The organism is Candidatus Comchoanobacter bicostacola, from assembly GCF_024172705.1.
GTDB classification, from domain to species: Bacteria; Pseudomonadota; Gammaproteobacteria; order Comchoanobacterales; family Comchoanobacteraceae; genus Comchoanobacter; species Comchoanobacter bicostacola.
Window position 1 is genome coordinate 632,806 of the sequence record NZ_CP092900.1, and the last position, 230,686, is coordinate 863,491.

229 protein-coding genes and 10 tRNA genes (2 of these 239 running past the window's edge) are annotated in these 230,686 nt (G+C 39.0%); 72 read left to right on the top strand and 167 right to left on the bottom strand.

The window, feature by feature from the left end:
- The 3 genes from recA to MMH89_RS03025 form a co-directional block, all read right to left on the bottom strand.
- Window positions 1-984: the 5' portion of a recombinase RecA gene (gene recA, locus MMH89_RS03015; RefSeq protein ID WP_258567973.1), read on the bottom strand. The gene continues 36 nt to the left of window position 1, outside the view; 984 of the gene's 1,020 nt are visible here — the first part of the coding sequence; its start codon is at window positions 982-984; the stop codon falls past the left edge of the window.
- A 223-nt stretch (window positions 985-1,207) separates the two neighbouring features.
- On the bottom strand, window positions 1,208-1,360 hold the full coding sequence (locus MMH89_RS03020) for a hypothetical protein (RefSeq protein ID WP_258567974.1): 153 nt from the start codon (window positions 1,358-1,360) through the stop codon (window positions 1,208-1,210).
- Window positions 1,361-1,417: 57 nt separating this feature from the next.
- Window positions 1,418-2,041, bottom strand: a complete 624-nt coding sequence (locus MMH89_RS03025; RefSeq protein ID WP_258567975.1) for a DUF4116 domain-containing protein — start codon at window positions 2,039-2,041, stop codon at window positions 1,418-1,420.
- A 301-nt stretch (window positions 2,042-2,342) separates the two neighbouring features.
- Between MMH89_RS03025 and mutS the strand changes: the two genes are divergently transcribed.
- The 3 genes from mutS to MMH89_RS03040 all read left to right on the top strand — a co-directional run bounded on the left by mutS (window position 2,343) and on the right by MMH89_RS03040 (window position 5,561).
- A complete protein-coding gene (gene mutS / locus MMH89_RS03030) occupies window positions 2,343-4,862 on the top strand; it encodes a DNA mismatch repair protein MutS (protein WP_258567976.1) in 2,520 nt (839 codons plus the stop codon).
- A gap of 56 nt (window positions 4,863-4,918) precedes the next feature.
- Entirely contained in the window at window positions 4,919-5,443 is a 525-nt protein-coding gene (gene ppa, locus MMH89_RS03035; RefSeq protein ID WP_258567977.1) for an inorganic diphosphatase, read from the top strand.
- A gap of 45 nt (window positions 5,444-5,488) precedes the next feature.
- Window positions 5,489-5,561 (top strand) — tRNA-Phe (locus MMH89_RS03040).
- Between the two features lie 6 nt (window positions 5,562-5,567).
- On the opposite strand, the gene MMH89_RS03045 is transcribed toward MMH89_RS03040, so the two are convergent.
- From MMH89_RS03045 to MMH89_RS03070, 6 genes are all read right to left on the bottom strand, one after another.
- A complete protein-coding gene (locus tag MMH89_RS03045) occupies window positions 5,568-5,789 on the bottom strand; it encodes an oxidative damage protection protein (RefSeq protein WP_258567978.1) in 222 nt (73 codons plus the stop codon).
- Window positions 5,790-6,233: 444 nt separating this feature from the next.
- Window positions 6,234-6,575 (bottom strand): hypothetical protein, encoded by a 342-nt coding sequence (locus tag MMH89_RS03050; RefSeq protein WP_258567979.1) that lies wholly within the window; start codon window positions 6,573-6,575, stop codon window positions 6,234-6,236.
- Window positions 6,576-6,586: 11 nt separating this feature from the next.
- Window positions 6,587-7,735 carry an NAD(P)-dependent malic enzyme gene (locus MMH89_RS03055; RefSeq protein WP_258567980.1) on the bottom strand — a complete coding sequence of 383 codons (1,149 nt, stop codon included), beginning with the start codon at window positions 7,733-7,735 and terminating at the stop codon, window positions 6,587-6,589.
- A 12-nt stretch (window positions 7,736-7,747) separates the two neighbouring features.
- A complete protein-coding gene (locus tag MMH89_RS03060) occupies window positions 7,748-10,561 on the bottom strand; it encodes an insulinase family protein (protein WP_258567981.1) in 2,814 nt (937 codons plus the stop codon).
- Complete coding sequence (locus tag MMH89_RS03065) at window positions 10,554-10,799, bottom strand: hypothetical protein (RefSeq protein WP_258567982.1); 246 nt, start codon at window positions 10,797-10,799, stop codon at window positions 10,554-10,556. The genes MMH89_RS03060 and MMH89_RS03065 overlap by 8 nt, the downstream gene beginning before the upstream one ends.
- A gap of 61 nt (window positions 10,800-10,860) precedes the next feature.
- Entirely contained in the window at window positions 10,861-11,700 is an 840-nt protein-coding gene (locus MMH89_RS03070) for a 4-hydroxybenzoate octaprenyltransferase (protein ID WP_258567983.1), read from the bottom strand.
- A gap of 177 nt (window positions 11,701-11,877) precedes the next feature.
- On the opposite strand from MMH89_RS03070, the gene MMH89_RS03075 reads away from it, so the two are divergent.
- Entirely contained in the window at window positions 11,878-13,521 is a 1,644-nt protein-coding gene (locus MMH89_RS03075) for a DEAD/DEAH box helicase (protein WP_258567984.1), read from the top strand.
- A 13-nt stretch (window positions 13,522-13,534) separates the two neighbouring features.
- Window positions 13,535-13,747 carry a hypothetical protein gene (locus MMH89_RS03080; protein ID WP_258567985.1) on the top strand — a complete coding sequence of 71 codons (213 nt, stop codon included), beginning with the start codon at window positions 13,535-13,537 and terminating at the stop codon, window positions 13,745-13,747.
- Here MMH89_RS03080 and MMH89_RS03085 read toward each other — a convergent pair.
- The 4 genes from MMH89_RS03085 to MMH89_RS03100 form a co-directional block, all read right to left on the bottom strand.
- Window positions 13,744-14,214, bottom strand: coding sequence for a leucine-rich repeat domain-containing protein (locus MMH89_RS03085; protein ID WP_258567986.1), 471 nt, complete (start codon window positions 14,212-14,214; stop codon window positions 13,744-13,746). The genes MMH89_RS03080 and MMH89_RS03085 overlap by 4 nt on opposite strands.
- A gap of 103 nt (window positions 14,215-14,317) precedes the next feature.
- Window positions 14,318-15,982, bottom strand: coding sequence for a chaperonin GroEL (gene groL, locus MMH89_RS03090; protein WP_258567987.1), 1,665 nt, complete (start codon window positions 15,980-15,982; stop codon window positions 14,318-14,320).
- Window positions 15,983-15,992: 10 nt separating this feature from the next.
- The gene (locus tag MMH89_RS03095; RefSeq protein ID WP_258567988.1) at window positions 15,993-16,286 is read right to left on the bottom strand and encodes a co-chaperone GroES; all 294 of its coding nucleotides are present in this window, start codon (window positions 16,284-16,286) and stop codon (window positions 15,993-15,995) included.
- 220 nt (window positions 16,287-16,506) lie between these two features.
- On the bottom strand, window positions 16,507-16,995 hold the full coding sequence (locus MMH89_RS03100) for a hypothetical protein (protein WP_258567989.1): 489 nt from the start codon (window positions 16,993-16,995) through the stop codon (window positions 16,507-16,509).
- Between the two features lie 131 nt (window positions 16,996-17,126).
- Here MMH89_RS03100 and MMH89_RS03105 point away from each other — a divergent pair, with 131 nt between their 5' ends.
- The 7 genes from MMH89_RS03105 (at window position 17,127) to leuS (ending at window position 25,642) form a co-directional block, all read left to right on the top strand.
- The gene (locus MMH89_RS03105) at window positions 17,127-17,390 is read left to right on the top strand and encodes a hypothetical protein (RefSeq protein WP_258567990.1); all 264 of its coding nucleotides are present in this window, start codon (window positions 17,127-17,129) and stop codon (window positions 17,388-17,390) included.
- 368 nt (window positions 17,391-17,758) lie between these two features.
- Window positions 17,759-18,844, top strand: coding sequence for a hypothetical protein (locus tag MMH89_RS03110; RefSeq protein ID WP_258567991.1), 1,086 nt, complete (start codon window positions 17,759-17,761; stop codon window positions 18,842-18,844).
- Window positions 18,845-18,858: 14 nt separating this feature from the next.
- On the top strand, window positions 18,859-20,808 hold the full coding sequence (locus tag MMH89_RS03115) for a DUF4116 domain-containing protein (protein ID WP_258567992.1): 1,950 nt from the start codon (window positions 18,859-18,861) through the stop codon (window positions 20,806-20,808).
- A gap of 49 nt (window positions 20,809-20,857) precedes the next feature.
- Window positions 20,858-21,997 (top strand): succinyl-diaminopimelate desuccinylase, encoded by a 1,140-nt coding sequence (gene dapE / locus MMH89_RS03120; RefSeq protein WP_258567993.1) that lies wholly within the window; start codon window positions 20,858-20,860, stop codon window positions 21,995-21,997.
- Window positions 21,994-22,422, top strand: a complete 429-nt coding sequence (gene ybeY, locus MMH89_RS03125; protein WP_258567994.1) for an rRNA maturation RNase YbeY — start codon at window positions 21,994-21,996, stop codon at window positions 22,420-22,422. Before dapE ends, ybeY begins: the two co-directional genes overlap by 4 nt.
- Window positions 22,409-23,206 (top strand): transporter associated domain-containing protein, encoded by a 798-nt coding sequence (locus MMH89_RS03130; RefSeq protein ID WP_258567995.1) that lies wholly within the window; start codon window positions 22,409-22,411, stop codon window positions 23,204-23,206. The genes ybeY and MMH89_RS03130 overlap by 14 nt, the downstream gene beginning before the upstream one ends.
- Window positions 23,207-23,275: 69 nt before the next feature.
- Window positions 23,276-25,642, top strand: a complete 2,367-nt coding sequence (gene leuS, locus MMH89_RS03135) for a leucine--tRNA ligase (RefSeq protein ID WP_258567996.1) — start codon at window positions 23,276-23,278, stop codon at window positions 25,640-25,642.
- Between the two features lie 132 nt (window positions 25,643-25,774).
- Here the strand turns inward: leuS and MMH89_RS03140 are convergent, their stop codons facing one another.
- The 4 genes from MMH89_RS03140 to MMH89_RS03155 all read right to left on the bottom strand — a co-directional run bounded on the left by MMH89_RS03140 (window position 25,775) and on the right by MMH89_RS03155 (window position 29,004).
- Window positions 25,775-26,617, bottom strand: a complete 843-nt coding sequence (locus MMH89_RS03140) for a hypothetical protein (RefSeq protein ID WP_258567997.1) — start codon at window positions 26,615-26,617, stop codon at window positions 25,775-25,777.
- Window position 26,618: 1 nt separating this feature from the next.
- Window positions 26,619-27,452: a WH2 domain-containing protein gene (locus MMH89_RS03145; protein ID WP_258567998.1), complete on the bottom strand. Its 834-nt coding sequence runs from the start codon at window positions 27,450-27,452 to the stop codon at window positions 26,619-26,621.
- Between the two features lie 269 nt (window positions 27,453-27,721).
- Window positions 27,722-27,853: a hypothetical protein gene (locus tag MMH89_RS03150; RefSeq protein WP_258567999.1), complete on the bottom strand. Its 132-nt coding sequence runs from the start codon at window positions 27,851-27,853 to the stop codon at window positions 27,722-27,724.
- Window positions 27,854-28,209: 356 nt separating this feature from the next.
- The gene (locus tag MMH89_RS03155) at window positions 28,210-29,004 is read right to left on the bottom strand and encodes an SDR family oxidoreductase (protein ID WP_258568000.1); all 795 of its coding nucleotides are present in this window, start codon (window positions 29,002-29,004) and stop codon (window positions 28,210-28,212) included.
- A gap of 151 nt (window positions 29,005-29,155) precedes the next feature.
- Here MMH89_RS03155 and mutY point away from each other — a divergent pair, with 151 nt between their 5' ends.
- On the top strand, window positions 29,156-30,160 hold the full coding sequence (mutY, locus tag MMH89_RS03160) for an A/G-specific adenine glycosylase (protein ID WP_258568001.1): 1,005 nt from the start codon (window positions 29,156-29,158) through the stop codon (window positions 30,158-30,160).
- Here mutY and MMH89_RS03165 read toward each other — a convergent pair.
- From MMH89_RS03165 to MMH89_RS03180, 4 genes are all read right to left on the bottom strand, one after another.
- Window positions 30,157-30,690, bottom strand: a complete 534-nt coding sequence (locus MMH89_RS03165) for a hypothetical protein (RefSeq protein WP_258568002.1) — start codon at window positions 30,688-30,690, stop codon at window positions 30,157-30,159. The genes mutY and MMH89_RS03165 overlap by 4 nt on opposite strands.
- A 78-nt stretch (window positions 30,691-30,768) precedes the next feature.
- The gene (locus MMH89_RS03170; RefSeq protein ID WP_258568003.1) at window positions 30,769-31,290 is read right to left on the bottom strand and encodes a hypothetical protein; all 522 of its coding nucleotides are present in this window, start codon (window positions 31,288-31,290) and stop codon (window positions 30,769-30,771) included.
- A 165-nt stretch (window positions 31,291-31,455) separates the two neighbouring features.
- Window positions 31,456-31,839 carry a DUF4116 domain-containing protein gene (locus MMH89_RS03175; protein ID WP_258568004.1) on the bottom strand — a complete coding sequence of 128 codons (384 nt, stop codon included), beginning with the start codon at window positions 31,837-31,839 and terminating at the stop codon, window positions 31,456-31,458.
- A gap of 148 nt (window positions 31,840-31,987) precedes the next feature.
- A complete protein-coding gene (locus MMH89_RS03180) occupies window positions 31,988-32,656 on the bottom strand; it encodes a Bax inhibitor-1/YccA family protein (protein ID WP_258568005.1) in 669 nt (222 codons plus the stop codon).
- Window positions 32,657-33,104: 448 nt separating this feature from the next.
- Between MMH89_RS03180 and MMH89_RS03185 the strand changes: the two genes are divergently transcribed.
- Together MMH89_RS03185 and ubiG are read left to right on the top strand one after the other, a co-directional pair.
- Window positions 33,105-33,410, top strand: coding sequence for an Hpt domain-containing protein (locus tag MMH89_RS03185; RefSeq protein WP_258568006.1), 306 nt, complete (start codon window positions 33,105-33,107; stop codon window positions 33,408-33,410).
- Complete coding sequence (gene ubiG / locus MMH89_RS03190) at window positions 33,397-34,068, top strand: bifunctional 2-polyprenyl-6-hydroxyphenol methylase/3-demethylubiquinol 3-O-methyltransferase UbiG (protein ID WP_258568007.1); 672 nt, start codon at window positions 33,397-33,399, stop codon at window positions 34,066-34,068. Before MMH89_RS03185 ends, ubiG begins: the two co-directional genes overlap by 14 nt.
- Here ubiG and MMH89_RS03195 read toward each other — a convergent pair.
- Complete coding sequence (locus tag MMH89_RS03195; RefSeq protein ID WP_258568008.1) at window positions 34,049-34,852, bottom strand: hypothetical protein; 804 nt, start codon at window positions 34,850-34,852, stop codon at window positions 34,049-34,051. The two genes, ubiG and MMH89_RS03195, sit on opposite strands and share 20 nt — an antisense overlap.
- Window positions 34,853-34,907: 55 nt before the next feature.
- Here MMH89_RS03195 and MMH89_RS03200 point away from each other — a divergent pair, with 55 nt between their 5' ends.
- On the top strand, window positions 34,908-35,264 hold the full coding sequence (locus MMH89_RS03200; protein WP_258568009.1) for a hypothetical protein: 357 nt from the start codon (window positions 34,908-34,910) through the stop codon (window positions 35,262-35,264).
- Here MMH89_RS03200 and bamD read toward each other — a convergent pair.
- A complete protein-coding gene (gene bamD / locus MMH89_RS03205) occupies window positions 35,247-35,900 on the bottom strand; it encodes an outer membrane protein assembly factor BamD (RefSeq protein ID WP_258568010.1) in 654 nt (217 codons plus the stop codon). The genes MMH89_RS03200 and bamD overlap by 18 nt on opposite strands.
- 140 nt (window positions 35,901-36,040) lie before the next feature.
- On the opposite strand from bamD, the gene MMH89_RS03210 reads away from it, so the two are divergent.
- On the top strand, window positions 36,041-37,036 hold the full coding sequence (locus MMH89_RS03210) for an RluA family pseudouridine synthase (RefSeq protein WP_258568011.1): 996 nt from the start codon (window positions 36,041-36,043) through the stop codon (window positions 37,034-37,036).
- Here MMH89_RS03210 and MMH89_RS03215 read toward each other — a convergent pair.
- Complete coding sequence (locus MMH89_RS03215; protein WP_258568012.1) at window positions 36,993-37,583, bottom strand: hypothetical protein; 591 nt, start codon at window positions 37,581-37,583, stop codon at window positions 36,993-36,995. The two genes, MMH89_RS03210 and MMH89_RS03215, sit on opposite strands and share 44 nt — an antisense overlap.
- A 114-nt stretch (window positions 37,584-37,697) precedes the next feature.
- Here MMH89_RS03215 and MMH89_RS03220 point away from each other — a divergent pair, with 114 nt between their 5' ends.
- Window positions 37,698-38,957 (top strand): trypsin-like peptidase domain-containing protein, encoded by a 1,260-nt coding sequence (locus tag MMH89_RS03220; protein WP_258568013.1) that lies wholly within the window; start codon window positions 37,698-37,700, stop codon window positions 38,955-38,957.
- Window positions 38,954-40,279 (top strand): MFS transporter, encoded by a 1,326-nt coding sequence (locus MMH89_RS03225; protein ID WP_258568014.1) that lies wholly within the window; start codon window positions 38,954-38,956, stop codon window positions 40,277-40,279. The genes MMH89_RS03220 and MMH89_RS03225 overlap by 4 nt, the downstream gene beginning before the upstream one ends.
- Here the strand turns inward: MMH89_RS03225 and gltX are convergent.
- Both gltX and MMH89_RS03235 read right to left on the bottom strand, forming a co-directional pair.
- Window positions 40,263-41,672 carry a glutamate--tRNA ligase gene (gltX, locus tag MMH89_RS03230; protein WP_258568015.1) on the bottom strand — a complete coding sequence of 470 codons (1,410 nt, stop codon included), beginning with the start codon at window positions 41,670-41,672 and terminating at the stop codon, window positions 40,263-40,265. The two genes, MMH89_RS03225 and gltX, sit on opposite strands and share 17 nt — an antisense overlap.
- A 163-nt stretch (window positions 41,673-41,835) precedes the next feature.
- Window positions 41,836-43,476 carry a hypothetical protein gene (locus tag MMH89_RS03235; RefSeq protein WP_258568016.1) on the bottom strand — a complete coding sequence of 547 codons (1,641 nt, stop codon included), beginning with the start codon at window positions 43,474-43,476 and terminating at the stop codon, window positions 41,836-41,838.
- A gap of 377 nt (window positions 43,477-43,853) precedes the next feature.
- Between MMH89_RS03235 and MMH89_RS03240 the strand changes: the two genes are divergently transcribed.
- Window positions 43,854-45,119 (top strand): hypothetical protein, encoded by a 1,266-nt coding sequence (locus MMH89_RS03240; protein WP_258568017.1) that lies wholly within the window; start codon window positions 43,854-43,856, stop codon window positions 45,117-45,119.
- Between the two features lie 66 nt (window positions 45,120-45,185).
- On the opposite strand, the gene MMH89_RS03245 is transcribed toward MMH89_RS03240, so the two are convergent.
- The 14 genes from MMH89_RS03245 to rsmH all read right to left on the bottom strand — a co-directional run bounded on the left by MMH89_RS03245 (window position 45,186) and on the right by rsmH (window position 60,302).
- Window positions 45,186-45,587 (bottom strand): hypothetical protein, encoded by a 402-nt coding sequence (locus MMH89_RS03245; RefSeq protein ID WP_258568018.1) that lies wholly within the window; start codon window positions 45,585-45,587, stop codon window positions 45,186-45,188.
- The gene (locus tag MMH89_RS03250; protein ID WP_258568019.1) at window positions 45,580-47,064 is read right to left on the bottom strand and encodes a hypothetical protein; all 1,485 of its coding nucleotides are present in this window, start codon (window positions 47,062-47,064) and stop codon (window positions 45,580-45,582) included. Before MMH89_RS03250 ends, MMH89_RS03245 begins: the two co-directional genes overlap by 8 nt.
- Before the next feature lie 181 nt (window positions 47,065-47,245).
- Window positions 47,246-47,497 carry a hypothetical protein gene (locus MMH89_RS03255; RefSeq protein ID WP_258568020.1) on the bottom strand — a complete coding sequence of 84 codons (252 nt, stop codon included), beginning with the start codon at window positions 47,495-47,497 and terminating at the stop codon, window positions 47,246-47,248.
- Between the two features lie 130 nt (window positions 47,498-47,627).
- Window positions 47,628-49,916: a D-alanine--D-alanine ligase family protein gene (locus tag MMH89_RS03260; RefSeq protein WP_258568021.1), complete on the bottom strand. Its 2,289-nt coding sequence runs from the start codon at window positions 49,914-49,916 to the stop codon at window positions 47,628-47,630.
- Window positions 49,909-50,769, bottom strand: a complete 861-nt coding sequence (locus tag MMH89_RS03265) for a UDP-N-acetylmuramate dehydrogenase (RefSeq protein ID WP_258568022.1) — start codon at window positions 50,767-50,769, stop codon at window positions 49,909-49,911. The genes MMH89_RS03260 and MMH89_RS03265 overlap by 8 nt, the downstream gene beginning before the upstream one ends.
- Window positions 50,753-51,778, bottom strand: a complete 1,026-nt coding sequence (locus MMH89_RS03270; protein ID WP_258568023.1) for a UDP-N-acetylglucosamine--N-acetylmuramyl-(pentapeptide) pyrophosphoryl-undecaprenol N-acetylglucosamine transferase — start codon at window positions 51,776-51,778, stop codon at window positions 50,753-50,755. Before MMH89_RS03270 ends, MMH89_RS03265 begins: the two co-directional genes overlap by 17 nt.
- Window positions 51,766-52,905 (bottom strand): putative lipid II flippase FtsW, encoded by a 1,140-nt coding sequence (gene ftsW / locus MMH89_RS03275; RefSeq protein ID WP_258568024.1) that lies wholly within the window; start codon window positions 52,903-52,905, stop codon window positions 51,766-51,768. Before ftsW ends, MMH89_RS03270 begins: the two co-directional genes overlap by 13 nt.
- Complete coding sequence (locus MMH89_RS03280) at window positions 52,868-54,028, bottom strand: Mur ligase family protein (RefSeq protein WP_258568025.1); 1,161 nt, start codon at window positions 54,026-54,028, stop codon at window positions 52,868-52,870. The genes ftsW and MMH89_RS03280 overlap by 38 nt, the downstream gene beginning before the upstream one ends.
- On the bottom strand, window positions 54,010-54,900 hold the full coding sequence (mraY, locus tag MMH89_RS03285) for a phospho-N-acetylmuramoyl-pentapeptide-transferase (RefSeq protein ID WP_258568026.1): 891 nt from the start codon (window positions 54,898-54,900) through the stop codon (window positions 54,010-54,012). The genes MMH89_RS03280 and mraY overlap by 19 nt, the downstream gene beginning before the upstream one ends.
- On the bottom strand, window positions 54,891-56,123 hold the full coding sequence (locus MMH89_RS03290) for a Mur ligase family protein (RefSeq protein WP_258568027.1): 1,233 nt from the start codon (window positions 56,121-56,123) through the stop codon (window positions 54,891-54,893). The genes mraY and MMH89_RS03290 overlap by 10 nt, the downstream gene beginning before the upstream one ends.
- Complete coding sequence (locus MMH89_RS03295) at window positions 56,098-57,570, bottom strand: UDP-N-acetylmuramoyl-L-alanyl-D-glutamate--2,6-diaminopimelate ligase (protein WP_258568028.1); 1,473 nt, start codon at window positions 57,568-57,570, stop codon at window positions 56,098-56,100. Before MMH89_RS03295 ends, MMH89_RS03290 begins: the two co-directional genes overlap by 26 nt.
- Window positions 57,506-59,194, bottom strand: a complete 1,689-nt coding sequence (locus tag MMH89_RS03300; protein ID WP_258568029.1) for a peptidoglycan D,D-transpeptidase FtsI family protein — start codon at window positions 59,192-59,194, stop codon at window positions 57,506-57,508. Before MMH89_RS03300 ends, MMH89_RS03295 begins: the two co-directional genes overlap by 65 nt.
- Before the next feature lie 2 nt (window positions 59,195-59,196).
- Window positions 59,197-59,427, bottom strand: coding sequence for a hypothetical protein (locus MMH89_RS03305; RefSeq protein ID WP_258568030.1), 231 nt, complete (start codon window positions 59,425-59,427; stop codon window positions 59,197-59,199).
- Complete coding sequence (rsmH, locus tag MMH89_RS03310) at window positions 59,418-60,302, bottom strand: 16S rRNA (cytosine(1402)-N(4))-methyltransferase RsmH (protein WP_258568031.1); 885 nt, start codon at window positions 60,300-60,302, stop codon at window positions 59,418-59,420. The genes MMH89_RS03305 and rsmH overlap by 10 nt, the downstream gene beginning before the upstream one ends.
- 116 nt (window positions 60,303-60,418) lie before the next feature.
- On the opposite strand from rsmH, the gene MMH89_RS03315 reads away from it, so the two are divergent.
- The gene (locus MMH89_RS03315) at window positions 60,419-63,049 is read left to right on the top strand and encodes a hypothetical protein (protein ID WP_258568032.1); all 2,631 of its coding nucleotides are present in this window, start codon (window positions 60,419-60,421) and stop codon (window positions 63,047-63,049) included.
- Between the two features lie 7 nt (window positions 63,050-63,056).
- On the opposite strand, the gene MMH89_RS03320 is transcribed toward MMH89_RS03315, so the two are convergent.
- Window positions 63,057-63,362 carry a hypothetical protein gene (locus MMH89_RS03320; RefSeq protein ID WP_258568033.1) on the bottom strand — a complete coding sequence of 102 codons (306 nt, stop codon included), beginning with the start codon at window positions 63,360-63,362 and terminating at the stop codon, window positions 63,057-63,059.
- A gap of 20 nt (window positions 63,363-63,382) precedes the next feature.
- Window positions 63,383-64,747 carry an ankyrin repeat domain-containing protein gene (locus MMH89_RS03325; RefSeq protein WP_258568034.1) on the bottom strand — a complete coding sequence of 455 codons (1,365 nt, stop codon included), beginning with the start codon at window positions 64,745-64,747 and terminating at the stop codon, window positions 63,383-63,385.
- Window positions 64,748-64,807: 60 nt separating this feature from the next.
- Between MMH89_RS03325 and MMH89_RS03330 the strand changes: the two genes are divergently transcribed.
- From MMH89_RS03330 to MMH89_RS03370, 9 genes are all read left to right on the top strand, one after another.
- Window positions 64,808-65,998 (top strand): CNNM domain-containing protein, encoded by a 1,191-nt coding sequence (locus MMH89_RS03330; protein ID WP_258568035.1) that lies wholly within the window; start codon window positions 64,808-64,810, stop codon window positions 65,996-65,998.
- Window positions 65,999-66,061: 63 nt separating this feature from the next.
- Complete coding sequence (locus MMH89_RS03335; protein WP_258568036.1) at window positions 66,062-67,396, top strand: signal recognition particle protein; 1,335 nt, start codon at window positions 66,062-66,064, stop codon at window positions 67,394-67,396.
- A 44-nt stretch (window positions 67,397-67,440) separates the two neighbouring features.
- Window positions 67,441-68,517: a cysteine desulfurase family protein gene (locus MMH89_RS03340; RefSeq protein ID WP_258568037.1), complete on the top strand. Its 1,077-nt coding sequence runs from the start codon at window positions 67,441-67,443 to the stop codon at window positions 68,515-68,517.
- Window positions 68,518-68,733: 216 nt separating this feature from the next.
- A complete protein-coding gene (rpsP, locus tag MMH89_RS03345) occupies window positions 68,734-69,012 on the top strand; it encodes a 30S ribosomal protein S16 (protein WP_258568038.1) in 279 nt (92 codons plus the stop codon).
- Window positions 68,996-69,496 (top strand): ribosome maturation factor RimM, encoded by a 501-nt coding sequence (locus tag MMH89_RS03350; RefSeq protein ID WP_258568039.1) that lies wholly within the window; start codon window positions 68,996-68,998, stop codon window positions 69,494-69,496. Before rpsP ends, MMH89_RS03350 begins: the two co-directional genes overlap by 17 nt.
- Entirely contained in the window at window positions 69,493-70,212 is a 720-nt protein-coding gene (trmD, locus tag MMH89_RS03355) for a tRNA (guanosine(37)-N1)-methyltransferase TrmD (RefSeq protein ID WP_258568040.1), read from the top strand. Before MMH89_RS03350 ends, trmD begins: the two co-directional genes overlap by 4 nt.
- A gap of 10 nt (window positions 70,213-70,222) precedes the next feature.
- Window positions 70,223-70,615 (top strand): 50S ribosomal protein L19, encoded by a 393-nt coding sequence (gene rplS / locus MMH89_RS03360; protein WP_258568041.1) that lies wholly within the window; start codon window positions 70,223-70,225, stop codon window positions 70,613-70,615.
- An 11-nt stretch (window positions 70,616-70,626) separates the two neighbouring features.
- Entirely contained in the window at window positions 70,627-71,796 is a 1,170-nt protein-coding gene (locus MMH89_RS03365; protein WP_258568042.1) for a diphosphate--fructose-6-phosphate 1-phosphotransferase, read from the top strand.
- A gap of 3 nt (window positions 71,797-71,799) precedes the next feature.
- Complete coding sequence (locus MMH89_RS03370) at window positions 71,800-75,282, top strand: MFS transporter (protein ID WP_258568043.1); 3,483 nt, start codon at window positions 71,800-71,802, stop codon at window positions 75,280-75,282.
- On the opposite strand, the gene MMH89_RS03375 is transcribed toward MMH89_RS03370, so the two are convergent.
- Window positions 75,254-76,498 carry an MFS transporter gene (locus MMH89_RS03375; RefSeq protein ID WP_258568044.1) on the bottom strand — a complete coding sequence of 415 codons (1,245 nt, stop codon included), beginning with the start codon at window positions 76,496-76,498 and terminating at the stop codon, window positions 75,254-75,256. The genes MMH89_RS03370 and MMH89_RS03375 overlap by 29 nt on opposite strands.
- A 116-nt stretch (window positions 76,499-76,614) precedes the next feature.
- On the opposite strand from MMH89_RS03375, the gene MMH89_RS03380 reads away from it, so the two are divergent.
- Window positions 76,615-76,983 (top strand): DNA polymerase III subunit chi, encoded by a 369-nt coding sequence (locus MMH89_RS03380; RefSeq protein WP_258568045.1) that lies wholly within the window; start codon window positions 76,615-76,617, stop codon window positions 76,981-76,983.
- Window positions 76,984-77,006: 23 nt separating this feature from the next.
- On the opposite strand, the gene MMH89_RS03385 is transcribed toward MMH89_RS03380, so the two are convergent.
- Window positions 77,007-77,675 carry a hypothetical protein gene (locus MMH89_RS03385; protein WP_258568046.1) on the bottom strand — a complete coding sequence of 223 codons (669 nt, stop codon included), beginning with the start codon at window positions 77,673-77,675 and terminating at the stop codon, window positions 77,007-77,009.
- A gap of 134 nt (window positions 77,676-77,809) precedes the next feature.
- Here MMH89_RS03385 and MMH89_RS03390 point away from each other — a divergent pair, with 134 nt between their 5' ends.
- Window positions 77,810-80,509, top strand: a complete 2,700-nt coding sequence (locus MMH89_RS03390) for a valine--tRNA ligase (protein ID WP_258568047.1) — start codon at window positions 77,810-77,812, stop codon at window positions 80,507-80,509.
- 3 nt (window positions 80,510-80,512) lie between these two features.
- Complete coding sequence (locus MMH89_RS03395; protein WP_258568048.1) at window positions 80,513-81,040, top strand: hypothetical protein; 528 nt, start codon at window positions 80,513-80,515, stop codon at window positions 81,038-81,040.
- 85 nt (window positions 81,041-81,125) lie between these two features.
- Here the strand turns inward: MMH89_RS03395 and MMH89_RS03400 are convergent, their stop codons facing one another.
- The 3 genes from MMH89_RS03400 to MMH89_RS03410 are packed head-to-tail and all read right to left on the bottom strand — an operon-like array spanning window position 81,126 to window position 84,549.
- A complete protein-coding gene (locus tag MMH89_RS03400; protein ID WP_258568049.1) occupies window positions 81,126-82,778 on the bottom strand; it encodes a hypothetical protein in 1,653 nt (550 codons plus the stop codon).
- 26 nt (window positions 82,779-82,804) lie between these two features.
- The gene (locus MMH89_RS03405) at window positions 82,805-83,230 is read right to left on the bottom strand and encodes a hypothetical protein (protein ID WP_258568050.1); all 426 of its coding nucleotides are present in this window, start codon (window positions 83,228-83,230) and stop codon (window positions 82,805-82,807) included.
- 59 nt (window positions 83,231-83,289) lie between these two features.
- Window positions 83,290-84,549: an SLC13 family permease gene (locus MMH89_RS03410; RefSeq protein WP_425491973.1), complete on the bottom strand. Its 1,260-nt coding sequence runs from the start codon at window positions 84,547-84,549 to the stop codon at window positions 83,290-83,292.
- 285 nt (window positions 84,550-84,834) lie between these two features.
- Here MMH89_RS03410 and MMH89_RS03415 point away from each other — a divergent pair, with 285 nt between their 5' ends.
- The 5 genes from MMH89_RS03415 (at window position 84,835) to MMH89_RS03435 (ending at window position 92,760) form a co-directional block, all read left to right on the top strand.
- Window positions 84,835-85,230, top strand: a complete 396-nt coding sequence (locus MMH89_RS03415) for a hypothetical protein (protein WP_258568051.1) — start codon at window positions 84,835-84,837, stop codon at window positions 85,228-85,230.
- Between the two features lie 84 nt (window positions 85,231-85,314).
- Window positions 85,315-85,593, top strand: a complete 279-nt coding sequence (locus MMH89_RS03420) for a hypothetical protein (protein WP_258568052.1) — start codon at window positions 85,315-85,317, stop codon at window positions 85,591-85,593.
- A gap of 7 nt (window positions 85,594-85,600) precedes the next feature.
- Window positions 85,601-88,024 (top strand): hypothetical protein, encoded by a 2,424-nt coding sequence (locus MMH89_RS03425; protein ID WP_258568053.1) that lies wholly within the window; start codon window positions 85,601-85,603, stop codon window positions 88,022-88,024.
- Window positions 88,025-88,393: 369 nt separating this feature from the next.
- Entirely contained in the window at window positions 88,394-91,558 is a 3,165-nt protein-coding gene (locus MMH89_RS03430; RefSeq protein ID WP_258568054.1) for a hypothetical protein, read from the top strand.
- Between the two features lie 47 nt (window positions 91,559-91,605).
- Window positions 91,606-92,760 carry a DNA polymerase Y family protein gene (locus MMH89_RS03435; RefSeq protein WP_258568055.1) on the top strand — a complete coding sequence of 385 codons (1,155 nt, stop codon included), beginning with the start codon at window positions 91,606-91,608 and terminating at the stop codon, window positions 92,758-92,760.
- On the opposite strand, the gene MMH89_RS03440 is transcribed toward MMH89_RS03435, so the two are convergent.
- From MMH89_RS03440 to MMH89_RS03650, 43 genes are all read right to left on the bottom strand, one after another.
- Window positions 92,741-94,036: a hypothetical protein gene (locus MMH89_RS03440; protein ID WP_258568056.1), complete on the bottom strand. Its 1,296-nt coding sequence runs from the start codon at window positions 94,034-94,036 to the stop codon at window positions 92,741-92,743. The genes MMH89_RS03435 and MMH89_RS03440 overlap by 20 nt on opposite strands.
- 96 nt (window positions 94,037-94,132) lie before the next feature.
- Window positions 94,133-94,477: a 50S ribosomal protein L17 gene (gene rplQ, locus MMH89_RS03445; protein WP_258568057.1), complete on the bottom strand. Its 345-nt coding sequence runs from the start codon at window positions 94,475-94,477 to the stop codon at window positions 94,133-94,135.
- A gap of 14 nt (window positions 94,478-94,491) precedes the next feature.
- Entirely contained in the window at window positions 94,492-95,469 is a 978-nt protein-coding gene (locus MMH89_RS03450) for a DNA-directed RNA polymerase subunit alpha (protein WP_258568058.1), read from the bottom strand.
- A 12-nt stretch (window positions 95,470-95,481) separates the two neighbouring features.
- Complete coding sequence (rpsD, locus tag MMH89_RS03455; RefSeq protein ID WP_258568059.1) at window positions 95,482-96,123, bottom strand: 30S ribosomal protein S4; 642 nt, start codon at window positions 96,121-96,123, stop codon at window positions 95,482-95,484.
- 12 nt (window positions 96,124-96,135) lie between these two features.
- Window positions 96,136-96,579 (bottom strand): 30S ribosomal protein S11, encoded by a 444-nt coding sequence (rpsK, locus tag MMH89_RS03460; protein WP_258568060.1) that lies wholly within the window; start codon window positions 96,577-96,579, stop codon window positions 96,136-96,138.
- Between the two features lie 26 nt (window positions 96,580-96,605).
- Entirely contained in the window at window positions 96,606-96,968 is a 363-nt protein-coding gene (gene rpsM, locus MMH89_RS03465) for a ribosomal protein uS13 (protein WP_258568061.1), read from the bottom strand.
- A gap of 88 nt (window positions 96,969-97,056) precedes the next feature.
- A complete protein-coding gene (gene rpmJ, locus MMH89_RS03470) occupies window positions 97,057-97,173 on the bottom strand; it encodes a 50S ribosomal protein L36 (protein ID WP_258568062.1) in 117 nt (38 codons plus the stop codon).
- A 5-nt stretch (window positions 97,174-97,178) separates the two neighbouring features.
- Window positions 97,179-98,486, bottom strand: coding sequence for a preprotein translocase subunit SecY (secY, locus tag MMH89_RS03475; protein WP_258568063.1), 1,308 nt, complete (start codon window positions 98,484-98,486; stop codon window positions 97,179-97,181).
- Between the two features lie 3 nt (window positions 98,487-98,489).
- Window positions 98,490-98,933: a 50S ribosomal protein L15 gene (rplO, locus tag MMH89_RS03480; RefSeq protein WP_258568064.1), complete on the bottom strand. Its 444-nt coding sequence runs from the start codon at window positions 98,931-98,933 to the stop codon at window positions 98,490-98,492.
- An 11-nt stretch (window positions 98,934-98,944) separates the two neighbouring features.
- Window positions 98,945-99,460 carry a 30S ribosomal protein S5 gene (rpsE, locus tag MMH89_RS03485; protein ID WP_258568065.1) on the bottom strand — a complete coding sequence of 172 codons (516 nt, stop codon included), beginning with the start codon at window positions 99,458-99,460 and terminating at the stop codon, window positions 98,945-98,947.
- A gap of 9 nt (window positions 99,461-99,469) precedes the next feature.
- The gene (locus MMH89_RS03490; protein WP_258568066.1) at window positions 99,470-99,817 is read right to left on the bottom strand and encodes a 50S ribosomal protein L18; all 348 of its coding nucleotides are present in this window, start codon (window positions 99,815-99,817) and stop codon (window positions 99,470-99,472) included.
- Window positions 99,818-99,830: 13 nt separating this feature from the next.
- Window positions 99,831-100,364, bottom strand: coding sequence for a 50S ribosomal protein L6 (gene rplF / locus MMH89_RS03495; RefSeq protein WP_258568067.1), 534 nt, complete (start codon window positions 100,362-100,364; stop codon window positions 99,831-99,833).
- A gap of 5 nt (window positions 100,365-100,369) precedes the next feature.
- Window positions 100,370-100,768 carry a 30S ribosomal protein S8 gene (gene rpsH / locus MMH89_RS03500; RefSeq protein WP_258568068.1) on the bottom strand — a complete coding sequence of 133 codons (399 nt, stop codon included), beginning with the start codon at window positions 100,766-100,768 and terminating at the stop codon, window positions 100,370-100,372.
- 14 nt (window positions 100,769-100,782) lie between these two features.
- The gene (gene rpsN, locus MMH89_RS03505; RefSeq protein WP_258568069.1) at window positions 100,783-101,094 is read right to left on the bottom strand and encodes a 30S ribosomal protein S14; all 312 of its coding nucleotides are present in this window, start codon (window positions 101,092-101,094) and stop codon (window positions 100,783-100,785) included.
- Window positions 101,084-101,686: a 50S ribosomal protein L5 gene (rplE, locus tag MMH89_RS03510; RefSeq protein WP_258568070.1), complete on the bottom strand. Its 603-nt coding sequence runs from the start codon at window positions 101,684-101,686 to the stop codon at window positions 101,084-101,086. Before rplE ends, rpsN begins: the two co-directional genes overlap by 11 nt.
- Before the next feature lie 10 nt (window positions 101,687-101,696).
- Window positions 101,697-102,023, bottom strand: a complete 327-nt coding sequence (gene rplX / locus MMH89_RS03515) for a 50S ribosomal protein L24 (protein ID WP_258568071.1) — start codon at window positions 102,021-102,023, stop codon at window positions 101,697-101,699.
- 12 nt (window positions 102,024-102,035) lie between these two features.
- Window positions 102,036-102,404, bottom strand: coding sequence for a 50S ribosomal protein L14 (gene rplN / locus MMH89_RS03520; protein ID WP_258568072.1), 369 nt, complete (start codon window positions 102,402-102,404; stop codon window positions 102,036-102,038).
- Window positions 102,401-102,661, bottom strand: a complete 261-nt coding sequence (gene rpsQ, locus MMH89_RS03525; protein WP_258568073.1) for a 30S ribosomal protein S17 — start codon at window positions 102,659-102,661, stop codon at window positions 102,401-102,403. Before rpsQ ends, rplN begins: the two co-directional genes overlap by 4 nt.
- Window positions 102,661-102,858, bottom strand: coding sequence for a 50S ribosomal protein L29 (rpmC, locus tag MMH89_RS03530; protein ID WP_258568074.1), 198 nt, complete (start codon window positions 102,856-102,858; stop codon window positions 102,661-102,663). The genes rpsQ and rpmC overlap by 1 nt, the downstream gene beginning before the upstream one ends.
- Window positions 102,851-103,276: a 50S ribosomal protein L16 gene (gene rplP / locus MMH89_RS03535; protein ID WP_258568075.1), complete on the bottom strand. Its 426-nt coding sequence runs from the start codon at window positions 103,274-103,276 to the stop codon at window positions 102,851-102,853. The genes rpmC and rplP overlap by 8 nt, the downstream gene beginning before the upstream one ends.
- Window positions 103,277-103,304: 28 nt before the next feature.
- Window positions 103,305-103,934, bottom strand: coding sequence for a 30S ribosomal protein S3 (gene rpsC, locus MMH89_RS03540; protein ID WP_258568076.1), 630 nt, complete (start codon window positions 103,932-103,934; stop codon window positions 103,305-103,307).
- A 1-nt stretch (window position 103,935) separates the two neighbouring features.
- Window positions 103,936-104,277 (bottom strand): 50S ribosomal protein L22, encoded by a 342-nt coding sequence (gene rplV / locus MMH89_RS03545; RefSeq protein ID WP_258568077.1) that lies wholly within the window; start codon window positions 104,275-104,277, stop codon window positions 103,936-103,938.
- 12 nt (window positions 104,278-104,289) lie between these two features.
- The gene (gene rpsS / locus MMH89_RS03550) at window positions 104,290-104,562 is read right to left on the bottom strand and encodes a 30S ribosomal protein S19 (RefSeq protein ID WP_258568078.1); all 273 of its coding nucleotides are present in this window, start codon (window positions 104,560-104,562) and stop codon (window positions 104,290-104,292) included.
- A 1-nt stretch (window position 104,563) separates the two neighbouring features.
- On the bottom strand, window positions 104,564-105,436 hold the full coding sequence (gene rplB, locus MMH89_RS03555; protein WP_258568079.1) for a 50S ribosomal protein L2: 873 nt from the start codon (window positions 105,434-105,436) through the stop codon (window positions 104,564-104,566).
- Between the two features lie 9 nt (window positions 105,437-105,445).
- Window positions 105,446-105,736: a 50S ribosomal protein L23 gene (gene rplW / locus MMH89_RS03560; protein WP_258568080.1), complete on the bottom strand. Its 291-nt coding sequence runs from the start codon at window positions 105,734-105,736 to the stop codon at window positions 105,446-105,448.
- Window positions 105,733-106,368, bottom strand: a complete 636-nt coding sequence (rplD, locus tag MMH89_RS03565; protein WP_258568081.1) for a 50S ribosomal protein L4 — start codon at window positions 106,366-106,368, stop codon at window positions 105,733-105,735. Before rplD ends, rplW begins: the two co-directional genes overlap by 4 nt.
- Window positions 106,365-107,009 (bottom strand): 50S ribosomal protein L3, encoded by a 645-nt coding sequence (gene rplC, locus MMH89_RS03570; protein ID WP_258568082.1) that lies wholly within the window; start codon window positions 107,007-107,009, stop codon window positions 106,365-106,367. Before rplC ends, rplD begins: the two co-directional genes overlap by 4 nt.
- A 9-nt stretch (window positions 107,010-107,018) precedes the next feature.
- Window positions 107,019-107,351 (bottom strand): 30S ribosomal protein S10, encoded by a 333-nt coding sequence (gene rpsJ / locus MMH89_RS03575; RefSeq protein ID WP_258568083.1) that lies wholly within the window; start codon window positions 107,349-107,351, stop codon window positions 107,019-107,021.
- 20 nt (window positions 107,352-107,371) lie between these two features.
- A complete protein-coding gene (tuf, locus tag MMH89_RS03580) occupies window positions 107,372-108,553 on the bottom strand; it encodes an elongation factor Tu (RefSeq protein ID WP_258568084.1) in 1,182 nt (393 codons plus the stop codon).
- Between the two features lie 94 nt (window positions 108,554-108,647).
- A complete protein-coding gene (gene fusA, locus MMH89_RS03585) occupies window positions 108,648-110,750 on the bottom strand; it encodes an elongation factor G (RefSeq protein WP_258568085.1) in 2,103 nt (700 codons plus the stop codon).
- A gap of 29 nt (window positions 110,751-110,779) precedes the next feature.
- Window positions 110,780-111,361, bottom strand: a complete 582-nt coding sequence (locus MMH89_RS03590; RefSeq protein WP_258568086.1) for an uS7 family ribosomal protein — start codon at window positions 111,359-111,361, stop codon at window positions 110,780-110,782.
- 28 nt (window positions 111,362-111,389) lie between these two features.
- Window positions 111,390-111,767, bottom strand: a complete 378-nt coding sequence (gene rpsL, locus MMH89_RS03595) for a 30S ribosomal protein S12 (RefSeq protein WP_258568087.1) — start codon at window positions 111,765-111,767, stop codon at window positions 111,390-111,392.
- Between the two features lie 98 nt (window positions 111,768-111,865).
- Complete coding sequence (rpoC, locus tag MMH89_RS03600) at window positions 111,866-116,128, bottom strand: DNA-directed RNA polymerase subunit beta' (protein WP_258568088.1); 4,263 nt, start codon at window positions 116,126-116,128, stop codon at window positions 111,866-111,868.
- A 14-nt stretch (window positions 116,129-116,142) separates the two neighbouring features.
- Window positions 116,143-120,216 carry a DNA-directed RNA polymerase subunit beta gene (gene rpoB, locus MMH89_RS03605; protein ID WP_258568089.1) on the bottom strand — a complete coding sequence of 1,358 codons (4,074 nt, stop codon included), beginning with the start codon at window positions 120,214-120,216 and terminating at the stop codon, window positions 116,143-116,145.
- 44 nt (window positions 120,217-120,260) lie between these two features.
- On the bottom strand, window positions 120,261-120,632 hold the full coding sequence (rplL, locus tag MMH89_RS03610) for a 50S ribosomal protein L7/L12 (protein ID WP_258568090.1): 372 nt from the start codon (window positions 120,630-120,632) through the stop codon (window positions 120,261-120,263).
- A 25-nt stretch (window positions 120,633-120,657) separates the two neighbouring features.
- Window positions 120,658-121,185: a 50S ribosomal protein L10 gene (gene rplJ, locus MMH89_RS03615; protein ID WP_258568091.1), complete on the bottom strand. Its 528-nt coding sequence runs from the start codon at window positions 121,183-121,185 to the stop codon at window positions 120,658-120,660.
- A 10-nt stretch (window positions 121,186-121,195) separates the two neighbouring features.
- Complete coding sequence (gene rplA, locus MMH89_RS03620) at window positions 121,196-121,885, bottom strand: 50S ribosomal protein L1 (RefSeq protein WP_258568092.1); 690 nt, start codon at window positions 121,883-121,885, stop codon at window positions 121,196-121,198.
- The gene (locus MMH89_RS03625; RefSeq protein ID WP_258568093.1) at window positions 121,875-122,342 is read right to left on the bottom strand and encodes an uL11 family ribosomal protein; all 468 of its coding nucleotides are present in this window, start codon (window positions 122,340-122,342) and stop codon (window positions 121,875-121,877) included. Before MMH89_RS03625 ends, rplA begins: the two co-directional genes overlap by 11 nt.
- Before the next feature lie 16 nt (window positions 122,343-122,358).
- Window positions 122,359-122,928 (bottom strand): transcription termination/antitermination protein NusG, encoded by a 570-nt coding sequence (gene nusG, locus MMH89_RS03630; RefSeq protein ID WP_258568094.1) that lies wholly within the window; start codon window positions 122,926-122,928, stop codon window positions 122,359-122,361.
- A 4-nt stretch (window positions 122,929-122,932) separates the two neighbouring features.
- Entirely contained in the window at window positions 122,933-123,295 is a 363-nt protein-coding gene (secE, locus tag MMH89_RS03635; protein WP_258568095.1) for a preprotein translocase subunit SecE, read from the bottom strand.
- 359 nt (window positions 123,296-123,654) lie between these two features.
- Window positions 123,655-125,022, bottom strand: a complete 1,368-nt coding sequence (locus MMH89_RS03640) for a hypothetical protein (RefSeq protein WP_258568096.1) — start codon at window positions 125,020-125,022, stop codon at window positions 123,655-123,657.
- Between the two features lie 27 nt (window positions 125,023-125,049).
- Window positions 125,050-125,217 (bottom strand): hypothetical protein, encoded by a 168-nt coding sequence (locus MMH89_RS03645; protein ID WP_258568097.1) that lies wholly within the window; start codon window positions 125,215-125,217, stop codon window positions 125,050-125,052.
- Between the two features lie 240 nt (window positions 125,218-125,457).
- Window positions 125,458-126,186: a hypothetical protein gene (locus MMH89_RS03650; RefSeq protein ID WP_258568098.1), complete on the bottom strand. Its 729-nt coding sequence runs from the start codon at window positions 126,184-126,186 to the stop codon at window positions 125,458-125,460.
- Window positions 126,187-126,374: 188 nt separating this feature from the next.
- Between MMH89_RS03650 and MMH89_RS03655 the strand changes: the two genes are divergently transcribed.
- Complete coding sequence (locus MMH89_RS03655; RefSeq protein WP_258568099.1) at window positions 126,375-128,567, top strand: hypothetical protein; 2,193 nt, start codon at window positions 126,375-126,377, stop codon at window positions 128,565-128,567.
- A gap of 73 nt (window positions 128,568-128,640) precedes the next feature.
- Here MMH89_RS03655 and MMH89_RS03660 read toward each other — a convergent pair.
- The 9 genes from MMH89_RS03660 to gloB form a co-directional block, all read right to left on the bottom strand.
- Window positions 128,641-128,713: transfer RNA gene (locus MMH89_RS03660), tRNA-Trp, on the bottom strand.
- Between the two features lie 8 nt (window positions 128,714-128,721).
- Window positions 128,722-129,897 carry an elongation factor Tu gene (gene tuf / locus MMH89_RS03665; RefSeq protein WP_258568100.1) on the bottom strand — a complete coding sequence of 392 codons (1,176 nt, stop codon included), beginning with the start codon at window positions 129,895-129,897 and terminating at the stop codon, window positions 128,722-128,724.
- A 37-nt stretch (window positions 129,898-129,934) separates the two neighbouring features.
- A tRNA-Thr gene (locus MMH89_RS03670) sits at window positions 129,935-130,006 on the bottom strand.
- Between the two features lie 16 nt (window positions 130,007-130,022).
- A tRNA-Gly gene (locus MMH89_RS03675) sits at window positions 130,023-130,093 on the bottom strand.
- Window positions 130,094-130,097: 4 nt separating this feature from the next.
- Window positions 130,098-130,179, bottom strand: a tRNA-Tyr gene (locus tag MMH89_RS03680).
- Window positions 130,180-130,243: 64 nt separating this feature from the next.
- Window positions 130,244-130,891, bottom strand: coding sequence for a DNA polymerase III subunit epsilon (dnaQ, locus tag MMH89_RS03685; protein WP_258568101.1), 648 nt, complete (start codon window positions 130,889-130,891; stop codon window positions 130,244-130,246).
- Window positions 130,888-131,370 (bottom strand): ribonuclease HI, encoded by a 483-nt coding sequence (gene rnhA, locus MMH89_RS03690; RefSeq protein ID WP_425491974.1) that lies wholly within the window; start codon window positions 131,368-131,370, stop codon window positions 130,888-130,890. Before rnhA ends, dnaQ begins: the two co-directional genes overlap by 4 nt.
- Entirely contained in the window at window positions 131,321-131,962 is a 642-nt protein-coding gene (locus tag MMH89_RS03695) for a class I SAM-dependent methyltransferase (protein WP_258568103.1), read from the bottom strand. Before MMH89_RS03695 ends, rnhA begins: the two co-directional genes overlap by 50 nt.
- The gene (gene gloB / locus MMH89_RS03700; protein WP_258568104.1) at window positions 131,959-132,699 is read right to left on the bottom strand and encodes a hydroxyacylglutathione hydrolase; all 741 of its coding nucleotides are present in this window, start codon (window positions 132,697-132,699) and stop codon (window positions 131,959-131,961) included. Before gloB ends, MMH89_RS03695 begins: the two co-directional genes overlap by 4 nt.
- Window positions 132,700-132,809: 110 nt before the next feature.
- Between gloB and MMH89_RS03705 the strand changes: the two genes are divergently transcribed.
- Window positions 132,810-133,580 carry a DUF1295 domain-containing protein gene (locus MMH89_RS03705; RefSeq protein WP_258568105.1) on the top strand — a complete coding sequence of 257 codons (771 nt, stop codon included), beginning with the start codon at window positions 132,810-132,812 and terminating at the stop codon, window positions 133,578-133,580.
- A gap of 96 nt (window positions 133,581-133,676) precedes the next feature.
- Entirely contained in the window at window positions 133,677-134,045 is a 369-nt protein-coding gene (locus MMH89_RS03710) for a hypothetical protein (RefSeq protein WP_258568106.1), read from the top strand.
- A gap of 62 nt (window positions 134,046-134,107) precedes the next feature.
- Here the strand turns inward: MMH89_RS03710 and MMH89_RS03715 are convergent, their stop codons facing one another.
- Entirely contained in the window at window positions 134,108-134,497 is a 390-nt protein-coding gene (locus MMH89_RS03715; protein ID WP_258568107.1) for a hypothetical protein, read from the bottom strand.
- A 116-nt stretch (window positions 134,498-134,613) separates the two neighbouring features.
- On the bottom strand, window positions 134,614-135,396 hold the full coding sequence (locus MMH89_RS03720) for a hypothetical protein (protein WP_258568108.1): 783 nt from the start codon (window positions 135,394-135,396) through the stop codon (window positions 134,614-134,616).
- A 234-nt stretch (window positions 135,397-135,630) separates the two neighbouring features.
- On the opposite strand from MMH89_RS03720, the gene MMH89_RS03725 reads away from it, so the two are divergent.
- A complete protein-coding gene (locus tag MMH89_RS03725) occupies window positions 135,631-137,100 on the top strand; it encodes a lytic transglycosylase (protein WP_258568109.1) in 1,470 nt (489 codons plus the stop codon).
- Here the strand turns inward: MMH89_RS03725 and hpf are convergent, their stop codons facing one another.
- The 9 genes from hpf to MMH89_RS03770 form a co-directional block, all read right to left on the bottom strand.
- Window positions 137,101-137,382, bottom strand: a complete 282-nt coding sequence (gene hpf, locus MMH89_RS03730) for a ribosome hibernation-promoting factor, HPF/YfiA family (protein WP_258568110.1) — start codon at window positions 137,380-137,382, stop codon at window positions 137,101-137,103.
- Window positions 137,383-137,391: 9 nt separating this feature from the next.
- On the bottom strand, window positions 137,392-137,772 hold the full coding sequence (locus tag MMH89_RS03735) for a DUF2177 family protein (RefSeq protein WP_258568111.1): 381 nt from the start codon (window positions 137,770-137,772) through the stop codon (window positions 137,392-137,394).
- A 3-nt stretch (window positions 137,773-137,775) separates the two neighbouring features.
- Window positions 137,776-138,684, bottom strand: a complete 909-nt coding sequence (locus tag MMH89_RS03740) for a glutathione S-transferase family protein (protein WP_258568112.1) — start codon at window positions 138,682-138,684, stop codon at window positions 137,776-137,778.
- 6 nt (window positions 138,685-138,690) lie between these two features.
- Entirely contained in the window at window positions 138,691-140,424 is a 1,734-nt protein-coding gene (locus MMH89_RS03745; protein WP_258568113.1) for an ABC transporter transmembrane domain-containing protein, read from the bottom strand.
- Window position 140,425: 1 nt separating this feature from the next.
- Complete coding sequence (lon, locus tag MMH89_RS03750; RefSeq protein WP_258568114.1) at window positions 140,426-142,765, bottom strand: endopeptidase La; 2,340 nt, start codon at window positions 142,763-142,765, stop codon at window positions 140,426-140,428.
- Entirely contained in the window at window positions 142,758-144,005 is a 1,248-nt protein-coding gene (clpX, locus tag MMH89_RS03755; protein ID WP_258568115.1) for an ATP-dependent Clp protease ATP-binding subunit ClpX, read from the bottom strand. The genes lon and clpX overlap by 8 nt, the downstream gene beginning before the upstream one ends.
- 76 nt (window positions 144,006-144,081) lie before the next feature.
- Window positions 144,082-144,693 carry an ATP-dependent Clp protease proteolytic subunit gene (locus tag MMH89_RS03760; protein WP_258568116.1) on the bottom strand — a complete coding sequence of 204 codons (612 nt, stop codon included), beginning with the start codon at window positions 144,691-144,693 and terminating at the stop codon, window positions 144,082-144,084.
- A 2-nt stretch (window positions 144,694-144,695) separates the two neighbouring features.
- Window positions 144,696-145,997 (bottom strand): trigger factor, encoded by a 1,302-nt coding sequence (gene tig / locus MMH89_RS03765; RefSeq protein WP_258568117.1) that lies wholly within the window; start codon window positions 145,995-145,997, stop codon window positions 144,696-144,698.
- Between the two features lie 31 nt (window positions 145,998-146,028).
- Window positions 146,029-146,110, bottom strand: a tRNA-Leu gene (locus tag MMH89_RS03770).
- A gap of 157 nt (window positions 146,111-146,267) precedes the next feature.
- On the opposite strand from MMH89_RS03770, the gene MMH89_RS03775 reads away from it, so the two are divergent.
- Complete coding sequence (locus tag MMH89_RS03775) at window positions 146,268-146,762, top strand: peptidylprolyl isomerase (RefSeq protein WP_258568118.1); 495 nt, start codon at window positions 146,268-146,270, stop codon at window positions 146,760-146,762.
- A gap of 2 nt (window positions 146,763-146,764) precedes the next feature.
- Here the strand turns inward: MMH89_RS03775 and MMH89_RS03780 are convergent, their stop codons facing one another.
- From MMH89_RS03780 to MMH89_RS03795, 4 genes are all read right to left on the bottom strand, one after another.
- The gene (locus MMH89_RS03780; protein ID WP_258568119.1) at window positions 146,765-149,464 is read right to left on the bottom strand and encodes a hypothetical protein; all 2,700 of its coding nucleotides are present in this window, start codon (window positions 149,462-149,464) and stop codon (window positions 146,765-146,767) included.
- A 29-nt stretch (window positions 149,465-149,493) separates the two neighbouring features.
- Window positions 149,494-149,566 (bottom strand) — tRNA-His (locus MMH89_RS03785).
- 44 nt (window positions 149,567-149,610) lie between these two features.
- A tRNA-Arg gene (locus MMH89_RS03790) sits at window positions 149,611-149,684 on the bottom strand.
- 4 nt (window positions 149,685-149,688) lie between these two features.
- A tRNA-Pro gene (locus MMH89_RS03795) sits at window positions 149,689-149,762 on the bottom strand.
- A 134-nt stretch (window positions 149,763-149,896) separates the two neighbouring features.
- Between MMH89_RS03795 and MMH89_RS03800 the strand changes: the two genes are divergently transcribed.
- On the top strand, window positions 149,897-150,703 hold the full coding sequence (locus MMH89_RS03800; RefSeq protein ID WP_258568120.1) for a 2,3,4,5-tetrahydropyridine-2,6-dicarboxylate N-succinyltransferase: 807 nt from the start codon (window positions 149,897-149,899) through the stop codon (window positions 150,701-150,703).
- Here MMH89_RS03800 and MMH89_RS03805 read toward each other — a convergent pair.
- From MMH89_RS03805 to MMH89_RS03825, 5 genes are read right to left on the bottom strand one after another with little or no spacing between them, the layout of a single operon-like run.
- Window positions 150,686-151,144, bottom strand: a complete 459-nt coding sequence (locus MMH89_RS03805; RefSeq protein WP_258568121.1) for a phosphatidylglycerophosphatase A family protein — start codon at window positions 151,142-151,144, stop codon at window positions 150,686-150,688. The genes MMH89_RS03800 and MMH89_RS03805 overlap by 18 nt on opposite strands.
- Window positions 151,123-151,551 (bottom strand): transcription antitermination factor NusB, encoded by a 429-nt coding sequence (gene nusB / locus MMH89_RS03810; protein ID WP_258568122.1) that lies wholly within the window; start codon window positions 151,549-151,551, stop codon window positions 151,123-151,125. The genes MMH89_RS03805 and nusB overlap by 22 nt, the downstream gene beginning before the upstream one ends.
- Window positions 151,544-152,023, bottom strand: a complete 480-nt coding sequence (nrdR, locus tag MMH89_RS03815; RefSeq protein WP_258568123.1) for a transcriptional regulator NrdR — start codon at window positions 152,021-152,023, stop codon at window positions 151,544-151,546. Before nrdR ends, nusB begins: the two co-directional genes overlap by 8 nt.
- Window positions 152,024-152,026: 3 nt before the next feature.
- The gene (gene glyA, locus MMH89_RS03820) at window positions 152,027-153,244 is read right to left on the bottom strand and encodes a serine hydroxymethyltransferase (protein WP_258568124.1); all 1,218 of its coding nucleotides are present in this window, start codon (window positions 153,242-153,244) and stop codon (window positions 152,027-152,029) included.
- Window positions 153,237-153,491, bottom strand: coding sequence for a hypothetical protein (locus tag MMH89_RS03825; RefSeq protein ID WP_258568125.1), 255 nt, complete (start codon window positions 153,489-153,491; stop codon window positions 153,237-153,239). The genes glyA and MMH89_RS03825 overlap by 8 nt, the downstream gene beginning before the upstream one ends.
- 28 nt (window positions 153,492-153,519) lie before the next feature.
- Between MMH89_RS03825 and MMH89_RS03830 the strand changes: the two genes are divergently transcribed.
- The 5 genes from MMH89_RS03830 to tadA are packed head-to-tail and all read left to right on the top strand — an operon-like array spanning window position 153,520 to window position 159,584.
- Window positions 153,520-155,247, top strand: a complete 1,728-nt coding sequence (locus tag MMH89_RS03830) for a POTRA domain-containing protein (protein ID WP_258568126.1) — start codon at window positions 153,520-153,522, stop codon at window positions 155,245-155,247.
- The gene (locus MMH89_RS03835; protein ID WP_258568127.1) at window positions 155,244-157,835 is read left to right on the top strand and encodes a translocation/assembly module TamB; all 2,592 of its coding nucleotides are present in this window, start codon (window positions 155,244-155,246) and stop codon (window positions 157,833-157,835) included. The genes MMH89_RS03830 and MMH89_RS03835 overlap by 4 nt, the downstream gene beginning before the upstream one ends.
- Before the next feature lie 60 nt (window positions 157,836-157,895).
- Window positions 157,896-158,603 (top strand): response regulator, encoded by a 708-nt coding sequence (locus MMH89_RS03840; protein ID WP_258568128.1) that lies wholly within the window; start codon window positions 157,896-157,898, stop codon window positions 158,601-158,603.
- A 56-nt stretch (window positions 158,604-158,659) separates the two neighbouring features.
- Window positions 158,660-159,142 (top strand): YajQ family cyclic di-GMP-binding protein, encoded by a 483-nt coding sequence (locus MMH89_RS03845; protein WP_258568129.1) that lies wholly within the window; start codon window positions 158,660-158,662, stop codon window positions 159,140-159,142.
- A gap of 16 nt (window positions 159,143-159,158) precedes the next feature.
- Window positions 159,159-159,584, top strand: coding sequence for a tRNA adenosine(34) deaminase TadA (tadA, locus tag MMH89_RS03850; protein WP_425491975.1), 426 nt, complete (start codon window positions 159,159-159,161; stop codon window positions 159,582-159,584).
- Window positions 159,585-159,589: 5 nt separating this feature from the next.
- Here tadA and tyrS read toward each other — a convergent pair whose 3' ends face one another.
- The 5 genes from tyrS to MMH89_RS03875 all read right to left on the bottom strand — a co-directional run bounded on the left by tyrS (window position 159,590) and on the right by MMH89_RS03875 (window position 163,719).
- Window positions 159,590-160,768: a tyrosine--tRNA ligase gene (gene tyrS / locus MMH89_RS03855; RefSeq protein ID WP_258568130.1), complete on the bottom strand. Its 1,179-nt coding sequence runs from the start codon at window positions 160,766-160,768 to the stop codon at window positions 159,590-159,592.
- Window positions 160,758-161,675 (bottom strand): recombination-associated protein RdgC, encoded by a 918-nt coding sequence (locus tag MMH89_RS03860; RefSeq protein WP_258568131.1) that lies wholly within the window; start codon window positions 161,673-161,675, stop codon window positions 160,758-160,760. The genes tyrS and MMH89_RS03860 overlap by 11 nt, the downstream gene beginning before the upstream one ends.
- Window positions 161,676-161,927: 252 nt before the next feature.
- Complete coding sequence (locus MMH89_RS03865) at window positions 161,928-162,419, bottom strand: hypothetical protein (RefSeq protein ID WP_258568132.1); 492 nt, start codon at window positions 162,417-162,419, stop codon at window positions 161,928-161,930.
- A 91-nt stretch (window positions 162,420-162,510) separates the two neighbouring features.
- A complete protein-coding gene (locus MMH89_RS03870; protein ID WP_258568133.1) occupies window positions 162,511-163,110 on the bottom strand; it encodes a hypothetical protein in 600 nt (199 codons plus the stop codon).
- Between the two features lie 204 nt (window positions 163,111-163,314).
- Entirely contained in the window at window positions 163,315-163,719 is a 405-nt protein-coding gene (locus MMH89_RS03875; RefSeq protein WP_258568134.1) for a hypothetical protein, read from the bottom strand.
- 222 nt (window positions 163,720-163,941) lie between these two features.
- On the opposite strand from MMH89_RS03875, the gene MMH89_RS03880 reads away from it, so the two are divergent.
- Window positions 163,942-165,324 carry a cryptochrome/photolyase family protein gene (locus MMH89_RS03880; RefSeq protein WP_258568135.1) on the top strand — a complete coding sequence of 461 codons (1,383 nt, stop codon included), beginning with the start codon at window positions 163,942-163,944 and terminating at the stop codon, window positions 165,322-165,324.
- Here MMH89_RS03880 and htpX read toward each other — a convergent pair.
- From htpX to MMH89_RS03925, 9 genes are all read right to left on the bottom strand, one after another.
- Complete coding sequence (gene htpX / locus MMH89_RS03885) at window positions 165,319-166,329, bottom strand: zinc metalloprotease HtpX (protein WP_258568136.1); 1,011 nt, start codon at window positions 166,327-166,329, stop codon at window positions 165,319-165,321. The two genes, MMH89_RS03880 and htpX, sit on opposite strands and share 6 nt — an antisense overlap.
- The gene (locus tag MMH89_RS03890) at window positions 166,329-166,898 is read right to left on the bottom strand and encodes a LemA family protein (RefSeq protein WP_258568137.1); all 570 of its coding nucleotides are present in this window, start codon (window positions 166,896-166,898) and stop codon (window positions 166,329-166,331) included. Before MMH89_RS03890 ends, htpX begins: the two co-directional genes overlap by 1 nt.
- A gap of 23 nt (window positions 166,899-166,921) precedes the next feature.
- Window positions 166,922-167,344: a stringent starvation protein B gene (locus tag MMH89_RS03895; protein WP_258568138.1), complete on the bottom strand. Its 423-nt coding sequence runs from the start codon at window positions 167,342-167,344 to the stop codon at window positions 166,922-166,924.
- Complete coding sequence (locus MMH89_RS03900; protein WP_258568139.1) at window positions 167,331-167,936, bottom strand: glutathione S-transferase N-terminal domain-containing protein; 606 nt, start codon at window positions 167,934-167,936, stop codon at window positions 167,331-167,333. The genes MMH89_RS03895 and MMH89_RS03900 overlap by 14 nt, the downstream gene beginning before the upstream one ends.
- A gap of 17 nt (window positions 167,937-167,953) precedes the next feature.
- Complete coding sequence (gene rpsI, locus MMH89_RS03905; RefSeq protein ID WP_258568140.1) at window positions 167,954-168,442, bottom strand: 30S ribosomal protein S9; 489 nt, start codon at window positions 168,440-168,442, stop codon at window positions 167,954-167,956.
- 11 nt (window positions 168,443-168,453) lie between these two features.
- Window positions 168,454-168,885 carry a 50S ribosomal protein L13 gene (gene rplM, locus MMH89_RS03910; protein WP_258568141.1) on the bottom strand — a complete coding sequence of 144 codons (432 nt, stop codon included), beginning with the start codon at window positions 168,883-168,885 and terminating at the stop codon, window positions 168,454-168,456.
- 148 nt (window positions 168,886-169,033) lie between these two features.
- A complete protein-coding gene (locus tag MMH89_RS03915; protein WP_258568142.1) occupies window positions 169,034-169,570 on the bottom strand; it encodes a hypothetical protein in 537 nt (178 codons plus the stop codon).
- A gap of 121 nt (window positions 169,571-169,691) precedes the next feature.
- Window positions 169,692-171,803 (bottom strand): hypothetical protein, encoded by a 2,112-nt coding sequence (locus MMH89_RS03920; RefSeq protein WP_258568143.1) that lies wholly within the window; start codon window positions 171,801-171,803, stop codon window positions 169,692-169,694.
- Between the two features lie 114 nt (window positions 171,804-171,917).
- Window positions 171,918-172,511 carry a hypothetical protein gene (locus tag MMH89_RS03925; RefSeq protein ID WP_258568144.1) on the bottom strand — a complete coding sequence of 198 codons (594 nt, stop codon included), beginning with the start codon at window positions 172,509-172,511 and terminating at the stop codon, window positions 171,918-171,920.
- Here MMH89_RS03925 and MMH89_RS03930 point away from each other — a divergent pair.
- A complete protein-coding gene (locus MMH89_RS03930) occupies window positions 172,485-173,174 on the top strand; it encodes a folate-binding protein YgfZ (protein ID WP_258568145.1) in 690 nt (229 codons plus the stop codon). The two genes, MMH89_RS03925 and MMH89_RS03930, sit on opposite strands and share 27 nt — an antisense overlap.
- Here the strand turns inward: MMH89_RS03930 and lysS are convergent.
- The 3 genes from lysS to MMH89_RS03945 form a co-directional block, all read right to left on the bottom strand.
- Window positions 173,140-174,633: a lysine--tRNA ligase gene (gene lysS, locus MMH89_RS03935; RefSeq protein ID WP_258568146.1), complete on the bottom strand. Its 1,494-nt coding sequence runs from the start codon at window positions 174,631-174,633 to the stop codon at window positions 173,140-173,142. The genes MMH89_RS03930 and lysS overlap by 35 nt on opposite strands.
- Before the next feature lie 2 nt (window positions 174,634-174,635).
- Window positions 174,636-175,721: a peptide chain release factor 2 gene (gene prfB / locus MMH89_RS03940; RefSeq protein WP_309477204.1), complete on the bottom strand. Its 1,086-nt coding sequence runs from the start codon at window positions 175,719-175,721 to the stop codon at window positions 174,636-174,638.
- 62 nt (window positions 175,722-175,783) lie between these two features.
- Window positions 175,784-175,856: transfer RNA gene (locus MMH89_RS03945), tRNA-Lys, on the bottom strand.
- Between the two features lie 108 nt (window positions 175,857-175,964).
- Here MMH89_RS03945 and MMH89_RS03950 point away from each other — a divergent pair.
- From MMH89_RS03950 to MMH89_RS03980, 7 genes are all read left to right on the top strand, one after another.
- Window positions 175,965-177,263 (top strand): NfeD family protein, encoded by a 1,299-nt coding sequence (locus tag MMH89_RS03950; RefSeq protein WP_258568148.1) that lies wholly within the window; start codon window positions 175,965-175,967, stop codon window positions 177,261-177,263.
- A complete protein-coding gene (locus MMH89_RS03955; RefSeq protein ID WP_258568149.1) occupies window positions 177,256-178,017 on the top strand; it encodes a slipin family protein in 762 nt (253 codons plus the stop codon). Before MMH89_RS03950 ends, MMH89_RS03955 begins: the two co-directional genes overlap by 8 nt.
- 1 nt (window position 178,018) lies before the next feature.
- On the top strand, window positions 178,019-178,954 hold the full coding sequence (locus tag MMH89_RS03960) for a GIN domain-containing protein (RefSeq protein ID WP_258568150.1): 936 nt from the start codon (window positions 178,019-178,021) through the stop codon (window positions 178,952-178,954).
- Window positions 178,947-179,759, top strand: a complete 813-nt coding sequence (locus MMH89_RS03965; protein ID WP_258568151.1) for an exodeoxyribonuclease III — start codon at window positions 178,947-178,949, stop codon at window positions 179,757-179,759. Before MMH89_RS03960 ends, MMH89_RS03965 begins: the two co-directional genes overlap by 8 nt.
- A 7-nt stretch (window positions 179,760-179,766) precedes the next feature.
- Window positions 179,767-180,987, top strand: coding sequence for a multidrug effflux MFS transporter (locus MMH89_RS03970; protein ID WP_258568152.1), 1,221 nt, complete (start codon window positions 179,767-179,769; stop codon window positions 180,985-180,987).
- Window positions 180,988-181,000: 13 nt separating this feature from the next.
- Window positions 181,001-182,386, top strand: a complete 1,386-nt coding sequence (locus MMH89_RS03975; protein WP_258568153.1) for a hypothetical protein — start codon at window positions 181,001-181,003, stop codon at window positions 182,384-182,386.
- A gap of 82 nt (window positions 182,387-182,468) precedes the next feature.
- Window positions 182,469-184,199 (top strand): hypothetical protein, encoded by a 1,731-nt coding sequence (locus tag MMH89_RS03980; RefSeq protein WP_258568154.1) that lies wholly within the window; start codon window positions 182,469-182,471, stop codon window positions 184,197-184,199.
- Between the two features lie 86 nt (window positions 184,200-184,285).
- On the opposite strand, the gene MMH89_RS03985 is transcribed toward MMH89_RS03980, so the two are convergent.
- From MMH89_RS03985 to MMH89_RS04020, 8 genes are all read right to left on the bottom strand, one after another.
- Complete coding sequence (locus MMH89_RS03985) at window positions 184,286-184,816, bottom strand: iron-sulfur cluster assembly protein (RefSeq protein ID WP_258568155.1); 531 nt, start codon at window positions 184,814-184,816, stop codon at window positions 184,286-184,288.
- On the bottom strand, window positions 184,813-185,556 hold the full coding sequence (locus tag MMH89_RS03990; protein ID WP_258568156.1) for an iron-sulfur cluster assembly scaffold protein: 744 nt from the start codon (window positions 185,554-185,556) through the stop codon (window positions 184,813-184,815). The genes MMH89_RS03985 and MMH89_RS03990 overlap by 4 nt, the downstream gene beginning before the upstream one ends.
- Window positions 185,553-186,725: an aminotransferase class V-fold PLP-dependent enzyme gene (locus tag MMH89_RS03995; protein WP_258568157.1), complete on the bottom strand. Its 1,173-nt coding sequence runs from the start codon at window positions 186,723-186,725 to the stop codon at window positions 185,553-185,555. The genes MMH89_RS03990 and MMH89_RS03995 overlap by 4 nt, the downstream gene beginning before the upstream one ends.
- Window positions 186,715-187,782, bottom strand: a complete 1,068-nt coding sequence (locus MMH89_RS04000) for a SufB/SufD family protein (RefSeq protein WP_258568158.1) — start codon at window positions 187,780-187,782, stop codon at window positions 186,715-186,717. The genes MMH89_RS03995 and MMH89_RS04000 overlap by 11 nt, the downstream gene beginning before the upstream one ends.
- Window positions 187,761-188,504 carry a Fe-S cluster assembly ATPase SufC gene (gene sufC / locus MMH89_RS04005; protein WP_258568159.1) on the bottom strand — a complete coding sequence of 248 codons (744 nt, stop codon included), beginning with the start codon at window positions 188,502-188,504 and terminating at the stop codon, window positions 187,761-187,763. The genes MMH89_RS04000 and sufC overlap by 22 nt, the downstream gene beginning before the upstream one ends.
- 2 nt (window positions 188,505-188,506) lie before the next feature.
- Window positions 188,507-189,949 (bottom strand): Fe-S cluster assembly protein SufB, encoded by a 1,443-nt coding sequence (sufB, locus tag MMH89_RS04010; RefSeq protein ID WP_258568160.1) that lies wholly within the window; start codon window positions 189,947-189,949, stop codon window positions 188,507-188,509.
- 73 nt (window positions 189,950-190,022) lie between these two features.
- Window positions 190,023-190,523: a hypothetical protein gene (locus MMH89_RS04015; RefSeq protein WP_258568161.1), complete on the bottom strand. Its 501-nt coding sequence runs from the start codon at window positions 190,521-190,523 to the stop codon at window positions 190,023-190,025.
- Window positions 190,524-190,575: 52 nt separating this feature from the next.
- Window positions 190,576-191,484, bottom strand: coding sequence for a hypothetical protein (locus MMH89_RS04020; RefSeq protein ID WP_258568162.1), 909 nt, complete (start codon window positions 191,482-191,484; stop codon window positions 190,576-190,578).
- A 301-nt stretch (window positions 191,485-191,785) separates the two neighbouring features.
- On the opposite strand from MMH89_RS04020, the gene rpsT reads away from it, so the two are divergent.
- Entirely contained in the window at window positions 191,786-192,022 is a 237-nt protein-coding gene (gene rpsT, locus MMH89_RS04025; protein ID WP_258568163.1) for a 30S ribosomal protein S20, read from the top strand.
- A gap of 4 nt (window positions 192,023-192,026) precedes the next feature.
- On the opposite strand, the gene MMH89_RS04030 is transcribed toward rpsT, so the two are convergent.
- The 4 genes from MMH89_RS04030 to rplU are packed head-to-tail and all read right to left on the bottom strand — an operon-like array spanning window position 192,027 to window position 194,584.
- Window positions 192,027-192,890, bottom strand: coding sequence for a hypothetical protein (locus MMH89_RS04030; RefSeq protein ID WP_258568164.1), 864 nt, complete (start codon window positions 192,888-192,890; stop codon window positions 192,027-192,029).
- Window positions 192,891-192,917: 27 nt separating this feature from the next.
- Window positions 192,918-193,913, bottom strand: coding sequence for a GTPase ObgE (gene obgE, locus MMH89_RS04035; protein ID WP_258568165.1), 996 nt, complete (start codon window positions 193,911-193,913; stop codon window positions 192,918-192,920).
- A gap of 2 nt (window positions 193,914-193,915) precedes the next feature.
- Window positions 193,916-194,218 (bottom strand): 50S ribosomal protein L27, encoded by a 303-nt coding sequence (locus MMH89_RS04040; protein WP_258568166.1) that lies wholly within the window; start codon window positions 194,216-194,218, stop codon window positions 193,916-193,918.
- A 3-nt stretch (window positions 194,219-194,221) separates the two neighbouring features.
- Entirely contained in the window at window positions 194,222-194,584 is a 363-nt protein-coding gene (gene rplU, locus MMH89_RS04045; RefSeq protein WP_258568167.1) for a 50S ribosomal protein L21, read from the bottom strand.
- Window positions 194,585-194,948: 364 nt separating this feature from the next.
- Here rplU and MMH89_RS04050 point away from each other — a divergent pair, with 364 nt between their 5' ends.
- From MMH89_RS04050 to MMH89_RS04080, 8 genes are all read left to right on the top strand, one after another.
- Window positions 194,949-195,902, top strand: coding sequence for a polyprenyl synthetase family protein (locus MMH89_RS04050; protein ID WP_258568168.1), 954 nt, complete (start codon window positions 194,949-194,951; stop codon window positions 195,900-195,902).
- Window positions 195,903-195,958: 56 nt separating this feature from the next.
- On the top strand, window positions 195,959-198,775 hold the full coding sequence (gene uvrA / locus MMH89_RS04055) for an excinuclease ABC subunit UvrA (RefSeq protein WP_258568169.1): 2,817 nt from the start codon (window positions 195,959-195,961) through the stop codon (window positions 198,773-198,775).
- A gap of 58 nt (window positions 198,776-198,833) precedes the next feature.
- Window positions 198,834-200,033: an aromatic amino acid transport family protein gene (locus MMH89_RS04060; RefSeq protein WP_258568170.1), complete on the top strand. Its 1,200-nt coding sequence runs from the start codon at window positions 198,834-198,836 to the stop codon at window positions 200,031-200,033.
- 89 nt (window positions 200,034-200,122) lie between these two features.
- On the top strand, window positions 200,123-201,331 hold the full coding sequence (locus tag MMH89_RS04065; protein WP_258568171.1) for an efflux RND transporter periplasmic adaptor subunit: 1,209 nt from the start codon (window positions 200,123-200,125) through the stop codon (window positions 201,329-201,331).
- Complete coding sequence (locus MMH89_RS04070) at window positions 201,294-204,362, top strand: efflux RND transporter permease subunit (RefSeq protein ID WP_258568172.1); 3,069 nt, start codon at window positions 201,294-201,296, stop codon at window positions 204,360-204,362. Before MMH89_RS04065 ends, MMH89_RS04070 begins: the two co-directional genes overlap by 38 nt.
- The gene (locus tag MMH89_RS04950; protein ID WP_425491976.1) at window positions 204,362-204,526 is read left to right on the top strand and encodes a zinc-finger domain-containing protein; all 165 of its coding nucleotides are present in this window, start codon (window positions 204,362-204,364) and stop codon (window positions 204,524-204,526) included. The genes MMH89_RS04070 and MMH89_RS04950 overlap by 1 nt, the downstream gene beginning before the upstream one ends.
- A complete protein-coding gene (locus MMH89_RS04075; protein ID WP_258568173.1) occupies window positions 204,519-205,712 on the top strand; it encodes an MFS transporter in 1,194 nt (397 codons plus the stop codon). The genes MMH89_RS04950 and MMH89_RS04075 overlap by 8 nt, the downstream gene beginning before the upstream one ends.
- 30 nt (window positions 205,713-205,742) lie before the next feature.
- Window positions 205,743-207,125 (top strand): hypothetical protein, encoded by a 1,383-nt coding sequence (locus tag MMH89_RS04080; RefSeq protein ID WP_258568174.1) that lies wholly within the window; start codon window positions 205,743-205,745, stop codon window positions 207,123-207,125.
- Between the two features lie 5 nt (window positions 207,126-207,130).
- Here the strand turns inward: MMH89_RS04080 and MMH89_RS04085 are convergent, their stop codons facing one another.
- Complete coding sequence (locus tag MMH89_RS04085; protein ID WP_258568175.1) at window positions 207,131-207,928, bottom strand: NAD(+)/NADH kinase; 798 nt, start codon at window positions 207,926-207,928, stop codon at window positions 207,131-207,133.
- A gap of 120 nt (window positions 207,929-208,048) precedes the next feature.
- On the opposite strand from MMH89_RS04085, the gene MMH89_RS04090 reads away from it, so the two are divergent.
- On the top strand, window positions 208,049-209,035 hold the full coding sequence (locus MMH89_RS04090; protein ID WP_258568176.1) for a hydrolase: 987 nt from the start codon (window positions 208,049-208,051) through the stop codon (window positions 209,033-209,035).
- 81 nt (window positions 209,036-209,116) lie between these two features.
- On the opposite strand, the gene MMH89_RS04095 is transcribed toward MMH89_RS04090, so the two are convergent.
- From MMH89_RS04095 to icmT, 17 genes are all read right to left on the bottom strand, one after another.
- Window positions 209,117-212,158 (bottom strand): type IV secretion protein IcmB, encoded by a 3,042-nt coding sequence (locus tag MMH89_RS04095; protein ID WP_258568177.1) that lies wholly within the window; start codon window positions 212,156-212,158, stop codon window positions 209,117-209,119.
- Between the two features lie 30 nt (window positions 212,159-212,188).
- Window positions 212,189-212,809: a type IVB secretion system protein IcmJDotN gene (gene icmJ / locus MMH89_RS04100; protein ID WP_258568178.1), complete on the bottom strand. Its 621-nt coding sequence runs from the start codon at window positions 212,807-212,809 to the stop codon at window positions 212,189-212,191.
- 14 nt (window positions 212,810-212,823) lie between these two features.
- Window positions 212,824-213,243: a DUF6750 family protein gene (locus MMH89_RS04105; RefSeq protein ID WP_258568179.1), complete on the bottom strand. Its 420-nt coding sequence runs from the start codon at window positions 213,241-213,243 to the stop codon at window positions 212,824-212,826.
- A 25-nt stretch (window positions 213,244-213,268) separates the two neighbouring features.
- Window positions 213,269-213,685 carry a hypothetical protein gene (locus MMH89_RS04110; RefSeq protein WP_258568180.1) on the bottom strand — a complete coding sequence of 139 codons (417 nt, stop codon included), beginning with the start codon at window positions 213,683-213,685 and terminating at the stop codon, window positions 213,269-213,271.
- 4 nt (window positions 213,686-213,689) lie between these two features.
- Complete coding sequence (locus MMH89_RS04115; protein ID WP_258568181.1) at window positions 213,690-214,097, bottom strand: hypothetical protein; 408 nt, start codon at window positions 214,095-214,097, stop codon at window positions 213,690-213,692.
- Between the two features lies 1 nt (window position 214,098).
- Window positions 214,099-214,686 carry a hypothetical protein gene (locus tag MMH89_RS04120; RefSeq protein WP_258568182.1) on the bottom strand — a complete coding sequence of 196 codons (588 nt, stop codon included), beginning with the start codon at window positions 214,684-214,686 and terminating at the stop codon, window positions 214,099-214,101.
- Window positions 214,670-215,368: a hypothetical protein gene (locus MMH89_RS04125; protein ID WP_258568183.1), complete on the bottom strand. Its 699-nt coding sequence runs from the start codon at window positions 215,366-215,368 to the stop codon at window positions 214,670-214,672. The genes MMH89_RS04120 and MMH89_RS04125 overlap by 17 nt, the downstream gene beginning before the upstream one ends.
- A 22-nt stretch (window positions 215,369-215,390) precedes the next feature.
- Complete coding sequence (locus tag MMH89_RS04130) at window positions 215,391-218,168, bottom strand: TrbI/VirB10 family protein (RefSeq protein WP_258568184.1); 2,778 nt, start codon at window positions 218,166-218,168, stop codon at window positions 215,391-215,393.
- Window positions 218,169-218,170: 2 nt separating this feature from the next.
- Window positions 218,171-219,070 (bottom strand): DotH/IcmK family type IV secretion protein, encoded by a 900-nt coding sequence (locus tag MMH89_RS04135; protein ID WP_258568185.1) that lies wholly within the window; start codon window positions 219,068-219,070, stop codon window positions 218,171-218,173.
- Between the two features lie 14 nt (window positions 219,071-219,084).
- Complete coding sequence (locus MMH89_RS04140) at window positions 219,085-219,687, bottom strand: DotI/IcmL family type IV secretion protein (RefSeq protein WP_258568186.1); 603 nt, start codon at window positions 219,685-219,687, stop codon at window positions 219,085-219,087.
- A gap of 32 nt (window positions 219,688-219,719) precedes the next feature.
- Entirely contained in the window at window positions 219,720-220,340 is a 621-nt protein-coding gene (locus MMH89_RS04145) for a type IVB secretion system apparatus protein IcmL/DotI (protein ID WP_258568187.1), read from the bottom strand.
- Between the two features lie 86 nt (window positions 220,341-220,426).
- Complete coding sequence (locus MMH89_RS04150) at window positions 220,427-220,903, bottom strand: hypothetical protein (RefSeq protein ID WP_258568188.1); 477 nt, start codon at window positions 220,901-220,903, stop codon at window positions 220,427-220,429.
- A complete protein-coding gene (locus MMH89_RS04155) occupies window positions 220,900-223,170 on the bottom strand; it encodes a TraM recognition domain-containing protein (RefSeq protein ID WP_425491977.1) in 2,271 nt (756 codons plus the stop codon). The genes MMH89_RS04150 and MMH89_RS04155 overlap by 4 nt, the downstream gene beginning before the upstream one ends.
- The gene (gene icmP, locus MMH89_RS04160; RefSeq protein WP_258568189.1) at window positions 223,157-224,308 is read right to left on the bottom strand and encodes a type IVB secretion system coupling complex protein DotM/IcmP; all 1,152 of its coding nucleotides are present in this window, start codon (window positions 224,306-224,308) and stop codon (window positions 223,157-223,159) included. The genes MMH89_RS04155 and icmP overlap by 14 nt, the downstream gene beginning before the upstream one ends.
- An 88-nt stretch (window positions 224,309-224,396) precedes the next feature.
- A complete protein-coding gene (locus tag MMH89_RS04165) occupies window positions 224,397-225,065 on the bottom strand; it encodes a hypothetical protein (RefSeq protein ID WP_258568190.1) in 669 nt (222 codons plus the stop codon).
- Window positions 225,066-225,084: 19 nt separating this feature from the next.
- Window positions 225,085-225,429, bottom strand: a complete 345-nt coding sequence (locus MMH89_RS04170) for a type IV secretion IcmS family protein (RefSeq protein ID WP_258568191.1) — start codon at window positions 225,427-225,429, stop codon at window positions 225,085-225,087.
- 3 nt (window positions 225,430-225,432) lie between these two features.
- The gene (gene icmT / locus MMH89_RS04175; protein WP_258568192.1) at window positions 225,433-225,687 is read right to left on the bottom strand and encodes an IcmT/TraK family protein; all 255 of its coding nucleotides are present in this window, start codon (window positions 225,685-225,687) and stop codon (window positions 225,433-225,435) included.
- Window positions 225,688-225,754: 67 nt separating this feature from the next.
- Here icmT and MMH89_RS04180 point away from each other — a divergent pair, with 67 nt between their 5' ends.
- From MMH89_RS04180 to dotB, 4 genes are all read left to right on the top strand, one after another.
- On the top strand, window positions 225,755-227,179 hold the full coding sequence (locus tag MMH89_RS04180) for a hypothetical protein (RefSeq protein ID WP_258568193.1): 1,425 nt from the start codon (window positions 225,755-225,757) through the stop codon (window positions 227,177-227,179).
- A 77-nt stretch (window positions 227,180-227,256) separates the two neighbouring features.
- Window positions 227,257-227,763: a DotD/TraH family lipoprotein gene (locus MMH89_RS04185; protein ID WP_258568194.1), complete on the top strand. Its 507-nt coding sequence runs from the start codon at window positions 227,257-227,259 to the stop codon at window positions 227,761-227,763.
- A 2-nt stretch (window positions 227,764-227,765) separates the two neighbouring features.
- Window positions 227,766-228,521: a type IV secretion system DotC family protein gene (locus MMH89_RS04190; RefSeq protein ID WP_258568195.1), complete on the top strand. Its 756-nt coding sequence runs from the start codon at window positions 227,766-227,768 to the stop codon at window positions 228,519-228,521.
- Between the two features lie 51 nt (window positions 228,522-228,572).
- Window positions 228,573-229,715 carry a Dot/Icm type IV secretion system ATPase DotB gene (gene dotB, locus MMH89_RS04195; protein WP_258568196.1) on the top strand — a complete coding sequence of 381 codons (1,143 nt, stop codon included), beginning with the start codon at window positions 228,573-228,575 and terminating at the stop codon, window positions 229,713-229,715.
- An 11-nt stretch (window positions 229,716-229,726) separates the two neighbouring features.
- Here the strand turns inward: dotB and MMH89_RS04200 are convergent, their stop codons facing one another.
- On the bottom strand, window positions 229,727-230,686 hold the 3' portion of the coding sequence (locus MMH89_RS04200) for a DotA/TraY family protein (RefSeq protein WP_258568197.1). The gene runs 1,629 nt beyond the window's last position; 960 of the gene's 2,589 nt are visible here — the last part of the coding sequence; its start codon lies off the right edge, out of view; the stop codon is at window positions 229,727-229,729.

Genomic DNA, 230,686 nt, shown 5'->3' on the forward strand with positions numbered 1-230,686 from the left:
CAATGCACGGATCTGTGATTCAACTTGAGTCATAATATCAGGATGTGCCATCAAGAATGCTCTGACTTTATCCTTACCCTGACCGATCTTATCACCCTGATAGCTATACCATGATCCAGACTTATCCAATATTTCATATTGAACCCCTAAATCAATAATTTCAGAAACCTTTGAAATCCCCTGGCTATACATAATATCAAACCGTACAGTTTTAAATGGAGGCGCTAACTTATTCTTAACGACTTTTACCCGAGTCTCATTTCCAGTAATTTCATCACCATCTTTAATCGCTCCAGTACGACGAATGTCCAGTCTAACGGATGCATAAAACTTAAGTGCGTTTCCACCTGTTGTTGTCTCTGGATTACCAAACATGACCCCAATTTTCATTCTTAACTGATTAATAAAAATGACCGAAGTATTTGAGCGTTTGATATTTCCAGTTAACTTTCTAAGTGCTTGTGACATTAAACGGGCTTGCAAACCAACATGAGAGTCACCCATATCCCCTTCAATTTCTGCTTTAGGTGTGAGTGCAGCAACTGAGTCAATAACGACTAGATCAACTGACCCTGAAGACACCAACATATCCGCAATCTCTAATGCCTGCTCCCCGTTATCAGGCTGAGAGACGAGTAACGATTCAGTATCAACACCTAACTTCTTGGCATAGATAGGATCCAAAGCATGCTCTGCATCAATAAAGGCAGCTACACCCCCTTGTTTTTGACAATCAGCGATTGTATGAAGGGTTAGCGTTGTCTTACCAGAAGACTCTGGACCGTAAATCTCGACGATTCGCCCTGCTGGAAATCCACCAACGCCTAATGCTGCATCTAAAGCGATTGATCCAGATGAATAAGACTGAACATCAACAGCAGGCGCATCACCTAAGCGCATCACAGAACCGCTACCACACTGCTTTTCAATATCTTTAATGACAGCATTTAGTATTGTATTATCTCGTTGTTTCTCTTTTGGCATAACCCACCATATTTTGTTGCTTAGGAATATACTAAACACATTTTTTATAAATCGAAACCCGTAATTTGAAACATATTACATTCCAAATACAATACAAGAAGTTGACCGAATATCTCTCAAAAACCCATCAATTGACCTATAGATAAAAAAAGTGAAAATGGTTATGAAATAGTAGCTCATAGCATAATCTACAGCCGCTAAAATAGCTTGCAGTGTTAGAGTATTAATGCCGACGGACAAAAGGTGGTGGTGCAGCTGGAGCGGCGGCCCCACCACCGCCTCCAGATACATTCATGCTTATCGTTCCTTCACCACCTATTTGGTCTGCAACAATACTCCTGACATAGGACTGATACCCATAAGGGATTTCACTCATGCACGCTTTATTACACTGATAGCAGGCTACTAAAAAGTCTAGATCATTGCGTAAATCCTATGACGCATACCTTAGTGCCGGCCCCTTATTTTGAACTGCAGCGAGCACAACCGCATGATCCGCTTGCAATCCCTCTGATGCATATTGCAGTGCATATCCATTCTCTTGAACCGCAGTTATAACAATGGCTCTATCTTCCCTAAGGTGAGACAAGCCCACTTCATTCAGATAATTAGGGTGGACCTTAACACCTAACATAGCTAAATTTTCATTACGCCTTAACTGCGGGTTATCACCAAAAATACGCAATGCATTACCCGGAAACTCCACTTCATCGTATCTAAACCTATGGTCCTGATTCTTAGAATAACAGGCCTCAGCTGCTTTTAAAAATTGACTAAATTCTGATTGACAGTGTAAAACTTTTGCATGGTTGTACCAAAACTCAGGAACCATTGTTGGAAAATGAGAATAACTATATGGAAACAAAAACTTCCACAAACTATTATCCTTCACGACATTGGATAGTTGCTTAGATACCAGACGCAAACAAACCAGTCTTGAAAACTTATACTCAGTCATTTTTAATAACTGAGATAAAATGTTCAACCACACTTCATTTGGAATATGAATCTCCTGACGCTCTTTTGACACCACACTATTTGTCTTTAATTTTTTCATATTATAACGTCCTTTCCATTATGAAGAAATATGTCAAAAAACTCGTAACATATCAATTATTCGTTGAACAGTCTTACCCAATGCGCAGCACAAATAAATATACATCATGATAAAACTGATAGACTAGGCACTTAAATAAAGGGGACATGCCCAACACCTAAACTTAATAGGTTCAGGGGTACCCTAATCAACTATTGGTTTTATCCCCTATACCGAACACAAACCACAGCCCATCCTTAGAAGATAGTTGACACACTCTTACTGGGTTATTAATCTGTTCGACAGAGAAGTGAGGAATATAATGACTGAGACTGTGCAACATACCCCGATGATCCAACAGTATCTATCGCTTAAAGAAGGTCATCCTAACGCGCTTTTATTTTATCGCCTTGGTGACTTTTATGAACTATTCTTTGATGATGCAGTTGAAATAGCTCGCTTATTAGACATCACGCTAACCAAAAGAGGCAAATCAGGCGGGAAAGAAATTCCTATGGCAGGTGTTCCTCATCATGCCGCTGAAAACTATATCGCACGGCTCGTCAAACTAGGTAAACACGTTGTCATTTGTGAACAAGTCGGGGATCCAAAAACAAGTAAAGGTCCAGTTGAGCGTCAAGTAACGCGTTTAATAACGCCAGGAACACTCACTGACGACGCCTATTTAGAACCGAGTGACGCCTCAGTCGTAGCTACTTTATTCAAAAAAGGTTCTCTATATGGAATTGCATGGTGTGAATGCGCCTCTGGACGCTTTTCAGTCTCTTCAGTGAACAGTCTCAACCATGCTGTAGAAATACTACAACAAATACAACCTAAAGAATTACTCTGCCCTGAAGATCAACAGCCCCCAGAAGTGCTCAACTCAATTGGCACCTACCGCTCAAAATGGGATTTTCATTATGACCGTGCCTACGAACGACTTTGCCAACACTTTGGCACGCAAAGCTTACATGCCTTTGGCTGTGAAGATATGCCACAAGCTATCTCTGCTGCTGGCGCCTTGCTGGCATACCTTCAATTCACATTAAAAACCAACTTAGCACATATTAATACACTGAATGCCCCAGCGCTTGATCAAAACCTCATTATTGATCATGCAACAGCACAACATCTAGCACTGACACGTAATAGCCAAGGTACACGTTCATTTACCCTATGGTCTGAATTAAACCATTGCCAAACCATTATGGGGCAGCGAAGATTAGAACAGTGGATTCTAAATCCTCTGAGAGATCCAGAAGCTATTCAAGAACGTACTCAAATGGTTGCCCGCTTGCTGGATAGTGTTCGAATTGAGCCCATACAAACACTACTTAGCAATATCCACGATATTGAACGTATTACCTCCAGAATCTCAATGCTTAACGCAAAACCTGGTGATTTAATTGCGCTTGCTTCTAGTCTCCGATCCATGCCAAGTCTACGAAGTCATGTTAATATTCCTGGCGCCCTACCCGAACGGATTTCAATCAACCTGCATGACTACCCACTTATCACCCAATTGATTGAATCAGCTATCCAGCCAGAACCCGCCCCAATTATCCGCGATGGAGGTGTGATTCGTGATGGTTATGATACACAGTTAGACACACTAAGACAATCCAGTCATGCCAGTGGTGATTATCTACTTAAACTTGAAGCACAAGAAAAAGAAAACACCCAACTGTCTTCACTTAAAGTCTCATTTAATAAAGTACATGGCTATTTTATAGAAGTCAGCGCTACTCAAGCAAAACAAGTCCCTAGTCATTACAAGCCCAAACAAATCCTCAAGCACACCCAAAGATTTACCATAGAAGCACTAGAACGATTTGAGCAAAATGTTAGCCATGCTGGAATGAAAGCCATAGAGCGTGAAAAACAGCTCTATCTACAAATCCTCACACAGATTCAACCTGAAGTAGCTAAACTCCAAAAAACCGCTTCTGCGATCGCAAGCCTAGATATCATTACTGCATTTGCTTATTATGCCCAAATACACAACGCACAACCTGCTATTTTAACCAAAGATATAGGTATTGAGATATATTCAGGAAAACACCCTGTTGTAGCACCTCTTAGAAAAGATAAGTACGTCAGCAACCATACCCACCTAAGTCACATGCAAAGAATGCATATCATTACAGGACCTAACATGGGTGGTAAATCAACCTATATGCGACAAGTAGCAACCCTAGTCATTATGGCACATATTGGATCATACCTGCCCTGTGCTCAAGCAAAAATAGGGCCTATTGATCGAATATTTACCCGAATAGGCTCGGGTGATGATGTTACAGGTGGTCGGTCGACATTTATGGTAGAGATGAGTGAAACCGCTCATATACTCAATCATGCTACCGCTCAAAGTCTAGTTATTATCGATGAAATAGGACGAGGAACCTCAACCTTTGATGGACTTTCCCTAGCCCACAGTTGCTGCCTATATTTAGCACAACACACCCAATGCCTCACCCTTTTTGCCACCCACTTTTTTGAGCTAACACAACTATCAAAAAATCACCCCTACATTTGTAACTACCACTTCAGTGCTGCTGAACATCACGATGAACTCGTCTTTCTCTACCAACTTAAACCAGGCGCAGCAACGAAAAGTTATGGACTGGCCGTTGCTAAGCTCTCAGGAATACCTCAAACGGTGATTGATCAAGCCAACATCGTACTCAAACAACTTGAAGCCAATAAAGCCACACCCACTCAAAACACCTCCAATCCTATTCTTGATCAAGTGAATCTTGATAAGACTTCACCCAAACAAGCCTTAAAAATACTTCACCTACTTAAACAACCCTCACTTTTATCTTGTGATGAGTATTAACTTGTATTCAACCGCTCATTTTGTATACTTAATATAATTTATTGCGAGAATAACAGATGGTTAATACCTTATCCCCCGGTGCAAAAGCCCCCCAGATTGTCGATGTCGTTATTGAAATCACACCAGAGCAAGGCCCTGTTAAATATGAGATTTGCAAAGATGCTGGCGCTCTACGCGTTGACCGCATTATCAGTACTGCTATGCACTACCCAGGACTATACGGCTATATCCCTAATACACTCTGTGATGATGGTGACCCATGTGATGTATTAATTCTATGTCATGAAAGAATACTGCCTGGAACCATCATGGCCGCTCGACCTGTTGGCATGCTCGTTATGGAGGATGAAGCTGGACTGGATAATAAAATCATAGCTGTACCAGATACATCCGTATCTAAAGCCTATGAGCACATTCAAGATTTATCTGATATACCTCAGTCCATTCAAGATAAAATTGCACACTTTTTTGCACATTATAAAGACCTAGATAAAAATAAATGGGTCAAGGTATCTGGATGGGAGAATGCTAAAAACGCTATAACAGAAATTGAAAAATCAATTTCAGCAGTTTCCGAATAGAATTACTTGACGGAACTGTAGCAGACTGATACATTTCTTGTAGATGGCCAGATAGCTCAGTCGGTAGAGCAGTGGACTGAAAATCCTCGTGTCGGCAGTTCGATTCTGCCTCTGGCCACATCTTTTATTCATCAAATAAAAACTGCATCATCTCACTGTCTAAAAAGCTTTGCGCTTTTGGATCTAGTAAATCAAGTCTATACTCATTAATCAGCTTAGTTTGTTGAATCAACCACAAATTCCAGGCAGCATGGGATATCTCTTTAAAGACTCGCTCCCCCACAACACCCGGTACAGGCACATAATCTAATGGGTCTTGCTCTGACTCTAACTTTTTACAAAACATAGCTTAATCTCATTTCATATCACACATGAGACACATTACCGCACTCCATACAAAACATCCACTAAACCCTAGGGGAAAAGATCAAAAACTTTGTCAAACAGTTAAAATAATGAATAATAATCAATTCAATATAAATAAATTATCTATGCATAAAATAAAGTACTCAATCATTACTTGATACCTTCAATGCTCAAAAGTAGCGCTATATTTTTCTCATTTAGTCTTTTAAGTTTTACCTTGGAACACCTGCGTATATAATCACTTATCTACCTAAATTACTATTAAGCCTATTGTACTAGCATTTGGCTTTTTAATTTTAGAAACAATAAAACTATTTAAACAAGACTTCAATCAAAGAGCAAAGGCGCTAACAGTTGGTCCTAAGAACAGTACTCATGAAACAGAACTTTCATTTAAAACTGATACGCTGCATGTCAGTTATTTCTAAGAGAATGGTTTTTCCGAAACCTTTAGAATCTTTAAGTTAGCGACTCTTAACGACTGTTCAAACTCAAGCTGTGTAGAATTAACTCTTAAAGACAAGTTTTCAAAACGGATGTTATTAATATTTGAATTCTTGAGTGTTAATGTTTTCCCAGCGCAATAAAATTGCCCAACACAAACCCTATTTCGTTGATGAGAAATCACTACGTGCTGACCCGACTTGGTTTGAACCTGATAATACTGAGTCCACCCTCCATGAAACTCCTCAGCATTCTTATTTTTTGCAACACTGAGTGTACAGGCCAAGCAAGCTACTATTAAAATCCCTTTTATCATCTTCATCAAATACTCCGTTAATCACGCTCATCTGATGTTGACAATGCTAACTCATAAATTTCAGGCAAACGCTTGTCAAATGGTTCTGGAATAATAGACTCAACACCAGGGTTTTCAACCAAACCAGCTAAGTGAATTGCTGAGCTAGCAATCATATGTGGTGTAATCTGAGCTATCTTCAACTTCAATGCTGCACGTAAAATAAAAGGAAACGCAAGCACGTTATTAATTTGATTGGGTAGATCACTACGCCCTGTTGCATAGATTGCATTAGGATGATATTTGAGCACAGCCTCTCTTGAAACTTCTGGGTCAGGGTTAGAAAGTGCAAATACTACAGGCTTATCTGCCATACCCGCCAGGTAACGTTCTGGCAACGAGTTAGGCGCGGCCAATCCAATGAACACATGTGCACCATTCATAGCATCCTCTATCGAAACATGCTGTTTTTTTGCAAACTTTCTCTTAAAGTCTGGTAGGTCTCTTTCTTCATGCACAACACCTTTTCTATCCATTAAATAGAATAAATCAGGATTTGCTCCTAGATTCAAAATAATATTAGCTACCGCAATACCTGCTGCACCCGCACCTAATAAAACGATCTTTGCCTGGTGCAAGGCAACACCTTGTACTTTCAAAGCATTAATCAACCCTGCAGCAACAACAATTGCAGTACCATGCTGATCATCATGAAAGACAGGAATATCAAGTCGCTTCTTCAACTCGTTTTCAATATAGAAGCAATCAGGAGAACGAATATCCTCAAGGTTAATTGCACCAAACGTTGGTGCTAATGCCGCAACAATCTCAATAAAACGATCTGGATTTTCTTCATTAACCTCTAAGTCAAAAACATCAAGTCCTGCCATTTTTTTGAATAAGACACCTTTTCCTTCCATAACAGGCTTTGCTGCATGAGGGCCTACATTCCCCAAACCTAATACAGCGGTTCCATTCGTAATCACCCCTACTAAGTTAGCTTTGTTTGTATATAAATAAGCATCCTTTTCGTTCTTAGCAATTTCTTCAACCGGATAGGCCACCCCAGGGCTGTAACCCATTGAGAGCTGCTCTTTATTATCCGCAGGCTTTGTAATCTCTGTCCCAAGCTTACCAGGCCTTGGTAACTTATGATAATCTAAACATTGTTCTTTAAATGAAGCCATTATACTATTCTCCTATTCAATTTCCCAAATCTGAGCATTTGAAAACTCAGAACTGGATTTTTTTTCTGCTAAGCTGCTTTCAACATTCCCCTTTTCGACTTTAAGATCTAGTCTATTATTATTATTCAAAACATTATCTTCAAAAAAGCGTTGCAGCTGGCTCTGTGTCATCAGCTCTACCTCACTAGCAGCTCTAACGTCTAAGTCATAAACATAATGATGATTGAGAATTTGTGAGCCATACCTATGATTTACTTCTGTCATATTTTTATCAGTCTGCTGATAACGATCAATTAAAGACTGTTTGATCTCTTCAAACAAGTTAGGATCCATATCAACAATTAACCGCTGATTTTCCTCTAAGAATAGATCCATATGCTTGGATATTTCATCAGGTTGCATTGCTGGAGACTGTGCGACCATCATGATATGTGGCCAGCCACTAACTGATAAGCTTTGCAGCGCAACAATATACCCTATTTGCTTTTCAGTACGCAGCTGCTCAAAAAACTCTGGCCCATAAATTGCCTGAATCATGTTGACACTAACCTTAGCCGTCAAATCACTCATATTACTTTGATAGACTCTAAGTAACGCCATATCACCGTGTTCAGTATTAAAGGATAAATCATCGTAATCCTTAACCTGCATCACGCCTTTATCCATTTTTCGTGTAAAAGCACCTGCTTCATTAGGTATATACTTCAACAACGTTTTCTCTAAATCCTGTGTAGCATTTTCACCTAAGTAACCATAAATGAAGGCCTCTGCTTCTAATGAAGATTTATAATCTTGTATAAACGCTTTAAGTGACTCATAAGATAAAAGATCAACCTGATCATTTAGGTCTGATAGTAAAAAATTAGATGACTGTATTAAATTATAAAAGTTGATTGATGCATAACGATAAGGTGCAGCATATTTAAAGTTAGATAAATTATCTCTCAACGTAGCTAAACTTTGTTCAAAAAACTGGCGCGTTAATGTCGCGTCTAGTTCATCTAACTGATCTAAGACCTGCTGTGCTACTGCTATATGTTTATTGCCTAGCCCTGAAATACGTAAATTTAAATATTCATTATCAAGCCTTAAACTTGAGGACAAGCCAGCTAAATAAGCGGGGTAAAGTGTACTGGATAATTCTTTATCCAATAATAGATGCGTTAAGTGTAAGTACAAATAACTAAGCGGGTCTTTTACTTGACTAGAATACAACCTCAAGTTCACATATTGCTTAGGTAACGCATATGACGCATCCATCATTTTCCATATACGTAGGTTTTTAGACTCATGTGAAATACTCGGCTGATCTTGACTACCTGAGACTTGATCTAATTGACTGGGTAGATAAATATTCTTACCTGGTAATTTTAGCATATGTTCACTCTGACGAGACCACTTTTGATACTGCTGAGCACTGATAGGCTGGACACTGTAGTTAACATCAAATATATCATCATAGCGATCAGTCTCTACATCATTACTGGCATAGATAATTCTTGCCGCGTTCAAACGTAAACTGCCAAGCACTGAGTTGATATGCGTTTCATCAAAATGATGTATATTAGTTACTGATTGAGCTTTTTCTATATATTCAATCGGGTATTGTTGTATTAACTTTGGATATAAGCTTACTTGCCTTATCGGATTAATATTTTGGTAGAATAAATAATCCAACATGCCAGAGCGCTGCATTTCATAAAAACGCCAGCTTTCGACACCGTTTCTTTTAATCAGTTCCAAATAATCATGTAAAGAACTGAGGACATAATCAATCTGGCTACTACCGAGTTGTGTCAACTCTAAGCTTACTGAAAATACTGACTCTATATCTGACAAATGATTTGAACTCACTCCCAAACTCTGGATTAAATCTTGACGCTTCAAAACTTCAGTTAATGTACCAGGCCCTTCATGTCCAAGGATATGAGAGAGATAAGCTAAAGCTGGTGACTGAAAACGTGTGTCACGTGGAATAGAAAACTGTACCTCGAGTGTATTCATCTCCCGCAATGTCTTGATCTTTAACAAAGAGCCCGCGGATTGATTAAATTTATGCTCAGTAATTGGCAACGACTTATTACCCTCTCTAATCATCGACAATTTATCAATGATCATTGCTTTCTGACCTTCGGAATACCGAGGAGAGACAGAAACAAAATACATATTATTTGCGATATAATGTTGCTTATAGAACAGCTTTAAATTTTCCAACAATGACTGCTCACCATGATCAGATAATGTATTTAAATCCCCTATTGTAAAGCGACTACCAGGGTGCTTAGGATTCGCTGTAATATTATTAACATGATACATGCGCCAACCATCATTACTCTTATTCATCTCAAATTCAGCATTAACAGCATTACGCTCCCGCTCTACATAAGCTTCATCTAAGGTTGGCTCTAAAAAGAACTCAGTAAAGGCATCCAATGCATGCTCAAAATAATCTGAGTTTACAGAAAAGTAATACTGGGTATGGTCGAAGGCAGTATACGCATTGGTATATCCTCCATGTTGCGCAACATAAGATTGAAGATAGTCAACTTCAGGATATTTTTTAGTACCGATAAAGAGCATATGCTCTAAGAAATGAGCGAGTCCTTCAAAGCCTTTTGGATCGCTATTAGTGCCGACATCCACCATCATAGATGATGCTGATATCTCAGCATCTGGATCCGTAATAAATAAAACCTTTAACCCATTATCTAGCTGATGAAAATCAAAGGTTCGAGGATCTAGTGGTCCTTGCTCAATAGCATAGGACAGTGTGCATATAAAAAGAACTAGAAAGCTACTGAGAAAGCTACTGATAGGATTAGTCATTATCACGCTCTACAGCAACCAATAAGACTGCGCCACGCTTCTGTGTCCAAAGCAATGACAGATAAATAGCAACATAAAAAATTCCAGCATATATAAACAAAATAACTGGGCTAGGCTCATCCAGATTGGCAGATCCGATAAAAAAGAGTGTGGTTGCAACGGTCAATAAAGGCAGTAAGCAGAAAAATCGCCAAGTGATTGACCACGCTACAGCACCTAAATGTGAATACTTAATCATAATATACTCCTCTCAGGTTAGAATATTCTAAAGCAGTCTAAAGGTCAACACAACTTATCAGCTACGAAAGCGATAGATAGCTCGATATAAATATACCAAAAACGAACAAAAGACCGCACCACTGATTGATTAAAAATGCACGGTTATATTTAAGCTCTGAAACCCACTTTATTTGCATTAAAAACCCAACAAAAACCGCCAAGCAACTCAAAAAGTAACTGTACTTGCAATCTAATAAAACACCCAAACTCAGCATCATAACACCTAATAGGCCATATCCTATGCTTATGACACTGGGTAGACACCCTGAAAAATAGAGTGCAGATGAATGAACTCCAATATCTTTATCCCCTTCAAGGTCAGAGCCAGCATAAATGGTATCATATAAAAATATCCAAACCGCCCATAATGGGTAGAATAAATAAGTACTCGAGTATAAGGTCTCGCACAAGGCATAAGTTGCCATCACAAACCCCCACGAGAAGGTTATTGCTAATACAGCCTGTGGCAGCTTAACATACCGCTTAGCCAGTGGGTATATCACGATCAGAAAAGCACCGACGATACCAAGCAATTGATTAATAGGAGTCAACATTAACAATAGTTGTAATGCTAATATTGACAACCCAAACGCCATCATAAATACACTCGCATCATCAATTAACGAACGCGCCAATGGCCTATTTTTAGTACGTTCAACCAATGGATCTATATCCCTATCCCACCAATCATTGATAACACACCCAAGCGATCGAGTAATCACTACACCTAGCACAAAAATGCACAACAACTTTAAAGAGCCTTTATCTGGGTGCAGAGCAAAAGGACATAACGATGGGCACAATAAAAGAATAATGCCTTGGGGCTTATTAATTCGAGTTAAGCTTAATAGATGACGCACAGTCTCTTTCTAAATAAAAGCTTAATTTACCCAAATCAGCTAAAAACCTCAACACAATTTACATAATGTATCATTGAAGAATATTTATTATTGACTTATTGAAACCAATATGTTCACCTATCGACACAATCACCAAACATTATAATAAACAGAATGATAAACTTATGAAAAGACAACTTGAATCAAATAGCCCTAAAAGAAACTATAGGGAAAATACTCCCAGACAGCTATGCAACATCCGCTCCTAAAAGACCTAAATTTGAAGCTCAATCTGCAGACCACCAACCGGACTTACCTACCTGCTTCATAGATAATATTAGCTACAACCCTAAAGAAGACGAATTTTTAAGAGATTATCAAAAACAACTAATGACTGAGTTCATTGCCAAATGGCCGACACAAACGCATGCTGGCTTAGAAATGCCGACTGGCTCTGGGAAAACAGCTATGATGACTCAAATCGTTTCACTCGCAATAAAATCAGGTGTTGAGCGGATAGTTATCATACTTCCAACTCAAAACCTATTAGAAGAAACGCAGGTTAAAATACCCGCTTATGCAAAAAAACATCCTCAGCTGGGAATTACAGAAACACTTGCTCATTATTATTCGAAAACACGTTCAGAACAAAAAGACTCAATTAGTAAAGAAAAAATTATTCTTTCTACCTACCAGTCATTAAAGAAGCTGCTGCCAAAACTAACTTTAAATAAGAACAGTCTTGTCATTTTTGATGAAGCACATCGCTGTAAAGGTAAAGAAACAAAAATTCATGTAGAGGGCCTTGCCTGCCCTGTAATAGGCTTAAGTGCTAGCTTATATTTATACCCTGAGTCAAAACTACCGATTACAAGCATTGTAAAGTATTCAATTGATGACGCAGTCTCTGACGAAGCTATATCACCTATTCAGTGCATAGACTTTGATCTAAGTCATCAGCCAGATATTAAAGAACTCAGAAAAAGAATTGGGATAAAAGGAAACACACTTACCCAAGAACAGCGAGATCAAATTGGTGAATTTCTAGCCAAGCAAAAAGGCATTGATGTCACTGTTACTCAACTGTTACAGCAACTAATTATAGCAAAAGATCCATCTGCAAAGATTATGGTATTCACACGAACAATACTACATGCTGATAGCCTGAGAGAAATTTTCCAACATATTGGTATTGGTGCCGTTTGTTACCACGGCCAGATAAAACCCAAAGCACTTCTTGAGCAAGCGATGACAGAATTTAAAACAGTAGGGTCCAAAGCTCAAGTTATGATATCTTGCGGAATGCTGGATGAGGGAACTGACTTTCCTGCTGTAAAAACTGTTGTTGATTATGATATTGCCATCAAGCAAGCCCGATTAATGCAGCAAAGAATGGGACGTGCAACTCGAGTACATAAAGGACAATCAGCTGTATACATTAGAATTGCAATTCTTGGATCAAAGCAACTTAGCCCACGCTCAGCGGGTATACTTAACCCTAAAAAACCAGCAAGTCATATAGGCTGTTCCTCTGACCAACTACTATTTCATCCTGAATATAATGAGTCCAAACATCCTGAAGGGCTTAGAGTTGTATCAATTGATGGTTTACCCAAGCCTATGTCTATAAAAGTTAAGTTCTCAAAAAAAGGAACCAATGCAAAAGGCAAACAGAGCTTTTATACCATACTTCAATTAGATAAACACCCCATCAAAGATCCCGATGAGCTTCCAAATTCTGTAGCTGCAACAGCTGAAACGGGTCTTATGGAGGCTTCTGCAATGCTTGCAGAAATTGACCAAGAAAATAAGTCATATCGCTTGCTATACAGATTATGTTGAGGCAAGCAAAAATATGTTTGCTTCAGCTACAGACACCTCTAGTACTGCTGGAGCTTCAGCCCCGATGAGCCTACCACAGGTAAGTATTTTTGATACCATGCTTTTGAGCCCACCCAGTGACCTACCTCACACATATAGCGGGGGTGCTTCAGCCCAAGCTACTGAACCAACATCAGGAGAAGGTCCTGAAGAGGATCCATGCGCATGGCTATACACACCGCTCTAAACAAGCTGCAATACGAACTTAACCTTGCTGCACCCTGTAAAGGCATGAGGAAGTACATACGTTGAATGGTCATTAGTGATACAAACTCTCGATAAACTAGAGCAGCCATAAAAAGCTCTCATTCCAATATATGACACACTACTTGGAAGCATTATATCCGTTAGTTTTGTACAACCTGCAAAAGCTGCATGATTAATTTTAGCTAACTGACTAGATAATTGCAGTACTGATAAATTGGCACAACCCAAAAATGCATTCCAACCAATACTCAACACTTCATGACTCATAATAACGGATACTAATGCTTTACAATCCTTAAAAACATTAGGCGCTATTCGCTTAATAACTTTGGGTAAATCAACGGCAGTGCACCTATATCCAAACTCAAACCCCCGTAGAACACCGGCATGAAGATAATAGGTATTACCATCGGTATGATGAACTTTTCTGAGCTCAATTTTTTCCACGAAATTTCCTTAAAGTTAATTCTGTTTATTTTATCCCACAAAATATATAAAAAAAAGGGAAGAACTATTCTTCCCCTTTTTCCAGATAGATACTGAGCGTATGTTACATCATACCCATGCCGCCCATTCCACCCATGCCGCCCATGCCGCCCATGCCGCCAGCAGCGTCATCAGCATCCTCTTCTTTTGGCTGCTCAATCACTAAGCACTCTGTCGTGATCATCATACCAGCAATAGAAGCTGCATTTTGTAATGCAGTACGTGTGACCTTAGCTGGATCCAAAATACCCATCTCAACCATATCACCATAAGTATAGGTAGCAACATTATAACCAAATGCGGCCTTACCTTCAGCCACCTTATTCAAGACAACAGAAGCATCTTCTCCAGCATTAGAGACAATTTGACGCAAAGGCTCAAGCATTGCTAGCTTAACCGCCTTAATACCCATATCTTGATCATGAGTCGCACCTTTTACTTTATCAAGTGATGATGCAATTCTTACCAATGCAACACCACCTCCAGGTACAACGCCTTCTTCTACCGCTGCTTTCGTTGCATTAAGTGCATCTTCAACCACGGCCTTATTTGCTTTCATTTCAGCCTCAGTTGCAGCACCTACTTTCACCACAGCAACACCTCCTGCTAATTTAGCAAGGCGCTCTTGTAATTTTTCACGGTCATACTCAGAAATGGACTTGTCCTTAATCTGAGTCTGTAAGCTGTCGACACGCTCTTTGATTAATCCTTCTTGACCGCTGCCATCAACAATCATCGTATCATCTTTACCGACTACGACACGTTTAGCAGAACCTAGATGATCTACAGTCGCTTGCTCCAATGTTAAACCAACTTCCTCTTTAATGACTTGTGCCCCTGTAAGTACAGCAATATCATCTAACATTGCTTTACGGCGATCACCAAAACCAGGCGCTTTGACAGCAGCAACTTTGACAACACCACGCATGCTATTAATCACCAGTGTTGATAGAGCTTCACCCTCAACATCCTCTGCAATAATTAAAAGTGGACGCCCAGCTTTAGCAACAGATTCTAGTAAAGGAACCATATCTCTAATATTACTAACCTTCTTATCTACCAATAAAATATAAGGGTTTTCTAACTCAGCAATCATGCTTTTTTGATTGGTCATAAAGTACATAGAGATGGCACCTCGATCAAACTGCATGCCCTTTACAACATCTAGGGTTGTATCTAATGTAGATCCTGTCTCAGCTGTAATCACACCATTGATACCTACCTCTTCCATAGCCTGTGCAATTAATGAACCAATTTCTGTATCTCCATTTGCTGATACCGTACCAACACGTTCGATTGTTTTGTTGTCCTGACACTTGATGGATAATTTCTCAATCTGCTTTGTTAAATGTTTTACAGCTAAGTCAATACCTCGCTTTACTTCCCATCGATTACCTCCAGATGCAATCAAACGGGTTGCTTCTCTAATAATGGCATGAGATAACACGGTAGCTGTCGTTGTTCCATCACCTGCTGTGTCATTTGTTTTAACAGCAGCCTCACTCATCAACTTGATTAATACATTATGTAAGTGTTTTTTACACTGTGCACGTTGTGCAACAGTAACACCATCTGTTGTTAAGGTTGTATCACCATTATCATGGAGCATCACCCCTACACCAGCAGGACCCATAGTCGCTGCAACTAAATCTTTTAAAATAGTGGATGCTTCTAGTATCTCCATCCTGACCTGATGGCCTTTTAAAATATTGGATTGTTTTGCGCTCATCATTAAACTCCTAGTTAATTACTGCTAAAATATCATCTTGGCTGATGATTAAATATGTTTTGCCTTCATGTGCTACTTCTGTACCTGAAAACTGATTACAAATGACTGATTGACCAATACTCAATGACATTGGCTGAGCCTTACCATCAACTACTTTACCATCGCCTACTGCAACAATTGATCCTCTGACAACTTTTTCATCTTGTTTCGTAGGCACATAAATACCGCCTTGTGTTTTTGCTTCTGCCTCAGCAGGCTCAACGACCACACGGTCACCGCAGGGCTTTAACTTTAAAGTGGACATCATTACTCCTTAGTTTTGAAATTTAGCCTTATTCGGCCACCTAACTAAATGATAGTAATGAAAAGAAATTTCTAAAGATGTGCAAACAATAACACCATTAAAAACATATAAATAAATTAGATTATATTCTATTTTACTGTTGTAAAATCAAGATTTATAAAGATACCCAACGATTGTTTAGGCCACAATCTATCAAAAACTTGGCTTCCTGCCTCTACTTCTATGGCTTCCTGCCTCTACTTCTATCTTTGTTATACTTACTTTTTAAATCAGTACTATTAGCATTAAACTCAGCCCTCTGCACAGACCTTCTTTTTATTTCCTCCTTAAATCCCGGCGGTGTACCATGTGAGTCATACCCCCTTCTTTCGTGAGTCCCCAGTCCACTCCCTCCTGACAAGGCGTTCATAATGCTTTTAAAGACTCCAGTGGCACTTTGTTTGATGCCTGTAGCAGTCCTTGAAATCTCTCCTTCTTGCAAGCCGTTATTATATTTTTTACCTGTAAGTACATTTTGCACAATCTTTCCCAGTGCAAAAAATCCAAAGAGAATGGCATTACCCATAGTTCTAAACAATGGTCCCAGGAAATCATCTTTAAAATATGAAGAAAAGCCTTCATCATTCTGTAGAATCCCTTTAATTCTATCCTTTAGTTCACTCAAAGACTGATTTAAGTTTGCTCTGTGTTTTGATGCATATGTTCCCATGACATTACCTCTTAAAAAATTAATTCAGGTATGTTGTACACATATACTTTAGTTTGTCAGGAAATAATGAAAAAAACCTGACAACACATAAATTAACGCTATAAAACATACGCTTAAGAACAACAAGAACAATGTATCAAAAAAAACTATTAAACCAATATACAGACCGACTGAAAGAAATGTACAAAACTAATTCTGGTTTATACAGCCATAATGAGCTTTGTGAGCAAATTAAGAACATGCCTGACCCATCCACTTTAAGTTTATCAATCAATAGTCGACATCGAGTTTTACTCTGTCGAGAAGGGTCACAACTATACCTATATGACCCTAATGGACAATTAGCGTCTGACAAGTTATCTAACCAAGTATTGAGCAGCTTGTTGAATTTTTAAATAACACCTACCCACACAATTATAACCAACATACACTGGATTTAATACATGAAGCAATCCCTGCTATACCCTCAAGTAAAGAGAGAAACTCTAAAGTATTAAAGTTAATAGTAGAACAGTTAACACTCGGTAAACTCAGTAGCAAAAGCCCGGAACCTATCACGAAAATAATTATTGGGCCAAAAATAGATGAACCTTTTGTTAGTCAAACTAATATTATTCCAGCAATTGATAAAGAACTCGCTGCGCTTGGTGTTACAGATGAAAAGGCTAGGCAGAGCGGGGTATGCTATGGACTTTGCTACATTCTAAGGGAAGTAATTACTCAGTATGGGTCTATAACAAAAGGTTTAACTACCTTTCAATCCATGTTAAAAGAAATTGAGTCATACGCTCAAAACCTTAAAAAAGCTCCACTTAGCCAGCCCGAAAAACCCGAGATAATTAAACAGCTAGTTGGGTTAGTCATTTTAGCCCACAAAAGCCAACACTATAGAATCACCGACACAAGTAAAAAAAGCATTCACAGCCCTAGATCTATGAATAACGTCGCGGATAGGCCCGACAGCAAAATTATGCTACCGCTGGCACTTCCTGCATTTGACGACAAACAAAAACCCTCATATTACTTCACTCAAGGCAGGTATATTCGATGGGCTATATCCTGGATTGCTAATAAAATACGCTCACTACTCAAAACAACGGATAAGTCCACGTCTGTCCCTTTAAACCCTTTAGCTGTTTATGAGCTACTGCAGTCTGAAAAAGCACGCTCTCGCATAATAAAGACTATATCTCACACGAGGAGATTCATTTCAGATCGTAAAATAGCTACTCAACTAGTTCAAGAGGACTACAAGCACTTTATATATAATGGTATCTTATCGAAAAAAGCACAGAGACATGTAGCCACCAAGCTAACAAATAACCATCTCTTGCCTAGCCTTTTCATCTGTAACGATCTCATCATAAGCAAGCACATTTTTGAGATTAATCAGAATCCGGATTACTTTCAATCTTTACCAGAAGAAATTAAAAATACCTCCAGGGTTTATATGGCTGCAATAAAAATAGATCCATATAACCTTGCATATCTAAGAACAGATGTACAAGTCAATATTATTACAAAAACACCCCGTATGATATCGTACGTTACTCCAGAAACAATAAATAAAATAGGGACAATAATTAAACAAACAGATGAGGCAAACCAAAAAAAATTAGTGAAAGATAATATGCCTAGACTACTAAAATACGCATCTCACTCTGTACAACAATCACTTGTTACAGAACGCCCCAACTATCTTGCGTATGCTTCTCTTGAAGTTCAACGAACAGTAATAGCCTCAGACGGTAATTTATTACAATATGCAGCCGAAACAATAAAAAAAGATAAAAGAAAACCTACGATGCTTAGGGCGAGACACAAACCTAGATCAATAAGAAAACCTTAAAAAAATCTGACAACATGAAAATTTACACTATAAAACAATTAATTAAAAAACAAAGAACAATGTATCAAGAAAAACTATTAAATCAATATACAGCCCGATTAAAAACAATGTACCAAACCAATGCTGGTTTATACAGCCATAGTGAACTTTGTGAGCAAATTAGGAATATGCCTGACCCATCCACTTTAAATATAGGAATCAATGGTCGACATCGAGTTTTACTCTGTCGAGAAGGGTCACAACTATACCTCTATGACCCTAATGGGCAATCAGCGTCTGACACGTTATCTAACCCAAGTATTGAGCAACTTGTTGAATTTTTAAATAACACCTACTCACACAATTATAACCAACATACAATGGATTTAATACATGAAGCAATCCCTGCTACACCCTCAAGTAAAGAGAGAAGCCCTGAAGTTTTAAAGTTACAAGTGGAGCAGTTAACACTCGGTGAATCGAGTAGTAAAAGCCTGGGACCTATCACGAAAATAATTATTGGACCAAAAACAGATGAACCTTTTGTCAGTCAAGATAACATTATTCCAGCAATTGATAAAGAACTCGCTGCGCTTGGTGTTACAGATGAAAAGGCTAGGAAGCGCGGGGTATGCTTTGGACTTTGCTACATCCTAAGAGAGCTCATTACCCAGCATGGGTCTATAACAGAAGGTTTAACTGCCTTTCAATCCATGCTAAAAGAAATTGAGTCATACGCTCAAGTGCTTAAAACAGCTCCACTTAGCCTGCCCGAAAAACCCGAGATAATTAAACAGCTAGTTGGGTTAGTCATTTTAGCCCACAAAAGCCAAAACCATAGAATCACCGATACAAGTAAACAAAGCGTCCACAGCATTTCATCTCTTGAAAGCATCGCAGATAGGCCCAATGCAAACATTATGCCACCGCTGTCACTATCAGGATTAGATTTCGAACAAGTAGCTTTACTTTACTTTAAACAAGGCGATTATATTGGATGGGCTACTAGTAAAATACGATCACTATTCCAAACAACGGATACGTCCAAGTCTATCCCTTTAAACCCTTCAGCTGTTTACGAGCTACTGCAGTCTGAAAAAGCGCGTGCTCGCATAGTAAAAGCTATCCCACACACAAGTCGATTCATTTCAGACCCTCAAATAGCTACTGAACTAGTCAAAGAAGACTACACGCACTATGACTATAATAGTATTTTATCAAAAAAAGCACAACAGCACGTTAAAACCAAGATAGATAAAGACCTTGATCTTACAATAAGAAAACATATTTTTAATATAAACACTAACCCAGCTTACTTTGCTAATTTACCACCTGAGGCTAAAAACATACCTAGAGTTTACATGGCTGCATTAGCAAAAGATCCAGAGAACTTCATATATCTACCACCTGAGACTAAAACCATACCGAAAGTTTACATGACTGCTCTAAAACAAGATCCATCTTACCTCATGAGACTGAACACAGAGATACAAGTCAAGCTTATTACCGAAAGCCCCTCCAGAATAGAGTACGCATCCACGGATGCAATTGATCAAATTAGCACTACACTTAATTCTAAAGATGAAGAAAGCCAAAAAGTTTTTGTAAGCCTCGAGAGGTCCCTGCTCAAATATGCGTCTAACTCTATTCAAGAAGCAGCTATTAAAGAAACACCCTCTGATCTCATGTACGCTTCTCATGAAGTGCAACGAAACGTAGTATCCTCTGACGGTGATTTATTACAGCATGCATCCGAAGAAATAAAAAACGATAAAAAAGCTCTTGTGTATGCGATACATAGCAAACCTGAATCATTGAAGCACGCAGCGAAAAAAATGCAGACTGAATTTCTTAACTTTAAAAACCATAAAGAAAAATATTTGAAATATGCATCCCCCAATATACAAAAACAGTTTGTTTCTAAGTACCCTGAGCTAGCCAGCTATTCATCTCTTCCATCTAGAACGAAGCCCCCTGCACCCTAATTACATTATATTTATTTTTTTATAAACTATATGCTGATATAATTAAAAGATGATACATGAATACGCCTTGCTTAAACAATTAATTACCAAGCCATCTATAACACCCGATGACTCTGGCTGCCAAAGCATTATCCGCCAATTCCTTGACTTTCAATCATTTGACCTATCGGTTAATAACACACAAAACACCCTGATACTAACCCCAACTCATGGACCGCTACTACTCTTCCTTGGGCATACTGATGTTGTAGCGCCAGGATCTTTAGAACAATGGGATTATCCTCCTTTTGAGCTCACTAAAAAAAAGAATAAACTCTATGGCAGAGGAATGGTTGATATGAAAGGTGCTCTATGGGCGTGGTGTAGTGCTATGAAAAGAACACCAACCTCTAATATCCAGCTAGGCATGCTCATTACCAGTGATGAAGAAGGATCTGGCACAAACGGAATCAAAGCTGTTATTCCCAGAATGAAGGAACTTAACATGCTTCCAAAGTGGGTATTGGTTGGAGAACCTACCAGCAAAGAAAACTTCGGTGATTGCTTCAAGAATGGCCGCAGAGGATCTGCACACTTTTATTGGACTATTGATGGCAAGCAAGGTCATATTGCCTATCCTACTCATGCAAAAAATCCATCTAATGCCTTACAATCTGCTCTAGCCTGTATTGAGAAGATTAACCACACCCTACCTGCAAACAATCGAATCGAAATCTATTCGATTAATACAAGCTCACATATTGAAAACGTAATCCCGCAATCTATTACCCTAAAATTTAATATCCGTTTTACGCACAATGAAATTATCCAAGAAGTCTCTGAGCAGTTAAAAGAAATGCCCTTTACTCTTGAATGCCAAATCCGTGCACACCCCTACCAATCTAAATATGGTACATTTACAGACCTATTGATCCACTCTATACAAGACACGTTAAATACCACACCCACTCCTTGCGTACTTGGTGGAACCAGTGATGGCCGCTGGCTGGCAGATCTTTGTCCCGAAATTGTAGAGTTTGGTTTGAAAAATAAAACTGCGCACCAATGCAATGAACACTGCACAGTACAAGAGTTACACGACCTAGAACTGATTTACCACCAACTCATTAAAAAAACGGACCAAATAAATTCTGAAAAAAATTTAAAACACACTATAACAAAAAATAAAACACATGAGGTACCAATTTGAGGAATGATGATAACACATTCAAGCTTTATGACCCTGAAAACACACTTTCAGCGTTACAGTTCGACTTTGATCATGCGCTTAATATCACATCTCAGCGAATTCAAGCACCGCTCAATATTCAGCTAAACATTATTGACGATCCAACCATGATGCAAATGAATAACCAAATGAGAGGGAAGCCTACAGCCACGGATGTACTGTCACAACCCTATGATAAAAATATGGGAGAAATATTTATCTGCCCCAGCTTTATAAAAAATCAAGGCTATGATCTTAATCGGATCATTTACCTTTTTATTCATGGTATGCTTCATATTGCAGGCCATACCCATGATCATGATCATGACTTTGCAACCATGCGAGACCATGAGATTCATATTCTTACACAGCTAAACCAACCCAATCCTTACCATGAAGATTTTTAAACAATTATTTACGAACCCATCTAAATCTATTGAATCATTCAAGCAGACAGCCCATGATTTGACACAAAAAAATCAACTGGACTCTCTGACACATCAACTAATTATTAACTTAATTGATAGTAGCCAAATTACCATTAAAGATATTATGATGGACAAGTCAAATGTGGTTACCATCAATGATCACGCTAGCATAAAAGATTTACTCGATTTATTTGAGATCCATAAGCACTCTAGGTATCCAGTCATGAACTCATCTGGGTCCGTTTGTGGCATTATTCTGATGAAAGATGTACATAACATCCTATTACAAGAAAGCCAGAAACATAAAGTTAAAGATTACCTCAGGCCAACTATTTTCACACCTGCAACGCAACGCATCCCTTCTTTGCTCCTTCAATTGCAACAGTCTAGGAAGCATATGGCCATAGTCCTGGATGAATATAACCAGTATATAGGCGTTATCACTATTGAAAACCTAATCGAGTCCTTTGTGGGTGCAATAGAAGATGAGCATGACCAACCTGATGAAACTCATATACGCCCCCTCAGAGGAGGCGTGTACCAAACACAAGGTAGTATCACGATTGAAACTATTAACCAATATTTTAACTGCGAAATTGATACTACGATGTTTGATACACTTTCAGGCATTCTCACTCATCAATTTGGACACATCCCAAAAGCAGGAGAGAAAATCCAAATTCAAGACCTACAATTTACCATTAAGCAATCAGACTCAAAAGTAATTCAACTCATTGAAATTAAGCTGTTAAAGAATCAATAAAATAAGCAAAAAGTTTCTATTCACCGTCTATTTTGCTATCATGGAAAAAATCATATAGTGAAATAACGCATGACCATTAATTATGACCCACATTTAATTCAAAGTAGTACTAAAGATCAACTAGCCAATCACCAGCCTGCTGATTGCTCTAACAAAAAAAAGTACATTCTAGCTATGTTTCCCTACCCGAGCGGTCAATTTCATATGGGGCATGCGCGCAACTATACCATTGCTAACACATTATCGGATTACTACCGTTTAAATGGTTTTAAGTGTTATATGCCCATGGGTTGGGATGCATTTGGTCTGCCAGCAGAAAATGCAGCCATTAAACATAAAAAGCACCCAAAAGACTGGACTCAAGGCAACATCCAACAAATGAAGGGTAGCTTTGACCAAATGGGTTTATATTTTAACTGGGGTTATGAGCTAACCACCTGTGACCCAGAATATTATAAATGGCAACAATGGTTATTCATCCAGATGTACCAAAACAACTTAGCCTATCAGAAACAAGCAACCGTAAACTGGGACCCTGTGGATCAAACCGTACTAGCTAATGAGCAGGTCATTGATGGACGCGGCTGGCGATCTGGCGCACTGGTAGAACGCAAAGAAATCAAACAATGGTTTTTAAAAATAACCCAGTATGCCGATAAGCTACTCGATGGCTGCAAAACACTAGACAAGTGGCCTGAACAAGTGCGTCAAATGCAAGAGAATTGGATTGGTCGATCAGAAGGTTTAGACATTCATTTTTCCTCTGACCAAGAAGATATTAAAGTATATACGACACGGGGTGACACCCTGTTTGGCGCTACAGCCATTATGGTTGCACCAACACATCCAATCTGTAAAGAGGCTTTAAAACGGGATCCCAAACTAGCTGATCCACTCTCAGAGCTCATGACCAGTGGCGTTAGTGAGGCTGAAATAGAAAAACAAGAGAAAAAAGGGCTTCCACTTGGACTCTATGCAACCTGTCCTATATCTAACAACAAGCTTCCTATATGGGCAGCAAACTACGTACTAATGGATTATGGGCATGGTGCTGTTATGTGTGTGCCTGCACATTGTGAGCGGGACCATGCTTTTGCTAAAAAATATGATTTATCGATTCAACCGGTTATAACCAGCGAGCAACATGACTATGAGCAAGGTGCTATGAGTGAGATGGGCCAGCTAATTCACTCCAATGAGTATACAGGACTTGAATCCAAAGACGCCATAATCCAGCTTGGGAAAGTACTACAAAAGATCAACAAGGGTCAGCTCAAAACTCAGTACCGATTAAGAGACTGGGGCATTTCTCGTCAGCGCTACTGGGGCTGCCCTATTCCTATTATTCACTGTGACCACTGTGGGATCATCCCTGAATCCTTTGAGAATCTACCCGTAATGCTTCCGACTGATATCGAATTTGAGCCTGGCAAAAACATACTGCAAGCTCACAAGTCCTTTATCAATACGACTTGTCCAACATGTGGGAAAGCCGCGAAAAGAGAAACGGATACTTTTGATACATTCTTTGACTCTTCCTGGTATTACAACCGATTTGCATCAGGAGGAGATCCTTCTCAGCTGTTAGACTCAAGTATGAAACCAGCATTACCTGTTGATTTATATATTGGTGGTATTGAGCATGCAATTTTGCATTTGCTCTATGCTCGGTTTGTTAATCACTTTATGCATGATATTGGGCTTGTAGACAATACGGAGCCATTTACTGAATTACTCACACAAGGCATGGTTTTAAAAGACGGCACAAAAATGTCTAAGTCTAAAGGAAACTTAGTGACTCCTTCAGAGCTACATCAGCAGTATGGCTCAGATGCAATACGTTTATTTATGTTATTCGCAGCCCCTCCACAACAATCACTAGAATGGTCAAACTCAGGTATTGAGGGTATGCACCGATTCCTAAAGCGTGTACACCATTATTTTGAAACCCCTAGAAAGACCAGCAACCAAGAGGATAAAACGGTTTGGGCTAATGTACAAAAAATACTGCAACAAATCAGTCAAGACTATGAAAAAAGACAGCTTAATACCACAGTTGCAGGGGCTATGAAGATATTTAACATCCTTTCAGAGCATCATACCGCTAAACAAGAAGAGATTGAGCGCATTTTCTTAATTACGCTATTTCCACTCGCACCACATATCAGTATGTACTGCTACCAAAAACATTTTAACCAATCCATACTCGATGCACAATGGCCAGAAGTTGATACTCAAGCACAAGCTTCCGCACCTATCATGATTGCAGTTCAAGTTAATGGCAAAAAACGAGGGCTTATCACAGTAAATGCTTCTAACACAAAAGAAGAGATTGTGGCAATTGCTACAGAAGAGCCTAATGTTAAGAAACATATTAATGCTATTCGCAAGGTCATTTATGTGCCTAATCGATTGGTCAACATTATTGCTTCTTAATCAAGCGTTTTGCTCAGCATAAATGCAACACCGTTGCTTTGCTTACTGTTTAGGAATAAGAGACTCACTCTTGAACTTGCTTATAAAACACTTAACACAATAAGAGTCATCCATGACAGTTGTAACTTGTCATTATGGTGATTGAGATGGATCATCAGACCACTCATCATCTGAGTCTGAATCATCTGGATCTTCATAAGCAGAGCGTATAGCGCCTACCCTTGCTTTAAGGTCTGCGTCTATATCTGCGTTAGCCTTACTCTCTATCTCTTCCACTGTAAGCGGAGAATTTTTCTCCTCCAAGAACTCTCTATTAATAGAAGCCTCATCAACACCCTCGCTTGTCTGCAACAGTTCCTGATATTTTGACCTAGGTGGCTTAGGTTTCAGCGGAGGCTTCGGCCCACTAGGGGCTCCCCACTCACTAAGGGATGCATACATCCCATTACCATCTTCGGCAGAATCCGTAGAGTCCACTGCCGAAGCACCAGAGGGCGTATCTGACCTATCCCCTCCCGCAATAACAGAATTAACTTTATCATACCAAGCTGTCTTCAGGTCTCCCTTGGCTCCAGGACGGTTTGCGGCTTCCTCAGAATCAGTGCTCTCTGAATTAGCTACTTTTCTTAGAATCTTACCTGCTCTTATCGCGGCAAAATGGTCATCCTTGCGAACCTTTGAAGGATTAGCATTAGCGCTCTCTTGACTTTCTTCAACTTTTTCTCCTATCTGGGCATGCAAATCAGCATTGTCAGCCCTTAGACACCCTTGTTTCAGCGGATTACCTTTAGGAGATTGATTTAACTTTCCTAGTTTATTGGCATCAACTTTTTCGCTCTCAAACTTATATACACCCAGAGATGAGCTTGTTAAAGTTGATTTTAATAGCTCACGTTTTACCCAAAATACAACAGCTAAAACGAATAAGTTAAAGAGCAATACAGCAAGAGATAACAGAATTAATAACAAAGACACTTTATTTAACTCCTTTAGCTTCACGAGCAGCAAAAGCTAGCTCAAGTTCAGTAAGTTCTTTACCTGAATCAACCTTCTTCTTACTTGGCGTACTACTAAGATTAACTTTCAGAATAACTGCAGGATCAAATTCCTTGGACTTTGCAGGCGAGCCATTATATCTTGGTACTTTTTTAAGCGGTGTAGCAGCTTGTATAGCTTGTAATAAATTTCCTCTAGTATTACTTTTTGGGGTCGTGGATATTGCAGGCGATCCATTATATCTTGGTACTTTTTTAAGAGGTGTACCAGCTTGTATAGCTTGTAATAAATTTCCTCTAGTATTACTTTTTGGGGTCGTGGATATTGCAGGCGAGCCATTATATCTTGGTACTTTTTTAAGAGGTGTACCAGCTTGTATAGCTTGTAATAAATTTCCTCTAGTATTACTTTTTGGGGTCGTGGATATTGCAGGCGAGCCATTATATCTTGGTACTTTTTTAAGCGGTGTACCAGCTTGTATAGCTTGTAATAAATTTCCTCTAGTATTACTACCTCCCTCAACCTTTTTTGGGGTCGTGGATATTGCAACCGTTGAACCTGCCGCACTTTTACCTGGTGGTGGTGGCGGTGGTGGTGGTGTTGAACCTGGTAATGGTGGTGGTGGTGGTACTGGTAGTACTTCAAACACTTTTTCACCATTCTCACCCGGAGATTCTTTTACAAAAGATATATTTTCTTCAAATTGCTCGTCACTTTTATACTTATTAAACAAATTACGCACTAGAATAAGTGATGAAATTGCTATTATTAAGGATAATACAGACACTATTATTGTAAATATAACTTCTAACATGGTTTTTCTTTTTTATTTAACTTGCTCAACAATACCTATTAAACCATTAAATGTCAACAGCTTAATTAATTAAGATATTATTAATATTCATAATTCCTCATTATAATTTGCAAACTGAACCAACATTAATTTCGCCTTTAGTGGATGCACTAGGAGAACAAGACAATCCTTTCTAATCAAATTTATTACTATTTGAATACGAACCTGAACCAGATTCCGCATTCAAAGACCTACTCTGCTTCCAATGACTATATAACTTACATAAGGCATTACATAGCCGATATAAAGCGAAAGCAAGAATATGAGCCAATACTATACACCCTACCTACTGATAATATAAATAAATGAATTAATGCCTGGTTTAACCCTGACGCTATACCTCTTTGTACTGGTGTTGACATAAGACCCCTCCTAATTAATAATTATTCTTCGAATTAACACATTATAAATTTTTTTGATTAAACTCAATGACTTATGAGAGGGCATGTATAAAAACCAGTATGATTTGCATCTATACGTTAAACCAGAAGCTAATACTAGTTAGCGCATAAATTAAAAAAGATCTATAAACAAGAAAAAGTAGAATGAAGGATAATCATACGCTCAATAGTCTAGTACACTCTTAGCACGTTTTTGTTAAATCTCGTAATCAAAGCTGTATCGCTAACTCGAGTGTGCAAGAAAAACCCTTTTCTTTATCTTATCAATAAAGAACATATCCAACTAAAATTACACTTTTCAAACTAGATAGTTGTGATTAGCATATTTCAGATTCATATTCAGCATATTTGCTAAAGTCTTCAACACCATCATCACGAAGCACTTCCTCATCTATAAAGAACTCACCCGTCAATCCCATAGCATTTTTGGATAACAAACTCCAACAGGCATCCCCCATAATAGCGGGGTGTCTACTGTATCGTTGTGTTTCATAAGTTCCTTGGATCACATTACAAAAGTCCTTACTATTTATATTTGTTTTAGGCCATAATGCATTTACAGATATGTTATCAGCTCTAAACTCTTCTGAAAGCCCTACAACCTGCATACTGCATAAATACCGACTTGCAGTGTAAGCTAAGTACGATCCTAACCATCTAGGATCTAAATTAATTGGTGGCGCAATCATAATAATATGAGGCGATTCAGCATAACGTAGATATTTCTGAGCATACTTAGCAATTACAAAATTACTTCTCGCATTTACACTATTCATGAGATCATAAGCTTCTAAAGAAATATCCTGAGTATTACTCAAGATCACAACACTTGCATTTAATACGCAAACATCTAAACGCCCATACTGCTGATATACTTTATCAATAGACTCAATAATTTCACTGTCATTACGAATATCACACTGAAACATTACGGCTGATCCACCTAGCGTCCCAAGCTCTTCACAAACTTTTTTAGATTCTTCTGAAGCATGATCTTTAACGAGCATCACGAGTGCAGCACCCTCCTGTGCAAATTTTGCTGCTATTGCTAAGCCTACACCACGGGTAGCCCCAGTCATAAGAACAACAGGCTGGCTTTCTCCTAAACTCATGTTATCTTTCTCCATAATATTAAACACTATTCTATAAATAAAGAGCCCTTTATTCAATAAAAATTAATACTATTTTCATAAAGCATAAAAAACATAGTGACAATAGCAATACATTCATTCAGTATGCTAATGATTTTCACATACAATTTACATGCAAACGTTTTCAGACAAGATTATTAACTGGCAAGCTGAACACGGGAGGCATCATCTACCCTGGCAACTTCAACCCACACCCTATCGAGTATGGATATCTGAGGTTATGCTTCAACAGACACAAGTCAAAACTGTCATACCTTATTTTAATAAATTCATGCAAGAATGCCCAAATGTGAAAGCACTCAGTACAATTGAAGATGACGCTCTCATGAACCTTTGGCAAGGGTTAGGTTACTACAGCAGAGCACGCAATTTAAAAAAGTCAGCCCAAATAATTGTTAGCGAATATAGCGGATCTTTACCCTCAGATATGCACAGCCTAATACAGCTTCCCGGGATAGGTCGCTCAACAGCCGCTGCTATTTTATCACTCGCCTATGAACAGCCCGCTGCAATTCTAGACGGTAATGTCAAACGTGTTTTAGCTCGGTACTTTGCAGTTACTGAGGATCTAAAAAAAAGCGCTACACTTAAACAACTATGGAAACAAGCAGAGTCCCAGCTCCCTCAAAAAAATGCTCGAGCCTACACCCAAGGCTTAATGGATTTAGGGGCTCAAATCTGTATGAAGCGTAACCCTTTATGCAGTGACTGCCCTATAGAAACAAACTGCCTCGCACATCAAAAATCTCTAACTGATGTTATCCCAAAATCAAGAAGTGGTAAAAAACCGAAAAGTGTCAGCCTATATGTTGTAATCAACATCTATGATCAACAGATCTATTTTATAAAAAGGCCCTCAAAAGGTATTTGGGCAGGACTCTATACCCCAGAAATTTATGATGACTGCTCTACCATGAGTCACCAATATCCACATGTGCACCCACTAAAACCGTATCAGCACAGACTAACTCATCAGTTACTCACGATTCACCCATTTATAGCACATTACCAGCCAATATCTGAAGCCGTGAGTCAGCCTATCGATCAAATCACTTTACCGATACCGACTGGCATCAAGCCAGCTCTGACACAAGCTATCATGCACCTAAATAATTAGGGCGAATCATACCCAGAATCAGGCTCTTCAGAGGCCGTATAATAATCGCTGCCTGAATCATCATCTGCGGCGCTCGCAGGCGCAGCCGCGCCTCCTCCTGCAAACATACTTGTCATAGCATGGGAGCTAGGAGCCAAACCTGATATCTCATTGCTAATGCTTCCCAGCAAGGTATCTCTCAAAGCGTCCAATGACTCTTCGTCTGATGCATCTATTTTTACAAAATCAGTATAGTCAACCACAATACGCTGCAAAAACTGAAACATCAGAATACGATCAGTATCAGGCATTTCTGAGCCGAACTTTTCAATAGCTGCTTTTAATGATTGGACAATACTAGACACTGTCTTCTCATTTGAATTCAAAAAATGTTCATGAATATGATTAAACACCACACTCATATCTACATGTGCTTCATCCAAGCCAGGAACAACACTCCTACAAACAAATTCTCTAATTTCTTCAGAGAACTCAGACTTATGGGCAGCTATTATTTCACTTTGTCTACTCGACATTCTGTTTTTCTTCATAACTTTCTCATTATTAATTGACTTATTTTTAGCATCAATTAATTAAAGGTCAGAAAAAAATGATATATATTACAGAGCTCACTCAAATAAGATAAAACATCTAAAATCAGAAACTAATTGTTCAAAACTATCAGATGCAACATCCAAACTAACAACCGGACCAATAAACAAAGACTGAAGCATATTCTCTCTAATCTCTGAGCTTTCAGATAAGCATGCTAACTGATAAAACTGACTTCTCGATTCGATATCCTGACTCCTAAGATATTTCTTCTCTGAACATATCCCTGAATAAAAAGCCTGACCATAGCCCATACTGCTACACAAACCTAGCATAGGCAGCCATGGCGTTAACTCCTGTATATAATTCAGCAGGTATGTATATCCAACTGCATATATAATATTACCCAATAATAATCGCTTAACATAACTCCTGAATACAATAATCATGAATCGATTTACAGATTGGCTCCCGGAAAAGGTATGAAAAAGCAAATTTACATCATGTTCAGAATCAATATGTAGATCATCATTGACTAAAAAAAGAATTTGCTTGCATATAGTGATAGAAATAAAAGTTATGAATGACCAATGAAACATATAGGAACACGACGGTTCAACACACAGAAACGTCCATGCTAAAATCAGGAAGAGATACACCTCTTTTCTGTTAAGTATCAATTTTTTTTCCTACTCTTAATTTATAACCCAAATACGCCTCAACAGGATAACATCTCGAGATCAAACATCATAATTAAAGTAGTTTTACCTTCCAGCACTAGCAGAGGGAGCCCTTACTTTTAATTTAGCCTGTACATGCTTACTAGCATACCTAATCGCCTCAGGAGAAAGTTTAATGGCCTCCTTTACAAAGCCCAAATCTTGTTTCAATTCATCATCAGCATAACTTAATGCCAATCCTTTATTTTTAACTGTCGCCAACACGATCCTTTTATCATTTTCAAAGCGATCAGAAGCATACATTAAGTTTCTACCATTTCGAGATAGAGCGATCTCAACAACCTCATCATCATCTTGTAGAGACGGCAGAGCATAACTTAGCACTTCAGAAAAAGGATACCCCACTCGATCGCGCACCTGCACACTTATACTTGCTCCTGCTAAAACAATAGTCCGATCTGCACGCATCTCTACTGGTAGATCGCTGAACCATAGCCTAGAAGAAGATGGAGTAAAGCTACCATTAAAAAATCCTAGACGTTATGAGAAAATATAAGACTAAATCATATAAAATGTCATCTCTAGTATAGCTCTCTTCTAATAGATAAAGACCTAATCAGTCTCTTTGTCCACCAAACATCATGAAAATTCTTAGTAAGCTTAAGAATAGGTTATAGATCGCTATAAACAGCGAGATTGTGGCCACAATATAATTCCGCTCTCCACCGTTAATAATTTGACTGGTATGGAACAAAATAAAGCCAGATGACATTAATGCAAAGATAGCAGACACGACAACGTGTAAGATAGGTGATCCCAAGAAAATAGACGCCAAACTTAGTACAAACCCAGTCACTGCTAAAGTGAACAACGCACCACCTAAGTAACTCATATCACGGCCTGTCGCTAACACATACGATGATAACGCTAAAAATGTGATACCCGTTGTTGCCAAACTCATACCAAGAATTTGGTAGCCATTCGTTGTTGACTTTAAGAGCATGCCAATTATTGGACCTGTAGTATACCCAAGAAAGCCAGTGAACAAAAATGCAAACAAGACACCCATTGCACTATGGCTATAACGCTGCGTCAAGAATGATAAACCGTAAAACCCTGCAAGCATAGGTAAAAGCCCCGGATGTGGCAACTGTAATTGTACACTCACCCAAGCTGTAAATGCACTAAAGATCATTGTTAGGCCTAGCAAGGCATACGTGTTTCTTAATACTTTATGTGTAGAAAGATATGAAATATTTGATGCTGTTTGTGTTCTATAGCTCATAGCTTCACCTCTATAACTTACAAAAATTATAACCCACTTTTAGATAAAAAGCTAGGCCTGCAGCGCCCTGGGATCTTATATAAGTCTAAGGGTAGTCTCGACTTTTCAAAACAATCCCCTCTATCATAAAGATTAGAGTGACGACAATAAAAAAGCCTGGGCGCAATCATTGCATAAAGATCATCCTGATAAGGTCCTCTCTTTCCCAGACTTTGGCATTCATCCTAAACACCACTCATAGAGCTTGTAACCATTTTAGCAGCCATTGAGAGATTTGTGCAACCAAATACCTTACACGAAATGACTGGCTAACACACTAAAACATTAAAAAACAGTTGATTAAAAAAAAACAACATTGAAAACTGAGATAATGCGCACATTAAAACTTGACTAATGCTGATGCGTTTGATTAACTAAGTAATGCATGGATTAGCCAACGGACAAAAAAATGCATATTGAAAATTCTCAGCTGATAGCGCTTTACGGAAACCTAGGTTCAGCACAACCCATCATTGATTTATTTATCAAAAATTCTCCAGAATTAATCAAAGATTTAGAAAAGTGCATCATGCTGAATGCACACAGTCAACTTGACGACCTGTGTCATAAGTTAATCGGACAATCTCGGTACATAGCCTGTAAAAGAATCGAAGAAATTGCTGAGTTACTCCCCACGAAAAGCAACATAGAAAAGCTTAATTTATTAGATGAATTAAAAATAATTATTTCTGAGATTAAGCATGAACACTCATAACCCGTTTACAGATCAACCCGAAACATGGTGGGACCCAGGCGGCCCCTTTTGGACTCTGCACGCCATCAACCCTATTCGTCTAAAGTTCATTAATCAACATGTCTCTAAGAATCAGATAGGGCTTGATATAGGATGTGGCGGTGGAATTCTAACTGAGCCACTCAGCAAATCTCACAAAATGACGGGGATTGATATTGATCACTCACTCATTAACCTTGCAAAAAACAGGCCAAACACTGGACATATCCAGTACATAAACGGAGACCCTCGAACACAAATAAACACTCATGAATCATTTGATTTTATCGTTTGCCTTGAAGTGCTAGAACATGTTGAGGATCCTGAATCAATGGTTACACATATTTCTAACTTAGTTAAACCCGGGGGGCTGATTATCTACTCCACCCTAAATCGGAACCCAATCTCATTTCTAGGTAGCATTATTGCAGCTGAATACATACTTAATATATTGCCAAAAAATACTCATCAGTATGATAAATTCATCAAACCCAGTGAACTCACTGCATGGAACCTTGACAACCAATGTCAGCTAATAGATATAACCGGGATACACTTCAACCCCATTACACGACAATTTTTTACGTTAAACAACACACTGATCAACTATATCGCCTGCTTTAAAAAAGAAGCCCCATAGTACGACGCATATGCTGAGACATATGTGTAATGACATTTCGAGCATACCAAACAGATCCTGACTGACATGTGATACGAATCGAGGAACATCTCCCAGAATCTAATAGTTGAAGCAAACCATCAAACGTCTCCAACTTAAGCAAACTTGAGATAGATGAATCCATTAATAATACACAGCCTACCGTAGGGTTAGAAACCCAATCTTGTAGACTTGCACATTGTTGCCATAAGTGGTTAATCCCCTGAATATTTGAGAAACATAGTTTATGCTGCCTTAAAGCACGCTCACCTGAAGTACGCGCGACTCTTACACTCGTAATCGGTAACTGACCTTGATCAACGCGCTGCTGATTAAACTTAGCAGAGTAAAAAAGTAACTCTATTGACACTGATCGTGCTAGCTCTTGTAAACTATCATTACCGTTCAAATCAAATAGATCATTACCAATCCCCTCAAAATCATGCAACCAACACAAATGAGAGTCATGCGCACGAATTGTACTGAATGCAGATTGTAATAACTGTGACATCAACAAGTAATGATCCTTTGAGATATCAAACTGCGGATAGACTCGCTCCTCTTTTATAGCAACCGGAACCAATAAGCTTGACTCAATACCTGGCAATAGCCAATCAGTACTAAACCCCCTCTTTGATACTAGACCGCATTGCTGTAAAATCTCACGATGTGAATACTCCCCGTCTATATATACTGGCTTTGGCCACGCCAGTTCATGCTTACGCAGACAATTTTCACCCAATAGAACTACATCAATATGCTTCATTCTACACTCCAAACTATGATAATATTATAACCTGTAAATAACACCCATGCTCAATATGAAACTCCAAGAAAACCATCTCGTAAAAGCACCTGTCTTTAATCTAGACGATCAAAGCATACAGGTCAATCGAACACAGCACAAAACAAGCATAGTAGTCACGAAAACCTGGGAGATCCTTGCAATTAATATAACTGAGATTAAACAGTGGTCAGAGCATCCTAAAAGTAAACCCTGCGCTCAAATTATTACAAGAACCGACAACAGAATTCCTACTTGTAATGATTTTGATTTATTTTGGGCACACAACAAAGGGGTAGATTTTCTACCACTCAACCAAGCCATTCAACAAGTTAAAATAATGATTCTGGATCAAATTCACTATCAGTGGCTAATCTTACTGCCCAGAAACTAGCTGATCTATGCTATTAGAAACATCTGCATTTGGAAACTCAATTGCTAGCTTTGCCAAACGTCTTCCAACAGCCTCAGGTCGACCTGACTTAGCATTAAGAGCAGCAATCTTCAAATCATGCTGAGCCAATACATTCTCAAGCTCACTCGCAATTTCTAATACTGAAGCAACCTTTGGGCTTTGAGGGTAGTTTACAGAAAACGCACGAGCCTCCTGGAAGATTTCATCTAACTTTTGCATATTGCAGTAACGTTCCTTCAGATTGAACTTCCTAGCCATCCAATGTTGTGACCATAAGTAACCAGCAGAAATTTTGAGATAAGAAACCTCTGAATGATAATGAGCAGCAACCAACCCATTATTTAACAGGCGGTCTGCATATTCCGACGCTAAACTATAACTCCCTAACTCAACATAAGCAGCTAAAACACCTACCCTAAGCTCCTCAACGTGAATATCAGTAGGATACTGCGCAACAAAACTTTGCCCTATATCTAAAGCATCTTGGTACTTTTCTGAATTTGCAGCACTTGTATACGCTTGATACATAGCTCCTGCATCCATATCCTGATAGCTTTTTTTATCTGCACAACCGGCTAGCATACAACAAAAAACCAAACACCATGTTTTTTTCATATAAAAATCCTCTTTTGTTAATCAATATATCTATTGTGAGCATGATAACAAACTCCAACAAGCTATCCAATATATTTTTTTAACAAACACTGTGAATTGCTAGATTGAGATAGACACTTGACAAAACCCATATTAAACATATGATAAAATTACTTAAATCACAATCCAATATGATTAGACATACTTTTGAACAAGACTCCGACAAAGAACGTTTAGATATTGCAATAAAAAGACATTGCGAGGAACTATCCCGATCTGCAATACAGGCTTACATAAAAAATGGGTCAGTATCAGTGAATCAAACTATTATTACTACACCCAAGCATATTGTAAATACGAACGACCTGATTGAATACCAATTTGAACCACAAGTACAATGCACTGACCTTCCGGAAGCCAGGACGTTAGAAAAGGCCTACGAAGATGAACACCTTGTCGTAATTAATAAACCGGCAGGATTAACCGTTCACCCTGGCGCAGGACAAAATGCTGGCACCTTACTTAATGCACTCTTACATGACTACCCTAATAATTCTGATTTACCTCAAGCAGGGATGGTACATAGACTAGATAAAGACACCACAGGGCTTATGATCGTCGCCAAAACTCTTGAGGCACATACCAAGCTAACAGCCATGATGCAGAAAAGAAAAATTAAACGCCAATATTTAGCGCTGGTAACGGGTCGAGTACTCCAACCCGGAACAATAGATGAACCCCTTGCACGCCATAGCCATAATCGGCAAAAATTCGCAGTACACCCATACGGCCGTCAAGCCATCACACACTTTACAATAGCAGAGCGATTCCTCCACTTCACGCTACTTAATGTAGCCCTAGAGACCGGGCGAACGCATCAAATCAGAGTACACATGAGTCATATTAAACATGCTATTGTTGGAGACCAAAAGTATAAACCTCAATTAAAATTTAAAAAAGGAGTTATAACGCCAGAATTTGAGAAAATTATCCGCTCTTTTTCTAGACAAGCATTACATGCAACTCGACTGGCATTCGAACACCCTATTACAAAAAACAGTATTGATGTCAAATGCCCTACCCCGCAAGACCTTGAGCAACTATTAGCTGCAGTTAGATCCGAAGACGAAGCCCAACACGGCAAGAAGCATCAGTGACCTTTAAGCCATCATCAATTGACAGCGTCTCTTCACCCATTGCGTAAGCCTTAGCTGATTGATAGTAAAACTTAAACTCAGTTATGTAATCAAAATACTCACTTAATGAGCGGCTATAACCTGCGCCATAAAAATTAGGTCTAACTTGTAGCGAAAAATTATGATCTTTTTCAGAAATTGTTTGCTTAAACCCTCGCAACTGAAACCCTACTAACCCATAAACCTCATGATCATCCAATCGAATCCCTGGTCGTAGCAAGATTTCAAATGGATCCATAACAGACTCATCTCCATTTTCAGAATTAATCCAAGATTCTAAGGAGAGTGGCTTACCTTCTAACATAACCGGTAAAACAAACATATTCTTAAAATTAAACATATAGCCTAACCCTACATCATAGGGTGATGTCATTTGCTGATCAAACTGAACATAGTACCCAGCCATCCTAATAATGGATGGTGACAACTGTGTCCCATAACTGGCCTGCAATAATACCTGAGCTGCTGATAAATTGGTTGCCAACAACAGTGTAATTATTTTTTTCACGTTTTCTCCTTTATTTCATTTAACACCCGAATCTACTTTACCCAAAATTAAGTAATCTTGTAAAGAAATATCAAATCGGTTATGCTGAAAAAATGATTAAATGGAGTTTAGTAAATGAAACACATCTTAACAGCGGTCGTATTCGCTTTTACGATTACCCTCGCTCAATCAGATTCTAACATAGCTAGTACTGCCTCTGACTCCGTGGTTAGCATATATGTTGAATACCCCCAAATGAATGCCTACGGTTCACCTGCTCAAGCATTTGGGACAGGTGTTGTTCTCTCTGATGATGGCTATATCATTACCAATAATCATGTTATTAGCCATGCTAACAACGTTGTTGTACAAACCAACGGTGGGCATAGAGCTTATGCACAAGTTGTTGCCTCCGCCCCAGACTTTGATATTGCAATTGTTAAAATTGATCCTGCTTCAAGAGAACCTTTACGCCCTATCCAGTTTGCTAAAACACAAAATATATCTGTTGGGGACCAAGTAGCAGCTGTTGGTAATGCATTTGGATTTGATCAGACCTATACCCAAGGTGTTGTTAGCAAAGTTGATAGAAATATATCACTCGGCTCAAGGGTGCAAAGTTTTACACAAGTTGACTGCGCGGTCAACCCCGGAAACTCTGGCGGACCGTTATTGAACAAACAGGGTGAACTCATTGGGATAGTCACTGGTATTTATGGTCCCAAACTACAAACAAGCTTCAACATTGGAATTGCATTAGCCATACCTGTAGATGTTGTACAACCTGTTGTAAATCAGCTCCTGAAAAACGGATCTGCAACACCTGGATGGCTAGGCATTGCTTCTCAAAAATTAACTCCAGAACTAGAATCAGCATTCGCTAAGAACCATATCGCTCACGGTGTATTAGTTAGCGAAGTCCTTCCTGGTTCACCAGCAGCCAAAGCAAAACTTAAGCCAACTGATATTATCACCCAAATTAATCACATACCTGTTCAATCTCCTCACCACTTATCTAGTTTAGTTACTGCTCTTGGAAGTAATGCAACTCTAGATATAAATTATATACGCGACGACCAGCCATCATCACTTCGTTTAAAAACTGGGCACCCTGGCAACTACAGTCCTCCTAGCACACATGGCCCCTATGGGTTTAGCATGACGGAGCAAGCTCACGCACAACTTGGAGGAGCCACACATAGAGGGGTTTACATTAATGACATCGCTCCACAATCCCCTGCAGCACTCAATGGGCTTACTATAGGAGACAAAGTGGTATCAATTAACAACAAAAAACTCACTAAGCTCGAAGATGTCAGTGCACACCATGCAAATGAAAGCCCTCAAATAATGGAGATTGAGAGAAATCAGCGTACCTTCTTTGTATCATTATGAGTAGTATCACTCAGCTCATCAGCAACCCATTAAAAAGAGCTTGGTGTCTTTTTGACTGGGCTCATAGTGTTTGGCCTGTTGTTATTATTACATTTGTATTTCCTAATTACTTTACCAAAGAAATTGCAGCAGACTCCTTCACTGGGAGTATTCTTTGGGGGCACGCCATGACACTTTCAGGCCTACTCATTGGATTAATCACCCCATTTCTGGGCGTGATATCTGACACCCTAGGCAACTCAATGTTTTGGCTGAGACTCTTTACGATTATTAATATTATTTGCGCTTTTGCGCTATGGTTTGCATACCCAGATCCTTCATATATTTATTACTCTCTAACATTTGTTATTTTGGGTGTCGTTGCTTTTGAAGTATCAAGTGCCTTTTATAATGGTCAGCTCACCCAAATTTGTGATAGCGACGAGATCTCAAAAATTTCAGGGCTTGCCTGGGGACTGGGCTACATCGCAGGTATATTTTGTTTGGCCATTGCATTTATCCTATTCATCAAACCAGACATACCAGCCTTTGGATTTAGTGAAGCGAACCATCAGTCTCATATTCGGATTATTGGGCCACTAGTCGGCCTCTGGTATTTAGTGTTTGCAATCCCACTCATGCTCCAAAGCGAAGATAAATTCCCCAATAAATCAGTCATTAACAAAAATGAACATCCGCCACTACTCACTATATTAAAAAGTGCATACCGTAAATTTATAGATTCAATCCATAAAGCAAAAAAAACATCCTTTATCTTTTATTATCTCATTATTCGTATGATCTACACTGATGGAATCAACACACTATTTGCTTTCGCAGGAATTTATGCAGCTAACACATTTGACATGGATATGTATGGCATTATGATCTTTGGGATTGCTTGCAATCTAGTTTGTGGCATTGGTGCAATATTATGTGGATGGCTTGATAGTATAATCGGTGAACAACGCTCTATTACTATTGGACTGACCTTTATAACCATTATTACTGCTGCAATCTTATCCGTAGATACACTTGAAGCATTTTGGGTCCTTGCATTACTTGCAACATTCTTTATAGGCCCTCTACAGGCATCTAGTCGCTCCCTCATGGCCAAAATCTGCCCAGACGAATCACGCGGAGAGTTTTTTGGGCTCTATGCACTATCCGGACGTATTACTTCGTTTTTAGGCCCCTTATTTCTAACAGAAATAACCTTAATCACTGGATCACAGCGCAGTGGAATGTCAACCATACTCATCTTCTTTATTATAGGACTTATTGGTATGTTATGGTTGGAAATCCCTCAACAATTACTCGTAGCCACTAAAGAATCTGACTGATACGATTAAGTATCTCTTCTTTTGTTAGTAAACTTCCTAGCACCTTAATCTCCATCCCTGAACTAACACCCAGCAATGCCTGACGGATAGGAGCGAATAACTTGCGTCCCTTAACGCCTTGTTCTTCTGAAATCTTACTAAGTATCCCTGCTATTATTTCTGGATCTATATAGATAGCATCTACCTGATCAATGCCTTGTTTAAAGCTTTCTACCACATTTTTTTCAGAATCCTCTAAGCTCAACACAGGCATTTTCATTCCTTGTGAAAACAAGTCAATCGTTTCTGCAACTTCAACTAATGTATAAAACTGCTGGCTAAGTGAAGTCCAAAATAAGTCCATCCATTTAGCATCTACTTTACCATACTTAGCGTCAACTTGATTGACCAATGCAGCATGCATGTGTTCAGCGCTCATTCGAACCAAATGTTGATGATTAATCCACCTTAGTTTTTCACGATCAAACATAGCAGGAGACTTATGCACACGATCCAAACCAAAAGAGGCTATCAACTGCTCAACTGGCAGGTATTCAGTAGCATCAGCACTACTCCACCCTAATAGCGCAACATAATTAAGCAATGCTTGTGGTAAGAATCCGCTCTTTACAAAATCCTCTAGTGCTGCTGAGTCATCCCGCTTAGACAGTTTCTTCTTATTAGGCCCTAAAATCATGGATAGATGACCAAAGCTAGGTGTTTTCCAATCCAATGATTCATAAACCATAAGCTGTCTAAGTGTATTAGATAAATGCTCCTCACCACGTAACACATGAGTTATTTTCATTAAATGATCATCAATCGCACAACAAAAGTTGTAGACTGGGTGCCCATTGGATCGTACGAGTACAAAATCTCCTACCATATTAGCTGGCAATCGTGTTTCTCCATGAACTAAATCCTTGAATGTATAAACCTTATCCGCAGCATCATTTCTGAAGCGTATAACATAAGGCGCACCTGCTTTTAAACGCTGATCAACTTCTTCTTTCGTTAAGTCACGATGAGGGCTTTTAAGCTGTCTATTTTCATGAGAGTGTAGATCTTTTAGCTCTGAATCTGACAAAAAGCAATAAAAGGCCTTCCCTTGCTCCAATAAAGTTGCTACATAAGACTGATATAAGTCCAAACGCTTGCTTTGCTGATAAGGCTCATAATCTCCACCTATATCAGGACCTTCATCCCATGTTAATCCCAACCATTTTAAATCATTTAACTGACGACTGGCTGCATCATCAATATTACGGGATAGATCAGTATCTTCAACTCTTATGACAAAACTTCCCTGGTGATGTCTAGCTAACAGATAATTATACAACGCAGTTCTAACACCGCCTAAGTGTAACGAACCCGTTGGTGATGGTGCAAAGCGCACTCTAACTTGATCACTCATACTCTTCTCAATCTATTAAATCCTATTAAGGGTAGCACAATGCAGTCATTATTAAATACCTATTGAGATATTTTTAATACATCAGATACACAAGTCAAAATAAAAAGGGGCATTAAGCCCCTTTTAATCCTATAAAACCAAACTGAAAAACACTTTACAGAGATCATATGGAAGGGCCTCCCTTATTATGTTCCAAGACAGGAGGAGTACCTTCTTTAGTAACTTGCTTGGTTCTACGTAAAGACTGTGTTATTTTAAGATCAATAGTCGCGGTATATTTTTGAACATACGGCCCTACCAGCTTCGAGGTTCTTACACTTTCATCTTGTGAAATATTATAAATACTCTGTAATGTAGCTTTATCTAATTTATTCACTGTAATCTCTAGATCTCTAAACCCGTGCTTGATTACGGTTTTTTCAAGTGACTTAGCAAGGTCATTCCCATCTTTATCTTGCTTACCTCTTAAACTTATAAGTAATGCTGCGATTACAATATCAGGCCTATGGGTTACAAGTTGTTTAGCATGCATACATAACTCAGTTAAAGAAAGCACACTCTTTAGACTCTGTGTTTTGACTTGCTCATTAATTAATCCTGTATCAGCCACTTTCTTTACATTTTGAAACATTATGCTTTTCTTAAATACACTTAAATTACGTCTGTTCACAATCCTAGGGACTGCAATTAATAAAACCGATAAGGCTGCAATATAACTCGTTGCAACTAAAGCTAGCGTTTCTATAAATGCCAATGTTGAGACCATATGAACAAAGTGATGTATAACCATACCCAGGGTTGCTATACCAATTGCTTTATTTGCTGTATGTGCTGTTACATTCAGCTTTTCCACAAGACTGGATTTTTCTTTATGCTCTGGATCTAAAGATAAGTCATTTTCAACACCATCATTGACTTTAACGTCTTTAACATCAATTTTTTGCATATTTAATCTTATAGTATACATTCCTTTAGGTAATGCATAAAATAATGTATAAGCAGCAATGAACCCAAATAGAATAATACTAGCGGTTGGCATTACTACCTTAGCCCCCAGAACCTCAAATGAAACTTGCAGCGTAATAAGTGCTGCGTTCATGAGCGTGAGACCCACAATACCCACTAAAGTGTTTTTAGAGACAGTAACTTCTTTTCTGTTGATATTTGATGACTCTAAATTTAACGTAGCTTTCTCTGATTCTTCAGATTTACTGCGTTGATCGGCACGATATTCTTGAATGCGTTTTACAACAATATAGACTGTTGTTAAAGCAAAGATAGCAATTGCTGCAAACTGTAAACCTGGTAGAAATACGGCAATTGCTTGAAATATAGGTCCAAGCTTGGTGAATAGTGGCCCAGCACTGTGGCTTAAAAAATATATTATAGATGTAAGTGTAAGTATAGATTTTGATGTATTACTTATTTTTGAAGCAAGTTGCTCTCCTTTATTCTGAAGCTCATTTTCAGCATCTACTGCTTTTTCAAACTCACTTGAGCTCGCAATACTTTTACCGTCGTCTGTTTTTACTGATTTTATAAATCTAGGTAATACTTTATGTAATATATATTTACCTGAAGCATATCCCAATAATACTGCACCCAGCATTTCTTCAAGCTGAAGACCTAAAAAAGATTTTAATACGACCGATAAAAACAATGCTAAAATTCCAGCATAGAAGGCTTTTGCTGAGTTATCTAAACTATTTGCAACACTAAGCGCCTTCATACTCAATGTTGCATCAGAGACCTCCTTTACATTATGTACTGTCTCAATTACTTGCTTTACTTGCTCTATGCTCATATATATCTCCTTAGTTAGTGCAGTTATAAAGAGACTCATAGCAATGTCAGAATAATTTATAACCAATAGGCATCTAGAACTTAATAAGCCTGCCCCGTCATTAGATTTTCAATTACCAAAGAGATTCTAGGCATCAAATTTATTCCTAAGCTAGACACCTACCTTCTTGATCAACTGCCTTTACCAAAGGTCTTAAATTAATTATTAATTTTGTGATTAATAAATGCATATAGATACATATTGCGATTAAATCTTTCGGTAAATAAGGAGTATAATCTGTTCTAAAGACAGATAACTGTCCCACACATCTTGACAATATAAAGTCTGACAACGTAAACTTATTAGCTATAAATTAAAATAATTCAAGAGAAAAGTTTATGTTAAAATATAGTAGCAGGATAGATATTAATAGTGTAGCCCATAAAATCTATAAAGATATCCATTCTAAGCCTTATACAGAACAAACAGGACGTGACTTAACACGTGATAGGCCTTACCGACGGATTCATGGATTTACGAGCTCATGTAGAGCAGCAGCATTTATTAGAATCTTTCTAGACATTGCTGAAAAAAATCGTTCAAAATTACCTGGCAATATCCAGGCTTCACTAGATGAATTTTTGAAAGACAAAGAAAACAATATCATACTATTACAAGTTATTGCGCTACTTCGTATTGCGGGTAGAACAATTGATACAGATAGTGGCAAGTTTTTTGCAGAACGAGGTAAAGTGGTTGCGGGAGAATATCTAACAACTCATTTAGGCTGGCCTAAAGAGGCTGCAGAAGATTGGGCTAAGGCCATCCATGAATGTGACCCCATGAATCCTCTTAGTAAAAATAATGTCACTGATATTCGTACAATATTACTCGGTGATGCAGCAACATTAGATACTTTTAGAGATACGCATGCAAAAACAGTAACACCTGGTTATTTCTTTTTGTCCCTACTGTCTAAGGGGGATGAAGGAATACATGAAGATTTGAAGCAAGTTGTGCAAAAAGCGCGTGAACTAATATGCCGGCAACAAAAATTTTGCTATGTAACATACACAGAAGGAGCGCAAGATATTTTATACTATGATGGCACTAGCCTACATAGCAAAGAAAATATATATCAGGCACCTATTCCAAAAACAGCTACAGATTATGATAAAAGAGAGCTGTTAGAAGATTGTTTTTCATTGATGGAGGCAGAAGTTCAAACGGATTGCGGTATAGCTCATAAAGTAGAGGCAGCCCGTGCAGTCAAAAAAAGAGATCATGATGAAGATCCGTCCAGAACAGTGTTAAGTGCCAATCGTGCAGACCTTAAAGTAAATAAGGTGGATGGTGCAGCCAGTAGTAAGGAAAGTGACACTCCAAAAGTCAGTTTTTTAAAAAGAATTATTCAAGCTATTTTATCATTTTTTCGAAGATTATTCTTTGGGGTAAAAAAGATAAAAACTATAGAACGTAATACCAGTAATCCTAAAGTAAGAGCTGAAAATCTGCATACATCTGATCTGACTACTCCTGGTTCACCCACTCCAAAAAAAACGTACCAGCAACAGATCAAAATATTTCCAAGGGTGTATAACTACCCAATATCCCTATTACCCAGGCTAAGCACTCTAAGATATTGTTGTCAGAAAAAAGTTTAGATAGTACAGTTAAGCACCTATGCCCCTAATAATAGGTGGATGAAACAATTGATCACCTAAAATAATCTATTGATTATTGATCATCAGTGGGCTCCTTGGCATTAAATTCATTACTGGGTTAGGCAACATACTCATTGGCATAGATGATATAGATTGTGGTGCTTCAAAGGAAAAACCATCTGTTTTTTGTCTATCGTAAGCAACCAATGCTTCCTCCAAAGCGTCTACCAACTTGCTCGATTTTTTCTTTCTAAAAATCTGAAATCGAGTATTTATCTCAGAGTTTATTTCACTAATTAATAAATGAACATAGGTTCTTATTGAACTAGGGTCCTTAGGTGAGTCCGGGTTACAATACCTTCTCAATGCAGAAAGTTGCCCCGTGCGTGTACTATGTATTTTTTTATCGCACACTTTTTCATAAGCCTCTAATACCTCTAAAATATATACCCTTAGTTCTTTAATCATACGCCCCCTGTGTTAATGATAAATTCAGCCTTTTAGCTGCACTTAGCCAAAAATCTGAACTCTTTTCCTCTTTAGATAAAATCTGTTCAACCTGAATACTATCCCTTGTATTTGCATGTACGGACATAAAAACATCTACTAAAAAAGGAGTAAACTCCTCATGCAACAACCCAGAGCTTTGATAAGCATTGTATGAAATATTGAATCTAGAAAAATCTTTTGCTGGATAGACCAAATGCATCAGCGTAGACCACGCATGTTGGACCTTCTGAACAAATTGGTAATGATAATTATGTTGAATACATAAAAATAAACTATACGAAGCTTGGTGAATTATAGCAATACTACTCCATGACGATAGATCGCTATAATAACACAATGCATGTGTAATACTCTCTTTTGAAAACACGTACCATGCTACTTTTTTGTCCAATTTATTTTGATCACAGTAAGCCCTGAAACAATAATGACCAGCTAGTTTTATTTGATAATAATTTTGCGCATGTAAAATAAATAAGTCACTAATCGGCAACAAATTAGCGTTTGTTACCTCTTTTTCAAACTGTTCTTTAGCACAACAAGAAAATAAAAAGTTTGCCAATGAATAATCTAACAACATTTCTCCAGAAATTCTTTGTATCTCTGATAAAGAAAGGCAAGAAGCCATACTTTTCCCAGAATTATATAATTCGTACCGTGCTTTAAAAATAGGGTCGTTATGTATTTGTAACCAAGATCTCCAATCTGATACTGCCATCCAGTCCAATACACCCGTATTTTTAGGGTTCATCAAAATAATCTTTCCAATACTTGCTTGCGCTTTAAATTGTTTTCGCACAAAATCCTTTACACCATCCATTTGTTTATTAACAGCAAGCAACATCTGTTTTATAAGCATCCGCAGCCCCCAATGCCACCAGCAACTTCTTTGATATAGCTCATGATAAAACTTTATAAGTAACTGCTCATATTTCTGTATGACACTCAAAACAGACATTACTTCGCTTGCTGATACACGCTTAAAGCACCCAGCTACTAACTGATACAGAAAGAAAGTTTTATTCTTCGCGATCAATATGTATAAATGAGAACCAAAAAGAATAGATTGCCACCATCGAATGACCTTATATCGTGAAGATTTAGGATGTAAACGCCACCATACCCATTGCCCTTGAATTAAAAAGTCTGATAAGTCTACACTCAGACCCAAGACCTTCAACTCATTCAGTAAGTAATCCACCCCCCTATTTCCTTTAATCACTTGAGCCCACTGGCACTCAATAACAGAGTATCTATAATTACACAGGTACAACCAAGTACTGTTATCTAGTATTGATTTATAATAAAGTCGTTTAAGCCAAAATTGCTTAAATAAATGATACTCCTGCACATTGATATCAGCCTTACCAATACACTTAATCAGCTGAGATAACAGCACATAATCTTGCTTTGAAAGCTGTTGAATGTCTATATACACTTAAATACGTCTAAAATTTAACGAAGTATATAGAGCATACTTGCTTATTTACATACCGTACTCATCACAAAATTATGTTCTTATCTTTATTCAAACAAAAAGGAAAATTTATCAGATGGAGTCTATAAAACAATTAACCTTAGAAGGCCTAGGTTTCTTAAGTGTTCTGAAAAGATGGCTATCAATCACTTACTGTATTATGAATTTTTGCAATTAACCAGCCTGAAATAGCACCATGAATTATAGCGAAGATTAAGGCAATCAAAATCCCTTTAGGACCCGTACCAGACCCTGGGTAAAGAGCATCCACAGACTCCATGAAGCTTACGCCATACCCAGTGAAGTGACCTAACAGCCCGACAATTACAACCGTCATACCCCATGTACCAGCTAACGCCAATGCAAACCCTAATGTATTGATTTTATGATCCATAAATCCCTCCATTGACTTTATTTATAGTAATCTGTTTTAAAGATTTAGTCTAGCCCTATCAGCGAACTTCTAACTACGTCTAGCTGTAATATTCCATGTAAACACATTCTAAGATTTGCCCTAAATGATTTTAATCCCCAACAAATTCAGCACTTATCTGTTTATTAATACACGCTTCTAGCATTTCTCTTGGATTACGTTTGATCTTTCCTCCAAGCATTTGATGGTATAAAACGGTTGATGCTGTAAGTGCAGGCAATGTATTTGCCTCTATTATCACCATATCATTGGTTAAATGATTAAAAAAAAGATCAATACGACAATAGTCTTTAAACCTACACTTTTGAGCTAAAATTTTAACGCTATCTTGTATCATTTTGCGTTGGTTCAGGCTAATTAAGTGCGGAGGTGGTGGCGTTAAATTTATACCTGTACCACCTTGAAATTTTTCCTCCTCACTTAAAATTTTATTTTTAGCAATTGTAATACTCGGTGGCATTACTTCATATTCACCACTAGATTCCCATACAACCACTGTTAATTCGAACCAACCCTCGAAAACCTCATGTACTATCTGCTTGTCAATCGCATACAAGGAGTCTACTTGAATGTAGCGTTCAGCAATGAATATTTGATTTGGTTTTTCTTCTAAAACTGAATCAAATTCACGCTCTGAACTACACATATAAATATCAAAAGAGCAACCCTCTGACTGAGGTTTCAAAATAATTTCTGTGGCACTTAATATACTTGTAATATAGCTCCAATAAGAAGCGGGACGGGCTCTTGTTTCTACTTTTAGTTTAGGCAAGGCCGATAACTTTGGAATTTGAAACCGATTAACTGCTAGACCAAATGCATATTTGTCCATTGCTAATTGAGAAGCCTGAGGACCAGATCCATTATGCTTAATTGCGTAATGATTCAATAAATTCTGAAGATATCCATTTTCACCCATACCACCATGTAATGCAATAAACACCAATGCGTTATCACTTCTGCGTATTTTTCTACAAAAATCATTCAATGATATCGGCTGTGTAATAGGAACAATTTCTGTTAACTCTATATCTCTTAAACCTAACCTTCGGCGCAGTGTTAAGATAGAAGTAGCTATGCCTATTCTAATTTGATGCTGCTTAGCAAATAAGTGGTTAATTTCTTGTGTTGTGTGGCTCACTAAATGTATTGCATTTAATGGCCAGACCTTATCCTGTTCATCCAAAAAATAAGGTACTGCTTCATATTGACAAGAAGCGTGTAATTTGAAAACAACATTTGCTCCACTCATTAAAGAGACTTGCCTCTCAACTGTACGCCCTCCCATTAATACCGGAACCTTTATCTTCTCAGGACAAGATTTGAGCATGAGACTTGGCAAACTATAACGACTCAAAGCATGGTTCATTACATACGCTAATGCCTCTGAATGAGACAAGCCAAGCCTGCTTGCCTGTATGAAGAAAAAACTATTTTGCTCCATTCCACTGATTGGGTTAATGTCAGTCCAGTATATTTTACCTTCAACAACCCAGCCATCTAAGCGTGCATAATCTCGCATATCAAATGCTTTGAATAACTGTTCTGCCTCTTCTTGTATCGTGTTAACTGTCTGGGCGGGGTAACGCGGCGGACAATGCAAATGAGTTTGCTCACTAGGAAGATATTTATGCCTATAATCAAACAACTCAGAGGACTTCAACTCAACTTCTGTTGGCAATAAGGCTACAGGGCCTTTACTATGATCCATGACAATCACCGTAAACTCTGAACCCTTGCAGTAAGCTTCTAACAATATCGAGTGCCCATATTTTTTAGTAATTGAGTGAATAGCCGTATGTGCACTATGCTCACATGTTGCCACATGAACACCTAAGGATGACCCACCTAAGGTAGGCTTTAAAATTACTTTCCCATATTTAGATAAAAATTGAGTAATTTGTTCCGACGGGTTTTTTAAATCTAGCAAGGTACAGGGCCAAGTTTCAAATGCAAGTTGTTTTAAATACTGTGTAGCTGACCACTTACAAAACATCCGTGCACAAGAACCTGAGGAGCTACCTATAAACGGGATATTATAAGCTTCTAATAATGATTGGAGCTCACCATCCTCACCATAGATCCCATGTATTAAAGGGTAAACAAGATCACAAGTCTTGAGTTCTGTTTGTAACTCCGCCACAGACAAACCATCATCTAGACTGAGTAAGTAATCAAAATCTTCTGGTGTATTTGAGTACAAATGATGCAAATCTAACCGATAAAAACGCTTATTTGTATCCACATATAGACTACTTATTTGTACATCAAACAATTGCAAATGATCTAAAATACTACGTGCAGAGTTAATTGAAACCCCTCGCTCAAAAGATGGCCCCCCACATATCAATACAATTTTGAGAAGACCCCTGTCAGTCATACACAACAACCTCTAACTCTGGTTTAATTTGGTGCGCAGCATACAATGCATCCTGCATGCAATGTATTAAAGCCCAAACGTCCTCCGCAGTAGCACCTTTAGCTATATTTTCAATAAAATTAGCATGTACTGGAGAAATTCTAGCACCCCCTATTTCCAACCCCTTAAGCCCTAGTTCATCAAATAACTTCCCAATGCTTTTTCCTGGAATGTTTCTAAATACACACCCACAATTAAAAGTCCCGATAGGTTGCACTAAATTTCTATTGCTTAATAACATCTTCATATATCCCATCGCATCACTGACTACATCAACTGTAAATTTTAAACGTGCTGATAAAAAACAATGTACGGAACAGCCTCTGCAGTGTACAGAGCGATAACCAACATCAAAATCTTCTGGATAAAGTGTTTTCAATCCTGAATCAGTATAAACTTCTACACTAATTACATAGTCCCAAATAGATGCGCCATTCGCTCCTGCATTCATTTTTAAAGCACCACCTAAAGTCCCTGGGATCCCTGCTAAAAATGCAGCTTGCTTCATTCCTAGTCGTACACCCGCTTTAGCAATTCTTGCTAATGTTACACCTGAATCAACACACATAATATCATGTTGCAGCGTAAGTTGATTGATATGCTTCATATTCACAATATGAGCATCTAATACCCCATCTGGAAAAAACACATTGCTACCTAAACCCAAAAAAACTAAACCATGTTTGGTATTTGACCCTGATTCAAGCAACATCATTAAGTCTGCTTTATTTTTGGGTAATGAGTAATAAGAGACACAGCCACCCAGCCGCCAGCTATTCAAACGTTTAATAGGTTTATTACGCTCTATCAGCATTCAAGTCCCCTACGATCGTATCCACCATGCTATGAGCACTGCTTTCCTTATGTAATTTTTTGATCTGATGTGAAAAGCCAGTGCGCCTTTTAATATCTGATATAAAACTATGAATCTTACTTTTACTGGATGCACAATCTTGCTGTAACACATCAATTGCTTTATGCTGATGATAAAACAGTGCATTCAAATATTGATGGTTCTTTGAAGCCGTTGGTAACGGGACAATTATCGCCGGTAATGCATAAGCCGCTAGCTCTGCTAATGTCATAGCACCTCCGCGCGCAATCACCATACTACTCCATCGATATAAATCATCAATTTTATCTGTAAATGAAATAACCTGAGCATTAATACCTAATGCATCATAACGTGCTTGAACCTCAGCCTGACGACCCCCGGCAATATGTATGACAACAAGATCCGAACAAGATGATAATAAATCAGGCAACGTCTCATCAAAATACCGACATCCTTGAGACCCACCGATAATAAGTAAATTTTGGACTTCATGTTTGACCTCATGATTGCCAACAATCTTCACCGGGTTGCCTACATACGCCATACCTGCAGACATTGGCAAGCCTAAAAATAACCGCCGACACAAATAGGTCAAACATTTATTTGCATACCCCATTACAACATTTTGTTCATGCACATACACAGGAATGCCTAATATTTTTGCAACCAATCCCGGCATCAAAGTCACATAGCTACCTGTCAAAAATAATGCGTCTGGTTTGTTTTTTTTAAGCAACGAATAGATCTCTCGAAACCATTGAAGCAAAGAAACAGTCGTACGCCACATCCCTACTTTCATAATAGCACGAAGATTAACAGGATGGTGTATTTCAAACGGAAGTCCTAATTGTTTTGCCACACTGGCTTCTAAACTATTAGCAGCACCCAACCATACACAAGACCCCGCTTCCTCCAACCAAGCCTGAGCAACTCTTTTAGCAGGCATAATATGGCCCCCTGATGAGCCTGCAACGACTAATAACTGCATATAACATCCCTTTGTAAATCACGCGTCATACGCAAGAAAATAGCAAATGCACATACATTGACTAAAAGATTGGATCCACCGTAGCCAATCAATGGCAATGCAATACCTTTGGTAGGAACTAAACCTAAATTAACAGCCATACTAAATGATGAGGCACAAACCCACCAAACCATTAGCCCAAAAATATATGATGCATAAAAAATTCTATCCTGATAACAGGCACGTATGACCCAATAAAACATTCGAGCAAATAATATAATATAACACGCAATTAAGATATAGCAGCCAAATAACCCCGTCTCTTCAGCAATAACTGCATAAATAAAATCGGTATGCGCTTCAGGTAAATATAACTGTTTTTGCAACCCTTGGCCTAAACCTACCCCCCAAAATCCACCTCGCCCAATAGCCATCAATGATTGTGTTAATTGATAACTGCTACCATATGGGTTAGACCATGGGTCAAAAAAGCTGGTTAAGCGTGCAACCCGATATGGTGCCGCAAAAGCTAATATAGCTAACACCAAGGTACTCACTAATGTTAATAGTAAAATATAACGCCATGGAACCCCAGAGAAAAATAACATACATGCCGTAATCATCAAGATCATGAATAACCCACCAAAGTCTGGCTCTAGCAATACAAGCCCACCGACTAAACCACACAATACGAGTGGAATCAAAAACCCTGATATCTCATTTTGAATTTCATACTGGCGCCTACTGATATAACTCGACAAATATAAAATCACACCTACTTTTGCTAACTCAGAGACCTGAATATTAAAACCTAGTATCGATAACCAACGAGAGGCACCATTTACTGAACGACCTAATCCTGGAACCAATACTAACCCCAACATTACCAGCACCCCAATTAACGCAAGTGGTGCAACCCTCTGCCAATTTATAACCGGTACTAAATAAATAACAAAACCGACTCCAAGTGCTAAAATCAAGTGCATTAAATGACGATAAAAGTAAAACCATCCCGATGAAAGCTTATGCTGTGCCATGAAAAATGAGGCAGAAGTCATACATACCAGCCCCCACACCAGTAATAATGAAACAATGAGTAATACAGTTGCGTCAGGTCCTTGCCAGTATTTTTTTAACAACTCGGTCAAATGCAGCTCCTCTTGCTAGATAATCCTTATACTGATCATAACTTGAACCCCCAGGTGAAAACAAGATGACTGAATACATTTCAAAATAATATAAGAGGTCATCTAAACTATTTACCCGATTAAGCGTATAATCATCTAATGCAGCGTGACCATCACCTACAATCACTAAATCCACTTCATACTTTTGGAGCAATGATTCAAGTTCTGTATACACATCATTCTTACTCATGCCAGCCATAATCAACAAGACCTTTTTTGTATACTTGTGTAGTACACCAGTTAAAGCAGCAACTGTCGCATGTAAGTTAGTTGCTTTGGAATCATTAATAATTAGTGGCTGATAACTGACTTGAGCAAAACGATAGGGTAAAGATGGTGGTTTTCTAGGTATATCACATGCAACACCAAGCTCAGATAACAACATAGAAGCAGCAGCCATATTCTCAGCTTCAATAGTACGATAACCGTTTACAATAAAACGTCTAACCTTATCGTGATAACATAACGCATTAGCAATACCAGGAGCAACACAGATCTCACAAAGCCCTATTAACCTTTTTTTTATATGCTTATAGGCGTCCAAACTTCCATGCCAATCAATATGATCTGAAATAATATTTGTGATTATTCCACCGGCAACCCGGCAATTGGATAACCGTGCCAACTGAAAACTTGATAGCTCTATAATAACCCAATCATACTCCGTATCTAAAGCTTGTAAAAGCCCTGGCTGAAAATTACCATATATCTCTGCACTAAAACCCGCCTGATTCAGCAAACATTTAAGATACAGGCATACCGTGCTTTTACCGTTGGTTCCAGTAACAAAAATAACCTTAGCTTGCGTCTGTCTAACAAAATAATCAACATCTAGAATCTGATTAACCGAAGGTTTTAAAGATTTAATCAAATCATCATCTAGACGAATCCCAGGGCTAATCCAGTAAATTGATGGGTAAGTAGCATACTTGACATATAATGCTTTTAGATGATTAGGTAGTTGATTCGGTTGATTTGATAATATAGATACTTCATACCCCTTTGAATATAAATAGGTTGCTGTTGCTTGTGCTGTTGCGCCCTGTCCTATTACAACATTCGTGCTTAAATCCATAGCAGCCATGCAGCAATTAACCCCATAACGGTAGTCACACACATTCCAGAAAAAACAATTTCTAGCTCTGACCACCCCTTTAGCTCAAGATGATGATGGTAAGGTGCCATTCTAAATAGTCGACCATAGCCTATCTTAAAGCCTCCAACCTGTATAATCACTGAAACAACTTCACCAATCAGAACAACTGATGCAAGTGCATACCAAATCTCCAACTTTAAGATTACCGCCATTAAACCAATCACAGCACCAATCGACAATGAGCCAACATCACCCATGAATATAGAGGCTGGATGCCAATTAAAACAAAGAAATACTGCAGCCATAGATAACAAAGCAAGTGTAAATAGTACAATAGATTCATTACCAATAGCCTGTGCATACACCCCTAAAAACAACAACATGATGATCATTTGTGAAGTAGCCAGCCCATCAATACCATCTGTTAAGTTCATTGCATTAGAGCTTGCAACAATAATAAAAACAGCAAATACATAATATAAAATACCTAAGTCATAACTTATATTATTATATGTCAGATGTGTATCAAGATCGCATAAAACGAGTGCCAACATTGATAAAACAATTTGCGAGATAAACTTTATTTTTGCTGAAATACCAGAACTAGAAGTATACTTAACTTTCAACCAGTCATCAGCCAAACCAAGGAGCCCAAAGCTGCATAATACAAACCATACTGGGTGCGTTATGAAGCTTATACACTTTAATAACACAGGAAGGATAATTAACACCCCACCCATTGTTGGCGTTCCTATCTTTTGCTGGTGTTTTGCTCCATCAGTTCTAAATGGCTGACTGAATCTGCGCATATAACCCATCATAATATAAAAAAAAGAAAAACCTGAGATCATCATCCACATATAAATACATCCTCCAGCTGTAAATGCCGAGATCCCTTTACCAATACAGTGTGACCCTGCGTATCATACCTTTTAAGTGCTGCAACCAAATCACATACCTTATTGAGCCACTGAGCAGACCCTGAGTAGGACCAAAACAAGGATTGCGTACACGGTCCATAAAAAATGATATGGTCGATTCTAGAGCGCTCTAAATAAGTGCGTAGTGATAAATGAATAGCCTCCGAGCGATAGCCCAAGCCACCCATTTCTCCCAGCACCAAAATACGCTGCCCATCATGTTGGCTCAACATCCCAATGGCACGCAGATACGATAAATAACTAGCATTATAGGTATCATCAATCCAAAGCGCTCCCTTATCCATATAATGTTCACTTAAACGTTGTTTAAGTAATAGCTTAGGTATGACATCTGGAAAGGGAAGGTCAAGCAAATGAAAGACACCATAAATGCCTGCAATTAAGTCACCAAAAGCAACATCAGGAACTTTACCATATAAATAAGATAATCTTTGCCCTGAATCTAGAATGACATGCTCTGAATCAAACCATACGTTTATATGCCCAGATGTGCCACTGCGCATAAAATTTTGCTTAGGCGCTATACAAACACTAGAAGCATCGTGAATAATTTTAGACTTTTCATGCCAAATACCCAGCGTAGATTCTAATAAATCTAAATGTGTCAGTCCAATACGCGTAATCACAGAAATATCAGGTCTTACTATATCAACCAAATAATCCATATCAAATGGCTTTGCAACACCCATCTCCACAATAATAAATTGGGATGAACTCTGAGCTGAAAGTACCGTTAAGGCTGCACCAATTTCATTATTTTGGTTCCCAACAGTCGTATGTGTTTCCCCGTACTTTTCAAATAACTGTGCTAGTGTTTGTGTTAGCGTTGTTTTCCCAACACTACCTGTTACGCCAATTACCCTCGCTGACAACAAAGTTCGTTTCAAACGTGCCGCCTGCCCTAGCCATACTATACTATCCGGAACATGAATGGTCTTCGTTGGCATGCTTCGTTCTGAGACAACTACATCAGCCCCCCTTTCAAGAGCGTCATTGATAAAATTATGACCTGTACGAATGGCAACAAATACTTTCCCAGGACGCACCATCCTGCTATCGATAACAATATTATCTAACTGTTCTAACTGAGTCAGTCCCAGCTGAGTCAACATCCCACTAACACCCATGGATAACCGACTCAATCACTTCTATATCTGAAATATATTTCCCTAAACTTGGAACATATAACTTTTCATCACCCATACCTGCTATAAGTACCGTATCATTAGCTTTTGCATTGAGTAAAACATGCTCTATAGCCGCATAACGACATGAGTTGAGCATCACTAAACTCGGGCATTTAAACCCAGATAAAATATCATTTAAAATATCCTGAGTAGCCTCACTACGTGAATTATCCTCAGTTAAAACCACACTATCTGCATAACGTTCAGCAATTGCACCCATCTTAGGTCTCTTTTTCTTGTCTCGATCTCCTCCACACCCAAACACAACCCAGATCTTGCCCTCTGCTAACTCTTTTAATGTAGATAAAACCTGCTCCAATGCATCAGGTGTATGCGAAAAATCAATAAAAACCTTAGCATTTAAGCTTTGGTAATGAACAGGCATTAATCGTCCAGGAACAAACGAAATACGCTCCAGAGCCGATGCTGCTTGAATACAAGGCATACCCACTGCACACAATGCTGCATGCGACAACATCAAATTATAAGCATTGAAAAGCCCCAGTAACGAAGTACGTATAGCAACTTTATGCTGATGTGTCACAATATGAATCAGCATACCTGAATACCCCAGATACTGAACCTGCCCATAACTCCACTTTTTATAAGAGCGTGGAACTGCTTCAAAACTACATGCCCAAATAGGCTTTTGAATATGATGTGATACATAACCGCCACTCGGATCATCTACGTTAATCACTGCAGTATTAACTGATATCATCTCAAATAGCTTCATTTTTTCAGAGAGGTAGTGATTGATATCCCGATGATAATCTAAATGATCATGCGTAAGATTAGTGAAAACCGCTACATCAGCTAACATTGAAGGAACGCGTCCTTGGCTTAAAGCATGTGAGGATGCTTCAAACGATAGATACTGCATATCTCTATCTCTAAATTTAGATATTTTTTCATAAAACTCTGCAATATCTGGCGTAGTCAACGATTGTGCAACCAATTTATTGACTGTTCCCCAACCTAAAGTTCCTATATACCCAGACTTATTATTTAATAATTGTAACGCATACGCACACAAGTAGGCCACTGATGTTTTACCATTAGTACCCGTTACTCCAATAACCTGCATTTGCGCAGCAGGTGCCGAATAGAAATCATCCAAGATCATTTCTACTGATTGTTGCCAATTAGGTAACTCAAAAAGATCACTTAAGCCCTCACACCCCTTAGGCTTCCTAAAACAAAGAACAGCAACTGCGCCCTTTTTCCGAGCTCGTACAACCTCCTCCATAGACGGTTGATACTTCAACCAAATATCTCCTTCCTCGAGTCTATCTATGTTGGAGCGCACTCCAGAAACAGATGAATCTACACTACAATCAAAGCCCAGCTTTATCAGCAAGTCCGACAGTTGTGCCTGATAATGCCCCCTCACCTCTAACATATGTTCCCTCCTTGGAATCATAATAACTTAACGCAAGATGCAATAACTTTGCAAATATTGGTGCTGCAACTTGCCCTCCATAATGACCATTTTTACGGGGTCGCTCCACCATAACGGCAATCACAATTTTCGGATTATTAGATGGGGCAAAACCAGCAAAGGATGCAATATACTCATCTTCATATTTACCATATTCTGACAAAGTATGAGTGGTACCTGACTTTCCAGCTACCGATACACCCTCTATAGCAGCACTTCTACTGCTCACCCCATACTTTGTTACACGAGTCATTAACTGAGTGATATATTGAGTCACATCCTCTGAGAGCACTGCTTCAGGACGGACTCGATTCCCCTTCAATAATAAATGTAAGCCAACATCTAGCCCCTTGTTAGCTATAATATTATATGCTCTAGCCATTGACATTAAATTTACTGCCAAACCATACCCATAAGACATCGTTAATTTATTCGCATCAGATACTTTTAAATATTTACCCACATTTTCCCCATACAAGGGTAAATAACTAGATGTGAACAACCCCATTTTATGATAAGTATTAACCAAATAATCATCCGGCAATTGCTCAGTTAGCTTAATCATTGCAATATTTGATGACTTAACCAATACATCTTCAAATTTCAATACCCCTAGATACTTGTGATCTTTAATATACTGGCTCCCCACTAGGTGTCCCTCAGCACTCGTCTCAATCATATAATTAGGTTTATAATATTGATGAGATAATATACTAGCCATAGCCAGAGGCTTGATAATTGATCCTGGCTCAAACAAATTACTAATACTTTTATTCTTTGTATGCTCATCTACTTTACTTAATCGTATATTAGGATTAAAACTCGGGTAATTTAACATGGCCAATACATCACCCGTCTCAACCTCTAGAATCACTGCTGATGCTGATTTAGCATCATGATGGTCTACAGCATTTGCTAGTATCTGATAACCCAACTGTTGTAATCGTGTATCCAATGTTAACAATAGATCACCACCTACAACGGGCTTATGATACGCGTGTACCGTATGCACCTGATGTAATAGATTCTGCGTATACTGCATTGAACCATCCGTGCCTGTTAACCAGTCATTGAATTGATACTCTAGCCCAAGCAAGCCTTGCCACTCTCGTCCTAATACACCGACTATTGCTGACGTTGAATGAGAAAAAGGATAATATCGATTAGATACCTCTTCGATTTCTACACCTTGTAATTGAGTTAACTGTTTTACCTGGGCTCGCGTCAGTGTACCTGGAACATACACAAAATTTTGCGATGCATTAAGTAGTTTTTCTATTGAATGAGATTTACCTAAGACCTGCTTAAGCTTCTTTACATCTGCAGGGTCCTTGACTTGTTTTGGATAAATTTTAAGTCGATATGCTGGCAAATTAACCGATAGTGGGATCCTATTTCGGTCTAAAATAGCACCTCTTTGTGCTTTTAATTGCATATTACGCTTTGTTCGCTCAGAACTTTGCTCAACCAAAAATTCAGCCTGCCTAGTCACTAAATACAAATGCCGAACACCTACTGACACAAAACAAAACAACAGTAGTAGTGCAATCAAGTACACACGAAAATAAAAAAAACGCTTTACCATATTTAGTCTATAATCAATCCTTTACGACTCATCTTATTTGGTATCCCTGCCACTAACTGATAGTAAGTAACCTTAGCCTCATTCAAATCATACTGCAACTGCTTCTTAACAACAGCATAGTCTTGTCCTTGAATAAACAGCCTCTGCCCATCTAAGCGAACAAAGAGTAAACCCATGAGCAAAAACAAATTAAAAAAGTATAAACAGGCCCGAATTCTTACTCTCATCGGCATTTTTCCATAATACGAGTATAGGCACTCCTGGACCTAATATTACTCTTAACTTCAAGTTGACTGGGCTGCTCTTTACTTAATAGTTTAAAGCCATATTGAGCGTCTTTTTTGCGATACTTTTTAATAAAATCTTTAACAGCTATATGTTCTAATCCGTGGAAACTAATAACTACGAGACGTCCTCCTACACTAAGAATCTCTGGTATCTGAGCTAATGCTTCAGTTAATACTCCAAGCTCATTATTTACAACCATACGAATGGCTTGAAATGTCTTTGTTGCTGGATGCTTTTTACCTACACGCTTACCCAGTTCTTGCTCAATAATATTAGCTAAGCAAAGCGTAGAGTTAAGCAATTGTTTATTCTTACGCGCATCAATAATTGCCCTTGCAATTCTGCGAGAGCTTCGTTCATCGCCTAATGTATAAATTGTATCTGCAAGCTCAGTTTGTGAAACAGACATTAGGTACTCATATGCCGTTAGCACCTGTGTTTGATTCATTCTCATATCTAGCGCCCCATCACGCATAAAGCTAAAGCCTCTGTTGGCTTCATCCAGCTGAGGAGAGCTAACCCCTATATCCATTAAGACACCATCAACTTTACCCAGTAGCCCTAAGCCCGATAGAGTTGAATGCATCTTCATAAATGAAGCGTGTATAACCATAACACGCTCATCACTTAAGAATCGTGTCTTTGCGTGGGCTACAGCCTCAACATCTTGATCAAAACAAATCAAGCTCCCCTTCGGACCTAACGAATCCAAAATTGCTTGACTGTGTCCTCCCCGACCATACGTCGCATCGATATAAATACCTGCAGGATTAATGGCCAAGCCATCGATACAGTTTTTTAACATGACTGGTATGTGCATATATAATTTCTCTTTTGTCTCTAGTATTTTGCAGCAAACAAAAATGATACACAAGTTCTCTTGCAGATTTAATAGTGAAGGCATAAACTATTATAGACTATCAAATGGATTGACTTATGTTCTCAGGACTTAGAGCTGGAAAAAGCTTAATGAAAAAACTATCTCCAGTCCTACTTGAGCTTATATTTGATCTCTTACTGCTCGACAGCGAAGACAAGACGACTCTAATATGCGGCCGAATTAACGAATACAATCCGACAAACAGTGAAGTCCCTCTCATTGCTAATATTGAAAAAGCAATTGAAAGCATTAAGGGCCTGATTAAAGTACGAAAAGATATTAGTACTGATGATTTACAAATTGCATTCGCCATACAAATGCTTGCGGTCGAGATCAATAAAGACGCCCCCCCTGGGGACAGCCCATCACCGATTGAGACCCGTCTATTATGTGAAGCAATTAGCCAGGAAAATCCATTAGCCTACTTAGCTGAAAAGGGTGCCTTCAGGGATACACTTAATCAAGTTATTAAGGATACACTCGCTAACTCTATAGCAACCATTTCAAGTACCACTCAAGTTGCAGCACCTGCTGCTGCTGAAGACAATGAATTTGATCTATTTAATCAACTACTTGATGGCTTACTAAGGAATCAACAAAATCATGTCTCTACAGACCTGACTAAATGGCGCGAAGCTTTTGAACCCATGCTGGGCATAGATGCAGAACAACTCCAATCCTGTACTGAATCCGCTGGTTTAATTGCAGAAGAATGGCCCAGAATACAGGGAAGTAGCCCACATGTTGCCAAGCAACAAGACACGCTTAATCTAGCTATAGCCTGTACCAAAGAATACTATGAATACCCAGCAGACGCTGAACCCCATGCAGAACTCGTCATTCAAAATCTCAGACGTACTATTAACTACATAAACAACAAGCCCTATAAAGAACGCGGCCTCAACTTTTGTACCCAGGTTATTGGTGAAACACTTTACCGATATGAGTTTTTCACTCCCATTCAATACGCACTATTTATCAATACTCAAGATCCCCAAGTACCACCTAGTATTCGGCTTGGATTTTTCATTTTTGCAGCTATTTTTTGTGCGGCTGGCCCTACCTCAAATACCAGTGCAACTAACATAAGATCACAATCTCAATTAATGGATATATTATGGCGTAATATTTTATGGCACGTAAAGAACAATGCCACTGATCATATAAACTTTTTACAATTAGCTCAGATTATTGCTTTAGCAGCTAGTGATGTTTTTCGGACCAACCAAAGCATTGACACAAGCCTAGCTGAACAAGCAGGGGACTTGCTCACTGAATTGGCAACTCATAAAATTCATCCTAATGCTATTATACCATTCTGCACAGGTCTAACCGTATTTTCATTCAACCATAACGTCCCTAAAAAAGAACATATGCTTGGTATCATACCTCTTTTTGAATGTAGCACTGAATTAATATCAACTGAAAGTCCAGATGAACCTGATAAGACCAGCATTATGAGAAAAACAGTTGAAGCACTTACGCTGGCTGCAGCTTATTATCAAAACTATAAAGACCTTCAAGAAAAACAATGCCCTCAACCAGAGATCATCTGTGCAACACGTGTTTTATTTAATCTGCTTCGCCCCGGTTATGAAAGTGCATTTGATATATCCAACGGTGACTCCTTTGTGGCTAGAGCATTAGTCGAGCTTAAAAAAGCCGTTAAAGAATCACCAGGGACCGCCATAACCTTAGAAAGCGCAAAACAAGTAATCGAGCTAATCAATGATCAAAAAACTTTATTTGAGCAGCTTTCTGTTCTGGCACTCAGCACCGTCTCCAATGACTTTTATGGGCGAATATTAGCTCAACCCTCAATAACCAACCCTATAGCTAAAGGCATCCTATTTGAAATCAGCAACAACCCTGAAGTATGGAATACTAATGACCTTCGAGCGATGTTTAGCCATGCCTTTCTACCTGATGAAACCACTGAAGGTCAGCCGGTAGAAGATCAACAATTCTGGAAATCCTTAATGAAGGCTATCTGGGATCAGTTGCCTGAAAAGACTGGATCATTTAGCGATATTTATAACAGATTGAGTCACACTGATGCGCCATTGAAACAGTTCCTACAGTTTACAATGGCTTCACTTTCATCCGACTATGCTAAGCACCTTAAACTAGGAACCTTTTATTTACCCCACAAGATTTTTGCAAGCCTTGCAAACCCCGGTAATAAAGAAGATATATGGAACGCTAAAAGTATTCCAGAATTGATCTCGGAAACCCTTAAAGACAACAGTAATCCCGCCAATCAAAAATCAGACAATTTCTTTACTCGTCCAACTGCATACACACAAAAAGTACTGAAGGTTGTCACTAACCACCCTCCCATCAGACACTTAACCCGTAATACCATTAAATTATTCAGCAGCCACCTATTAACTGCACATATCATATCCAATACTACAATCACAGCTGCTGTTGCATTAACCTGCTATTTATCCAGCATCAGCCTCTATATTCCATATCTAGCACTTGGATTTCTAAGTCTCAACTTATTCAGTATTGGCACACAATATTTATTTGCAAAACTATTTTTAAATCAATTCAAGAAAAATACACCTATTGATCAAGTATTTTCTAATGAACTGATCGATAAAGTGATCAAAACCGTACAAACACCGATCCCAAAAAGCACAACCCCCTCACCGTCAACGACCCCAGCTCCAGGCGCATAAACTTGGGTTAGGCAAAAATCTGCATGACATCTGGATCAATAGTGATTAATGAAAGTGAAGATACAACGCCTCCAATCACAAATAAAGTGACCACACTCTCCACCCGCTCAACAACACGCTCCTGATAGTATTCAGCATAACGATAGACTGCAAAACACATCATAAGTAACCCAGAATACAAACATACTGATTGTAGTAATGATGAAAATGATTGCACCACTGTAAACAAATTAGAGTATTGTTTTACTTTAATTACCGAATAAGGACGTGACGCCATGACACAAGAACCTATCAAAAAAATCAAATATAACATAAAAAAAAACCACTTAAGTATTATCTTGGAAAAATGCAGTGACTCTCTGGAATCTCAACCTTTAAGGCACATTTTTTATCATAATAACACGTCACTTTTAACGATTCAATTCTAGCACGCGGCCCCTCCAATTCTGGCAATCTAAGCGGGTTCTCGTCTTGAATCATCCAACCTTTTTGAATTGGATTAATGAAACTTAATATCTTCGCCCTAATTTCAATAGGTAAGTAAATACCGGCGTGACTGCTAACCCTATTAAAACAGCCATACACAAGCACTACCCACTCTAATATTTTTGTTGAAGCAACCTCAAACTTAGGCTGCCATATATCCCAAAAAATTTGAGGCGTTAAACGCTCTATGCTAGCCTCAACAGATTGCTGCTGCAAATTCAAGAAGCCCTTAGCGACTAATCCAGGTATCAAACTTTGATAAAATGACTTATGCTTCGTAAAGACCCAATCTGCCGGTAATCTGTTAGAAAAATGACCAGGGCACATTGATGATTGCTCTTCATAATAGCTCTGATCTTTTATATGATTCAGCACAAATACAATATTGCTCTTATTAGTCTCATTAACAGGAATATCCGCAGCCCCGCATTCTAGATTGATATCAAACAACATTTTATTTAGGATATAGGGAAGCTCCAGGTCTTTTCTCGTCCAATCAACCCAGCTTAATACTGACTTAATAGACGCTGGATTACCCTTTAAGGTCAAAATGTGTAGCGGGCAAAGTGATTGTGAATTTCCTGCTACCTTATGACCACAATCTTTGAATTTCTGCTTTTTACCCAGTAAATACTGCATCATGTCTTGAGCTTGACCCCAAGCTAATTTTTGCGCCCCCGTTCCTTGTTTATCATTGGGAAGACCTGAAAAATGAGGCGCCATAATAGCATAAAATGGCAAACTGAACCAATGTAGGTTGCGAGTTACACCCTCTTTAGTCTTCTTATACTTATCACCCTGTAGTAAAGTTTGAATTGTACTAGGCAACTTAAACTGTCGACACATAGCATCCCAATCTCGATCCTGAACAGGATAGTCAGACCTTGCATTTAATACGGCACCCGCGCCAACCAAGAACTTCAATATCTCTAACTGACCATGTAAAACAGCAAGTCGGGCTGCTGTAAAACCTTCATGTGTGACAGCATTGACTTTCTTATTGCTTTTTTCAACTAAACGCTTCACGGCTACTAAGTCATGATTACAAACTGCATGCATTAATTCTGTGGGCTTCTCAACAATGTACCGAAGCGCCTTTGTTTGATCTGTATATGATTGTTCTTTAGAAAAAGGAGCCCAATAGTAATAAGTAGCAACCAACAGCAAGGCGATAACTGCTAACAATATCCATGCAAGAATAATATCAACCATAATTTTATATTTATTGTAAACTTACATACAAAAATACATTATTTCTTGTTATAATGCAATATGTTTATTGGAATCACACTGACGTTACTCTTATTTTCAGCCTTCTTCTCAGGGACTGAAACTGCAGTGATGGCGTTAAATCACTATCGTGTCAAATCAGATGCTGAAGATGGCATTCATCCAGCCAGACAATTAAAAGCATATATTGATCAGCCAGAGTATTTTCTTAGTATTGTTTTACTGGGGAATACACTATGCAATATAGCTGCCGCTTCTATCTTTACCCTCTGGCTCCAACAATTAACACAAGAGGGATCCATTATAGCGATTGGCACATTATCTCTTTCATTATTTATTTTGATATTTTGTGAAATGCTCCCCAAAACCATTGCCGCTAAAAATAGCTATATTTTTGCTACTCGTGTTCTCCCTATACTCAGACTTTGTGAACTCATTTTATACCCACTCCTCAAACCCTTAAACTGGATCACTCAGTACTACTCAACCATTAAGCAAGAACATATGACTGAGCACGACATGCGTCGAATTGTTCGCACAGCTGCAAAACAACTACCTAAATATGACCGACTCATGCTTGAGGGTATCTTAGACCTTAGTCACACCACGGTAGAATCCTTAATGACGCCTATGCACCTTATCCACATAACCACTCCAACAGAGCTACAAAGAATAAAGGATAAAGCACAGTCAATAAAAGAAAACTTCGTCCTCGTTCAAGAACATGAAAATAGTGAGCACATCCTTGGTCTAATTAAAATAAACCAACATACAATAGACATCAAAGATAACGAGATGATCCCGCCTTACTATGTCCAAGAAGGTACGCTGTTAAGCACCCAACTTATGAATTTTCAAAAAGACGATCAAACGACTTGTATCGTGATTAATGAGTATGGGAAAATAATTGGCGTCCTAGAAATTCAAGAAATTCTAGCTGAAATTTTAGGAGACTCTAACGAAAAAATACTCTACCCCGTTGGCGCAATTCGCATCAGCGCCAACAATCAGATTGCAATCAAACCCCAAACAAGAGTACGAGACCTAAACCGAAAACTAAATTGGGACTTGCCTAAACACCATGCACGAACTATATCCGGACTCGTCATACACGAGATTGGCTGCCTACCCGATGGGCCCTGCTGCATCCTGATCAAAGATATAGAGTTTACAGTGACTCATATCTTCGACAACAAAATTTTATGGATACAAGCGCATCCAAGGAAACAATAACTAATGATTGAAGTCAAGATAGCGTTATTGTAAATTATTGAGACTCAAAAAACACGAACAGACATGTATAGAACTCTTGCCAAAAAGCTTTCCAATATATTCAGACAAAAACATGTCACCCAAAAAGATATTGATGCTGCGCTACTTGAAATCGAAAAGGCATTAATTGATGCCGATGTTGCACTTGAATCCATCAATGCCTTAAAGATTCATTTAATGCATAAAATGAGTCATCTAGAAACCATTGAAAACCTGGATATTCAATCTCAACTCATGAACGAGGTTAGGCAAGGATTACTTGAACTGTTAGAAAGCCCTACCCCACCAATTACCATTCAACCCAACAAATTACATACAATCATGTTTGTTGGTTTACAAGGTGCAGGTAAAACAACGACCTGTGCTAAACTTGCCAACCAACTTAAAACCCAGGGTCATCATAAGATCTTGATGTGTTCTACCGATACATTTAGACCCGCTGCAATGGAGCAACTAAAAACACTAGCTGATTCTGCTCAGGTTGATTACTTTGATGCAAACACCAGTGATGCACCTGAATCAATCAGTGCTCAAGCAAAAGCCTATGCACAAAATAACCAGTACCAAATCTTAATCATTGATACTGCTGGCCGACTCGAGGTAGATGAGGCCCGTATGAATGAAGCTGCACTCATTCACAAAACAGTTCAGCCCCAAGAGTGCTTATATGTTATAGACAGTATGATTGGACAAAGTGCGTTACAGGTTGCTAAAACATTCCATAAAAAGCTCCCTCTTACTGGTGTCATTCTTACCAAGACTGACTCTGATACCAAAGGTGGCGTCGCACTCTCAGTTAAGCAAGTCACTCAAAAACCTATATTGTGGCTAGGTAGCGGCGAACATATTGATCAGCTTGAACCCTTTGACCCCAAGCAAGTTGTTGATCAAATCCTTGATATGGGTGACATCATGACACTGGCAAAGCGTGCTGAAAAACATATTGATCAAGATAAAGCCAAGCAGATGACTCAAAGAATGCAAAAGGGTCAGTTTACATTTGAAGACATGCTCGGCATGATGGACCAAATGAGTGCTCTAGGCGGCGCTAAATCAATCCTGCAGATGCTACCCGGGAGCTCACAAATACCACAGCATATGCTAGATATGGCTGATGATAAAAAATTCATTCCAATTAGAGCACTTATAGAGTCTATGACGGCTAAAGAAAGAAACAACCCCATGCTTGTATTCAACCAAAAAACACGTCAACTTCGAATTAAAAAAGGCTCTGGACGCACAAATTCAGAATTTAATGAATTAAAAAAGATGTATAGCAAAATAGAAAAGATGATGTCAAAAATGAAGAAAAGCAGATTCAAGGATCAAATGGCCAACTTCATGAACCCAGAAAATTGACATCTCAACCACAAAGCAATATAATAAAAAAAACTTTATAAGCAATGATTTACCTAGACTACGCCGCAAACACACCCTTAGATGACCGCATAAAAAGCCAGCTACATTATTGGTATTCACTCTCTGGCAATGCACAATCTAAACAAATGACTCAACTTAATGAGATCATTGCACACAGTAAAAATCAAATTGCTAGCTATATTAATGGGAACTCTGACTCAGTTTATTTTACATCCGGTGCAACTGAGTCAATAAACTTAGCGTTACTCGGCTCTGCTCGTTACTATCAACATAGTGGAAACCACATTATTACCTTTGAAACAGAGCACAGCGCGACACTCAATGCCTGCAAGCAGCTTGAGTTAGAGGGGTTTCAAGTGTCTATATTGCCTGTCAAACCCAACGGAGCAATTGATTACCAGCTTCTTAAAGAGGCCTGCAACTCAAATACCATCCTAGTCTCAATTAACCATATCTGCAACGAGACTGGCTTCATACAAGACTTGAAACCACTCATTGAATTAAAAAACCAGCTTGGCTTTATGTTACACATTGATTGTAGCCAAACTGTTGGAAAAGAAACATTTGATGCACGCACAACACCTGCAGACTTTATTACGCTTTCTTCACACAAATGTTATGGCCCTTCAGGTATTGCTGCACTTTACATTCAGCCAAACCGCCATGTAAGACCTCTGATTTATGGCAATGACCCTATCCGACCTGGGACCCCCTCTGTAGGACTTATTGGAATGATGGGTGCTGCATATGAAATAGCACATCAAGCACTTAAACAAGACCAAGCGCACGCGATGCATTTAAGAGAACAATTCCTCTCCAAGATCAAAATACCCTATTACATACACACTCAAGACGGTGTAGCTGAAATTATTAATATCTGCTTCCACACGTTAAGCGAGCAAAAAATAGCACATATCCTATCCAAGATATATTGTCAGCAAAGCGCATCATGTCATCAACAAGGGCTCTCACATGTTTTATCAGCTCGAAATATCCACCCATCTGATATAAAGCGCAGTATTAGACTTTCAATAGGTCGAGTGACCACCCAAGCAGAAATTGATCAAGCACTACACATTATCAATACGCTCAACTCATAATACTCAGAAAATTTGATACCGTATCCGAATACAAACATGGAAGCCCTAAAGTAGGCTCCCTAATAATAGCTAGAAGACAAAGCTTAACTCCTCAAATTTATAAATATCACCTCATCTCAGCTACCTGAATCTATAGACCCTGCATTTAAGGCTTTACTTTACATAAAAAAAAAGATAAATTATGGTCAAATAATTGAACTTAGAGGTAAACTCAACATGGTAAAAATACGTTTAGCAAGGCATGGCAGGAAAAAAAAGCCATTCTACCAAATCGTTGTTGCAGATCAAAGATTCTCAAGAAACGGTCGTTTCATTGAGAAAATTGGTTACTACAATGGGCTACGTGACAACTTCAGTGAGTGCAAATTAGACATCGAGCGCATTGAATATTGGATTGGCGTTGGCGCTGCTCCTACCCCACAGGTAGCATCTATCTATAAAAACATGAAAAATAGACCTACAACCAACACACAAGTGGATGCAGAGTCAAAATAACACATCTGATTTAGTTCACATAGGCCACCTTGGAACCGCACACGGAATCAAGGGTGGTCTTTCTATTTTTAGCTATACGACACCTGCTGAATTGATTAGCCAGCTTGAGATCCAAACGAATAGCAGACAGATCCAAATCATTAAATTTGAGCAACATACCAAAAAGAATGTTGTCTACATCCAGGGGGTATCTTCAAGGTGTGATGCTGAGCAACTCAACAACACAAATATCTATACCAATAAAACAGATTTTTTTGAGCACTATCCTGAACAAATTCTAAATGATTTTTGTGCTCAGTATATACTTAAAGATTGTAACGGACGACCCATTGGCACCATTGAATATATTGAAGAGCTTGAGAATATCCTCATGGCATCAGTACAGCACGACGAACTCAACAGAAAACTTTGCGTTTCTCCCCAGTATATTCATGAAATAAACCACAAACAGCAATTTATCCAAATCAACTACTCGCCCGAATGATTATTAACCTTATCACTCCACTCCCAGAAATCGTTGAGCTATGCCGCTTTGGCATACTTGGAAAAGCGATAGAGCAAGAAAAGGTTAAAATTAATATGATTAATATTAGAGACTTCAGCGCTAGAAAGGATAGAAGGATCGATGATACAACCTATGGTGGCGGTGCGGGCATGGTAATCACTCCAGAGCCAGTCTATCAAGCCATACAAACCTGCCAGCCAAGCCACATTATTCAACTTGACCCCAAAGGGACTCAACTCACTCAAAATAAAGTACAACAATTAGCTAGCTTCACTAACATTACATTACTGTGCGGGCGGTATGAAGGAATTGATCACAGAATTGATAGCTACATTGATGAGTATATTTCTATCGGTGATTACGTATTATCAGGCGGCGACATTCCCGCGCTTGCGCTGATTGACGCAATTACACGACTCCTTCCAGGAGCAATGAGCAACCCTGACTCACATCTAAATGACTCTTTTAGCTCAGATCTCTTAGATCATAATCATTATACAAGGCCGCAAGCTTGGCGCAATCAAATGGTTCCAGAAGTACTTTTACAAGGCAATCACAAAGAAATTGATGCCTATCGTAGGATGTCAGCAATCGGCAATACCTGGTTAAATAGGCCCGATTTACTGATTGGTAAAAAATTTTCGCAAAATGAGCTTGCATTATTTATGAAATTTGTGCAAAATCATAACGAATGAGGTGAATGATATGAGTATATTACTGAAAAAATTTGAAGATAAGCAATTAAAACAGCATGATGGTTTAACATACCACCCTGGTGATACATTGGCAGTAGTCGTCCAAATTGAGGAAGGCTCCAAAGTACGATCCCAAAAGTTTGAAGGTCTACTAATTGCCAAAAGAGACAGAGGGGTAAATACATCCTTTACACTTCGAAAGAAGTCTTATGGTGAAGGTGTAGAGCGTACATTTTTCCTAAACAGTCCCAATATCAAAAGCATTGAGGTATTGCGAAGAGGTAAAGTACGTAGAGGTAAACTTTACTATCTCCGTAGTTTAAGTGCGAAGGCTGGTAGAATTGCAGAAAAGATTCAACATAATAAAAGAAAAAAAGCAGCTAATACAGACTCGACTTCCTAAAGTATGCGAAAATGAGCGCAGCACAAGGCAATATTCTTTTTTCCCACTCAGGTGGAGTAAGTTGCCTTGTGAATATCGTTGCATCAACGCTACATAACCATAAAGACAAGCAAAAGCTTTTTATTTGTCGAAATGGTATATCCGGGCTCAAAGCACATCAGTGGCACTTATCTGATGATTTTACACACTGGCAACAAATAGCTCAATCCCCAGCTAGTGCATTTGGCTCTAGTCGAGTTTATGTCCCTAATGTAACAGACAATGCTCTGTTTTATGAGCAGCTGTTTACCCAATTTAAGAAAGACAACATCACTACATTTTTATGTAATGGGGGCAATCAGTCCCAAAACATTGTGCGAAGAATTCATCAAGCAGCAAAAGCCTTAAACTTTCCACTAACCTGTATTGGTATACCTAAAACCATAGATAATGATATTTTACAAACAGATACCTGCATAGGGTTTGGATCCGCTGCTAAATATACGGCCATATCCATGCTAGAAGCTAGTCTCGACCTCCAATCTATGTGTCATTCTGCTTCGCAAGTTGTTATTTATCAAGCAATGGGGCGAAATAGTGGTTGGTTAGCCGCTGCGAGCAAATTAGCAAGCTTAATCAGTCCTAATACCCCCCACATGGTTCTAGTACCTGAAGCAGATATTCAACAAACAAACATTCTAAACTATGCTGATGATATACTTACTAAATACAACCACCTGACGATTTGTATCGCCGAAGGCGTATCTCTAGGGGGCGACAGCAATCTTCCACCAGGCTACCAATTAAACCAACTAATCGAAAACCATTTAAACACACAAAACCACGTTGTTATACCAGATTATCTACAAAGATCAGCACGCCATATTGCATCTACTACAGACATCGATCAAGCACGTCAGCTTACCCTAGAGGCACTCAAACTTGCCAAGTTGGGATATTCTGATATAATGACTACAATAGTAAGAGAAAAAGATACACCTTATTTATGGTCAGTTGGCCACATAGAATTAGAAAAAGTTGCAGGATATGAGAAAAAACTACCCAGTCACTTTATCGAAGAAAACCAGATGAATGTTAATGATACATGCATTGATTTCTTAAAACCACTGATCCAAGGCGAAGCTTATCCGACTTACCTTAATGGAATGCCAAATTATTACCCTATGAAACTTTGGAGTTAAGCAATGATTAACACATTAGATTTATTGAAAACTAGAAAATTTCTACCACTCTTTATTACACAAATGTTTAATGCGCTGAATGACAATATTCTGCGAAGCTCGATTACTGCCTTCATTACCTTCCAGTTATTAGATAACGATTCTATACGCTCTAACTTTTGGACATCCATAGCTACCGCTATGTTTATACTACCTACTCTGCTTTTTTCTTCTATAGCTGGAGATCTTGCTGATAAATACAAAAAAGTTACTATTTTAAGATCCGTAAAAGTAGCTGAGCTACTGATTGTATTGGTCACATCTGTACTTCTTTTTGGAGACGCTACCAGCCCCTCTAGCTTAATGCTCTGCGTTTTTTTAATGGGTACGCATGCAGCAGTCTTTAGCCCTGCGAAATTCTCATATCTACCTGAGTACCTTGAGTCAGATGAACTACTTCCTGCAAATGGTTTAATTGAAGGCTCTACCTTTATAGCCATCGCCATGGGAGTCTCACTAGGGTCCTTGGTTGGAATTAGTTCATTAGGGGTATCCTTTATTTCAACTACACTCTTTGCCCTATCTATCTCTGGTCTTATTGCTAGCTTTATTATACCATCAAATCGAGCTCAAAACCCTGATATTAAAGTGCGTAAAAACTTTATATCAGCGACACAACAACAAATAGAAAGCGTGCACCAACATGATAATATTTGGCTTCCTATCATAGGAATCTCATGGTTTTGGGTTACTGCTACTATCTACTCGGCCAACTTAATTAACTATGTACAATTTAACTTACACGCAAACTTATCAGTTTTTGCGCTGTTAAATACTATTTTTACGATTGGCATTGGAATAGGATCTCTGACATGTAACAAAATAATGAAAGGCGCTATTCATACACGACTGGTACCTATTAGCCTGTTTACCACTTCAGTTTTTGGGCTCCACTTATTTTACAGTACGGGTTCGATTATCTCTGGTAATGAGCTTGCTAGCGTAGGTTCATTTCTGTCATCTTTTCATAGTTATAGCATAATGTTTGATCTTCTCATGATTTCGATTGCAGCTGGTATTTATGTCGTACCGCTCTATGCTATTTTACAAAAGAACAGCCCTCTAGAAAAATGTGCGAGAATCATGGCCGCTACAAACGTTATTAATGCGCTCTTTATGATCCTTGCTACGATTGCATCGTTTATATTTTTAACTATTTTAAAACTCTCTGTGATCAGTTTATATTTAACGCTAGCTCTTGTGAACCTAACATTAAGTATTTATCTATGTAAAATGCTACCCCTTTCTAGTATAAAGCCCTATGCTGCTAAAGTTGTTGCATGGCTGTTTTCTGTTCAAGTAAGTGGATTAGAACATTTCCAGGCCTCTGGGAAAAGAGTGGTTGTTATTTGTAACCACATTACATTTATCGATACGATATTTTTAACACTTTTCTTACCAGGTCAGTATATATTTGCAGTTAATACGGATATTGCAAAGCTATGGATTGTAAGATTTATCCGCAACTTTGTAGAATGCCATGAAATAGATCCGACAAACCCTATTCGTACAAAAACCATTGCAAAACGCATCGAGAAAGGCCAACCGTGCATTATATTCCCAGAAGGACGATTAACGAACACTGGGAATATAATGAAAGTGTATAGTGGTCCTGTTGCTATCGCAGAGTGGGCTGATGCAAACATTATTCCTGTTAATCTAGGTGGAGACCTCAAATTCAATATCTTCTCTAGACTCAAGGGAATCTTTAAACTTAGATTATTTACACCAGTTACTATCACGGTACTCCCTGTCTTCAAATTACAACCTGGTGCTGACAACATCAGTAGCAAAGAACGTCGTGAGCTTCATGTACAGCAAATTTATGAAAAGATGGTGCAAAGCAGCTATATTGGCCATGACCGCCGAGATCTATATAGTGAGCTACGCCATGCTACAGTAAACCATGGTGGATCCCATGTTATTTTAGAAGACTTTACCCGTAAACAACTTACCTATAGATCGCTTCTCCTTAAGACGCAAATCTTAGGTAAAGCTTTACTGCAAGACACACAAGATGAGTCTTATATTGGGGTATTACTCCCCAATACAAGTACCTGTGCTGTTACTGTATTAGCACTACATGCTTACCGGAAGGTTCCTGCTATGATCAATTATACTGCTGGCGCTAGCGCTATGGCTGCAAGTTGTGTCACCAGCAATATAAAAATACTGATTACTTCTAGACAGTTTATTGCTAAGGCAGAGTTAACTGATGAGTTAAAAGCAATGCGCAAACATCTAAAACAGGTTATTTTCTTAGAAGATATTGCTAAGCAAATTTCAACGTTAGATAAGATATCTGGTGCACTACGTTACCTCACCCTCGATCGGTTTTACCGTAACAACCCACAGTATGTACCCCATATTGATGCGCCAGCAGTCGTACTATTTACCTCAGGCTCTGAGGGCACACCCAAAGGTGTGGTCCTTTCACATAGAAACATTACTGCCAATAAAATTCAGTCCTTGGCACTTATGGATCTCAACCCATTAGACTCCATGTTTAATGCACTACCTATGTTCCATGCATTTGGCTTTACACTGGGAACTCTTACACCGATTATGTGTGGAATAAAAACCTTTTTATATCCAAACCCAAAACAGTTTTCAACAGTGGTTGACTTCGTTTACGACACACGATCTACGATTCTAATTGGAACCAATACATTCTTAAATGCGTACTTAAAAGTATCTACACCATATGACTTTGCCAAATTAAGAATTGTATTTGCAGGTGGTGAAAAGCTCCAAACGGATACTTATGATAGCTGGCTAACACAGCGCGGTATTTTAATTTTAGAAGGCTATGGCGCTACTGAGGGTGCTCCTGTATTCAGTGTTAATACAACCATGCACTTCAAACCAGGCACAGTGGGTAGACTCCTTCCAGGTATTGAATATAGGTTCAACCCCTTCCCAGGTGTTACCAATGGGGGTGAACTCTGTGTCCGTGGTGAAAACATTATGCTCGGATATTTATATCATGACACCCCTGGAAAAATTACGCCACTGCCTAATGGCTGGTATGATACAGGGGATGTTGTTAAAGTTGATGAACAGGGCTACTTAACTATTGTAGACCGAGTTAAGCGCTTTGCTAAGGTGTCCGGTGAAATGATATCACTCAGTGCTATTGAAAACGAAGTTGCTATTTGTTGGCCAGACCAGAGGCATGGGGTCATCAGCATCCAAGATACCCGACGTGGCGAAAAATTAGTTCTAGTTACCGAAAAACAAGATGCTAATCGTTCTGAGCTTGCTAAAAAACTAAAAGAAAATGGTGTTAGCCCATTAGCAGTTCCGAGTCAAATTGAAACAATTAAGCAAATTCCATTGCTAGGAACAGGTAAAATAGACTATCCAAAGGTTATGAACTTTATCAAGAACCTACCGGGAAAGGCAATTAAAGGTCAGATTAAAGACCCTTCTTCTGGGGAAGAGTAGTCAGCGTTTCGTTTAGTTGGTAAGCTGCCAGAAAACTTAATAGTAGCGCTAGTGGAAATAGTGCTACTGCATTGGTATATGCAGAAACTTCATAAACTCTGATCCCTGAGTCCAACTGCCCCTTCCACGATAGGTCTAAAACAAAACCAATAGCAGGCATTGCTATTGTACCACACAAAATTGACCACATATTGCAAAAAGCAATGGATACACCTGAAACATCATCACCATTGATCTCCCCTGCTTTTGCATAAGCCAATACTAAGCCTGTGTTTGACATACCATACAGCATTAAGCATGTATAGATACCCATTGCACTCAAACTATTAATGTACAACACGGGCAAAATAAATAATAAACTTAAAACCGACGATGTCATCATTATTTGTCTTCTTTGGCCTAAGTAATCCGATAAAAATCCGGTACAAACACCACCTATGGCCCAACCAATAAAGATCATACTTACAGCAATACTTGCCTCATGCTCACTGATGACAGAATTGGTATGTGTGAGGTAGTCTACACCCCAGAATTCTCCAAAGGCTGCTGTTGGTAAATAAATTAAACCTGCATATAATGCGTTATACCAAGTTTGTGTATTACTCATTACTTTTTTTAGTCCTGCTAGTAATGATACATCATTAACAGGCTGCTCCTCATGCTGTGATTGTAAGAAAATGAGCATAAAAACAATCAATGCTAAAGTAGCCATTGATAATAACTTAAGCACCCCCCTCCACTCATAATTAACCAGCAAGAGACTGACTAACCCACTACCTAGCGCAGCACCTAGCATACCCATGACCTGGGTTAGAGCTGCAAATGTCGCTAAATAGCGCCTGTCAAGCCATGCCATAGCCAGCTTCATTGTCACCACAAATGTAAATGCACCGGCAATGCCCTGTAGACCACGCGCAAAGAGTGCACTACTCATTGAATGCGCCTCTGAAAACCACTGGTTACCCATCAAGAACAGGACCGAGGTAATGATTAGCACCTTATGTGCAGCATAACGATCTACGATTCGACCGACAAAGAGTTGCATCACTAAATATGGATAGTAAAAACCAGCAGCAATCTGGCCTAATTCAGATGCATTGACTGACAAACTGTGCATCAGTGGTGTATGCATTACACTAACTGCAACTCGGCAGATATATTGCATCAAAAAACTAGATGCCCCTAGAAACCACATAAATACGCCAAAAACATTCATACTCTTATTATCTCAAGTTAACCGACTGGATTTAATGTAACATACTCTTATACGCATCGCTACTTGCCAGCATGGCATAGGTATGCTATCAATGTTGTAACTTAAGTGTATCAACCATGATTAAATTTCACATCCATGAATCCAGCCCAAAAGATTGGCAAGCATTAGCAGGCTATATTGAATCCATCTGGCCCCAAAAAAATCTATGCATTGTTTGTGAACTAGAAGATAAAAATGATATTCAAAGAGCGATTTGGAAGCTGCCTAAACGCTTCATCGCTATTGATGACACACCTGTCAACTCATCGGTTATCTATATAACCTCTGAGCTACCAAGCTCTCAATATGACTGTGTAATCAATACATCTGATCAACAGTTACAGCATGTTAATATTGAATGGGTTCAGCGAGACAAGCAGCTCGCTAGAAACCGTTATAAACACTGGAAAAGTGTCAATAAAACAATAGAAATTGTCAATCATTAAAATACATTATTTTGATTAAAAAATTACAGATTCTTCGTACTTTGAGCGGCGTTATGATCGATACTGCTACCATCGTTATCACCTAATTCCATAGCAACCACAGCTTCTTGAAGATAATCATTTCGCCCAGCTACCGCGCTGGGATCTGCGCTATGATCGTCTTTTAGTGGGTTAGCACGCACACATAATTGTTCAGCTTCTTCACGATTTTCAATCAGTTTTGGCAGCGCCTCCTGCATCATCTTAGCGATGTCATCTTTCTCTTCCTGTTCTGAAATAGCGCCAGTGCTCTCTTCATTGAGCGCATGACTGATAAGTGGTGCAATCTGTGAATCCAAACTTCCGTCAAATGATTGGCTTAAAATAGAATGTAATGCAACTTTATCATGCTTTATAAATGCCTCTTTCAGTGCACTTAACTTAGAGATATTAACTGACCACATAGCTGCCCCTGGCTGTAACTGAGGCATCATGCCATGGCCGCTTTTATTCTTAGACGATTGTTCTTGTCTGGCCTTAACCTCTGAGCTTTTCTCCGCAAGACCCTCTATGATCATAAATGCAATATTTAAGCACTCTTTAGCTTTAAGAGGTTCTGTATTACCTTTCCCAAACATCTCCTTTACATCTTGTGGTAGATGCTTATGGTTGCTTTTCCCAAATTCTAACAATTCTTCATACATTGTTGCCATGTGCTTCTCCAATATCATTGATCATGTTATAGAGCGAAACGTCTTACTGTCAGAATTATTTTGTTTCAAGGTCAATATATTTGCACTCTAACTGTCTGGGGGGTAATATAAATGAAATTCATAAAACAGCACTTATGTTAAACCAAAATTTTACACCATCAGAACTTGAACCAAAAATTAGTGCATACTGGGAAAGCATTAACCAGGGCGCACCAAAAAATAATGGACCTGCTTATTGTATTATGGTTCCGCCACCTAATGTTACCGGAAGCTTACACCTTGGGCATGCACTCCAACTCACTTTGATGGATACATTAGTACGCTTTCAACGCTACCAAGGTAAAAACGTATTGCTGCAAGTAGGTACTGACCATGCTGGAATTGCAACACAAATGGTGGTAGAAAGACAGCTTGCTGAACAAAACATAACTAAAGATCAGCTTTCTCGTGAAGAGTTCATCGACAAAATATGGGAATGGAAAGCACAATCTGGCGGAAGAATTACGCAACAAATGCGCCAAATGGGTGTATCGGTTGATTGGGATAATGAACGATTCACCCTAGATCAAGGATTCTCACGTGCTGTGCAGGATAGTTTTATAAAGCTGTATCAAGAAGGCCTCATCTACCGCGGAAAAAGACTGGTTAACTGGGATACCCAATTACTGACAGCCGTTTCAGACTTAGAAGTAATCAATGAAAATCGGAGTGGTCAACTGTGGTATATTGATTACCCTATTGATGAATCCACCACCATAACCGTTGCCACAACTCGTCCTGAAACCATGCTTGGTGATCAAGCAATTTGTGTCCACCCAGATGATGAACGCTATCAAGCACTCATCGGAAAAACTGCAAGCATCCCACTTACAGAGCGCCGGATACCCATCATTGCTGATACCCATGTAGATCCTGAGTTTGGTACAGGCTGTGTTAAAGTGACACCCGCCCATGATTTCAATGACTATGAAATCGGTATGCGTCATCAACTTGAATTAGTAAACATCCTAAATCCAGATGGCACTCTAAATGAATACTGCCCTAAAGCTTATCAAGGTCTAGACCGAATAGCAGCGCGCAAGCAAATCATTCAAGATCTAAAGGAACAAGCGCTTCTAAATAAAATTGAACCCCATACCTTAACCGTCCCGATTGGGGACCGTTCTATGACCATTCTTGAGCCTATGCTCACCGACCAATGGTTTATGAACATGAAGGTTATGGCTGAAAAAGCACTTCAGGCTCAAACACAAGGTGAGCTTGGATTTATACCCAGTAACTGGGATAAAACCTATGCACAGTGGTTAACCGATATACAAGATTGGTGTATTTCTCGGCAGATCGTGTGGGGACATAGAATCCCTGCTTATTACGATTCAGATGGTAATGTATTTGTGGGCAACTCAGAAACAGAGATCCGCAAAACACATCAGGTCAAGGGTGAACTCACTCAAGATCAAGATGTACTTGATACGTGGTTCTCTTCTGCACTTTGGCCTTTTGCAACGCTTGGTTGGCCTGAAAAAACAAGCCGTTTATCTGAATTCTACCCGAATCAATTACTCATTACTGGTTTTGATATCATCTTTTTCTGGGTTGCACGCATGGTTATGCTTGGTATGCACTTAACGGATCAGGTCCCCTTCCCGCAAGTTTATATCACAGGATTGATTCGTGATGAGAAAGGACAAAAAATGTCTAAGAGTAAAGGAAATGTACTCGACCCACTGGATTTAATTAATGGCATCACTTTAGACGCACTTGTTGAAAAGCGTACAACAGGCCTCATGCAACCAGCTATGAGAGAAAAAGTAAAACAAGCAACGCTTAAAGCCTTTCCAAATGGTATAGAAGCGCATGGAACTGATGCTTTGCGTTTTACCATGCTCAGCTTATGTACTCATGGTAGAGACATTAAATTCGATATACAGAAATTAAAATCCAGCCAACATTTTTGCAATAAAATTTGGAATGCAGCCCGCTTATTGAGCAGCTACCAAGATACTACTTTAACTAAAGACCATCCATCTGACGCACTTGTAATTGATGCATTAAACCACAAAATCAATCAGCTGATCCAAGACCTTGACCAGCATCTTAATAGCTATCGATTTGATCTATATGCAACCGCATTATTTGATTTCTTTTGGCATCAATACTGTGATTGGTTTATAGAATGTTTAAAAGCTTCTCAAAGCCAAAAGCTGCTAGATGCCATGAATCAAGCGTTTGATGCGATACTCATCCTATATCATCCTAGCCTACCTTTTATCACAGAATCTATCTGGCAAAATAGGCATGGCAATGATCAATCAATTACTGAGCAAGATTATCCAACCATCAGCACTTGGATCACTAATGATACAACACATCAAGCATTTACTGCATTACAAGCACTGATTAGAGGTGTACGATCAATCAGGTCAGAGCTAAATATTGCACCAAAGTGTACGATTGATCTATTTAGTGTCAAAGATGAGCAAAAAACACTATCGACACACAGAGATTTAATCCAAAAATTAGCAAAAATAGGCAATATCATGCATGAACAAGCACCAGAGGCAGCTTGTGCTTATGTCGATGATCACTACCATATTGTTGTGCCTTTAGAAGGACTGGTAGACGCCCCTCAAGAAGCAGCTAGACTACGTAAAAAGATTGCCAAAAAAGAAAAAGAGATAGAAAAGATGCAAGCAAAAAGGTCAAGACCTGATTATGCTACTAAAGCACCTTTAACATTACAAAAACAAGATGAAATAGCCTTTAGTCAGCTACAATCTGAGCATAAAACACTCATGCAATACCTGCATGCATTAGAAAAAATTTGCAACTAAATTATGTTATCTATTTTCGATCACACCCGTGAGCTTGCAAAAAATGGTTCTTATCATGAACTCCTTAGTCATCTCCCTAGTTGCTCAGAAGTCTTTATTAGCAAGTTATTAATAGAACTAGAGCAAACTCATCCTAGCGGACTCAATCAACGTATGGTGCTTCGCCTCCTAGGAACGCAAAACCCTAATCTAGACCTGATATTGAATGTAACGTGCCGGGAAGATATTTTGAGCTGTATCCAAAGTAATAATGATACTGGTCTGTCAATTATACTCTGTTCTCTGATTCAAAGTTCAATAGATATCAACTTTTCAGACTGCATAGAATATGCAGATACAGTTAATGCTGCTTCTTGTTCACAGCTATTGAGATACTACTGTAAGCCTTTACAGGAATTAGACAACAGGTTATGGCATAAAGAGCAAGTCCAACCAATCACTGCAGACAGTGCATCTGATATATTCAGTTCTTTTGGAGAGCCTGAAGAAGCTCCAATAGATTTCATCATCCAGACTCCTAGAAGCCCCTAATCATTACGATACGACCATTATCCAGAGGTTTATTCTAAAAAACAATATACTCAACCCCTTCTTATATAGCTAGCTCATCTAAAAGCTATGGCTTAGGCTTAGACGGATTTGAGATTCTCTCTTCATTCCTCGATTTCACAGAAGGCTCACTAACAATTTCACTCCTCGAACTTAAGCTTTCAGAGCATGAAGATTGTATACCTGATTTAGTTGTATCCAAGACTAATGGCTGAGTTTTACTTGCAAACATTTCTTTTATTTTAGTCAACAATGCTCTAAAAAGCCTCAAAATCTTTACAAAAATTCTGGTCAGTGTGGGCAGCTTATTAACTGATTCGTTTGATAAATAATATGATGCACGCGGATAGGATTTAATTAATTTATTCAACTCATTTTCTTCAAATTCGAAATGAGCAAGGAATTGAGGTGCTTCATCTTTTTCTAAGCGACCTAGAATACTCAACATAGTATCAAACTTAGGCTTTATAAAAGCTAAATTGCCCCTTGGCTCAGATAGTAATACTTGTTTCCAATCGAAAGGCTTATACTTTTCCAAAAGGTATTCATCTCCTAGTTTTCTTACCTCTTCTTTTATTTTCTCTATAGTATCCTTATCTATTAATAGTAGATAACCAGGACCATACTTTCTTATTCCAGCTTTAGCCTTCGAAGAATCTTTACAGATTAAATTTGGTTTATATGCTTTAAGCGTATCTGCGCCTTCTGCATCTAAGGCTAGATTCTTCTCAATTAACACCTCATCGCTTATCGTTGGATCAATAAAGCAGCAGCTAATAGGTGATAATTTATTCAATGATTGAAACGCTCCTTCGCCTAATAATAGATCATCTCTTGTAATATTGTCCATTAGCTTTGCATATTCGTCTTTGGATAAACCTTTTAAATATTTATATGCTATGTTCGGGCTACTTACACCTCCTACACGCAATGATAGTGGGAGTGTCATATACATATCTTGACTACGACCTCGTGCACTATGATGATATTTGTGTCTTTCACTCTTTTCTGTATTCGGATCAAGACTAAATCCATACTGACTGCCTTGAGAGTCCTGGAACATATACACCATCATTAGCGTCTTAATGATAGGAGGCACTACTTTGCCTCTAGACTTTTTAATTGCAGTAATCAGCTTTTTCATATACCTATCTGCTGAAGCTATAGATCCTGTAGATAAAACAACTTCTTTGAGCGCGGTAGACAAACCATAACAAAGGCCTTTTGCATCAAACTTTTTCACATGATAATGCTCTCTGATATAAGTATTTACCTCTTCAATGAGCTGATTTTGTATCATACGTGAACTATCTAAGTTACGAGGCGGCTCACCCCCTTTAGGGACATAATCTGTTATGCATAAATCAAGACATGCTTTTCCAGTCAATTTAGTACTAGAATCGGTTGTAGATAAATCCTTTACTCTATATACATCACAATATGAAAAGATCGTCTCAACATCACTCATCCTAAGTGATTTCCCACACCGACTAATACCAAGATTAGGATCATAAAAATAGAAAACACCTTGCTCCTTACAAATCAACATTTGGTGATTTGTAGCTCCCACATCTATAGTAAAGGAATCTTTATCTATACTGTTAATATAGTCTAAAGTTTCAGACTTGCTCATGACACGACGAGCACGTAAGATTGATGCTTTTACTTCAGCACTATATCTTTCTGAATATGGCACTTTCAACTTTATTGGCACCTTCATCTTTGCAGAACGCATTTACAGCACTATTAAGGCTTGTTAGCTTCAGAAGATTTCTCATCTTTTGGAGATTCTGCTTCAGGTTCTTCTTCCTTGACATCTGTAGCCTCCTCTTCCTTTGTGTCTTCAGCCTTCTTTTCATCTTTTGAGTCGTCAGCTTCGTCCTGCTTTTCATCTTTTGAATCTTCAGCTTCAGCTGCGCTTTCTTTTTCTTCTGTTGCTACTGCTTCCTTTTTATCTTCAACAGATTTTTCATCTTTTGAATCAGCAGCTACTTTTTCACCCTTCTTCTCTTCAGATGATGCTTTATCCGCGCTCTTACTGTTATAGTTATCAATCTCTGATTTTGCACGATTAATAGCAATCTTAGCTAGTGACGATAAACCACTACCCAATTCTTTTAGTGAACCAACTACCTTGTTCACTGCTTCATTTGTTTCATTTTCATTAGCCATGACATACTCCTAGTAAATTATTATTTTTATAAACAATAAAAGTAGTTTGTCAGAAATAATTACAAATAAATGAAATAAAGCAATAATATACTTAGTAGACTGAGGCAAAAACCTACTTGACTCGTCTTTGCAATACTGATTTTCTCTGTTGCAATAATCATTGCATTAGGAGGTGTTGCTGTAGGCAACATAAATGCTGAGTTTGCACTCAAAGTAATAATAAATATACAAGAAATAACACTCATACCTGTCATGCTTTGTATGAGATCAATTAACGTAATGCTAAGTGCCGTTACCGCTGTATTGCTGCATAACTCAGTAACCATACTAACCATAGAAGAAACTAATAACAACCATGTAGTATTTGACATATGGGCCAATGTTTTCAGATGATCTGCTATCAGCTCTACCGCACCCGATTGACTCACTGCTTCTGCAAAAAATAGACTCGCAATCACCATAATAATGCTTGAATAGCTAATCTTTGTAATATCTTCTAATGCCCACAACTGTTTTTTATCAGGACAAAACTGAAACATACAAAAGACGAGTGTTGCCAAGCCTATAGCCTCCTCAGAATAAATTCTAGAAAGACCTGAAGGAAGTCCTCCATTAGTAACCCATACTAACATACCTTCCCAGCCTCCAAAAGGGAGCGTCTTGGTAGCCCACAGTAACACACATGTACTCAATGCACGGATAATAGTCATCTGGTGTTGTGTAATGTTAGCCTTAGCTTGTTTAAAATTAATCGTTTCACTTTTGGAAAACCATAGATATGCCGCAAAAAAAGCCATAAACGTTAACACAAATGGCGCCACCCCTAAAAACCACTGCGCAAACCCTATTTTCAAATCAAAGAAACGTGCAGCATAATCAATGGCGACTAAGTTTGCAGGTGTGCCTATAGGTGTGAGCATCCCCCCCATAGTTGCACCATATGCAATAGCTAATAACATATTTTCAGCAGAACACTCAATCTTACTAGAAATTGCTAATACCACAGGAATCAACATAACAACAGCTGACGTATTAGAGATCCACATGCTTAAAAAAGCAGAAATTAACATCAAGGTTACTGACAAACTTGAAAGGTTCTTGGGTGATATATAAGCAAGCGCATTTGTAGCAATGATCTCATGGACCTGATGCTTGACCATCAATCGAGAAAACGCTGCCCCCACTACTAATAGCGCAACAACGTGGCCACTTAGTATATTTTGGACCTCAACAAAAGGAATATAACCAAAAATCATGATTAATAAACAGGCTGTTATGCTAAAATAATTGCTATACTTAGGAAATTTTAGCCACCCCATTAAACAGCCTGCAATCATCGCCCATAAATGGGGATAAGGCAAGCTAAAATATTGAGCAAAACACTCAATAATAAAAAGAATTGATAATGACTTAAATAAATAAAGCATACAGTAAATATTACGTAACTGCACTGATTATATCATACCTTAGCACTACAACGCAAACAGCAACATCTTGACTTTCCATTGAAAAAAACTTATCATAAAACACAACAAAAACTATAATTAACATGCCAATATAAGAAAGAATTGTTCTCAAGAAATTATCGACTAGGTGTCCGCGCTATGAGCGATAGTGAACTAATAGGTTTTATTAATACATTAGAACCTGGTGAGGTGATGACCCTTCACACAATAAACCACGCTATGCTGATTTACGCAACGCATTTTGAAGGTGAAAAAATTTTTAACTTCTATGATCCTAACTGCTCTTTAATCATCCATCAGTTGGATCCATCATCCATCCAAAAACAGATTTGTAGATATAATACTGACTATCAATTTCTATCTGCTCAAATGAACAATCAGAATATTTATCATGCTGAAATTATTGAGTACGATAGAGCCCCTGAGTCTACCTCCTTAAAAGCTTATCCTTTAGTAGAACAGAGCTCTATTATACCAATTCTAACTGCTGCACATAACTGTTCTACAGTTCATAAAATAAAAACTGGCGGCTAATGCTACGCTTTATGTATTTTGCTACGTAACCTAATACTAAATAGTGCATCTACCGATGAAGCTCTAACTTGTTTTCAGAATAATTTGGAACAAATTGAAGAGACTGCAGATAAATTAATGCCTAAGATGACCAAGTCTAATAGTGGCCAACATATTGTTGAAGATGACATAGAGCCTGAGGTATTAAAATTAATCAAGGAGCTAAATCAGCTCATGATCACAAGCTATAATACATTCATGCATTTACCAGAATTTACTTCCCTTTCATATAGCCCATTATCATATGATTCTTATGAAAGAATTATAAACATAACACCTTCCATATCAAAAGCAATGCCATACTGGCATAGTAAACCTAACTAATTCTAAGGTGCTACAGGAACTTAGCCAGCACTTAACACAGAATAATAAAACTATTTACCAATTATTAGGGGCGTTAAACTTATTATTACCCAAAGAACAGCATACAGCATTTACAACAGCCGACACCCATTCAAGTAATTGTTTTACTTCCAACGAATACATGCCTATGAAAATTAAAAGGGTTCCAGGTTATCTGGGTATGTGGTTAAAAACATTAAAAGATGTAGCTCAAACTAAATACAGTAAATCTGTTATCCTTGCTCAAATCTTAAGGGCAATTAAAGCGAAACAAGCTATTACAGGCAATGAACTAAATGTGCTCGCTCGAAGAGATATGTTAACAGGTACGTTTATCTCTCAATTACTTAGTGATGATGCAACCTATATGTATTTACTAAATAACTATGAATTAGTTGATGCAACTTTACAAAAACCGATTCTGGCACACCCTAAACTCCCAAAATTGTTTAGTGACGCCGTAACACCAGATAACTTTAATAAAATGGTAACTGTAATCACACACAAAAATCACTTCCGCGATTTTGTTAATCCTGTTAAGATAGCTCGTTTGTGTAAAATTGCTTTACAGGCAATCCATCAGAACTTACTGACTCAGAAGCTTACTTACTTAATCCGCCAATGTACTCTAGAGCAACAAACCATATTTATTCATACTCTTGGAAAGATCAACACCTTAATAAAAGGTGATTGTGTATTTAATCTAGGACAACTAGTACAGGCATTTGATAGGCCAGTGCCTACTCCAATCCTGAAAATTATGGCCACCCATAAAATCTGGGATGAAGAAATGGTGTACTCACCTAACCATTTCTTCAGATTAGACCTTAGCAAGCAACGTGAATTATTCCTAAACCCTAGATTAGCTCCTACCTTATTGAATCAGCGCGCATACGCATCGCAACTCTTCGTGGTGATGCGTAGCTGCAACCCAACGGAATTGAATGAGTTGTTTGAAGAGGTAGATCATAGCGAATTAGTCAGCCTCCTGACTAACCTTTCTTTTCAAGATGAGCGCGTCCTTGATCTAAAGCATACATACAGCAATCAAGTCATTTACGATCCATACGCACCTATAACTGCTATTAAACGAATGACCGACACGCACAGTCAAAAAAAGCTTGCGCTTAATTTCTTAAAATTTGGAACTGAAACGAATAAAGTTGCAAAGTTAGCTGAACTAGCTCCATCACAGTATAAGAACTTTGTTCTCCATTATCTTAAATCTAAAATGCAGGCTAGTGTAAGTCATCTTTCTGATGAAATGAGAGGATTTATTGAACATGAGATTTCTAAGAACAGTGACATAAGTCAAAAAACAATTAGGGCACTAATACGCTACCAAGCAGCAGATAGTTGTGAACTTTTAGGAACTGTTTCTAATCCTGAGCTCCTAGCTACGATAGCCACAACCATAACTCCTGCTTATCAGTTAAATTTAGACTTATGTCCGAATATTCTTGCGTATCTAAGAGAACAGGTTGTATCTCATTGGGATAGATATACATACAACCCCAAAATTGACTTTTTCAAGTCAGCTAGTTATCAATCTAGCTTACTTCGTAGACTCAATGACTTTAGTATCAGAGAAAAAGTTTTGTCTGGTATTGAACATCCTGGCTTGCAGACCTATCACGCATATACTTCTGCAGATAAAATCCAACTTAATGATGAAATAGTGAATGCAGTACTCAATACCTACCCAGACTCTATTAGCATAAGTGCAATTCAGCAATACTGCAGCTCATCAACCTGTTTAACGCTACAACAGACACTCTGTGCTGTAATTCGAGGCTCTGAGAGCCCATACAAAGCCTTAGAACAACACCCAGTGATTAAACTAAGCCTACAGCGTATTTTAGAATCAAGCAGCCCTGGGATGAGCTATGAAGATATCGTAGCAAAAAATCATACTGAACTATTTATTAAACTACTTAATATAAAAGAAGTTCAGGATAATTTAAGTGGTTGCTATCAATATGATCAACACGCGCATCTAAAACATTTACGAGATGCATTATGTGATTGCATTAAACAAGCAGCTAAAGACAAAGCATTATACCGAACAGGATTAAACGCCTCATTGTTTGCTCAAGTTCTCTCCTTAGGACACAGTTATAAAGAGATTATGAAGTCCTATACACTATCCGTTCTTGCAAGAGTGCTGCTAGTTAGTACAGATAAGAAAGTTAAAACAACAATTAAAACACACTGTTCTGGTTGGACTTACTTTATGAGTCGAGTGTATGCCTTCTTCCTGCGCTTATTCAGGCCTAAGTATTGCTCAAAATTATGCAAGCAGCAAATATCAGCTACAACGCTCAATAGCCGTTTAATAGCAACCATAGCAAAGCATGATGACATCAGCAGTAAATTGGTTAGTGGAAATGGTCCCCTACCAATATCTCTATAAACAATTAAACGCACCTAAAATGGTCTAGAATTATTGTTCATATTGACATGGATGCTACTTTGCATCTATAGAACAATTAGATAATAGCAAACTTATTGGCAAAACCACTTATAGTAACTAGCCACACTAATAATGAATATTGATTACTTAATTAACAGTCGTAAAAAACTTTAGGCAAGCGAAAAAACAGTCATAACTTAAATACAAATTGAGCTATGCCCACATGACTAAAAAATATAAAATAACAGTAAATATTAAGTAACTGAACTGACTATATCACTGCTTAACACCATAAGGTAAGCATCCACCTCCTTGACTTTAGTCGGAAATAAAACTATAATAAAGATATAAAATATGAATTAAATCAATATGTTAACCAATTACGAAAAAGAATTAAAAAAACGAAACTATAAAGTTGGATTCCGTGCAATGGACAGTACTGAGTTAATGCAATTCATAAACACATTAAAAGACAATCAGGTCTTGACGATACATACAATAAATCACGCTATGTTAGTCTTTACTATGCGACTTGGAGAAAGAAAGCTATATAGTTTATATGATCCTAACCTTGATATGATTATCCATGATAGATCACCTAGTCGGTCTGAAATTATCTGTAAACGCATTGAGAAGTACCATAAATATTATAATTTTATAGCAGAAAAAATGGCGGGGCAGAACTCTTATTATGTTGAAATTTTGGAACATAATTCTGATATTTTATCTAACGGTTCTGATTACTGTATAACTAAGCAAAAGCAAATAGTTTCAATGCTAACTGCCTTATACAACTTTGATCTCCCTTCAGAGAAACCCAAAATAGAAAAGAATGGATACTGCTACGCTTTGTGTATTACCTTACGTGATCTTATACTAAACAGCCCTTCAGTCCATGAGGCCCTTACTGAATTTCAAACAAATTTACAGTGTATAAAGAGTCTTACAGATCAGTTACAACCTAAGATGACCCAATCAGATAGTGGGCGTAAATTTTGCAAAAAAGACATTGAGCCTGATCTTTTAGAAAAGATGAACCAACTTAATACATTGATGCATGGTAAATCTCGAAATACTTTTACGCATTTACCCAAATTCACACATATACCTTATTACCCAGAGTCTAAATGCTTTAGAAGCATTATATCCAAGAGCAAGCTTATATCAAAAATGATGTGTGAAGCTGGTGTTGCACAGTTAACAAACCCCGAGGTGCTCAAAGAAATTTCAGAACATATAAAAAGTAAAGAACTGGTTCTATTTAAACAATTACGATGCTTTAGATACTTATTACCTGAAGAACACAGACAAATCTTTTTAGATGATGTCGCTTACCATCACAATATTTTTAATTACTCAATTAGCCTTCCAGTAAGTGATCAAACACTGAAAGACCAAGTCTTAAAATCAATCGAATCTGGAATTGAACTTAAAGATCTCTTAGATCTAAATACAATTAGTTCCGCAGGCAAGATCACACCTGAATTTATTGCACAAGTCCTTAGAGATGATCGAGCTCATCTGATCCTTCTTGAGAATATTAATCAGTTTAATAGAGAGTTACAATCAATCGTAGTACACCATAAACTTCCAGAACTATTTAGTGACGCTGTAAGCATCAAGATATTTACTAGCGCTATAGGGAAATTAGATCGTAGCATAAGTAAAGACGAATTAGCTAGCATATACAGAATTGCTTCCAAAGCAAGCGAAGATCTTTTACTGAAGAAAATGGAACAACTCATGTATTGCCATACATCTGCTCTTCGACGACAGTTCCTAAAAGACTTAGGGGAAATAAAGAGCGACACCCGAGCCTTCAATTTTATACAGCTAGCAACACTATTAGGTGGAAGAATAACAGAACCCATGCTAGAAATAATGACTGCTAATAAAATCTGGGCTTCAGAGATTGTTCACTCACCTGATCATTTCTATAGATTAAAGCTTACTAAGCAGCGTGAATTATTCCTAAACCCTAGATTCACTACTACCTTATTGAGTCAGCGTGCATACGCGTCGCAACTCTTTGGGATTATGAAGGGCTGGAACCCAACAGAATTGAATGAGCTGTTTGATGAGCTAGATGCTAGCGAGTTAGTCAGCCTCCTGACTAACCGTTCCTATCAAGATGAACGTATTCTTGACCTAGAACATGCATACAGCAACCGAGTTATCCACGACCAGTACGCACCTATAACTGCTATTAAACGAATGACCAACACGCACAGTCAAGAAAAGCTTGCACTCAATTTCTTAAAACTTGGAACTGAAACGGATAAAGTTGCAAAGTTAGCTGAACTAGCTCCATCACAGTATAAGAACTTTGTCCTTCATCATATTAAATCTGAACTTCAGGATAAAACCAGTCCTCTTTCTGATGAAGTAAAAGGATTTATTGAACATGAGCTTTCTAAGAACAGTGACATAAGTCAAAAAACAATTAGGGCACTAATACGCTACCAAGCAGCAGATAGTTGTGAACTTTTAGGAACTGTTTCTAATCCTGAGCTCCTAGCTACGATAGCCACAACCATAACTCCTGCTTATCAGTTAAATTTAGACTTATGTCCGAATATTCTTGCGTATCTAAGAGAACAGGTTGTATCTCATTGGGATAGATATACATACAACCCCAAAATTGACTTTTTCAAGTCAGCTAGTTATCAATCTAGCTTACTTCGTAGACTCAATGACTTTAGTATCAGAGAAAAAGTTTTGTCTGGTATTGAACATCCTGGCTTGCAGACCTATCACGCATATACTTCTGCAGATAAAATCCAACTTAATGATGAAATAGTGAATGCAGTACTCAATACCTACCCAGACTCTATTAGCATAAGTGCAATTCAGCAATACTGCAGCTCATCAACCTGTTTAACGCTACAACAGACACTCTGTGCTGTAATTCGAGGCTCTGAGAGCCCATACAAAGCCTTAGAACAACACCCAGTGATTAAACTAAGCCTACAGCGTATTTTAGAATCAAGCAGCCCTGGGATGAGCTATGAAGATATCGTAGCAAAAAATCATACTGAACTATTTATTAAACTACTTAATATAAAAGAAGTTCAGGATAATTTAAGTGGTTGCTATCAATATGATCAACACGCGCATCTAAAACATTTACGAGATGCATTATGTGATTGCATTAAACAAGCAGCTAAAGACAAAGCATTATACCGAACAGGATTAAACGCCTCATTGTTTGCTCAAGTTCTCTCCTTAGGACACAGTTATAAAGAGATTATGAAGTCCTATACACTATCCGTTCTTGCAAGAGTGCTGCTAGTTAGTACAGATAAGAAAGTTAAAACAACAATTAAAACACACTGTTCTGGTTGGACTTACTTTATGAGTCGAGTGTATGCCTTCTTCCTGCGCTTATTCAGGCCTAAGTATTGCTCAAAATTATGCAAGCAGCAAATATCAGCTACAACGCTCAATAGCCGTTTAATAGCAACCATAGCAAAGCATGATGACATCAGCAGTAAATTGGCTAGTGAAAAAGGTCCCCTGCTAACACCTGGATAAACAATTAAATGCACCTAAAGTGGTCTAGAATTATTGTACACATTGACATGGATGCTTTTTTTGCATCTGTAGAGCAATTAGACAATAGCCAACTAATCGGAAAACCAACTGTAGTAACCAGCCATATTAATAGCCCTACAATCATAGCTGCCTCTTATGAAGCAAAGCGGTTAGGCTACCAAGTGGGTATGCGCTACGTTGCTAATAACGGTGTATACAGATGCGCAGCCCGCCCAGAGCGCTACTTAAATGTTTCTACAAGAATAATGCAAGCGTTAATAGAACTATGCCCAGAAATAGAGATATTTTCAGTTGATGAAGCATTCATGGACTTTACCAGTTATCAAAAAATTTATAAGGATATAGATCAGTTGGTTGTAAGCATCCAAAGCACGCTAATAGACACCATTGACTTACCTTTTTCTATTGGTATAGGAACAAATAGAACCATTGCTAAACTTGCATCTAGTGAAAATAAACCTAAAGGTGTATGCATTATCCAACCAGGACATGAGGAAAAATTTGTATACAACAAGCCTATTCAGTCATTATGTGGCATTGGAAAAAATATAACTCAATTTTTAAATAAACAAGGTGTGTTCCTGTGTCAAGACATGAAAAAAATCCCAATCAGTTTCCTATCTGACAAGTACGGTCAAAATGGTCGGCATATTTGGCGCATGGCCCATGGAATTGATGAGCGGCCCATTATACGTAGCAAAGACAATAGAGCTTATCCTAAGCAAATGAGTAATAGTAAAGTCGTCCCTCCTCAAGATCAAAAACAACTTGAGAAAATTAGGCTATATCTACACTTCATCTGCTGGCGCATTACCCAAAGAATGAGAGCAAAACAATTATTTACAAAAGAGTTTACTGTTATAGTCTATGGATACCATCAAGCATATAAAATAAGCTATATACACCCCTATCCCACTCATTCCTATACCACTCTCAAAATGGTATATACGGCTCTTCTAAAAAAAATTAAATGGCCCAATCAAATTCGCAAAGTTATAGTTAATACTGGATATATATTTCAAACCCAGCAAAAAGACTTATTTGATGAAGAGGTTGATACCTCTGAGCATACAGTAGATCAAATTAATAGTCGCTTTGGGGCAAACACGATACAAACAGCAGCTCACTTAGAATCAAATTTGAAAATATATGTCATACCTTTTAAAGGAGAGAACATTTAGCAGTATCTACTATTACAGACTCACTGGAATGATAAATAGCTGTACTATCATTAATAATATCTGGATTATACTTTGAATCAGAGGAGTTTACATAACCTTTCTTAGACCAACTACCTATTTGCCCACTATACAAATCTTTAATGAAATTAAGAACCTTCAAGAATAGTTCCTTAACTGAAACCACTAACGTACCTATTGTCTGCGGAGATGGCATAAATATTACTGCAAGTATTGATGCAGACATAGAAAGTATAGAGAACAATATAGAAGCTACGTACGAAAGAAAGTTATATACAGGAGTAGTGATATGCTTAACCCAAGGGAAAATTACTCCCACAACTTTAGATAAATTAATCCAGCGTGTACCTAAGTATTTCTTTACTTTATCTCTCCCTGATTCTACTCCATCATTAGTAAAGCATTTCATTCTATCACGTTTAGCTTTACTCATTGACTCTTCTGAGAACAATAATGAATCAACAGTAGATTCAGAATTAGCGTTTGTATAAAAAGGCTCAGAATGTGGGCGAGGTCTTAATTCTAAGAATGATAACAGGTAATCCATCAAACCCATAGATGAGCGTACAACAGAGACTTTTGCATATTTAGAATCTATATCACTTAATATATGTGTACCAGACATATTCGCAGGATCAAACTTTTGCTGATGTGCTGTAAATGACACCTTAGTTTTAATAGGCTTGCTTTCTAAATTACGCTTAAGACAGCTTGCTACCTTAGTATTTACAGGAGCAGAATTAAAAGTTGAACAATTAATTTCACTAAGCTGTGGGAAGTTAAGATTACCTAATTTTAGTTCTACTGAAATAAACCACAATAACAACTGACTGACTGATCCCCCTAAACTATGTCCTGAAATATTTAAGGTCGTACTCGACTTAGAGTTACGAATCGCATTAGTTAGGCTTTCCATAATACATGCACGACTCCTTGCCATAATTGAGTATCCTGGGCCATGTGGATCAAGATCTGCGACTACGGAAGCATCATCTAGTTTAGTACCTCGGCAAAAAACTTGCACGGGTAAATCTCTTTCTTTGCTATAGGCAACATAAATAAACAAACCGGAGTCATACGACTCTGGTGCAATCGCTTCAACACATTCATAACCTAGTTTTCTTATTTTGTTAACAGCAGCATCATGTTTCATTGATTGATCTGCAGTCATACTACTTGCAAGACAGATATTATAAGCGTGATTAGAAAAGAATTCTTGAGTCTGAAGAAATTCGATTTGACTTTGATTACTTACCATATATTATACTCTTTTTTTTTACTTATTATACAATAAAGAAATAAAAAAGTCAATACAGACCAACTAGTAGCGGTGCGCAGCTAAATAATCGAATACTTATACTTCTTCTACAAACTGGATAATTGCCATTGGTGCATTATCACCAGTTCTAAACCCTGATTTTAAGACACGTGTATAACCACCAGGTCTCTCACTAAACTTAGGACCAATCACTGTAAGTAACTTTTGCACACTTGCTTTGTGATTTAAGAACTTCTTTAAGTATCTAACCGTATTAAAGTCATTCTTTTTGGACTTGGTAACTAGACGCTCAATGTATCTCTGAAGCTCTTTAGCTTTAGGCAAGGTCGTCTTAATACCACTTGGGTGCTCAATTAAAGCAATACTCAAATTTTTTAATAATGCTTTGCGATGTGCAGATGTTCTATTTAACTTACGCATAACTATAACTCCAACTATACTTTACTTTGATCAGGAGATTCCCAGCCTTCAACATGTAAGCCTAATGATAAACCTTGATCTGCTAGAATATTTTTTATTTCTGCTAATGACTTCCTCCCTAAATTAGGGGTGCGTAATAACTGTGCTTCACTACGCGTAACTAAGTCACCAATATAACGAATGTTTTCGGATTTTAGACAGTTAGCAGCTCTGACCGTTAACTCTAGAGCATCAACACGCTCATATAGTCTTGGGTTAATAGAAGACTTAGGCTTATCTTCTACCTTTTCGACAACATGCAACTCAACAAAAGCAGATAACTGATGCTGTAATATATTTGCAGCCCACTTAATTGCATCTTCAGGGTTAATAGAACCATTTGATTCTATTTCTATGACAAGCTTGTCTAAGTCTGTTTTGTTACCTACACGAGCATTCTCAACCTTACAAATTGCACGGTGTATTGGAGAAAATGATGCATCTAATTTGATCATATCTACATCAACCTCTACTTGGCTCTCAGAAGCAGGTACATAACCAACACCGCGAGAAACAACAAGATCAATACGTACTGCACGACTGGCGTTAACAGTTGCAATTACAAGCTCAGGATTATGTACCTTTGCTTTACCCTGGGTATCTATATCTGCAGCAGTAATTGTTCCTGGACCTTGAAAATCTATAGACAAATGAGCTTCTTCATGCTCATCTTCTAACGAAATAACAACCGACTTCATATTAATCATTACTTCAACTAGATCTTCTTGAACACCTTCGATTGAAGCAAACTGGTGGGTTGCACCCTCAATTTTGAATGCAGATACTGCAGAGCCTGGCATTGAAGACAACAGAATTCTGCGTAATGCATTACCTAAGGTGTAACCAAAACCACGCTCGAATGGTTGCAAGCTTATTTTCATTATATTATCGCCCAACTCTGCTGACTGAATGTCATTTGGAATTAGCGTGGAATATGCTTTTTCAAGATTCATAAATAACACCTACTATTTAGAGAAATATACAATCACATGACCAAGTAAATGTGGGTCAAAGATATGGATATGTTTAAGGGAAGGATGAAACTTATAAGTACCACTGAGTGATTCATAATCACAGTCAACCCACTCCTTAACTTTACGATCACGTGCCAACTCAACAGACATAGCTACACGCTGATGCTCTTTAGCAGAATTTTTAACCGCAATTACATCACCAGGTCGCACATGATATGCTGGGCAAGAAACAACTGAGCCATTGACTGTGATATGTTTATGAACAACCATTTGACGACACTGCCTCTTAGTGACACCAAAGCCCATTGTAAAGACAACACTATCAAGTCTAGATTCTAGCAATTGAATCAACATCTCATCCGTTGATCCATTCATTTTTTTAGCACGATTAAACAAACTTCTAAATTGGCCCCCACGTATGTAGTAATAACCTACCATAGAGTTTACTGCTTCCTGCTGTTCACCGAACTGACTAGCAGGTGGGCGACGCTTTGCAGCTTGACCAGGACGCTGACCAGCCTTCTTAGACTTTTGTTCTAAGGATTTTACAAACAGACCTAAATCAATATCTGATGATAGACCTCGGTTGATTTTAGCGCGCTTTGCTCTTTGCTTACCATATTTTTTAGCCATGAATCTATACCTCTAGTTTCTCTTCGCTTTCTTTTTACGTGGACCATTATGTGCTGTAGGCGTAACATCAGATAATGATGTAACATTTAATCCAGCTGAAATAATGCCTCTAATTACACCTTCTCGACCAGGACCATAGCCTTTGAACTTGATTGAAATAAAGGACATACCCTTGTTTTTTACGATTTCTGACAAACTACGAGCAGCCTGTTCAGCAGCTTCTGATGTAGATTTTTTTGTGTTTTTGTAACCAGTTGTACCACCAGAACGCCAGTTTACTGTACGACCATTTTGGTTGGTAGCAGTAATAACTGTATTGTTGTAAGTACACTGAACGTGGAAACAACCGGATGAAGTTGTTGCGCCACCTACTTTACGTTTACCACCTGATTTATCACCAGTAACTCTACGTGAGGTACTACTGTTTGTTTTAAATGAAGGTTGTGCTTTAGCCATTTTTTATCCCCTAGTGCTTATCATCATTAGTCTTTACGTCTCGAAACACGCCTTTTGCGAGCTGTCTTTGCATTCTTTTGAGTCTTTTGACCATTTACAGGCAAGCCTAAAATCAATCTTCTACCCTGGTAGGAGCGGATTGTAATCTTATCTTTAATGCATTGATTAACTACACGTTTAAGAGAAGTACCCAAAACATAGTTTTTCTCAGAAATTACATTACGTATTTTTTCAACTTGATCGCCCAAATCTTTAACCTTTGTCTCAGGGTTAATTTTAGCAAGCTCACAAATGTCTTTAGCACGGGAACGACCAATGCCATGAACATGTGTTAAGCCAATTACTATATGTTTATTATCTGGTAACCTGCTACCTGCAATAATAGTCATAATATCTCCAAATTAATAGTCAATTCATTCATGCACAATAGCGTACATGTTTTATTAATATAAATCAATGTTTTTATCATATATTGATCTAACCTTGTCTCTGCTTATGTCTAGGATTCTTAGCACAAATAATTCGGCGTACGCCATTACGAATTACAAGCTTGCAATCTTTGCACATTTTTTTAACTGATGCTCTAACTTTCATATTAATTACCTAAATAATTGTAAACTTTGCTTCTTGCTCCCCTTTCCTTTAGATACCATCTCATGGTATTTATCAGGAATCAGATGTGCATTAAGCTGACTCATAAAATCCATCACTACGACTACTACAATCAATAGCGATGTACCCCCAAAATAAAATGGTATCTTCAATGTGCTCACAAATAGCTCAGGAAGCAAAACAACAAATGATAGATACAGAATCCCAAACAATGCTAAACGAGACATTACCTCATCAATATAGCGCGAGGTTGCTTTACCAGGTCTAATACCTGGGATCATTGCCCCACCCTTTTTTAAATTCTCTGAAAACTCATCTGGATTGAATGTCATTGATGTAAAGACGAATGAGAAGAAACTAATGGCAGCAACCACTACAATGCTATATAAAAGCTGTCCAGGCTGCAAAAGACGTGTAGCAATATTTAACAAATTAGACTCAGCTGGAGTAGTAAAGAAGCCTGCAATACCAAGAGGTGTAAACACCATAATATTAGCAAAAATCGGGGGCATTACACCAGCCATATTGATCTTTAGTGGTAATACATTAGCACTGGATCCAGATGGACTTCGAGAGGGGTGCGTTACTTTAATCTGTCTCTGGCCTTTTTCCATAAGTACTACAAATGCTGTAATCATAAAGATTGCAGCTAGAATGACAATTAGAGATAAAATTTGTAACTGCCCTCTCGAGAACATATCAAAAAGATTTGAGAATACGTCAGGGAAACGTGAAGTAATACCCGCAAATATAAGCACAGAGATACCGTTACCAATACCTCGCTCTGTAATCTGCTCACCTAACCACAGCATAAACATTGTACCTGTTGCCAATGAGATACTTGTAGTAACAAAAAATAGTGCTGATGGATTTAATACAAACCCATTACTCAGAAGCTGGCGAGCAACTGGGACTGATTGAATAAGTGCAACGATCAATGCTAGGACGCGCGTATATTTTGTCAGCTTATGGCGGCCTTGCCCACCTTGCTTCCGTAGCTCTTCAAGTGTTGGCAATACATAAGACAGTAGATTAATAGCAATAGATGCTGAAATATAAGGTCCAATCCCTAATGAAAACACACTCATCCTAGAGAGCGCGCCTCCAGAGAACATATTCAAAAAGCTGAGGAAACCACCTTTGTTTTCTGTGAAAAACTGCCCTAGTTTTACTAGATCAACCCCAGGGAGTGGTATGTGTGCACCCATGCGAAAGACAAATATAGCAAATAATACGAACAGAATTCTGGAACGTATTTCTGATACTGCGCTTTTTTTGGGAGCATTCACATTCATTGTTTACGACTCTACTAGTTCACCACCAACTGACTCTAAAATTTCTTTAGCACCCTTTGTTAGGCCGATGCCTGATATTTTATAAGCACGATCTAACTTGCCTGCAGCATAAAACTTGACAAACTTAGTTGACTTTTTGATTAAATTAGCTGCACTCAACACTGATAAAGTAATTGGCTCATCAGCTGATAACTTATTAAGCACACTAACAGGTAAGTCTATTCTATAGAGGCTTTTTCTAGATGTGAAACCACTTTTAGGCGTCACACGGTAGAAAGGCGTTTGCCCCCCTTCAAAGCCAGCTCTGATATTACCACCCGATCTAGACTTCTGACCTTTGTATCCTCTACCTGCAGTATCCCCACATTTTCCAGAAGATCCACGCCCTTTTCTTAGCTTCTTGTGCACTGAACCGGGAGCAGGTTTTAGTGTATTTAAACCATTCATACCTTTACCTCTTAGCTATCTTTTTTTTGGTTCTGGACTCGTCCCAGCACCTTTGATTTAGAAATATTACGTCTCTTAGCTACATCAGCTAAAGATTCCATATCACGCAGCCCTTTAATTGTTGCCTTTACTACATTAACTGGATTAGAAGAGCGATAACGCTTAGCAAGCACATTCTCTACACCTAAGCAATCAAATACCGAACGCATTGCTCCACCTGCAATTACACCCGTACCAGGACTTGCTGGAGACATGTAAACTATCGATGCGCCATACTGGGACTGTATTGCATGGTGCAAGGTGCCATTGATAAGCTGAATCTTGTGCATACTCTTCTTTGCTTCATCTACAGCTTTCTGCATTGCAATTGAAACCTCTTTAGCCTTTCCACTACCTAAGCCTACTTTTGATTTACCATCACCTACAACTACGTGTACAGTAAAACTAGACTGTCGACCAGCTTTGCTAACCTTGGAAACCCTGTTGATTGTAACAACCTCTGTAATTAACTCTCTATCGTTCGCCATTATTATACCCTAAATATCAACTTTTACAAATCTTAGTCCTTCAGCTACTGCTTTAACACGACCATGATACTTTAAACCTGCACGATCAAACGCCAAGTTTTCAATTTTTAACTTTTTAATTCTTTCACCCAAAACTGTACCTACATGATATGCAGAAGCAACGTTACCTGTGTGTGTTAACTTCGACTTATCTTTTTCAGGCAAAGCAATACTGCTACAGTATGTTAATGTCTTACCTTCAGGTGAGATGACCATAGCTCTAATATGGTTATTAGAACGCAAAACAACCACTCTGTTTTTAGTGCTTTGCATCATTCTCGACTTTAGACGTGAACGTTTGGAAAATCTACTGCTCATAACTTAATCCTCTCTAATCTTTCTTAGTTCTGTAATGACGACCTCGCAAGCGAACACCTTTTGCCTTGTAAGGATCTGGTTTACGCAGAGCACAAACGGAAGCAACAAAATCGCCTAGCTTCTTTTTAGAGTATGAACGACAAACGATTTCACGCTCATTTGGTACCGTTACCTCAAGATGCTCCGGTATCTCCACATGATCATCATGAGATTTACCTAAGGCAAGTGTTATTTTATTACCAGCGAGCTTCGCTCTGTAACCTAGACCATGTATTTCTAGAACTGACTCAAAGGGTTTTGCCATGCCATCAATGAAGTTTTTTACATGACGGAAATCTGTTCCCAGCATGGATCTTGATAAGACATCTTTCTTATCAGATTCATCCATAGAAAACTTTATATTATCTCCATCTAACTCAACCTTAACAGCCTTATGAGCCAACCATATTTCTCTGGCACTACCATTTGATATCTCTATTTCGGAGCCATTAACTTTAACGGTAACACCTGCTGGAATGGAAATGGGAATGTTTGCTAATCTTGACATAATTATTACCTGTAATCTATTTCACAAATTAATTCACCACCAAGCTTAGCATTAATAGCTTGCTTGCTAGTCATAATTCCTGAACTGGTTGAAACAATAAGATACCCCAAACCATTTCTAATGATTGGCATATCAGAGTAACCACGATAAACACGTAAGCTAGGCTTACTAACTCGCTTGCAGGACCTCATTGAAGCAGCTCCATCAACATAGGATAGTTCAACATCAATAACAGGGAAAGTTCCAGACTCGTTAACAGTGAAACCTTGTATAGAGCCTTGTTCTTTCATAACAGATAATATAGCTATGGCAACCTTTGAATGACTGACAACAACTGAGTCTTTTTTGACAGCATACGCGTTTTTAATTCTATTTAAAAAATCAGCGATTGGATCTTGTAACATAATTTAATACCTCATTACCAACTTGCTTTTCGTAAGCCGGAAATATATCCTTCACGAAATGCTTTAAACAAACAACACCGACATAACCCAAAGCGGCGTAAAACACCTTTAGGACGTCCACAACTCCAACAACGACGGACCATACGAGAAGTAGACTCATCTCTAGGTCGCTTTGATAGCGCAATCATAGCTAACATCTTTTCATCCATAGATGAATCTACGCTAGAACACTGCTCTTTCAAAGCCTGTCTCTTTTCTTGGTTTTCTTTATGATTAAATCTGACTTCTTGCTGCTTAGAGCGTGCAATCATTCTTTTAGTTGCCATTGGAACCTCCTTCCTCTTTCTCGATAAATGGAAAACCCATTAATTTTAAAACATCATAAGACATTTCTCTATTTCGACCTGATGTAGTTACTGTAATATCTAGCCCATGAATCGATAATATCATTTCAAATGGAATTGATCGGAAAACAGACTGATCCGGGATACCAAGTGATAAATTGCCTTGCTGATCTAATGACTGTTTTTTAATACCTCTGAATTCTCTAACAGCAGGCATAGTCATAGTGAGTAAGTAATTAATAAAGTCATCCATACGCTCTTTTCTTAACGTCACTTTGATACCAATAGGCCAACCTTGTCTGATCTTGAAGTTTGCTTCTGATTTACGCACTTTAGTTACCACAGGTTTTTGACCAGTGATCAGCGCCATCTCTTGAAGGGCGTTCTCTAACTCCTTCTTATCATTTGCATTCTGGCCCAAACCCATATTTACAGTTACCTTAATAACTTTTGGTACAGCCATATTAGACTTAAGCCCGTACTTTTTCATAACCTGCTTTTCAATATCTTGACGAGCAGATCCTGTTTTAGCCGACACTTTATTCTTACTTACACTAGCTTTTATTGCAGTCATAATATAAACCTCAACTTACTTCTTTATCTGTTAATTTGTTGTAGCGAACCTTTTTGCCAGAGTCATTCTCCCTGAACCCAGTTTTGAAGCGCTTATTCTCCTTAACATCGTAATGAGCGACATTAGAAATATCAATAAATCCTTCAACTTTCTTACGCTCACCTGCCTGATTTTCTTGGGGATTAGCTTTCACAAAATGCGTTTGCATGTTTGCAGACTTAACCTTTACTTTAACAGAGTCTTTGACTTTTTTGATTGCAATAATTGGTCCATCTACACCCTTTGAGCGACCGATAGTAACCAATACATGATCATTTAGTTTAAACTTTTTGCTCATATTAACCACCTATTATAATACCTCTGGAGCCAACGATAGAATTTTGGTAAACTTCTTACTACGCAATTCACGTGGAATTGGTCCGAAAATACGTGTACCGATCATTACGTCATTGTCTGTTAACATAACGACAGCATTAGAATCAAAACGAATCACATCGCCGACATTTCGTCGCACTGGATATTTCGTTCTAACAATTACTGCTCTATATGTTGTACCCTTCTTAACTTTACTATTTGGAATTGCTTCTTTAACAGTAACACGAATGATATCACCTACTGAAGCATTGTTCCTATGACTACCGCCTAATACTTTGATGCACTCTACTCTTTTAGCACCACTGTTATCAGCTACCATTAATTCTGTTTGCATCTGAATCATACGAGACCTCCGTCATGCTTCTTTAAGATGGAAACTAAAGTCCATGATTTTGTCTTAGAAATAGGCTTGGTCTCAGCAATCTCAACAAAATCCCCGATGTTCAATTCATTCTTAGCATCATGGATGCTTAACTTTGAATGTCTTTTGATATACTTACCAGTAAAGTGCACAACTGTTCTTTCAATAAGAACTACAGCTGTTTGATTCATTTTGTTACTAATAACTTTACCCTGAAGTTTTCTCTGCTTACTTTCCATTATTTAGACTCCAACTTTTGATTCACTGCTGTTTTGGCACGTGCTATTTTTTTTCTTAATACTTTGAACATATGCTTACTATACTCTTGACCAGTTGAACGTTGCATTCTCATCTGAAAGATCTCTTTCTTGCACTGATCAATGATCTGATGCAAATCTGTTATAGACTTGCTATATAAATTATCTAACTTACTCATTTTCTGTCACTTCTCTTTTAGCAAATTTTACTTTAAAAGGCAGTTTAGCAGCACCCAGCTTAACAGCTTCTTTGGCTACCTCTTCTTCAACCCCACCAATTTCCATAATAACTGTCCCAGGCTTAACATTAAATGCATAATGATCTACAGGACCTTTACCTCTACCCTGCCTAACCTCTAATGGCTTTTTAGAAACGGGAATATCCGGGAACACACGAATAATAATACGAGCAGTCCCTCTTTTTGTAACTTTAATCAAAGCACGACGTGTTGCTTCAATCTGGCGAGCATTTAATCTACCTCTACCATCAGATACAATCCCATAATCGAGAAAATGCAGCTTTGATGAGCGTGCCATTCCCCTATTGCGACCTTTCCTCGCAACTCTAAATTTTCTATTTTTCGGTGGATTTTGCATATTTTACTCCGTATCTTTTGGATACCACTTAATCGTCAAACTTATCGCCTTTATAGACCCAAACTTTAACCCCTATTACACCATAAGTTGTATTAGCTAGAGATAAAGCATAATCAATATCTGCTCTAAAAGTATGTAAAGGAACTCTACCTTCTTTATAAGTCTCGCTTCTAGCAATTTCAGCACCAGATAAACGACCGCTTACCATTACTTTGACACCCTTTGCACCGGATCGCATAGCAGAATGGATTGCTCTCTTTACAGCTTTCCTGAATAATACTCTTTTTTCTAACTGTAATGCAACTGATTCAGACAATAATTTTGCAGATAAATCAGGCTTTTCAACCTCTCTAATGTTAACATGCACATTAGTTTTCATTATTTCTTTAATCTTTTTCTTTAAAGTTTCAGCATCAGAGCCTTTTTTACCAATGATCATTCCTGGCTTTGCACAGTGAATCGTCACATGAGCATCATTAGCTGTACGATCAATAATGACCTCATCAATACCGGGGTATTTATTTGTTATCATTTCACGAACCTTCATATCAGATCGAGTGAACTCAATGTAATTCTTTTTACTATTTGTACACCAATTGGATGATGGCATCAAACCATTGTAAAGACGAATTGCTTTTGGACTAACCTTACTACCCATTTTACTTAATCTCCGACTGTTCTGCTAACTTAATCTGAATATGTACTGAGCGCTTCAGGATACGTGTTGAACGTCCTTTTGCACGTGCACGCCAGCGCTTAAGCGTTGGACCTTTATTCACTCTTACTTCTGATACATACAGCGTATCAGAATCTTTGTTCTCATTGTTTTCAGCATTTGCTACTGCTGACTTCAAAGCTTTTAGCATAGCAGCACATGACTTTTGTGGGCTGTACGCTAATGCATTTGTGGCATAAGATACTGACTTACCACGAATCATATTAGCAGCAGGCTGTGTCTTCTTTACAGATGAGCGCTGGTTATTTAACTTAGTCTTAGACATATCTTATTCTCCTTATTTGCGCTTATCGTCACTTTTATGCTTTGCTTGCTTTCTTGTAGGAGCAAACGCACCAAGTTTTTTACCAACCATTTCAGGAACAATATGCACTTCTTCATACTTATTTCCTGTATGAACCTGGATATTCATTCCTACCATTGCAGCAATAATAGTACTACGCCTACTATTTGTCTGCACAGGGCGTCTATGGTTATCAGCACTACTCTTCTTAATTTTACGAAGTAATGATTGATCAATAAATACACCTTTTCGTGTCGATCTTGGCATATTAGCTACCTCTCTTTTCTTTTGACTTACGTCTTGATTTCAAAATAAAGACATCAGTTCGTTTGTTAGAACGGGTCTTTTTACCTTTGGTTTTCCAACCCCATGGTGAACAAGGGTGTCTACCACCTGAAGTACGACCTTCACCACCACCCATTGGATGATCTACGGGGTTCATGACAACACCTCTAACAGTAGGCCTGATACCAATCCAACGCTTTGCACCAGCTTTACCATATTTTCTTAGGTTATGCTCAGAATTAGAAACCTCACCAATTGTTGCACGGCATGTCAGTAAAACCTTTCTAGTTTCACCTGATCTTAATCGTACAATTGCATATTTATCTTCTTTACCTAAAAGTGAAACATAAGATCCAGCACTCCTTGCAATCTGACCACCCTTACCTGGGCGCATCTCTACATTATGAATCACTGTACCTACAGGAATCGCGTCAAGCGCTAAAGTATGCCCAACTTCTAAACGTGCACCAGAGCCAGACATAACTTCATCACCAGCTCTTAAGCCTTTAGGTGCTAAAATATATGACCATGTACCATCTAGGTAACAAATCCTAGCGATATGCGCTGTTCTATGTGGATCGTATTCGATACAGTGCACTTTAGCTACTATATTATCGTTTGAATTACGCTTGAAGTCTACATCCCTAAGCTTTGATCGGTGCAAACGACTTGAGCGATGCCTAACCGTTATACGCCCATTAGAGTTACGACCACCCTGCTTAATACCTTTTTTAGAGGAAAGCAATGACTTGAGTGGACCCTCTTTAGATAAATGCGTATGTTTAATTGACTGCGCACCACGCTGACCAGGGGTAACAGGTCTTTTTACCTTAATGTATGTTGATTCTTTAATCATAACTACCTCTTATTGTCCTGATAAATCAATTGTCTGACCTTCTTTTAAAGCAACTAAAGCCAACTTAAATGATTTAGTCTCACCGCCTTTACGTACTTTTTTCTTACCTGGTCTTGAAACAATTCTACAAGATGTAACGTCAACATCATAAATTGACTTTAAGGCACTTTTGACCTTAGTTTTATCTGCAGATTTTGCTACTTTAAATGTATACTGACCGGTTTTTTCAAAAGCATTGGAAGACTTTTCCGTTATATACTGGCCTAGTAAAACGTCATATAATGTTACATGCTTACTCATGATAACCACTCCTGAATTTGATCTAACGCAGCTTTAGTGATTAGTAACTCGCTAGCATGTTTTAATGATAATGGATCGATACCATAAACGTCAGATACCATATACTCATACAAGTTCGTGCATGAAAGGTAGATATTTTCAGTAATCATGTCTGTTATTATCAGTCCAGTCCAATTTTTTGGCTTGCCTAGATTGGTGAACTCTATACCCGACATTTTAGATTTAAAATCCTTTGTTTTATTTGAAGGAACATCGATTTCACTAACTACCTTAAGCGTACCATTTCTAACATGGTCAGAGAACATAACTTTGATCGCTTTACGATATTCCTTCTTATTAATCTTAAACGAAGAAATTCTATCAACAGACTTTTTAGCAAAAGTTACACCACCTTTTCTCCAGATTGGACTACCACGTGAACCTGCACGCGCTTTACCCAACCCTTTCTGCTGCCAAGGCTTTTTAGTACTATATGAAACTTCTGAACGACCTTTATTAGCAGCTGTTGAAATACGTTTTTTATTGTAAATTGTGATAACCTTGTTAATCACATGATCATTTTCAGCTTCAGAAAAGACGCTATCTAGCAGTTCAACTGTCACTTTTTTATCATCAGCTAATGCTATTTTCATGACTTATCTCCAGATGACTTCTTAATTGACTTTTTAATAAACACATAACTACCTTTTGGTCCTGGTACTGAGCCACGTACTGCAACTGTCATATTGTCGTGATCTATCCCCACAATCTCTAAGGCTTGAATAGTACAGTTAACTCCACCATGACGTCTAGCCATCTTCTTACCTTTGAATACACGACCTGGATCTTGACACTGACCAATAGAACCTGGAGCCCTATGTGACAAGGAGTTACCATGAGAAGCACGCTGTCCAGCAAAGTTCCATGCCTTCATTACCCCAGTAAAGCCCTTTCCGGTACTCACTGCTTGTGCATCTACATACTGCCATGAATCAATTTTATCCAATCCAATCACGCTTCCTACACTAATATCAGAAACATCATCACATCTATACTCGTATATCTGCTTCAATGGGTCAGAGCTAGAAGCAGCAAAATGACCTTTAGCTGGCTTTGTAGGCTTCTTAACTAATTTTCCAGTAGCAACCTGAACAGATTGATAACCATCTTTTTCAACATTCTTAACTTGAGTTACAACATGCTTTTCGAATGATAACAGTGTTACTGGAACACGCTCACTACCAACATTGATTGATGTCATACCTTCTTTTTTAAGTCGTAACCTAATACTCATTATTCAACCCTACTTTATATCGTCAACACTAATTTCAACGTTCACACCTGCAGCTAGATTTAAACGCATTAATGCGTCAATAGTTGCTGGGTCTGGCTGAATGATATCTACCAAACGAGCATGAGTCCTAATCTCATACTGATCACGCGCATGTTTATCTACGTGCGGAGAGACTAGAATAGTAAACCGCTCCATCTTAGTTGGCATAGGGATTGGTCCTTGAATTTGAGCACCTGACCTCTTGGCCGTGTCGACAATCTCTTTTGTCGCTCGGTCAATCAACTTGTAGTCATGGGCTTTTAACCTAATCCTAATGCGAACCTTTTTATTTTTGGCAACCATAATAACCTCTCATTCGCTAATTATTCAACAATCTTAGATACAACACCTGCACCTACAGTCTTACCACCCTCTCGGATCGCAAAACGTAGCCCTTCTTCCATCGCAATCGGGCTGATTAACTCAACCACGAACTTGACGTTATCACCTGGCATTACCATCTCAACATCTGCTGGAAGCTCTACTGCTCCTGTTACATCTGTTGTTCTGAAGTAAAACTGTGGTCGATACCCTTTGAAGAATGGTGTATGTCTTCCACCTTCTTGGCTGGTTAGAATATAAACCTCTGCCTCAAACTTTGCGTGTGGTTTAATTGAACCTGGTGTCGCTACTACTTGACCACGCTCAATGTCTTCACGCTTCAATCCTCTTAATAGAATCCCTACGTTATCACCCGCTTGACCTTGTGGCATCTTCTTACGGAACATTTCCACACCGGTACACGTTGTCTTTTGTGTTTCATTAATACCAATGATCTCTACTTCATCACCAACTTTCAACACACCTGTTTCGATTCTTCCTGTCGCTACTGTTCCACGACCTGAAATGGACATTACATCCTCAACCGGCATCAATACTGCTTTATCTAAATCACGTACTGGATCTTCAATGAAGCTATCCAACGCATCCATTAATGCATCTACTGCTTGCGTACCGATCTCTGTATCATCACCTTCGAATGCTTTCAATGCTGAACCTCTGATAACCGGTGCATTATCACCATCAAAGCCTTGAGCACTTAATAGCTCACGAACATCCATCTCTACCAACTCTAGAAGCTCTTCATCATCTACCATATCCACTTTGTTCATGAATACTACAATTCTTGGTACACCAACCTGACGTGCAAGTAAGATATGCTCTTTAGTTTGTGGCATTGGACCATCATTAGCTGAAACCACTAAGATCGCTCCATCCATCTGCGCAGCACCAGTAATCATGTTTTTGATGTAATCTTTGTGTCCTGGGCAATCCACGTGTGCATAGTGACGTTTTTCACTTTCATACTCTACGTGTGCGGTATTAATAGTAATACCACGCTCAGCTTCCTCAGGCGCTTTATCAATATCAGTTACGGATACACCCGCCTGATCACCTTTTAATTTTACCATTGCCGTGGTAAGTGTTGTCTTACCATGATCAACGTGCCCGATGGTTCCCACATTTACGTGAACCTTATTTCTTTCAAAGTCAGCCATTTTCATGCTCCAGTTTCATTTCAATTTGCGTTTATACTTACAAAATGGTTTGTATTTTTTAACATTTTAGTCTAAATAAATCAAGATATAAATACATCTATCATTCTGACTCCCCTTTTATCACAGTCTCCGCAATACTTGCAGGGACCTCACCATAACGTTTTGGATCAATATTAGGTACCGCTCTACCTTTTGTCATTGACCTTAATTGCGTTACATATCCAAACAACTCAGAAAGAGGCACCTCTGCCTTAACAATCTTTCCAGAGTGCCCATCATCTAGCCCAAGAATTAATCCTCGGCGTCTATTCAAATCAGCAACAACGTCCCCAACATTCTCTTCAGGAGTCATCACCTCTACATTCATAATTGGCTCAAGCAGGAAAGGATCCGCGTTCTTTACCGCTTCTCTGAAGCACTGAGAGCCAGCAATCTTAAAGGCAACTTCACTAGAGTCAACTTCATGATATGAGCCGTCATACAGCGTTACCTTTACATCTTGAATAGGATATCCAGCTAAAACACCGTTTTCAGCTTGCTCTTTAACACCTTTATCTACCGCAGGGATATATTCCCTTGGGATAGCACCACCAACAATTTCGTTATGGAACTCGTAGCCCTTACCACTTTCAAGTGGCTCAATGCGCAAGTACACGTGTCCGTATTGACCACGACCACCACTTTGCTTAATATACTTACCCTCTTGTTCGACTAACTTACGTATACCCTCTCTGTAAGCAACGTGCGGTTTACCCACACTAGCCTCAACACCAAATTCAGTTTTTAGGCGATCTACAATTACTTCTAAGTGTAACTCACCCATTCCCATAATAATCGTTTGACCTGAATCAGGATCAGTTTTAATTTGGAAGGACGGATCCTCAATGGTAAGACGACCTAATGCGACCGAAAGCTTCTCCTGAGCGGCTTTATTCTTTGGCTCAATAGCCACACTAATTACCGGCTCTGGAATATGCATTGATTCTAAAATAATTTCTTGACCAATGTCACACAATGTAACACCTGTTCTAACCGTTTTCATACCTACCGCTGCAACAATCTCACCAGCCTGCGCACTTTCAATATCAACCCGCTGATCTGATTGCATTAAGAGCAATCGACCGACACGCTCTTTTTTACCTGTTCCCATGTTATAAACTGAAGAACCTGCTTTAAGCACACCAGAATAAACACGTATATAAGTTAGCGTTCCAACAAAGGGATCTGTAACAATCTTAAACGCTAAAGCTGACAATGGCTCAGAAGAGTCTGACTTACGAGAGATTTCATTACCACCCTCATCTTGTCCTATAACAGCTGGAACGTCTAATGGACCTGGAAGGTAATCAAGAACGGAATCTAGAACCGGCTGAACACCTTTATTTTTGAATGCTGAACCACACATCATAGGAATTATTTCATTTTGAAGCGTTAGAATGCGCAATCCTTTTTTTATCTGTTCTTCAGATAAATCGCCATTTTCAAAAAATTCATTCATTAGATCTTCGTCAGCTTCTGCAACTGATTCTAACAACTCCGCGCGCTTCTCGTTTGCAAGATCAACCATATTTTCAGGTATAGCAATCTCATCCCAAGAAATACCCTTGTTTTCCTGATTCCAAATAAGTGCTTTCATCTTAACAAGATCAACAACACCTTCAAAATAATCTTCTTTGCCAATTGGAATGTTCAAAATTACAGTTCTGGCTTTCAATCTTGTCTCTACCTGCTTTACTACTTTGTAAAAGTCAGCACCAGAGCGGTCCATTTTATTAACAAACCCAATCCTAGGAACACCATACCTATTTGCCTGAACCCATACTGTTTCAGATTGAGGCTCTACCCCACCTACAGCACAGAAAACAACTACAGCACCATCCAGAACTCGTAATGATCGCTCAACCTCAACTGTGAAATCAACGTGTCCTGGAGTATCAATAATATTAATACGGTGATCTTTCCAATAACATGAGATAGCAGCAGACTGAATAGTAATACCGCGCTTACGCTCAGCATCCATAGTATCCATTACCGTATTACCGGAGTCTACGTTTCCAAGCTCTCTAGTTTGACCTGTATAAAACAAAATACGTTCAGTTGTGGTTGTCTTACCCGCATCTACGTGCGCAGAAATACCAATATTTCGCATTTTGACTAAGTCAACTTTCTGTTGGCTTTTCTTAATATCTTCAATTGAACTCATAATATACTTCCTCTACAGGCCATACTTAGTTATTGGCTTGTTTTTACCTCTTGACTTGGATTCGTACGACGAACTAAGTTAGCATTAGCTCTATTTGCATTCGCCATTTTATCTTGTGTCTCTTTCTTCGTAATCGCTGCACTCTTACCTTCGACCGTCTCATACATTACATTAGATAGCTTATCAACCATGCTAGCACCCTGAGATCTATCTCTAGCAGCCTCGATCAACCAACGAATTGCCAATGCAGTACCACGCTTTTTGTTCACAACAATAGGCACCTGGTAGTTTGCACCACCCACACGCTTACTCTTCACTTCGACTCTAGGTGTAATACGATCAATGATAAACATGACCATTTTGGCTTCTAACTCTCGAATATCAGAATACTCACCAATCTCACTCTTTTGAGACTCAGTTAAACGGGCAGCAGCTTTTGAAATTGCTTGATACAAAATTCTTCTTGCCAAGGAGCTTTTACCGTCGCGCATTAATCCACGTATGATTTGTGAAACCAACTCACTTAACTCGCCCTCAGGGAACTGGTTATCTAGTATTTTTTTAGCTACGTTGCCATGCGTTCGCATAGCGTGACTTTTACCTCTGGACATTCTCTTCTCTACCTCTGATTAACTTTGTTTATGACTCTTTAGGACGCTTTGCACCATAACGTGAACGACCTTGCTTTCTATCTTTAACACCCGAAGCATCATATTTGCCTCGAACTACTTTAACATTAACACCAGGCAAATCTTTACGACGACCACCTTCAATCAGAACTACTGCGTGCTCCTTGATCTCATGGTCAATACCAGGGATATAAGCTGTAACTTCGTAACCTGTACGTAGCTTAACACGGCAAACCTTACGGTTAGCTGAGTTTGGCTTCTTTGGTGTAACCGCTTTAACTACGGTAACTGTTCCCGCAACCTGTGGTTGTCCACACATTGCTCTTACTTGAGGCACACGAGTTTTACGTTTGCGCCCATTTCTAACTATCTGTTGTTTTGTTGGCATAATTCACCTTAATCTATCATATTCCAATGCGAGTATTCTATTTGATTCACTATTATTTTGTCAAGCAAGATTTTGAGAATCATATAGTTACCTCTACCTTATGCATCATCACTTGATTGCACCTCTTGTTCACCAGTATCACTCTGGCCCTTATTTACGCTACTTTCTTCAGTTGATGTCTCAATAAATGTATCCTCATCATCAGAGCCAAAAAGAGAGCCTGTAAACACATCATCTAAGTTATCTTTTTTAACTGCTGCAGCTTGCGAAGAGAAACCTGTACCTGCAGGAATTAAACGTCCTACAATTACATTTTCTTTCAAGCCTTTAAGATGATCCGTTTTTCCAAGAACAGCACTATCAGTTAAGATTCGTGTTGTTTCTTGGAATGACGCTGCAGAAATCCAAGAATCCGTCGTTAATGATGCTTTAGTGATACCTAATAAATAATTTTCATATTTAGGTAGAATACCATTGCCCTCTAATCGAGCACACTCAGCTTCAGCTTCAGTCGTAAGAACAACATCACCCTCAGAGAAAACTGAGTCACCAGCCTTTACAATCAACACCTTACGAAGCATTTGTTTTGAAATAACCTCAATGTGCTTATCATTAATACGAACACCCTGGAGTCGATACACATCTTGAACTTCATTGATAATGTAGTTAGCAAACGCTCCAACGCCTAAAAGTCTTAATATGGAGTGTGGATCTGCAGGACCATCAACAATGATGTCCCCCTTCTCAATCGTTTCACCTTCGAATACAGTGATCGAACGCCACCTAGGGATTAACTCTTCTATCGTTTGACCATCAGCATTTGTAATAATCAAGCGTCGTTTTTCCTTAGTTTCACGTCCAAAACTAACCACCCCAGCCATTTCTGCATAGATAGCAGCATCTTTTGGCTTTCTAGCTTCGAACAGATCAGCTACTCGAGGTAGACCCCCTGCAATATCTTTAGTCTTAAAGCTTTCTTTTGGAATCCTAGCAATAATATCACCCACCTTAATTTTGGCGCCTGATTCTAAATTAGTTACTGCACCAGCACCTAAGAAATACGCCGCGGGCATATTAGTTCCTGGAATCATCACGGATTGCCCAGACTCATCATTCACTGCAATCATAGGACGCCTTTGGTTTGATGACTTCTGATCAGTAGGTAAAACGATAATATTCGACAACCCAGTTAACTCATCAACCTGTCGACTAATAGTAACACCTTCAACCATATCATTTAGTTTAATAAATCCTGACACTTCAGAAATAATTGGGTGTGTATATGGATCCCACTCAGCAATCACTCCACCAGACTTAATATCAGCACCATCTTTGTACATAATTTTTGTACCATAAGATACAGGGTACTTTTCAACCTCTCTACCAGACTTATCTATAACACTGATACTACCGGAGCGTGATGTAGCAATTAGCTGACCTTGATCATTTTCAATAGTCTTAATATTATTAATTCGAATACTACCATCAACTCTTGCCTGAATATTATTATCAGCAGAAGCCCTAGAAGCAGCACCACCGATATGGAACGTTCTAAGGGTTAGCTGAGTACCCGGCTCACCAATGGATTGCGCTGCTATGATACCTACAGCTTCACCCTGGTTAACAATGTGCCCACGAGCTAGATCACGACCATAACAAAGACTACAAATACCTTCTTTTGCCTCGCAAGTAATGGCTGTTCGCACCTTAACACGCTCAACACGATGTGGCTCTAGTAAGTCAACATTAGACTCATCAATCATCTGACCTTTTGCGATAATAACTTCACCGGAAAGTCCAATAACATCCTCAGAAAGTACACGACCTAGGACACGGTCAACCAGTGACTCAACTATCTCACCCCCCTCAATATGAGAGGTTACTTCAATACCTGTTTCAGTTTGACAATCATGCATAGTAACGACAAGATCTTGTGCCACATCAACTAAACGTCTAGTTAAATAACCAGAGTTAGCTGTTTTTAACGCTGTATCAGCAAGTCCCTTACGAGAACCGTGCGTTGTGGTATAATACTGTAATACGTCTAATCCTTCTTTGAGATTAGCCTTAACAGGTGTTTCAATAATACTACCGTCTGGTCTAGACATTGGACCACGCATCCCAGCAAGCTGTCTTAACTGAGCTACTGATCCCCGAGCACCTGAGTCTGCCATCATGAATACGGGATTACTTGAAGGCTGCTTCTGTTCTTTACCATCAGCATCAATATAGGTCTCTGTCGACATATTCTTCATCATTACATCAGCTACACGATCAGCTACATCTGACCACACGTCAATGACTTTATTTGAGTACTCTTTTCTAGTAATCAAACCACTATCAAACTGCTTCTGGATCGTATCAACCTGTGAACCACCTTTTGCCAGCAACTGATCTTTTTCAGCTGGAATCTCAATATTATCAACACCAATTGAAACACCAGACTTGGTTGCATATTCGAAACCGAGGTACATTATTTGATCAACAAATACGACTGTTTCCTTATTATCACAGCGACGATAACACTCATCTACAAGCTTAGAAACATCTTTTTTCTTCAAAACTTTATTGATCATTTCGAATGGAATCTTGCTAGGAATAACGTTATGTAAAATAACACGACCTGGTGTCGTTTCAACAACCTTCTTCTCACCCATATCAGTAATTCTAACTTTAACTGATGCGTGCAAGTTAACAATACCTTGATCATAAGCACGCTTAAGCTCAAGCATATTTGCAAAGACCATACCTTCACCTTTAACAGCCGAAACTTGCTTAGTTAGGTAATATAGTCCCAATACAATATCCAGCTGTGGATCTACTACTGGCTTACCACTTGCCGGTGACAAAATGTTGTTTGTTGACATCATTAAACAACGTGCTTCAAGCTGCGCCTCATAAGTTAAGGGCACATGAACGGACATGGTATCACCATCAAAGTCAGCATTAAACGAGGCACAAGCCAATGGGTGTAACTGAATAGCTTTACCCTCAATAAGTTTTGGTTCAAATGCTTGAATACTGAGTCTATGCAATGTTGGCGCACGGTTAAGCAATATTGGATGCTCACGTATCACATGTTCCAGTACATCCCAGACTTCAGACTCCTCTCTCTCAACCATTTTCTTGGCTGATTTAATCGTAGTAGCCAATCCTAAACGCTGTAAACGACCATAAACAAATGGTTTAAATAGCTCTAAAGCCATCTTTTTAGGTATTCCACATTGATGTAGCTTTAGTGACGGTCCAACAACGATTACGGATCGACCTGAAAAGTCAACGCGTTTACCCAATAAGTTTTGTCTAAATCGACCTTTTTTACCTTTCAAAAAACCAGTAATTGATTGCAACGGACGTTTGTTAGTACCAGTAATTACTTTACCTCTACGCCCATTATCAAATAATGCATCTACTGATTCTTGAAGCATCCGCTTTTCATTATTAACAATGATAGACGGGGCACCTAGCTCCATCAGCCTTGTCAAACGGTTGTTTCTATTGATAACGCGACGATATAAGTCATTTAAATCTGAGGTAGCAAATCTTCCACCTGGCAAAGGCACTAAAGGTCTTAAGTCTGGTGGCAATACTGGTAATACAGTAAGTACCATATCCTGAGGACGGTTACCTGAAGTCTTAAACGCACTCATCATGTTCAAACGTTTAATTAGCTTTTTACGCTTAGCTTCAGAGGTAGCAGACACAAGCTCTTCCTGCATCACAGCGATCTCTTCATCTAATTCAATCGTTGAAAGCATTTGGTGAATAGCTTCACCACCCATTTTTGCAGTAAAATCATCACCGTACTTATCAACACATTCAGCATACTCTTCTTCAGTAAGAATATGTCCACGCTCTAAGTCAGTCATCCCACCGTCTATGACAATATAAGCTTCAAAATACAATACACGCTCGACATCTTTACGCTTCATGTCAAGCATCCAGCTTATTCTTGAAGGCAGTGATTTCAAGAACCAAATATGAGCAACTGGAGTAGCAAGCTTGATATGCCCCATACGTTCACGACGTACTTTGCTTTGCGTAACTTCAACACCACACTTTTCACAAATCACACCGCGATGCTTTAGACGCTTATACTTCTTACACTCACACTCCCAATCCTTCATTGGACCAAAGATAGCAGCACAGAACAGCCCACCACGTACAGGACCAAAAGTACGATAGTTCACCGTTTCTGGGCTTTTTATCTCGCCATAAGACATTTCCATAATTTCATCAGGAGTGAATATCTGTAGCCTGATTTTATTGACGGCTTGTGGATCATTACCTTCAGTCTGAATTGCTCCTGAAGTATAAAGATCTCTTCTTTGACTAAAACGTGCGTTATTAAAATTTGTCATCTATAAAATACCTACTAATCGTTCATTGAAACCTTAATACCCAATGCCATGATTTCTTTAACCAAAACATTGAATGATTCAGGAACACTTGCTTGGATCTTGTAATTACCATCCACAATATTTTTATACATTCGTGTACGCCCAGCCACATCGTCAGATTTGACGGTTAACATTTCTTGCAAGGTGTAAGCAGCACCATAAGCTTCTAGCGCCCATACTTCCATTTCACCAAACCTTTGTCCACCAAACTGCGCTTTACCACTTAATGGCTGCTGTGTTACTAAGCTGTATGAACCAGTAGATCTAGCGTGCATTTTATCATCAACTAAATGGTTTAGTTTTAAGATATACATATATCCAACTGTAGACTTTTGATCAAATGGTTCACCACTTCTTCCATCATACAACTGTGTTTGACCAGACTCTGGCAATCCTGCTAATGACAAAATATCTTTAATCTTATCATTTTTTACACCATCAAATACAGGCGTTGCAAGTGGAACGCCGTCTTTTAGATAACTTGCTAACTCTACAATTTGCTCATCCGAATATTTATCAATTTTAGGTCTATCAATTGAACCCAGCGCATAAACCTTTTTGATATATGCCCTTAATTCATCAACATTTCCTTTATTCTGAAGCGCATTTATTTGAGCACCTAAACCTTTAGCGGCCCAACCCAAGTGCATTTCCAAAATCTGCCCTACGTTCATACGAGAAGGAACACCTAATGGATTCAAAATAACATCAATAGGAGTACCATCATCTAAATATGGCATGTCTTCATTAGGCACAACAATTGAGATTACACCCTTATTACCGTGTCTTCCTGCCATTTTATCACCCGCCTTAATACGACGCGTTGTAGCAATAAATACTTTGACGATTTTAATCACACCCGGAGCTAATTCATCACCCATCTTGACCTGAGCTTCACGCTTAGCATAACGGTCTTCAAAATTACTTTGCAATGTCTTTAGCTGATCAGCGTACTCTGCAGTTACATCGTCTACTTTACTGTCATTAACAATAATTGAAGATAAATCATTATTAGGAAGATTTGACAACCATTTTTCAGTCATCTTGGTTCCAGCTTTAACACCTTTAATGCCCTTAGAATATACTTTATTCACAAAATGTGACTTCAGTGCATCGTACACAATTGCAGATTTTAATGTTAACTCATCTAAAAGATCTTTCTTAGCTAGCTCTAACTGCTCTTGCTCAATAGCCAGCGCACGGTCATCCTTTTTAACCCCATCACGCGTAAACACTTTTACATCAACAACGGTACCTGATTTACTGGAAGGAAGCCTTAGTGATGTATCTTTTACATCAGACGCTTTTTCACCAAAAATAGCACGTAGAAGCTTTTCTTCAGGAGTCAGCTGAGTTTCACCTTTTGGCGTTACCTTTCCAACTAGGATATCTCCCCCCTCAACTTTAGCTCCTACATATGCAATACCCGACTCATCAAGTTTAGATAATGCTATTTCACCTATATTTGGAATATCTGCTGTTACTTCTTCAGAACCAAGCTTAGTGTCTCTTGCGATACATTGGAACTCTTCAATATGCACAGAAGTAAATCTATCCTGCTGAGCAACACGCTCAGAAAGAATAATTGAATCCTCGAAGTTGTAACCGTTCCAAGACATGAAGGCTACAAGCATATTTTGACCCAGTGCTAACTCTCCTAAATCAGTAGCTGCACCATCAGTTAATATGTCACCCTTAGTTACCTTATCACCCAGTCTAACAATTGGTCTTTGGTTAATACAAGTGTTCTGATTTGATCTAAAGAACTTAGTTAGACGATAGATATCAACACCTACGTCTGATCCTGACTTGTCATCTGTTCTTATTACAATTCTTGAGGAGTCTACTGACTCAACCACACCCGATCGCTTTGCAACCATGGAAACACCAGAGTCAGCTGCAACCAAACGCTCCATACCGGTACCTACTAAAGGCTTATCGGCAGAAATTAACGGAACAGCTTGACGTTGCATGTTTGACCCCATCAACGCACGGTTAGCATCATCATGCTCAAGGAATGGGATAAGAGATGCAGCAACCGACACGGGTTGGTTAGTTGCAACCTCAATATATTTTAGCTGGCTTGGAACACAACTGGTGTATTCACCGTTGTACCGACACTCAATACTTTCATCAGTTATTTTACCTTTTGAATCACGACTTACATGTGCTTGCGCAATATAGGCATCATACTCTTCATGCGCAGCTAGATATACAACTTCTTTAGTAACAATCCCATCTACAACCTTAAGAAAAGGAGTAACCATGAAACCAAAGCGGTTTAAATCAGCATAAACAGCAAGAGAGTTAATTAAACCAATATTTTGACCCTCAGGTGTCTCAATCGGGCAAATTCTACCATAGTGAGAAGCGTGAACATCACGAACATCAATGGTTGCACGAGCACGATCTAAACCACCTTGACCAAGCGCAGAAATACGTCTTAGATGGGTAATCAATGACAATGGATTACCACGCTCCATGTACTGAGACAATTGGCTGGTACTGAACAATTCTCTCCACCCTGTAATAATCGGCTTTGAGTTAAAGAAATCTTGCGGCAATTTACCATCAGACTCAGGTTGAGCCATACGGTCTAGTGTCGTACGTGACACCTTAGACATTGCAATTCTAAATTGGTTAGCAACCATTTCGCCTACACAACGAACTCTTCGGTTACTTAGGTTGTCAATATCATCAATCGTATGACCTGCGATACCATCTCTAGTATCGACTAAGTTTTTAACCACAGCTAACACATCATCAGGCTCAAGAGTCCCTAGTGATTCTGGCTTATCAAACTTGAAGCGATCATTAATCTTCATACGACCGATATGAGAAAGATCATATCGACTTGAGTCATAGAATAAAGACTCAAATAAATTCTTTGCTGCATCAGGTGTCGGTGGCTCACCAGGACGTAACGTCCTGTAAATCTCTACCCATGCATCTAACTGTGTAACAGATGAATCAATAACTAACGTATCTGAAATGTAACCCCCACGATCTAGCTCATTAATATAGATTGTTGAGAACTCAGATAAGCCAGCTGACATGATTTGCTCTAAATGCTCTTCAGTCAATGACTCATTAACATTAGCAATAATTTCACCTGTTTCTGGATCTACGATTGCATGTGCAGCAATCAGACCCAATAGGTAAGAACGCTCTACTAACAACGACTCCAGCTTAAGCTTTTTCATTTTACGGATATGAGAAACCCAAATACGCGTTCCTTTTTCACAAATTAACGTACCGTCATCTGCAAATATATCCTGTGTAGCAACTTTACCTTTTAAACGATCTGGGTCAATTTTAGCAATAATCTGACCATCTTTAATTTGGAAGTGATCACGCTCATAGAAGTGATCAAGAATTGCCTGCTGATCATACCCCATTGCTTTAAGCAATACAGTAACAGGCAACTTCTTCCTACGATCGATTCGAACGAATATTGTATCCTTAACATCAAACTCCATATCAATCCATGCACCTCTGTATGGAATGACACGAGCAGAGTATAAGAACTTACCTGATGAATGAGTTTTACCACGGTCATGTTCAATTGACACACCTGGTGAACGATAAAGCTGGGCGACAACAACACGCTCAGTTCCGTTAATCACATAACTTCCTACCTCAGTCATACATGGTATGTCACCGACGTAAACGTCTTGCTCTTTAACTTCACGAACTTGCTTTTCACTGCCACTGGTATCGTAGTACACCAAACGCATCTTCGCTCTAAGCGGCATTGAATATGTTAGACCCCTAACCTTACATTCATGCTCAGAGAACACAGGCTCTCCTAGTGAGTATGAGTCATACTCCAAGGAGATTGCATCACCAATGGGAAATGCAAATTTAAATTCTCTATGCAAACCTTTATCTTCTAGTTTACTAGGTGCGACACCTAACTGTAAAAAGTCTTCATTATATGACTTTAACTGCAAACTAATTAAGTTTGGAACACGAATCTGCCTTTCAGAAGAACCTAGATTACATCTAGGCCTCTTCTGTCCGGCTGGTATTGTTTCTATCTCATTCATACGAGCAACCCTACGAATTATTAATCAAATCGATGTATTTGTTGTTATTTAAGATCAACTGAAGCACCAACTTCTTTAAGTGCATCTGACAATGCTTCAGCAGCAGCTTTATCTAAAGCTTTAGCTATAATAACAGGTGCGCTTTCAACTAGCTCTTTTGCTTCTTTTAGACCTAGATTTAGCTTTTCTTTTACAGCTTTAACAACTTTAATTTTGTTATCACCGAAATTACTTAGCTCAACATCAAACTCAGTCTTCTCAGCAGCAGCAGCTTCACCACCAGCAGGGGCAGCAGCTACAGCTACAGGTGCAGCAGCAGAAACACCGAATTCTTCTTCGATCTTACTTACTAAATCAGCACACTCAGCAACTGTTAGTTTTTTTATTGCATCTATCATTTTATCAACGTTACTCATTTTACTCTCCAATTATAAAGTTAATTTAACTGTCTTTCTGCTCAGCGACAGCGTGCAGTACTCGAGCTACCTGCCCATACACTTCTTTTAGCGACATTGCTAATTGAACTGTTGGAGCCTGGATACCTCTTGCAATCATGGCAATAGCTTCCTCACGTGTAGGCAGCTTAATGACATAATCTATGTTTTCTGCACCATAGCGAACGCCTTCTATAGCGGCAGATTTAATTACTAGTTGCTCATTCTCTTTAGCAAAATCAGATAATAACTTAGCTGAAGATGACAAATCAGATAATGAGAAACCTAGCAAAACTGGGTTGCTTAAGTCATCACACAATACACTGTATGCTTCGTTTTTTAACAAAACACGACGTGAGAGTGTGTTTTTAGGCACAACCAGCTCTACATTCTTAGCGCGAGCCTCTTGGCGCAAGCGCATCATTTTTGTTGCAGTAACACCTTTGTTCTCTGCAATAACTAGTGCTACGGAATTTGCACACAAGGACTCAAGCTTTTCAACCTGTAGTTGTTTTTGTTTTTTAGAAACGGCCATTGTTTACTCCTTAATCTAATGAATGGGGATCAACTTCTACACCTGGCCCCATAGTTGTATTCACATAAAAAGAACGGATATAAGCACCCTTTGCTCTTGCTGGCTTTAAACGCTTGATCTCAGCAACCATTAACTTGACATTATCAGTTAATTGATCAACTGTGAATGAAGCAGGACCAACACGGGCATACACTGCACCAGTCTTATCTGTTCTGAAAAATATCTGGCCTTTCTTAGCATTATTTACAGCATTAGCAACATCTGGAGAAACCGTTCCAACTTTTGGATTAGGCATCAAACCCTTAGGTCCCAACACTCTTCCTAGCTTACCGACTACGCTCATCATATCTGGAGATGCAATGACTACATCTACGCTAATCTCATCTTTAGAAAACTTTTCAGCTAAATCCTCAGCACCGACAAATTCTGCACCCGCTTTTTCAGCAGCAATAGCAGACTCGCCTTTAGCAAAAACAGCCACCTTTACATCTTTACCCAGACCATGTTCTGGACATACAGAACCTCGAACTGACTCACCTACTGGAATACCTAAACGCATTACTACGTCCATGGATTCGGTAAACTTTGCACCCGTTTCTTTATCTTCTGACAAGCGCTTCGACTCCTCTAAAGCAGCACCTATTGAAAGGCGCTCTTTATTCACAGCCTCTGAAACACGCTGCATTCTTTTACTCACCATCATTGCTCTCCGCTTTTGTCTTTAGCTCACTCCAGTCAACATCGACTTCAACACCCATGCTTCTTGCTGTACCAGCTACTGTTTTTAACATTGCTACCTCTTCAGCACCTGTCAACTCAAGCTTCTTTTTCTCAACGATCTTACGCATATCTGCTAGTGATAGCTTACCAACCTTAGTTTTGTTTGGCTCACCACTTCCTTTACAACCAATAACATCCTTGATCAAAACAGCTACCGGTGGTGCGAATACATCCATATGGAATGAACGATCCTTGGAATTAATCTTAAGCACCACACGAACTAGAGTACCTTCACTTTCGTTCTTCAAACTTCTTTCATTGAACTGAACACAAAAGTCACGCATGTTAACACCATACTGACCTAGAATAGAACCCACATTACCTGGGTTTGCCTTACCGGCTTCTACCTGTAGCTTTACAATCTGAAATCCAGCCATATTATTACCCTTATCTTTATGTTAATTTCTCAACCTGCCCAAACTCAAGCTCCACTGGAGTTGAACGCCCAAATATAAGTACCGACACGACGAGTCGACCCTTTTCGTAGTTTACTTCCTCAACAACTGCTTGGAAGTCAGCAAATGGCCCCTCTGAAACACGAACCACCTCCCCTACATCGTATACAACACTGACTCTGGGCTTGGAAGCAACAACCTCTCCAGCACTATCACGATTCAAAATTCTATTTACTTCAAAATCTGGCATATGCACAGGCTTTTGACCTTTCTTACCACCTAGGAAACCAAGCACCTTTGTAGCATTTCTCACCAAGAACCAGGCATCATCATGCATCACCATCTGTACTAACAAATAACCAGGCATTAACTTCTTGGTCCTGACATTCTTTTTGCCATTCTTGAGCTCTACAACTTCTTCAGTTGGCATAATCATCTCACCGAAATAAGACTCTAAGCCTACTTCAGCAATTTTACGCTGTATCTCTTCAATCATTTTATTTTCAAAACCAGTTGCTACATGCACCGCATACCAACGCAACTGCAAATCATCTTGTTTTTCTACCATTTATCTAACCTGTAATTAAAGATAGTACTCGAACTAAAACACCATCAAGTAATGTGATTACCCCTGAAATAATTGCAACAGCAACGCCAACAGCGATTGTTGTTACGACAATATCTCTACGATCCGGCCATACAACTCTCATAACTTCTGCACGAGACGCCTTTACATAACCAATAAATTGATAACCCACGTGGCTAAACCTTAAAAAGATTGCCACTGAAACGAGTAAACTGAACCAAGCATATAAATTAAGTGGATAAGAACCCACCATAATATACTGGAAATAGAAAACTGCCAGCGTCGCTAAGGACACTAACCCTATAATAATTTTGTCTTTAATATGTACGCTCATAAGCTCTGTTTCCATGCAAACACTCAAGTGCAAACCCACTTAAATTTTTGCAAATGAAGACGAATTTGGTGATACATTAATACACAAATACTTGTTTGGCAACTAAAATATTAACAAATTTACAAATATATTGAAATAACCCCCTACAAATCCCCTTCTTTTTATCCCTAAAATATAAAACTGACAAATAACCAGCCTGTACTATAAAGCACTTTAAGTCTAAAGAACCACCAACACGAACATCACGAGATGGTTATGGCGAAGGACCGAACGCTTACAACGCCCCTTAACCAGAAGACAACACTATAACACCACTCTATTGCTAATAAACCATCCTACTGAGTATTGCCTACTGCACCCCTTGTGTAGGACTGTTATTTTTTGTGCCTCAAACTTACTTGACTAGTGACTTCTGTTGTAGGCTTACTAGCTTGCGTTTTCTCTACAACCGGCTCGTCCTCAGGCAAATCACTAGCTGAAATAGGGCCTACACGGCTGTAACTAGCATCTAAAGAGTTACTAAGAGCCTCAATAATTCTGGGATCTGAAAAATTCTTAGCTTGCTCTAACACTAATGCTTCTTTAATAGCTGTCTTGTCCCGTCCAATAGCTAATAACATATCTTTGACTGGCTGAATATTATCCATAGCAAGGTGCATCATTTGGATTAATTCAAGTAAATCCTGTTTATCTGCAGACTGAATCGTACTAGTTCCATTCTTGATATTAATCCTAGAGCTAAACAACCGTTTGAAAAAATCCAGAGTCCTTTTCCAGAAGGGTCTTAACTCAGTAGCAGCGTTAATCTTTTTGGCTTGCTTATTAAGCACTCTTGGCGTCCATAATCGTCGAGCGTAAGCTTCTTCAGGCGCATCAACCAATTGATGTAAATCCTTTTTTATACTTGCAAACCTGTGATCTTGACAACCTGCAGCTAAGATACGGGCCGCTATTGAGCTACAATTTTTAGTCAACAAACCAAATAAATGTGGCTCTTCAACAATTTTAACCATTTCACTCAGCATCGCTTGTGTGGACAACCCTGATCCAGAGTCATTTACAGGAAGATAAACTCGATGATCAGGATTCTCCCCTACACAGGCAAAATCTTCAAGGCCCTCTTCATATAAGGCTTCATAGATATTTTGTATATGACGTTCTAATTTAGTAATCTCTGACTTTTTACCTTTCAGATTCTCTGGTATAGCTTCGCTCCAAGGACCCGATAGTGATGCGCTTTCAATTGAAACAAGCTCCCTGTTTTCCACTTCAACCTCCCGATATAGCCACTCTAGGTGGCGCACAATTTTAACTAAAGAGTAATCTTTTAAAGTATTTCCAGACCTGGGAGACATGTCAGAATATTTATCAAGATTTACAGATATCCTAAATTCAGATAAGTGGTCAGGTATAGCCTTTCCAACTATAGGGGCTAATAAATACTTTGTACCAGTTTTTATAAAACCAAAAACTTTCCTTGCACGTTTAGCCCTTTTTTTCAGAACCTTTCTAACCTCTGGGGGGAAGATACGATAAAGAGCTTTAGAAACAGGCTTTCCTGATCGACAAACATGGTAGTCATATGACTTCTCAGCATACACTACAGGAGCAGGAATGTCTTTACCTGAAGCCGCTAATATCTTATTTCTAGGTCTAATCCCTTGTTGATCACCTGGATTCAGATGGCGTGGTCTTGCGCTAAAGTATATATGGTGTAATCCATGATGCGTATGAATCGGCACCCCCGCCTTTTTCAGAGCATCAATACTTTATTTATATGCTTCAGATACTGAGACAGTCATCTCTAGTGAACTATGCCCATTACTCTCACCCAAGATAAATTGCCTGGACAGCATCGTTTTACTTCCCCAAGTATTAACCCACAAACCAATCTGCTGATTGTTTTGAAAAACCTGCTCTACTTTTTCTCTTATCATATCTATCTTGTTTTATTTATAGCTCAAGTTATAGCTCAAAAATTTTTTTATGCAGATATATTGAATTATACCGACAAGGCCCGCATAACTACTAAAGAAAAAGTACTAAACGGGGTCAGTAATCACCCAATCTTTAAGCATGCGCACAGCCGCCCCATAATACAGGAGATAAAAGCACTTATGAAAAATAAGCGGACCATACTTGAAGATGTATTGGTGCAGGCATGCCCAATCCTAGCATTAGTTGAGTTTAATAAATCCTGTATCCTTCATACGATGAGATAACATCTTCTCTAGCTCAGGGGAGGCTTTACGGACTACTGGCAGCTCTTTAGATGGTGTCTTACGCCTAAAGTTACTCGCTAACCGTTTTTTAACAGCATGCCCATAAGTAGCTCCACAATCCAATCCAAAGCGTCGAAGCATATCCTTAGGCAAAGGCTCTGAAGAGTGATGTAATCTTGCAAAAACTCTGCGCCTAACATTATCCATTAATGAAGCAACGACCCTTCTGTGATCAAGCGTTACAAAACCTTCTTCCACCTCAACAAGATCAATTGGCTGAACCAACCGACCATCATCACCACGTATCCAGCCTTTTTCTTTCATTGTCGCAGACAGAATCTCTAAAGGTATTTTTTGGCCCTTATGTGTAGCTAAAGAACTGACACCATCTTGTGAGAACAGTATCTTACTTCCAGATGGTTTGCGCTTACTACCACCAAAGAGAGTCCGAGGGTTCCTTGGCCTCATTGCATCAAACGCTTCACGCGCCTGCTGCTTTAAGATTAATGGCTTCTTAGGACTAATAAGGGCAAGGAATCCCTCACCACTACTTCCAGATGGACGCAACGCACTTGGGACACGATGTATACCTGACGTCTTACTAGACTTACCTGCAACTAAATGCTTGTTAATTGAACGCGAAGATTTCCCGCTACGACTTTCTTTTGTATTTGATTTACTCATTATTCTCATTATTTGTTTTTATTCAGAAACTTATACCAGCTTAAAAACAAAAAGTAGTAAAACAATAATAAGATACTATTTAATAACTTTTAATACATTTAATAACACAGCTTATTGAACCGAGTTAAAAAAAACTGACAAAAAATCAGGGTGTGCTAAAAAACTACCCAGGAATAAAGAAGATTAATATGATTTATATGAGTAAACAAACAAAGGATGCAATAAAGGTAATAGAAATAATTAGGGTTAAATTACAAAAAGAGAAGCCTCTTAACCTAAAGGTTAAAATGAGAATTGAAGCTTATTTAAACATAGTAGAAAATGTATGCAAAGGTCATAGACTTGGCAATGATGCGGTTACTCATTTAGGACACGCGATGTTATGCACAGATGTTCTTAGAAAACATTATCTTGAGACTGGCACAAATATTGCCAATTACTTTATAACAACAGTCCAAGAGAAAGCCAAGAAGAAATATCCAGGTATATCTATTCCAACAATAAACACAGTTAAATATGATACCAAGCCATTGTTTAGCGACTACATATCGCTACAGGGGATTCCTCTTAGCTTACAAACTGAACTAGTATTCTCTACATCTGTAAAAGAGGGCACAGAAATGTACATGGAGAAAGAAGACCTCCTAACATATACCAAATCCCAGGTTAAAGAAATTTACAGGAGCATGGTACCAATGAAAGAAATATCTTCTAAATTATACAATGCATCAAAACAACATCGAATATTCAAGTTCGCCTCTAGTATTCATGCTACAGCTAATAACGACACTTTTGATTATCTAATAACAAGCTTAGAAGATGATCCTGATTCTGTAGAACTCTTAGCAGCGCTCAGAGCACATAAAAGCGCAGAAGACCTTTTTAAATATTTTAAGGAAAGAATAGATGCTGTGCCGGCACCTACTTCATTTCGTGATAGAAATGATATATATCTTATTGAATATATAAAGTTAATAGAAGCAATTATTAATACAGAGCCTTCACTCGATTTATTATTAGGCAATGGACGTTATACAAAGAAACAAGGGTACCAAGAAATGTATAGAAAATTAGCGCTCTCAAGACTTGAGGAATACGGATATATTAATGGTATACCAACCGCTATAGCTGTAAAATTGATGGTCGCTGGCGTTACTGACAAAAATTACGCTAACTTTAACGCGGAAGAAGATGATTCAGTTTCTAAAACCCTTTACGGCGTTAAGAGTGAATATGATGCATATACGGGTTCCTTTAATAGTATCATCAGTAGATGTTTCAATCAAAAAGACATAAACCAAGCATTTAAAATAACCAAAAAAGAGAGACAAAAAATCTATAAAAGTTTGGGTTATAACAGCAAGCCGATAGAAGAAATATTACTCAAAGCAGTAATTGATAAGGATGACAACCCTGGTATCACACAACTAAGCTACAATGAGCTTAGATTTCTTAAAGAAATCACCACCGATGAAACACTCACATCTGCGAAAAACAAAGATGTTGCCAGGGCTATCATTGCAAGAGTTGCTGGGAACGAAAAGGATAAGCTAATTTTAAAAAAAATTGGTAAAGCAACCAAATTCAGTAACGATGAGCTAATACATATGGCAAACATGGGTGAGGATAGGATAACAAAGCTCTGCGCTATAAAAGAACTAAAACTAAATCAAAAGGCGATAATAAATAGTAAAACAAAAATATTAAGAGATATACTCAAGAGGGTCAAAGTTGAGGATGGGTACCGTTGTGTCTATACACAGCTAACACATACAGAGCTAATCGTAGCAGCCAAGTTAATCAACAAAGTTTCATTCGACCAACTAGGAATAGATGGAGACCTTCCAAAGACTTACACTATTTACGAAGACTTAAAAGAGCTAAACAAAGACATTACCGCCATTGAAAATATAAAAAAATGCACCCACAAAGAATACGGTAGCGAACCAAATAAAGAAGACTTAAATCACGTATATACAATGACTAAAGAAGAACGATTTAGCATGTATGAAATACTTGAAATTACCTCTGAAGAAAGCAATCTGATAGAAGAAAGATTACTCAAGGCAGTAATAGATAAACTTTGGTATTATGGTCACAACCAGTCTTTTGACACCCGTGAATTAAGCCCCGATGAGTTTAGCTTTCTTAAAGAAAGCACCCCCGATGAAATACACTCTATTTGTGAAAGATCAGAATATGCCAAGGCTATCATAGATAAATTGTTACCACCACAAGATAACTTTCCAGTTGTTGCTCAATCTAGCTCAGAAGGAGCTCAAGATGCAGTAGGAAGCATCAGAGAGAAAGCGAGTGAAAAATCAGGAACAAAACAAAATCCAAGCGCAAACCAAGATCCTGATATAGGAGTCCACCTTTAACCCCCCCCAGCCCATAATGATGAAACCATGGATAACAAAAAAGGCGCCCAAAGCGCCTTTCATGCATTAAAACCAGGTCAGGAGGGACTTGAACCCACAACCTGCGGTTTTGGAGACCGCTGCTCTGCCAATTGAGCTACTGACCTAAACTTAACTATTCAACAATTTTAGATACAACACCTGCACCTACAGTCTTACCACCCTCACGGATCGCAAAACGTAGCCCTTCTTCCATCGCAATCGGGCTGATTAACTCAACCACGAACTTGACGTTATCACCTGGCATTACCATCTCAACATCTGCTGGAAGCTCTACTGCTCCTGTTACATCTGTTGTTCTGAAGTAAAACTGTGGTCGATACCCTTTGAAGAATGGTGTATGTCTTCCACCTTCTTGGCTGGTTAGAATATAAACCTCTGCCTCAAACTTTGCGTGTGGTTTAATTGAACCTGGTGTCGCTACTACTTGACCACGCTCAATGTCTTCACGCTTCAATCCTCTTAATAGAATCCCTACGTTATCACCCGCTTGACCTTGTGGCATCTTCTTACGGAACATTTCCACACCGGTACACGTTGTCTTTTGTGTTTCATTAATACCAATGATCTCTACTTCATCACCAACTTTCAACACACCTGTTTCGATTCTTCCTGTCGCTACTGTTCCACGACCTGAAATGGACATTACATCCTCAACCGGCATCAATACTGCTTTATCTAAATCACGTACTGGATCTTCAATGAAGCTATCCAACGCATCCATTAATGCATCTACTGCTTGCGTACCGATCTCTGTATCATCACCTTCGAATGCTTTCAATGCTGAACCTCTGATAACCGGTGCATTATCACCATCAAAGCCTTGAGCACTTAATAGCTCACGAACATCCATCTCTACCAACTCTAGAAGCTCTTCATCATCTACCATATCCACTTTGTTCATGAATACTACAATTCTTGGTACACCAACCTGACGTGCAAGTAAGATATGCTCTTTGGTTTGCGGCATTGGACCATCATTAGCAGAAACCACTAAGATCGCTCCATCCATCTGCGCAGCACCAGTAATCATGTTTTTGATGTAATCTTTGTGTCCTGGGCAATCCACGTGTGCATAGTGACGTTTTTCACTTTCATACTCTACGTGTGCGGTATTAATAGTAATACCACGCTCAGCTTCCTCAGGCGCTTTATCAATATCAGTTACGGATACACCCGCCTGATCACCTTTTAATTTTACCATTGCCGTGGTAAGTGTTGTCTTACCATGATCAACGTGCCCGATGGTTCCCACATTTACGTGAACCTTATTTCTTTCAAAATCAGCCATTCTAACTACCCTACTTATGCAAAAATTTATTAATTACAGCCCACAACCGGACTTGAACCGGTGACCTCTTCCTTACCAAGGAAGTGCTCTACCGCTGAGCTATGTGGGCAAAAAACCCAATTATGAGCGGGCGATGGGGATCGAACCCACATCATCAGCGTGGAAGGCTGAGGTTCTACCATTGAACTACGCCCGCTTAATGGTGGGAGAAGGATTCGAACCTTCGAAGGCTAAGCCGTCAGATTTACAGTCTGATCCCTTTGACCGCTCGGGAATCCCACCAATGATTGGATTTTGCGCCAGTTTTATAAAATTGTCAAGACCTGAAGTATGAATTATTGTATCTTTAGCCAATTGTTTCTAGGTAGGCTTCATGTGCTGCTTTATCTTCGTCACTCAAAGCCACTTGCAAACAAGGTAATTGAGCCGCAGTAGAAGACTGACTGACTGCTTTATTGAGCTTCATATTGAATCGCCCCTGCTTACTGGTCATCATCAAATAAACCTGTACCAAAAGCTCTGTATCCAATAGTGCACCGTGTAGCTTACGATGTGATCGATCAATCGATAAACGCGTACACAATGCATCCAAACTATTACGCTGACCGGGATACATTTTTTTTGCAATCGCTAAGGTATCAACTACATCAACATCACGACCAATCATAAAGTCAACCCCGGCTCTTTTAAACTCCATGTTAAAGAATCCAACATCAAATGGCGCATTATGCGCTAAAAATATACCACCCTGCATAAAATCAATCACTTCTTGCGCAACTGATTTAAACACAGGTTTATCCTTAACATCATTCCAGGAGATCCCATGCACTCGATAAGCACCTGCTGATACTTCCTGCTCAGGGTTGATATATAAATGTAATACCCGACCCGTTTGCTGTCGATCGACTACCTCAATCAAAGCCAGCTCTAACATCCGCTCACTTTTAGGATCAAAACCAGTTGTTTCCGTATCTGCAAATATAAACCGACTCATCGATGATCCTCTATTGCTTTTCTGGCCGCTTCATCTACACGCTCATTATATTCATCACCCGAATGACCTTTCACCCAGTGCCACTTCACTTGATGCTTTTGCGCAAGCGTCCACAACTCAACCCAAAGGTCCTTATTTTTAATATCTTTCTTTTGTGCATTTTTCCACCCATTCGCAGCCCAGCCTGGCAACCACTCAATCATTCCTCTTCGGACATATTGAGAATCCGTCCATAGATCAACCACTCTACTCCCTTTAAGTGACTTTAGTCCTGAAATCGCAGCTTGCAACTCCATCCGGTTATTGGTTGTATCAGCCACATACCCAGACACCATCTTTTCTTTACCTTGATACATTAATAGAGCCGCCCAGCCACCAGGCCCCGGGTTATGTGAGCATGCGCCATCGGTATAAATGACAACCGGTTTTTTATTTACTACCAAAGATCGCTCCTCCAGTATCTGCCCAACTTGGCTCATATTTTTCACAGACTATTGTCATCGGTTGCACCACTTGATTACGTACGGTTTGCATAACCGATAGCTGGTTGGGTAATAATGACCACGATTGTTTATCATAAATACCCCACTGATATCGTTCACACGCCATATGAATATCGCGCATTGCAATATAATTCAAGTCTAATTCAGGAATTGGGTGAAATAATCGTGTTACACGCTCACCCAACCAATGTCCGACCCAAGCATGTATCACGATCATCCCCATTGGCGACATCACACGATCAATCTCCTCCATCACTGAGGGTAGATCTTTAACCAGCTCAAAACAGTGTCCTAATACCAATAAATCTACACTTTTATCTGCAAAGGGTAATAAGTCCGCTCTTGCTTCAACTGAATACCCGGGAGAAACAGCTTCAGCATCCATAGATACATGATAGTAAAAACCATAGTCTGGGAACCGCTCTAATAAGGAAACCCCTTCTAGCTGTACTATAAGCTTAGGCCTATTTTTAGATAATAATGATTGTGTTTGCATCATTTCAAGATCAAGCAAACCAGCCCCTTCTTTGGAACGCTGCCAGGACCTGAGTAATGAATTAGGTGTCATCGTTCCCCCGCATCATATTTATTTTTCCACGTCCGCAATACCCCCAGCATTGCCGCCTCATCCAAAGCATCTGCTTGCGCATAACCTTTAATTGCTGCTTGCAACTTAGGATCATCTAACCGTAAAAAGGGATTAGTAGCCAGCTCAACCGATAGAAGCTGAGGCACCCCTGCTTGTTCCCCCATCCGTTTTACAACCGCTTCATTATCTGGCATCACATGTTGAGCGAAGCCTAAATTAGCTTGAGTATATTCATGCCCAAAATAAAGTTTGGTATTAGGATCTAGAGCTTTAATTCGGTTCAAGCTCATCAACATTTGCTTAACTGTCCCTTCAAAGATACGCCCTGCTCCACCCCCAAATAAAACATCACCTGTAAAGAATTGATCCCCGATTAAGTACCCCATAGCACCTAATGTATGACCCGGTAGACTAATGGCCCTTAAAGACACATCATCAAACAATGCATACATCTGATCATGTTCTAGCTTCTCATAAGGAAAATCAAAAGGATCAGCACCGAGCACAACATGATCAGGGGTTCTCATCGCCATCACCCCACCGACATGATCAGGGTGATAATGAGTCAGTAAGAAACCCACCACATCAATATCATTTTCTTTAAGCCAGGACTGCACAGGTTCAGCCTCACCTGGATCAATCACCCAAGCTTTATTCTCATGCACAAGCAAATAGGTATAATTGGTATCCAATGTCCTTAAGCTAATCGTCTTCATAAGCATACTCCTCTCAATACTTTATCATACCCACTCTAGATGGCAACACATCCAGCATTTGCATAAGCCCACCCAATTTTTTATAATCAATATATAACCAAGGAGGAATAATGAACGCAGTAATTTTAGCCGCACTCAGTGTTTGGACCATTATGACCCTAACATGGATCGTATCCGTTTTTAAAAAAGATGTATCCATCGTTGACACCATTTACAGCTTAAACTTTATCGGCATTGCAGCAGCCTATCAAAGCCAGGCTGAATACACCCTGACAACCACCCTATTAAGCTTATCAGTAACGCTTTGGGCCCTTAGGCTCATGCTACATCTAGGTTATAAAAATTGGGGGCAACCTGAGGATCACCGCTATCAACGATTCAGAAAAAACTATGGTGCAGAGCGTTACTGGTGGTTTAGTTATTTGCAAGTTTTCATGCTACAAGGCCTTTTCGTCTGGATATTTGCCCTCCCCATTCATGTTGCTTATCTAAATACACAAACCACACTGATCACTCCGTTATTCTATCTAGGCGCAGCCCTATTTACCTTTGGATTTTTATATGAATCTATCGCTGACTACCAGCTCGTCAGGTTTAAAAATAAAGCCCCTGAAAAAGCGCTTTTAACTTCAGGCCTATGGAAGTATAGCCGTCATCCCAATCACTTTGGAGAAATCGTTTTATGGTATGGTATTGCAACCCTAAGCGCCAGTCAATTTAATCCATATGCTGTCTTAGCCTATATAGGAGCTATTGCAATCATGTTCACACTACACTATATTTCTGGACCCGTTCAGCAAGAAAGTAGAATGGAAAAAAACAAAGATAAATTCAATGACTACAGAAACAATACCCCGAGGATTGTACCTAAAATATTCTAACCCATACATAAGTCTCTAAAAGATGATTAAAGCATAAATATGCTTTGACGCTAACGAATTTTATCGTTAATTTGGCACGAAACAACTGAGCCAAATATGTCAGAATACATTCAAGAATCAGTAGAGCAATACTACAGTATTGAGCTTGCGATACTCAACCAAACAAGCCACTCGGCTTCAGTGACACAGCACATAAAAACAGCTCATCCTGATCTTGATGATGAACAACCAAAGGTTTATTTATTCAAACCTGGAAGAAGTCAGATTACCTATCAAAACACGCTCAGCTTTATTATGGAGCTATCTAACATACATCTGAAGCAAATAGGCTGCACAGGGCAGATTCAACCCATCAGCCTTCAATCATTCCTTAAAGAAAACCCCCATAAAGGCCGATACAGCATTAAAATCATGAACAAAGACAAACAGTGCATGGTTTCTACTGAGTTCATCCCCACACCCTAAAAAGAGCCTTACACAGCCTATATTAAGCGCATAAATGCATTCAAACAACTAAAAATCCTTAATTAGATTTGAGCAACATTAAGCCCTAGCGTTATAAATATTTGCATGCTATTAAAGAAGGTATCTCTAAAAGCTACGTTATTATTTATCAGCCTAATAAATTCTTTAGCTTCAGATTCAGCGGACTGATTTAAGGTTGTCCACGCTTGAAACCCCACCCGTACATCACCTATTGATTCATTAACAGCTAAATACGCATGCCCAGAAACACCCACAAAGAAGTCCTCACCCTTGAAACTGCCATCAGTAAGGCCCAGACTGGTATAATTAGCTTCACTCATACCATACTTCATACCCAAGCCTAGTCCCAACCTGCTTGCAACCCAAGCTAATCTCCAGATTCCTGCAGGTGAAGTCCATATGAAATCAGTAATTAGCAACCTACCCAGCATAGAAGCAAATACATGATTATAATTAAAAAAGAAAGAGCCGGAAACCGGCTCTTTCTCTCAGCTTGAAGCTAAAGTGACGACCCCATCCTTAGGGTAGCATCACAACTTAACATTCATTAGACATTAGCTATGCCAACTGACAGTGTTATTGCAGCATGAGTACTATTGTAGTATGTATCTGTCACATCGGTACCACTATGCAAAGCATTCACAAAAGTAGTAACATCAGACTCAGCACTGGTATTCAAGGTAGTGTAGAACTCTGTGCCAAGGAACATCTCATTTAAGTCAGAACCCCCCAAATCTAAAGATGTTCTACCAAAGAGACCAATGTAGAAATTGTGGTTTTTTACATTTACTGTGTTACCTGTTGCAGTTGATAGCACGTAATCCAAGTCAGCAACGTTGTACTTTACACCAATCCCTACAGGGCCGTAGAAAAACTTAACACCCGGAGCATAGGCAATTTTATGCTCAACAGTTGCTGTTGCAGGAGCAGCTGCGCCTGCAGGCAAGCCCAGTACTACAGCGTCGTTACGTAGCCCTGAAACCTCTAAGAACGCCTCAACGGACATCTCATTATCTAGATCCATTCCGAAAGAAATCTCTGCAGCGCCGTATAGATCCATCTTATCCGCAGACTCTTTAAGAACCGTACCACCTGTAACTAAGGCTGCCTGACGAACCTGGTTTGCTAGCACATTACTATCTGTAGTATTCGCCCCGTATGTAGCAGCACGAGTTCCTTTAGCTGTGAGAACATCTTGTGCAGAACCTGCTTTGAAAGAAGCCTTTATGTTAATACCTGATTCACCATCAGCACCGTTGTAGTCACGTGCTACTGCAAATGGGGATGCTAAAACTAAACCTGCGATTGTCGCTTTAAGTAAGTGTGTCATAATCCTATAACCTTTAAAATTAACCTAACGTTAATATAACCAGCCAAACCCCATTAAATCAACCCTTCACAAGCACTACCTTCTCCTTATTCGCAATTTCCTATATTTTTCATCACTTTAAAATTACAACTTTTCTAGATACTTTATGAATAACTATATCATCCCCCACACCACTTGCCTGCCACCCTAGAGATATGGCATAATTATATGAATTAATCATGGATGAGTATTAATATGAGCAAACTTAGCAGGCTGGTAACCTTAACCGCTCTCACCTCTTTATTAGCTGGCTGTCAAAAGCATGAGCCTCAAGATATAGATACAGAAATGCATACTGAGCCGACTCCATCACAGAGTGAATCCTCAGCCTGGCAAAAGCTCAAATCACGTATGGGCCTATCACAAACAAACAGCCATTTGTCTGAAGAAGCACTCGAGCAGCTTTCACTACATCTAGCCAATAATAAATCTCAGTTTGCGTACGTAGCTCACCAATGCGAACTCCAAGGTCTACCTATAGAAGTCGCATTCATCCCACTCATGATTTCTAACTATGATCCTAGCTATCAAAACAATGGTCAACACGGTCTATGGGGTTTAACCGACGCACAAGCTGCACAATTCGGCCTACCCAATGATTATTGGGTCTCTGGTAAAAACGACCCGGTACTCGCTACAGAAGCTGCTCTCTCTTATATTAAGTTTTTATACTCAACCTTTAATCAGGATTGGGAACTCGCTGTTGCTGCCTTTACCAACGGTATCAACCCTGTCATGCGCGCAGTTCATCACAACCAAGCCCAAGGACTTGATATCAGCCTTTCATCACTTCCTCTAGAAACATCAGCAAAATCGTTCGTAGAAACACTGCGCACCACTGCACACAATACACTTGAATACTCCGATACACACAGCCTTAACATTTCAGAACATGATCAGTTCCGCATTATTAACATGCCTAGCCAATTTGATATCAAACAAGCATCCAGCGCACTCAAAATTGATGAAGATGCTCTCAAAAAACTCAATGCCGGTTTCAAACGACCCATGACTCACCCCAAAGGACTCTACCGACTTTTAGTACCTGCATCTTATTATGATAAAGCCAAACGTATCAGCATGGATCCAAGTATTGTTAGCTTTATTGCTAAAGAATCCTGGATTAACCATAGAGTTCAACCGGGTGATAGTCTCAGTGTAATCGCTCAGCGCAACAATACCACACTCCATGAAATCAAAAAGATTAATCAGCTAACCTCTGACCAAATCTACGTTAATCAGCTGATCTTAATTCCACCCATCGCGAGACCCGATTTATATACCGAGTCTGATCAAAGCAACCTACAGCGTGTCATTCATAACGTTTCTGATAATGAAACCCTCTATAGTATTGCGCGCAACTACAATCACAAAGTATCTGACGTGATGTACTGGAACCAACTGGATAGTAAATTCCTAACACCTGGACAACAACTGGTCATCTGGAAGGCACCCAAAATAGAGAGCCCCTATCTCTATAAAGTTAAAGCTGATGACTCACTCAGTAAGATTGCGCGCAAACACCATACAACGGTTAGCGCTATTCAAAAAGCGAATAATATTACATCAAGTATTATTCACCCGAATGACAGCTTAATCATCCCTCAGCGCACTAATGCAGAAGCACAGGATAGTAACGCTGAGGAAGAAATAAACCCAGTATAATTACTGGGTTCTATTTGCATCAACCAATTGACGCTCTAATTTATCATACACACCATCTATCGATGCATACATTTCTTTTGTTGTATGATCTGCCTTAACAGTACGCTTTTGTGGCAAGTGCGCTACTACTGTTACAATGTGATCTAGCTTTTTAACCTCTAACACCACATGAATATCCTGAATTCTACTGTAGTATTTCTCAAGCTTTTCCATCTTTTTTCTACAGTACTCCTCTAACAGATCTGAATGATGCATCTGATGAAATGTAATATTAATATCCATAATTTATCCTTAACTTGTTAATCCAATGACCTGTGCAAAATATGCGGTTGCAGCATACAAAACACCACCCCAAACCCAGTCGGTTAATACTAAAGACCATGTCCAAGCATCAACAACAACGTAGTTTGTTAATCCATATACACCGTATACAACCACACCAAAAACAAAACCATACAATACAGGCTGAGCACTCGGCAATACAAATACAAACAAACCTAAAAGCAGCATGCTATAAGCTAATATAGCCCCTAAAGCAAAATCCACCCCACCCCGATCTGCCATCAGCGATTGCAAAACATCAGCATACAAAGGTTTTGCAAATAGACTGATCCACAAAGCATCTAAAGCCAAAAAACAAACCATTGTTGCAACGACTTTTAAAATATACATTACCTACTCCCTGTTAAAATCATGATACGGTCCAACTGGAACAATTTGTGTTGGATTAATCCACGGATGAGATTGATAATAATGCGTCTTAATCGCATCAACATCAACTGTGTCCCACACTTGATCATAAATCCTCATCATATATGCAGTCAACTGCGGATAGTCTCTAATCTGTCGCTGATTACACTTAAAGTGACCATAGTATACGATATCAAAACGAACCAAAACCACAAATAACCGTACATCACATAAGAGTATTTCAGAACCCAACAAATATGACCGACCATCCAATAGCTCAATCTCTAACCGATCCAATGCTTCAAATAATTGATTACACTCTTTTTCATAGACGGACTGCTTGCTCGCAAAACCTACTCGATAAACTGCATTCGCAATCTGCTCATAAATCCAATCACATTTGACCTGAACATCATAACGAATATTATTCGGCATTAAATTAAAATCACCCTCCACGAAATGAGACCACTCATTATTCATCATCATAATAAGATCCATAGACTCATTATTGACAATACATTTATTTTGAGTATCCCAAAGTATAGGCACTGTAACCTTGCCTGTAAAATTTGGATCAGTTTGGGTATAAAGCTCGTGTAGCATCTTTGCACCCGTTTCTTTATTTGGTTTCTCAAGCATCCATCCTTGATCACCCATATAAGGACTTACATAACGAACTTCTACAACAGACTCTAGTCCAGCCAATTTTCGTACAATTAATACACTACTTGCCCACGGGCAAGCTAGTGACACATAAAGAACAAATCGGCTAGGCTTACGCCCCATAGTTTTACGACTAATTATATCTCGATAAGGTGACTCCGGCCGAACAAAACCACCCTCTATATTTTCTGGATTTTTTACCTGCCACACTCCATTGACCAGCATTCCCATAGTATCTCACCCACTAATTATCATCTGTATATTTGCAATATCCCTATAAATATCGGAGTTCTTCAAAAGGTATCGGTGCGTACCTTGAGCTTGAACCTCTCCTTGATCGAGCACAACAATATGATCAGCATCCATTACAGTTGCTAGCCTATGCGCAATCACTAAAACCGTCTTCTTAGCAAAAGCACCTTTCAAAGCTGAAGTAATTGCTTCTTCCGTAATAGCATCTAACGCATTTGTTGCTTCATCTAATAATACTATATCTGCATCACGAATAATAGCCCTAGCGAGCGCAACCCTTTGGCGTTGACCTTCAGATAATAAGACACCACGCTCACCCACAACCGTATCCAACCCATCTGGAAGCATTTCTACAAAGGCATCAATATTCGCCATCTTAATAGCAGCAAGCACAGCTTCTTCCGTATAGTTGCCACCCAATGTAATGTTTTCACGTAATGACATCGGAAAGATACCCGCTTGATGAGACACCAACGCTATGGATGAACGTAGTCCACTGGTACTCAGCTCAGTTGAGTCACTCTGCCCAACTTGAATACTTCCCTCATAGTGCTTATAAAACCCCATGAGTAATTTAAAGATAGTGCTTTTACCTGCACCAGAGATCCCTACCAAAGCCGTTACCTTACCTGCCTGGGCTTCAAAGGACACTTTGTTTAAAATTTGGATATTCTTACGTAGCGGATATATAAATGACACTCCATCAAAACTAATATCATAGGCTTTGAGATCAGCACCGCTATCTTGCACATCAACCGGCTGAGCCAACAAATCAATAATGCGACTCATAGCACCAGATGCACGCATTAAATCACCCCAAACCTCCGATAATGCAGCTACTGCAACCGAAATATACACTGAATACCCAAAAAATTGACCAATATCACCTGCAGTTAAACCAGAGTCTCCAGTAAATACAGCCAATGTACCTAACCACAAGACCGCAACCATAGCAGAGATAACCAACACCATGATCATGACTGTCAACTGTGAGCGTGCCCAGATTCGTTTTTTAGATGCACGGAACCCCTCTTCGATCACACCCGAAAAATGACGATGTGCAGCAGCTTCATACTGATATGCCCTCACCGTTTCAATCAGTGATAGAACTTGATTTGCATACGCATTTGACTCCGCGATAAATGCTTGGCTTTCCTTAGATAATAAACGATATTTTCTAGCAAAGTAAATCACTGGAGCAACCACAGCAGGCGTGACCACCAACATTAACATACTCAAATAAGGACTGGTCATAAATAAAAATACTGCAGACCCCAGTAGTAACACAAAGTTCCTAAGTGCTACTGATAAACTGGTACCTACAACCTGTTCAACCAATGTTGTATCTGTAATTAATCGACTGGTTAATTCCCCAATTTGGTTTTGATCAAAAAACGTCGAGTTCATTCGTGTTAAATGAATAAACAGTCTCTGCCTTAAAACAGCAACCACACGCTCACCCAACCAAGACACCATATAAAATCGATATGCGGATGCAACTCCTAACCCCAATGCAACACATAAAGTAACTAAGAATCCAGTCTGTAACTGAGCTAAATCCTCCGCCACAGCTGCTGTTACAATTTCTTTAATCATCATAGGCAACGCCAGCGTAAAAGCAGATGCCAAGAATAAGGCCAAAATAGCTTGAACGACATGCCAGCGATACTGAACAAATAACGGCATCAATAGCCGGTAGGAATGAAAACGATTAACCATTTTATTTAACCAATACTTTCTTAAAGACCTCGTCAATATGACTCACAAAGACAATCTCTACTTTACCTTTGATATCCTTCTCGAAATCCTTTAAATCCTTTTGGTTTTGCTTAGGAAGAATAACTATTTTAGCACCTGCACGAATTGCTGCTAAAATCTTTTCTTTTAATCCCCCAATCGCGATTACATTACCTCTAAGTGTAATTTCACCAGTCATTGCCACATCATTTGCAACCTTATGACCAGTAATGACCGATAACAATGCTGTCGCCATACCTATCCCTGCACTGGGACCATCTTTAGGTGTAGCACCTTCAGGAACGTGAATATGGAAATCATGTTTATCCAATAAACTTGATTTAAACTGATATTTTTTCGCTACTGACCGAACAACTGAATAAGCTGCTTTAATTGATTCTTGCATCACCTCACCCAAGGATCCGGTATAAACCAGCTCACCTTTTCCAGGTAATTTTAGTGCTTCAATAGTCAGTAGCTCACCACCGACGCAAGTCCATGCCAATCCATTCACCACACCCACAGCTGACTTTTTACCAATCGAATGCTTATCATAATGCGGTGCTTGCAAATACTTCTGCAAATGTGACTTTTTGATGACTTTAGGTTTAGAGGCTGCGCGCTTTCCATGCCGCTCACGTACTACCTTTCTACAAATCTTAGACAAGCAACGCTCTAAGTCTCTAACGCCTGCCTCTCCCGTATAATCTGAGATAACAGATGTAAGCGCTTCGTCATCAAACGCCAACTCCTTAGATGACAACCCATTATTTTTCATGGTTTTTGCAACTAAATAGTCTTTTGCAATCCCCAGTTTTTCTTCAGCTGTATATCCGGACAAATGAATCAACTCCATACGGTCCAGCAAAGCCGGGGGGATATCAGTCGTATTAGCCGTAGTAATAAACAGTACCTTAGATAGATCGGCCTCAAACTCAATATAGTGATCTGCAAATTTATCATTTTGCTCAGGATCCAGCACTTCTAACAATGCTGAAGCCGGATCTCCTCGAAAATCCATACCCATTTTATCAATTTCATCCAACATGATCAGTGGATTCATCGTAGACGTCCTACCCAGCGCACGAATAATTTGACCAGGCATTGCACCAACAAATGTACGCCTATGCCCCCTTATTTCGGAATCTTCTCGCACCCCACCTAAAGCAACACGAACAAATGAACGTCCCATAGCTTTTGCAATCGATTGACCTAATGAAGTCTTACCTACACCTGGTGGACCCACAAAACACAAAATAGGCGCTTTGATCTCTGATACTCTATGCGAAACAGCTAATGATTCAATAATACGCTCCTTAATTTTATCCAGACCATAATGATCCTTATTGAGAATATCCATTGCTGCATCTAGATCCTGATTAATTGGATCATATTTCCCCCAGCTCACACTAAAGACCGTATCTAGATAATTTCTAATGACTGCAGCTTCAGAAGACATTGACGGCATGAGCTTTAACTTTCCAACCTCATTCATTAGCTTTTTACGTGTTTCAGCACTTAACTTCACACGTCTTGCCTTATCTTCAAAGTCAGGTAAATCACCCACTAAACCCGCATCACCGTCTAGTGCATGCAATTCATTTTGCATCACCTCTAGTTTCTTTCTCAAAAAGTACGACTTTTGCTCTTTAGAAATTTCATCCCGCACTTTATCGAGCACTTCCTTCTCTTTATCTTTCCAGGCCCGCTCACTTTCAATTAATCCTAAAACCAGCTTAATTCTTGCACCTAAGTCTGCTGTCTCCAATATCTTCTGTTTAGAGCGCACACTAATCGGCAAATGTGAGCTGATCAAGTCTGTATATTCTTCTACACTGGATATGTTAGCTAAATTTGCAATTAAATCTAATGATAGGTGCTCAGTAGCCTGAACATACTCCGAAAACTTTTCTTGCATCACGCGTGATAGTGTTTTTAATTCTTCGGACACCTGATCGATCGTACTAAAGACCTCACCCCTAGCTTTAAATACACGGCTAGCTTTATCAAATGTAAGTCTTGACACCCGTACTCTTGCCACCCCTTCTGCAAGCAGCTTCATTGTCCCATCAGGCATATTAACAGCCTGTAAGATACGCATTGAAGTACCATACCGGTATAAATCCTTTACTGAAACATCCTCTTTTTCAGCATCCCGTTGCGCCAAACATAATAACTCTACTGCACTGTTGTTGATGACCTGCTCAATCGCATTAACAGACATTTCTCTACCCACAAAAAGTGGCACCACAGTGCCTGGGAAGACAACTATATCACGTACAGCTAAAACCGCATAACTTCCTATATTTTTACCCTCAGCCATCAATTGCTCCAGCCTGCTTACCTTGTTTCTCTTTATATACTAAAATTGGATCCAACTTACCATCAATAACATCCTGATCAATGACTACTTTATCCAGCCCTTTAATTGATGGAATATCATACATGGTATTTAAGAGCAGTTTCTCTGTTACCCCTCTTAAACCACGAGCCCCTAATTTTGATTTAATTGCATTTTCTGCCAAGCGCTTAACTGCCGACTCTTGAAACTCAATAACAACATCATCTAATGAAAACAAATGCTGATACTGCTTAATAATAGAATTCTTTGGCTCAACTAAAATGGCCTCAAGCTCATTTTTTGTTAAACCTGATAAAACTGCATGCACTGGCAAACGACCAATGAGTTCTGAAATCAAGCCAAACTTTACCAAGTCTTGCGTTTCCACTAAGGATAAAAGATGATCTTGAGTCATCTTGCTTTTCACAGTTGCCCCAAAACCAATTCCAGACTTCTGAGTTCGCTCTAATACAATCTCTTCTAAACCACTAAATGCGCCTGAGCAAATAAACAAAATGTTTGAGGTATCAACCTGAATGTATTCTTGATTTGGGTGCTTGCGACCACCTTGTGGCGGTACAGACACAACACTTCCTTCAATCAGTTTTAAGAGCGCCTGCTGCACTCCTTCCCCTGAAACATCACGGGTAATGGAAGCACTAGATCCTCGTCGTGCAATTTTATCAATCTCATCAATATATACGATTCCTTTTTGAGCACGCTCAACATCAAAATCACAATTTTGTAACAACTTATGAATAATGGTTTCAACATCTTCACCCACATAACCAGCCTCTGTTAAAGAGGTAGCATCCACAATTGCAAATGGCACATGTAGTTTATCTGCTAAAGTTTGAGCAAGAAGCGTCTTACCACTTCCAGTAGGTCCTAACAGTAAAATATTACTTTTTGAAAGTTTAACGTCAGACTTTTTCGCTGTTAATATACGTTTGTAATGATTATACACCGCAACCGACAAAACTTTTTTAGCATTTGACTGGCCAATAATATACTCATCTAAATATTGCTTGGTCTCTTTTGGACTAGTGAGCTGAACCTCATCTGAGTCCGGTTCATTATCCTGGGTATGCTGATTCAGTATCTCATTACATAAATCAATACATTCGTTGCAGATATAAACATTTGGACCTGCAATTATTTTCTTAACCTCATCTTGTGACTTTGAACAAAACGAGCACTGATGCAACTTCTCATCTGCCATTATTAAACCTCTGTTGGTTATCTAATGCTTATTAAAGCAAACCTTAAATTAAATATGGGGATGAAAAATAAAAGCTCTAGGCCCTATCTGAAATAATTTCATCTACTAAACCATACTTAATGGACTGCTCTGCAGTCATAAAGTTATCACGATCAGTATCTTTTTCAATAATAGACAAAGGCTGTCCTGTGTGCTTAGATAGAATATCATTAACCACAGAGCTAACCCTAAGTGTTTCTTGGGCATGAATTTGAATATCAGAGTTTTGACCTTGGTAGCCACCTAAAACCTGATGGATCATTACCGTTGCGTTTGGTAATATACGGCGCTTACCCTTAGCACCGGCTGTTAGGAGCAATGAAGCAGCACTCGCTGCCATACCCACACACAACGTAGCTACATCTGGCTTGATAAACTGCATGGTATCATAAATAGCAAGCCCTGCACTCACCACGCCACCTGGAGAGTTAATATAGATTGATATATCTTTCTCTGGGTTCTCAGACTCTAAAAACAAAAGCTGCGCGACTACTAAATTAGCCATATGCGGTTCAATTGGGCCACATATGAAAATAATACGCTCTTTTAAAAGCCTAGAGTATATGTCATATGCACGTTCTCCCCTAGGAGAAGATTCAATCACCATTGGCACTAAGCCGCTATTGTATGTCCCAAAATCCTGCTTCATCTTTACTCCTTTAATTCCTTTTCAATCTCTGCAATTGTAACTGATTTCTTTGTCAGTGTAACATCAGGCAACAATGCAGATAAAGTTTTTTGCTCCAACAATGTAGACTGCGCTTGCTGTAAACGCTCTTTATCTTGAGCATACCACTGAACAAACATTTCTTTTGCTACCTGTGGCGGCGCCATTAACTCAATATGCTTCACCAAGTCTTCCTGGGACAGCTGAACATTCATCTTTTGCATGAAATGTTTAATAACCAATACTTTAGATAAATTAGATTCAACCTGTGCTTTCAAAACTTTCTCTTTTTCATCAGGGCTTGATGTTTTAGCATGCTCTAATTCTTTTTGAACGACTGATGCTGGTAATGAAACTTTAACTGACTTTTGCAATGCCTCGACCAACCTTCTTCGGTTAACTGCTTCGGCTAGATAATTCGTATCAGCTTCTAATCTAGACTTTACCTCATTTTCAAACTGAGGCTTAGTTCCAGCTTCGTAGCCAGCTTGCTTATAAAACTCTTTATTCAATGCTTTAGCTTCTTTTTCTTGAACCTCATGAACGTTGACCTCAAAAACAGCTTTCTTACCTGCAACTTCCTTACCTTGATAGTCTTCTGGGAAATTCACATCAAACTTAACAGTCTTACCTTTCTCTACACCTTCAAGTGCCTGCTCAAACTCTGGCAAATACTGCTTAGCACCCAGTTCAATGAATTGATCAGCAGCACTTCCGCCCTCAAATAGCTCACCATCAATTTTACCCATAAAGTCTATTTTTAATCGACTACCTTGCTGAGACTGAGCATCAACCACTTTCCAGTCGGCATGGTGCTTTTGAATTCTTGCTATTTCCTCAGAAACATCACTTTCAGATATTTTACCTTCTACACCTGATACCTTAATCTTTTTAAGGTCTACATCTGGCAAAGATAGAAAAACTTCATACCCAACTGTCATCACAATATCACTGGAAACCCCATCACCTTTAGAATCGGTAGCCGTAGGTGTTGAAGCAACATCATGCTTAAACTCTTTAATGACCGACTTTATCTCTTGGTCGATCAACTTCTCAACTGCTTCTGCACGAATTTGAGGACCGTTTCTAGACTCAATAAGCTTTGAGCCCTTACCCTTACGAAATCCTGAGATTTTAGTTTGTGATGCAACTTTCTTAAACGCTTTTTTGTATTCTTTTTCTACATCAGCAACAGACAATGTAAGTGAAATTGTAACATCATTTCCTTTCTCATTGATTTTTACAGACGAGCTATCCAATATAGACTTGGTTTTTTTCTGGACCATAGCGGTGACACCCTTAATGATTTTTTAAATCTGCGAAAGGAGAGACTCGAACTCTCACGGGTTACCCCACTGGAACCTAAATCCAGCGCGTCTACCAATTCCGCCACTCTCGCGCTAATATGCCTAAGACTATAGCAACCCTGAAAAAAGGTCAACTACTTTCTTCCCTAACCCGCTATAAAATCTAAATTAATGAATTAAATTAGCCCAATGGTAATTGAACCCCTGACTCTATTGCGCTATGCTCATTCACAAATAACGGAGTCAATCATGTCCACTTTACCCACCTTGGTCTTGGTTTTAAATATAGGAACCATTGAGATCACATTAAATGAAGATATTGCGCCACTACATGTGAAACAAATTTCCACACTTGCTACAAATAAGTCTTATGACGGCATTGTATTTCATCGAGTCATCGATGGATTTGTCGCTCAAGTAGGTGACATCCAGCATGGACACTATAAAAACACCAATCACCAACTGATTGGTACGGGTGGATCGGATCTTCCAGACATTCCTGCAGAATTTAATAAAACACCACATAAAAGAGGCACTGTCTCAATGGCTAGATCTAGCGATCCAAACTCAGCAAATAGTCAATTCTTTATCTGCCTTGATGATGCACGATTTCTAGATGGGCAGTATACGGTCTTTGGTGAAGTTACCACAGGCATGGATATTGTTGATAAAATCAAAAAAGGTGCACCAGGATCAGGCATAGTTACTGACCCTGATTACATTAAACAAGCCTATATCAAATAGGTTTAACCCATAACACCTGCTACTGGTCGTGGCGCTGGATCAACACCATTGCCACCACCATTACTTAGGACAGAACCAGACACTTGTTCTGGTATATCTGAATACCCACCAGAGTGAACTGGTTGACCACTCGATACCTGCAATTTTGGACGACGCCTAAATAAATTACAAATCCAACGCCATATGGCTTTGAAAAACATTTTTACCTTAGTAGTCCATGACCTTTTTCTCCCAGGCGCACTGTTTGCAGACGAAACATCACTACCACTAGATGGTTTGTACGTCCCTCTATCTTGATGATCTCTTTGACCAGGATCCAGTATACCCTTTAACTCAGAACAAACTTCATTATCTGCATATTGGCCTCGCCTCCAGGTAGTATACTGAGATTGCAAATAAGGCCGGCCTTTTTTATCTAGCATATCCCAAAGCACACGAAATGGGATCTGCCTGAAAAATTTCTCTCTAGCTCCTCCCAGGGTAAAATAATTATTATAGCCCTCATCATTCTTCAGAAGTCGCAGGAGATATTCAGCCTGACTTTCCCCTGAAAACTCTAAACAGCGCCGACTCAATTTACTGGATCTTTCATAATATTTTGAATGAAAATGCGACCGCTCACTACTCATAGACCCATGAGCACTATCCCATTTAAAATCTGCACCCACTGACAACCAGAAAAATGCAGTGTCTACGTCCCATTCCCCACTCAGAGCCTCACGCATCGCTTTACTACCATACTCAGATAATACACCAGTACTCAATTTTTTAGCATATCGAGTCACAAACGCTAACGCTTTCTCTGTAGACCGTGCCGGAACACCCCCTAGGCTTAGGCCAATCAAATATTCTACAGCTCTTTTAATTGGCCCAGTAGCAAACATTAGATCCTGGCAATTATCAATATTGGCTAGCATCACCACCAAAGCCCTGTAGAAGTACTCCGGACCTTCTTTATCTGACTCAGAATTGTTAATATAGTTCAACATATTCGCATACTTAGCAGGATCTAGACTATACAATGGGTTGTGTACTAAATGAAGCACTAGCTCTCTACCAAACAAAAATGCATCTGCCACCTCATCTAAACCAATGCGACTAATATCGATTAAATCTTGCCCCCTTTCATAACCAGAGCCCTCGAGTGCCGCACTTAAAACCACATAAGGAGCCACTTTAGTATTGTTATCCGGTATACCACCCATCAATTCATCAAACGCTATTTGACTATTCCACCCAGCTGCTTGAACAATTAATTGACCGGCAGCAGAGTCTAAAGGCACCTTGACTTCTGATCCATCACTGTAAGTAGTAATGTTACTATTCCCAAACAAATCCTCATCATGGTATAAGCCATCAAACTTGTACTCATCCAGGTCTTGACCAACCATCTTTAATAAACACTTATCTAATGTGTCCAGACTATCTAGAAAGACCTGCCATTTTTCTTCAGAGCTCATACCTGGCTTAGACATGCACGCCTTATACATTTTGTCAGCGATGATACCTTCTGTGTCCTCTGGGGCTAGTTTATGCGCAAAAGCTTCAAAGCGCCGACCTAAAGCTGAACCAGCCTGATCAACAGCGCTTAACCCTACATTCGTCTGCAAGCGCTCACAAACACCTTGTGCACATGAAACATAATACCCACGAGCTATAGATTTACCTAAACTTATACAGAGGCTATTAAGCTGTTTTGAGAAAAATCCATCCATGAGAAAGCCTCTACACAGACCTAATAAATTTTTAAAAACCTTATCCAAAGAACCTGCATCTATCGAGCGAACACCCTCATCACCTGCCGCAGCGCCTCCAGCCTCTAGACCCATACAACCTAGCACACCTCTTATGGAACTTGCGTCAGGAGGCAGCCCCTCATCTAATACAACCTTAAACAAAGCATATGCAAATGTGTCTTGGATTACACTCTCATTTAGCAGCAACCCATCAGTACTAAAAATGTGTGTATTAATAGCATTAATATCCTGCAAGCAAATATCATACTCACTAGGAATATGTACATGCTCTCCAACCCTAGGCATGCTATGATAATCATACCCCATTGACGCTACAACACTTCTAATCCAAGTTCCAGAAGTAGATTCACTAACCAAACTATAGCTTACCAAAATGCTTTTCCAGTCATCACCTTCTTTTACCTCATAAAGCTGTGAATTTTTACCCATACTGCTTTCAGCCTGCTTTTTCATAGCTTCAATTAAGAATCTTCTCTGCGTATCAATATCTAGACTTGCAGGAATCACGCCTAAACAATCCCTTAGTAATTCACTACCTTTTCTTATATACACTGAGTTTTTACCATCAGCAGCAAAGGCATGCACCTCTCTGGTCAGGGAAAGATCAACCTCCTTCTCCGAACTAAGAGTATTATACAGCGCAATAATGCCTGGGTCACCGTACACAGTAGTTAGCCTAAAACATGTATAAGGCGTGCACTGCAATATATAAAACAACTCCTTTTTAAAAGCAGATGCCAGAATTTTAAAATCTTCTAGATGTTCCTCGTCTTTCTGCCAAACAAGTAGCTCATCAATAACCTCTATACACCGGCTAACATGATCTCTGGCTTGCGCCTTATCTAACCCTAGACTAACATCGTTTGGGTAAACTTGCTCTACGGTCCCAGGGAAAAAAGATATGTCACTTATTTTTTTTAGCAGTTCACGCATGGTCATATTCATACTGTATACCTTAATATTTCTTAAAAATGGGTGAACGATGGGGCTCGAACCCACGACCACCGGAACCACAATCCGGGGCTCTACCAACTGAGCTACGCTCACCATACAGAAGCAATTCTAAAACAATTTACAGGCAAAGTCAAAATCGCGCCTGGTAGGACTCGAACCTACAACCCTCGGCTTAGAAGGCCGATGCTCTATCCAGTTGAGCTACAGGCGCTCTTTCGGGGTAGAGGGATTTGAACCCCCGACATCCTGCTCCCAAAGCAGGCGCGCTACCAGACTGCGCTATACCCCGATGAATATACTAGAAAAATATACCAATCGATTTCGAAATACAAGTTTTTTAAACATCTAAGACATTTTAAAACGTTTTTCTCGCATAACTTATTAAAATTTGTCATAATCTACTGTGATTTAAATGGAGTTTACATGGATAAGAAAAGCAGCCAATGCCTAATAATTTACGACCTAATGCTCGAGAAAAAAGAAATTGATTCAGCACAATTCAGCATACTTAAATCAATCATTAATGACCTAGACACAGGAACAATAAGGATATGTGCATACGAAAAAGGCCAATGGACCACAAACGAGTGGGTTAAAAAGGCAATTATTGCCTACATCCATTATGCCAAACCCGATAGACTTACAGAGTACTCGAACACCTACAGGGATCATAGTATCTATAAATACAGTAAAACCCCTATTCCAGACACCATACGTATCGTTCCGCCTGCACACATTAGGTTTGGTGCCTATATCGGCAAACGGACCGTAATCATGCCCAGCTTTATCAATATTGGATGCTATGTTGATGATGGCTCCATGATCGATTCTTTTGCAAGTTTAGGCTCAGGCGCTCAAATTGGTAAGAACGTTCATATTTCAGCCGGGACAGGCATTGGGGGCGTACTAGAACCATTACAAGCATTACCAACTATTATCGAAGATAATTGCTTCATTGGTGGTCGCTCTGAAATTTCAGAAGGTGTGATTGTTCGCTCTGGCGCAGTTGTTGCAAGCGGCGTATTTCTCACCCAATCAACGCGAATCTATAATCGCATGACCGGAGAAACCAGCTATGGTGAGATCCCACCAAACGCAGTTGTTATACCGGGAACACTTCCCACGCCAAATGAAACATACCAAGCAAGCGCAGCAATCATTGTTAAATATGCAGATGAGAAAACCCGTAGTAAAACAACAATTAATGACTTACTAAGACCCCATATATAAAGCAGCCCCATACAATATGCCAAATGCGATAGCTCCAGCTAACACATCATCAAGCATACACCCAAGCGCTCCTTTAACGGCTCTATCAACCCAAGAAATAGGCCAAGGTTTAATAATATCAAAAATTCTAAATAGTAAAAAAGCCCAGAACCATAAGTGTGCCTCAAAATACAACAGCAATGGCAGTATTCCAATGATTTCGTCACATACAATACTTCTATGATCACTATCTTTAAGGTAGACACCCCATATAGAGGCTGCCAGCGTCAACCCTGCTGCTAAAAACACATAACATAATAACTGAAGATTTAAGGGAAGATAAAGCATTATCCATGCCAGTGGGAAAGCCAATAAAGTACCCACAGTACCTGGTGCCACTGGTGATCTCCCTAGATAAAGACCCGTTGCACAACACTCAGCTATTTTGAGTCGCCACCACACTCTAGCCTCCTTACATCCTTTGCAATACGGTCAAGCACTGAGTTAACTAACTTATGTGCATCTTGACCACCAAAAAGTTTTGCTAAGTTCACTGATTCATTAATGACAACCCGATACGGAACATCATAACGATACATCAACTCATACACCGACATTTGCAATATAGCTTGCTCAACCAAATCTAACTCTGCATACGCTCGATCAACCAATGCATCCTCAACGGCTGTCGTAATTGCAATATTATGACTAGCAACACCATTCACCAATGCAGTTAGATAGTCTTGGTCTACCCGCTTTTTAAGCAAATAACGGTTCAAGACATCCTCAGATGAAGCCGCGCCAAGCGAACACTGATATAAAACCTCTACCGCAAACCTTCTAGTTAAAGACCTTGATATTTTACTCATCGTTATTCTCATTTAATACAGGATCACCGACCAACTGGTCAATAAAGTCTTTGAATGCCTCAATATCTTTAAAGCAGTGATAAACGGTTGCAAATCGTACCATCGCTATTAAATCAACTTCTTTCAATTCTTCAATAATCATATACCCAACGCGATTAGAATTCAAGCTTTTCACATTCATCTTGCTGATTCTATGCATTATTCTAGCCATCATCTGATCAATTTGGCTGACAGAAAGCGGCCTTTTCTCAACCGCTCTAACAATTCCTTTACGCACTTTTCCTGGGTCAAACTCAACAATACTACCGCTACGCTTTATGATCTTAGGAAATCCGGTTTCAATAGATTCTGTCGTTGAGAACCGATGACCACACCCTTGGCACCCCCGTCGCCTTTTAATTTGATTCAACTCTACAAAAGGGCGTGAGTCAATAACTCGTATATCTTGTGAAAAACAGGCTGGGCAATACATCGTTTACCGCTCCAGACTTTTCAATTCTTTCATTAGCGCACCCACATATTGTTTAACTGACTGTACATCAGTTTGGTTACTTAGCAGTTTAACAATCCAAGTTGCTAGCTGTTTTGCCTGATTCTCCACCATTCCCATAGTAGTTAAAGCTGATGTACCCAAGCGAATGCCTGACGTTTTTTGTGGCGGCAACGGGTCATTTGGAATTGCATTCTTATTCACAATAATATCTGCTTCTTCTAACAGAGTTTGTGCCTGGTGACCATTATAATCCAGCCCCTGCAAAGAAAGCAAAATGATATGACACTCTGTTGAGCCTGATACCACACTCAGCCCAGCTTTGGAAAACACTTCAGCCATAGCCTTGGCATTTAACACAACGTGTTGCTGATAGGTTTTAAACTCGGGTTGCAGCGCCTCATAAAAGCAAACTGCCTTAGCTGCAATAACATGCATCAATGGCCCGCCTTGTAAACCAGGAAATACAGACCGATCAACTTTCCGAGTCACCTCTGATGCTTCCCTCGCTAAAATCATCCCCCCTCTCGGGCCTCTCAGTGTTTTGTGTGTCGTACTCGTTACAAGGTCCGCATAAGGCAAAGGTGAAGGATAATGACCTGATGCCACCAATCCTGACACATGGGCCATATCCGCTAATAAATACGCGCCACATGATTTTGCAATTTCAGAGAAACGCGCCCAATCCAGAACTTGAGAATATGCAGAAAAGCCAGCGATAATTAACTTTGGCTTATGTTTCTCAGCAAGTTCAACTACTGAGTCATAATCAACAAGTCCCTGCTCATCTAAGCCATAGGCATACGATTGGTATAACTTCCCACTTACTGAGGCTTTGTGCCCATGAGTCAAGTGCCCCCCCGCATCTAACGCCATACCTAAAATAACATCCCCTGGCTTTAATAGCGCGTGGAACACTGCCATATTTGCATCACTGCCTGAGTGTGGCTGCACATTCGCATAACCAGCATCATAGAGCTCCTTTAAGCGTTGAATAGCTAAAATTTCAACCTCATCGACATATCGACAGCCCGCATAATAGCGTTTTCCAGGATAACCTTCTGCATACTTATTGGTAAGAACAGAACCTTGTGCACGCAACACATCCGATGAGGCATAGTTTTCAGAAGCAATTAACACCGCTTGAGATTGTTGGCGACTATACTCCGCCTTCAACAGTCGCTCAATCGCTTGATCATTCATCCACCTCTCCCTTAATTAACTGATACAGCATTACCTTTTCTTCTGGCTTCATCGATTCCACATGCGACACAAACAACTCCTTCCCCGCCCGATAAGGACGCTCACACTCCGCCATGATTAAATCAATCCCCCAATGACTGCATAGCGATCTAATATCACACAACAATAAAGAATCATCCTCTGATTGATGGGTTCTTTTATCAGAGTATAGTTCCTGCCCTAATAAAGCTAAATATATTTCTCGCATCATTCTGCACCAACTGCTAAAATTCACTATGTTTTTAATTCAAAGTCATTTAACATATCATAAACTGACTCAAGATATGAATAAGTTATTGCTCACATTATTAATAACCTCCTCTTTAGCCCTTGCTAAACCCTATATCAGTGGCGCTCCACAAGAAATTATTCAAAATATTGAAAATAGGCTAGCCAGCAAAAAGATTTCACTCGATAAAACATATAGCTATCAAGTGATTCAACTTAAATCAGAAATAAGTGAAGCCATCTACCCATACGGGTACTTTAATCCCAAAGTAGAAATCATTCCATCAGATAATGGACAAACAGTCATAAAGCTCGTACTTGGCGAACTAACCCGAATCGAGGAAATCACCTTTGATACTGAGAATAGTGAATCAGAGCAAGACCAACTTAATGCGAACATCCAAAGAGTCATACAAAGTTACCATCACTCAGCTTTTTCCAGCGCTAATTTACAAAGTATTCAACATGACCTGAATATTATACTGAAAAAAATAGGCTATAAATCAGTCCAGGTAAAACGTGAAAATACAACTATAGATTTAGTGAGAAATACCAATACACTTCACTACTCAATTTTATTAGGGCCTAAATATTATGTTGGTGAGGTCACACTAAATGATAGCGCGCTACCCCATTGTTTAGAAAAATTTTTAACCTTTGCACCTGGCTCTATATATCAGGAGTCTGATATCCTTCAAGCACAAAGTAATATTCAGCAAGCACAAGTATACAGTCGTGTATCATTTAAGGTTACTGACAACCCAGCACAGACAAACATCCAAGATGTTAATATAATAACAGATCCTTTAAACTCATTAGACTACGCCATTGGCTTAGGCATTCTAGCCAATTCAGATACTGAAGAAAACTTCGATCCTAGCCTGCAACTCAGCTTTACCCTGAATAACATTCTAGAATGTGGTGGCAAGATCATCAACAACATCTATATATCTTACCTCGACCACCAGTTTACCAGTGACCTTTATTTCCCCTCCAGCACTCATCTACATGACTACTCTCTACTGTCTACTAATGTGCGTTCATTTTTACAACAATCTAATGACAAAGGGGAAAACTTCAGCTTAAGCTTCATCATCCACAAAGAAGCCGGGAATTTCACGATAGAGCCCTCTATTAATTATCTGATTGAAAAATCATCCATTAATATAGAGATTGATCAAAACCCAAACTCCTATACGACCAAACTACTTTACCCTAAGCTTAAATCACACTTTTTACACAAGTCTGAAAATAATACGCTTTCTTTAAAAGCAAATATCCTTGGGACTTATGAAAATGCAGGGTCTGATATCACGTTAACCAGATATTATTTATCATCAAAGAATATTTTTCATTATAACTCCATCACCGTACAGAATCAGGTCTCATACGGTGAAATATCTACTGATGACTTTGAACAAGTTCCACTGTCCATGCACTTCACTCTAGGGGGCCCTGACTCAGTTAGAGGCCTTGAAAATAAAGAAATCAACCAAGGAAAACGCATGCTCTTATCCAGAAATGCGATTCAATATCCTTTCAAAGTTCTTTTACTCGGTGGATTTTTCGATACAGGCTACTGTAGCCAAGATAATAGCGACACCTACCAACCAAGTTATGGCGCATTATTAACATACCAAAGCCCTTACAGTCGATTCAATCTATCTATTGGTAAAAACCATAATACAGGCAAAATTGTGATACACTTTGGTGTAGAAGCTGAGGAACACTTATGACCAAAAGCATCATACCCAAAATCATTCTTTTATTTGTCGCTCTTATTGCTATCACACTCTCTCCACTTAGCAACCCCGCCATAGCCTATCTCATTAACCAAACAACACCTATAAATGTAGAGCACCTATCAGGCAGCCTCTGGTCAGGTACACTTTATGCAAATAAAGTTATATACCCCTTGGGTCAAATTGAACTCTATGCAGAACAAGTAGATATTAGTGAAATTAGCCTGCTCAGATTAAAAGCCAACAAAGTCAGCATAGCAGAAATCAAGCTCAGTTACCTCGATAGATTACCCACTTATATGAGAAATCTTGAATACTTAAATGATGGAGATCAAAAGCTATCATTAGAAATAAACAATCAGCATTATCAAGCCTCATACCACCCTATTACAAAAAAGAGTGGACATATTAAACTCTATGGACATGGCGAACACATTGAGTTATTAACCACGCAAACACATTCAACTTGGCAAGCAACATTTAAAGACAAGCAGTATGGTTCAATATTTTATGACCGTAACAACCATAACTTTTTCCTAAAGTCGCATTATAAAAACGCCGATGATCAAATACATTTTGAAGCTCGAGGCAATCTGAAAAAAGCTTCACTCATATTAAATATTGAAAACTTTACATTAGCCAATGATTCTATTCAAGCACTCATAGCAGGAAACATAAACACTGATAAAGATATGATTCAATTGGCCATTAAAAGTAATTGGCTGGATCTTAGCATTCAAAAAACACCTGCTAATCAAACGCTGTATATAGGAACCCTAAAAAATAGCACCGGATGGATCCCTCTGATGTTTGGCAACATTGATTTCACAATGATACAAACAGAGCATAATCAGTTTTACACCCACCTATACTCAAGTCAGCTAGATACATCATACGCATCATTGAAAGAGTTTGATTTAACCTACATACCTGATGATATTACACCACTCAATATCTCTATAGAACATATAACCTCACCCTTTTTTGAGACACAACAATTATCTATATATGCACAACCCAAAGAAAAGAATAGCTTTGATATTAAGCTTATCGCATCACACAATGACCAAACACAACTTGCAAACCTCACGATATTAAATCATCCGCAAGAAATAGAAGTCTTCATAAACAACATTACACTCCGTAGCAATTATTACCTCTGGCGTGCAGACAATAATGGAAAAATAAAGATTAGTGAAACAGAGGCCATCCTCACACCGCTATGTATCACATCCGAATCTTCATCTATTTGTTCAAGCGGCCACTATGACAAGGTCTCTAATGACTGGTCACTCAAGCAAAAAATCAACAACCTAGACTTAAATATCAATACCCAGGGGTTGAACAACTTTGAAACTGAAATTGAAATCAATCAAGGCGTCCTTAATGGAGACTATACCCTATATGGAAATAAAACCGACTTTCTTGATATTACAGGTACTGCAGAACTCAAGCAAATTCAAAGCTCCTTATCAAATATTATACCCAACTTTCTATTCCCAATAAATATAGAGATAAACAATGGTCGACTTGAATGGGAAAAGAGACCTGGCTTTGAAGACAATATCAGCGGATATCTAGAGTCCCCTCAAGGCAACATTCATTTAAAAACACACAACAACAAACTCATCATTCAGGCTAAAAATTTAACAAGTTATGTCGACAAAAACCAAAACTTATCAACTGATGTTGATGTAGAAATAGGTAAAAATGACATCACTGGCACACTAAATCTTAAGCAGTTTAGCTTCAACCCAAACACAAACATTTTATTTCAAGCATTAGAAAATGACATTACAATTATACGCCACTTACAAACAGAACAGTCCTCTAATCGCACTATTGATTTATTACTCCAGGCTGACCAAGCACCCCTAAATATATATGGATTTAAAGGATCTGCAGATGCACAACTTACGCTCAACATCCCAAATGATGGTCAAGAGTACATTACTGGACATGTTAACCTCCAATCTCCCTCGGTCATCTTACTTAACCATGAGATCTCATTAAATCAACTCGATATTACTTATAACCAACAATCCTGGCTTAATGGGACTATTAACCTAGAAAAAACAGAAAATGCTACATTTCATTCGGGCACTACAGCCCCAAAACAAGACGAAATCAACTTGAATGTTTCTGGCATTTTAAGTGACCCACAAGTTCAATTTTACACCAAACGCCATTCATATAACTATCTAGATATGGTGACACAAATACTAAGCAAGTCTGACACACTACCCCCAGGCAATGAAAACTTTGCACTGCTACAAATAATTAGTGGCAACTCAGAAGACTCTACCCTTCTAAATTTATTTAGCGCAATAAACAGTATATCTACCTCACTCAATATTGACATATCATTTAACCAGAGCAATGAGAACAACAATCTTGGCAACAACTCTGAGCTGGTATTAAGTAAAAAACTGACAGAGCGTATTTGGTTGATTATCAGACATCAACTCAATGACGAGAATAATGATATATTTGCACTCAGCATGCAAATACAACCCAAGGTTTCAATCGAAGGACAATACAATAACAGTAAAATTGGCATCTCAATTCTCTTAAGCAACTAAAAAAACCTGACAAAATATAAAACTGAATATAACTAAAAGAAATATAGTTAGGAGAACCGTATGGAGAAAAGATTAAACGCACTTAATTCACAAGACATATTGTCTGAACAAGCAGAGTTTATAAAGGTGATGATCGTTGATGATGATGCAATAGTACGAGATGGAATATTTAGCTTATTAAAAACACACCCTAAAATTAATGTATGTGCACAAGCCAGTAGTGGAGAAGAAGCCTGTCACTTAACCCCCAATCATGAACCTGATGTGATCTTGATGGACATCTCAATGCCAGGGTTTGGTGGTGTTGAGGCAACAAAAAGAATATTGCTTAGTTACCCTGATATAAAAGTACTCGCATTATCTGCACATTGTAATGATAACGCACCCTCCGAAATTCTAAATGTAGGGGCTAGTGGTTATCTCACTAAAGGGGTTAACTTTAATGAAATGTGTGAAGCTATCGAACGCGTATATCAAGGTGAGCAATATGTTTGCAGTGCAGTATCCGACAAAATAAAAAGCAACATGAACTTAGGGCGTGACTTAATTATGAATAATCTATCTAAACTAGAAACCACCATCTGTAAAGAGATTATTTATGGAAGAAGTATTGCTGAAATAGCTAAACAACTTGGTATGAGCACCTCTGAAATTGAAAAAATAAAACAGGATTTATACACAGCACTTGATATAGAAAATGATATTGCACTGATGCATCTAGCCATTAGAAATGGTTATCTAGACAAAACCAATCAACAAAATAACTGATGGCTTGATCTATTGCCGCATTAAGGATATAAAGTAATAAACAACCAGGATTTATTATGCCAACATTTGATGCCGTATCAGAAGTCAGTCACCACGAGTTAGATAATGCTGTGCAGCAAACTGCACAAGAAATTTCTAGAAGGTTTGACCTAAAAGATACTTCAGCTAGTGCTAAGTATGACCAAAGTGAAATCACCTTAACTGCTGATGATGCATTCCAAATTGAGCAAATAGAGAAAGTCTTGCAAACACGTTTAGTTGCTCGAAAAATAGATATCAAAGTTCTTGATGGACAAGACGTAGAAACGAATGTGTCTAGTGCTACGAAAAAATTCAAAATTAAAGAAGGCATATCCACTGAGGACGGTAAACAAATCAACAAGATGATTAAAGCCTCTAAAATAAAAGCACAAAGTAGCATCATGGATGGAAAAGTCCGTGTAACTGCTAAAAAGATTGATGATCTTCGTACCATTATGGATATGATAAAAGAGCACAACTTTAACACACCCATACAATTTAATAATTTCCGTGATTAACGCTGACCAACAGTGGATGTCTTGCGCTATTGAGCAAGCCAAACTCGCAGAGCAAGCTGACGAAGTGCCCATCGGGGCAGTCATCATTCATAATAATCAAGTGATTGCAAAAGCACATAACCAAACCATTATGAATCATGATGCAACTGCACATGCTGAAATATGCTGCATACGTGCAGCCGGAAAGCACTTAAAAAACCACCGGTTAATTGGAACTACCCTTTATGTAACACTGGAACCTTGTATTATGTGCTACGGAGCGATTGTCCAAGCACGTATTGAGCGTGTGGTATTTGGCGCTGCTGATCCTAAAAATGGTGTGTTTTCTCAGCCTAAACTACTCGAGCAATGTATATTCAATCACACCCCTAAGTTTACTGTGGGTATTCAAGCAGATACCTGTGGTACATTGCTCAAGGATTTTTTTGCCAACAGAAGATAAATCCATTAAGAAATCTTAGCTAAACGTCGTTTTCCAACTTGTAGAACATGCGATTGACTCAACTCTGGCAGGCTAGTAATCACCTGTCCATCCAAACGTACAGCGCCTTGTTTAATCATACGTGATCCTTCAGATGATGAGCTAACTAAACCTATGTCTCTGAGTAGCACACCTAATGGCATTGATAATTGTTTATCTGATAGCTTAATCGACTGAATATCTTCAGGGATCCCACCTTTGGAAAACTGATTAATAAAAGCTTCCTGAGCTTTATCTGCATCCTCTTTACTATGGAACCGTTGCACAATTCGATGAGCCAACTGTCTTTTAAGATCTCTTGGATTAGTCCCCTCAGTAACCTTTGTCTTTAGCTTACTAATCGCATCTACAGACAGACCTGATACAAGTGTATAGTAACGCCACATTAGCTCATCAGAGATAGACATCACCTTTCCATACATATCAATTGCCGTATCATTTAAACCGATATAGTTATCATAGCTCTTAGACATTTTTTTCACGCCATCCAAGCCTTCTAATAATGGAACCGTTAAAATAGCTTGCTGCTTCATACCATAAGCTTTCTGCACTTCTCGCCCCATTAATAAGTTAAAGGTTTGGTCGGTACCACCCAGTTCAATATCGGACTCTATTGCATAAGAGTCATAGCCTTGTAACAAAGGGTATAAAAACTCATGGATACTGATCGGCTGATTAGACTTATAGCGTTTAGAGAAATCATCACGCTCAAGCATACGTGCAACAGTTTGTGTTGCTGATAAGTGAACTAAATCCATACTGGTTAGTTTACCCAGCCACTCATTATTAAATTTAATCACTGTTTTTTCAGGATCTAAAATTTTAAATACCTGGTCGGTGTAAGTTCGTGCATTTTCATTCACCTGCTCAGGTGATAATGGAGGTCGAGTTGCATTTCTTCCAGATGGATCACCGATCAACGCTGTATAATCCCCTACAATAAATACAACCTTATGACCTAGGTCCTGAAACTGTCTCAACTTTTCAATCAAAACAGTATGCCCTAAATGCAAATCGGCAGCTGTTGGATCAAACCCTGCCTTTACCGTTAATTGACGCCCTTCTTTTAATAAGCTACTTAGCGCATCTTCTGGTAATGTAGAATCTGATCCCTGCAATAACTGAGCCAAATCATCACTCGGCATGTGCAGCCTCCTGAGTCTCAGTAATAGCAAACCAGGTTTTAAACTGATTAATCAATGCAAAGCACTTTGGAACCTTTAATGAAAAATCAGTCATAATTTGTAACTTAGGGTCTTCTTCAGTTTGTGAATCAGATTCTATATCAAGCATTTTAATTCTACTCACATCTAAGCAATCATTAATTACAAACGCCCACTCATTTTCAAACTTAAGCGCAAGCTGTGTCACCAACATACCTGAATCTAAATGCGACTGGATTAAAGGACTGCCTAGCTCATGTTGAATGATCCTTACTTTAGCTTGCATATTATCTGGATGTACCAGTGTACAATCTGTATCCACGACTAGTGAATGGGGAAGTGACTGCTCCTGAGTCCAAGCCTTTAAGACTTGTGCCGTTTCATTTTTTTGATCATGACAATGCGTTAGCGGCATACTACCAAAGGTTTGTCTTAATAAATCAATAACAAGATCTTTAGTTGCATTAGAGGTATTATCTACCAACAATAGCTCATCTTTAGGGCTTATAACCACGTTTATGAATTTACTTTGAATAAATGCTTTGGGCAAGAGCTCTAGCGTCGTCTCCTCTTTTAAAACACGCTTTTGTTTTCCAGATACAGGAAAACCCTGCTCCGCTTCTCTTTCTTGTAGCTTTTCTTTCACAGCTTCAGTCACTACACTTGCCGGCAATAAACGCGTATCAATACGAACCTTAAGCCATGTATAATCTTGTAGGCTAATTGCAAGTGGCTCATCAGAACCCAAAGGGCTTACCCAACCAATAGAACGTGTCTGTGTCGCATGTGGACTATATGCTTTGTCTGAAGATAATGCTTCCTCAAGTGCATCCCCGGAAAGCAATAATGGACTTTGCATATGATACCAAGAGAACTGTTTAAATGACATAGATAACCTCTTATTTAACCTTTCAATCAAAATAACGATATCTAACCCAAAACACAATCTATTTTTGTTACAAAGGGTACAAATTTAGAGAGCTATGACACTACTTATGAGCAATTACCTATAGGCAATTAAAGGATTTGAGTTAATTATAAAAAAATGCAATAAATTTTTTATAATTAAGGCAGCCTATACTATACTACGGTGCTGAGTACTGGAGAAATATTTCCCCCAGCACTCCTAGCAGCGTAATTATCAGAAACTAGAGAGAAAGATACCAACTGGAAGTATAGAGCGCAGGTCTTCTTCAAAGTTTTTCTTAGCTTCGGTAAAACACCGATCTAAATTCGCTAACCCCTTATTCGCAGACTCTTTAATATGGCTAGACAAGCTATCTGCTTTAGTCGAATCCACATCCTTCCATGTATTATTTTTTGCATAAGTCATTAACAATTTTTTACAAGCCTTTACTATTGCAAACTCCTTACCGCCAAAAATAGACTTAATTGCATACCAGGCATACATTAACCACCAAAAGGTAGTTAAAGGCACTGTTAACTCAGGCACATCTGGTACAACGCCAGACTTAATGGCGCCTTTCCACAGATTCAAAACCTTATTAAAATAACTTTTTACAAAGTCAGTCTTTAATATTTTTTTGTTCATTAAATAACCAATCAAAAACCTAAGCGATTCACGAAATTCAGGATTTAAGATCTCCCCATTCATTGTGTTAAATTTAATCATATTTTCACACCTTTTTAATAATTGAAAGAATTGTACAATAAAAAGCAATATCTTACAAGCACATAACACATCAGAAAACTAATTTAGCTCACTACTTCGTAGACGGCGCTACTACTTCAACACATTCTTGAAGTTCTTCAGCAGATTTTATAGAGTAACTCACTACACGTTCAAGTATGGTTTCTGCTGGGGATTTAATATCAGATGCAAGACGCTCTGCCAGGGACTTCTCTACAGAACTACTCCAAGATTTATTTTTTCCAAATGCCATTAATAATTTTTTACTATTTTTTACTCTTACAAAGACCTTACTACCAAAAATCGACTTAATTGCATACCATGCATAAAAGAACCACCAAAAGGTAGTTAGAGACGCCTGCTGATTTTTTAATTTAGCAAATTTCTTATCAACCTCTTTCTTTAGTCCTTCTTGATTCGATTCATTTGGGCTATCATCTAGTCGATCAATTTGCTTATTTAGTCTAGTGATTTCTCTAAGAGGCTCCTTTGACTTAGCAAGAAAATCTTTAAAAAAGTCCATTTTAAGTATATTTTTTTGTATTAAATAACAGAACATCACTCCATAATCGCTTTTATATATCTTCTTCTGGATCTCCTCATGGCTAGTGTCCTTATATTCATCACGATCAAACCCCAATTCATGACATAATAAAAGTGGAATCTTAATCATACCTTCAAACCTTTCTTGCTAGAATAATGATAAATATAGTAAAAAAAACACTCACTGTCAATACATCTACCAAAAGCGATATGACGATATTAATCAATACTTTATTGACAAAAGATTACAAGATAGACTGCGTATCTCACTCCCAGCAAGTAAAGGAGTTGAGTTAATAGATACATATTTCAACTCAACTAATACTTGTTAAACTCAGGCAGAGGCCTGTAATGAATCATTAACTAGCGCAGTAAAATTAGCTGCAGACTCCTTAGCATTAGGCATTACATTAATTATATCATCACGGTCTCCATCGCTTAGAGAACCACTATTCATTTTCTTTAATAGTTTTGTGCAGAGTTTAACTCTTTGTAAGTCCTTATATCCAAAAATAGACTTAATTGCATACCAAGCATACATTAACCACCAAAAGGTAGTGTAAGAGAACTTGCCACTTTCTTGGGAACTATCTTTCCTAGCAATCCACTTATACTTCAGATAGTCTATCATAGAACCAAAAAGCACCGTATCTGGAGAACAATTAGCTGCCACTTTTGTTGCATTAGCCACAAAATAACCTACCGCACCGCTGAAAGCACCCCACACTGTCTCACTCATAATTATACCTCTTTTAAGTTATATTATTTAAATAAGTTATCATAATTAAGTAGATATTGCAAGTGAAACATCAAACCCACCACCTTTAAGAGAATGATAAATAACACAAATAATACAGCTATAGATACAACACCTATAATCCCCTATAATACATCAGCAAAGATTATAGAGTGCTCTGTGCACCCATAAACCCATTTTATTAATAGCCAAATAGGTAGCATTATGACTCAAAAGATCAATATCATCTGGTTCAGACGAGACCTTCGTTTGTATGATAACCCCGCATTATATAGTGCGCATCTAAAGGGACCTATTCTAGCCCTATACACCCACTATGACCCAGATCTAGGCAAACGCTCTCAGTGGTGGCTATCTGAAAGCTTAAAAAGTATGCAACAAGATCTACCCATGCATTATTATAAAGGTCACCCTTTAGCCTGCTTTATAGAGCTGCTTAAAACACATGCTATTGAGAGCATTAATTGGAATATGTGCTTTGAGCCTGATGAAACAGACCTAGACCAAGAGGTTATTGAGTTTTGTCAGCAGAACAACATTCAAACACAAACCCACCAAAGACAGCTTTTATGGGACCCATCTACAGTTCTTAACCAAAGTGGCCTCCCTTATAAAGTTTTTACCCCCTTTTATCGTAAAGGCTGTATGAATGCTGCCGAACCTGAACACCCTATTGGTAAAACACAGGCTCAATATATAACCCTCACTCAGCTGAGCTCGGAGGTTGAAACACTAGGCTTATACCATGATAAGGCAGATCATCAGCAATTATCTGCAATTTGGGAACCCAGTGAATCTGCCGCGCACAAACGTAGTGAACAATTTTTGAATGAACGCGTAAACCAATATAAAAAAGATAGAGACTTTCCAGGAATAAAAGGAACCTCTCATTTAAGTCCATACCTACATTTTGGACAAATTACTCCACATCAATTATGGCATCGATCTATTAAAATGGATCTTACACCCGGTATTGATACCTTTTTAAGCGAGCTCGGCTGGCGTGAGTTTTCATATTATTTATTGTATCACTTCCCAACATTTGCGACTGAAAACTTTAATCGTAAATTTGACCAATTCCCATGGCTGAATAATGATAAAGAACTAAAAGCCTGGCAACAGGGACAAACTGGCATCCCCATTGTGGATGCTGGCATGCGGGAACTATTAACAACCGGAACAATGCATAATCGCCTAAGAATGATTACAGCATCATTTTTAACAAAAAACCTACTGCACCATTGGCACGAAGGACAAGACTGGTTCTGGGAGAACCTAGTAGATGCAGACTTAGCAAGTAATGCAGCCGGATGGCAATGGGTTGCTGGATCTGGCGCTGATGCTTCCCCCTACTTCCGAGTGTTTAACCCAGGATTACAAGGTGAAAAGTTTGATAAAGATGCTACCTACATTAAAAAGTATGTTCCAGAACTACGTGATGTTCCAGCAAAAATGATCCATAAAATATGGGATATGAGCGATGAACAATTAAGTCCATACCTCAAGATAGGTATTGATTACCCACGCGCCATTGTAGATCTAAAAGTAACACGTAACCGCGCACTCGATGCATGGGGAAAGCTATAAAAGATCTTCAGCATTGAGTGCTTTTAAACGCTCAGCCAAAGATGGGTGTGTTGAAAACCAAGATGCAATATCCCATGAGTCACCGACACCTGCTTCTGCAGGGCTGTACATGAATGACATTGAGCGTAAACTATTATGCATGGTGCTTGAATAAGGTTGCTCTTTGTTTAACTTAGCTGTCTTATGTGATTGATGAATCTTTACCAATGCTTGAGCCAACGCACGTCCATTCCTGGTCATTTTAACACACCCGGCATCTGCCATCATCTCCCGACTACGGCTTACATACATCACCAAAAGAGCTGTGATAATAGGAAGTAAAACTCTCAGTGCAATAATAACAACCAATGCTAAACCACCACCACGCTGATTGTTTGAGCGCCTTCTAGAGCTCCCTCCGTACAATACAGAGCGGAAAAGACAATCCACCACCCAAACAGCTAAACCTGACAGTGTTGATACTACCGTCAGAACGCGTGTATCTGCATGTTGAATGTGAGCCAATTCATGCGCCATAACAGCTTGTAACTCTTCTCTGCTCAATACATCGAGTAAAGGCCGGGTGATCGCTACAATCGCATCTTTTTCTGACCATCCTGCTGCAAAAGCATTCATATAGTCAGCTGAAATTACATATATCTTAGGATTAATACGCATACCTGATGCGATACGCATCTCTTCAACCACATGAAAGAGCTGACGGCACTGTTTATCTTGTTGACCCTCTGTAATCAACTCAGCAGTCAATCCGGATAATGAAAATTTGGCACCAAATAATACTGAAAACAAGACACAAACAATCGCGAACAACATAAAACCAGAGATGATATTAATGCTCGATTCCAGCATGACAATACTTGGCCAAAGATCTACATTGTAAGCATAAGGCGAAAATAAAATAGCAATAAATGCGCCTAAAAAAAGATAGATAACTACAAATGAAAGAATAACATAGTGTGTTTTTTTTCTATTTACGCGGGCAATCTCTCGCCAATTAGCGACCATTATAGCTTAGCAGTATATTGCTCACGTTTAGCGGACTCTTCTGAGCTTAACTGCCAGTATACTAACTGTTTAAAGCCTTCACCGAAAACACCTACCAATAAGTTTACTGGGAAACTCAATACATATGCGTTATATTGCTCTGATCGATCATTATAAGCTTGCTTAGCGAAGGACAATTTATTTTCAGTATGTACGACCTCCTCTTGGAACTGAAGCACATTCTGACTAGATTTAAGTTCAGGATAAGCTTCAAAGGCAACATTGATACCGCCTGCAATCTTAGAAATAGCGTTTTCAGCCTGCATACGATTCTTCTCATCACCTGTAGACTTAGCTGTTTGAGCCTGAGTTCTTAATGCAACCACATCCTTTAAGACCGTTTTTTCATAGTCAAGGTACTTATTAACGGCTCCAATAAGTTGCTCAAAAACTTTAAAACGCCTGTCCAACTGGATATCAATTTGACGATAATCATTGCGTGCTGCTTCACGCAGAGCCACCATCCTATTGTATACATAAATAATATAAACAATAAGAACCAACAAAAATATTGCTAAATACTCAAACATCAATAGCTCCTAATTTTAACGACCTACAATACTGTTAGATGTGGCTTTTTACGACCTCCATCACCTGCCTCTGCCTCTCCCCCGTCAGTCGCTTCATCTTCAGTCACTTCATCCTGATGTGACTGAGTAGCGTCAACCGGTTCAAGGCCAAACTCAATCCCTATATCATTCTCAGCACAACGAATGGCTAAAATGGAAGGCATTGGTAAATAAATATTGAATGGCGCATTATCAAAAATAGCCTCAAAGGAAACAAATCGTTCCTGCATTTTTAAATTCGTAACAGCATCATGAGAAACATCAAGCACAATATATCCATCATTGTCATATCCTGGCGGCACTTGAACGCCTAGAATATCACACTTTACATAAAGCAATGGAGTTAACTTACTATCACTGATACAACGGTACAACGCTTCTAGTAAATATGGCTTAGTCGATTTCATCATCTTCACGAATGGTGCATTCTTGATCGGTAAGACTTGCTTGGAACGAGTTACGAGAGAAGACTCTTTTGCAATACTCATGAATTGAAACAGCTTCTTTAGGAATCTCAATACCATACCTAGGCATCCTCCATAATACCGGGACGATTGAACAATCTACAAGTGAGAACTCTGTACTCACAAAATAATCCATCTCAGAAAAAATTGGCTCTAGCTTTAGTAGTGAGCCCCTAATCTTCTTTCTAGCAGCTTCATTATCTGGATTATCTTCTAGCTGTTTAACTAGTGAATACCAATCGGTCTCAATTCTATTCATCATCAAACGAGATTTCGCCTTAGAAATAGGATAAACCGGTAATAGAGGTGGATGAGGAAAACGCTCATCTAGATATTCCATTATGATTGATGAATGATTTAACACCAAATCACGGTCCACTAACGTAGGCAGCGTTCCATACGGGTTTATCTGCAAAAATTCTTCTGATGGTTGTTCTGGATCAACAAGTATTACTTTAGAAGTAACCGCTTTCTCACACAAAACCATGCGTACACGATGACTATAAATACAATCTGGATGTGAATAGAGTATCATATGCAAAGAATAACCAATTAACGCTTAGAGTACTGTTCTTTCTTACGAGCTTTACGGAATCCGAACTTCTTACGCTCTACACACCTTGGGTTTCTAGTTAATAGCTTCAAAGACTTAAGCTCTGAACGCCACTTAAGATTATCATTTGCGCCCTGTCCTTCAGAACCTGACTCGGCGTCTTCATCTTTGCTTGCACCAATTTGGATCAGAGACTTTTCATGAGCACAGAGTGCCCTAGCTATAGCTAAGCTAATCGCATCAGCCTGGCCGTTAACACCGCCACCATGGACTCTAACTGATATATCAAATTCTTTTGTATCTAGCACTTTCATAGGACGCGTAGCAATTGCTGGATATATCGTTGTTTCACCAAAATAGTCTACTAGCTTTTTACCGTTAACAACTACATTCCCTTTACCTGAAGTCATTGTTAATCTAGCGACCGAAGACTTTCTTCTACCCAATGAATGGATTTTAACTGTTGATTTCTTTTTAGCTGCTGACATTTACGCTCACCTTAATCTATTTCAACTTGCTCTGGGTTTTGAGCAGCATGTGCATGCTCACTACCTGGGAACACTCTTAACTTAGTCAATAAATGTGCACCATGTTTATTCTTGGGCAACATTCTTTGTACTGACTTTAAAATCACCTGATCAGACTTATTTTTGATTCTGTCTGCAACAGCTTCTTCTTTAATCCCACCTGGGTAACCTGTATGCCAGTAAAACTTTTTATCTTTACTGGTACAAACTACTTTGTCTGCATTGATGACAACTACATGAACACCTAAGTCAACGCCTGGCGTAAACCTAGGGTTGTCTTTACCCATTAGCATGGTAGCAATCTGGGTTGAAGCTCTTCCTAATACTTTTTTATTTAAATCAACAAGCACCCATTTAGCTGGGACATCACTTGTTTTTGCATGATAAGTTCTTAAGTTACTCATTTAAAACACCTTCTAAATAACAATATGTCATATTCTTAATAGGCCTATACTATACGAGACATCCCCTACTTACAAGCAATTTTTGAAAAATATCACAAAAAATAATGAACTGTCACACAAAAGACCATTCCTTCTTTAGAGCCAACCCTTATTTAGAGGTACCACCTTCAATTAATGTACCCATATTTTCAACTTCAGCGGCTTGTACTGAACTCTCTGCAGGCGCTTTAAGCAAATGCATCGCTTGAGCCAGTTTACGCTTATCTTCTTTAGTTGCCTTATATCCTGTTAACTTATTATCAACTGCACTTAAATAAGCCCAAGTTGACCATGTTGCCAGAGGGCTTCCGTCTTTAAATTTAAAATTTGTCCAGCCTTTATCTTTCAAAAATTCGACTAACTCAATAGATGAGCTCAATGTTTGCACAGACAATACTTCATTAGACACATAAGCCTTTTCGTTAAGGCCCCTACTCATCTTAACAACAGCCGGATCTTTACCCTGTGGTGGGTAATATGCAATCATCCAGCCACTTCCTGTTTCAAAATAGGCAGGATTCCCTAAATCACCGGTATTAATCTCTCCTTTTAACCCTTTATTAACTGGTTTATTCTCTAGCTCAATATAACCAAAATTATCAAGCAACATATTTACTATGTTTGAATCACCCTGTTTTGAAGCCATTGTTTAAATCTCCTGATCTCTTAAGATAATCATAACAAATTTATTATTAGACATCACTAGAAACTGCAAATAGCTAAAATAGCACATCACACTTGAGTATTACTGATTAAAAATAATCTAATTATCTTTTAATGGCCCGATAGAAATCACTAACCAGTTCACGCTGAGTTTCTGTTAAATTTTCAGATTCATAGCACGCCTGTATCCTATCTCCACGGGCTATCCAACTAGACTTTACGGCAGCAGAATCTGCACATGAATACGCATGCACAAAACATAACTCCATCGCATCCACAACTATACGTGGCGAAATAGGATATGATTTTTGAAAACCAGATACTACTATCGATTGGTAATAGCTATGTAACCTATCAAATGCATTGGACAGCAATGCTTGAGCCTTATTTTTCATAGATAATGCTAGACTCAAAATAACCAACTGTTTGGAAGACTTCATGGGTGAATTCACAAAAAACACCGCAATATTTTTAACCGATTCTTCAACTAACCCACCAGACTTTTGAGCTAAAATACTATAGTCCTCAGATCTTATAGCTTTAATTCCCGAAGCTTCACTCCCAAATAATCTAGCACGCCCTCTGAGTATTTTAGCATCTATATCACGCAAACATAAGCCCGACATCATCATGAACAATTGTTCATAAGAAAGCATCCGAGCTGACTGCATATCAATCACCGAATCAACCAGCTCGGGTTCAAGTGTAGGTAGGTAATGGCAATAACCTAAAGGACTCTTAGCCATTAGAACCGTCATTCTAGCATCATTACCCTTCGGCGCTTTCTCAGCTACTGACTGAAAAACCCAACCCCGCTTATCATAAGTGCAGATGTATTGTTGGCAACCCTTCAAAAAGTATTTTGCAAGCTCTTTATTTACAAACTTATCAAGCATAGGTAAAGAAACAATGATTGAATTAATCAGCTGCTCCTCACAAAAGCTAACCGATCGAATGAGCAAATAATCGAATAAAGCACATATGCCTGCAAAACATTCCTCACCTATAGACGACTTAACTCCTCTAACCTCTGCGAAAAACTGACCAAGCAATATTGCTCCGAAAGACTCATGCATAAAAGCTCTTTCTACCCCACGAAAACACATGAATGTATTCCAATAATCACTATGATCACATAAAAAGATTAGTGCATTTCTAAAGTTCAAGCTTTGCTTAATACGCTTTCTTGAAAATGACGCTTCCCCTAGAACAAACGCACGTATCAATCGCTTAGCCCCAACCCGGCACCAGTAATATTTCACTTTATCCACGGTGGTAACGTTATCTTTATTATAACCAAACATTGCATCTACTAACATCGATACCTCAAACTCAGCAAAACATTTGGACTGCTTATTAACAAAGTCTCTTACTACTTTCAGATCAGCGTTATCGGCCTTAAAGCTACTAATCTGCAATGAAAGCAATTGATCTTTTGCACCCTCATAAAGCTTGTGCCTTGCTTCATTAACAGCACAGGATTTTCGTATCGCCTTAGCTAAAATATCTACATCTTTATTGATCTTATCTCTAGCAACTGAGCATAGACTAACAGGTGAAGCCTTTACTTCAGTCACTACTGTTTCTGCAGCAGCCCCACCAAGGGTTTCAGCATCCGAAACAACGTCGGTTGCAGACGGCCCCTCCTCAACGATGGAGCTTACTGTTAGTAACTCCTGAATATTACGATTAAATAGCTCAATCCTGGGGTCAGTACTATTAGGATTTTGAATGGAATTAAGCTGATCCAAGCACTGAACAACAGCTTGAGCACCAGCTAAACGCTGATCAATCGGCTTTAAATAAAGCGCCTGCTCTAACAACTCGTAATTCTTCTCCAAACTTTCACAAGCATCAAACCAACCTTGACTGAGATCAACCATAACGGAGCGATAAAATGCTTGCCCCTGTGATAACACACTCGCTATATCTAAACCATCAATCGCATCAACTTTTCTATCATTTTCAAACAGATGAACCTCCGCATGATCCATAGACAACTGGTAATACATTCGTACCTTTATATTATCCGCTTTAGACAAAACAAGTGTATAATGAACAGGCGCCAACATTTGCGCACTACGCGCATAAAACTTATCAACCCTCAAATGCTCATCATCAGAACCAATTAATATATATTTTTCTTTTTTTAAAACACGATACCCATTAAAAACACCCTGAAGCGTTAGTGCATAATTGTATAAACCACTTTCCACGATTAGACCTTTCTTATTTTAGTTATCTAAAAATAACACATTGAAATTAAAATTTACACAAAAAAACATAGTTAAGAACCGTAATTACCCAACCAAGAACCTTAGCACGCCCTATTATTTATCATGATTAAAATTAACAAACTGACTTTCTAACACACTCGATTGATTGGCCTGACGCACTAAGTGTCCCACCCAGAGGTTTGGGTCCTTACTATACCTAACCATCCAGGCTGGCGCAGATGAATGTAAATTATGCTGAGCAAACACACCTGCCCACCCATTTAGAAACCCTTGAAACACACCCCCTACCTGTTCTATTCGCATCGCACCGAGCGCAGGGCTCATAAAACAGCGCGCATCGATCACAATGATCTGCTTAACCGATGGAACACTTGCAACCTGGGAGATCAACTCTTGTACATTATCACACCAAAAACAGGGGAAAAATATAACAACAGTCTCTTTTGAGGCTTGTAACACTGATTGGCGGCGATACTGCCAGCCCCTGTACCAAGCCAAGTGAGGTTCATACACATGCCGAAATGGCCTCAACCCCACCAAGGACGGCGCCATAAAATAAAAAGACTGATTACCCGCTGTTAACGCTAAATAATCTGAAACCCAGGCCCTGAATGCTACACTCAAACCCTTAAACAGGTATTTATGAGGTAAAGCAGCAGAGTGATTTGTAAACTCAACACCATTCAAGATAAAGCACCTTTTATAAAACTTGATTTTAATAGCATACAAACTAAAATAAAAAAACGAAACACCTATAAACATATTATGCTCAGCCAAATCACTATTTCAGAAGGGTTTGATACGATACAACGCATCATCACTCAAGACATCAATACCCCATCACCCGTCATTAGCTGTATTTGTAACCACCAAGGTAAAGTAACACAACGCTTTTGGTTATCTCGGAAAAAAACACAACTCGTCTTATGGATTGAAGAAGAAAGCCAAGAGCAACTCCTGAATGCACTCAAACACTACGACATACAGGAAACATTAAAAATTCAAGATATCAAGTGCGTATCTCACCAAAGCACAGAAATAATCTCTGAAGAAAACTGGCCCATAACATTAATCAAAAATAAGATAATTACAATAACTCCAGAACTTATCAACCAACATACACCCTTCGCTCTCGGGTTAATTGAGCATAACGCCATCTGTTTTGAAAAAGGGTGCTTCATTGGTCACGAGCCTATTGCTCGTGTTAAGTATAGAGGGAAAAGCAAAAAATCGCTAACCTACACACAATCAAAAGAACTTCCCAGCACAGCTGTTAATTGTTACCATGATGGTGAAAACTACCATTCATTATCGATTACTCTGAATCAGAAGGCTCCACATGCTCTTTAGGACGTAATGTCGGAAACATAATAACATCCCGAATCGATGTACACCCAGTCAAGATCATTGCTAATCGGTCTATACCAATCCCCTGACCAGCAGTAGGTGGCAAACCATGCTCTAAGGCAACGATATAGTCATCATCAAAATACATCGCCTCATGATCCCCTGATTGCTTTTTAGATACTTGCTCCTTAAAACGCTCAGCTTGAATACTTGGATCATTTAACTCTGAGAACCCATTAGCAATCTCTTGACCCGCAATAAACAATTCAAAACGATCTGCATATTTAGGATCCGCATCACTGGGTCTAGCTAATGGCGAAGTCCTAGATGGATACTGCGTAATAAAGGTTGGCTGAATCAAAGTTGACTCCACTGTCTCTTCAAACAAATAGAGCTGTAGCTCTTCGATATGCTCTGTCTCAAGCGTTCCAATATCTAATGATGCTATATATGATTTCAATGCCCCTATATCTGCTAAATCTTCTTTTGAAAGCTGATCATGTGCCTGTAAAATCGCATCATCCATTCTTAACCTTCGGATTGGCTGTGTTAAATCAATCAATTGATCATTAAATTCAACCTGACCTGTTGCTAACAGTTCACTTGCAATGACTTTAAACAGCTGCTCTGTTAACACCATTAAATCTTCATAGTTCGCATACGCCTGGTAAAATTCAAGCATAGTAAACTCAGGGTTATGACGTGTAGACAACCCCTCATTCCTAAAGTTACGATTAATTTCAAATACACGTTCAAAACCACCGACGACTAAACGCTTAAGAAACAGCTCAGGGGCTATTCTTAAATACAACGGAATATTTAACGCATTATGGTGCGTTTCAAAGGGCCTAGCTACCGCTCCACCCGGTATGGATTGCATCATTGGTGTTTCAACTTCTAAATAATCCTGACCTACAAAGAAGTCTCGAATAATTTGAATCAGCTTAATTCTCTTTTTAAATACTGATCGAGATTCTTCATTAGCAATCAGGTCTAGATAACGCTGGCGGTACTTCACCTCTTGATCTACAAGCCCATGAAACTTATCGGGCAAGGGTCTAAGTGCTTTTACCAACAGGGTCGTCTCACTAATCCATAACGTTAGCTCACCCATCTTGGTGTAAAAAGCATGCCCTTTAGCATAAATAATATCTCCCAGGTCCCAGTCCTTAACCTGACCAAATGCAGCCTCACCCACATCATTCATTCGGAGGTATATCTGCAACTGACCCGATCGATCCTGCAGTGTAAAAAATGCTGCTTTACCCATCACTCTTGAAGTCATAATACGACCACATACTTCGTATATTCGCCCCTCTACAATCTCTTCTGGACTTGGGTTCTCTGCTAAAACTTCAGAAAACACATGTGTTGGTTTCAAATGATTAGGGTAAATAGGTCCAGCTTCTGCCAATACAGCTAGCTTTTCTTGCCTGACTTGGCACTGATCAACATTTGACATAATTACTCCTCATTTTTTGATTGTTGGTTGGCTGCTTGTTGCAAGCTAGCTCTGATAAATGGATCAATTCCCCCATCTAACACACTTTGTGTATGGGATACTTCCACCCCAGTTCTTAAATCTTTAATTCTTGACTGATCAAGCACATATGAACGAATTTGCTGCCCCCAAGTTATCTCATCTTTTTTGTCTTCTAAAGCTTGTTTTTCTTGGTTCTGCTCATCTAATGCGAGTGAATGCAACTTAGCTTGCAGCTGCTTCATTGCATTAGCCTTATTCTTGTGTTGAGAACGCTCAGCTTGACACTGAACAACAACGCCACTGGGCAAATGAGTGATTCTAACCGCGGAATCAGTAGTATTAACATGCTGCCCACCCGCGCCACTTGAGCGATATGTATCGATTCTCAACTCTGATGGATTAATATCAACCGCAACCGTATCATCAATTTCTGGATAAATAAAAATAGAAGCAAATGATGTATGCCTTCTATTTCCACTATCAAAAGGTGACTTCCTAACCAAACGATGCACCCCACTTTCAGTTTTTAACCAACCAAATGCGTAAGGCCCTTCAAATAATAAGGTAGCACTCCTAATACCTGCAACATCACCCTTCATAATTTGTGTCACACTAACACTAAAACCGTGGGTCTCAGCCCATCGCATATACATCCGCATCAACATCTGTGCCCAATCTTGCGCTTCTGTACCCCCTGAACCAGACTGAATATCCATATATGCATAACGCATATCCTGATCACCTGAAAAAAAGCGTTGCATTTCCATATCATGCACATCTTTAGCCATTGATTTTACTTCATCCGTCAACTGGCTTTTAGTCTCATCATCTTCCTCAAAAGATAATAACTCCAGGAACTCATACGCAAGTGCAATACGTTCTTCTAGCTCTTGCAAATTGGATAAAAAATGACTTAACTGTTTATGCTCAGCAGTAGCCTTTTTGATTTTATCAGGGTCCTTCCACCCCTCAGGATCTTCAATAATTCTTTTACATGCAGCAATTTTTGACTCTATTTGAGGTAAGTCAAAGATACCTCCTGATCTCGAGCAGCGTACGCTCAGAATCTTTTATGCTGTCTAATAACTCTAAGTTTGTCATGTTTAATTTGAAGAATTTAGAAATTGATTGGGTCGTGTGCGACTCGAACGCACGACCAGCGGATTAAAAGTCCGATGCTCTACCAACTGAGCTAACGACCCAAATTCAAATGAATTCTACTGATATTTTACCAAAAGATCAATTAATTTTGAAAAAATATATCATCTTTTAACTAAGTCCTTTAAAATGGATTGAATGGAGTTACTTGAATGATACATTTTTTACAACGGATGGCGCTACTTGCTGTATGTATAGCTTCATCGCTCTCTATTGCAAACACTGCTTATTTCATTGAAGTAGATGGAGCAATTACCCCACCAACCCTGTCATTTATTGAAGAATCAATAGCAACGGCTAAGCAGGATAATGCTACTTGCTTAATTATCGTATTAAATACACCAGGCGGATTATTAAATACAACACGTGACATTATTGAAGCCATTCTGTCTAGTCCAGTTCCTGTCGTTACTTATGTACACCCACAGGGTGCACGCGCTGCTAGTGCTGGTACATTTATTCTATATGGCTCACATCTTGCAGCCATGTCTCCCGGAACCCACTTAGGTTCTGCAACACCAATTTCCTTAGGCGGTGATGATCAACAGCAAGGTCCTGCAGCCAGTAAAAAAATAATGAATGATACACTTGCCTATATTGAGTCACTTGCAAACTACCACGATAGAGATGTTAAGTTTGGTCAACAAGCGGTAAAAGAGGCAATCAGTATCACAGATCAAACTGCTTTAAAACGCGGAGTTATTGAGGTCATTGCTAGCGACCTAAATGAATTACTATTAAAAATAGATAATCAGCGTGTTCGCATGACTGATGACTACATTAGACTCGATACCAAAGACGCGACGCTTAAACAGCTAGAGCCCAGCACAAAAAATAGGATTTTATCCACAATCAGTGATCCAACCATCGCTTATTTAATGCTGATGGCTGGCATCTATGGTTTACTCATTGAGTTCTTTAACCCTGGGAGCGTCGTTCCTGGCACAATCGGTGCTGTTTGCTTACTCATCGCAAGCTATAGTTTACAAATTCTTCCTATTAATTATGCTGGAATTGGGCTCATTCTTCTTGGTTTTACATTTTTAACAGCAGAGGCCTTTATCCCTAGCTTTGGTATTTTGGGTCTGGCAGGCATTATCTCTATTTTAGTTGGTGCCTTTTTCGTATTACAAGCACCCGTCTGGGCAATTCCCAACCTCTGGGTCTTTGGTCTATCATTAGCAGCACTCATACTTGGATTCACCTGGCTTGTAAAAATCAGTTTACGCGCTCATTTAAACAAGCCTGTATCTGGGACAGAATCCTTACTAAATAGTACTGTTACGGTACTCCGCATCATGCCACAGCATCTTGAGGTTAGAGCTCAAGGTGAAGTATGGCGTGCTAAAATGAGGGGTAATACCGAAATAAATACTGGCGATACAGCTACAGTTATTGCCACCGATGGTCTAACACTTATACTTATCAAACAGGAGCACAACCATGAATGACATCAAAATATTATCATTTTTACTGTTAGGGTTTTTACTATTCCTATTTTTATCTACCTTCATTAAAATCCTAAAAGAGTATGAACGAGGCGTTGTTTTCATGCTAGGAAGGTTCTGGCGAGTTAAAGGGCCTGGACTTGTAATACTGATTCCATTTGTGCAAGTCATGACCCGAATTGAATTGAGAACAATGGTTATGGATGTACCGACTCAAGATGTAATTAGCAAAGATAATATTTCGACCCGTGTAAATGCGGTTGTTTACTTTAAAGTTGTTGACCCTCAACGCGCAGTGATACAGGTTGCTAACTTCATAGATGCAACGGGTCAACTGGCACAAACTACATTACGCTCCGTTCTTGGTGAACATGAGCTGGATGAAATGCTTAGTCAAAGAGAGGAGTTAAACTCTAGGCTAAGAAAGATACTCGACGAGCAAACAGACTGTTGGGGCATTAAAGTTACACAAGTAGAAATCAAGGATATCGACATTGACGAATCCATGCGTCGTGCTATTGCTAAGCAAGCTGAAGCTGAGCGTGATCGTCGAGCAAAAGTTATCCATGCAGACGGTGAATTACAAGCCGCTGAAAAACTCAGACAAGCTTCTGAAATTCTTTCTCTCTCACCTAGTGCGATTCAACTGCGCTACCTAGACACACTCAATAACATTGCTGGAGATAAAAGTTCCACAATTGTCTTCCCGCTACCTATGGATATATTGAATAAACTAACTGGTACAGAGGTCAAATAATATGAAACACTATTTGTATACCACATTGCTAATTTCAGGGCTTAGCTATGCTGCTATTCCTACTCTTGGACCTCAAACCAACAGTAAGTCAGCTCATTTTGAGCATGAACATGAGCTCAGCGACTCCTTTCAAAGTATTAGTGTAGATGGAGACATAACACTTGACATTTCTAACGGACCACAAAGCGTAGTAAGCTACTCAGCTGACAACACCCCTCCTAACCTTGTTATAGAAATTAGTGAGGATACACTTTATATTGCTCCCAAAAGTGAAAATAAAAATTGGTTTTCAATATTTAACTGGCGCTCAACTGATGATAGAAAAAATAAAAAAATAAAAATTACACTCCCTCGGTTAGACTCACTTCGTATGCATGGAGTGAGCTATGCAAATATTGAATCACCTATGTCTATCAAAAAAATCAGCTTATCAGGTGCCAGCCAAATTAATATGGATACTCTTTTTTCAAAATCATCACTTGAAATCAAGCTGCGAACATATACTAAATTTAATGCTCAAAAAATTGAAGGGGCCCACATCAGCTTAAGCCAATCTGGAACCTCTACATTCAATGTAAGCTCACTCACCGCTGACTCATTTATTTCTAAAGCCCATGGGCAATGTGTGCAGCATATTTCAAAGCTTGACTCAAACCTCTATGAAATAGCACTCACAGAACAAACCAGAAGTGATATAGATAACAGTAAGAATAAAGTTGTGAATGCAAAACTTCATGGCACAGCACTTTTTAACATTGGCTCTTTAAAAACCAACCAACTTAATGCAACGATGAGTGGGTCAAGTTCACTTGAAATTATGCAAGGAAATGCTGGCGAGTCTAATATCTCGCTTCACAACAATGCATCGCATCACTTTGAAAGCTTTAAAGCAGGAAAACTTAAGTTGATTAATACAACTGGCAATAAAATTGAATAACCAAAAAATTACTACTTTAAATCTAAATGGTATACGTAGCGCTCAATCTAAAGGGCTACAAGACTGGGTTGAGAAATATGATCCAGACATTATATGCGTACAAGAAACTAAAGCACAAATTGAAAAACTGCTTCCCGAACAGTACACACTCCCTGGATATTTCCACACCTTTTCATGTGCAGAAAAACCAGGATATAGCGGCGTAGGCATCTATTCTAAAGTAAAGCCCAAAAATACAATCCATACCTGTGGACTAGGATGGGCTGACCGTGAGGGTCGGTTTATACTGGCAGAATTCGCGCATATTAACACAAAAGTTGTATCGCTATATCTGCCTTCTGGAACCAGTGGTGCGCATAGACAAGATTTAAAGTATGAGATGATGGACTATTTATATCAGAACCATCTTAGCGACTGGATCGCTAATAATGAATCTGTAATCATTTGTGGTGATTGGAATATTGCACACACACCTATGGATATAAAGCGCGCCAAGCAAAACGAAAAAAACTCGGGCTACCTACCTGAAGAACGCGCGTGGCTCAGCCAAGTGTTAAAGCTAGGTTACATTGACACATTCAGAGCATGTAACCCTGATGATGAAGTTTATTCATGGTGGTCATTTAGAGGGCAAGCGAGAAAAAATAATGTAGGATGGAGAATTGATTATCAGATTGCTACCCCTGCATTAAAGGACCATATTATATCTTCATCTATTGATAAAGATCCTTTGTTGTCTGACCATGGCCCCATACGTAATGAATACCATATAGACGTTATAACTGATACTGTATCAACCATATAGGAATACCATGACTAAATGGCACTATAATCAAACTCAAACCCTACTTATACTCACACCTCTCGTTGCTTTATTTGCGTTAGGTTTAGATGTATATATCCCAATTGTTCCTGACCTAGCTACAGCATTTAACCAGCCACATAGTTTAATGCAGCTCACACTATCGGGGTACATGCTAACTTGTGCACTTGGGCAAATATTAGCAGGCCCTTTATGTGACCAAATAGGTAGAAGAAAAGTAGCTATCTACTCTCTCTCTATATTTATCATAGGATGTATTATTGGGATATACACCCACAACCTACTCACTTTGATTCTAGCTCGTATACTACAATCGATTGGCGCATCTGGCACCTTTTTATGCGCCTATGCTACTGTACGTGATCTATATCCCAAACCTGAAGATAGTGCTGCGATTTATAGCTATATTAATGTCTGTATCTCTCAATCCCCTATTTTTGCGCCCTCATTAGGCGCTTATATTGCATTAAACTATGACTGGCATGCTGTTTTTGCACTCTTACTGATCATTGGTGCTTTAACACTCATCTTAACAACCCTTAGTTATCAAGATACAACTCCTGAGTATGTAGAGCCCAACCTTAGACGTATCTTAGCATCCTATAACACGGTAGTTACTCACCCTGGGTTCTTAGCTTATACTGCATCTGCTGCATGTGGCATGGCTACCTTTTTTATGTTCTTTTCACAATCTCCGTATATCATTATGAATATACTTGGTTATTCAAAAAATCAGTTTGGCATATTTTTTGGTCTAGTTGGATTTTCATTTTTTCTAGCCAGCCTTTTTACACCAAAAGCATGCAAAAAATTAGGCGTTCACGCTTGTGTAGAATTAGGTTGCAGTGCAATGAATGTTGGTGCTGTATCATTGATTATAGGTTACCAACTATATGGCACAACCATCATAGGTTTTATTGGCCCAATTGCGATTGCCATTATTGGAGCAGCATTGACCATAGGCGCTGGAATGGCTGGCACTATGGAGCCATTTGGGAAAATAGCAGGGACTGCATTTTCAGCTGTAGGCTTTTGTAAATTCTTTCTATCAGCCTCTCTAGGGCTGTTACTGATGCAATTTGATACTACCCCGCAAATACTCGGATTAATTATACTTATTACAGCAACACTCTCACAAGCAGTTTGTTTTTACTATCGTGATACACTATGCCAATACCGTCTCACATACACACCCACAGAATATGAATAAGGGAAAATAAATCATGAGCATTGGATTCTTCGACCGCCTACCTTCACTAAAAACGCTTTTAACAGGTAATATCAAACAAGATGACTTTCAAGAAGCACTCCGCTTATATCATTTTATATTTGAGCCCGAAACAAATAATACACTTGATATAACATCTTTAAATGAACAGTTAAGACAAAAAATTAGAGATGCTTATGGAGAAGATTTCTTCATAGACAACATTGATCTTGTGGATGAAGCATTCAGAACACAGTGCCAACTAGGGACTAAAGCATTTTTTGAGCAGGTAAAAATAAAGTATAAAAAAGATATGCCATTTCGTCTTGACTCGCCCATAGGAGCTTTTTTAAATCAAACCACTGCGTTAGAAGGTTATCTAGAGTCAATAGATATGACACCGGAGGATCGCTTACGAATAAACTTAATGGTTGATATACAACTCGAAAAAACCAAAGGATTTGAAACCGAGACTGCCATCAAAACAGTTTTATTAAGAAAAATTTGCAGAAAAGTAATTGATAAACTACCCAATACAAGAGATGAAGACCTCACTTCTGAATCTAAAGCGCATCCTGTACAGACGAGTGGCATCCGCAATAATTGCATATACCATGCAACTGCACTGAGCATATTTGAGCAGTTTTCTCAATCTAAGTTTGACCCTGCCCTAATAGAGCAAGTACTTGGGGACTTCTCTCATGCCTTTAATAAGCGGCATGGAACAAAACTCACAAATTATGAAATAGTCAAATGGATAAGAGACCTATCTAACAACAACATAGATCCAAAAGTAGTCCAAGCAGCAATTGCACCCACCATGAGAGAATATGTACATCAATATGCTACAAGAATAGATCCAAACCATAATCCAGTTTGCGGATCTGAGAGCCACCAAATTATGTCTATACTCGCATTCACTTATTGTGCGCGCATTAAAGTAGAGCGGACTGATGTCAATAGCGATGCCCATGCAGAAATGTCATCATGCACTTATCTCCCTCATGAAGATGAGTTGGGATACATACCGACTGCAGAGCTCAAGCCCAAACACTTTAAACCTCAAGTAACCGTCCAGGTTAAAGGGAATTACCTTGCTAACCATTTCACGGCACTGTGTAGCTCAGATTGCTATTCCAACTACCACACCCACCAAAATGGAAAGTGGTTTAAACAACAATACACAGATCTAAGCGCTGGGACTGATCCTATGATAAAAGCAACTCAACGGTCGATTTTACATTGGAAACATGGCGCTGATTTAATCAACACTCAGTTCAGCAATAGCATGGAAAAAACGCTACTTAACTTATTGATGATTATATCTATAGTAGGAATAATACCCCTTATCTTGCATAGTAGAGAAACCACCCCTGAAACAGGCAATAGTCTCAACCCATAACTACCCCCTCATTGATTGGCATTACTTGACATTATAGTAAAAAAAATATATAATATATTACAAGTAAATAAAAAAATAAATTATGAACAATTTTTTCCAAGCATTGACTCATTCGCTAGAACTACTCAGTGGGACAATATCGAGGGATAACTTTGCACAGGCACTAGGAGCCTTTAACGCCATTTCTGTAGGGGATGCTGTTGATACGCAGCTTGCAGAAAACAATCCATTAGAAATAGATCCTGCTTTAACAGCACAATTAAGGGCAATTTATCCAACTGCTTTTACAAACAACCTTGATCTCCTTAACGATCATGAAGTAAGAGCGTACTGTGCACTAGAAAGCATAGAAGCGATGCAATATCGGCTTCTTAATCAGCACGATCAGTTTGCATCACTAACGCAGCATGACTTAGTTAATCAGAGTCAATACTTAAGAGAGGTGTTAGACAATATGCCTGATCAATCTCAACGCGCTAAAGTTGAGCTTGTAACTGACATAATAACCAAACGGAATCGCAAGCCTGAAATGACAGGTGAGCAAGCACTCAAATATGTTGTAATGCAGAAACTTTGTAACAACATTTCACGAGAACTAGGCAATGTTTCTGAAAGCAAACAAGATGCATTAACAATGCAAGAGATTATTTCCAGAGTACAGCCCACATCTGGCAATCGCTTCAACTGCTTATATCATTCTACAGCACTTAGCATGTTTGCATTAATTGCTGAATCTAGATTTGGTGAAGCTTTGATCAACCGAACATTAGGAACGTTCACAGAGCATTTCAACCTAAGACATAATAAAAAACTAAACCCTGTTGATATTGTGAACATAGTCAGATATTTATCTGGAGCTGATGGCACTCTAGATCCAATAGTTGTTCAAGCGCTGATTGCACCGACAATGCGTTGGGCTGTTCACGAGCATATCATGGACCCAGCATTGAAAAGCCAACACTCTAGCACCAACGGGTCAGAAACAGACAGAATAGTCTCACTACTATCATTTATGTACAAAACTCCAGTTAAAGTAGTACGATTTCAAGTAGGAGCGGTAGCTGCTACCCCACAAATATATCTACCTTACGTAAGTACTACAGGTGATATACCGAAAAATAAACTTACAGCCGAGCACTTTACTCCATCAACATCCTGCATAACCATACAATGCGACTTTAATGGAAACCACTACTCTGCTCGATGTGAGGATGGCATTTATAATGCTAATGCTTCAGGCACACCGGAAGCACATACATTCAAAAGAAAGTACAGCGGTTTCTCTGGCAACCCTATGCAAGACCCTATGATAGACGCAACAGTGCGTGCATTAAAAAGTCACCAGCGTGCACTAAAAATCAGTCTATTCCATAACAATAACACAGCTGTTAATTTCAATGCTGAAGATCAATTAGCCGCAATTGCAGCCACAGTAGTCCACTTTGCTAAAGAATACCAAATTGAAGGTTTTATTGCTGATGATGATCAAAATGATGCTGATGATAGAAATACGCAACTTATTTATCAAGGACTCACAAAACTTACTGAGAAAGAATTAAAAGAAGTGAAAAAGTTGCTTTGCAGCGCACATAAAAGGAAACTTAACTGGGGCAACATACTTCAAGATGTCCTTAAATGCTTAACAATCATTGGTATTATCGTTGTTCTTGACGACTACTATTTCCGTGATGAGAATGATGCACCTAGGTACAGTAGACTCAACACAAATGTAACCAATAGCATTAATGATATTGAGGATAGAGCTACAGAAAACCTAGTACTAACTCCAGGAAGGATAGCTCGAAGCTCCTAGACTCAACACTTTAAAGTATACTCAGTCAAAGTTAATGAAAGTAGTTATTGTAAGAGGGTGTTACCCTATATAGCAATCCTATTGCCTTAAAGAACACCTAAGCTAAGTTGCGCTTCCATAGACATCATGGACTTATTCCATGGTGGGTCAAAAACCATTGAGATACATACCTCATCCACTTCAGGCAGTCTATAGAGCTTACGCTCAATGTCTTTAATAATAAATGGACCCATACCACAGGTTGGTGATGTCAGTGTCATAGAAACGGTAAGTTTCCCACTCACAACTTCAGATATCTCATAAATCAACCCCAGGTCGTATACATTGACTGGAATTTCAGGGTCATAACATTGTTTGATTTGGTTGATAATACGTGTTTCTAGCGGCCCCTCACTTAATGACCCTCCCTCCTTTTGATCTGCATCATTATCACCTAGTGCTGAAGACTGCTCTACACCTATCACAACTCGATTACCAAAAACTTCTACCGTATGGTTTCCAGAACGTGATTGTAACACACGTACAGGAGTTCCTGCTTTTAACTGTAAATTATGCCCTGAGGGGATCAGTAGTGCATCCACATCGTGTTGTAATATCGTAACCTTTGAGCTATTCACTTCACATCCTCAATAAATAAACTGTCACCACAGCCACAGTATTGCTTTGCAGCCGGATGTGTATAACTCACTTTAGTCGTGATACCATCTTGGCTTTTTGTATAATCAACTATAGTCCCTTCTACTCTATTTTTAGTATCTTGAGACATATACAATGCCCAACCATCAAATTTATAAACATTCCAGGAAGGGTCTACCTGGTCATCTATTAACTGCGTTTTATACTGCCAGCCATAACAACCAACCTGTTTAAAATCCAGGTACAAACCCTTAGCTTCAGCTTGTTCAACCATTTGCTGCCAGTAGACTTGTGCTGATTGTTTGACTTTTACTGGATATAACGCCTGAGTAATGGCTTGACGAGCTGCATGCCATGGGAATGTGACACACTTCACCCGCATTGGAAAACGATGCACATGATTAAAGCAAGCAAGCTTTCCATCTAATTCTCCCCCTTCTGTCAGGACACTGATTACAGACTTATATTGTTGATTGAATTCATCAATGAGCATACCCTCACAGGTCTTAGCTAATAAAGATGCAGAAGCTTTTGCTAGACTACAACCATATGCTTGATGACTAATTTTTACAATGGTCTCATTCTCTATTTCTACACAACAATCAATCTTATCACCACATAAAGGATTAACTCCATGTGCACAGCAGCCGTCTAACTGATTACAATGCCCAACCGGGTTTTTACTATGATCAATGATCATTTGTTGATACAAATCCATCATAATTTTAATATCTCTGCTATTTTACTCATGGCCACATCTAATTGATCAATATTATTTTGTGTATTATAACAGCCTAATGAAATTCTTGAAAGTGCGCTAACCCCTAAATAAGACATAAAAGGCATACAGCAGTGATGCCCTGACCGAACCATCACCTGATTATCAGCAAGTATTGTTGCAACATCATGTGCATGCACCTCTTGATAATCAAAACTACATACGACGGATGATTCAGAACTATATAACGTCACTGGATATTGTTTCAATACGTTTTTAACTTTTTGCATTAAGGCTAACTCATAAGCATGCATCTTATCGACTTCTAGAGAAAGAAACTCATGTGCCTTAGCAAAACCCATCACACTACTAATGGGTGGGGTACCTGCTTCAAGCTTTCTAGCACCTGGCAAATACCGCGCAGTATGGTAGCCGACATCTGTAATCATACCCCCACCAAGACGATATGGCTTGATATCATCATGATACTGAGATGCGATATACAAGGCACCAACACCCGTTGGCCCATACATTTTATGTGCAGACCAAACATATGCAGCACAACCTAAATCATGTACATTGATTGATAAATGAGAGGTAGCTTGGGTGCCATCGACCACGACTGGAATTTGATTAGCTAATGCACATATTCTGTTAATATCGAATACCGTACCCGTAACATTTGACATATGCGTAACAGCAATCATTGCAACTGGAAGTGCTTTAAGCATTGATGAAAGCTGCTCGTAATCTATTTGATAATGACGATCTAGCGGCAACAGCATAATTTTCGCATTATTTTTTTTAGCAATTCTTTGCCATGGAAGTAAATTAGCATGGTGTTCAAGTGGGGAGACCAATATAACCTGATCAGTTTTAACCCACTGCAGTGCAAGCGATTCACTGACCATATTTAAACCATCTGTTGCACCGTAAGTAAATACAATTTCATCCGACAAAGCACCCATACAATTTGCTATAGTCACTCTTGCTTGCTCATAATCAGATGTAGCCTTACTTGCCCAATCATAAACACCTCTACCTATATTTGCACGGTATTGAGTATCATATTTTTGCATCACCTCTAGAATATGTAATGGCATTTGACTGGTTGACGAATGATCAAGATATGCATTATTCCCTAAGCTAGAAGAAAAATATTTACACCACATCTTCGCTCACCTTATTCTGAAGCCATTGATTTAACTCATCTTGATATTTGATAGGCAAATGTCCAAGACTCTGCCTAACTTTTGCTTCCGTATAAAACTTCACAGCAGCTTCCTTGCTCAAGCCTCTGGCATTCATATACATAATCTGCTGCTCATCTAGCCAGCCAATCGTTGCACCATGTGAGCATTTAACATCATCGATAGATACTTCAAGCGCAGGTTTAGAAAAAGCATTCGCATCTTCTGACAACAATACGTGATCCAATCTTTGATAAGACGATGATCCTTGAGCGGGGTTATCCATTATAACGGCACTGAATAAATCATATGATGCTTGATCATCAACAAAAGACTGTATTTTTTGGCAGCTTTTTGTATTTTTATCTTGATGATAAATATCAATATGATCATTAAAATGAGACTGATTTACTGCGTGTACACACCCATGTATCACCCCTTGTGCAAACTCACTTACTAACTCAGTTTGAATATTGCGACGCAAGAACCCATCTATATAAGCAACATGGGTTTGCTGATAGACACCAGAGCCCATAACACGCACTCGATCATACATATAAGCATAGCTGTCTGCACAACTCTTTAACATAACAAGGTGTTTCAGTTTTGCACCTTCACCTACATGAATATTGAGTACTCTAAGCCCCGAGTCTATATCTACATGGTGGACGAGAGTGACCTCTACATTATCTTTCACATGAATATGGTGCATCACACTACATTGAGCATCCTGAGTTTCAGACCACGTGACCACTTCACTTTTTTCTAAGCGAATAGAAAGCGATGGCTTGTATTCACACTGACTCAATAAAAATTCTTGCGGGTGTTGGTAACAATGTTGGTCCTGGTCTACTGCTGGGTATGAATGATTTAAAACATGACCATTTTTAGTTGTGATTACTCGTGTACAGACGGGCTCTATGGGCGCAACCACAGCATCAAATTTAAATGCAATACCTTTAGGCATTCTGCGCCAGCGCTCATTTCTACCGTTTAGATACTCGGAGTATGCTGAGCTCAGCTTACTGTCTCTAACCATCCATACCCCTCTTTTTCTATTTTAGATACCAGTGAGTAATCACCCGAAGATACGATACGTCCCTTAGACATGACATGAATTTCATCTGGCCGAATATAGTCAAGTAAACGCTGATAATGTGTAATGAGAATAAATGATTTACCTTCTTTACGCATTTGATTAACAATCGTTGCAACCTTTTTCAGCGCATCTACATCTAATCCTGAGTCAATTTCATCTAAGACCATCAATTTTGGATCCATCAATAACATCTGCAGAAGATCATTACGCTTTTTCTCCCCTCCTGAGAAATCATCATTAACACCTCGGCTCCAGAACGAAGCATCTAACCCTACCTGTTTAGCGCATTGATTCACATACTGAATAAAATCCGTAGCATCAAGAGGCTCCTGATTCCGGTGTTTTCTTAAATTATTATAAAGTGTTTGTAAGAAAACAAGATTATTTACGCCAGGAATTGCAACTGGACTTTGAAATGCTAAAAACAACCCTTCCAATGCTCGCTCATTAATTGCCATCTCTAATAAATTCTTACGATCAAACACTACACTACCAGAAAGTTTATAATCTGGATGGCCTGCTAAAGCATTAGCCAGTGTAGACTTTCCTGACCCATTCGGGCCCATCAATGCACAAACTGTTCCAGGAGCTAGATTAAAAGATAGATCTCTAATGATTTCTTTATCTTCAACTGAAACTGATAATTTTTTTATACTTAACATCACTACCCTATACTATTTTCTAACGTTAATTCCATTAACTGCTTAACTTCAGCAGCAAACTCCATTGGTAACTTTTCAAATACCTCACGACAAAAACCATTAACAATTAGTGGTAGCGCTTCTTCTTCAGTTAACCCACGTTGCATGCAATAAAACAACTGTTGCTCATCAATTTTAGCGGTTGTCGCCTCGTGCTCCACCTGGGAATTACGCTGCTTAACATCTATGTATGGGTAGGTGTTCGCATGACAGTTTGATCCTACTAATAACGAATCACACTGTGTATAATTCCTGGCACCCTTGGCTGTTTGGCGCACCACAACCTGGCCTCGGTAGCTATTTGATGAGACCCCAGCAGAAATACCTTTAGAAACGATCATACTTCGTGTGTTTTTACCTATGTGAATCATCTTACTCCCTGTATCAGCCTGCTGATGGTTTTTAGTAACCGCTACAGAATAAAACTCTCCAACACTATCATCCCCCTTTAAAATAACACTTGGGTACTTCCAAGTTATAGCTGACCCTGTCTCTACCTGGGTCCAAGTAATTTTTGCAGATCTACCTTCACATCGACCTCGCTTGGTAACAAAGTTATAAATCCCACCTTTACCTTCCTTATCTCCCGGATACCAGTTTTGAACAGTCGCATATTTTATGGTTGCATGCTCATGTGCTACAAGCTCTACTACTGCAGCATGCAGCTGATTTTCATCTCTCATCGGAGCAGTACACCCTTCTAAATAGCTAACATAACTACCTGGTTCAGCAATAATTAATGTACGTTCAAACTGTCCTGTATGCATTGAGTTAATTCTAAAGTATGTAGATAACTCCATCGGACAGCGGACTCCTTTCGGGATATAAACAAAAGATCCATCACTAAAAACCGCTGAGTTCAGTGCAGCAAAGAAATTATCCCTGTAAGGAACAACTCGCCCCAGATACTTCTTTACTAACTCTGGGTATTTGACCGCAGCTTCACTAAAAGAACAAAAGATAACACCGTGTTTTTTTAACGTTTCTTTATAGGTAGTTGCTACTGATACACTATCAAATACTGCATCCACCGCTACACCTGCTAACTTTTTTTGCTCATGCAATGGGATACCCAATCGCTCATATGTGCGTAAAAGCTCAGGATCTACTTCAGACAAACTATTATAAGTTGGTTTTCCTTTTGGCGCTGCATAGTATGAAATCGCTTGAAAATCAATTTCATTAATCTTTAATTTTGCCCAGTTAGGCGGTTGTAAAGACTTCCAATACTCAAAAGCATTCAACCGGTACTTCAATAAAAATTCTGGCTCATTTTTCTCTTTACTGATCCATCTTACAACGGACTCATCAAGACCCTTGGATAACACATCCTGAGCAACATGAGTGACAAACCCATGTTGATACTCTGATTCTAGATGCTGATCGACTACTGACTTTTCGGGCATAAGATAATGAAAAAAAACTAAATATAAGATACAATGATAACAGTAACCATTCAAGAAAAGATTGTACTTAGGGCTAAAGTCTTAGCCTTTCAATCAAAGTTGGGCAAAGTTCAACCTCTAAACTATTTAAACACTGCTCGATAGTCAAAGATGTTTTTGCTTCAGCATTTTCAAGACGACTACAATTAAGCTTACTTAACTTCAACTTTTTAGAATACAAGTCGAGTATCCGAGAAAATACAAAACTAAGCTCTTGCCGTATGTATAAGCATTGGAGATACGTGATAGAAGTAACCTCCGAAAGCTCTAATGCACCCAATTCTGAGCTATTCCTAATATAACTATGAAAGTTAAAGGATTGAGAATTCTCGTCCTTTAATAGGTCGTCATAAGTATACTGATCACCATCCTCAACTGAATAACATACCGAATGTAAAAATCTGCGCATGGTTTCTGGATCAGGCTGATTTATTTCTTTGATAGGTCTATTCTCTCTCTTGAGAATAAGAATATCAGTAAGCTGCTTTACGATCAGCTTGAAGTCACTAGAAACAGCAAAAACATTTAAAACCATAAAGAAAACAAGGTGGGTTTCCCCACCTTGCTACTTTCAGTGCTTAGAAAGATTACTTTGCGCTAGAACCAGACAATCCTGCGAAGAATCCAGATGAAGGAAGTTCGCCAAACTTAAACGTAACATCTTCACCAAGCTTAGCTCTCTCAGCCATAACCTCATAAACTTTAGCTTTCAAATCAGCTACTGTAGGAGCTATCATAGTTGAAAAGCTTAATTCACCATCGTTCCAAGAAGGGAAGACATATACTTGTCCAACACTAAGATCTAATTGTCCTAAAAGCGTAACCAAAGAGCTATGACCAAAAGCAGGCAGATCTTTTATAGTAGGAGCAGAGATCATTCTATCTCCCAACTGATGAGGAGCCTCTGACCCACCTGATAAACTCGCTAAGACAGAATCAAGTCCAAAAGAAGCTACAACATGTGAGAAGCTTGAGCCTAATTGGCTTCTAGCTCTAACAACATCACAAAAATCCATCTCATCCTTCGTAACCCCTATGGCCTTAAAGTCAGTAAGAGCTGCCTTAAGGCTTTCTGCCATGCTCACTTTACTAAACATACCTTTGCCTGGTACTTTTACTTCCAAGACAGTCTTGATAACTTCTTCGCCTGCGTTATGCGAACGACCCGCATCTGTTGCTAGGTCTTCAAGATTAACCGGCAAATCTTCCTTTGCCTTTAAAGCTTCTAACACATTCTTGTATAATGTTGCAACAACATAATCTTCTACTTTAAGCTCTGCAATTATTGCTGACCTTACCTGGTCTGCTTGCTCAGAATGAGGCCCTAACTTCTCAAGAATCTTTGCATCTGTAGGCTCTGCAGGCTTCAATGACGCCTTAATATCAGCTGCAAGCTGAGGACCATTAAATCGTTCAGCATCCGCCCCACGTTCAAGCTTAGCAAACTTAACCTCAAGATCTTGCTTTAATCCCTCATCTCTATTCCACTTAGACATATGTAATACTCCTTGTTTTGGTTTTCCATTTTAGACATAATTGATGATTATTCATCATTGAAACAATAGCACTAACAACATCTAAAGTTCAATACAAAAACCCCCTATCTAATTAATTATTTATCTTCTGCATAAAGAAACAGAAGCTTGAGAACACATAGCTATAAAACAATAGCATCACCTCAACTTGAAGCAACGCACCTTAAATCACACTAAAAAAGCTGAACTCAACCAAAAGACTTTATTTCTCATGAAAAATCAGTTATCATACTAACCGAGTTAATTAAATATTGTATAAATCATGGCAAATTCAAAACAAGCAACCAAGCGCCTACGTCAATCTGAAAAGCGCAGAACTGTTAACAAGAGCACTAAATCTGCACTATTGACACTTTTAAAGAAATTTAGAAGCAACCCTACGGTTGAACTATTTAGAAGTTTACAAAAGAAGATGGCACAAGCATCCGCTAAAAACATATTACCTCAGGGTCGCGCCAACCGCCTAATTAAAAGAGCCCATCAAAGACTAGCATCATAATTTTCTATCTAGCGCTGTAACCGACTGGTTTATCAACACTGTATGTAGATTTTGTCGCTATCGCTTGATACTCCTGGGTCATTTTAGATCGTAACTCGTCAACAACAAAATGACCCAGACCAACTGACCCCTTGCTATCATTCAGCTCAACAACCAGACCTGACTTACGACAAGACTCTAACGCCCTGTATAACATTCTACAACTCTCCTGATCACCCTCACTACGGCACGTTGCTGGCATGGTATAATACCCACCCTTTAAGCACGCCTTGAGCCAGAGCACTATATGAAGAAAACACTTTTTAGAGCCCTCACCCTGTCTCCCCCATAGCTTAGACAAGTACTGGTTAAAAAACTCATCACAAACAGAACGTAAGCGCTCAGGGGCAATACTCACCCCTCCCACCTTACACTTTAGATAAGCAAAATCTGCATAAACACGGAGATGACCTGCATGGACCTGTAAAGACGGATCAACAGCGTCCTCAGGACAAAGCACATCTTCTCTTGCCGGTATAGGCGCACGAACCTCCTGGATTGAATCCAAATGATCCTCCGATATAGCTTGCGCTGGAGCACAACCACTCGCAGCCTCAACTACTTGAAGAGGACCTATAATACGCTCTATATTCCCACGCTTATCTTCAAGAAACTTAAGAACTTCATCATAAGAACTAGCTTCTATTGAGGAAAACAAATCATTGTTTTTCGCAAAATAGGCGACATAACCATCTGCGGCATCAGTCTCTTCTTTACAATGAGCAGTCAGATACAAATAGAAATCTCGCAAAGCAGACTTTTGACCGTCAGACGACTCCCTGGTTGTATCTTTAACTAACTGTCTAAACCGCCCTTTAAACTCTTCCATAATCATCCCTAATTAATCTATCTAAAGTCAGGTACGACTGACCAACTCATCCCCTAATGAGGCAACCAGCTCAGAACAACCCAAACCGTCTTTTGCAGAAATCATTATTGGGTAAACACCATACTGGTCAAGTACCAAGGATCTCAACACTTCTATATCATCTATCAGATCAATTTTATTGATAACGATCCAGATCTTTTTCTTATCGACCCCGCCACCATAACTCTTAACTTCTTTGCGAATGGTCTCGATTTGAGTCACTACATCCTGTGAGCCATCCACAATATGCAGAAGCATCTTACAGCGCTGCAAATGCTTCAGAAACTGGTCACCCATACCACTGCCCTGAGAAGCACCCTCAATTAAACCAGGGACATCCGCCATAACAAAAGTATTATACTGATCAAAACGAACAACACCAACGTAAGGTCTTATTGTAGTAAACGCGTAATCAGCCACCTTGGGTGTCGCTGCAGAAACCCGCCTTAAAAGCGATGACTTTCCAGCGTTTGGCAATCCTAACAAACCCACATCAGCCATAACCTTAAGCTCTAAACGAACCCTAATCTCTTGACCCTCTTCACCATCTGTTGCCTTTCTTGGCGCACGATTAGTAGAAGACTTGAATCGCATATTACCCAATCCACCCTGACCACCTTTAGCAATAATATACTCTTGCTGATCTGAAACAAGATCAATAATCATTGGGGACTCGGGATAATCAGCATCAAACAAGCATGTTCCGGTAGGAACCTCTACCACCAAATCTGAACCTGATTTACCTGTTTTTTGAGAACCCATCCCATGGGTTCCTGAATCTGCTTTCAAACGTTTAGATCTATAGACATTAACTAGGGAACTTAAATCACTTGAAGCCCTAAAAATAACCGAGCCGCCATGCCCACCGTCACCACCATTGGGTCCACCATAGGGGATATACTTCTCGCGCCTAAACGATACACAACCATTCCCACCTTTTCCGGCGATACAGTGAACCGTTGCCTCATCTATAAAATCTGCCATCTTTAGGCAGTGCCTTCCTGCACCAATGGCGTAACTGATATAAATCGGCGCTTAGCACGCTTATTTTTCAAGTTATTATCACGATGAACTTTCTGTGTAATGCTCATTACACCCGTTACCGTCGCGAATAACGTACCATCTTTTCCTCGAGCAACGCCAGGACCAGGTCTAAATTTCTGACCTAACTGACGAACTAAAATATTACCTGCGATAACCAACTGGTTATTACCTTTCTTTAATCCTCGTCGCTTACCAATCGAATCTCGACCGTTCCGCGTACTACCTCCAGCTTTTTTCGTGGCCATTTCTTATTCCTCGCTTTTCGCTTTTGACTTTTCAGATTTAGCTTTCGCCGCCTTTTTAATACCTTTAATACCAGTAATCTTAATTTGTGTATGCTGTTGCCTATGGCCTAGGTTCCTAAGATAACGCTTACGACGTTTAAACTTTACAACATTAATTTTCTTGGCCCGCACATCAGCAACGACCACTGCTTCAACTTGGTAGCTTTGAGCATCACTGCCCATCAAAACCTGATTCCCATCTTGAACTAACAAGACTTCTTTAAAAACAACTTGATCCCCTACTTTGCTGGGCAACTTGTCTATATTTAAAACCATATCTTGGCTAACTTTATATTGTTTTCCGCCAGTCATGATAACAGCTAACATGATTTATTCTCCGATCAATACAGCGTGATTCTAAAACAATTAATACCTTCTTGCAAGCATAAAACCCACAAATAATTCGTTTTTTTTAGGCGTTTAGCTACAAAAGTATCATTTAACCCTATACCAAAGTTACCTTTTTGACTTAAAAACCGTCTTGTTTAGCATTAACTCATACAGTCCGTAATTAACCTATAAACTACATTTAACAGCACACAACTACCTAAAACCTCCATAGACTTACCCCACTATCTATGACTTTTACCCACTTATAGCACCTACATCAAGCACTTGTAATCTAGCTATGTAATGCTATAGTGAGCTCATACTAACGTATCAAAACGGACTACCAGGAGTGACACAAAGTATGTTACAAGAAATCCAATCCCCTATCCTTAATGAGCTGAATGAAATAAATAAAATAATTGCGGAATACACTGAGTCTGACATCCCAACATTACAGAAAATAAAACATTACTGTATTCACCAACCAGGTAGAAAACAAATCCGCCCTAGTATCATCTTATTAGCTGCAGGCGCCTTAGGTGAAATTGATACCAATACCCGACACATTGCCGCTGTTATAGAAATGATTCATATCGCGACATTGCTTCATGATGATGTAATTGATTGCGCACTTACTAGACGCAGTGAACCAACTATTAATAGTAAATTTACAAATAGCGCCTCTATACTCATGGGGGACTTTGTTTTCGCTTGCGCCTTTAAAATAATTGCAAACATCCACCAAAAAGACCTGACCCAACTAATTTCAAATGCAACCATAAAAATTATAGAGGGTGAGTTGTTTCAACTAGGACTTGTAGGCAATTCAATGACCACCATTAAAAACTACAACTATATTATCGATGCAAAAACAGCGTGCCTCTTTGCTACAGGCCTACAGGCTATTGGCCTCTCAAATTCAAAGTATGCTTCAGCATTAAAAACACTGGGCTGGCACCTTGGAATGGCCTATCAAATACAAGACGACCTACTTGATTTAGATGTTAAAAACATGAATCTAAATAAAGAGCATGGAAAGGATCTGCAAGAACAAAAAATGACACTGCCCACCATCATTGCTCGCCGTGACGGGAATGCATCTCAGCAGAAAATAATTGATCAAATTATGAAAAAAACAACGCCCTGGCAAGAGGTCATCCCTATTCTTGAATCCACTGGCGCCATTGAAAAGACTCAAGCTATAGTTTCAGCGCATATTAAAAATACTCAAAAAGCCTTAACACTACTGCCTGAAAACAATTATTCACAAGCACTAGCAACCTTAACAACATGCTTGCCCAAAAGGAAAAATTAATACTAGATTCAATAATTAATATATTCTAATATAACACTATTTAAACCTTAATACTAATGACTCAATCGTCCATACAAATTACAAACGCACGTAAAAACAACTTAAAAATTGATTATTTAGAAATACCTACCAACAAACTTGTTGTAATCACAGGGCCATCAGGCTCTGGGAAGTCCTCTTTAGCGTTAGGAACACTCTATGCTGAAGGACAAGGGCGCTATGTTAAGTCACTATCTAGCTACGCCAGACAGTTTCTTTCTGTACTGGATGAGCCTAAAGTAGAATCCATTGAGGGTTTGTCTCCAGCCATTGCGATTGAGCAAAAATCTGGATCCCATAATCCTCGGTCAACCGTTGGGACCATCACAGAAATTTATGACTATATCCGCTTATTGTATGCACGAATTGGCACCCCTTACTGCCCTGAACACAATATAGCGCTTAAAGCCATGAGCGTAGCACAAATCGTTGACCATCTAATCAACAAATCTGACACAAAGAAAATCGTATTAATGGCGCCACTCATTGAGCAACAATCAGGAGCCCATCAAGCACTTATTGATAAATTATCACAAGAGGGATATGTTCGAGTTCGCCTTAATGGTATTATCACCCGCTTGAACGAATTAGAAATCGACCCTAAGAAAAAGAACACCCTTGAACTGGTCATCGACCGATTAAAAGTGACACCAGATAATCACGAGCGCTTGGCTGACTCTCTGGAACAAACCAGCATCAAAGGACAAGGACGCATACTGGTTCTTGAAGAGTCAAATTCAACAGCGGACATTTACTCCACTGAGCATGCCTGTGTCAAATGTGGCTGGAGCATTGGCAAGCTAGAGCCCAAACTCTTTTCATTTAATAGCCCCATGGGTGCTTGTTCAACCTGTGATGGACTAGGCATGCGACGTTTTATAAAACCCGAGAACCTCGTAATTAACCCCCTGCTCAGCCTTAATGATGGCGTTATTCGTTTTTGGGAACCTGCACATAAACACTATTTCGCTATACTCAGCTCAGTGTGTGACCATTTTGAAATTGATATGAACACCCCTTGGAAAAACCTACCCGAGGAACATAAACACGTTGTTTTATACGGAACACCCAAAAGGATTGCGCTATCCTACCCCAACATCTATGGAAAATTAGTTGTCAAAAGACGGGTTTTTGATGGCATCATTCCTAACCTGGAGAAACGATACGAACAGACAGAAACTGCAAGCGTTAAAGAATCCATTGGCAAGATCCTCACCTATGATTTCTGCCAAAGCTGTAACGGATCGCGACTCAATCAAGCAGCACGTCATGTGCTCGTATGCAATCAGGCTATTGATACTACTATTAATTTGCCTATCGACCAATTACACCATTGGGTTAAAAATCTAAAGCTTTCTAACTTTGAAAAAGAAGTTGCTGGGAAAATACTGGTTGAAATAGAAAACAGATGCCAGTTCCTGCTCAGCGTAGGGCTAAACTACTTATTTTTAAATCGATCCGCAGAAACACTATCTGGCGGTGAATCACAAAGAATTCGTCTAGCTAGCCAAATCGGTTCTGGCTTAGTTGGTGTCATGTATGTACTAGATGAACCTTCAATTGGCCTACACATGCGTGACAATCAGCGACTCATTGACACCCTGTTACACCTCAAAAACCTCGGCAACACGGTTATTGTCGTTGAACATGATGAAGAAACGATGCTACAAGCCGATATGATTTATGATATTGGACCCGGTGCAGGAACCCATGGTGGGAATGTAACTGCCTACGGACACAGCAGTGCGCTCATGCAAAATAAGGATTCTCTCACTGGGGCCTATCTTGCTAAAAAACGTCAAGTACCTATCCCGCCCCAACGCATTCCTGCTAGCAATAACTGGATAGAAGTTATAGGCGCCAGCTGCCATAATTTACAATCCGTCCATTTAAAGATTCCAATTGGTCTCATTACATGTGTTACCGGGGTCTCTGGATCCGGAAAATCCAGTTTAATTAACAACACACTATATCCGAATTTATATAACACACTCAATAAAGCACACATGCCTGCTGGCAAATGCACTCAACTACTTGGACATGAACATATTGATAAAATTATTGACATAGACCAATCACCTATTGGACGAACCCCCCGCTCCAACCCCGCAACCTACACTGGCATTTTCACACACATTCGTGACTTGTTTTCACAAACAGAAGCTGCACGTTCTAGAGGCTATCAACCAGGTCGGTTTAGCTTTAACGTAAAAGGGGGACGCTGTGATGCGTGTAGTGGTGATGGACTCATTAAGGTTGAAATGCACTTTTTATCTGATGTCTACGTACAATGTAATGTCTGTAAAGGCAGTCGCTTTAACCGAGAAACACTAGAAGTAACATTCAAAAATAAAAGCATTGCAGAGGTATTGGACCTAACCGTTGAAGAGGCCATAGATATATTTCAAAATATTCCCTCTATTTCAAAGAAGCTGCAAACACTAAAAGATGTTGGACTGGGTTACATTAAACTCGGTCAAAGCGCCACAACACTCTCTGGCGGTGAAGCACAAAGAATAAAACTAGCGAGAGAACTATCCAAACGATCTACTGGTAAGACCTTATTCATCCTTGATGAACCAACTACGGGACTACACTTCCATGATATTGTCAAACTGATGCAAGTCATACAGACACTTAGAGCACACGGGAATACCATTATCATTATTGAGCACAACATTGATGTAATCAAAACAGCGGATTGGATTGTTGATATTGGGCCTGAAGGTGGGAATGGTGGCGGAGCCATTGTTGCAGAAGGCACGCCCGAACAAGTCATGAAACACCCAACTTCACACACAGCACCCTACTTACTCGAGGCCCTAAGCCAGTAAATATTGACATGCTCGGATGATCAATATACTCTGATATAATACGTAAAACACAGGTTTAATGCGCACACTTCAATCAAAACAATTCGGCGGTATACTTTTAATTTCAGGAACAGCTATTGGCGTTGGCATGCTTGCCGGTCCAATCGCATCAGGCCCTAGTGGCATTGTTGCTGCTCTATGCTCACTGTTTGCTATATTTAGCTTCACCTTAGCTGCGCTGTTTGTTTTTTTAGAAGCATTGTACTTTTTTGATGATACATCCATCAATCTTATCGGATTATGTAGAAAACTAGCAGGATCAATTAGTGAAAGCATAGCCTGGACGCTTTTTTTAAGTCTTCTTTATGTAGTCTCTGCAGCATACATAAGTGCTATTGGTGGCCTAATCGCACAATCAAACACTGCATTAAATCCTTATAGCACTATTTGCGGAGTTACGTTTACACTCATTTCCGCTTGTATTTCTATTTTAGGCATGAAATGGCTAGACCGTGCAAATCGAGTCCTAACATTTTCTCTATTTACGATCTTTATAATAATCTCAGCTAAGAGCAGCAGTCAGACAACACTAGCTAACTTAGCAGGTGGCAACCCCTCACTGTTTATTCAATCCATACCAGTCATTATTACCGCATTCACCTATCAAATCATTTTACCTAGCATTCGTAAGTACCTAGATAACAACCTCATTATTATCAAACGAACCATTCTAATTGGGTGCTTAATACCACTGATCATGTATGTTATTTGGCATTTAGTTATTTTTGGGTTACTGCCTTATGAAGGCACACATAGCTTAGCAACCATTTTAGACAGTAATAGTGATCAGCTTGCTGCTATGGTGACTGCAATTAATTATCATCATAACTTATCAAACTTTGGTAGTTTAATTGCCCTCTTCTCATTCTTTGCAATCTCAACTTCTTTCTGGGGTGTTATGATCAGCCTAACGGACTTTATTTCTGATGGATTAGAACTAAGCACTAGAAAAAATGGTAAGGCATATGCCCTGCTTTTATCCTACTGCCCACCTATTTTGCTCACCTTATTTGCCGGAAATAACTTTGTAGGCTTTGTCAAATACGCCGGAATTATTATCCTAGTCTTGTATGGACTGCTACCTACACTCTTAGTATGGCGGGGACGCTATGTTTATCAGTACACCAGTCAGTATGAGTTTCCAGGAAAGAAAGTAGGATTACTATGCATTGCTACTCTATCATTACTCTTACTTATTACCTCATTAATTTACTCATGAACACGTTAAATTATTATCACTTACCCATTTTATTTTGCACTTAATGGTGTAGAATAACTCAATATAGGGTGTGATTACCAATGGACGCTATGCAAAAACGGTTAATATTAAGAATCTTTGGATTTACACTTATTGCTTGTACTTTACTTTTATTGACAGCATCCAGACTCCCCAGCCAATCTATTGAAGAGACCCCATTAAAGGTTTCATCACAAAAACTAGAAAAACATAATGCCCCCCGTATGCTAAAGCTCTACGGGAAAGTCACTGCACTCAAACCAGCTGATATTGAAAGCACCGTACTATCAAAGGTCACTGCTATTTATTTCAAGGAAGGCGATCAAGTTAAACAAGGAGACTTACTTATTGAACTCGATCACACCTCATTAAAAATAAAGAAAGCAGCACTAACCGCTGAATCTGAAAAGATACAAAGCTCCATCACCCAGCTAGAGAGTAGCTTCAAACATGAACAAGCACTTAAAAAATATGAATTAAAGTTACTTAATCAGGCTAAAGACGAATTAAAAAGTTATCAGCAACTCAACCAGTCCTACCAAAGTGAACAGAAATTACGCGCTTACAAAGAAGTCGTAATAACTAGAGAGAAGCAGTACACTGTTCACATGCGTAACGTAGAAAGCTTGATACACGATATACAGCAACAACAGGCAAATCTAGATGTAACAACAGCCAATTTGCTACAAGTTATCCACGATATTGACTCTAATACCATTAAAGCGCCATTTGATGGAACTATAGAACAGGTGTTTGTATCAGTCGGTCAAGTCACTCAAGTTGGGCAACCCATCATTAATATTCAAAACCCTCAGCTTATATTTATCAATGTATTTATGCCTGCACAATATTTAAACCATCTTGAGCCCGGTAAATCCCAGGCCATGCTCAATAATAGCCATGAAACATTAATGCTGAATCGTATCAGCCATAACGTAGATGAAGGAACAGCACATATTGATGCAGCATACTATTTCACTCAGCAAACACCTTTGCTCGCAATTGGCTCTATTGTTAGCTTATATGCCGACATTAATTTAGATCAAGAAACCTATTTGATCCCGGAAACATCCATCTACCAAGATCGCTTTATCTATATTATAGATAACCACTCTCTTATAGAAAAGAATATTCAACCCCAAGGTATTCGCTATATACAAGATACACCTTATTACCTCATCAGCTCAGAAGAAGACCTTACTAGCAAAGATGTGCTGACAACTCGAATCACCCAGCCACGCAATGGAATGCGCGTCAACCATGTACCAGAAACCCAATAAACTGATTCAGTACTGTGCACAACATAAAGTATTTGCACATGTAGTACTCTTAATTGTACTCTGCATTGGCATCGTTGCATTTAATAACATTCAAACACAATTAATTCCTAATATTAGCATTCCAAGAATTAATACTCAATTTATCTGGCCTGGAGCTTCTGCAAAACAAATTGAAAAGAATATCACTGTACATGCAGAACAAGCAGTATCAGATACGCCAAGTCTAAAAAACATCACCTCTATTACACAAGTCGCTCGTTCTAATCTTCAACTCGACTTTGAACAAACAACTGACATGCAAGATGCCAAGCAAAAAGTCATGCAAAAGCTTGATTTAGAGGAGTTTCCCAAAAACATGGAACCCTACCTTATTAACGTCATTGAGCCTCGAGAGCTAATGGCACGCATAGCCATTAAATACCCGCCTAAAAGTAAATCATTAATCTCAGATGTAATCACACGTCTCAAAAATGACCTCAGCAATTATGGAGTAAGTTCAACTCAAACATATGCAGCGCCTAAACAAGATTTAATATTAGAGCTAAATACAACCTGGCTCCAAAACCATCCTGCAACACTAGATATGCTAACTCGCAGCATACAGTCTATGTTAAGAGAGAGCCCTGGTGGAAAAAGTGGAGAATTAGGTCAATACACTTCTGCAGAAATTGGTATTACAGCTAATGATATTCTTGATCTGAATTGGCAACTGAAACTAGATAATGATCCAGCACTTATTGATGCTAAACATATTTTTAACAAAGCTTATCTAAAAACACCTGACACTCAGCCTATTTACTTTGATGAAAATCAACAGATGAGTGAAATAAGAATATTCCGTGGTGAATATGATGACTTAATTACGCTATCCAATCAGGTTACGCAATGGTTCGCCGATAATAATAACACCTTTGAGGGCTATGACATTCAAGTCTATAACAAGACATGGCAATACTTTTATGACCGAATGTTTTTATTAATTAAAAATGGAGGCATTGGGCTAGCTCTCATATTGATCTTATTAACTCTATTTCTAAGCAAAAAAGATGCTTTCTGGGTTGCTATTGGCTTACCCATAGCAATTATTGCCACCATTGCCATATTGTATACATTTGGATTCAAAATAAATATGCTGTCCTTATTTGCGCTCATTCTAAGTCTTGGAATTATAGTAGATGATGCGATTGTTGTCTCAGAAAAAGCAGCTTCAAACCGAAAGTCTCTTAAACCCTTACCTGCTGCCAGTTGGGCTGCTACAGAGATGCTCAAACCAGTACTCACATCCTCCTCTACCACCGTAGCGGCATTCTTCCCCTTGCTCTTTATTTCAGGCGTAGCTGGCCAGTTTCTGAGAGAGATCCCTATTGTCGTCATTACTGTCATCATCGCCTCCCTCATTGAATGTTTTTTAATCTTACCCAAGCACCTCAGTTATATAACAGAACCCAAGCAAACCAGTAGGTTTTCAATCAAGTTCAGATACTTCAGGGTTCATACATTCCAAAAAATAATTAAACTAGCCATAGAGAAAAAATCTATCGTTTTTTCTGGAGCCCTATCAATGGTGCTCATCACATTCACACTGATTGCATCTGGAAGAATAAAGTTTAGCTTCTTTCCTGATTTCTCTGCTGACCAAATACTGGTACAGGTCGCTTTTAACCCGACTACTCCACTCCATGAAAAACAAAACTACTTGCATGCCATTGACCAGACCATCCAACAAGCAACACTTCACTTCAATGAAGATATCATTGAAAAAAAGAATATAATCATGAACCAAGCACTTGCTGAATCCAATACGCCTAACCCAGTCACTAATGGCATTGCAATTTGGTTAACCAGCCAAGACCAGAGGAATACAGATAACAAACAGTTTAGTCAATATATAAGAGATAATATCCCCAATTCTCAATGGGTGCAAAATATTAACATTGATAGACCGCGTGGCGGGCCTCCAAGTGACACAATACAAATTGAATTATCTGGGGCACATAAAAATATTATTGCTGCCGCTACCGAACTCAAACTCAAACTCAAAAGCTACCAAGGAACTTATAATATAAGAGATGATGCATCGGTAATTGTGCCTAACCACTACTATACACTCAATGAACTTGGTGTGTATAGTGGACTCAATACTGAGCGGCTGCAAGCTCAACTACAGTCTTATTTAAATGAACAAAAAAACTTAGCTATTAATTTAAATACAGAAAACACTGATGTCATTATAAAAATGCCAGATAGCTACAATGACTACCAGATCAACATTGACCAAGCACCCATTCAGCCCTCACCTCAAACCATACTCCCCTTGTCTGAATTCACAGATAAACACTACCAATACGAACCGCTTAAAATTATTAGAAAAAACAATATGGTAACTTATACCGTCAGTGCTCAAGTTGATACCTCAGTAACCAACACCTATGAAATAGAATCTGAGCTCACTCAAAACACCATACCCAATATAGAAAAAGATTACCTAGTGACTGCCGCAGTTGGTGATGTTAGGCAAGAACAAAACACTACGATTAATGAAATAAAATCGGGTGCACTTATTGGGCTTTCAGTGATTTATTTAGTACTGGTATGGTCACTATCATCATTTGTACAGCCCTTTGCAATTTTACTTACCCTACCCATGAGTTTGATTGGAGGCATACTAGGACACTGGATCCTCGGGTTTGATGTTACACTGTTATCTTTATTTGGATTCTTTGGTTTAATTGGCGTCACAGTCAATGATTCTATTATTTTGACACTTCAATATCAAAAAGAAAGATTATCTTACCCCAAAAACAAAGCTTTAATGATTGCTTCTAGCAAACGTTTTCGTGCAGTGATTCTAACATCACTCACAACCATTGGTGGACTCATGCCACTAATGTTTGAGACTTCATACCAAGCTCAATTCTTAATCCCTATGGCGATTACTATCTCATTTGGCTTACTCTTTGGTACCTTCTGGATTTTAGTTTTATTACCCGCTATACTAAGCTTGAGCTCAGTAAAAATCGCTAAATCTTAATGTCGACAATAATCACAAAAAATACCACTGTCATATGCCGAGGAAGTAAAAACCCAAGTTATGGCCATCCAAAGGTTTACATTAATACACAAAAAGATGGACGATGCCCTTATTGTAGTCAGGAATACAAATATAACCCTAAACAGAACAAAAGCCATGAGTAATAAACAAATACAACCCATACTAATAGTAAGTACTGCTGCACTTTTGTACTTTTTCATGTTCTTTTTAAGAATAATGATGAGCGTTATTAGTGAGGACCTTTCTCAAGAGTTTAACTTGTCTTCACAAGAAATAGGATTTCTGAGCGCAAGCTTTGTTTGTGCTTATGCATTTGCACAGATCCCTATGGGGCGTATCATAGCGCAAATAGGATCAAGAAAAACGATCATTTACAGCACTATTGGCATCATTATCGGCTCATTTTTATTTCAAGCATCCCACAGTTTGATGCAAGCTCTGCTAAGCCGGGCACTTATTGGTCTTTGCTTTGGTGGCGCATTTATTATCCCCTTATCGTTATCTAGACAATGGCTGCCCTCATCCTATTTTGCAAGCTCAGTAGGAATGATACAATTATTAGGCTGTGTTGGCGCGATGGTTAGCGGAACGCCTATCGATATTCTTGTTAAGCAAATAGGATGGCGTGATACTGCATTTTTTACATTACTGATTTCAATCCTGCTTTTTATCGTATTTTGTATAATTATAAAAGATAAGAACGAGCCAGACACTAGTTCTGTTGCTCCGCTTGGTGCTACTTTATATAAAATTCTATCTAATAAAAACTACTGGTTAATTGGTGTCGTTGCGCTTGCCAGTTGGGCGCCTATTGGAGGATTTACAGAACTCTGGGGTATACCTTACTTGATGAAAATCCAAGGTGTTAGTAAACAATTTGTGACGACACAACTTATCTATACTTGGGTTAGCATTGCAATATCCAGTCCTATTTGTGGCTACTGGGCAGAGCATAGTGATCTAAAAAAACCAGTATATGCGTGTTATATCATTGGTATAGTATCAACCTTACTTATCATTAGTGGTTGGATAACCCATCCCTGGATTATTTCATTCTTGCTCATTTGTATGGGCATTACGGCAGGAGGCCAGCCGATTGCATTTAGTATGATTAACCGCATTAGTGATAGCCAGACACAAGCAATTGCAACTGGATTTTGTAATATATGTGTTATAGCTGGCGCATTCTTAATGCAGCCACTCATTGGCTTTCTCTTGGACCGCCCAATGAATGACTATTACTACTATTTGTCATTTTCACCCATAGTCCTTACGCTTTTACTGGGAATTATTGCTAACTATATTGTTTCTACTGAAAAAACGAGATAAAGTACAATAAGACCACATAAGGACATACTCGTGTATAAAAGGATGGCAATTAAAAGCCTCTTAGTATTGGGAACACTATACCTGTCAGCACCCTGGGCATTATTCATGTTTGCTCTATTCTGCCTAACACAGCAATCTAGTCGAGAAAATATAATATTAGCTGGTACACATAAAAAAGAATGGACTGATGCAAGGAAAATTGATTATCTAATTAAAAACACAACTGCATCTGCGGACCCCACTCCACACTTTACAAACTTGATGGCTAGTGTTGCTGCATTTACTGGACAGAAGAAGTTCATCGACCCTGAAAACGACTTTAAGACTGAAGCAAGCTTTTATGAGGCTGTTGCTAAAAATCAAGTATTCCTAATTGAAATAGCGTCTCTATATAGGCGAACAAAAGTTTGGCAAGGCTATAAATTCACCAGAGCAGACTTAACACAAGTCCTCAAAGATATTCAAATACCTTCTAAGAATGGTAGAGATACTGCTAGGCTACGACCACAATCTAGCGCTAAAAGTGAGAGAGACCCTTACCTGATTAATCAACATAACGCAGCAATAGTACTGGTATTAATGCAGCTTTACCCTGAACATGAGCAACTTATTTATGACAGCATCACTTATGACTTGTTCGATAAAATCTCTAAAGATCATTTACCAGAGAACGCTACTTATTATTGGCGTACTAAGTATTCAAGTCGCTTAAAAGAATCATTAAATGCCCTTTCTGGAAGTAGTCTAGGCGTACCCTATGAGCTATATTTCAGATATAAATATGATCCCAAAAAAAGATATCACTATTTATTACAACTCGGCAGCCAGTTTGCTTTTTCTATAACTCTACCCCAACATAAAAAAAAGATAGCATTATGTGCAATCCTAAATATTACAGCCCTATTTTTAGCCAGAATGTTTTTACCACCCTTAATTCCCTTGCTACTGGCTATTCTACTTATTGCTATCATTCATACGATCAGGAAAGATCCTTTAGCTGAGCTCAGGCTCTCTATTGGCTATCACCCATATTCAGCAAAATCAAGATTATTCAGAAGCCGTGAGAACAATAAAGTTATATATGCTCTCGGCGTTATACTATGGAATGTACTGATGAACGTATGCGTCATAAGTGCTGCCGGTTATTTGGTTGGGGGCAATATTATATTCCATCTCATGGGGCTAAGAACACTACTTATTGCTTTAAGTATATCAATAATTGATAAATTTTCATTTCTGGCTGACAACCTGACAACATATAGGCAGAGTAACCGTACTATTAACGACTTAGTGGCTTCCAAGCGAACAATGAAGCGCTATCCAATAGCTCGATTCGCAGGCGCAAATACAATAACACTATGCTCTAAGGCTATCTCTACGATTCATAGCGCTACATCGAACCTAATTTTATGATGGGGTTAACTATTCGTTTCCCAATTAAGTTTACTATGTAGCGTTTGATAAAAATCATAATGAAGAGGATGTATGAGCTTCAGCTTTTTTTCCGAGCACTTGATTTGAATATTTGACAAACTTTCAATTACTTCTATCTCTTTTCCATCTATAGAAATATTAGTACAACTTCCTTTCCACTTTTGAATATTTAGGACAACATTTGATGATGATGGAATAATAACAGGTCTTGCCGATAAATGCCTTGGACATATTGGCACCAATGACATTACATCTACCTCCGGATGAATAATTTGCCCTCCTGCTGACAAAGCATACGCTGTAGATCCAGTTGCAGTTGAGACAATCAAACCATCACCCGTTTGATTATACATAAAACGCTCATCTACAAATACTTCATACCGAATCATCCTATTAGCCTGGCTTTTAGACAGCATTAACTCATTTATTGCTATATGTTTTTCACCCGAAAACATACACTCAAATACTGTTCTGTAATCTTCAAAATAATGCCCCTCTAGAATCGCTTTTAGCACAGAAGACGCATTAGAATATTCAATATCAGCTAAAAACCCAGTGTGTCCATCATTTATGCCCAGTATTGGGATATTATATTGGTATGCAATTTTAGCTTGATGCAACATGGTTCCATCACCACCCATAACAATAATTAAGTCCGCTTTACTCATAAACACTTCATCAATAATGCTAACGCCAGCTGACTCTATCACCTCTGAAATTTTTGCTACTTTTTTAGCATCTGATTTAAAACTAAACAATACGACTTGCTTAAAGTGAGACACCATAAACTCCATCTATAATTAATGTAGTGTAAGCGATATACTTACTCATTTGAATTAAATTATTTTCCTGACAAAAAAAAAGTATATCGCTATAATTATATCAACAGCTAGGAATTTACTATGGACGGAAGCAGTAACTCATATAAACCAGCGTGGTGGTTACCCAACCCCCACCTACAGACTTTATATCCATTTATTTTTAAAAAAAAGCTAAAGGTCCCTTTGCAACAGGAAATATTTGAGCTTCCTGATGGAGATTTCATAGACGGTTGGTGGACCGAAAAAAGCCAAGGACCTATAGTAATACTGTTACATGGACTACAAGGTTCTGTGGATTCTCATTACATCAACTCATTAATGCACCATATTCATTACCAAACCAATTGGCGGGCATTACTCTTACACTTTAGAGGTTGTGGGGAGCAATTTAATAGACTCGACAAGCAATATCATTCAGGAGACACTGAAGATATTCGCTTCATTTGTAATTTAATTAAACAGCGCAATGCTCAAACACCTACAGCAATGGTTGGATTTTCACTTGGAGGCAATATTTTGCTCAAACTTTTTGGAGAGCTAAAACAAAATAACTTAATGTCTACAGGCATATCTGTGTGCCCCCCATTTGACTTACTCAACACTGCAATTAATATACAAAATGGCACCGCCAAGATTTATGAGAAAATGTTTATCCAAGACATCAAGAAAGCCTATCATAAAAAATTGCAAGCTTCTGAAACACAAAACTCTATCCTCAAAGACCTGGACCAGGTTTCTACACTGATTGAGCTCGATCAAAAAATTACAGCACCTTTGCATGGCTTTGACTCCTTAGAAGAGTATTATGATCAATCCAGTAGCATTAGTTATTTAAAAAGCATCAAAAAGCCAACACTAGTCATAGTTGCAAGCAATGATCCTGTTTTAAAATACAACTATATTCCAACGAATGAAGATACATCGTCACATGTAGTCATTGAAACCTATGAACACGGAGGACATATCGGATTCATGTCTGGCCCACCACATAAGCCTGAATACTGGTTAGACGCACGGATTATGAACTTCTTGTCTGAGCACCTACCTTTAGGCATATTACAAGACTAGTCTAGCTATCATCCTGCCAAATTAGTTTATCGCCTAAACATTTAATTGCAGTGTAAAAGCGCTTCACTCATTATTGATCGACTATAAGTTTCGAATATTTGGATTTTCTTGATATGCCTTCAAAATTTCATCCGTAAGCGAACTCACTATCGATTTTTTATTTTCTTCTGAGATAACCCCTGTTCCTTCAGTTTCTGAATTTAATCGATCATGTATCAGTTTTGCAGCCGTTCCGTTAGGGAATATATTAGATAGAACCCTTCTAGCCTCTGCTGGCCCAATTGCTTCATACAATGCAGTTCTAATTAATACATCTTCTGATGTTGTACTAAAAGCCCATAATTCTGCAGGACCTAGCGTAATAGTCAGTAGCTGCATATGGTTCCCTACCTTAGTAGCAAACTGCCCGAGGAATGTTGCTCCTCCTTCTCTTGGACCCCTTACAGACTGACGCAATGCAATTTGTGCTGTCTTGGATAAACCAAAGCGTTTAGTTGTTTCTTCAATTGCTTGCTGCGGACCTGCATCCATAATAAAGGTTGAAGTAGCAAATTTGACAATTTGATCATCAAAGTCAGCTAAATCTTGAGATACTACACAAACCTGAACACGCCACTTACGACCCTCACGCATATCCACAATAACCTGATCACGTACCGCCTGTGCTTTCGCAGTTCTATGAAACTCATCAAACACAATCCTTTTTTGATCTTCTTTAAGCTCAGATGCTCTAGCCTCATGATGTAAACGATAGTTTTCTGGTAAGCTAGCAACCGCTTCTTTATTTAAATAAAAGTCTTTTGCGATTAAGTATCTAGCCAACATATACATAACAGCTGTTTGCCTATCCGCAGCTTCTCCACCACTTTTAGCCACTTCATCTAAATCAAACGCAATAATCTTAGATTCACCTAAATCAAATTGCGTATAGCGTGACAAAACTGGGTACTCTCTAACTGCACTTGAAATCATACGTACAAAAGCATCAATTAGATTTTCACCCGTAGATACTGTAATTTTCCCGTACAAATCAACTACTGCTGCTGATCTAGCAATTGAGGTTAAATCATTAATCAGTGGAACAGCATTTCTCTGAGCTAGTGATGCTTCTCTAATATGGCCTGCTTCAAATAATGCATCGGTGACTTCCCACCAAGATGTTTTAGAGTCAGACTGATATTTAATCTCGTCAAGCAGCTTATCTATCGCAGGGTTAATACCCCTTGTATAAACATTAGGATTAGCCTCATCAGCAAGTAACTTATAAGCCTCGTCAATGACAAGACCCACTAAGTCTGCTACACCATCATAACTTGATGCCTGGCCAACCGGAGTAGCTAATAAAGAGATAAAGTTTACAAGGAACGCACGCTCAAGCGGTAATGGGTACCTACTACCAATCTGAGTATCAAATGGGTTAACTGAATACTCTTTAGACATGTTGAACCTAACATAAAGCGCTAAGTGTTTCTGTTCATCAGGGAGTGATTCTTTTATCAATGAAATTAAACCAGCACTTGAAGGGCCAATATCAATGACTGAAATCCTAGGAAGTCTTGGAATCCCTGCTTGAATACACAACCCAAGATTAATAGCATTAGATAAAACTGACTTACCAGAACCTGGACGCGCATAGATCATATCAATCCATGTCGTTTGTAAGGGTGATCCTGGCTGATACGGCCAAGGTTTACCATCTGGCGACCTAAGCAATAAACTTCCACTCTTCCATGGAGATGCTGGCCTGCATAAAGGCATCATCTTAAGTGCACTTTGTAGTGAAGCAACCGATTTAGCAGCTGGAGAAGAATTCATTAACCCTGGCATACTAGCAACTGCTCCTTCAAAGGGATCGCCACACAACTCAGTACAGTCTATAGTTCCCCAACTTTGAATAGCTCGCGATAGCGTTGCTATTCGAGATCGTAGTAATTTAATATCATCAGCATCTGACCCTGTCGTATTGACCCAGGTAGATGCAACAGTTCGAATCATTACCGCGGAATCATCAGTCTCTAGCTCAAGATAGTCTAACAACCTGATGGCATTATCAATCAAACGATTCTGTGTTGATGAAAAAGCTAAAACTCCAGCCATAGCTCGTTTGAACTTTAGTGACGACATACCACCACCACCCAGCAAGAAGTTAATCCGCCAAGGGAAGTTACTTGCTAACGTTTTATTAATTAGTGAAGTAAACGCTTGAGGGTCTTTAGGGTACAGATCAATATATACTGATGAGTATAACTTATCCCCAACCTTGCATGTTTTTAGATCTATTATTTCAGCACCCTGTGGGAACAATTGGGTTTCTAATGATGGCCATAATAAATCTGCAAGATCAGCTTTATCAGATACACCCAAATCTTCGTTAATCACTTTCGGAGAAAATTTATCACCCGCCACGACAGGTTTCCAACTTTTATCCGTAAAATCTGGAAATATTCCTTTTCTAATATGGTAAAGTGCATCATGCACTTCTAATAACTCACACAATACACCCGCAGAGTTTAAATCTTTAACGGCTGCTTGTACTAATGATTTATGAGCATCTCTCAATTCGTGTATTGGAGCGACTATGTTTTGAGTGGTTCTAAAAGCAGGTGTTTCATGCTCCTTTGCAAGCTTAGTTTTATCAGCAGTGGCTCGCTTATTTTGTTCTCCAGTCAAAACATTTGGAGAAGTAGTAATAATTAAATAAACATCTTCTACTGAACAATACCGACTCATGAAATTTTCACGTTCACTCAATACATCATCTAAATTAAGGTTTAAACGCTTTGCAGTATCGCGAGATGTTCTATAGTTATCCTTAATACTGTCTTTGACCTGGTCTAGATTATAACTAAAACTAAATGATAAAGAATGACCTGCGTCTCTCATTGCACTATTAAATATCTGTAAACACTGCTCTTGAAGACGATTAAATTCATCAGGCCCAACTAACCCAACATAGCCCTCAACCTTAATCATGGAGGTTAAACTTCCATCATCACGAACAAGGCTGTGACTATCATCCGCCGTTTGTATATCTGTATAGCAACTTGCTGACTTCTTAATTGCAACCGAAAATGCACTTGCTACAGCAGCAACACCATTAATCAATCCATCTGCTATTGACATAGCCTTTCTCCATAAAAATAATTTTGCAGATTATGCCCGTTCCCCAGCATAATGAGCCCAATCCAAAATTGCTTTTTCAAAATACTTCAAGGATGGTAACAACCTTAAATCTTTCAACATGATAGCCTTTCGCTCCTCAATATCATTAACCGGAGTATCAATCAGCATCCTACCCATAAACTTTGGATCTGACATATGCTTACCATATTGCTTTTCCACAGGTGAACTACGCAACTTTAATGAGCGAATATAACGATCTGAATCTAGAGCATGTGGAGAACCATTAACAATTGCAGCAAAGCAAACATGTGTTAATGCACTCAATTGATTCTGAGTCATCTCCGGCAAATAAATCAGTGTTCCACCTCCAGGCAATAACGAGCCAACTGCTTCGATAAAGTGAGCTTGCAAACAGAAAGGACAACTGGTCGCTAAATTTGACATTTTATTGTCTCTGTAATCATGATTAATGTTAACTACCGTCATAGCTGACACAGATTTAAAACCACAGAAACGGCACATATGTCGATCACGCTGCTTTACTTGTTTAGCAAAACGCTCAAAAGCAGGGTCAAGGTTTCTTGTTGCAAATAAATCATATGCACCATGACCCACTTTTAATTCTAAAGGTAATAACTTAGAAAGGTTCATTGTAATTAGTTACCCTATTTCCCTTTTTCAGTCGTATCCGTTTTAGCACCAAACGCGTAGGCTGCAGTCTTATCATCAAATACAGTTTCACCACCTGATGTAACAACCTGAGGTAGAAACGCTAGTGCAGCCCCAATAATCAGCATAGTAAGTGGTGTCCCAACAGGAACCTGCGTTGGATTATCTTTATGTTGCTTTAACTTAAAGAGACCCGCCAACATCATTAAAACACCTGCTACCTGGGCAATTGCAAAGATTAAAGCCCCAACAGCTTCTACCTGACTTTGAATACCTACGGCAAGCTTTCCAAGTCCACGTGATTCTTGACCTTCTCCCTTATCTGCTGCAAACAATACTACAGGCATTGCAATTGCTGAATGCATCGCTCCGTAATAATAAAGCTTTAACTGATTACTCACATTGTTCATGTTCATATTTTCCTCCTATATTAATAAACCACTATATGGACTGCTCAATTCTTTCAATCTCTGTCTCACTTGTTCTTAGACTATCTGAATCTTTTCCAAACAAGGTCTCACCGATTGGGAATAATGAATTCCCTAAATAAACCATCATAACTGAAATAAATAGATATAACACAGGTGTCCCCACTGGGGTTTGCTGCGGGTTATCTTTAAATTGTTTAAACTTTAAAAACGTCATCATAAAGAAGGCAACTCCTGCAACTGAAGAGATAGCACCCACCAAGGATACAATACTCATTATATCACCTTTAACTGAAACAGCACGTCCAGTTATTGTATTTTCGGGTACACCACCTTCAGCATATACTAGACCACAAAGCGCTAGCAACAACGTAACTGGAAGCAGTCTTTTAACTATTTTTGAAACACTATACATCATATCACTATCCATTTACTTATTGATCAAGTAACCCCACAAGACTAAGTTGAGGATCCTCTTCTTCGCTACTACCCTCTCCATAAACAGAGTCTTTAATAACAGGAAACATCTCAGGAATAAAAAACATCATTGCCCCAGCGGCTAATAATGCAAACGGAGTTGAAACGGGGATCTGTGTAGGATTATCTTTAACCTGTTTCATTTTAAATAGCGCAGCTATAAATAGACCTATACCTAAAATTATAGAGGATGCATAAATTAAAATTAAAACTCCTTTCAAGACATAGTCTTTAATATTGCAAAATACCTTACCTATTGTACCGTCGACAGCATTAGCACATCCACTTGCTTGTGCATGCAAAATAGGAACTGTAGACAATACTAAGTTCAATAAAACGTATTTTAGCTTTTTAGGTATAATCATATCATCCAACCCCAAATGTTTTGCTTACAACGCTGAATGTTTGCAAAATATTAATTGCTAAAAAGCCACCGAAAATATGTACAAACCCTTTAGATATCGTTCCAGGCTGTGCCCCCTGACCCGTTGACTTAGAGAGGATTAAAACACCTCTGAGAAGAGCAACCATACCTATCAATTGTATCATAAAGATTAGCGGCTTCAACTGCTCTTCGAATGGATTATTTTTTGGATCTAAAGCTAAAACAGAGACATCCTTAATAGCCGTATCATTCCATACTGATTGATTCAAAACAGAAAGAAAACTAGGAAATGCCGCTAGTGCAACTCCAAGAACAATCAACATTAAAGGCCCTGTTACACCTGAATCAACATTCATGAACGCAGTGCGATGTCCCAACTTTTTTAGTCTATTTATGCCAGAGAACACTAAGCCAATTCCAACAACATAATATAAATATAAGAAGAATTCATCAGCGCCAGCAAGACCTTTCAGTATGTTTTCTCCAACTGAGGAATCCTCTGCATAAACAACATTACAAATAAATAAAGGAACTAAAAACCCATACACTGGATTACTCCTCTGATCCAAAGCTTATCACTCTACCTGAGGATGTAACTACAAGCCCTTCTATTGGTTTAATCTCAGTAATCCGTCCATAGGTTGGAACCTTATCACCTACCTTCACGGTTATATTGTTTCCATTGCGATCCATTAACCATGCTCTACCTGATATAACAGCACGAATACGATACTCTTCTAAGACAACTTCTTTTTTAACATCAATTTTCTTTTGCTCCTCATCAATAACTCTTGATAATTGAGTAGCGGTTCTATTCACTAATATTGATAAATCATCAATCTTTTGATCTAAAGCTTGTAATCTTGACCTAAAGTCGGTTGATTGTCTATTCAAGGAAGAAATAGAGTTTTGCAACTTATCATAATCTTCTTGCTTAACTGACTCCTCTTCTACTAAGTCAGTAAAGCCCGAAAATGCAACAGGCTCAGGCTGTATCTCTGGTAGTGTTTCCTCAAATGAGCTTTCATCTAGCTCTACTGGTTGAATCTCATCTGATCCTCCAAATAATGAAAGGAAAAGATAGAACACTACAATAGCTCCAATTGCTGCCGGTATTCTATTGTTTTGCACAACAGCAATTACTTTTTCTATACTAAAACCACCTTGAGGACTATTTCCATACTCTTGACTTTCTTCAGAGGGGAAACTGTATTCCTGAGATTGATCGTTTTGATTTGTTTCATCTGCCATTACTTTCTCCAGCTAAATTTGATTAATTTGAGTTTATATTAAAATCATCCATGATGAGCAACCCAAAGGTAGCGCCTGATTTCATACGTACAGTTGGTGCAATATCCTGGAACTTTTGAATCTCTTCAACCATATTTTCACCAACCTTACCTAGCCCTGCAACCAAGATCTTAGACTGAGTTACAGACCCACCTTTTGAGACACTAGTTGTGACACCACTTGCGCCATTATTGGTTGTGCTTAGCTCAGTACCCACGTTTTTGGCAACGTCATTCAACCCAGACAAGAAGGATGCTGCAAATAGACTTCCATACTTCAATAAAGCATGAGTTTCTATCTCAACATTTTGATCGGTGTTCACGTCGACTGCAAAAACTGAGATATCTTGTGATCTAGGCGCTCTAGACTGGTTGATTCTATCAAACTTAAGCACCAGCTTATTTTCATTTTGCTCAAACTCACCCAAAACTTTGGATCCTTTTAGTGGTCCATTAATAATCGTTGCTCTTATAGGGGATGGATCGGTAGAAACAACATCATTGTCTAACACTGCATACATAATACTTCCAGCCTTAAGATAAGAAGCATTATCAAAGCCAGTCATCCCTGGTCGATATACTCCCCCCTCTTCAGCAGAAGACAGACCATAACTTTCAGGCGTAGATGCACTACTATTTATACTTTGAGTAGAGGCCTGATCCCATGAGCCATATAATGAAGTACTCTGCGCTTGCATCGCAGATGCTAATCGAGCAATTCTGGTATCACGTTCTTGCTGAGCGATTAAATCTTCAGTAGCAGATACTTGAGGTTGCCCCATAACCATATCTAGATCATCACCAAATGTATCCGAGCCTAAATACCCTACACCGACTAGCTCATCTTCTGAAAAAAGCCCATCTAAGTCACCTTTGGCTACGCCAGCTAGATATAACTCTTTTGCTGAAACATTTGCTGCAACTAGTTGACGCGGAGAGACTCCTGCATCAAGCAGCTCAGATACACTCACCCCAGCATTTAGTAGTGCATTAACAGAGCAGCCATCGTCTAACAACTGCTTCACGGAGATGCCATCTTCAAGTAGTTGCTTAATTGTATCTGGGTCACAGCCCGATTGGGTAGAACCTACAGCTCTTTCATACAAATCATCTGGGTTAACACCTGCTCGGATTAGAGCACCTTTTGAAAAGCCTGCTGATAACAGTTGTTCAGGAGTATAACCTGCCGCAATTAAAAGATCTGCAGGAACACCAGCTTTGAGCATATCTTCGGCACTAAACCCCGCACGCTTCAATTCTGCCACGGAATAACCTGCAGCAAGTAGCTCACTAATAGAAGCTCCAGCTGCACGCAATGAGCTTGCATCACACCCCATCATAAATAGGTCTTCGACAGGCACTCCACTCCTATACAGTGCGCCACAGCCAACACCGTCTCGCTTAAGATCACGCAACGATACGCCTGCTGCTAACAGATCATTCAATGGAATACCCGCATCAACAAGATCAGCAGCAGAAAAACCAGCAGCTAATAAACTTTCAGCATCATAGCAAGCATCTACAAGATCAGGAAGCTCAACACCTAATGAAACTAAATCTGAAGCTGAATAACCAATTACCTTCATCTGCCCAGGAGTAACACCTTCGGCAAGGAGATCGCTCGCTTTATACCCTTCAGTAGCTAGTAAGTTTGGAGAGCACCCAAGTGACAAGAGTACCTTTGCCTGAACACCAACAGCCATTTGAGATTCAACATACCTTGCATCACAAACACCGCCTTTAATCTGCGCCCTATTCTTTTCCGCAAAGCTTACATCACGTTTTGAAAACCCACCTTTAATAAGTTCGCTTGAAGATATACCTTCCGCTAATAGCTGAGATGGAGCTACACCAGCTGATGCAATCTCCTTAATTGAGTATCCTAGATCAATTAATTCACGTACAGTCACACCACCATCATACAGATCCTCAGCGCGCACACCACCAGACCTTACTTGATCTTTATCCTCTAAGGCAGTGAAAACACCTCTTGCACAATAACCACCGGCGACGACCTCACCACTTAAGATTCCGGATGCGAGTATATCATTTAAACTAACGCCAGCAGAGCGAAGGTCTGCGATAGACACACCACTATCCAGCAGTTGCTTTGGTGTAAAACCAGCAGCGAGTAGTTGACTAACACTCACACCTGCAGACAATAACTCATCTGCTGTAAAACCAGCTGAACGTAGATCAGCAACTGAAAAACCAGCCTGAAGCAACTCTTCAGCACTGTAACCCGCTGCACGTAATTCTTCAGCGCTAAAGCCTGCTGCGCGCAGCTCTGATGCTGAGTAACCACCATTCTTAAGATCCTCAAGCGTGCAACCGTAACACTTTAGCTCACTAGCAGCAACACCCGCAGTTCTAGCCTTGATAATATTTTCCTTAGAGCATCGATCTGCATCACGCTGAAATACCTCATCTTTACGCTCCTCGAACTGCGAAGTATCAAGAGAATATTGGGGTCTAAGCAATGTAGGAAGGCTACTTTCTCCTGAACGTTCAGCCTCCATAGCCTGCTGCTTATTTTGCTCATTAATTAGCTTTGAGTACTCCGCAGAAGGATCACCCAACCCTGGTATTGACTCAATATTTGTACCCCCAGCTACTCGAGACGTTACCCCCTCCTCACTTGAACTAAAAAATAATAAATATACGACTAACAGTACCACAAACACAACAGCGCCTATGACACTATAACGTGTATAATCTACCTTATTACCCGAACCTTTATTTGGTTTATTTAAGTCACTCACTGCTAAAACCCTTCCACTTTCAATTCACGAATTCGGCCATTATCCATGACCAAAACTACTGGTGATGCTGGCATCTCATATGCACTCACTGTCCCTGAAGCCCCCTTCATTGAGGAGTGCCACGCCGGAGAAACTACAGTTAATGGAGTTCTCACATACATAACATCTCCAAACAACCAAGCCTGAGCTTGACCACCAGAAACTTTCAGCACTTGACTATTTACAGGTGAAATATTATTCAATACATCACTTAAGACCGGGTTGCTCGATTGGCTATAATGTGATTCCTCAGGTTTTGCAAACGGCCCATAACCTGGAACTTGAACATCTACTCGGTAGTCAACTGCTTTCTGACCAGGAATTAAAGACAGCATTACAGGTGTATTTAAACCTTGTAACATAACAGCTAGATTACCATCCTTATATAAAGACATAGGCTGAATCATGAGCGTATTCGTCATTGATGTTTCATCTGAACCATTTTGATTCCAAACTATGTTAAAGTTTCCTGGATCACCAATATCATATGCCCTAATTGGCCATGGAGCACCTGTTTGATCTACAAACAGCACTGATGAGACCATACCCGCAGACAATCGCACAACTGGAGGAACTGCGCCAGGCTGCAAGTCAACTATGAGTGATGAAAAAGTTGGCTTTGGAGGATCTGTTGGGGACACAGAAGCCATATTTATTTCTTTATATAACTCTTTCAACTCATCAATTTCATTAATATTTAATGGAGAAATAGATTCTTTTACCTTCTGAAAAGCTTCATTACGCTCATTTTGCTTTTCTGACATCGCATTGCCACCTGAATTATTAGCGTATTCCTGAGCATAAACACTCATTGGGAATAGACTTATCAAAGCAAAGACTGCCTGTATCATTTTTCTAAACATCTAAAAACCTCTACCTATGTAACACGTATACTATTCACTGCAATCCCTGCCTTACCATCATCTAAGTCAAAGGGAACACGCCTTATATCAATTGTGGCCACTCGCCTAACATTCCTTTTCTCACTCGCACTTTCATACGTAACCAACAATGGAACTTGAATCAGCCACGAGTATGCCCCAAGCTGCATTCCATGCTTTAGCAGTGCAGGCTTTCCTGTTACAATTGATGAAACAGATAACTTTTTGGTAATTACATCACCCAATAACTGTGATTTCAAAAAGGCAGAACTAACTGCTTGCCAACCTTCATTCGTACACAAATCTCTCATGCCATTAAAATGAGACTCATAATTACGAAAACTAAAACTATGAAGCTCAGCTGACACAATAGAAGCCCAGCGTATCACCTCATCTTGAGACTTAACTGGCAAATCCAATAAATACATCCCTTTAGAATCTTCTACTGGAGTAGATAAAACCTCACCATCCGACCTCATATAATAACCATCAGAAACTGCAGATGCTGAAAAGCTTACAGAGCGGCCTGAACCCATATAAAGCGCAACAGACGCACCTAAGGCGAAGAGTGCCAACAACATACTGACATCTAGAATCATATTAAACTGCTGATTACTAGAAAAACCCACAATCAACCCTCTGTTACAATAATGCTTTCAATGGCAATCCCTTCTGGGTTATTGACCGTACTAACTCGCTGAATGATCATATCCAACTTCACAGGGAATGCTGCTGTGCTTTGGCCCTGCTGCTTGATTAATAGCGGCATTTCCACCTTCCATAAATAGCGACCTTGTCGCAGCCCCTGCATGGTAATGACTGGAGACCCAGTTAACTTAGCGCTCATTACTAATTTATTAGCTAATACAGCTTTTAAAATTCTAGAATCAGTGAGAGACTTCTGAAAACTCGCCCAACCAGATCCAGTAAACATAGAAGAAACAGACTGTAAATCATCTTTATAGTTTACATAGTCATAAGCATAAATTCTCAATGCAGCTTGCGAAGCCCAATTAAGCAGCTCTGCAGGCGACCTACCTGGCTCATCCAACGGCTGAACAGGAATGATACGACCATCCGTGGAAGTTGCAAAAAAGTATGGGTCTGGAGCACGGGTGTAAGCCTTGTAAGAACCAATAATACTTAAGGCATTTGTAACGCAAAGTATTAAGCACAAAGTCAGCACCTTACGATACCCATCTTGGTAAAAACTGTTCCGCAAGCGAACCTGCTCTAACGCATCATCAGCCATAAAATTATCCCTTCAGATATATAGTTCCATTATTACATATTCAAGCAAGTGCAATCAAAATAAAATTACATAGATTGATTAACTGCTCATAAATCAACACTGAACCCAACCATTACAAACCGGTCTTCATTTGGATACCCCTTCCAAAAACCATAGTCATCGTTTCGCTTATAACTTTTAACAGTAAGCGGTGCATAACTAACCTCTGCCCCTGATTGTAGAAGGATTCTCGATAACTCAACCACTTGAGAATAAGCAGTAGACCCCTCAAGCGATGTATCCTGACCTTTCACAATTGCAGCCTCAAGCTCAACAGATCCTTGAGAAGAAGAAATAACACTAGCTAACTGATCGACCAACCCACGAGCTGAAGGCCTAAAAAAGTTAGTATTACCATCAAACAGAACTGATAGTGGAATGGTAACAACAACCTGACTACCATTTTGCACTACATAGGAACTATTACTGGCCGCTGAAGCCTTCAGAGCACCTAGATTTGCTGCAAACGAAAGACTGCAGCAAAGACTAGCAACTATTAACTTAAATGAATGTGACCACCTCATTTCTCTTCCTCACTATTTAAACTATTTATGAACTTTTCAGCACTACCTAAAAACTTTTCTACCTGAGCCTCATTATAATCAGCAAGCTTATAATCAGTTAACTTTAGAATATGATTTAGCAACCCCTCTACATATTTATTAGCATCTGCTTCAGGCATTCCTAAGAAACGCTTGGCATAAACAAATGTTGATTGAACTAGCTTTTTATTAATAATAGGGTCATATACTTTTTGGTCATGCATATAGCGACTGAATATATTTAAATCCGTTCCTTCAGCTTCATCTCTACCTTCAGATGACGCAGCTTGAGATGAACGAGTTAACAGTATTAGCGCATTATCTATCAATGAATCTGTTTGACCCATAACCTCTGCCACCTCATCAATTAATGCATCCTGTTCAACATTTGATATAGCACCAACCTGCAAGACTTCAAAGTCTTCAATACCTTTGACGAAGGTAAACAAATCTACGTCAGACAGCTGCTCAACCTTCAAAAACTGATTTAACTGCATGTACTTACACGGCTTAGGGTTAGCATAAAACGTTTTTGCACGCACAATATCTGATTTAAAGAAGATATGCGCCTCACCCAGCCCTTGATCTTTCAAGTCTAACAAATCAATTCTTGCTCGTTTTTCTGTCTTGGCAGATTTTGTATCTAAGTATGAATTAGACAAACTGTTTTGTCCTGCATTGAAGCTATCTACAGCAGTGACATATGCTTCACCTGCGCCCTTATTGAAGAAATCAAACGTTTCTAGAGGATCTTCCAACTTCATACAAATCTTAATATTCGTGTTTGCACCAATGGATGCAGCCTCTTCTTTAGACGCTTTTTGGAATGCAGGCAAATCCTGTCCAGCAAACACAACCGAGAAACCTAAAGACCTTGCCTGAGCTGGAACTACCGCAAAACCCTTTACTGCATAATAACCATATTCATCCAATATACATAAAAAAGGCGTTTCAGCGTTCGTTGGCTTACTAATAATTAAATCGCGATAATCCCCCTCAACTGAATCCCCTAGACCCGCGGCCATCATAGAACGCATTGACGCAATGACCACCTTTCCTAAGTTAGATAGCTCATCAGGTGACTTTTCTAACGCAGGTAGCAATACAACCAATATACGTCGATTTAATACCACATCTTTTAAGTCGACTTCAGCTAAGCGCGTTCTTAGAATATGGCCATATGTATCTGCAAGCGATGTGAAGATACGCGTTAACTGCATGGTAATATACCCATGCTGCTCATATACCTGTGAAACCTGCTGCCCTCGCTTTTCTTTATTATACCCAGGCAATGTTGATAGATAATTAAGTACCGGCTCTTTAATAGCCCCAGGGTATGAAGATATATCAATAGTATATGCACCATCATCACGAATAAAGGCGTTATCTGCCATAGCCTCTAAACGCTCTAGGGAAAAGTAATTACGAATCGTGTTTGCATCAAGTAATATATTACCCGAATCACGCATTGCAACCAGGATTTTTAACAATGCCTCAACAAAAGCAATGGCACGACCTTTCCACATATCCCCGTCATTACCACCAGACCCAGAGTCCATCATACCAGTAACTAAGTTTGCAAGCATACTAGACGAACCCGTTGCAAACGGATTTAGCGTATTTGATAAACGCTTCTCTTGGGGGCCAATAATATCTTTAGCACCCGTCATGAAGTTGATTAAAAGCAAATCATCTTCACGGCCTAAAAATCGCACAATAGAAAATATATTTGCATATAAACTATTATCACCCTTACCATCAACATAAATAAACCCACTCGATTGAACTAACGCATTAAACGCCAACCCAATCAAAAATACCGTTTTACCAGAACCCGTAGATCCAAAGATCAAAACGTGCGTACGCATATCCGTATCTGCAAACCAAAGCTCTTGCCCGTCTTTTTTTTCATTCCCAAAGTAATAGATCCCACTTGCTTTATTAGCCTTGCCTGTTCCTGGATTTAAATCGTTGTAATCTTTCGCTCCAGAAAATTGTGGCATTCTAAAAGGAAGTGTAACCCTACGAGTCAATATGATCATTACAAAGATAATATTTAATAGGAATACAAAATCTGCAATAACCGGTATAAATACCGAAAATAAAGCAGTTACAGTAATCAGAATGGCTGCAGAAACTGGCTTATCAAAAAGTGCAGAAAATTTCTGCGTAATCGAACGCGTATCTCTGATTAGAGCACTCGCACTCTGCTCTTGATTTTTATAAATCCCACGATCAGCCATTGTCAATATCTTCCGGGTTAATAATGATGTTAGCCAACTCCTTGTCTAAAGCTTCTATTGCAGGCTCTATAATTGGAACCTTCAATGGTCTACGCAACCGCTTTTCTACAAGCCAATGTGAAAAAGGAGCAGATACTTCCACGAAGGCAGTTGGGCGACCCACGTTAGAGAGCATATACCACAATGATCGGTCAACAGGCTTTAACCACAGAAACTCACACATAGACAAAACACCTTCGTCTCTAGCTAACTCTAACATTGAAGCCATAGCTGTATATAAATAAGCATGCGGTCCTACAGCAGGCCCTATTTTTTCCGAACGTATATGCTTAGCAAGCAATAAACGCGTCCCTGTAAAATCTAACGCCCCTTTTCCTGCAGATCTGGCAATCTGTCTAATTAATTTACGAGCACCATCAGGATCTCCAGCCCCCCTAGCCGCAAATATCGCAAATAAGGCTAATACATACGGGGGAACGCCTTCTAACCCCTCCCATAACGGCCCCATTTGTGCAGCAAATACCGGTCGAGCCTTATCTTTATCTAACCTTGCAACAGTAATATTCTTCGTACGCTCTGGGATAATTAACTTATAACGCTTAGCAAAATCGAGAGGGCGCTCACTCATACGCCAATTCCCTTCCTTTACATTTTCAGATATCAAGTCCAGACCAACAACACATGCACTTTGTGGCCAGTTTTTAAGCTCCTGCCGTGCTAATGATACCATTGAATGAGCCTGACTGTACTTAGAGTAGCGATGGAAGAACATAACATAAACAACACCTGCAATTGCTAACATAATATTAGGCAATGCAAACGCTTTACCATACACTGTTGAAATACTTAAAAATAAGTCTAAATCTACTAAACTTGGTGATGATGACTCCATCAACCTCAGTGCTGCAGACAAATCATTAGTAGAAAGCAAGTCTGGGTCAATATGATCTAAAACAGAATCAACACCCTCTAAAAAATAAAACAGTGCCTTCCCTACCAGAAGCCTTACTGTAAACACATAGCGAACGACATACTCTGAGTACGCATACCAAACTACAATAACTAAACCAACGAAAAAAGCGACAAGCAAAAAGAAGTCTTGCGCTTGATCAGGAGTTTGCTGTTGACCGCCTCCGCCTTTCACGTAAATATCCTATACAACTTAGTTCATATTACCTGTTCAGATCACCAAATACAAATGATTCGTATAGAATGTTTTAAGACAATCTTTATTAACTAAGGCCAACCATGCGGCTGTCCTTATTTTTAAGACACCTAGATCTCATCGACTGACTAAGAACCAGACTATTGATGTTGCCTTTTGGTTTACGAGCAACAGTTCTTGACGTTAATACGCCACCTTCAAAATATGAGACTGACTTTATTTGATCTAACATCAGTGGATTGTTCCGAACAGATTCAGGAACACTAACCTCTGCACTACCTGGGCAGATAGCAAATTCACCCTCGCTTAAAAAATAGCTCACATAAAATAATGCTTCAGGTCTTTCAGAGACTATCCTCTCAGCACTCTTAGTATCCAGATATACCTGGCGCCCCCTCATCGTCAACATCGACCCTCGATTAAACTGTTGACCACCCCCTACAAGAGACAGCACAACATGCACCAAGGCCATTTCTGACTGGCTTTTTCCTACAGACTTAACGGCAGCTCTAACATCACCTTTATACTTTTCAATTAAAAAGCTATTATTGGGTAGGCTCTCTAGAAACGAAGCATCGATCACTCCACTACGCTCATAAACATTATTAATTTCAGCAAAAACAGAAAGCGCTTGCTGAAAAATTGTTAGATCAGAGTCTCCCCCCTCATGCTTTCTATCCACAACACCTTGCAGCAAAGAAACAATATTAGTTAATCGTTCTTTTATAGTCTTCATTAATTTAGTTTTAAACCCTTTATTCGTATGTTAAAGAATCCAACGCATGACGCGCAGAAACCTCGTCCATATTAACAAAAGGAACCAGGGCTTGCAATATAAACAATATTAATTCCAACTCGTCCTGCCCATCATCGATCTCAACCTTATAACCTAAAGTTGTCTTCTCATCTTCAGGGTAGCTCGCCCCAATCTCACGACCATGGCATAAACTCATGAACCGACTGGCTTTCTTAACAAGACCTGGCATGACCCCAAAGTCTGCAAACACTTCTTCTAGAGATAAATCTTTTTCTCTAATTTTGAAGCTCCAACCTCTTGCCTTACATAACTTAATAAGCTTTTCCTGAATTGAATTTAACATACGCTATCTCAACCACCATGGTCTAGCAGGCTTAACCCTACCAGCCAACATACTTTTTACCAACCTTAAGAAAACAATCGGTTTAAAACCGTAATAATCAAGAAGCATAAGCACCACAATTGTTACTGCAACTAAAGCAGCTGTTGCTATTGAAGGACTGAACAAGAAGAACAGGATAGGAAAAGTTGCTGAAGCATTAAAAATCCACAACTTAGCTTCTCGTCCCGTATCTCTCCAACTACCTTGGGGTCTTTGCACTGAAACTTCCTTAAAATAACCAACGAATTTATGTTATCATATAAAATGACAATATTGCAATCAAATCATGCTTACAGACAGATACGTCACCTATGAAAACAAATGCGCATTAACCACTTCACTTTGGTCAATCATGCTTCAGTATTATATAAAAAAGGGCTCCCAAGCTTATGAACAAGCAGTTCCTTATACCGTGACCAACATGCGCACAACAGCAGCTGCGCATGCTCAGCAAATAATACCTTATTTTAAAACAATATCGCACCTGAGAATCATTGATGTCGGCGCTGGAATCGGCCAACATGGGTTCCATCTAGCTAATGCATTATTAACCTATTGTTTGCACAATTCTACGGACAATTACTCTTTTGAACTAATATTAGCCGACCCCAGCCCTTGCATCATTGAATATTGGCATACACACCCCCAGCTCAAGCCTCTTATAGAAAAAGGGATCATTTCAACACATCAATTAACTGGAAACCTATCGCAAGATCTCCAAGCGCTCAATCAGACCCACCCTATCCATGCATATATTTTCAACTATGTGTTAGACTCACTTCCTTTTATCCCCGTCATCAATGGCCTTCCCCAAAAAATATGCCTCAAAGCTAAACGCAAGGACATTTCCCATAATCAATTCATAGGACAGATCTCTGACCTCAAAGTATCCTTCTCCCCTGACTATTCAAAAGAAACAGAGCAACAATTACCCACCCACCTCTATAAGAGCTATCAAGATAAGTCCTATACCTTCCCAATCACTGCCATAGAAATCATAAAAACAATTAGCCAACAAACTCATACACAAGTTATCCTTGTTAATGACAAAGGGCATATAACACCCGATGAATTTAGCACTGACAGCGCTTTAGATTTCATTCTAGAAGGCTGCTATTCCGCCCCTATTAACTTCCATGCGCTACTCCCCCATATTTCTAATACATTTAGTCATACTATAACTGGCCAACCTCACAATCCCATGAAATCACTTGTTATCCATAAAAACAAAAAACCACACACCATGAGCTGCGCTGAGGTAACGAGCATTTGCCACTATTATAAACACCACCATCTGACTTGCCCCGACCATGCTCTCGCACTCTGCAAAATACTAGAGTATGACGCATTCACCATCGAACTTATTAGTCAAGCAACCCTTTCGAGCATTACCCCCAGTCTTGAAGCTGCTCTAAAAACATGCTTAGCGCATCGCTTTGTTAAAAATGTTGATTTCACCTTGCTGCACCTTGCCCGAATATATAGAAACAGCAAACACATGGAGCAATCCCTACACTATCTACAACAATATAAAACTCAGCAAGGGGATCACAGCGCGCTTAACTTTGAACTAGGCCTACACTTTGAATCAATTGATTCCGAAAAAGCAATAATGCACTTAAATATTGCTGCTCAAGACCCTCTTTTAAATACAGCATCTCAAAACAAAATCAGTGAAATCCAGCATAAAAACTTGAAATATGAAACATAAAAGAATTTGACCAATTGGTTCTTGACAATGACTAGATAAACCTATTCAATGAATATAGAATCGTTTAGGATACAGTAATGAACAAACATGTCATTTCATTTGCTCTGCTGGGTTTACTTGCAGGATGCTTAGGGGAACCGACAGACGACTATGCACCCAGTAAGACAGTGGTTCAAAATCTTTTGCCAGATGCGCCAAAAGATACGAGTGATACGCAGCTAGCACTATCAGAAGCAGCAAGAGCGGCATCAGCTTCCTTGCAAAAGCTTGCTCAACTACAATCTGCAGCACAAGCACCTGTAGATGAAAGCTTCAGACAAGACTTCTCAATTGAGCTTTCAGGTCTTGCATCGGTCGAATACACAGGGCCCTGTGAGCCGCTTATTGAACAAATTGCTCAAACTGCCAATGTAAAAGTTGTTAAGATTGGAAATCCTACAGCCACAGCTGTTATTATCTCCATCAAAGCAGATGCGATACCTCTTTCTGAGATGATACAAAGCATTGCTTATCAAGTAAGCAACCATGCTAAAGTATCCTATAACTCTAAAGACAAAGTCATTGAAATCATATACCTGAACTAATAATGCGCAATCAATTTGTAAAGTCCATTCGATACTTAGCCGCCATTTGCTTACCACTTGCTATCACTGGATGTCAGATGCACGGGGAAGATAGTGAGTCTGGAAGGAAAAAAGCAATTTACGAGGTTGGCTTAACGTATGGTGCTCAATCAGGGCTACACTGGAAAATGGCAAACATTTCTAGCTACTTAGACCAAGAAGCACAAAAACTTGACCAGATCTATAACTTTAATTTCTTACTGATGAAGCACAATGTGCTCCCACCAGTTGTTGCTAATTATGGAAAAACATATACCATCGAATCTGATGATACCGTTCGCTTATCAGACTATGAGATAAAGATGGTTAAGCCCGCTCGATTCGTTTCAGTTGCTCCATCATGGCGTAATTATATTTACTTATCTTATCCCAAGCCAGAAGCACCACCGGAAAGACTATTACCTCAGGACCCTGACGAGTCTGAAATATGGGTAGAAGCTACCCGAAAGGGTTGGGAACAAGGTGTTTCTCAGGCAGCGTCTATATTCCAAACAGGCTTATCACGCTTAAACCAAGATTTTCAAGGTATGGTCCTGTATAAACAAATGTATCTACAAAATATGATATCAGCTCCTTATACAGAAACAACCAACCTAGGTGTTACTGGTGATAGCTCAGGGCTTAGACTCAATGATAAAATCATTAAGATCACACGTCCGTCATTACTGAATCCACAAACGAATCAGTGGTATCCAATCATATTACAAAAATCTTCCTGACAAATAAATTTTATAGTTTATAACAATAGATAAGATTTAATAGGAACAAACATGGCAGAAGATAAATACTTAATGACCAATGAGCCAGGTCGATTTGCAGAAATGGATTTAAACATTATTTTAGAGCATTGCTCTAATTTTTCAGTTTCTGATATCACGTTACAATCAGGTGAGTATATTTATATTGAAGAGTATGGAAAGCTCCACCCTATCACTAAAAAACAGCTCACTACTGCTGAAGTAGGTGATATTCTCAATGGGATCTATGGTGCTAACGGTACGACACGATTACTAAGTGGTGAAGATATTGATACCAACTATGAATTCAAACCATCTCGGGCTGAACGGCTTCGCTTTCGTGTTAATGCAACAGCTTGCCTAGTCGATGGTCACGAAGCAATCCAAATCACCATGAGAACCATTCCGACTGATCCACCCACATTAAAAGATATAGGGCTTGAGGACAATATTATTAAAGGTATGGCACCTAATGATGGCGTAGTCTATGTTACTGGAGTTACGGGGTCTGGTAAGTCTACACTATTGGCTGGCATTATTCGTAGTATTGCAGAAGATAAGAATGCCAACCGTAAAATTCTGACCTATGAGTCACCGATTGAATTTGTATATGACAACATTGAAAAGCATAGTGTAATAGTTAGCCAATCAGAAGTACCAAAACACTTACCTAGCTTTGCACATGGTGTTAGAAATGCGCTTAGAAGAAAACCCAGACTAATTTTAGTCGGTGAGTCTAGGGATTATGAGACCATCAATGCCGTTATTGATGCTGCATTAACTGGGCACCCTGTATATACGACCGTGCACAGTAATGGTGTTGCAGAGACCATTAGAAGGCTGGTAGGTAGCTTCCCTCTTGATGAGCGTTTGGGTAAAACCGTTGATATCATTGAAACAGTGCGCTTAGTTATCTGGCAAAAACTGGTTCCTTCAACTGATGGCAAACAAATAGCACTAAGGGAGTACTTAGTCTTTGATGAAGCCGTTAGGGAAGAACTACTTAACTCAGATCTATCTCAAGTAACTCAGAATATTAGAAAGATACTTAAAAAGAAAAAACAAACTATGTTAGATATTGCTAAAGTGCTGCATAAGCAGAAAAAGATATCTAATGAAGTACTTAAAAGTCTAGAGATTCATGAGAAGTCCAAAGATCGTGACTTAAAGTCCTAGCCTAGCTATTATTATCCTCCCTTTCTTGAATAGGCCGCTCTCATCGCTAGATGCGAGAGCCAACCTGGGTTAAATTTGATATTACCTGAGTCCTCATCCCCAACCTTTTCGTAATACTTGTCTTTCTGAAAGATTGTTGGCGCCTTTACCATGAAATGGTTTTCATTTTCTGCCTTATAAACACTCTTGTCAATTTCTTTAGCGCCTATTTTTTTACCGATACGTTTATCATCTCTTTCTTCTCCTTCTTCGTCGCTTTTGGAGATAGCATCACTTGTAGCTTTATGCTTCCTATCTTTATCCAAAGAGTCTAATGCTTGAGATACATCATAAGACGCTTCTGTATGACGCTCACTAGCCGCTGTAGCACCTCCTTGACCAACTTTTTGCGCAGCGCCTTCTACACTAGATCTCACACCAAGCACTTGTTGTAATACATTTTCTTGCCCCAGAGGACCTGAACCGATCCATGATGCCATTCTATCTGGAAGCATCCCTATTATAGCAAAACACTGAATGAGCACTAAGAAAGCAAGATAACCATAAACCATAAATGCCATGATTAAAATAAAACCATCTACCCAAATATTTGTCACCGTAGTTGGGAGCAATGTATCCAGCAAAATGATCATAGACTCATTTAAAATAGTTAGCCCACAATAGGATAAAAGCCCAGAGAATAGTACCGCAAGGAAAATTAAAACAGGTCGAAGGAAAAGCTGCAAGAACAGCATAACCGATTGCTCTGATGCACCAAAAAACTGCTGAGAGCTAGGATGAGCCAACCCCAATGCTATCAGTGGACTTGCTAGCATTGCCTCCACTACCAATAGCACCCAACTAATCAATGAAAATGTAATAATTAAAGACGGAATAACAGGCAGTAAAATACCAAAAAAAGCACCCCATATAAAAAACAGAATACTCATTGCTCCGCCAAATGGTTCATATCTAAACAAATACGCAACATC

Bases quoted from the DNA above. Each gene is read 5' to 3' on its own strand.
- MMH89_RS03020 (WP_258567974.1), bottom strand. From the start codon at position 1,360: ATGAGTGAAATCCCTTATGGGTATCAGTCCTATGTCAGGAGTATTGTT.
- MMH89_RS03025 (WP_258567975.1), bottom strand. From the start codon at position 2,041: ATGAAAAAATTAAAGACAAATAGTGTGGTGTCAAAAGAGCGTCAGGAG.
- mutS (WP_258567976.1), top strand. From the start codon at position 2,343: ATGACTGAGACTGTGCAACATACCCCGATGATCCAACAGTATCTATCG.
- ppa (WP_258567977.1), top strand. From the start codon at position 4,919: ATGGTTAATACCTTATCCCCCGGTGCAAAAGCCCCCCAGATTGTCGAT.
- MMH89_RS03045 (WP_258567978.1), bottom strand. From the start codon at position 5,789: ATGTTTTGTAAAAAGTTAGAGTCAGAGCAAGACCCATTAGATTATGTG.
- MMH89_RS03050 (WP_258567979.1), bottom strand. From the start codon at position 6,575: ATGAAGATGATAAAAGGGATTTTAATAGTAGCTTGCTTGGCCTGTACA.
- MMH89_RS03055 (WP_258567980.1), bottom strand. From the start codon at position 7,735: ATGGCTTCATTTAAAGAACAATGTTTAGATTATCATAAGTTACCAAGG.
- MMH89_RS03060 (WP_258567981.1), bottom strand. From the start codon at position 10,561: ATGACTAATCCTATCAGTAGCTTTCTCAGTAGCTTTCTAGTTCTTTTT.
- MMH89_RS03065 (WP_258567982.1), bottom strand. From the start codon at position 10,799: ATGATTAAGTATTCACATTTAGGTGCTGTAGCGTGGTCAATCACTTGG.
- MMH89_RS03080 (WP_258567985.1), top strand. From the start codon at position 13,535: ATGTTTGCTTCAGCTACAGACACCTCTAGTACTGCTGGAGCTTCAGCC.
- groL (WP_258567987.1), bottom strand. From the start codon at position 15,982: ATGAGCGCAAAACAATCCAATATTTTAAAAGGCCATCAGGTCAGGATG.
- MMH89_RS03095 (WP_258567988.1), bottom strand. From the start codon at position 16,286: ATGTCCACTTTAAAGTTAAAGCCCTGCGGTGACCGTGTGGTCGTTGAG.
- MMH89_RS03100 (WP_258567989.1), bottom strand. From the start codon at position 16,995: ATGGGAACATATGCATCAAAACACAGAGCAAACTTAAATCAGTCTTTG.
- MMH89_RS03105 (WP_258567990.1), top strand. From the start codon at position 17,127: ATGTATCAAAAAAAACTATTAAACCAATATACAGACCGACTGAAAGAA.
- MMH89_RS03110 (WP_258567991.1), top strand. From the start codon at position 17,759: ATGTTAAAAGAAATTGAGTCATACGCTCAAAACCTTAAAAAAGCTCCA.
- MMH89_RS03115 (WP_258567992.1), top strand. From the start codon at position 18,859: ATGAAAATTTACACTATAAAACAATTAATTAAAAAACAAAGAACAATG.
- dapE (WP_258567993.1), top strand. From the start codon at position 20,858: ATGATACATGAATACGCCTTGCTTAAACAATTAATTACCAAGCCATCT.
- MMH89_RS03130 (WP_258567995.1), top strand. From the start codon at position 22,409: ATGAAGATTTTTAAACAATTATTTACGAACCCATCTAAATCTATTGAA.
- leuS (WP_258567996.1), top strand. From the start codon at position 23,276: ATGACCATTAATTATGACCCACATTTAATTCAAAGTAGTACTAAAGAT.
- MMH89_RS03145 (WP_258567998.1), bottom strand. From the start codon at position 27,452: ATGTTAGAAGTTATATTTACAATAATAGTGTCTGTATTATCCTTAATA.
- MMH89_RS03150 (WP_258567999.1), bottom strand. From the start codon at position 27,853: ATGTCAACACCAGTACAAAGAGGTATAGCGTCAGGGTTAAACCAGGCA.
- MMH89_RS03155 (WP_258568000.1), bottom strand. From the start codon at position 29,004: ATGAGTTTAGGAGAAAGCCAGCCTGTTGTTCTTATGACTGGGGCTACC.
- mutY (WP_258568001.1), top strand. From the start codon at position 29,156: ATGCAAACGTTTTCAGACAAGATTATTAACTGGCAAGCTGAACACGGG.
- MMH89_RS03165 (WP_258568002.1), bottom strand. From the start codon at position 30,690: ATGAAGAAAAACAGAATGTCGAGTAGACAAAGTGAAATAATAGCTGCC.
- MMH89_RS03170 (WP_258568003.1), bottom strand. From the start codon at position 31,290: ATGTTTCATTGGTCATTCATAACTTTTATTTCTATCACTATATGCAAG.
- MMH89_RS03175 (WP_258568004.1), bottom strand. From the start codon at position 31,839: ATGCGTGCAGATCGGACTATTGTTTTAGCAGGAGCAAGTATAAGTGTG.
- MMH89_RS03180 (WP_258568005.1), bottom strand. From the start codon at position 32,656: ATGAGCTATAGAACACAAACAGCATCAAATATTTCATATCTTTCTACA.
- MMH89_RS03185 (WP_258568006.1), top strand. From the start codon at position 33,105: ATGCATATTGAAAATTCTCAGCTGATAGCGCTTTACGGAAACCTAGGT.
- ubiG (WP_258568007.1), top strand. From the start codon at position 33,397: ATGAACACTCATAACCCGTTTACAGATCAACCCGAAACATGGTGGGAC.
- MMH89_RS03195 (WP_258568008.1), bottom strand. From the start codon at position 34,852: ATGAAGCATATTGATGTAGTTCTATTGGGTGAAAATTGTCTGCGTAAG.
- MMH89_RS03200 (WP_258568009.1), top strand. From the start codon at position 34,908: ATGAAACTCCAAGAAAACCATCTCGTAAAAGCACCTGTCTTTAATCTA.
- bamD (WP_258568010.1), bottom strand. From the start codon at position 35,900: ATGAAAAAAACATGGTGTTTGGTTTTTTGTTGTATGCTAGCCGGTTGT.
- MMH89_RS03210 (WP_258568011.1), top strand. From the start codon at position 36,041: ATGATAAAATTACTTAAATCACAATCCAATATGATTAGACATACTTTT.
- MMH89_RS03220 (WP_258568013.1), top strand. From the start codon at position 37,698: ATGAAACACATCTTAACAGCGGTCGTATTCGCTTTTACGATTACCCTC.
- MMH89_RS03225 (WP_258568014.1), top strand. From the start codon at position 38,954: ATGAGTAGTATCACTCAGCTCATCAGCAACCCATTAAAAAGAGCTTGG.
- gltX (WP_258568015.1), bottom strand. From the start codon at position 41,672: ATGAGTGATCAAGTTAGAGTGCGCTTTGCACCATCACCAACGGGTTCG.
- MMH89_RS03235 (WP_258568016.1), bottom strand. From the start codon at position 43,476: ATGAGCATAGAGCAAGTAAAGCAAGTAATTGAGACAGTACATAATGTA.
- MMH89_RS03240 (WP_258568017.1), top strand. From the start codon at position 43,854: ATGTTAAAATATAGTAGCAGGATAGATATTAATAGTGTAGCCCATAAA.
- MMH89_RS03245 (WP_258568018.1), bottom strand. From the start codon at position 45,587: ATGATTAAAGAACTAAGGGTATATATTTTAGAGGTATTAGAGGCTTAT.
- MMH89_RS03255 (WP_258568020.1), bottom strand. From the start codon at position 47,497: ATGGATCATAAAATCAATACATTAGGGTTTGCATTGGCGTTAGCTGGT.
- MMH89_RS03260 (WP_258568021.1), bottom strand. From the start codon at position 49,916: ATGACTGACAGGGGTCTTCTCAAAATTGTATTGATATGTGGGGGGCCA.
- MMH89_RS03265 (WP_258568022.1), bottom strand. From the start codon at position 50,769: ATGCTGATAGAGCGTAATAAACCTATTAAACGTTTGAATAGCTGGCGG.
- MMH89_RS03270 (WP_258568023.1), bottom strand. From the start codon at position 51,778: ATGCAGTTATTAGTCGTTGCAGGCTCATCAGGGGGCCATATTATGCCT.
- MMH89_RS03280 (WP_258568025.1), bottom strand. From the start codon at position 54,028: ATGGCTGCTATGGATTTAAGCACGAATGTTGTAATAGGACAGGGCGCA.
- mraY (WP_258568026.1), bottom strand. From the start codon at position 54,900: ATGTGGATGATGATCTCAGGTTTTTCTTTTTTTTATATTATGATGGGT.
- MMH89_RS03295 (WP_258568028.1), bottom strand. From the start codon at position 57,570: ATGTTAGAGGTGAGGGGGCATTATCAGGCACAACTGTCGGACTTGCTG.
- MMH89_RS03300 (WP_258568029.1), bottom strand. From the start codon at position 59,194: ATGGTAAAGCGTTTTTTTTATTTTCGTGTGTACTTGATTGCACTACTA.
- MMH89_RS03305 (WP_258568030.1), bottom strand. From the start codon at position 59,427: ATGCCGATGAGAGTAAGAATTCGGGCCTGTTTATACTTTTTTAATTTG.
- rsmH (WP_258568031.1), bottom strand. From the start codon at position 60,302: ATGCACATACCAGTCATGTTAAAAAACTGTATCGATGGCTTGGCCATT.
- MMH89_RS03315 (WP_258568032.1), top strand. From the start codon at position 60,419: ATGTTCTCAGGACTTAGAGCTGGAAAAAGCTTAATGAAAAAACTATCT.
- MMH89_RS03320 (WP_258568033.1), bottom strand. From the start codon at position 63,362: ATGTTATATTTGATTTTTTTGATAGGTTCTTGTGTCATGGCGTCACGT.
- MMH89_RS03325 (WP_258568034.1), bottom strand. From the start codon at position 64,747: ATGGTTGATATTATTCTTGCATGGATATTGTTAGCAGTTATCGCCTTG.
- MMH89_RS03330 (WP_258568035.1), top strand. From the start codon at position 64,808: ATGTTTATTGGAATCACACTGACGTTACTCTTATTTTCAGCCTTCTTC.
- MMH89_RS03335 (WP_258568036.1), top strand. From the start codon at position 66,062: ATGTATAGAACTCTTGCCAAAAAGCTTTCCAATATATTCAGACAAAAA.
- MMH89_RS03340 (WP_258568037.1), top strand. From the start codon at position 67,441: ATGATTTACCTAGACTACGCCGCAAACACACCCTTAGATGACCGCATA.
- rpsP (WP_258568038.1), top strand. From the start codon at position 68,734: ATGGTAAAAATACGTTTAGCAAGGCATGGCAGGAAAAAAAAGCCATTC.
- MMH89_RS03350 (WP_258568039.1), top strand. From the start codon at position 68,996: ATGCAGAGTCAAAATAACACATCTGATTTAGTTCACATAGGCCACCTT.
- trmD (WP_258568040.1), top strand. From the start codon at position 69,493: ATGATTATTAACCTTATCACTCCACTCCCAGAAATCGTTGAGCTATGC.
- rplS (WP_258568041.1), top strand. From the start codon at position 70,223: ATGAGTATATTACTGAAAAAATTTGAAGATAAGCAATTAAAACAGCAT.
- MMH89_RS03365 (WP_258568042.1), top strand. From the start codon at position 70,627: ATGAGCGCAGCACAAGGCAATATTCTTTTTTCCCACTCAGGTGGAGTA.
- MMH89_RS03370 (WP_258568043.1), top strand. From the start codon at position 71,800: ATGATTAACACATTAGATTTATTGAAAACTAGAAAATTTCTACCACTC.
- MMH89_RS03375 (WP_258568044.1), bottom strand. From the start codon at position 76,498: ATGAATGTTTTTGGCGTATTTATGTGGTTTCTAGGGGCATCTAGTTTT.
- MMH89_RS03380 (WP_258568045.1), top strand. From the start codon at position 76,615: ATGATTAAATTTCACATCCATGAATCCAGCCCAAAAGATTGGCAAGCA.
- MMH89_RS03385 (WP_258568046.1), bottom strand. From the start codon at position 77,675: ATGGCAACAATGTATGAAGAATTGTTAGAATTTGGGAAAAGCAACCAT.
- MMH89_RS03390 (WP_258568047.1), top strand. From the start codon at position 77,810: ATGTTAAACCAAAATTTTACACCATCAGAACTTGAACCAAAAATTAGT.
- MMH89_RS03395 (WP_258568048.1), top strand. From the start codon at position 80,513: ATGTTATCTATTTTCGATCACACCCGTGAGCTTGCAAAAAATGGTTCT.
- MMH89_RS03400 (WP_258568049.1), bottom strand. From the start codon at position 82,778: ATGAAGGTGCCAATAAAGTTGAAAGTGCCATATTCAGAAAGATATAGT.
- MMH89_RS03405 (WP_258568050.1), bottom strand. From the start codon at position 83,230: ATGGCTAATGAAAATGAAACAAATGAAGCAGTGAACAAGGTAGTTGGT.
- MMH89_RS03410 (WP_425491973.1), bottom strand. From the start codon at position 84,549: ATGGGGTGGCTAAAATTTCCTAAGTATAGCAATTATTTTAGCATAACA.
- MMH89_RS03415 (WP_258568051.1), top strand. From the start codon at position 84,835: ATGAGCGATAGTGAACTAATAGGTTTTATTAATACATTAGAACCTGGT.
- MMH89_RS03430 (WP_258568054.1), top strand. From the start codon at position 88,394: ATGTTAACCAATTACGAAAAAGAATTAAAAAAACGAAACTATAAAGTT.
- MMH89_RS03435 (WP_258568055.1), top strand. From the start codon at position 91,606: ATGGATGCTTTTTTTGCATCTGTAGAGCAATTAGACAATAGCCAACTA.
- MMH89_RS03440 (WP_258568056.1), bottom strand. From the start codon at position 94,036: ATGGTAAGTAATCAAAGTCAAATCGAATTTCTTCAGACTCAAGAATTC.
- rplQ (WP_258568057.1), bottom strand. From the start codon at position 94,477: ATGCGTAAGTTAAATAGAACATCTGCACATCGCAAAGCATTATTAAAA.
- MMH89_RS03450 (WP_258568058.1), bottom strand. From the start codon at position 95,469: ATGAATCTTGAAAAAGCATATTCCACGCTAATTCCAAATGACATTCAG.
- rpsD (WP_258568059.1), bottom strand. From the start codon at position 96,123: ATGGCTAAAAAATATGGTAAGCAAAGAGCAAAGCGCGCTAAAATCAAC.
- rpsK (WP_258568060.1), bottom strand. From the start codon at position 96,579: ATGGCTAAAGCACAACCTTCATTTAAAACAAACAGTAGTACCTCACGT.
- rpsM (WP_258568061.1), bottom strand. From the start codon at position 96,968: ATGACTATTATTGCAGGTAGCAGGTTACCAGATAATAAACATATAGTA.
- rpmJ (WP_258568062.1), bottom strand. From the start codon at position 97,173: ATGAAAGTTAGAGCATCAGTTAAAAAAATGTGCAAAGATTGCAAGCTT.
- secY (WP_258568063.1), bottom strand. From the start codon at position 98,486: ATGAATGTGAATGCTCCCAAAAAAAGCGCAGTATCAGAAATACGTTCC.
- rplO (WP_258568064.1), bottom strand. From the start codon at position 98,933: ATGAATGGTTTAAATACACTAAAACCTGCTCCCGGTTCAGTGCACAAG.
- rpsE (WP_258568065.1), bottom strand. From the start codon at position 99,460: ATGGCGAACGATAGAGAGTTAATTACAGAGGTTGTTACAATCAACAGG.
- MMH89_RS03490 (WP_258568066.1), bottom strand. From the start codon at position 99,817: ATGAGCAGTAGATTTTCCAAACGTTCACGTCTAAAGTCGAGAATGATG.
- rplF (WP_258568067.1), bottom strand. From the start codon at position 100,364: ATGTCAAGATTAGCAAACATTCCCATTTCCATTCCAGCAGGTGTTACC.
- rpsH (WP_258568068.1), bottom strand. From the start codon at position 100,768: ATGTTACAAGATCCAATCGCTGATTTTTTAAATAGAATTAAAAACGCG.
- rpsN (WP_258568069.1), bottom strand. From the start codon at position 101,094: ATGGCAACTAAAAGAATGATTGCACGCTCTAAGCAGCAAGAAGTCAGA.
- rplE (WP_258568070.1), bottom strand. From the start codon at position 101,686: ATGACTGCAATAAAAGCTAGTGTAAGTAAGAATAAAGTGTCGGCTAAA.
- rplX (WP_258568071.1), bottom strand. From the start codon at position 102,023: ATGAGCAAAAAGTTTAAACTAAATGATCATGTATTGGTTACTATCGGT.
- rplN (WP_258568072.1), bottom strand. From the start codon at position 102,404: ATGATTCAGATGCAAACAGAATTAATGGTAGCTGATAACAGTGGTGCT.
- rpsQ (WP_258568073.1), bottom strand. From the start codon at position 102,661: ATGGAAAGTAAGCAGAGAAAACTTCAGGGTAAAGTTATTAGTAACAAA.
- rpmC (WP_258568074.1), bottom strand. From the start codon at position 102,858: ATGAGTAAGTTAGATAATTTATATAGCAAGTCTATAACAGATTTGCAT.
- rplP (WP_258568075.1), bottom strand. From the start codon at position 103,276: ATGCAAAATCCACCGAAAAATAGAAAATTTAGAGTTGCGAGGAAAGGT.
- rpsC (WP_258568076.1), bottom strand. From the start codon at position 103,934: ATGGGTAGTAAGGTTAGTCCAAAAGCAATTCGTCTTTACAATGGTTTG.
- rplV (WP_258568077.1), bottom strand. From the start codon at position 104,277: ATGTCTAAGACTAAGTTAAATAACCAGCGCTCATCTGTAAAGAAGACA.
- rpsS (WP_258568078.1), bottom strand. From the start codon at position 104,562: ATGCCAAGATCGACACGAAAAGGTGTATTTATTGATCAATCATTACTT.
- rplB (WP_258568079.1), bottom strand. From the start codon at position 105,436: ATGATTAAAGAATCAACATACATTAAGGTAAAAAGACCTGTTACCCCT.
- rplW (WP_258568080.1), bottom strand. From the start codon at position 105,736: ATGAGTAAGCATGTAACATTATATGACGTTTTACTAGGCCAGTATATA.
- rplD (WP_258568081.1), bottom strand. From the start codon at position 106,368: ATGAAAATAGCATTAGCTGATGATAAAAAAGTGACAGTTGAACTGCTA.
- rplC (WP_258568082.1), bottom strand. From the start codon at position 107,009: ATGAGTATTAGGTTACGACTTAAAAAAGAAGGTATGACATCAATCAAT.
- rpsJ (WP_258568083.1), bottom strand. From the start codon at position 107,351: ATGGTTGCCAAAAATAAAAAGGTTCGCATTAGGATTAGGTTAAAAGCC.
- tuf (WP_258568084.1), bottom strand. From the start codon at position 108,553: ATGAAAATGGCTGACTTTGAAAGAAATAAGGTTCACGTAAATGTGGGA.
- fusA (WP_258568085.1), bottom strand. From the start codon at position 110,750: ATGAGTTCAATTGAAGATATTAAGAAAAGCCAACAGAAAGTTGACTTA.
- MMH89_RS03590 (WP_258568086.1), bottom strand. From the start codon at position 111,361: ATGTCCAGAGGTAAAAGTCACGCTATGCGAACGCATGGCAACGTAGCT.
- rpsL (WP_258568087.1), bottom strand. From the start codon at position 111,767: ATGCCAACAAAACAACAGATAGTTAGAAATGGGCGCAAACGTAAAACT.
- rpoC (WP_258568088.1), bottom strand. From the start codon at position 116,128: ATGACAAATTTTAATAACGCACGTTTTAGTCAAAGAAGAGATCTTTAT.
- rpoB (WP_258568089.1), bottom strand. From the start codon at position 120,216: ATGAATGAGATAGAAACAATACCAGCCGGACAGAAGAGGCCTAGATGT.
- rplL (WP_258568090.1), bottom strand. From the start codon at position 120,632: ATGAGTAACGTTGATAAAATGATAGATGCAATAAAAAAACTAACAGTT.
- rplJ (WP_258568091.1), bottom strand. From the start codon at position 121,185: ATGGCCGTTTCTAAAAAACAAAAACAACTACAGGTTGAAAAGCTTGAG.
- rplA (WP_258568092.1), bottom strand. From the start codon at position 121,885: ATGGTGAGTAAAAGAATGCAGCGTGTTTCAGAGGCTGTGAATAAAGAG.
- MMH89_RS03625 (WP_258568093.1), bottom strand. From the start codon at position 122,342: ATGGCTGGATTTCAGATTGTAAAGCTACAGGTAGAAGCCGGTAAGGCA.
- nusG (WP_258568094.1), bottom strand. From the start codon at position 122,928: ATGGTAGAAAAACAAGATGATTTGCAGTTGCGTTGGTATGCGGTGCAT.
- secE (WP_258568095.1), bottom strand. From the start codon at position 123,295: ATGGAAACAGAGCTTATGAGCGTACATATTAAAGACAAAATTATTATA.
- MMH89_RS03645 (WP_258568097.1), bottom strand. From the start codon at position 125,217: ATGATAAGAGAAAAAGTAGAGCAGGTTTTTCAAAACAATCAGCAGATT.
- MMH89_RS03650 (WP_258568098.1), bottom strand. From the start codon at position 126,186: ATGAGTAAATCAAATACAAAAGAAAGTCGTAGCGGGAAATCTTCGCGT.
- MMH89_RS03655 (WP_258568099.1), top strand. From the start codon at position 126,375: ATGATTTATATGAGTAAACAAACAAAGGATGCAATAAAGGTAATAGAA.
- tuf (WP_258568100.1), bottom strand. From the start codon at position 129,897: ATGGCTGATTTTGAAAGAAATAAGGTTCACGTAAATGTGGGAACCATC.
- dnaQ (WP_258568101.1), bottom strand. From the start codon at position 130,891: ATGAGTCGGTTTATATTTGCAGATACGGAAACAACTGGTTTTGATCCT.
- rnhA (WP_425491974.1), bottom strand. From the start codon at position 131,370: ATGAGCCAAGTTGGGCAGATACTGGAGGAGCGATCTTTGGTAGTAAAT.
- MMH89_RS03695 (WP_258568103.1), bottom strand. From the start codon at position 131,962: ATGACACCTAATTCATTACTCAGGTCCTGGCAGCGTTCCAAAGAAGGG.
- gloB (WP_258568104.1), bottom strand. From the start codon at position 132,699: ATGAAGACGATTAGCTTAAGGACATTGGATACCAATTATACCTATTTG.
- MMH89_RS03705 (WP_258568105.1), top strand. From the start codon at position 132,810: ATGAACGCAGTAATTTTAGCCGCACTCAGTGTTTGGACCATTATGACC.
- MMH89_RS03710 (WP_258568106.1), top strand. From the start codon at position 133,677: ATGTCAGAATACATTCAAGAATCAGTAGAGCAATACTACAGTATTGAG.
- MMH89_RS03715 (WP_258568107.1), bottom strand. From the start codon at position 134,497: ATGCTGGGTAGGTTGCTAATTACTGATTTCATATGGACTTCACCTGCA.
- MMH89_RS03720 (WP_258568108.1), bottom strand. From the start codon at position 135,396: ATGACACACTTACTTAAAGCGACAATCGCAGGTTTAGTTTTAGCATCC.
- MMH89_RS03725 (WP_258568109.1), top strand. From the start codon at position 135,631: ATGAGCAAACTTAGCAGGCTGGTAACCTTAACCGCTCTCACCTCTTTA.
- hpf (WP_258568110.1), bottom strand. From the start codon at position 137,382: ATGGATATTAATATTACATTTCATCAGATGCATCATTCAGATCTGTTA.
- MMH89_RS03735 (WP_258568111.1), bottom strand. From the start codon at position 137,772: ATGTATATTTTAAAAGTCGTTGCAACAATGGTTTGTTTTTTGGCTTTA.
- MMH89_RS03740 (WP_258568112.1), bottom strand. From the start codon at position 138,684: ATGGGAATGCTGGTCAATGGAGTGTGGCAGGTAAAAAATCCAGAAAAT.
- MMH89_RS03745 (WP_258568113.1), bottom strand. From the start codon at position 140,424: ATGGTTAATCGTTTTCATTCCTACCGGCTATTGATGCCGTTATTTGTT.
- lon (WP_258568114.1), bottom strand. From the start codon at position 142,765: ATGGCTGAGGGTAAAAATATAGGAAGTTATGCGGTTTTAGCTGTACGT.
- clpX (WP_258568115.1), bottom strand. From the start codon at position 144,005: ATGGCAGATGAGAAGTTGCATCAGTGCTCGTTTTGTTCAAAGTCACAA.
- MMH89_RS03760 (WP_258568116.1), bottom strand. From the start codon at position 144,693: ATGAAGCAGGATTTTGGGACATACAATAGCGGCTTAGTGCCAATGGTG.
- tig (WP_258568117.1), bottom strand. From the start codon at position 145,997: ATGGTCCAGAAAAAAACCAAGTCTATATTGGATAGCTCGTCTGTAAAA.
- MMH89_RS03775 (WP_258568118.1), top strand. From the start codon at position 146,268: ATGTCCACTTTACCCACCTTGGTCTTGGTTTTAAATATAGGAACCATT.
- MMH89_RS03780 (WP_258568119.1), bottom strand. From the start codon at position 149,464: ATGAATATGACCATGCGTGAACTGCTAAAAAAAATAAGTGACATATCT.
- MMH89_RS03800 (WP_258568120.1), top strand. From the start codon at position 149,897: ATGGATAAGAAAAGCAGCCAATGCCTAATAATTTACGACCTAATGCTC.
- nusB (WP_258568122.1), bottom strand. From the start codon at position 151,551: ATGAGTAAAATATCAAGGTCTTTAACTAGAAGGTTTGCGGTAGAGGTT.
- nrdR (WP_258568123.1), bottom strand. From the start codon at position 152,023: ATGTATTGCCCAGCCTGTTTTTCACAAGATATACGAGTTATTGACTCA.
- glyA (WP_258568124.1), bottom strand. From the start codon at position 153,244: ATGAATGATCAAGCGATTGAGCGACTGTTGAAGGCGGAGTATAGTCGC.
- MMH89_RS03825 (WP_258568125.1), bottom strand. From the start codon at position 153,491: ATGCGAGAAATATATTTAGCTTTATTAGGGCAGGAACTATACTCTGAT.
- MMH89_RS03830 (WP_258568126.1), top strand. From the start codon at position 153,520: ATGTTTTTAATTCAAAGTCATTTAACATATCATAAACTGACTCAAGAT.
- MMH89_RS03835 (WP_258568127.1), top strand. From the start codon at position 155,244: ATGACCAAAAGCATCATACCCAAAATCATTCTTTTATTTGTCGCTCTT.
- MMH89_RS03840 (WP_258568128.1), top strand. From the start codon at position 157,896: ATGGAGAAAAGATTAAACGCACTTAATTCACAAGACATATTGTCTGAA.
- MMH89_RS03845 (WP_258568129.1), top strand. From the start codon at position 158,660: ATGCCAACATTTGATGCCGTATCAGAAGTCAGTCACCACGAGTTAGAT.
- tadA (WP_425491975.1), top strand. From the start codon at position 159,159: ATGTCTTGCGCTATTGAGCAAGCCAAACTCGCAGAGCAAGCTGACGAA.
- tyrS (WP_258568130.1), bottom strand. From the start codon at position 160,768: ATGCCGAGTGATGATTTGGCTCAGTTATTGCAGGGATCAGATTCTACA.
- MMH89_RS03860 (WP_258568131.1), bottom strand. From the start codon at position 161,675: ATGTCATTTAAACAGTTCTCTTGGTATCATATGCAAAGTCCATTATTG.
- MMH89_RS03865 (WP_258568132.1), bottom strand. From the start codon at position 162,419: ATGATTAAATTTAACACAATGAATGGGGAGATCTTAAATCCTGAATTT.
- MMH89_RS03870 (WP_258568133.1), bottom strand. From the start codon at position 163,110: ATGATTAAGATTCCACTTTTATTATGTCATGAATTGGGGTTTGATCGT.
- MMH89_RS03875 (WP_258568134.1), bottom strand. From the start codon at position 163,719: ATGAGTGAGACAGTGTGGGGTGCTTTCAGCGGTGCGGTAGGTTATTTT.
- MMH89_RS03880 (WP_258568135.1), top strand. From the start codon at position 163,942: ATGACTCAAAAGATCAATATCATCTGGTTCAGACGAGACCTTCGTTTG.
- htpX (WP_258568136.1), bottom strand. From the start codon at position 166,329: ATGGTCGCTAATTGGCGAGAGATTGCCCGCGTAAATAGAAAAAAAACA.
- MMH89_RS03890 (WP_258568137.1), bottom strand. From the start codon at position 166,898: ATGTTTGAGTATTTAGCAATATTTTTGTTGGTTCTTATTGTTTATATT.
- MMH89_RS03895 (WP_258568138.1), bottom strand. From the start codon at position 167,344: ATGAAATCGACTAAGCCATATTTACTAGAAGCGTTGTACCGTTGTATC.
- MMH89_RS03900 (WP_258568139.1), bottom strand. From the start codon at position 167,936: ATGATACTCTATTCACATCCAGATTGTATTTATAGTCATCGTGTACGC.
- rpsI (WP_258568140.1), bottom strand. From the start codon at position 168,442: ATGTCAGCAGCTAAAAAGAAATCAACAGTTAAAATCCATTCATTGGGT.
- rplM (WP_258568141.1), bottom strand. From the start codon at position 168,885: ATGAGTAACTTAAGAACTTATCATGCAAAAACAAGTGATGTCCCAGCT.
- MMH89_RS03915 (WP_258568142.1), bottom strand. From the start codon at position 169,570: ATGGCTTCAAAACAGGGTGATTCAAACATAGTAAATATGTTGCTTGAT.
- lysS (WP_258568146.1), bottom strand. From the start codon at position 174,633: ATGTCAAATGTTGATCAGTGCCAAGTCAGGCAAGAAAAGCTAGCTGTA.
- MMH89_RS03950 (WP_258568148.1), top strand. From the start codon at position 175,965: ATGATACATTTTTTACAACGGATGGCGCTACTTGCTGTATGTATAGCT.
- MMH89_RS03955 (WP_258568149.1), top strand. From the start codon at position 177,256: ATGAATGACATCAAAATATTATCATTTTTACTGTTAGGGTTTTTACTA.
- MMH89_RS03960 (WP_258568150.1), top strand. From the start codon at position 178,019: ATGAAACACTATTTGTATACCACATTGCTAATTTCAGGGCTTAGCTAT.
- MMH89_RS03970 (WP_258568152.1), top strand. From the start codon at position 179,767: ATGACTAAATGGCACTATAATCAAACTCAAACCCTACTTATACTCACA.
- MMH89_RS03975 (WP_258568153.1), top strand. From the start codon at position 181,001: ATGAGCATTGGATTCTTCGACCGCCTACCTTCACTAAAAACGCTTTTA.
- MMH89_RS03980 (WP_258568154.1), top strand. From the start codon at position 182,469: ATGAACAATTTTTTCCAAGCATTGACTCATTCGCTAGAACTACTCAGT.
- MMH89_RS03990 (WP_258568156.1), bottom strand. From the start codon at position 185,556: ATGATGGATTTGTATCAACAAATGATCATTGATCATAGTAAAAACCCG.
- MMH89_RS03995 (WP_258568157.1), bottom strand. From the start codon at position 186,725: ATGTGGTGTAAATATTTTTCTTCTAGCTTAGGGAATAATGCATATCTT.
- MMH89_RS04000 (WP_258568158.1), bottom strand. From the start codon at position 187,782: ATGGTTAGAGACAGTAAGCTGAGCTCAGCATACTCCGAGTATCTAAAC.
- sufC (WP_258568159.1), bottom strand. From the start codon at position 188,504: ATGTTAAGTATAAAAAAATTATCAGTTTCAGTTGAAGATAAAGAAATC.
- sufB (WP_258568160.1), bottom strand. From the start codon at position 189,949: ATGCCCGAAAAGTCAGTAGTCGATCAGCATCTAGAATCAGAGTATCAA.
- MMH89_RS04015 (WP_258568161.1), bottom strand. From the start codon at position 190,523: ATGGTTTTAAATGTTTTTGCTGTTTCTAGTGACTTCAAGCTGATCGTA.
- MMH89_RS04020 (WP_258568162.1), bottom strand. From the start codon at position 191,484: ATGTCTAAGTGGAATAGAGATGAGGGATTAAAGCAAGATCTTGAGGTT.
- rpsT (WP_258568163.1), top strand. From the start codon at position 191,786: ATGGCAAATTCAAAACAAGCAACCAAGCGCCTACGTCAATCTGAAAAG.
- MMH89_RS04030 (WP_258568164.1), bottom strand. From the start codon at position 192,890: ATGGAAGAGTTTAAAGGGCGGTTTAGACAGTTAGTTAAAGATACAACC.
- obgE (WP_258568165.1), bottom strand. From the start codon at position 193,913: ATGGCAGATTTTATAGATGAGGCAACGGTTCACTGTATCGCCGGAAAA.
- MMH89_RS04040 (WP_258568166.1), bottom strand. From the start codon at position 194,218: ATGGCCACGAAAAAAGCTGGAGGTAGTACGCGGAACGGTCGAGATTCG.
- rplU (WP_258568167.1), bottom strand. From the start codon at position 194,584: ATGTTAGCTGTTATCATGACTGGCGGAAAACAATATAAAGTTAGCCAA.
- MMH89_RS04050 (WP_258568168.1), top strand. From the start codon at position 194,949: ATGTTACAAGAAATCCAATCCCCTATCCTTAATGAGCTGAATGAAATA.
- uvrA (WP_258568169.1), top strand. From the start codon at position 195,959: ATGACTCAATCGTCCATACAAATTACAAACGCACGTAAAAACAACTTA.
- MMH89_RS04060 (WP_258568170.1), top strand. From the start codon at position 198,834: ATGCGCACACTTCAATCAAAACAATTCGGCGGTATACTTTTAATTTCA.
- MMH89_RS04065 (WP_258568171.1), top strand. From the start codon at position 200,123: ATGCAAAAACGGTTAATATTAAGAATCTTTGGATTTACACTTATTGCT.
- MMH89_RS04070 (WP_258568172.1), top strand. From the start codon at position 201,294: ATGGAATGCGCGTCAACCATGTACCAGAAACCCAATAAACTGATTCAG.
- MMH89_RS04950 (WP_425491976.1), top strand. From the start codon at position 204,362: ATGTCGACAATAATCACAAAAAATACCACTGTCATATGCCGAGGAAGT.
- MMH89_RS04075 (WP_258568173.1), top strand. From the start codon at position 204,519: ATGAGTAATAAACAAATACAACCCATACTAATAGTAAGTACTGCTGCA.
- MMH89_RS04090 (WP_258568176.1), top strand. From the start codon at position 208,049: ATGGACGGAAGCAGTAACTCATATAAACCAGCGTGGTGGTTACCCAAC.
- MMH89_RS04095 (WP_258568177.1), bottom strand. From the start codon at position 212,158: ATGTCAATAGCAGATGGATTGATTAATGGTGTTGCTGCTGTAGCAAGT.
- icmJ (WP_258568178.1), bottom strand. From the start codon at position 212,809: ATGAACCTTTCTAAGTTATTACCTTTAGAATTAAAAGTGGGTCATGGT.
- MMH89_RS04105 (WP_258568179.1), bottom strand. From the start codon at position 213,243: ATGAACATGAACAATGTGAGTAATCAGTTAAAGCTTTATTATTACGGA.
- MMH89_RS04110 (WP_258568180.1), bottom strand. From the start codon at position 213,685: ATGGATAGTGATATGATGTATAGTGTTTCAAAAATAGTTAAAAGACTG.
- MMH89_RS04115 (WP_258568181.1), bottom strand. From the start codon at position 214,097: ATGATTATACCTAAAAAGCTAAAATACGTTTTATTGAACTTAGTATTG.
- MMH89_RS04125 (WP_258568183.1), bottom strand. From the start codon at position 215,368: ATGGCAGATGAAACAAATCAAAACGATCAATCTCAGGAATACAGTTTC.
- MMH89_RS04135 (WP_258568185.1), bottom strand. From the start codon at position 219,070: ATGTTTAGAAAAATGATACAGGCAGTCTTTGCTTTGATAAGTCTATTC.
- MMH89_RS04140 (WP_258568186.1), bottom strand. From the start codon at position 219,687: ATGATTCTAGATGTCAGTATGTTGTTGGCACTCTTCGCCTTAGGTGCG.
- MMH89_RS04145 (WP_258568187.1), bottom strand. From the start codon at position 220,340: ATGGCTGATGATGCGTTAGAGCAGGTTCGCTTGCGGAACAGTTTTTAC.
- MMH89_RS04150 (WP_258568188.1), bottom strand. From the start codon at position 220,903: ATGAGGTGGTCACATTCATTTAAGTTAATAGTTGCTAGTCTTTGCTGC.
- MMH89_RS04165 (WP_258568190.1), bottom strand. From the start codon at position 225,065: ATGAAGACTATAAAAGAACGATTAACTAATATTGTTTCTTTGCTGCAA.
- MMH89_RS04170 (WP_258568191.1), bottom strand. From the start codon at position 225,429: ATGTTAAATTCAATTCAGGAAAAGCTTATTAAGTTATGTAAGGCAAGA.
- MMH89_RS04180 (WP_258568193.1), top strand. From the start codon at position 225,755: ATGCTTACAGACAGATACGTCACCTATGAAAACAAATGCGCATTAACC.
- MMH89_RS04185 (WP_258568194.1), top strand. From the start codon at position 227,257: ATGAACAAACATGTCATTTCATTTGCTCTGCTGGGTTTACTTGCAGGA.
- MMH89_RS04190 (WP_258568195.1), top strand. From the start codon at position 227,766: ATGCGCAATCAATTTGTAAAGTCCATTCGATACTTAGCCGCCATTTGC.
- dotB (WP_258568196.1), top strand. From the start codon at position 228,573: ATGGCAGAAGATAAATACTTAATGACCAATGAGCCAGGTCGATTTGCA.